This is a genomic window from Oceanicaulis sp., assembly GCF_965284345.1.
Lineage (GTDB): Bacteria > Pseudomonadota > Alphaproteobacteria > Caulobacterales > Maricaulaceae > Oceanicaulis > Oceanicaulis alexandrii_A.
In genome coordinates this window covers 441956-666066 of sequence record NZ_OZ260073.1, presented here as the reverse complement: position 1 = coordinate 666066, position 224111 = coordinate 441956, and the positions used below count along the sequence as shown (strand labels likewise).

Below are 224111 nucleotides of genomic sequence, written 5' to 3'. Positions count from 1 at the left end.
TCTGGGCGAGGAAGCCTATATCGAACCGGTGACCACCCAGGACTGGGGCGCGTTCATCACCGAGCGTTGGGATAACGGCCTGTGGGGCGTCGAGGGCGGCCTGCGCGCAGAAACGCGCGAGCTGAGCGGTCAGCGGGCGAACCGGTCCTTTGACACGTTTTCGGGGTCGGGCTCGATCTTCACGCGTCCCGCCGACGACTGGTTCCTGGCGGCGACCTTGTCGCGCACCGAGCGCGCGCCGACGGATGCGGAAGTCTTTTCTGATGGCCCGCACGCCGCAACCCGCGCCTATGAGCGCGGCGATCTTGACCTGGATACGGAAGTGGCTTGGTCCGGCGAAGTGACCGCGCGGTATGCGCAGGGCCGGGTTTCCGCTGAAACCAATCTGTTCTTCGCTGACTATGACGGCTTCATCGGCCTGTTCCCGACGGGCGAGGAAGAAGACGGGTTTGACGTCTTTGAGTATCGCCAGGCGGATGCGCAGCTGTATGGCTTTGAGGCGCAAGTGAACGCCGAGCTGGGCGAACTTCGCAGCTGGGCGATGTCGGGCGAGGCGAGCCTAGATTATGTCCGCGGTGAGCTGGATGACGGCGGAAACCTGCCGCGTATTCCGCCTCTCTCTTCAAACCTGGCTCTGATCGCCGAACGAGGCGTCTGGTCGGTGCGCGGCGAGGCGCATCTGGTCGCCGAGCAGGACGAGACCACCAGCTTCGAAACCGAGACGGATGGGTATGTGATGTACAACGCCGACCTTGAGGTCACCCCGTTCGCCGATCGCGACGTGCGTGTGATCCTGGGCGTGCGCAATCTCACCGATGAAGAGGGTCGGGTGCACACCTCATTCCTGAAAGACATGGTCCCGTTGCCGGGGCGGTCCTTCCGGATCGCTGTCCGCGCCGGCTTCTGATAGCGGGGATTCCCCTCCCTGCGGCAGGGCGCCGCGCGTCAGGCGGACGCGCGGCGCCTTGCCATATATCTTGCGCGCGAAAGCGGGCGCAGAAAGTCCCCATCCAAACTATGGGAAAGGGGACGAACCCATGAAAAAGCTACTTCTCGCAGCCGCTGGCGTTGTTGCATTGACTGGCGTGACCGCTCCGGCGGCCCTGGCTGAAAAAGGCGACTGGCAGTTCCGCGTGCGCGCCATCACGGTCCAACCTGATGAAGGCGCAAACATCCAGACCATTGGCGGCGATGTGGACATCGACACCTCGGTGGTGCCGGAATTCGACATCAGCTATTTCTTCACCGACAACATCGCCGCCGAGTTGATTTTGGGCGTGACGCCGCATGATGTGACGGCTGTCAACACATCGGTGGGCGATCTGGATCTGGGCGATGTCACCCTGCTGCCGCCGACCCTGACCGTGCAATATCACTTCAATCCTGAAGGTCAGGTCCGGCCGTATGTGGGCGCGGGCGTGAACTACACGATCTTCTTCAACGATGATCTGCCCTCAGGCACCATTCTGGACGGCATCGACTATGACCCGTCTTTCGGCCTCGCATTGCAAGCCGGCGTCGATTACGCCCTCAATGAACGCTGGTTCCTGAACTTCGATGTGAAGAAGGTCTGGATCAACACAGATGTGGAAGTTGATGCGACCACGGCGCTGAGCGCTGTCGTCAATGCGGACGTGGACATTGATCCGTGGATCATCGGCGTCGGCTTCGGCTGGCGTTACTAGGCCCGCTTGATCGGCCAGGTTTCGGACGGGCGTCCCGCATCAGCGGGGCGCCCGTCTTGCATTGGGACGAATGATTGTGGCGCGTGTGTCCCGTTATGTTGCCTCAGGGGCAGGTCTGCGCTAACGATCCATCAACGTTTCTAGAGGGGGAGCCCCATGGCTGACGCCGCCGCCAACAAGCCGACCTTGTCCGGGTCCTTGCCGCTTTATAAAAAACCTGAGCCGCTGAACCCGCAAGAGCATCAGGGCAAAGGTCTGCGCTATAGCGACCGCCCGTTCGATTTCCTGAAAGACTCGCATTTCGTGCCGGTCACCTTGGGCGAATTCGGCGCCGCCAGCGCCCGTTTCCCGATCATCTTCCTGGGTGAGACCAAGACCCCGGTCGCCGCCATGGGTATTCAGGCTGGCGCGAACCTGTTCGTGGATCCCGAGACCGGTGATTACGAGCGCTTTGCGTATCTGCCGGCGTTCGTACGCCGCTATCCGTTCGTGGCCGCCAATCACGGCCCGGAGAGCGATCGCTTCACCGTCTGCGTGGACACCGGTTCCCACCTGTTCTCGGACAATCCCGAACAGCCCTTCTTCAACGACAAGGGCGAGCCGACCGAATTCACCAATCGCGCCATCGATTTCGTGCGCCGGTTTGAATCCGATGTGGCTCTGACCGAAGCCTTCGTGAAGCGCCTGAACGAGCTGGACCTGTTTGACCAGCAGCAGGCCACCTTCCAGCCGCGCAACGCCAATGGCGAGCCGCAAGGCGAACCGCAGGTCGTCGCCAGCTATTGGGGCGTCTCCGGCGAGAAACTGCAGAAGCTTGATCCCAAGGTTCTGGCGGAGCTGCGCGACAACACCTATCTGGGCGCGATCTACGCGCACATGCTGTCCATGCCGCAGTGGGAAACGCTCATCGCACGCGCATCCTTCCGCAATAACGGCGTTGGCGCTCCGCCGCCGCCTGCAGCGCCTGAAGCCTAAGCGCTTCAACAGCTGAGACAATGAAACCGGCCGGGGCGACGCTCCGGCCGGTTTTTCTTTGCGCGCTCATGCCGGTTATCACAACCCCGTCAGAGCGGTTTCGCCCTGCAGGGGGAAGCGGCTATATCAGGGCTGACAGGATCAGACCGCTGATCTGTGACGCGACCCAAGGAGTCCCCCGACGTGTTCCGACTGCTCGCAGTATTTATGATCTTGATGACCGGCGCTCCGGCGCTGGCTCAGTTCGGCTCCGGCGACCCCATGGTGGACGCGCGGCTGGTGTCTGACCGGCGCGCGGTCGAACCTGGCGAGACGTTCCATCTCGCCCTGCACCAGACGATCACGCCGGGCTGGCACACCTATTGGCGCAATCCAGGCGATTCCGGTGAGCCGACCCATCTTGACCTGTCGCTGCCGGACGGCTGGCGCGTGGGCGACATGATCTGGCCGGCGCCGCACAGCTATGATCTAGGCCCTTTGACCAATTATGGCTATTCCGCCGAAGTCACGCTGCCGGTTGCGGTGACCGTGCCGAGCAACGCCGCGCCGGGACCGCTCACGATCACCGCATTCGCCACCTGGCTCGTCTGTGAAGATATCTGCATCCCTGAAGAGGCCGATGTCGCAATCACGCTTGAGGTGGGCGGGTCCGCCACAGATCCGGCGGGTGAGGCGCTGATCATCCAGGCTCTGGACCAGGCGCCGGTCCGCGATGACGGTGTGCGCGCCGGGCTGGACGGTGACAGCAACGGGTTGGTGCTGACCCTGAGCGGGCCGCGTTTTGCCGATGCAGCGCTCTCGGACCTGACATTTTACCCGTATGAATCCGGCGTGATCGACCACGCAGCCGATCAGAGCCTTGTTCATGAAGGCGAAGAGCTGCGTCTGGATCTGACCGCTGGATATCTGAGCCGAAACGGCGTGGATCAGGCGCGTTTCGGCGTGCTCGTCTACACGGCGCAGCGCGGTGATGTCTGGACAGAAGAAGCGGTCGAGATCACGGCGCGCAACGGGTTGCGGGTCAACGATCTGAGTGCTGCAGCGCCAGCGTCTGTGTCCCCAACCTCTGGCGCTGACGGACAGCGCGCGCCCGCTCCGCAATCTATCAGTTTCCTCCAGGCCGCCGGGCTCGCGCTCCTGGGCGGGTTGATCCTCAATCTGATGCCGTGTGTCTTCCCGGTGCTGTCGATGAAGGCGCTGACGCTGGTTGAGAAACGCGGCGCAGAGAAGAGCGAAGCACGGACGCTGGGTCTGGTCTTCGCAGCAGGCGTGATCGGGACCTTCCTGGCGCTGGGCGGATTGCTTTTGATCCTGCGCGTCGCGGGCTTGCCAGCGCTGTGGGGCATGCAATTGCAGGCGCCGCTGGTGGTGGCGGGGCTGGCCACCTTGTTGTTCTTGATCGGTCTGAACTTCATGGGCGCGTTCGAGATCGGCACATCGCTGCAATCGGTTGGGTCGGGCGTCAAGGATAGCGGACGCAAAGGCGCCTTTCTCACCGGCGTTCTCGCTGTGTTCGTCGCCGCACCGTGTCTGGCGCCCTTCATGACGGGCGCGCTGGCCTTCGCCTTGACCCAGCCTGCGCTGGCGTCTCTGACGATCTTCGCCTTTCTGGGCGTGGGCTTGGCGTTTCCCTTCGTGCTGGTCAGCTTCAGCCCAGGGCTTTTGGCGCTGCTGCCCAAGCCGGGACCTTGGATGACCCGGTTCCGGCAGATTCTGGCTTTTCCGATGTTCGCCACGGCGATCTGGCTGGTCTGGGTGCTGACCGCCCAGCTGGGCCCCAATGGCGCGCTATGGCTCATGCTGGCCTTGCTGGCGGCCAGCTTCACGGTCTGGGCGTTGGGACTGTCGGGCCTGGCGGGACGGGCGACGGCGCTTGTAGGCGTCGTGCTGACGCTAGGCGCCTTGTCGGTGACGGCGCGGATGGAGCCGGTCAGCCAGACAATCCAGGGGCAAAGCGAGTGGGCGGTCTGGAGCGAAAGCGCTGTGATGGAGGCGCAAGCGGCTGGCCGTCCGGTATTTGTGGATTTCACCGCCGCCTGGTGCGTGACCTGTCAGGTGAACAAGCTTGGCGCCTTGTCTGAGGGGGCGGTCAAAGCGACCTTCGCCGAGCATGATGTGGCGTTGTTTCGCGCTGATTTCACCAATCAGGATCCCGAGATCGCCGCCGCTCTGGCGCGTCATGGCTCGGCCGGCGTGCCGCTCTATCTGATGTATCCGGCCAATTCCGGCGCGCCTGAGGTGTTGCCGCCGCTCTTGACCGGAGGATTGGTGATCCAATCTGTGAACGAGGCCGTACAATAAGCCGCACACTAGGGGAGTTAATCTGATGGTAACCGTGTCTCGCCGTTCTCTGGGCCAGCTGATGAGCGTTTGCGCCGCCGCCGCCCTGACGATCACCGCTTTCACACTCGAAGCCCGCGCCGATGTCGTCACCGGCGAGGCCGCGCCCGCCTTCTCCGTACAGACCGCGACAGGCGAAGCGCTGTCACTGGAGAGCCTCTCTGGCCAGACGGTTGTTCTGGAGTGGACCAATCATGGCTGCCCCTATGTGCAGCGTCATTACGGCTCCGAGCATATCCAGGCCCTGCAGTCCGCCGCCGCTGAAGACGATGTGGTCTGGGTTCAGATCATCTCCTCCGCCCCTGGCGAACAAGGCTATGTCGAGGCTGAAGAAGCTCTGAGCCTGAATGAAGAGCGCGGCGCCGCGCCCGCGCATGTGGTGCTCGACCCGGAAGGCGATCTGGGACGGCTTTATGATGCGCGCACGACCCCGCACATGTATGTCATCGATGGCGATAGCGTGCTGCAATATGCCGGCGCGATCGACGACCAACCACGTCCGCGTGCGGATTCGCCTGAAGCTACCGATTACGTGACGATGGCGCTGACGGCGGTCGGGAACGGCGAAAGCCCGGACCCGGCCCAGACCCAGCCTTATGGCTGCAACGTCAAATACGCTTACTGATCGCTTGCTTCGACCGGACAGGAATAGGCGCTGAGGCCCGCCGCCTGTGCCTCGGGCGTGGCGGCGATCTCGGCGGCCTGTCCGGTCAGGCGCGCGATCTCTTGATAGGCGCGGGCATGATCGGCGCGTGTCGCAGTTTGTGACAACAGCTCGGCGCGATGCTGCGCATCTTCGCTCATGCCCCGGAAAATACAGCGTAGATCGGTCGGCCCGCCGCTGTCCTCGACAGCGCGTGACAGTTGATAGGCTCGCAAGCTGAACTCGCTCAACGCGGTCAGGACCGGATCCTGGACCGGTAGAGCGTCCACGGGAGCCGCCGGACTGCGCGCCATATCCTGGGCGCGGCGTTGCGCTTCAGCCTCAAGACTGTGCGACAGCGTCACCAGCGCCTGGGCGGCGTCCGGCGCAATCTGCGGCGCGCTGGCGGCCTGAACACTGATCAGAAGCGTGTGAGCGAACATGGACGACATCCGGTTTTTCGTGCTTAGAGCGCCTTGCAAACCCGGCGCCGCTTGATCCTTGTCGCTGGCAAGGCTAAGCCGCAGGCCCTTCGATACCTTTAATCTGAGCGAGCATCCTCATGGCCAAGACCAAGGCGTTCCGTCCCAAAGCCCGTCGTCCCCGCGGTTTTGAGGATCGCTCCGCCCATGTGTTGCGCGCCGAGCGCGCGCTCGTGAGCGCCGCCAGCGCGGTGTATGAGCAATGGGGGTTTGAACCGCTGGAGACCCCGGCCTTCGAATACGCCGATGCGCTTGGCAAATTCCTGCCCGATGAAGAACGACCCAATGAGGGCGTCTTCGCCATGCAGGATGATGACGAGCAATGGATGGCGCTGCGCTATGACCTGACCGCGCCGCTGGCGCGCTTCGCCGCCGAGAACTTCCAGGATCTCGCCAAGCCGTTCCGCCGCTATCAGTTCGGCGAAGTCTGGCGCAACGAAAAGCCGGGTCCGGGCCGCTTCCGCCAGTTCGTCCAGTGCGACGCCGACAGCGTCGGCGCGCCGGGGCCGGCGGCCGATGCGGAAATGATCGCCCTCGCCAGCGAAGTCATGGGCTCTGCGGGTCTGTCTGAGGGCGAGTACGTCATCCGCGTCAATGATCGCCGCCTGCTGGATGGGGTTCTCGAGCGTCTGGGCGACGCCGCGTCTGAAAAGCGCCTGCGCGTTCTGCGCGCCATCGACAAGATGGACCGTCTGGGTCTTGAAGGGGTCGAGCTGCTGCTGGGCGAAGGCCGCAAGGATGAGAGCGGCGACTTTACCGAAGGCGCAGGCCTCGATGCGGACCAGCGCCGCCATGTGCTGGGCTTCATTGAAGCCGGGCAGGTGGATGACGCGCTGACCGGCGCGGCGCGCAACGCGGAAGTGCTCAAGCGTCTCACTCAGGCTTTGGGCGATACGGACGCCGGAAAGCTGGCGGTCGCCGACCTTGAAACGATCACGTCCGTGCTCGACGCTCTGGGCAAGTCCGAGAACTGGACGCTCGATACTTCGGTCGTGCGGGGCTTGGGCTATTACACCGGCCCGGTGTTTGAAGCCGAGCTGCTGGCTGAGGCGCATTATGACGATGGCTCGCCGATCCGTTTCGGCTCTGTGGGCGGCGGCGGACGCTATGACGATCTGGTCAGCCGTTTCACCGGCCAAGCCGTCCCCGCGACGGGGTTTTCGTTTGGCGTCAGCCGCTTTGCGGCGGCCCTGTCTGCGCTCAAACGCCTGGACGCGGCCAAGGCTGATCCGCTGGTGATCATTGTGGCGGCGGAGAAAGACCGGATGGCGGACTATTTCGCCTTGGCGGCTGATCTTCGGGGCGCGGGCTTGCGGGCGGAAGCCTTCATTGGCGGCGGCAATATGGGCAAACAGCTCAAATACGCCGATCGCCGGGATGCAGATTTCGCAGTGATCATCGGCTCTGACGAACGGGAGGCAGGCGAGGCCCAGATCAAGGATCTCAAACTGGGCGCGCGCCTGGCCGCCGAGATCACCGATAACAAGGCCTGGCGAGAGGATCAGCCTGCTCAATTCACCGTGTCGCGCGATCAGATCGTGAGCGCCATAAAGGCGCGCCTGACGGGCGGCTAAATGTGTCGAAAATGCAGCAGAGCGAAACATCGCCTGACTCTAGGGGCTTGACGGTCCTATGACGGTTAGGCCAACGTTTAAACAGACAGGGCCTGACCGTCTTGTCTCTTAAGTGGTGTCTCTGGGGAGGAGACGTCTCTTAATCGACCAACCAGAATCTTTAAGCCCGGCGTCTTTCGACGCCGGGCTTTTTTTCTGTCGATGGATTGAAGCGATTACCGGCGCGGCGGCGACGGCGGCGCAGGGATGTCCGGCCCGCCTTCAAGTCCATGCGCCTGTTCAGAAGAACGCCAGGCGTCCAGCCAGGTCTCTTTCTCGGCCCCGACAAGCTCGCGACCGTTGACCCAGACTCGGGTTTCGCCGTCACGCTCGATGATGCGCACCTGGCGGTCTTCATAGGTGTGCTCATGACGTGATGAAGTGTGAGAGCGAGTCTCGCGCCATTCCGCGCGCTCGTCTCGCATCTCGCTCAAGCTTTCTTCAAGCTCTTCGCGGGCGTCACGTAGTTCTCGCCGATCCTCCGCTGTCAGGGGAACCCGGACGCCGTCCTCGGTCTTCCAGCCGCGCTCCAGCGTGCGGTCAATCGCGCGCAGCCCGGCTTCAAGGCCGTGCTCGGCGGCGGCGAGACCCGCCTGAGCGATGGAGTCGGCGTCAATGGAAATGGACAGAGCGTGGCGCTCGGCCTGATGCGCGCGTTCTTCAGCGCGACGGGCGGCGCGTTCCGCCCGGTGTTCGGCACGGCGGATCATACGCTCGGCGTCACGATCTGCGCGCTCTGCAGCCCGTTCGGCATGTCGTTCCGCGCGCATCGCCCGGCGTTCGGCGTCCTCGACGATCACTTCGATCCGCGCCTGCAGTTCGTCTTCGTCAAAATTGAGACGATCAAGCTGGATGTGAAAGTCGGAGCCTTCGGAGAAATGCTCGACGAGGGTCTCAGACAACGCCTCCATCTCCTCTGTGAAGGCTTCTATGTCATCTTCGTCCCAGCGGTCGACATCGATATCGAGATCAAGGCTGATTGAGGTGTCGTCGTCACCATCGAGCGCGGTTTCAATCACGCGCACAGCGTGGGCGCCGTCGCGAATGACAATGCGCTGCCCATTGACGACCAGCACATGAGCAGTGCGCTCATCGGCGTCTGCATAACGTGTTTGTGCGGCGCCCGCCGAGGCGCAGGCGACCAGCAGCGGTGCGGCGGCGACGGCGGCGACCGTGGCGATCCAGTGTTTCATCAAATGTCCTCCCTTTCCCGGAACTGTGGGTGAGCGCGCCTTACAGCGGCACGTCCGCAGGCTTAAGTTTTCGTCATTCTCGTATTCACAGTCCTTGCCTTCGTCTGGACAGATGGCCGACGGCGCTCTAGCAATCTGACCAAGGGATGAGGGACAGCCATGATGATTTCACGACGCGGGCTTATGGCCGGCATGGCGGCGCTTTGCACGGCGCCTGCATTCGCAACCACGGCGTCTCTGGATACGCTGGTCGGCAATTGCCTGATCCTGGGGTTTCTCGGCGATCATGCGCAGGCGGAGGGCGCGTCGCGGCTTGAAGACGACCTCGCCGCCGGCCGCGTCGGCGGCGCTCTGTTCCTGCGCCATAATGCACGCAGCCGCGACGGCGTGCTGGGGCTTTCAGACCGCTTCCAGTCTGCAGCGCCGAACGCCTGGCTCGCCATCGATCAGGAAGGCGGCTTTGTGCAGCGCCTGACCGACGAGATGGGCTTTACCGACATTCCCACCGCCGAGGCGCTGGCGGAGATGGGGCTCGACGCGGCCCGTCCGGTCTTCGCCCAGGCGGCGCGTGAGCTGGCGCAAAACGGGTTTTCCATGAACCTTGCCCCGGTCGCGGACCTGCGCCATGACGGCAATGAGGTGATTGACCGCTGGGCGCGCGCCTTTGGCGATGATCCGGACACGGTCGCAGCCTATTGCGGCGCCTTCATCGACGCTATGGAGGCGGAGGGCGTTGCGTGCGCCATCAAGCATTTCCCCGGTCATGGGCGCAGCCAGGGCGACAGCCATGACGGGTTCGTCGACATTTCAGACACGTGGGGCGAGGTGGAAGCCGCGCCGTTTGAGCGCCTCATTGAGCAAGACAAGGCCCATCTGATCATGGGCGGGCATCTGATCAATCGCCGTCTGGACCCCTCAGGACGCCCGGTGACGCTGTCAGCGCCCGTCCTTCAAGGACTTTTGCGCGAGCAGATGGGCTATCGCGGCGCTGTGATCACCGATGATCTCGATATGGGCGCGATCCGAAACCAGTATACGCGCGAACAGGCGATCGTGGACTCGCTGGCGGCGGGCAATGACCTGCTGCTGATTTCCAACTCGGCGGACGCCGATCCTGATCTGCCTCGGCGCGCCGTGGACTGGGTCGGACAGGCGATCGAGTACGGGCGGCTCAGCCTGGACCGTCTGATCGACGCCAACGCCCGGATCGCTGCTTTGAAGGCGCAAGTGGGGCTGGGCTAACTCCGCCCGCACTGCGTCGTCTGTTATCGGAAGCGATAGCTCATCCGCAGGCCCAGCTCGTCCAGACCCTGATTGCGGCCGCTGGCGAGAATCTGTCCGTGGGAATGGTGTTCATAAAACACGCCGAGCGACCATTGCTCATTGAGCGCGTAATCGGCGGCGAAGCCGGTGCGGAACAGCCAGTCAGAGCCCAGAAGGGCGCGGGTGTCCTTGATGCGCTGGGCCTCCACGGGGCCGTCGCGGTCGGGGTAAACTTCCAGCACGCCGTCATTATAGCTCAGCCCGAACGAGGCCTCGAGGCTCAGCCGATCGGTGACGCCATACTCCCAGGCGAGCCCCGCCGTGACCAGATTGGTGTAGCCCTGGGTGCTGATGTTTGCGGACAGGAAGGGGCGGGGCGACCAGATGCGCTCCAGAAAATCCGGGCTCGAGAACATCAGATCACCGACGATTTGCGGGCCGTCTTCGCTGTGGTCTGTCAGGTCATGCGCCGCAACGCCCAGGCGCACTTCCTCGAGACCGAAACCGGAACTCTGCGCGCTGGCGGCGCCGGTGAGAGACACAGCGGCGAGCGCGGCGGCGAAACGAAGCATGATGCATTCCTTTAACTCTGAGTGTTTTGGAATAGCGCCCAGCTGAAATCTTGACCAGTGCGTTGACGAAGCTGTGAGCCGATTGTCCGCGAGCTGTTGGTTTCGCGCCGCTCAGACATACGAAATAAACGCTTTGTTAAGCCAAAATTCTCTCCTAGGAGGAATTTGTGGCTCTGAATTCCCTCCTGAGGTAGTGTTCTTGCTGCGCAAGATTGCGCTCATATGGAGGAGGCTTTCATGAACAAGATGAGTGTTACTGCACTGGCGTCATCGGCGCTGTTGGGCCTGTCGCTCTTGACGACCGGCTCTGCGATGGCCGGCGACCCCGTGCAATGCCAGCAGCAAGCCGAAGAGGATTGCGCCCTGTTCGTGCCGCGCGGCAGCGCCAGCTGGGCCTATTGTGTGGAACAGCTCACGCAAATCTGCATTGAATATCAATCAGCGCCGAGCTTTGACGCGACCAAAGCGCTGCGCGAAGGCTGCGAATTGCCCTGATTCCGAAGTCTGGAGGGCGCATGCCACTGCGCCCTCCAGGCCTATTGCAACAGGCGGCGCACCAGTTGTCCGGCCAGGTCCGGGCGGTCTGCGCTCAAATGCACGATGATAATCATGCCGGTGTTGAGCTCGTACAACGCCAGGCTGGCGTATCCGGCGATCGAGCCGCCATGCATGACGACATCCAGTCCGCGCGGGTCTCGAATGCGCATCGGGCCCAGAGCCCGGCTGCGACCGTCGCCGCGATCAATCTCTTCGCTCAGCATCAACCGGCCCAGCTCTGACAGTTCGCCCTCAGGCGAGAACAGGGCGGAGAGCGTATTCGCCAGATCGCTGGCGCTGGTGAAGACGCCGCCATCAGGACCATGGTTTTCAATCAGGTCGTAGACGTCTCGCTCTGGCTCGCCGGGCGCGCCATAGCCATGAATGAGGTCGGCGCCACCCAGCGCCTGATTATAGCTCGTCGCTTCAAGGTTCAGCGGGGCGATGATGCGCGCCTGCATCAGGGCGTCAAAATCCTGCCCGGTCACGGCTTCGGCGATCAGGGCCAGATACTGGTAGTTCGAGTTTGAATACCCATACCCCTCGCCGGGCGGGAACTCGGCGGGACGGCCATGGATATAGCCCAGCGTCCGCTGCGGGGTGTTGCCCTGGACCGTGTTGACGGTCTGAAACCAGACATCGTCATAATAATCGGGAATGCCGCTGGTGTGGGTGAGCAGCTGTCGCACACTGGCGATCTGCGCGTTGGCGATCCCGTCCAGCCAATGGGGCGCCACGAGGTCAGCCAGTCGGTCGTCCAGGCTCAGGGCTCCCTCTGCGATCAGGCTGTGAATGATGGCGGCTGTGTGGATCTTACCGATGCTGGCGATCCTGAGTTGCGCGCCTTCGGGGATCGGGGCGCCCGTCTGGCGGTTCGCCACGCCGCGCGTGATGATCCTGCGACCTTCAGGGTCCTGAGCCAGAACCACAGCGCCGGCAATGTCACCCTCTTCAAGGATGGCGTCGATCTCGGTTTCGATCGTGAGGGTGTCGGGCAGGGCGCCGAGCGCCTCTACAGGAACGAGCAACAGAAAGAGAATGGCGATGGGGAGCAGGCGTGTCATGACGAACCTCTTTTATTTGAAACACGCTAGCAGAGCGTGCTTGCCCGATCTCGCCGATTTCAGCACTCTAAACGCCGAAATTCGGCGCGGAGGTCGCAAATGATCCTGGATGAGACAGATCGAGCAATCTTGCGGATCGTGCAGCGTGACAACCGGCTATCCAATCATGCCGTTGCACAGCAGGTGAACCTGTCTGAAACCGCTGTCAGGCGTCGGCTTGAGCGATTGCGGCGCGAGGGCGTCATCACGACGGATGCGGCGCTGCTGGACCGAGCCCGGCTCGGGCAGACGCTGATCGTGTCGGTGACCTTTCATGATGACGCACCGGACATATATGAACGTTTTCGCTCGGCCATGCTGGCGGATCCAAATGTCACGCAGATCTATTCAATAGCCGGCGAGGTGGACTTCCTGCTTCATGTCCATGCGCCTTCCTTGGCGTCTTATGAGCGCTGGGCCGAAGCCAGCTTGCTGCAGGACCCGATTGTGCGGCGCTATGAAACCTCGGTGGTGCTCAGCACCGTCAAATTCACCACCGAAGTGCCGGTCTGACAGGGCAGGGTACAGGCAACTCTCTAGATATATTGATAATTTAGCTTCATTGACGCGTCAGTATTTATTCGCCGATCTGTGTGGCGGTCGTCGAAACGGATGTAAATTTCTGAATGGCGACCAGAGATGATCTGACCAGCTTGGGGAATATTGGCTTATAATTCTCCCTATAAGGGTATTATGATGCCCTTGGATTGTGGATGTAGCGACACTGTCAAAGGGAGATCATCAATGAGACATACGTTTTTCACCGCCTTGGCTTCAGCAGCCGCCTTGTGTGTATCTTTGACTGCCCAGTCAGAAGCTCAAAGTGGCGCGAGTTCAGACTGTCTTATGCAAGCCCGCGCTTATTGCGCTTATCTGAGTTCAGATCGGCTCGCGTATTATGAGTGCGTGCTGGCGCAGTATGAAGCGTGTCTCGGCTCGGCGACACAAACTCATCAGCTAGACGCGCCTTTCCGGAAACGACACTGCGAGATTGCATAGGCGCGATGCAGTTTTGGAACAAAAAGGGCGGCTCAATCGAGCCGCCCTTTCCGTTCGTAGCCTTGGAATGGCTGGACTTAGAAGCCCATGCCGCCCATGCCGCCCATGTCGGGCGCGGCCGGAGCTGCGCCTTCTTTTTTGGGCTTTTCAGCGATCGCCGCTTCGGTGGTGATCAGCAGGGACGCCACAGAGGCTGCGTCTTGCAGCGCGATGCGGGACACTTTCACCGGATCGATGACGCCGGACTTCACCAGGTCTTCGTACACGCCGGTCTGGGCGTTGTAGCCGAAGTTGGCGTCATTGTTTTCCAGCACCTTGCCGACAACGATGGAGCCTTCGCTGCCCGCGTTTTCGACGATCTGACGGATCGGAGACTGCAGGGCGCGCGCCACGATGGCGATGCCCTGGTTCTGGTCTTCATTGTCGCCGGTCACGCCATCCAGCGCCTTGGAGGCTTTCAGCAGCGCAATGCCGCCGCCCGGAACGATGCCTTCTTCCACCGCAGCGCGGGTGGCGTTCAGCGCGTCGTCCACGCGGTCCTTGCGCTCTTTCACTTCGATTTCCGAAGCGCCGCCGACCTTGATCACTGCAACGCCGCCGGCCAGTTTCGCCAGACGCTCTTGCAGCTTCTCTTTGTCGTAATCAGACGAGCTGTCTTCAACCTGACGGCGGATCTGGTTCACGCGGCCTTCGATGGCCTCTTTCTCACCGGCGCCGTCCACGATGGTGGTGTCGTCTTTGGTGATGTTGACCTTCTTGGCGGTGCCCAGCATGTCGAGGGTGACGTTCTCGAGCTTGATGCCCAGATCTTCAGAGACGACCTGACCACCGGTGAGAACGGCGATGTCCTCGAGCATGGCTTTACGGCGATCGCCGAAGCCCGGCGCCTTGACGGCTGCGATTTTCAGGCCGCCGCGCAGCTTGTTGACCACCAGGGTCGCCAGCGCTTCGCCTTCAACGTCTTCTGCGATGATCAGCAGCGGACGGTTGGACTGAACCACAGCTTCCAGAACCGGCAGCATGGCCTGCAGAGAAGAGAGTTTCTTCTCGAACAGCAGGATGTACGGGTCTTCGAGATCCGCGATCATCTTCTCGGAGTCGGTGATGAAGTACGGCGACAGATAGCCGCGGTCGAACTGCATGCCTTCCACGACATCGAGTTCGGTCGCCAGAGACTTGGCTTCCTCGACGGTGATCACGCCCTCATTGCCGACTTTCTCCATGGCGTTGGCGATCATATCGCCAATTTCTTTTTCGCCGTTCGCGGAGATGGTGCCGACCTGAGCGACTTCAGAATTGCCCTTGATCGGGGTGGCGGAGGATTTGAGGTGCTCGATGACCAGCGTGACGGCTTTGTCGATGCCGCGCTTGAGGTCCATCGGGTTCATGCCGGCGGCGACCGATTTCATGCCTTCACGCACGATCGATTGCGCCAGAACGGTTGCGGTGGTGGTGCCGTCGCCCGCTTCGTCATTGGTGCGCGAAGCGACTTCGCGGACCATCTGGGCGCCCATGTTCTCGAACTTGTCTTCCAGTTCGATTTCCTTCGCCACGGACACGCCGTCCTTGGTGGTGCGCGGAGCGCCGAAGGATTTTTCGATCACCACATTGCGGCCTTTCGGGCCGAGGGTGACTTTCACGGCGTCGGCGAGGGTATCCACGCCTTTGAGCATTTTTTCGCGGGCGGAAGCGCCGAACTTAACGTCTTTGGCAGCCATTGTTCGTCCCTATCAATCTTGAGTGTGTGGTTCGAAAAAGCGTTGCGGCGGCGATTAGCCGACCACGCCCAGAATGTCGGACTCTTTCATGATCAGCAGATCCTGACCTTCCAGAGTGATCTCGGTGCCGGACCATTTGCCGAACAGCACGCGGTCGCCGACCTTGACGTCCATGGCGATCAGCGCGCCCTTGTCGTCACGGGCGCCGGGGCCCACAGCCACGACTTCAGCTTCTTGCGGCTTTTCCTTGGCGGTGTCGGGGATGATGATGCCGCCAGCGGTCTTGGATTCTTCCTCGACGCGTTTGACGACGACGCGGTCCTGCAGAGGACGAAATTTCATTGCCGGTACTCCGTTTTTGAGCGTCAGCTCACTGAAGATCTGGTTTAGCTCTCGCCGCCTCGAGGGCGTTAGCACTCTCAGAGGGCGGTTGCTAACAGAGGCGGAAGTAAGAGGCGCGCATGACCCCGTCAAGAGCGCCGAACGACATTTTTGACCGCGCATTTCAGCGCGATCTCCGGCCGGTTCAGCCTGCGTTCATGCACACGTCGCGCACATAGGCTAGGATGGGGCTATCTAGACGGGGAACTTCTAGGGTAGTTCTGCGTTTTCAGGGGACGTTTACGGGAGAGAGTATGATGTTTCGTTCAATGATCGCCGCCGTTATGGCGCTGGGCCTTGCGGCCGCCTGCACCACCACTGACCAGTACGGCAATGTTACGCAGAACCGCACCGGCACGGGCATTCTGGCTGGCGCTGCGGCCGGCGCGCTGCTGGGCACGCTGGCGGGCGGCGATGACCGCCGCAATGCGCTGATCGGCGCGGGCGTGGGGGCTCTCGCGGGCGGTGGTATCGGCAATTACATGGACCGCCAGGAACGCGCCTTCCGCGAGCGTCTGCGCGATTCCGGCGTGACCGTTCGCCGTGTGGGCAATGACCTGTATCTGGTGATGCCGGGTGATGTGACCTTCGCCACCAACTCCGCTCAGATCAGCGGCCGTTTCGGTCCTGTGCTCAATGATGTGGCTGACGTGCTGATGACCTATCCGGCCACGTATGTGGACGTGATCGGTCATGCCGACAGTGTCGGCGACGCCGGCTACAATCAGGCTCTGTCCGAGCGTCGCGCCAGCTCTGTGGCGTCGGAACTGATCGCGCGCGGCGTCATGCGTGACCGTCTGTATGTGGCGGGCATGGGCGAGAGCCAGCCGATCGCTTCCAACGACAGCGATGCAGGCCGCGCCGCGAACCGCCGCGTGGAAATCAAGATCGCCCCGCATACCTCGTAATTTCGAGGCGGGAGACCGCGATTAACGACAAGGCGCGTCCGCATGTGCGGGCGCGCCTTTGTTTTTTCCATTTGTCCACGGCTCACAGCGTTAACGTTCTGACAAGTCCGGTTAACGCACTTTATGATCGCCAAAATGAGTGTGATTCGTTGGACTTGGTCTGGTCTGGACCAAGCCGCGACATTCAGGAGCGAGAATGCCGCGCGCAAGCGACATATTGGTGATCCTAACCTATGCGATGGTCGCCATCGTCGCGGCTCTGGCGTTTGATCGCTTCGGGCTGATGTCGGCCGAGCTCGCCTGGATGATGGGCGCGCTGGTGTTCCTGATCGGCGGCCAGGTGCATGCTTCTGTCGCGCGCGCTGAAGAACGCAAGCTCTTTGAAGACGAGATCCATCTGCTCAAAGCCGCCAACATGTCCATGCTCGATGAGCTGAGCAGCGCTCAGGACCGGATTGAGGCGCTGGCGGAGACCGCGGTCGCCACAAAACCCAGGACAGCGGAAGCCAGCGCTCCGGCCACACAGGAATCCGCGCTGGAACTGAGCCAGCCGATCCAGGCTGCGGGTGATCCGCAAAACGCCGATGAGCGTCTGGTCGCTGAAATCCTGGCGCGACTGGAAGGCGGCGGCCGCGCCGCGCCCGTCGCCGCCCAGACGCCGGATGCGGTGGACCTGGTGCGCCGCGCGCTCGATGACAATCGCGTTGATCTGTATTTGCAGCCCGTGGTCGGCCTGCCGCAGCGCCGGACCTATTTCTACGAAGGCTATACGCGCATTCGCGACGAAAACGGTCAGGTTCTGGGGCCGGGCGAGTTCCTCGCCGCCGCAGAGGAAGCGGGCCTGATCACCGATGTGGACAATCTGTTGCTGCTGCGCTGCGTGCAGATCGTGCGCCGCCTGACCAAATCGGATCGCCGGGTGGGCGTGTTTTGCAATGTCTCCATTCGTTCGCTGGCCGATGAAGACTTCTTCCCGGCCTTCCTCGATTTCCTGCGTCGCAATTCCGATCTCGCTGGCGCGCTGATCTTTGAATTGCCGCGCGCCCAGTTTGAAAACCGCTCCGCCACCGCCGCGCGCAATATGGCGCGGCTGGCCGATTTCGGCTTCCGCTTCTCCATCGATCAGGTCAATGACCTCAATATTGACCTGGCCGAGCTGCAGCGCGCGGGCGTGCGCTTCATCAAGGTGGCCGGCGACCGCCTGATCGCCGCCGCCCATGGCGCAGAGCCCATTGCCGGCCGTGAGCCGGGCGCTTTGCGCCCTGAAGACGTGGCGGGTCTGTTTGCGCGCTATGGCGTCGATCTGGTGGCGGAAAAGATCGAAGTGGAGAGCACTGTGGTTGAAGTGCTCGATCTTGATGTCGCTTACGCTCAGGGGCATCTGTTCGGCGCGCCGCGCCCGGTGCGTGATGAAGTGCTCAATGAAGCGGATAACAAGCTGCGCCGCGCTGCGGGCTAGGGTGTGCTTTCATCGTTGACGCGCGCGCCTCAGCAGCCTAGCTCCGCGCCATGACCGATTTTCCGCGCCTCTCCGAACTCGCCGCCGATTACGACGCAATCCTGTGTGACGTCTGGGGCGTCATCCGCGATGGCTCAGACCTTTTGCCTGAAGCGCTAGACGCCTTGCGCCGCTATCGCGCTCAGGGCGGCACGGTGGTGCTGGTCTCCAACTCGCCGCGTCGCGCATCGTCGCTTGAGACTTTTCTCAAGCAGATGGGATCGGGTGAGGATGTGTGGGACAGCGCGGTCAGCTCGGGCGAGGCGACCCATGCCTTGCTGGAAAGCCGGGCGCCAGGTCCCGCCTTCAAGCTCGGCCCCGATTGGGATGACGCGCTGTATGAGGGGACGGAGCTGGAGTTCGCCAAGCTCGAAGACGCCGCCTTTATTTCCTGCACAGGCCTGTTTGACTGGGAAAATGAGACCCCGGACGACTACACGGGTCTTCTGACCGAAGCCAAGCTGCGCCGGCTCGACCTGATCTGCGCCAATCCCGATATCGTCGTGCAGTTCGGCGAGGGCTTGCGCTATTGCGCGGGCGCGCTGGCGCAAAAATACCAAGATATGGGCGGGACGGCGGTCATGGCGGGCAAGCCCCATCCGCCGATTTACGATCTGGCTTATCGCGAGATCGATCGCTTGCGCGGGGAGCGTCTGGACAAGGCGCGGGTGCTGGCTATCGGCGACGGACCGCACACCGATATTCAAGGCGCCCAGTCGGAAGGCGTGGATGCGCTCTTCATCGTCGACGGCATTCTCGGGCAGGCTTTTGAGACTGGGTTTGACGCTGACAAAGCGGCCGCCCTCCTTGCGGAGGACGGCCTCGTTGCACGCTATTGTGCGCCGAAGCTCGTCTGGTGATCAGCCTTCGATTTCCCAGCTTCCGTTCACGGTGATCGAGACGACCAACTCGCCGCCCGAGACCGGCGTGGCGCTGTCTTCCATCATCATGGCGCGCGAGAACATCACAGGCTGGGGCGCATAGCCGCCGCTCTCAGAGAAGTTCAACAGGCGCTCAATCGTGAACCCGCCCACTTCGGCATAGAGGTCGCGGGTTTCGTAAAGCTCGGCGACGGCGCGGCGACGCGCTTCGGTTTCTGCGGCGTCCGCTTCAGAGCTGGAAAACGTCACGCCATTGAGCGAGTTGGCGCCGGCCTCAAACAAGGCGTCAATCGCCGGGCCGACGCTGTCCATGCCGCGCACCAAAGCGGTGACCGTGTTGCGCGCGCTGTATCCGGTGATCTCACGCGTCCCGCCGTCGCGGCTGGACGGCTGGGAGTAGACCGGGCTGACATTGAGCTGGCTGGTCTGGATGTCGCGCGCTTGGACGCCGGCGTCCTCCAGCGCACTGAAGACGCGCGACATGCGCTGACTGTTCGCCCGCAGCGCCTCCGCCGCGGTGCGCGCCTCGGTGACGACGCCGGCGGAGACTTGCGCCTGGTCGGGCGTGATGCGGACTTCGCCGCTGGCTGACAGGTTCAGCTGCGCGGTCTGCTCTTGCGCGGGCGCTGTTTGCGCCACGGCGTTGGCGGGCAGGGCGGTGGTGGTCATAAGGGCGGCGGCGAGAAAAACGGTGCGGATCATAAGAGCTCTCCCAGTGTGTTGTGCGTCCAGTATACGGGCTTTGAGGCCTGTCTCATGTCGGAAACGCGACTCTTTGATGGCCGTTCCCTGAACGCCTGTTCAGCTGCATCTCGCCGCCAAGACGACTTTGCCAAAATCGCAGCCCGCGTTATCAAGTCAGGACGCTGTCTTGCTCAGCGGGCCTGTAGCTCAATTGGTTAGAGCCGGCGGCTCATAACCGCTTGGTTGGGGGTTCGAGTCCCTCCGGGCCCACCATTGTCTCGCTCTCACGGCAATTTGCTTCGCAAACGCCTCCGATGGGGCGGCCTGACCGGCCGACGCGCAATCGCGCTTGCGAACCCTGCGGGTTCGATGTGGGTCGCCTCCGGGCCCACCATTTTATCCGTCAATGTGAATCATGCGGCATGGGGCCCTGCCACGCTCAGCGAAGAAGGGCTCGGCCGAACGGGCACACCCAGAAGAGCGCCGTCTCCAGCGCTGCGCTTTCCAAAGGCGGAAATGACAATCTCACTTTAGACGGGCGGGGGCGCTATTGTGTGATTGCGCCGCGGCCATGCAGTGTCTTCTAACGCATCCGACGCCGGGCCGGGTGCTTGCGCCCGGCCCGGCGTGGGGAACACGGATGCTAGAAATCGGCGGCGAGGCGTACGCCGATTTGACGCGGGGCGCCCATCCGGACGCGTTCATTACCGCCTGACGCCACATAGATTTCATCAAACAGATTGCGCGCCATGAAGCTGATCGTGGCGCGGTCATCGAGCACGCGGCGGCCGACGGTGAAATTGACCAGCGTCCGCGCGTCGTTTTGCAGGAAGGTCGCCGAACCGGAATTTGAGTTGTTGACGAAGCTTTCGCCTTCATAAGTGACGCCGAGCACGCCGTACCATCCCGTATCGCCTTCATAGGCCAGGCGGGCGGAACCGGTCCATTCCGGAGCGAAGCTGAACGCATTGCTTTCAAAAGCGGCCAGCGTTTGCTCCAGATTCGTTGGAACGGTGAGGCTTTGAGCGGCGATAATCGTTTCAGCCAGCGCTGTATCAAAGTCCTCAAACTCGGTCTTCACATGGCCGACCGAGGCGTCCAGCGACCAGTTGCTGTCGATCTGGAACGACGCGTCGATCTCAAATCCCATCAGATTTGAGGACCCGACATTAAAGCCCACCTCGTCTTGCTGCAGGGTCGACAAGGACACCACAACCTGCTGGTCGGTCCAGTCGGTATAGAACGCGTTCGCATTCACCCGCAGTCGCCGGTCCATCCAGAACGAGCGCAGGGCCAGCTCGTAATTGGTGGTGTATTCAGGATCGAACTGCGACACGAACTGGCGCGGGATGTTGAGGTCCGACCCGCCGGCCCGATAGCCGCGCCGCACCGACGCGATGATCGTGCGGTCTTCATCGATGTCAAAGCTGACAAACCCGGACGGCAGCCAAGCGGAGAAGTCCTGGCTTGCGGAGGTGTTTGCTTCAAGGAGGGAGGCGTCAAAATTAGCGTTCACCGCGGCGATCGTGCCCTGAACAACAGGAATAAGCGCGGGAATGAAACCGGCCGGTACACTCGGCGTAGCCGGGTTTGGAAGGCCCAGCGGGTCGCCGGAAAGGATCAGGCCCTCGACCTGCTCCTCATGGTCATAGCGCAGCCCGAACCCGACGGTGAGCTTCTCTGTGACGTCGTATTCGCCGCGTGCATAGAACGCGTAGTTCTCAATGCTCAAAGGCTCGCTGGTCATCGCGAGGAAAGCGCCGAGATCGGTGTAGTTGGCCAGCACCGCGGCGGTCGTCAGATCCGTTGCGCCGGCGATGAAGGCGTCAAAGAAAGGATCGCCAGCCGGACCTGCGGGGATGCCTGCGACCGGATTGCCCGGGGCTGGAACGCCGCGCAGCGGCGTGAGCTCTGCAATCAGGGTCGCCTCGATGCCCGGGCGCGCCGCCCCTTCCACCACAGACAGGATTCCGGGCTGGATGCCGGGGGTAAAGTTGTATTCTTCCTCATCGCTCTCGACATAGTATGCGCCGGCAAGCCCGCGGAACCTGCCGCCAGTGTCATAGGATAGCGTGAATTCCTGCGTGAAGATCGTTTGCTCTTCCAGCTGGGCGCCTTCCGGCGCGAACACGATTTCTCCGCTCGGGATGGTGGGAATGTTGAACGGATTGTTGATCGTGAACGGATCCTGAGGGTAGAGGGCGGGATCGACATTCGTCCCGTCGGTATCCAGCCGCTCGTCGTTCTCCGCATCGGAATAGGTGGTCAACGAGGTCAATCTAAGCGCGTCACTGATGTCCCAGGTATTGCGCAGGGCGAATGACAGATTGGTGTTTTCGTTGAAGTCCGGCGCGTTGACATAGCTCAGGCGCAAGTCCTCATTTCCAGCCACAACCGTGTTCAGGTCTACATACCCGTTCGGTCCGACCAAGCGACGATCAGACAGCGCATCAGCGACCCGCGCCTGGCTGTAATTCACCGTGAACAGGGTTGAGAACCGGTCCGATGGTTCAAGCAGCAGCTTGAGACGGGCTTGCCATTGATCATTGTAGTCCGCCCCGTCCTCACCGGTCGTGGCGTTGTCGACGAACCCGTCGCTTTCCCGGCGCTCCACCGCGACCCGGAAAGCCAGCCTATCCTCCACGATCGGTCCGCCATACGCGGCCGAAAGGATATAGGTCATGTCCTCATCATCGGTGGTCAGGTATTGCGCGCGCGCCCGGCCTTCAAACTCATAGGTGGGATCAGCGGTGTTGATGATGATCGCGCCTGCCAGCGCGTTCCGGCCCTGCACCGTTGACTGAGCGCCGCGCAGCACCTCGACCTGAGCCACATCCCAGATCGTATCGGCGTTAAAGCGCGTGGTTTGATCGCCCAGCGTCACGCCGTCCACATAGACCTGCGCCAGGGGAGCGGACCCGGCGCCGAGCAGGTTGTCAAAAGGGATCCCCCGGATCGAAAACCCGCCCTCCGAATTGTTCCGGTTCACGTTCGCAATGTAGTCAAACGCGTCGCCTAGGCTGGCAATCCCGTCGAGCTCCAGCTGCTCGCCGGTGACCACGCCGACCGACGTCACAGTCTCTTGAAGGTCGCGTTCGACCTTCTCACCGCGGATAACGATGGACTCAACTTCGACCGGTTGCTGACCGCCAGCGTTCGTCTGAGCGATGGCTGGCGACACGCTCAGCCCGGCGATGAGCGCAGCGGCGCTGACAGTGAAACGATACATGATGACCCCCCAATGCATCAACGCAGACACCCGGCTACGGGTGACGGTTCGCAAGTCAGTTAGCGCCAGCTTAATCAAGAGGCTATTCATAGTTTTATGAAACTGAACCGCCGCAAGCACGGCCCCAAAGTAGGAATTGTCACAAAGCGCGGATAAGGTCAGCCCCATTGGCGAGTATGGGGGATGCGCTATGACGCCGCTGTTTTTATTGGCTTTTTTTCTTGCCGCCGCAGGCGGATTGGACGACTCTGAGTGCCAGGCGCAGATCAATCTGGAAGCCCTGTGCGCCGTTGACCCCATAGATCTCACCCTGGCCGACCTACAGGCGGTGGGCACTCATAACAGCTACAAGATCGCTATCCCCGCCCCTGAATTCGCCGTGATTGCGACTTCCGATCCGAACGCGGCCGCGGGCCTTGATTATTCCCATGCCCCGATCGCAGAACAGCTTGAGACCGGGATGCGGCAGCTTGAGCTCGACCTGTTTTTCGACCCGGAGGGCGGGCGTTTTGCAGACCCGCTTCTGCCGCGCACGACGTCAGGGGTCGAAGGCGCGCGCGAGTTCAATTCAAGCCCTCTACAGGCCCCGGGATTTAAGGTGTTTCATATCCAGGACATCGATGTCTGGACCCATTGCCCGCAATTCACCACCTGTCTTGAAGCGGTGGAGATGTGGTCGGACGCCAATCCGGATCATGTCCCGCTCTTGATCTTGTTAAACCTGAAGACCGGGTCGATCCCGGTGCCTGGCTCGACCGCGGCGCTTGATTTCACGTCAGAGGCTTTCGCCGCCCTGGATGCGGAAATCCGGTCCGTCCTGGCGCCGGACGACATGATTACGCCCGACGATGTCCGCGCAGGCCGCGCGACCTTGCGCGAGGCGGTTCTGGACGGTGGCTGGCCTTCACTGGACGAAGCGCGCGGCAAAGTCTTGTTTGCGCTGGACACCGGCGCCGAGAATGTCTCGACCTATCTGGACGGCGCGCCGACGCTTGAAGGCCGGGTCGCCTTTGTGAACTCCTTGTCTGAAGACGCCGATCACGCCGCTTATTTCACCATGAATGATCCGCTCGTGCAGGGAGATCGTATTCGCGAGGCCGTAACGGCGGGATTCCTGGTGCGCACGCGCGCAGACGCCAACACGATCGAGGCGCGCACCAACGATGTGGCGCGGCGTGAGGCCGCCTTCGCGTCCGGCGCTCAATACATCTCAACCGACTATCCTGAGCCGCGTCTGGAATGGAGTGACTACACGGTCGGTTTGCCAGGCGACGCGACGGCGCGCTGCAATCCGGTACGGCGCGGTGCGACGTGCGAACCCTTGCAAAACGAGGCTGCGCAGTGAAACGCGCCCTAGCTAGATGTCACGTTGGGATCGCTGTGGCCTGGTCGGCTCTCGGTCTCGCCGCAACGCCAGCTCTGGCACAGAGCTGCCCAGCCCTTGAACCTGTCGGCCAGCGGAGCGGGACTTGGCTCAGCGGCGACCTTCATCTGCATTCGCGTCATAGCCTGGACAGCACTCATAACGAGATCGCAAAGATCATCGCCTTCGCCGAAGGGGCCGGGTTCGGATTTCTGGCGATCACCGACCATGACAATCATGTGGACGGCGCGGTGGCCGACCATACCTGGGCCGACCCGGAGCACGGTTCGGACTCGCTGGTCCTGCTCTACGGAGCGGAGTTCACCACCCATCGCGGACATGCGAACACCTTCTCGGCCGAACCCTATGATCACCAAGCCTTATGGGACGCGCGCGATGCAGATGACGCCGAGCTCAATCCGTTGATAGAGACGCTCGGTATACATTTTTCAGCGAACCACCCGGAAAACAATGACCCGTTCAGCTTCTCCTATGACCAGGTCGACTCCATCGAGGTCTGGAATTCGGTGCAGATGACCTCTGGCGTGACGGTTTGGGATGACTTGCTCAAATCCGGCCGCCGCATTACCGGGCGCGGCGGCAGCGACTCCCATCACGGCGCCCCGGATCAGGGCGAAGAGTCAGGCTCGAACAGCTATGAGCGCTGGTTCAACTATGTCGGCACGCCCACCACTTGGGTCTACGCCGGAGACGCCGGCGCGCCGGATGTGATCGCCGCACTGGATTCAGGCCGAGTCTCCATCAGCGCTAACCCTTATGGGCCGCGCGTCGAGCTGTTGGCAGACCTTGATCGTGACGGTGTGATGGACGCGGCCATGGGCGATGCGGTCTGCGCGCATGGCGAACCGGTGCGCTTTGAGGCGCGATTGTCTGGCGGTCGGTCCGAGCACGGGCGGCGCTATCGCGTCACGGTCTTTCGCAACGGCGCGACCTGGCTTGAGACCCGTACGGACCCGGACACTGGCGCGGTCGTGTTTGAGGACACTCCCCCCGCCGGGGAGCGCACCTATTACCGTGTTGAGATCAACGGACGGAAAGACGCGTATCCTGGCGTCGCCCTGTCCCGTTTCATCGGCGGCGACCTGGTGGCCATGAGCAACCCGATCTATTTCAATTACGAGTGAACCCAAGTCTGGCGATCCAGCCTATCGAGACGGTCCCGGGGCCGTCCACACGCCGGGCCCGCGCCGCGTCTACGGCGCGCGCTGGCGCAGGAATGCGGTGTCGGCTCAGGCGATGGCGGCGCGGCCGCCGTCGACGTTCAGAATGGTTCCGGTGATCCAGCTTGACTCCTCTGACAGCAAGAAACGGGCGAGCGCTGCGGGGTCTTCAGGTTGGCCGAGGCGCTGCAGGGCGTGGCTTTTGGCGATGCCGTCGCGCATGGCGTCGCTTTTGAGCACGGAAGACGCCAGCGGCGTTTCCGTCAGGCTCATCGCGATGGCGTTGACGCGCACCTTGGGCGCGTATTCAGCGGCGAGCTGACGGGTGAGTGCGTCCACTGCGCCCTTGGCCGCAGCGATGGCGGTGTGGTTCTGAAACCCTTTTTGCGCCGCGACCGAAGAGAACAGGACCATGGATCCGTTTTCAGAGATGCGCGACCGGCTGGACCGCGCCGCATTGAGCGCACCGATCACATTGACGTCGTAGGCATGGCGCATGTCTTCGGCGGTGACCCGCCGCAATGGTTTGAGGTCGATGGTGCCGACGGCATAGGCCATGCCGGACAGTGCGTCCGGACCCTGCTCCAGCGCCTGCTCCACAGCGTCGCTGTCTGTGGCGTCGGCGACGGCGTAGCTGGCGCCGACCTCTTCAGCAAGGCTGGACAGCGTGTCTTCATTGCGGCCGATCAGATGAACCTGGTGACCGTTTGATGTGAGGCTTCGCGCCAGGGCGGATCCGACACCGCCCGCTCCGCCGAATACTGCGTAGCTACCCATGTGTGTCTCCTCGATTCGCGTCATTCAAACTCGTGTGGCGAGACGGGCGCACCCGTCTCTTCGCCCTAATCTGTTTCAAAGTGGACGCAGAAAAAGGGGACACGCGCCATGAGGCCCGGCTTGCGCTCAGAGAACTCGGTCAAGGGGGCGCGGTATGCGCTGCAGTCCGGGCGGTTGTGTCGATCTGGCGGCGGGTCTGCCCCATGCGCATCATGGCGGGGGCGCCGGTGGAAATCACGGTCGGCCACGAAGACTCCGCCAATGCGCACGGCTTTTTCGCCAAACCCAGTCAGACATGACACCTGGCAGCCGCTTCGTCGCATCAGTGTTGTGAAAAGAGGCTAGGGCGAGGCCCGGCGTGAAGGACATGGTTTAGGGGACTGGCCTTCCGCTTCTTGTGTCACCGCAGACAGGAAGGCGGAAAGAAATGAAATTTGGTCGATATATTGGATTGGGGCTGTTGGCCCTGTTGGCGGTCTATTTCGCTATCGCAAGCTATTTGGTGCTGACCCGGACGAAGGATCCCTTCGCCGAGCGCCCGATCAGTGAAACGGCGTGGCGCGCGCTGCAGGTGTATGGCGGCACATCATTCAGTCAGGACGTGGCCTACGCCAACCGGACGATCAGGGCGCGCGACGGCGTGGATTTGAGCCTGCGCGTCTATGGTCCTCCCAGCGAGACACGCATTGTGTTCCTGCACGGGATTAATTCAAACGCCAGTCAGCTCAATCGGGCAGCGGGTTTGTTGCAGGCGGCGACTGGCGCACAGGTGATAACTCCTGATGCGCGTGGCCACGGGGCGTCGGGCGGCGCGCCCTATCATGTTGAGCATATTGGCCAGTATGAAGAGGACGCAGCTGACATCCTGGCTGTGTTGGCGGCTGAGGCGCCCGATGGCCGGCTCGTGCTGGCGGGGCATTCCATGGGTGGGGGCGTGGCGCTGCGCTACGGCCTGATTGAAGAGGCGCCGCAGGTGGACGCCTATATGCTTTTCGCGCCCAATTTCGGGGATGGCCCAACCCGGCGCGCACCGCCTGAAGATGACGCGACTCGCCAGGATGAGGACGCGGGCGCTGGCTGGATTGTTTTTGACAGTCAGGCCTTTATCGGCTTGTTGATGTACAACATGCTCGGTGTGACCGCAGCCAATGACACGCCGGTGCTGTATTTCAACGACCCCTCAGGGGGCGCAGAGTACAGCTATGCCGCCATCATGTCCGCACAGCCCACCGTGCCGCGTCACGCGCCCAAGGCGCTCGCTGCAATCACGGCGCCCCTGCTGGTCTTGATCGGCTCGCAGGACGAGGTGTTTAACGCCAGCGCCTATCCCGATTTTGTGGCCGCGCATGCGATGGGCGACGCTCAGGTCGAGATCATTGACGGCTTGTCGCACAACCACCTGATCAATACCGGCGCCGTGATGGAGCGGGCGGCGGACTGGCTGGCCCCGCACTAAACCGGGAGCCGTCGCGAGCTCGTCCGTCAGGCGGGCTTGCGACCGTTCGCCAGAGCATAAAGGGCATCGCGTTTGGCGAGATGCGTGCTCAGCTCCATTCCGTCAATGGTGGGCGTTGCTTGCCCGGTCACTCCGTCGACCGCGCCAGCCTTGAGGGCGGCGGCGAGCCGGTGGTGTTCGCGCACATCGCTGACCGCATCGCGCCAGACCGGCGCCTGATCGGGCGCGAGTTGGGTCATGGCCGCGGCGAGGGCGTAGCTGGTCCAATGGCTGACGCCGGCGACGATCAGGGCGTCAGCGCCTGTGGCGCTGGCGATGGTCTGGCCCTGGTCGATATGGGTGAACAGCGCGGATTTGGGCAGGGCGCCCATGCCGATCTCATTACCGCCATCCCCCGCCGCCAGCCGGACATAGCCGGAGCGGGGATGAAAGGCGGCATCAAACGCTAGCGTATGCGCGCTGAGATCGCGGCCGCGCATGGAATAGCACTGTCCATCCATGGCTCGGCCCGGCCGCTCGATGGAAAAGACGGTCCTCACGCCGCGTGCGGTCAGTGCGTCCTGCAAACCGTCAGACTGGTCCAGCGCCAACAGGGTTGCGCTGGGCAGGCCCGCCTCACGCATCAGCTGATCAAGCACCGGCGCGCAAGGCGTGTCGGTCACCATCATCACATCACGGCCCAGCGCATGCAGCGCTTCGGCGATGGCCGTCACCGCCAGCGGGCCGTCGGTCTCAGCGGCGGGTTGGGCGGCATGGGCCACATAAAAGCCGGTGAACAGGGCGATCGCGCTGGTGTCTTCAGTGAGATGACGCGCCGCCCGTTCCAGCCCGCCTGCAGCATGCGGCGCGAGCAAGTCCGCCCCCCGCGCAGCGCCCGTGGCCAGCTCGGTTTCAAGCGCAGCGAACAGGGCGTTTGCCGCATGCGTCTCAAGCGTCGGGGCGGGAGCGGTCGGCATGGTTCGGGCTATCCTTTCAGCGTGCGCAAGGCCTCCCCGCCGCGCAGCACTACCACCATCAGCCCGGCGACCCAGGTGATGCAAGCGGCGATGAACAGGGCCGGGCTCCATTCGGTCGGTTGACCGTCCGTCCAGGCCGTCGGCGTTTCAATCCCCAAAGGCGTGAACAGGTGAAAGACAATGGCGCCGCTCATCACGCCCATCGCCAGCAACCCGCCCAGGCTTTGGCTCAGCGCGGCGTGTCCGGGTTTGCGCGTGGTCAGCATCACCACAAGGGGCACGCCCAGAACCAACAGGGCCGCCGTCAACTCCGCGAGACCGATGATCCAGGGGCCTGCGGGGTAAAACAGTCCGATCCCCGACCAGTCGCGCAGGGTTTCAAAGATATGTCGGGGCGTTTCATGCCCGGCGAATTTGAAGCGCAGCGAGTCGAGAAAGATCGCCGAGATCCAGATCCCGAGCCCATAGGCGGCCAGTTTTCGAAAATTAATCCCCAGCATGGTCGTCTCCTATTCGCTCAAAAGGGCGGGGAAATTGGCGTCCGCCCGCGCAATATGGCCGGGAATGTCCTGGGTCCAGCGCTCTTTGATCTCGCGATTATAGTTCAGATACAAAACCCCATCGACGATATTCCAATGGTTGGGATCGCCTTTGGCCGTATAGCCCTCTGACACCGCCCAGGCGCAATAGCCGCCATAGGCGGGGGCGTAGCGCTCAGGGTCAGCGATGAACAGATCGAGATTGGCCTGGCTGGCGAAGCGCCAGTCTGCGCCATTCCAGCTGGTCGTGAAAGCACGCTCGCCGCGCACGGCTTCGCCTTCAGTGTGATAGGTGACGGCGTCATAGCCGCCCACAGCGGTATTGCTGAACCGGCCCGTATAGATGGCGTCTTCCGCCCAGGCTGACGCAGACGGAAGGGCGGCGCCGGTGAAGGCCAGAAGGCCAGCCAGAAGGATTGCTTTACGCATGGTCTTGCTCCTCATTCATCGACATCAGTGTCGCTCGGGCAAGGCTTAGACGAAGTCCTCCCGTACCGCTCTACACAGGCGTGCACGAAGGCGTGAGCCGCGCGTGACCATTGTGTTTGCAGACATGGCGCTGGCGCCGGTCGCGTTGCGCGACTAGATGTGCGGCCAGTGACACGATGTGACAGCGCAGGAGCCGGGCATGGCTGAAGAAATGAGCACCGCCGTTGAAGGCGAGACCAAGGCGGAGGCCTATATCCGTCTGGGCAAGGAAATCGCCGCCATCGTTGCGGGCGAGACCAGTCACACGGCGCGGTACGCCACGGCGGCCTGCCTTCTGGCGCATAATTTCGGTCCGCGGTTTTTCTGGACCGGGTTTTACGTGGTTGACCCGCTCAAGCCTGACCAGCTGGTGGTGGGCCCGTATCAGGGTACGTTGGGCTGTTTGCGCATTCCGTTCGGTCGCGGCGTCTGCGGCGCAGCGGCGGCGACGGGCGAAACCCAGCTGGTGCCCGATGTGGAGGCTTTCCCCAACCACATCGCCTGCGACAGCCGGTCAAAGTCGGAAATCGTGGTGCCGGTCTATGACGCTGAGGGGCAGCTTGCGGCGGTTCTGGATGTGGACTCCGCAGAGCTCGACGCGTTTGACGCCGACGACCAGGCTGGTCTTGAAGCGATCTGCCAGACGCTTCTGACGGCCTAGAACAAGCCTAAGAATTTACGGCGGCGGGTTTCGCCGGGCTCCGCTTGCGCTGCAGGCGTGACCGAGGCCGCCTGCTGAGGGTCCGTAGCTTTCGGGCCAGCAGGCTGCGGCGCGTCGCCCAGACGCGGCGGGGCTGGGGCGCAGACCTCGGCGTCGCACAAAGCGGCGTCCATGCCCGTGGCGCTGCCGGCGCTATGGGCGTAGCTCATGGATCCGCCAGACGCTTCGCCCAGACCCAGCCGGGTCCGTACGGAAGCGCGGAAATCATCGGCGCGGTCGCTGAGCGTCTCGGCGCGCGCCTGGTGTTCCTCAAGCCGGGAGAGATCGGCCGGACGTGGCGCACGCACCGCCGACGCCACATCATCCAGTCGGGCGCGCGCCAAAGCTTCTCGGGCGCGTTCGATGTTCAAACGGGTGGGGTCTGCACTCATCATCGCCTCCTGAGGGATTTGCGAGGGTGAAGGAGTTTACGATTTCTTAGCATACCACTCAAACCCCCCGGTGCGCGAGATCATCGCGACATCGACTTCGCCGCCGACTCCGGTCTGGGTTTGATGCAGGTCGCTTTTGAGAATATTGAGCTCCACCAACGCCTTGGCGGTCTCCCCCATTTGCTTTTTGCCCGAGGCCGCCACCACGGCGATGAACGGGTCGATAAATTCTTCCTGCGAGATCGTGCGCGCCGTGTGGATGAATTCGGCCGACAGCGACAGCAATTCAGAATCGCGCAGCTCGCCCATCACGGCGTCTACAGCTTTGTCGTCGAGCCCGGCCTTGCGCAGCGCGACTTCGCTGGCGGCCTCATTGGTCACCATGTTCATCGACGCCATGACGTCAAACAAATAGGGGTGAACCCCGCGCAGGAAGGCGTGGGTCATCTCGGCCTGGGCGAAGGTGCGCAAGAACGCGTTCGGTCCGTTCTCGACACCCACCTGGGTAGTTTCGTCATGGGCGCGTTTCATCACGCCATCCACTAGGATCGAGGCGTAGTAATGGCTGTAGACCGGGAAGACGTCGCTTTCTCCAAAGCCTGCGAACACCAGCCCGGCATAGGGCTCGAGGAAGGCGGGTTTGGTGACGATCAGATAGGCGAAGTCAAACAGCTTGTTGCGGATGTCTTCCTGCATGCCGAACGGGCCGAGCGCATCCGAGATCAAGCTGTCGAGCATGGCGGCGTAGCGCTCGTAAAAGCGGTCTCGGTCCAGCTCGGCGAAGACGTCCAGATTGGCCCGCTCCGCCCCGCCGTCATCTTGCAGCAGGTGCGCGCGATACAGATCCAGCGCGCCTTCGAACGCGGCGGCGTCGTCGCCATAGTCTCCCGGCGCGTGATGGCGCAGGGTGCGGGCATGGTTGAGCACGGTCAGCATGGCCGCGCGCATCAGGCCTTCGAGCTCTTCAGCTTCTTCCTTTTCCGGGAAGAGCTGACGGTTGCGGTCAATGAAGGCGAAAAACGCATCGGCGCAGGCCTGGACGCTGTCAAAGTCATGATCGCCCTGGGCGCGCTTGAACGCGTGGGCGATATGCGACCAGGACCGGCCCAGCACATCGCCGCGGGAATACACCATCAGCGCCATGTTGGGGCCGAGCTGCAGGATTTTCTCCGCCTCCAAGGTTACGACCGAGCCGGGCCCGCCGCCATAGGTGACGGCGCTGTCAGCCGCCAGAACGACTGCCTGCCGGTTCATGATCATGACTTCTGACGTCATCGCCGCTTTTCCCCTCGCTTCAGCCCCCTCAGGCCGCGCACCCTGAGCGTCTTGTGGCGTCATGCATTTTTGTATGGCGTGCATGCGTTCAGGCGTTAACAGAACGTTAGCGCTCTGCGGTGTGGCTGTTAAGCTCGAAGCCAGAGATTTCTTCTGAACCCCCGGATATTGCGACATGAATGACACGACCGAGAGCCCGCTGCGTTGCTATTTCGCCTTTCGCAGCCCGTATTCGCGGCTGGGCCTGCACAAGCTGGCCCGGGCTGGATTTGACGGCGATCTGATCGTGTTCACCGGCCCGCCCGAGGATGCGCCCTTCAACGACCCGACGGCGAACAAATACAAGCTCGCCTATTACCAGCAGGACGTGTTTCGCATGACAGTGCGGATGGGCCTGCCGCTCGCTTTGCCCGATCCGTTTGATCCCGATTATCGCCTCGCCAATCTCAGCTTCATTGCGGCGCAGAAAGCGGGCAAGGGCCTCGCCTTCGCGCTCGCCGTGTCTGATGCGCGCTGGGGGCAGGGCAAGAATATTTCCGAAGCGGACGTGCTCGCTGAAGCGGCGCAGGCTGCGGACTGGGCCGGGTTTGACGCGGACGCGTTTCGCGCGGACGACAGCCTCGCGCAAATGATCAAGGACCAGCGCGCCAAGATCGCAGAAGACGGCGTGTTCGGCGTGCCCTTCCTGATCGACGGCCGCAACAAATACTGGGGCCAGGACCGGTTTGATCTCTGGCTTGAACATCGGGCGGGTTAAGGCAGAAGCCCACAACTTATCCGCCCCCTCCCAAAGCTGAGCCATACTCTGCCTGGTTCCTCCCATGACGGGCGGCCGGCGCGTTCAGGCTGGGAGGGGCGAGATGTCCCGAGGACAGAGCGTTTAACGCAGGCTCTGGCCGAAAAGGCGGGCGATCACCGGGTGGTCCAGGGCAGCGGCGTCTGATGAGGCGGCGACTGCACCGGCGGCGCGACAGCGCAGAAGTCTCCGTGCGGCGGTCCCGACAAAACATCTCAAGCGCGGGAGCCGGGTTTGGCTCTCAAGACGACCCAATATTCACTGTAACGGCCCGCTCCCGCGCGACCCGTCTTTTGGTTTTCACCCTGCGTTTGCACGTGGGGCTGATGGTGCATGGGCCTCCGGATCAAGTCCGAAGGCCGAGAGGTTTACGCGCTTTCTTCTCGGTCCTCGGACTTGATCCGGGGACCCATAACACCGCTTCACCTTCCCTCAATCTGTCTCAACCCCCGACAGCCGTCATCCCGGCCTTGAGCCGGGACCTACTGCAGGCGCCTCAGTGATCAGAAAAGAGCGGTTCCGGCCGATCCCGGATCGCTGCGCGTCCGGGATTACAGGAGTGAGAATTGATTAGAGACCGGCGCGAGGCTCGTTTGCCTATGGGCACTGGGCGATGAAGGTGGCGGAAAGACTCGCTTCTAACAGAGCTTCCGGGGCGGTGCTGCTTGGTTGAGATGACCTCTGGGCCGCATTGTCTTGGCTGACCAGGCTGAGGGTTGGGGTGTCCATCCTTCCATTGGGCTCCAGTGTAAGCAGTTCAATGGAACTTAATCGATCCAGACTGCATCCTGTGGATAACGCTACGAGCTCTGCCTGTTCCCGAGCATCAGCCGTCGCCATTTCCACCGCACGCCTCTCAGTTTCTGGCGTGGGGTCCATGTTCAAAGAAAACACTGTGAAAATATCCAGACCTGAAGCTGTGATGTATCCATCAGCTGCCAAGACTTCTGACGCTGAGCCTTCGAAAAGGCGAACGATATAAGTGCGTTCCTGAGTCATTTCAGGGTTGCTGATTGGGGGATACATGACCCAACCATTTTCATGCTCTGATCGAGTCACGCTTGTCTGCTCCATCAGCTCATACTCAAAAGCATCCCAGTCGAAATCTGAGCTAATCATCCCGTTTACAAACAACGTCCCGTTCTCAGCCTCTTGGGATACGGAAGCGTTCCCTCTGACTTTAATTTCCAGGGTTGATGCCGGAGCAGTTGATTGAGCGTGTGCGGGTGTAGCCAAGAGTGCGCAGCTTGCCAGAACCGTCAGCCCTATAGTCTTAATCATAACTCGCATCCCCTCCTGCGTGTGTGCGCACACTCTAGGGGCGGCGGGCGTCCACGCAAACAAAAACCCCGGAGGCTCGCTCCGGGGTTTTCATGTTCAGCTTGATCTCAGAGCTAGGCTTCCTCGTCTTCGCTCAGTTCGCGGTCGAAGAAGTCGAAGATGCTGGTCCACAGATGACGTTGCAAAGCGGGCGGCCGCACGCCGTGACGCTGGCCGGGATAGGTCATCATCTCAAACAACTCGCCGCGTTGCTGCAGCTCGGCATAGAGCCGGGTGGAATGGTCGAACGTCACATTGTCATCCGCCATGCCATGGATCATCAGGGTCGGGGTTTCGTACCCGTCCAGATGCGCGAAGGCGGAGCCTTGGAAATACCCGTCTTCATTGGCTTGCGGGGTGTCCATATAGCGCTCGGTGTAATGGGTGTCGTAAAGCGCCCAGTCGGTCACCGGCGCGCCGGACACCGCGGCGTCAAACCGGCCCGGCGCCTGCAGCGTGGTCATCAGCGTCATATAGCCGCCATAGGACCAGCCCCACAGGCCGATCCGGTCGCTATCCACGAAGTCAAGGCTTTCCAGATAGTCGAGCCCGGTCAGCTGGTCGCGCACTTCCACGCCGCCCATCCGGTCATGAAGCGCGGCTTCAAAGGCGTGGCCGCGATTCCAGCTGCCCCGGTTATCGAGCTTGAAGAGGATGTAGCCCTGATCGGCGAACAGCTGATCGCGCGGGCCGATCCAGCCCTTGGCCACGGTCTGAACATGCGGGCCGCCATAGACCTGCACGATGGCGGGACACGGATCAGCGGCGCTGCAATGCTCGGGCTTGAGCATGGACCAGTAAAGCTCGGTCTCTCCGTCATCCGCCAGCACCGTGCCGAACTCAGGGGTCAGATGGCTCTCAAGGAAGGGCGCATAGGGATGGTCTTCGCCGATGGCGTTTTCCTCGATCCAGGCCACGCGCTCGCCTGAAATGTCATAAAGCGCCGTCTGGGGCAGGGTGTCAGGATCGGAATAGCTGCCGATGAAGCCCGTGCCGCCTTGTCCCAGGCTGACGTTCCAGCGGCCTTCGCCTTGGGTGATTTGCACCGGCTCGCCGCCGTCAAACGGAACGGCGTACAGATGACGCTCCAGTGGGCTCGTCATCCAGCCTTCAAAGTAGACCGTCTCACCGTCCTCAGACAGGCCGGCGAAGTACTCGACCACCCATTCGCCCGAGGTCAGCGCGCGGGCCTCGCCCTCTGCGCTCACATGATAGATATGGCGAAAGCCGGTGCGTTCGGACGTCCACAGAAAGCCGCCATCCTCGAGCGCGGTGAAGTCATTGGTGAGATTGATCCAGGCGCCCGACTGTTCGGTGAGAACCGTCTCGGTCGCGCCCGTCATCGGGTCGGCGGCCAGAATATCCAGCACGGTCTGGGCGCGGTTCTGGCGCTGAGCGTACAGCGTGCCGCTGTCTGCGCTCCAGTTCACGCGCGCCAGATAGATGTCGGTCTCTGATCCCAGATCGACCTGGGTGCGCTGGCCGCTGGCCACGTCGATCACATGCAGCTCGATCAGCACATTGTCCGTGCCGGCGCGCGGATAGCGCTGATCGGTGACGGTGACGCCCTCGGCGGTGATGCCGAAGCGGGGAACGATCTCGACCGGGGTCTCGTCAATGCGGGCTGCGGCCACATAGCGGCCATCGGGGCTCCACCAGTATCCGGTATAGCGCTGCATCTCTTCCTGGGCGACGAACTCGGCGACGCCCCAGCTGATCGCGCCGGCGCCTTCAGTGGTCAGGGCGCGCTCCTCGCCGCTCTCAAGGTTATGCACCCAGAGATTCTGGTCGCGGATGAAGCTGACATATTGGCCGTCCGGGCTGACGCGGGCGTCGGTCTCAAACGCTTCGGTCTGCATCAGCCGCTCGGCTTCGCCGGTGTCCACATCCACATAGAAGACATCGCCGTCGAGCGGCACCAGGATCGCTTCGCCCGTCTCGTCCCAGTCATAGCTGACCACGCCGGAGGTGGAGATGCGCGCGCGCTCGCGATACTGGATCTCGGCTTCGGACAATTCGCGCTCATCGGGCGCCAGCACGCTCGAATCCACCAGCATATAGGCCTGGCCGTCGCTGAGATTCATCGCCCACAGGTCTGTGACCGTGCGGTCGTCATCCTTGGGGCGCAGGAAGGTCACCCGATCGCCATCGGGGGAAAAGCGCAAGCCGCGCGGCGTGGCGCCGGACAGGCTGACCGAGCCATAAACGTCCTCAATGCTCAACGCCGCCGGGTCGACCGGGGCTGAGGGCGGTGTTTGTGCGGTGTCTGTCGATGGCGCGCAGGCGGCCAGGGCCAGAAGGCCGGCGCAGGTGAACAAGGCGTGACGCATGAGAGCTCCCCTTCTCAAGTCTGTTTGGGCGCGACGCTAATGGGTGAGCGCTCTGGGGTAAACGCTGCGCACGCGTCGTAACTGATCATAAGCATTCTTTTGAGAGGCTTGCGGGCGTCGCGTTTTGAGACTTAACGGGAGTGGTTCATGCCGGGTCTGACCCTGATCGCACTGGCGGCCAGCCTGCTGGCGACCGCGCAAGGCCAGCGCTTCCCCGTCATCGATGTACCCAATGATCCGGCGGCGCGCTATGACGTCTTGATGCTGGTGCCCACGCGCGGCGGCAAGCTGGAGATCGTCACCCGCCGCGTCGGACGCCGGGGCGACACCTTCGTGCAACGCGAAATCGACTGCCGCACCGGCCTGGTGCGTTATCTCGGGCAGGGGCATACCGTGGACGAGATGAATGCGGATGATCGCAATTACATGCTCGATCCGATCGATCCCAACTCCATCTCCGGCCATATCGCCGAGTATGCCTGCGAGAATGTGGAGCGGCCGGATTAGGGGCTAGTCGTCCGAGGCTGGGGCTGGATCGACCAGTTCGAAGACGACCTCGATTTGACGAATTTCTCTGACGTCTTCAGGTGCAATGTCGAGCTGGCTGTCTGGGGTAAGTCGCTGACCAGTAACAACGATCGCTTGAGGCTCCGTGGGCATGGGTGGAGACCTGTAATAGTCATTTGAGGGCTGGATCGAAATGATCTCGCCCAGTTCAAGCCCTGACGCTTCAGCCATCATGGCCGCTGACTCACTGGCGTTCGTGAAGGCATGTTGAGCGGCGGCCCTTCCGAGGGCTTCAGCATCGGCAGAGACAAAGTGCCCAAGCACGACATTCAAGACACCCAACTCATTGGCCAGACTAGCCATGTTTCCCGCCAGACTCACGGGGGAAAGGGTGATCGTGATATCCTGCGATACGACATAGGCGAGGGCATCGCACGGCGCGCCTACAAAGATCGTTCGGTTCTGCCCTCTTGGGCAGTCTTGCTGAATATCAAGGTTCTGAGTTCGAAGGTCGAAGCTATCAAGGCCCTCAAGCTGCGGAAGCTGTTCCTCTAACGTCGTGAAGAGGGCTTGGGCTTGGTCCAGAGCCTCAGCCTGGGTTTCTGCGCGCGCACCGATATGGAGTTCGACCACTGCGTAGTGCGCAGGCTCCACCGCCCAACCCTCAGCGGTCACCGTCACCGTACGGGGCGTTTCAGGCTCGCAGGCGGCAAGGAGCGGGCTGGCCAGCATCAGGGCTGGAAGAATGAGCTGTTTCATATGATTTCCCCCTATTGGAGAAACCATACGTGATTTTCGTTTGATTGGAACGGGGCTTCAAGTGGCGGGAACGGGCTCCCGACACGCTGCATTGCGTCATCCCCCCCAAACCCGCTATAGCGTGGCGCTAGAACAAAGCCCCCAGCTAATGGAGCGCGCACGCCTATGGCCGCGTATCAATACGTCTATCACATGGACAATCTGGCGAAGACCTATCCCGGCGGGAAACAGGTCTTCTCCGGCATCTCGCTGCACTTCCTGCCGGACGCCAAGATCGGCGTCGTGGGCGTCAACGGCGCGGGTAAATCCTCGCTGTTGCGCATCATGGCCGGTCAGGACACCGACTTCACAGGCGAAGCCTGGGCGGAGAAGGGCGTGCGCGTGGGGTATCTGCCCCAGGAGCCCAAGCTTGATGAGACCAAGACCGTTTGGGAAAACGTCATTGAAGGGTCTGAGGACAAGCAAATCTATGACGCCTACAACGCCATCGCCATGCAGCTCGCCGAGGATTATTCCGACGAGCTGATGGAGAAGATGACCGAGCTGCAAGAGCAGGTCGATGCGCGCGACGCCTGGGACATTGATTCCAAGATCGAGATGGCCATGGGCGCGCTGCGCTGCCCGGCGCCGGATGCGGATGTGACGAATTTGTCGGGCGGTGAACGCCGCCGCGTGGCGATCTGTCAGCTGCTTTTGTCCAAGCCGCACGTTCTGCTGCTTGACGAACCGACCAACCACCTCGACGCGGAAAGCGTGGCCTGGCTCCAAAACCATCTGGAGAATTACGCCGGCGCCGTGCTGATCGTGACCCACGACCGTTACTTCCTGGACGCGATCACCACCTGGACGCTTGAGCTCGATCGCGGTCAGGGCGTGCCGTATCAGGGCGGGTATTCAGACTGGCTCGAGCAAAAGGCCAAGCGCCTGGCGCAAGAATCCCGCGAAGAGAGCGCCAAGCAGCGCGCCCTGATGCGCGAGCTGGACTGGATCCGCGCCGCGCCGAAAGCGCGTCAGGCGAAATCCAAGGCCCGTATCAAATCCTATGAAGAAAAGCGTGACGCAGCCGAGAAGGAAAAGATCTCGACCGCCGTCATCCGCATTCCGCCGGGCCCGCGCCTGGGCGGCAATGTGGTGGATTTCGACCATGTGTCGAAAGGCTTTGATGATCGCCTCTTGATCAATGATCTCGACTTCAAACTGCCGCCGGGCGGCGTTGTGGGCGTGATCGGTCCGAACGGCGCGGGTAAGACCACCCTGTTCAAAATGATCGTCGGCGAGGAAAAGCCCGATAATGGTTCGGTCACCCTCGGCGAGACCGTGAAGCTTGGGTATGTGAACCAGTCGCGCGACGCGCTCGATCCCAACAAAAACGTCTGGGAAGAGATCTCCGAAGGCAATGACATGATCATGCTGGGCGACCATGAAGTGGCGAGCCGGGCCTATGTGGGCGCGTTCAACTTCAAGGGCGGCGACCAGCAAAAGAAAGTGGGCGTGTTGTCAGGCGGTGAGCGCAATCGCGTCCACCTCGCCAAAATGCTCAAAGAAGGCGGCAATCTGCTGCTGCTTGACGAACCGACCAACGATCTCGACGTCGAGACGCTGTCGGCTCTGGAAGCGGCGCTGGAAGATTTCCCCGGCTGCGCCGTGGTCATCTCGCACGACCGTTTCTTCCTCGACCGCATCGCCACCCACATCCTCGCCTTTGAAGGCGATAGCCATGTGGAATGGTTTGAAGGCTCGTTCACTGACTATCTGGCCGACAAGAAGCGCCGCCTGGGCGATGACGCCCTGGTACCCAAGCGCGTCAAGTTCCAGAAGTTCGAACGCTAAGGGCTTTGAAATGACGCCAGCTGAACGCCGCCGCCTGACCGCTTATCTTGCGGGACGGCGGTGGGCGTCGCTGGGCGTGTTCTGCGCGGCGCTCACGGGCGCCGCGCTCATCGTTTTCAGTCTGGCGCAGCCTGAATGGCTGTTCCGCTCGCCTGTTCTGGTCCTGTTTCTGCCCGTGCTGATCGTCACCGTGCGGTGCTGGCGCGCGCCTTTGCAATGGCGGCAGGCGGTTCTCGACCTACACAGCCAAGGGGTCGCTTCACTCAGCGGGATTGCGCACGTGAACTGGCGGCGACGCCCCGGCCTGTTCTCGGGCTTGAGCGCGACTCTTGAGCTAGAGGGCCGGCGGTTCACGCTGGAGGATGATCTCGCGGGATCTGTGACGCCGGGCGTCTGGCTCACCGTCCGATATGCGCCGACGTCCGGCGCCTTGTTGTCGCTTGAGCGCGCGCCGCACAAAGAGGCCGGGCTTGATCCGCTCATCGCAGACCAGCTGACGGACCGCGAACGCGCGCTTCTGGGTTTGATGGCCGAAGGGTTGTCAGACAAGGCGATCGCCCGGCGGCTCAATCTCTCCCCCACCACCGTGCGGACCTATAACAGCACGCTCTACGCCAAGCTGGGCGTTCAGGGGCGCGGCGAAGCCGTGCATCTGGCCCGTGGCGGCGCGCTGACATCTGCAGACTGACAGATCGCTGACATCTGTCGATAGGCGCTGGACTGCCTGCGCGACAGCCTCCTCCCCATGCAAGGGAGGACGTCATGCATCAAGATACACCCCAGCCAGTCTGGAGATTTCGCGACGGCATCATTGTGCTTGCAACCGCCATGGCCGCTTATACGGCATTGAGCTGGGCGCATATGGCGCTGGTTAGCGAAACGGTCGGGATGGAGGCCTATCTCGGCTCCGGCGACAGTCTGCCTTTGAAAATTCTCGTCATCAGCCAGCTCAGCAAGGCGGTCGCGCTGCTGGGCGTGCTTTGGCTTTTGGGGCTGTTGCTCAAGGGGCTGGACTGGCGCGCGGTCGGGTTGAAACCAGTTGCCTCAGGCTGGCTGCTGGCGGGCGTGTTTGCAGGTGCGCTGTTCACAGCGACAGGCTTAGTGTTGGTCAAGACGCTGACGGGGCTCGTGCCCTCATGGAGCGCAATGACTCGCGCGCCGTTTGACGTCGGCCCGTCAGCCTCGCCCGGCATGGTTGCAGCGTTTGTAGGGATGACCCTGCTCGTCACGCCCTTCGCCGAGGAGGTCTTCTTTCGCGGCTTTGTCTACAAATGGATGAAGGGCCATCGCCCGGTTTGGCTGGCCGCACTCATCTCCTCAATCATCTTTGGCGCATCCCATATCGTGCCGCATCAGGCGGTCAACGCGGCGGTCATGGGGTTGGCGTTGATCTGGCTCTATGAAAAGTCAGGCTCGATCTGGCCCGCCATTATCGCTCATGCCGTCAACAATGCGCTGGGCGTCGGTCTCGGCGCCTTGGCCGCGCAAGGGCTGTTGCCGAGCGTCCTGACCGCGCCGGGCTAACCTCTGGCGAACCGCGCCAGCCGGTCCCGCACCGCGTCGAAATACGCCGCCACATGCACGCCGTCCACGAGCCCATGATGGGTCTGGACGGATAGCGGCAGGCTGAGCAGGCCTTCTGTTTCGCGCCGCCATTGACCGGCTGCGATATTGGGTGTGGCGGCCAGGGCGCCGCCGCCAGAGCGGGGGTGCTCGATGGAGGTAAAGCGTAGGAAGGGCAGACCGGTGCAGTAGAGCTGGCCGCACTCGGGCGCAGCTTCGACATTGGTGCGCATCTCGGTCGCGGTTTCCGCGTCGCGCTTGTCGGCATGATAGGCGGTGATGAAGGCGTTGAGGTCTTCTGTGAACGGCACATAGGAGAAGTTCACATGGCCTTTTGCGTTGCGCACCGTATAGCTGGGCAAAAGCGCATTGACCCGGAAGGGCTCACCCGTGTCGGTCAGCCGCCAGCGAAACGCGTCCACATCCAAGCTGGCGCCTGAAATGGCGTGGAACAAAACGGCGAAGGGCGGCAGGCCCTGGGCTTTCGCGATGCTGACGAAATCAGGCGCGGTCAGCTCGGCGGTGACGTTCAGGCGCGGATCGTCCAGGGCGTCAAACCAGCGAAGCTGGGGGCCGCGCTCAAAGGGCGCGTCGATCGGCGCGATGATGTCGGGGGTGTATGCAGGTGTCATGATGCGCCTTTCTGACCGGGCGCTGAGACCGGGCGGGCGCTTGAAACGCGAGCCGGAAACGAAACCGCCGGAGCGCGCTGCTGGTAGCGCGCCCCGGCGGGCGTTTCAACTCTTCGCGCTCAGGGGCGAGAGAAGACTGTGATCAGGCGTCGTCGCCCGCGCCGTGATTGCGCAGCATGGAGGTGGCGGCGCTGACATCCCCGCGATTATCGCCGATCACGGCGAGGATCTGCTCGCGCTGGGTCTGGGCCAGCCAGACGCCGAGCACTTCCACATCCACGGCTTTCAATTCACCGCCGGATTCAAGAATGCGCCAGTTGACGTCAAACTCTTCGCCATCAGGGCCGCCATAGACGCGCGAGCGGACGATGTAATCGCCAGGATTGCGGGTGACAGAGCCCGTGACGTCCAGCTGCTGGCCGGCATAAGCGCTCAGCTCGCTCTCATAGACGCTGATCGCATAGGTGCGGAACGCCGTGCGGAACGCCGTGAGCTCGTCTTCCGAGGCGGTGCGGCGATACCGGCCCAGCACGAAATTGGAGATGCGGTCCACATCGGCCAGCGCGTCGATCCGCTCACGAAATTCCGCCTGCACCGTCGGCAGATCGGTCTGGCCCGCGTTCAGCTCTGTCAGGGTTTCGATCACCTGATTGGCCTGGGTCTGAACAAAGGCTTCAGCATCGTCAGCTGTTGTGGACTGCGCCATCGCCAGAGGCGCCAGAGCCGTCAAGGCGAGGGCGGTGAGGATGTGCTTGATCATGGGGAGGTCTCCTGCCGCCATTTCGGCGTGCTTATTCAAATTCAGGCAGGTTTTCATAATTCGGGTCGGACCGCGTTCCGGTCTCGATAAAGGCGGAACGCGACTGACGCCAAGCCGAACGGGCCTGAACATATGGGTCAATTGCGGTGCGATTGAGGCTATCGATAGCGCTGTCGAGATCCGCGCGAGTCTGAACTCCGTTCAAACCTCGCAGGCCCCAGGCCCAAGCTTCGCCTGATTCCTCTTCACTCCAGTTCAATGGATGAGGATAACGATCGACAAAGCGTCCGGTTGCATCGCGAAAATTGGACGGGCCGATCAAGGGCAGCACCAGATAGGGTCCGTCACCCACGCCCCAGACGGCGAGGGTCTGGCCAAAGTCACGGCGATGCTGCGGCACGCCTTCACGGGTGGCCACGTCAAATACGCCCGCGACGCCGATCGTCGTGTTCATCACAAACCGGCCGACCGTATCGCCTGCGGCATGCACATCGCCTTGCAACAGGGCGTTGGCGAACACGACAGGCTGATTGAGATTGCTCATGAAATTACGCACGCCGGTCTGCACCGGGTCCGGGGTCACCGTGTCATAGACGCGGGCGGACGGCCCCACCACCGCATCATCAAGCGTCTGGTTGACGGCGAAGACAGCGCGGTTGGCCGGTTCGAACGGATCGCCGGTCTCCTGCGCCATCTCTCGTGAAGCGCAGGCGGTCAGGCTGAAAGCAGCCAGCAGGACTGCGGCTTGAGAGGTCAGAGCGGCGATACGCATGAAGTGTCCTTAAGATCGACGTGTCGGTGGGCACAATGTCGGGTTTGAGGCGGGGATATCAAGTCAGGGAAATCCATAACGTGCCGCTCAGCGGGCAGTTCCATCTTGCCTGCAGCGCAATAATCGCATAAAGATATCTTTATGTGGATGTGTCGCCGGTTTCCGGTGATGTAAAACCGTGACTGGACTGGTGATGACCGTGACTGGCCGTTCCTCTTCACAAGGGCCGAAGGTGTCCTTTGAATTCTTCCCGCCTAAAAGCGAGGAAGCCGAGGCGAAATTATGGTCGTCTATTGCGCGACTTTCGCCTCTTGCGCCGGACTTTGTGTCCGTCACCTATGGCGCGGGGGGCTCGACGCGGGACCGCACCCACCGCACCGTCCGCCGGATCGTGTCCGAAACCGAAATGGCGCCGGCCGCTCATCTGACTTGCGTGTCCGCGACCCGCGATCAGGTGGATGAGGTCATTCGCGATTACTGGAACGCCGGCGTGCGCCATATCGTGGCCCTGCGCGGGGATCCGCCCGAAGGGCTGGACCAGGCGTATACGCCTTTCCCCAACGGCTACAGCAATTCCGCTGACCTGACCGCCGGCATCAAGGCCATTGGCGATTTCGAAGTCTCGGTGGGCTGTTATCCTGAGAAGCACCCCGACAGCGCTGACTGGGATGCGGATCTGGACATGCTGAAGGCGAAGATCGATGCGGGCGCGACGCGCGCCATCACCCAGTTCTTCTTCGATGCGGACATCTTCTTTCGCTATCTCGAGCGCGTGCGCAAAGCCGGGATCGATATTCCGATTGTGCCCGGCGTGATGCTGCAGCCCAATTTCAAAGGCCTGGTGCGCATGGCCGAGATGTGCGGCGCGCATATTCCGGACCGGGTCCATGCGGTTTATGGCGGGCTGGAAGACGATGCCGGCACGCGTGAGCTGGTGACGGCGCATCTGGCGGCTGAAATGTGCGAAAAGCTGAGCCAGGGCGGGGCGGACGCATTTCACTTCTACACGCTGAACCGGGCTGAGCTGTCGCTGTCCACCTGTGCGCTGCTGGGCGTCAAGCCTGCCCATGAAATCAAAGCCGCCTGACGGAAACGAACGCCATGACCAAAGCTGAACGCCGCGCCGCGCTGGACGCGCTGGCGCTGAATCGCATTCTGATCCTGGACGGCGCCATGGGCACCCAGATCCAGACCCTGAAGCTGGATGAAGCCGGGTATCGCGGCGAGCGATTTGCGGACTGGTCCTGCCCGATCCAGGGCAATAACGACATCCTGAACCTGTCTACGCCCGACGCCGTGCGCGCGATCCACAAGCAGTATTTCGATGCGGGCGCCGACATGGTGGAGACCAACACCTTCTCCGCCACCTTGATCGCCCAGGCTGATTACAAGATGGAAGACCTCGCCGCCGAGATCGCGTCCGAGGGCGCGCGCCTGGCGCGGGAAGCGGCGGATGAAGCCGAAGCTGAAACCGGATCGCCCAAGGCGGTGCTGGGCGCCATCGGGCCGACCAACAAGACGTTGTCGCTCTCGCCGAATGTGGAAGATCCCGGCTTTCGCGAAGTAACGTTTGATCAGGTCCGCGACGCCTATGCCGAGCAGGTTCTGGCCATGGCGGACTATGTGGATTTCTTCCTGATCGAGACGATATTCGACACGTTGAACGCCAAGGCGGCGATCAAGGCCATTCTTGATCTGCGCAATGAAGGCAAGATCGATCCCGATATCCCGATCATCTTGTCGGGCACCATCACCGACGCGTCGGGCCGCACTTTGTCGGGGCAGACCACCGAAGCGTTTTACAATTCCGTCCGTCACGCCAATCCCTGGGCGGTGGGGTTAAACTGCGCGCTGGGCGGCAAGCAATTGCGGCCCTATGTGGCCGAGCTGGCGCGCATCGCGGATTGTCATGTGCTGGCCTATCCCAATGCGGGCCTGCCCAATGCGTTCGGCGAATATGACGAAACGCCCGACGAGACCGGCGCCTTCATCGCCGACTGGGCGCAATCAGGCCTGATCAATATTGCGGGCGGCTGCTGCGGCACGACGCCAAACCATATCGCCGCCATTGCGCGCGACGCCAAAACCGGTCAGCCACGAACCCTGAAGGACCGCCCCCAGGCCATGCGCCTGTCAGGTCTTGAACCGTTTGAGCTGGCTTGAGGAGCCCGTATGTCTGACGCCTCACCCTCTCGCGCCATTTTCGTCAATGTGGGCGAACGCACCAATGTCACCGGCTCGGCGAAGTTCCGAAAGCTGATCAAGGCGGGCGATTACGCGGCTGCGCTCGACGTGGCGCGCCAGCAGGTGGACGCGGGCGCCCAGATCATCGACGTGAACATGGATGAGGGGCTTCTTGATTCAAAAGAAGCCATGACGACCTTCCTCAATCTCATCGCGGCGGAACCCGACATCGCCCGCGTGCCGGTGATGATCGACAGCTCCAAATGGGAGGTGATCGAGGCGGGCCTGAAATGCGTGCAGGGCAAGGCGGTCGTCAATTCGATCTCATTGAAGGAAGGCGAGGCGGAGTTCCTCAAGCACGCCCGCGCTTGCAAGGCTTATGGCGCGGCCGTCGTCGTGATGGCGTTTGACGAGGACGGCCAGGCCGACACCGCCAAGCGCAAGATCGAGATTTGCGAGCGCGCCTATAAAACGCTGGTTGATCAGGTCGGATTCGATCCCAACGACATAATCTTTGATCCCAATATCTTCGCGGTGGCGACGGGGATTGAAGAGCATAACAATTACGCGGTGGACTTCATCGAGGCCACACGCTGGATCCGCCAGAACCTGCCCGGCTGTCACGTCTCGGGCGGATTGTCGAACGTGTCCTTCTCGTTCCGCGGCAATGAGCCGGTGCGCCGGGCCATGCACTCGGTCTTCCTCTATCACGCCATCAAGGCGGGCATGGATATGGGGATCGTCAACGCCGGTCAGCTCGATATTTATGACGCCATCGATGCTGAGCTGCGCGAGCTGGTGGAGGATGTGATCCTCAACCGCCGCGACGACGCCACCGAGCGCCTGCTGGAGGCGGCTGAGCGCTATAAGGGCACGGGCGAGGCGGCGCAGAAAGAAGACGAAGCCTGGCGCAGCACGCCGGTGGCCGAACGCCTGAAGCACGCTCTGGTCAAAGGCATTGACGCCTATGTGGTGGAAGACACCGAAGAAGCGCGTCAGGCCGCTGAACGCCCGCTGCATGTGATCGAAGGCCCGCTGATGGCGGGCATGAACGTGGTCGGCGACCTGTTCGGCGAGGGCAAGATGTTCCTGCCCCAGGTCGTCAAATCCGCCCGCGTGATGAAAAAGGCCGTAGCCTACCTCTTCCCCTATATGGAGGAAGAACGCGAACGCTCCGGCGCGGAAAAGGAAGCCGCCGGCAAGATCATCATGGCGACCGTGAAGGGCGATGTGCACGATATCGGCAAGAATATCGTCGGCGTGGTCCTGCAATGTAACGGCTATGACGTGGTCGATCTGGGCGTGATGGTTCCCGCTGAAAAGATCCTGGAGACTGCGCGCGCCGAGAAGGCCGACATTATCGGCCTGTCGGGCCTGATCACGCCGTCGCTTGATGAAATGGTGCATGTGGCCAGCGAGATGGAGCGGCAGGGCTTTGACCTGCCCTTGATGATCGGCGGCGCCACCACCTCACCGGCGCATACGGCGGTGAAGATCGAGCCGGCCTACACCAAGGCGCCGATTATTCACGCCACCGACGCATCCCGCGCGGTGGGGATCGTCTCGCGCCTTCTATCCAAGGACGAGCGCCAGCCGCTCTGGGATGAAGTCTCCGCCCGCTACGCCAAGATCCGCGAGACCCGCGCCCGCACCCAAGGCAGCCGCGAACGCGTCAGCCTGGATGCTGCCCGCGCCAACGGCTTTGACGCGGATGCAGGCGGCTATCAGCCCGTCGCGCCGCAAAAGGCGGGCCTGACCACGATCGACGATGTGCGTCTGGCGGATCTGGTCGACTATATCGACTGGACGCCGTTCTTTTTCTCCTGGGAGCTCAAGGGCAGCTACCCCGCCATCCTTGATGACCCGAACCGGGGCGAGGCGGCGCGCAACCTGTTCAAGGATGCGCAGGGCATGCTCAAGACCATGGTTGAAGAAGACTGGCTGAAACCGCGCGGCGTGGTGGGGCTGTGGCCCGCCCGGCGCGACGGTGATGACGTGATCGTCTTCACCGATGACAGCCGGTCTGAAGAGGCGGGACGGTTCTACGGTTTGCGCCAACAGTCCAAGAAAGAGGGCGACAAGCCCAATTTCGCCATCAATGACTTCATCTCGTCCACGCAAGATGACTGGATCGGCGGCTTCGCCGTGACGGCGGGCGAGGGCGAACAGGCGATGATTGACCGCTTCAAGGCGGACAATGACGATTATTCCGAGATCCTGTTCAAATCGCTGTCTGACCGGTTCGCGGAAGCCTTCGCCGAATATCTGCACCAGCGCGTGCGCCGCTCGATCTGGGGCTATGCGTCTGATGAGACGCTGTCCAATGAAGAGCTGATCCAGGAAGCCTATGCCGGCATCCGCCCGGCGCCGGGCTATCCCGCCCAGCCTGACCACACCGAAAAAGACCTGCTGTTCAAACTGCTCGAAGCGCCCGAGCGCACCGGCATCACGCTGACCGAAAGCTGGGCGATGAGCCCGGCCTCGTCGGTGTCAGGGCTTTATATCGCCCATCCCGACAGCGTCTATTTCGCCGTGGGCCGGGTCGCCAGGGACCAAGTCGAGGACTATGCGAACCGCAAGGGCTGGACCCTCGCGCGCGCTGAAAAGGAACTCGCCCCGGTTCTAGGCTATGAGCCTGACGCTGAGGCCGCAGCCTCAGCGGAAGCGGCGGAATAGGTCTTCAAGAGCAGATATCGTATCTGCGTCTCTGAGTTGTCATGCTTCTCCTCCATAGTGTGTAGAGGGGAGACTTATGAGCACGTTTGAGAGAGTTCTGGGCGTTCTGGCGAGTTTGATCGCCGTAGGTACATTCATCTGGGCAATCGCCACGACCTTTTTCGGCGCGGACTTTGCCGTCAGCTTTGAGCCGCAAGCGGCTAAACTGCCCACACCCGATTTATCTGAAGCGTTTGGCGGACTGAATTCAATCTTTTCAGGACTGTTGCAGGTCATCCAGGCCATATTCAGCTGGGCTTCTCAGAACATCGTTTTGAAAGTTTTTTTCTACATCGTTTTGATGCTGGTCTATGCGCTGACCTTCGCGTCGCTCTTTGTGGTGCCCTGGGTCAGGCGTCAGGAACCGCTCTTCGTCCCAACCTTTCTGAGCTATCTGTTCTTTCTTGGCGCCGTCTGGATCTTCGACAATCTCTTTGTGGGAGGTGATCTACGCGTCATTTCCGCCGCCGTGCTGTCGGGTGACTATGTGCAACTTGACAATGAGGGCGTGGAGTTTTCCATGTGCATGGTCGCCAGCCTTGTGCTGTATGCATTTGGCGTGAACGCTGCTGCGAACGTGGCGCGAGAAAGCGCTGAAGAAGGCATGGATTTCTTCGAGCGTACGTTTAAAGGCGGCGGCGCTCCAGCAGGCTCCTGGACGGCTCATGCCCTCTTGGCTTTCCTGATGGCGCTCGCCGCCCTCTTCACGTACTGACTACTCGGCCTTCCCGTCCGCCACATGCACGTCCGGGCCCAGCGGGACCACGGCGGTGGGATTGATCATGTCGTGGCTCTCATAATAATGGCGCTTGGCGTGCTCGAGATTGAACACGTCCGCCACGCCATGCTGGGTATGCAGGCGGCGGGCATAGGCGTTGATGTTGGGATAGTCGATCAGGCGCTTGAGATTGGTTTTGAAATGGCCGTGATAGACCGGGTCAAACCGCACCAGGGTCGTGTAGAGCCGCCAGTCGGCTTCGGTCACATCCCCGCCCATCAGATAGGCGCGGCCGTCTGACAACCGGTCCTCGACCCAGTCGAGCGCAGCAAACAGGGTGGTCACCGCCTCTTCATAGGCGCCTTGGGTGGTGGCGAAGCCCGATTTGTAAACGCCGTTATTGATCTCGTGATAGACGCGCTCGTTGACGGTTCCGATCTCTTCCCGCAGCGCTTGCGGGTAGTAATCGCCGGGCTTCGCGCCCACCTCGTCAAAGGCGGAATTGAACATGCGGATGATGTCCGCGCTTTCATTGGAGACGATGGTGTTGGTCTTTTTGTCCCACAGCACCGGCACGGTCACGCGGCCCGAATAGTCAGACTTGGCCGCAGTATAGACCTGGTGCATGAACTCGGCCTTGTGCAGTGGATCCTGGATCACGCCCGGTCCGTCCTGAAACGTCCAGCCGTTCTCACGCATCAGCCAGTGGACGACTGACACGTCGATCATGTCTTCCAGGCCCTTCAGGCGCCGGAAGATCAAGGTGCGGTGCGCCCAGGGGCAGGCGAGCGAGACATAGAGGTGATAGCGGCCCGGCTCGGCCTCGAACCCCGCTTCGCCCGTTGGCCCAGCTGAGCCGTCTGCGGTCACCCAGTTGCGAAACATCGCTTCTGAGCGTTTGAACCGCCCGCCGGTGGATTTGGTGTCATACCATTTGTCCTGCCAGACGCCGTCTACAAGCAATCCCATGGTGTGGTCTCTCCTTTGTTGCGCCCCTGCAAATGATTGGATCGTCGGGCCTAGAACCGGCCCTGCTGGTAATCGAGCATGGCCTGGCGCACTTCGCCTTCCGTGGTCATCACGAAGGGGCCGCCCCAGACAATGGGCTCGCCGATGGGCTTGCCGGCGGCCAACATCAGGCGCGCGCCTTTGGGACCAGCCTTGATGCGGATGGCGTCGCCGCGTCCGAACACGCCCAGCTGAGCCTCTTTGAGTTTCATGCCGCCCGCTTCCACGTCGCCCGTGTGAACGGCAAGGAAGGCGGTCTTCGCGTCCGGGATCGGTTCTTCAAAAACTGCGCCTGGCTCCATGCGAAGCTCGGCGTAAAGCGGATCAACCGTCACATCGGTGACAGGCCCTGTGACGCCGGTCGAGGTCTGGCCGGTGACGATCTTGGCGGTGACGCCCTCGCGGATGTCTGAGGGAACGTGCGCCTCGTCATATTCCTGATAGCCGGGATCCTTCATTTTCTCGGCCTTGGGCAGGTTCACCCAGAGCTGGAAGCCGCTCATCAAACCGTCTTCCTGCTCGGGCATTTCCGAGTGCACGATGCCGCGCGCGGCAGTCATCCATTGCACGCCGCCTGGCTCGATCACGCCTTCATGGCCTTTATTGTCCTGATGGCGCATCCGGCCTTCGACCATATAGGTGACGGTTTCAAAGCCGCGATGCGGATGGGGCGGGAAACCCGCGAGATAATCGCCGGGATTATCGGAATGGAATTTGTCGAGCATCAGGAACGGATCCAGCACGCGCAGATCGGGCGTGCCCAGCAGGCGGGTCAGCTTCACCCCGGCGCCGTCAGAGGTCGGCATGCCTTGGGTGATCTTCACGATCGGACGCAATTGCGGGCTCATGTCTGGCTCCTGTGTCGGCTTCAGGCTTGAACATGGGGAGGCGGGGCGCTGATGACGAGCGCGGTTTCAGACAGGCAGCGTTTCCGAAACGCGAATAATCAGAGCTTGCGTCACCTGAGGATGGACGAAACACTAAGGTCGCTGTAACGCATCAGCTTTCCATTCCTGCTGGAGGTTCTCACGGCATGACCGATGAGCCGTTTGTCCTGGGTTGGGAAGAGTGGGCTTCGTTTTCCGGGCTCGCGCTTCCTGCCATCAAAGCCAAAGTTGATACCGGGGCAAAGACGAGCGCCTTGCATGCGGTCGCGATCGAACCCTTTGGTCCTGATGACAAACCTCAGGTCCGCTTCGTCATGCACCCGATCCCCGATCAGCCTGACCTGGAAGTGGTGTGCGCCGCGCCGGCGGTGGATCGCCGTGAAGTCACGTCATCCAACGGCGAGACCGAGCTGCGCTGGGTGATCGAAGCCAATGTCACGATTGGCGAGCGCACCTGGCCCATCGAGGTCACGCTGACCAATCGCGAGAACATGGCCTATCGCATGCTGCTGGGCCGGACCGCGATCCTGGACGATATGGTGGTCAGCCCGACCCAGTCCTGCGCGCAAAAAGAGCTGAGCTATGATCTGTATCAGCATTTGCCGCGCAGCAAGCCGGTGCATCGCCCGCTGCGGATCGCGATTCTGACGCGTGAGCCGAAAAACTATTCCTCTCAGCGCCTGAAAGAGGCCGCCGAGGCGCAAGGCCATGTGGCGGAGATGATCAACACGGCGCGCTGCACCATGGCGATCAATGCATTGTCGCCGGCGATCTATTACGATGGCCGCCGCTTGCCGCGTTATGACGCGGTCATTCCGCGCATCGGCGCGTCGATGACCAATTACGGCATGGCGGTGCTGCGCCAGTTCGCCATGACCGGCGCCTATATTCTCAACACCCCTGAATCCATCGGCGCCAGCCGCGACAAGCTCTATGCGCACCAGGTGCTGGCGAGCGCCGGCATCGGCATGCCGACGACCGCTTTCGCGCACTCGCCGAAAGACACCAAGAACCTAATCGAGCACGTCGGCGGCGCGCCTCTGGTGGTGAAGCTCCTGGAGAGCACGCAAGGGCGCGGCGTCATCTTGGCGGAGACCGGCAAGGCCGCTGAATCGGTGATCGACGCTTTCCGGGGACTGGACGCCAACTTCATCGTTCAGGATTTCGTCAAGGAAGCCTCGGGCGTCGACATTCGCTGTTTCGTCATCGGCGGGAAGGTGGTTGCGGCGATGAAGCGCGAAGCCCAGCCGGGCGAGTTCCGCTCCAACCTGCACCGGGGCGGTCAGGCGAGTCGGGTGCGTATTTCAAAAGACGAACGCGCGGCGGCTGTGAAAGCGGCGCGTGCGCTGGGTCTGTCCGTGGCGGGTGTGGATCTGTTGCGCTCGGATGAAGGCCCGAAAGTGCTCGAAGTGAACTCGTCACCCGGCATTGAAGGCATCGAGAAGTCGAGCGGCAAGGACGTGGCCGAGATCATCATCGACCATATCGAATCCCATGTGCGCGCTTTGCGGCGTCCGCCGGTTCGCCGCCGCAAAGGCAAGAGTGCGCCAACGGCGTCCGCGGACTAGGCGATAGAAAAAGCCCTGGCGCCGGGGGGACGAGACGCCAGGGCTGACCGGGTTACTGACCCGGCATGATCACGCTGTCGATGACGTGTACGACGCCATTGGACGCGTCCACATCGGCGGCGATCACAGATGCGCCGTCGACCATGACAGAGCCGTCAGCGGCCACGACCACGTTCACGGTGTCGCCCTGCAAGGTGGTCAGGTCATACGTGCCTGGCGCCGTGCCTGCGGCCATGTATTCACCCTGGACCACATGATAGGTCAGGATCGAGGTCAGCTGATCGCGGTTTTCCGGCTGCAACAGCGCGTTGAGCGTGTCAGAGCCCACAGCGGCGAACGCGTCATTGGTCGGGGCGAAGACGGTGAAGGGGCCGTCGCCGGACAGCGCGTCGACCAGCTCGGCGGTCTGCAGCGCAGTCACCAGCGTGGAGAAGCTTTCGTCACCGGTGGCGATCGCCACGATGGAAGGCTGGCTGGCATGGTGATCTTTGGTCACTTTGGGGGCGGAAGCGGCGCCGGCGTCGATCGCCATGGCCGGGGCGGCGAGGGCGGCGCTCAGAGCGGCGGCGGTCAGAGCAGTCAAAGTACGCATGTCTGTCTCCCATAAGGGTGAGGGTCAAACCTGCTGGCGTTTGGCCGACAGGCATTCCAGTCTCGCTGGAACACACATGCTTACGCAGCGCTCGCGGCGCTGGATCAATCTTAACGAATTTTAATGTGATCGAGGCCGGACGACTGGCCAGCAATCCGCACAGGGCGTCGCGCTATGCGCTGTCTTCAGGCGGGAGCGGCGCGAAATACGCATCCAGTCCGCCCCCCAGATCGGCGAGCCATGTGACACCCTCATGGTTTCGAAGGCTGGGGTTTGATTTCAGGGTTTCCGCCGTAATCACTTTCAGCGGCCAGTCGGGGAATAGCGCAGCTTCACCATGCGCAATGTCCAGAATGGAAAATTCCTCGTTGCGCCGATCATCCCAGATGCATTCCAGGATGGAGCGAACCACTTTGGGCGGGCCTTCGAGCGCATGCAGGACGCGTCTGTCATTCATCAAGAAGGCGGAGGTCACGTCCACATCACGATTATGCGCCTCGCTGCTGCTGAGCAATGAGTCGATTTCCGCTACGCCGAGATCGGCGCGCAGCACGCTGCGGTATGCGACTCGGAACACCCAAGTCTCCTGATGGAATCCTTCAAACTTGTTAGGAACTTATGGGAGTTGGCGGGTGAAAAAAGCCGAATTCACCACAGTGAACGCATTTAGTGTAACCATAAGCAGTTTTATGCGTATACATCATGAAAAAAGAATGGGTTAGGCTCCAGCCCCGCCGCCGCCCGGCGTCAAGATTTCAAGGCCCTCGCCCGCTTCGACATCGAGCCTGAACAGCGCATCCAGGTTTTGCCGTGTTCCGTCCTTGCGCAACAAGGCTTGCGCGCCTGCCTCGGCGGGTGATCCGCCGTTCAGGCCGGCCGGGTGCTCGGTCCGTCGGCCGGACAAGAGCGCCGCCTGCATGGGCTCCAGAAACATGATGCGCCGCACCGATCCGTCGCCGCCTTTGAACGCGCCGTCCCCGCCCGATCCCTGACGGACCGAATGTTCCAGCAGGCGCACCGGATAACGCGCTTCCAGCACTTCCGGATCGGTCAGGCGCGAATTGGTCATATGGGTGTGCACCGCGCTGGCCCCGGAAAAACCCGAACCATCCGCGCGATAGCCCGCGCCCGCGCCGCCGCAGATCGTTTCGTAGTATTGTCGGGTTTCGTCGCCGAAGGTGAAGTTGTTCATGCTGCCCTGAGCGCAGGCCATGCGTCCGGTCGCCATGAACAGGGCGTCCACCACCAGCTGGCTGGTCTCCACATTGCCGGCGACAACAGCGGCGGGCGGGACGGGATTGAGCAAGCTGCCTTCAGGCACGATCAGGGTGATGGGTTTCAGGCAGCCCTCATTGAGCGGGATGGCGTCATCCACCAGGCACCGCAGCACATACAGCACGGCTGCTCGGGTGACCGCGCTCGGGGCGTTGAAATTGCTGGGGCGCTGTTCAGATGTGCCGGTGAAGTCGATGATCGCGGTGCGGTCAGACTGATCCACGCTGATCTTCACGCGAATGACTGCGCCGTCTTCAAGCCGCATCTCCGCTTCGCCGTCCGACAAGGCTTCGATCACGCGGCGCACCGCGCGTTCGGCATTGTCCTGCACATGGCCCATATAGGCGCGGACGACCGCTGTGCCGTCGAGATCATTGAGTTTGCGAAGTTCGGCCGCGCCCTTGGAGCAGGCGGCGAGCTGGGCTTTGAGGTCAGCGATATTCTGATCGGGATTGCGGGCGGGATAGGCGCCTGAGGCCAGAACCTCGCGCACAGCCCGTTCGTCGAACCGGCCTTCATTGAGGATCTTGACGCTGTCAAAGATCACGCCTTCCTCATGGATGGTCTTGGAGAAGGGCGGCATGGAGCCCGGTGCAATCCCGCCGATATCGGCATGATGCCCGCGAGAGGCCACATAGAACATGCGTTCGCCGGTCTCGTCGCAGACCGCCTGGATGACCGTCACATCCGGCAAATGGGTGCCGCCATTATAGGGCGCATTGACCGCCACGGCGTCGCCGGGGCCGAGATCAGGATGCGCCTCGACCGCCGCCAATACGCTGGCCGACATGGAGCCCAGATGCACCGGCATATGCGGGGCGTTGGCGACCAGCCCGCCCTCGGCGTCAAACACCGCGCAGGAAAAATCGAGGCGTTCCTTGATGTTGACCGAGTGCGCCGTGCGCTCGAGCACGACGCCCATCTGTTCGGCGATGGACATGAAGCGGCGATTGAACAGCTCCAGCCGGATCGGGTCGAGCGAGATGTCGCCCGCTTGCAACGGGGCTGCGGCCTCGTGGGTCAAAACCAGCATGCCGTCCGCCAGCCGGTCGGCGCGCCAGCCCGGATCGAGCACGATGGTCTGGTTGGCGTCCATGATCAGCGCCGGACCCGCCACACGCGCTTCAGCGCCTAGATCCTCAAGATCAAAGACCGGCACAGTCCGGCTCTCGCCCTGGCTGTGCATCCCGGCTTCGGCTCGCGGGGAGGGCGCAATGTCCTGAGGAGCCAGATCGGCTTCCGCGCGGGGCGCGCCCGCAGGGGCGCCTTCAGCATCAGCGGCGGCGGAATCAAGGATCAGCACGGCGTCATCCGGCGTAAAGCCGAAGAGCTGGCTGTGGGCGGCGTCAAAGGCTGAGCGCATGCTCGCTTCATCCGACCAGGCCACGGGCAGGGCGGTGTCAGAGCCCTGAACCCTTATGCGCACTTCCTTGGCGACTGTGATGTCTCGCGCACTTTGGTCTTTCAGCGATTGAAGCGCTTCGGCTTCCAGGGTGTCCAGCGTGCGCTTTGCGGTTTGAAGACCCTGATCGTCAAAGAGAATTTCAAGACCTGCTTGCCGGGTGTCGCGCAAGGGCGCCAAGCCGATGCCGTACGCCGAGAGAAGGCCCGCCTTGGGGTGGATCAGCGCTGTGCGCATGCCCAACGCTTCCGCGACCTTGCACGCATGCTGGCCGCCTGCGCCGCCAAAAGCGTTCAGCGCATAGCCGCGCGGATCCACGCCCTGCGCGGTCGAGATCTGTTTGATGGCGTCGGCCATGGCTTCGATGGCGACTGACAAAAACCCTTCGGCGGCCGCTTCAGGGCTGTCGAGCCCCATTGTGTCCGCCAGCTTGCCCAAGGCCTTGCGGGCGGCGTTCACATCCAGCGGCTGGTCATGGTTCGGGCCGAACACTTTCGGGAACCAGTCGGGCTGGATGCGGCCCAGCACCACATTGGCGTCCGTCACCGCCGCCGGGCCGCCACGGCCATAACAGGCCGGCCCCGGATCCGCGCCGGCGCTGCGCGGCCCGACCCGGGCGCGTTCGCCGTCAAAATCGAGCACCGAGCCGCCACCGGCCGCCACGGTGTGCACGCTGAGCATGGGCGCGCGCAATTGCCGACCGTCGAGATTCGCCATGTCGGTGCGCGCATAGCTCTCGCCATCATAGCGCGACACGTCGGTGGAGGTGCCGCCCATGTCAAAGCCGATCACCGTGTCATAGCCCGCGGACTTCGCGGTCAGGGCCATGCCCACCACCCCGCCTGCAGGGCCGGACAGGACGGCGTTGCGCGCCTTGAAATGCTTGGCGCTCGACAGGCCGCCGCCTGATTGCATGAAATAGAGCGGGGCGCCTTCCAGGCCTTTATCGACGCGGCCCACATAATCGCGCAGCACCGGCTCGAGATAGGCGTCGATCACCGCGGTCGAAGCGCGCGGAACCAGCTTGATCAAAGGGCTCGCCTCGCTGGATCGGGTGACATGCTCAAAGCCGACCTCCCGGGCCAGCTCGGCGACAGCCTGCTCGTGCGCATCGTTTGCGTGGGCGTTCATGAAGGCGATGGCGACGCTCTCAAAGCCGTCTGCACGCGCGTGCTCCAGCGCAGCCTTGGCGGCGCCGAGATCAAGCGCGGTGACTTCTTCACCCTGCGTTGAGAGCCGTCCCTCCACCTCCACCGTTCGCGCCGGCAGGGGCGCAGGCCGCTTGATGTCGAGCGCGAAAATATCGGGCCGGGTCTGGTCGCCGATGATCAGCAGGTCGCCGAAGCCGCGGGTGACCAGAAACAGGGTTTTCGCGCCGTCCAGCTCCAGAAGGGCGTTGGTGGCCACGGTCGTGCCCATCTTCACCGCCGCCAAAGCGCCTTTCGGCATGGCGTCGCCAGCAGACACGCCCAGCAAACGCCGGACGCCTTCGGTGGCGGCGTCTTCATAGGCGTCTGAGTTTGAGAGGAGTTTGAGCGCCTTGAGATCGCCTTCGGGGGAGCGCCCGATCACATCTGTGAACGTGCCGCCGCGGTCAATCCAGATTTCCCATTCAGCTTGGGCGGCGTCAGATCGGGTCACGCGGTGCTCCTTGGCGGCGAGTGTGTCAGCCTTTTGATATGAACAGCACAGCTTGCCCGGACAGAGCAAGAACGTGGCCGCACACGCGGCCCGCATCCCGGTGCGCGAAATCATGGCGTCAGCGCCCGCTTTTGGGTAATATTTCGCGGATGCAGCGTAGCTTTCAAACTCCATGCAGCCCGACCGGCGCTCCGATACAGGAGGCAGGGGCATGAGCTTTTGGCGCAAACTGGCCGACCTGATCACCGGGCAACGCGATCCGTTTGAGTGCCGGGGCGAGGATTGCCCGCCTGGCCGTGCGGTGGATGACGCGGAATTCGCCATGGCCTTGATCGGGCTGGGCGCGAAGATGGCGAAAGCTGATGGCGTGGTGACGCGCAATGAAGAGCGCGCCTTCCTGCAGGTGTTTCAGGCGCCGCCCGGATTTGAAGCCTCGCTACGCCGCGCTTTTGATCTCGCCAAGCAGACGACCCTGGGCTTTGACGGCTATGCGCGCCGGTTGGCGCGGCGGTTCAAGGACCATCCGGCGGTGCTGGAAGATGTTCTGGACGGCTTGTTTCACATCGCCAAGGCCGATGGACGCGTCACCCCGGACGAAGATGACTTCCTGTCGCGGGTGGCGGATCTGTTCGGCTTCACCGCGCGGGACTATGACCGCATCCGCGTGGCGCATCTGGGCGCGCCTGAAGACGACCCTTATGTGATACTGGGCATCGACCGGGACGCAGATGAGCAGGCGGTGAAGACCGCCTATCGCAAGGTCGCCTCGCAAAACCATCCCGACCGGCTGATCGCGCGCGGCGCGCCGGCCGAGATGCAACGCATCGCTGTGGAGAAGATGGCCGTGATCAATGCGGCTTACGCTGCGATCACCCGCAAGCGTGACGTGAAAGGGCTGGGCGCTCCAGCTGAATGACAATTCTTTCACGCTCGAGGCTCTAGCATTGACCTGAGGCGTTGAACCCCCAAACTATAGACAAGGCGGGGACGACTGACTCACCGTGGAGATATCGTGATGACGCACCAACAGACTTATGATGCCGGCGGCCTGATGAACGGGTTGCGCGCGCTGTTTGCAGGGCTAGCGGCTGTGGCGGTGATTGGTCTGGTTCTGGTGCTGGCGGCGTTTCTCACCATGGCGGCTTTTGTCGTCGCAGGGCTCGCCGCGGTTGGCGCTGCAGGCTATTGGGCGTATCGCAAAGTGGTCAAACGCTCTCGCAAACAGACGGACCGGACTGTGCTCGACGCGCATCGAGGCCCCCATGGCTGGACCGTCGATGGCGAAGACCAGCCGCGCGGCGTCTAGCTTAGGCTGAGGGCGCGCCGCCTGGGCTCGCCGACGCTAACAGTCAGAAATTGATCGTGAGCGACACACTGCTTGCGGGCGAGGGCGGCCTCGCTTAGAGCGGAGCTATGTCACTTCGCCACTTCGCTCTTCTCTTTGGTGTCTGCCTCGTCTGGGGACTGAATTTCGTCGTTGCGAAATGGTCCCTGTCGGGCACGCCGGTTCTGGTGGAGGGCTTTGAGGGCAGTCCGCCCTTCTTTTTCGCCTTCCTGCGCTTTTTCCTGCTCTATGCGGTTCTGGGTCCGTGGCTCAGGCCCGTGCCGCGTCATATGGGCGTGGTGATCGGGGCGGCGCTGACCATGGGCGCGATACAGTTCGCGCTGCTCTTCATCGGGCTGCGGTACGCGTCGCCATCCGCCATCGCCATCGTGGTGCAGCTGGCGGTGCCCTTCACGACGGTTCTGTCCATCATCTTTCTCAAAGAACGGGTGCGCTGGATTCGCGGCAGCGGCATGGCCATCGCCTTCGCCGGCGCGGCGCTGGTGGTGCTCAAGCCGGCCGAGTTTTCTTTCACCGCCGGTCTTCTGGCCGGGGTCGGCGCGGCGTTCGCCGCCGCTGCGGGCTCCATCCTGGTGAAGAAAGCGGACATGTCCGCCATGTCGCTTCAGGCCTGGATCGGACTGATCTCCTGGCCGCCGCTCCTGGCCATGACGCTCTTGTTCGAGCGCGACCAGATCGCCGCGTCGCTCGATGGCGGCTGGCTGTTTGTGGGCTCTCTGGCCTTCACCGTACTGCTGGTGAATATCTTCGGGCACGGTTCTTTCTACTATCTGCTGCGCCGGTACGACGCGTCTTTGATTGCGCCTCTGACCCTGATGGGGCCGCTGATCGGCGTGATCTTGGGCGTGGTTTTGCTGGGTGATCCGGTCACCTGGCAATTGATCGTCGGCGGTGTTCTGGCCTTGGCGGGCGTCGGCGTGGTCGCCGCGCGGCGCGCCAAGACTGTAGGCCCCACAACGCCTATGGGACGCCCGCGCTAGCAGGAGAGACGCATGGACGTGATCAAGCGCCCGTCGCCCAATTTCAATGACCGACGCCTGCCGCTGTCGATGCTGGTCTTGCACTATACCGGCATGGAGAGCGGCGAGGCCGCGATCGAGCGTCTGTGTGATCCAGAGTTCTCTGTGAGCGCGCATTATGTGGTTGAGGAGGATGGCCGCATCGTCCAACTTGTGAGCGAGGACAAGCGCGCGTGGCATGCGGGCAAGGGTGTCTGGCGCGGCTGCAACGAGATCAACTCCGCCTCCATCGGGATCGAGATCGTCAATGGCGGTCATGATTTTGGTCTGCCTGATTTTCCCGACGCCCAGATCGAGGCGGTGCTGACGCTGAGCCAGGGCATTCTGGCGCGTCATTCCATCAAGGCGTGCGATGTGATCGGGCATTCCGATCTGGCGCCGGACCGCAAGCAGGATCCGGGCGAGAAGTTTCCCTGGAAGCGCTTCGCCGAGGCGGGCGTCGGTCTCTGGCCGCAGGCGGTTCCATCCATCCTGCCGCCCTGCGCCCCTGATGATGAGGGAAAAGCCGTCGCAGCAGTGCGAGAGGCGCTTGGCGACATCGGCTATGGCGTCGCGCCGACGGGCGCCTATGACGAAGGGCTGAAAGCTGTCGTTCTGGCGGTCCAGCGACGCTTCCGACCGCAAGCGTTGACAGGCGTTGCGGATGAACAGACTTGCGCCCTGATCGAAGGGCTGCGGCGGAAGGTGACATCTGTCACCTCTAAAACGTGACGCCTGCAACCTGATCGTCGAGCGCGGACGGGGCAATCTGGGGACAGAAAAGCAAAGGAGCTTGTCCCATGTTGTTATCCCTCATCGCCGCTTTGGGCTCAGTCTCTGTGAGCGTCAGCACCCCGACCCCCGAAGGGGATATGTATGTCTCGATCTGCTCGGAGGATACGTTCCTGAGCGGTCGCTGCGAGCATGGCCAGCGCCGCGCCGCCAGCGCCGAGGATGTCTTCGTCTTTGAAGATATTCCCGCTGGCGACTGGGCGATCCAGGTCTGGCGCGACCCTGAGGGCGACGGCGAGATGCGCACCATGGCGTTCGGCATTCCCGCTGAACCTGTGACCATCTCCAATGATCCGCCGATGAATTTCGGCCCGCCCCGTTTCCGCGACGCCGCCGTGACGGTGACAGAGGGCGAGACAGAGATCGCGCTGTCGGTCCGCTAACTCGACGCCCTCGCAATGTCGAAGACTGGCCGTCGCGCTTGACCGCGGCGGCCTTTTTCGTGATGGGATGAGGGATCAGAGGGCCGGGCGGCCGCTGCTGTAAGAGGGGAACCCCTGCAGGAGAGGAAAGTCCGGGCTCCATGGAGGCAAGGCGCCGGGGAAATCCCGGCGGGCCGGTTTTCCGGTTCAGGGACAGCGCCGCAGAAATCAGACCGCCGCGCTTCGGCGCGGTAAGGGTGAAACGGTGGGGTAAGAGCCCACCGCCCCGACCGCAAGGAAGGGGGCACGGCAAGCCCCGCCTGGAGCAAGACCGAATAGGGACCCGCGTTTCGCTTCGGCGAGACAGACGCGCCTCCGCGTCGAGGTCCGGGTAGGTCGCTGGAGGCGTCGTGCAAGCGGCGTCCTAGAGGAATGGTCGCCCCCATTCGTCCTTAATGGGACGGCATGGGACAGAACCCGGCTTATAGGCCCTCTGATCTTGTCTTTCCGAGCGTTAGAGCCGTCAAAGGTTAACGCCTCGCCCAATCTGTTCTCAATCTGTTCTTGTTTTCGGGGTCCGTTTTTCACGGAATTCTTAGTTCTCATGCGGTAAAACGAGGTTCGCAACAGGTTAGGACCATTGTAACCCATGCTTTCCCATGTTATCCCATAGTTAACCCGCCATGATGGGGTGCGGGTGAGTATGGGGCTAAGCCGGTCATGTTCGTCTCCACGACGACCAACGGGATTGATGCGAAAGGGCGGGTGTCTGTACCCGCCGATTTCCGCGCGACCGTGTCCGGCCAGGGCTTTCCCGGCATCTATGTCTGGCGCTCGTTCAACGGCCCCTTCCTGGAAGGCGGCGGGCAGCGCCTGCTCGAAGATTATTCCGACGCCATCGAAGACATGGATCCTTATGATCCGGCCCGCACCGCTTTTGAGCGTGTGATCTTTGGCGGCGCCAAGGCGCTGTCTTTTGACTCCACCGGCCGTGTCTCCCTGCCCAAAGAGCTGATCGACCATGCCGGCCTCGCCAAGCAGGCCGTGTTCATCGGCATGGGCAAGCGCTTTGAGATCTGGGATCCGACCGCCCACGCCGATCAGGCCGAAGACGATCTGGCCTTTGCGCGCGACAACAAATCTGCGCTGCGCCGCCCGTCCCGCCGCCGGGGAGATGAGTCATGAACGACAATTCCCATGTCCCTGTGATGCTGGATGAAGTGCTGACGGCGCTGCAGCCGCGCGATGGCGGTCTGTATGTGGACGGCACTTTTGGCGCAGGCGGTTATACGCGCGGCATTCTGGGCGCGGCGGAGTGCCGGGTGTTGGGGATTGATCGCGATCCGAGCGCGCGTGAAACGGCGGATCTGATGACGACGGCCTACAAAGGCCGCTTCGCCTTCGGCTTCGGCCCGTTCTCGATGATGGAAGACATTATCGAGGCGGCGGGCAGTTCGGGCGTGGACGGCGTGGTGCTTGATCTGGGGGTCAGCTCCATGCAGATCGACCAGGCCGAGCGCGGCTTTTCCTTTCAGAAAGACGGGCCGCTGGACATGCGCATGTCCCAGTCCGGCCCGACGGCGGCGGACGCCGTGAACCATCTTGAAGCCAACGAACTGGCGGCGATCTTCAAGATTTATGGCGAGGAGCGTCATGCGCGCCGCGCCGCCCAGGCGATCATTCGCGCCCGTGAGATCGAGCCGATCACCCGCACGCTGGCGCTGGCGGACATCATCGGCAAGGCGGTCGGCGGCAAGCCGGGCCGCATCCATCCCGCCACGCGTTCGTTCCAGGGGTTGCGCATTTACGTCAATGACGAGCTGGGCGAGCTGGTGCGCGGGCTGCAAGCGGCTGAACAGGTGCTCAAACCCGCCGGGCGCCTGGTGGTGGTGACCTTCCACTCGCTGGAAGACCGCATTGTGAAGACCTTTTTGCGCGAGCGCGGCGGCCTGATGGGCGGCGGCTCGCGCCACCAGCCCGAAATCCAGCCTGAGCGCGAACCGAGCTTTTCGGTGATCAGCAAGAAAGCGCAGGCCGCGTCCGATGTGGAAGCGTTTGAAAACCCGCGCGCGCGTTCCGCCAAACTGCGCGCTGGAATCCGGACTGAAAACCCGGCCTGGCCCCGTGATGAAGAAGGCTTTGCGGGCGTGCCGCCCTATCGCCGTCTTGAGGAGTGTGTTCAATGATCCGCATCGTTGAAATCGTCGGCGTTCTCGTCGCCGCCATCCTGCTCGCCGCGCTGTATGTGGCCAAATCAGGGACCGCCAGCGATTCTGAAAAACTCGCCCAGCTTCAGGCCGAGCTGGCGCGTGAACGCGGGCGGGTCAGCGCGCTCGACGCGGAAATCTCCCATCAGGAAGAGCCTGAGAACCTGCGTCGTCTGGCGCGCGCCTATCTGGGCTTTGAGCCGGTGCGTCCCGAGCAGGAGCTGGCCTTTTCCGAGTTGCCGCGCCTGAGCGCCCAGGACGCGCCTGAAGGCTTGCGCGCGCCGCAACAGGGCGTGGCCACGGCGCGCGTGTCTTACGCCAATCCCGGACAGAACTGATGAAGTTCCTCCGGCGGCTTTCGCGGCGGGTGCGGGTCAAGGATGACCATCGCGCCACCCCGCCCGCGCCGGTGGAGTCGGCCCCGGCGCAGGCCATGCGCCGTGTGCGCATTGAAAACCGCAGCAATCTGGCGGGTCGCCGCCGCTCACGTCTGAGCGTCATCGGTCTGGTGCTGAGCGTCGGCTTCGTCATTTCCGCGGGCCGGGCGGTGGAGATCGCGGTGTTTAATGGCGAGGCCGATGCGCGGTTTGAAGCCGCTGCGGCCCAGATGGCGCCGGTGCGCCGCGCCTCGATCCTGGATCGCGATGGTGAAATCCTCGCCGCCACGCTCGACTTTCATTCGGTTTACGCCGATCCGCTTTATGTCTGGGACGCCGAAGAGGTCGCCCAGCAATTGGCCACGGTCCTGCCTGATCTGGATGTGGAGCGGCTGACCCGCAGGCTGTCCTCCAATTCGCGCTATGTCCCTATTGCAGACGGGCTGAGCCCGCGCGTGCGCCAGGCGATCCACCTTTTGGGGCTGCCGGGCGTGAATTTCCGCGTCGAGCCGGGGCGCATCTATCCCAAACAGCGCGTCGCCGCGCATCTGGTCGGCTATGTGGACGGTCAGATGGAAGGCGTGGCGGGCGCCGAGCGCGCCTTTGAGGCCGAGCTGGCCGAAGGCGGGCGTCCGGTCAGCCTATCCATTGACCTGACCGCGCAATACCGGGTCGAAAGCATTTTGCGCGAACGCATGGCGGCGCATCAGGCGGCGGGCGCGTCGGCGGTTCTGATGCGGGTGGGCACCGGCGAGATCATCGCCATGGCTTCCTTGCCTGATTACGATCCCAACCGGTTCGCCGAAGCGACTGCGCCGGGCTCTGATATCGATCCGCTGTTCAATCAGGCGGTGCAGGGCGTTTACGAGCTGGGGTCCGTGTTCAAGCCATTGTCCCTCGCCGCCGGTCTCGAAGCGGGCAGCGTGCATATGGACGATGTCTTTGACGCCACCACGCCTGTGCAGATCGGCGGTCACGCCATCCATGATTATCGCGGCGAGAACCGTCCGCTGACCGCGCGGGAAATGGTGCTCTATTCCTCCAATATCGCCTCTGCGCGCATGGCCGATCTGATCGGCGCGGACGATCTGACGGGTTTTTATTCCGATCTGCGCCTGTTTGAAGCGCCGCCCGTGGAGCTGCTGGAAGCGGCGGGACCGAGCCTGCCGCGCCGCTGGGGCCGCATCCAGACCATGACCGCGTCTTACGGGCACGGCTTTCAGGTCAGCCCGCTGGCGCTGGCGGCGGCGTATTCCGCGCTGGCCAATGGCGGCGTCTACACTCCGCCCACACTGCGCCCCGTCGCGCCGGGCGAGACGGTGGCGGGCGTGCCTGTGATGAGCTCCAGCGTCGCCGCCCAGGTGCTGGGCGTGATGCGCGAGTTTGTGGCGCGCTCCCAGACCGGGACGGCGGATGTGGAAGGATTGGCCGTGGCGGGCAAGACCGGTACGGCGGAACGGGTCGTCGGCGGTCAGTATGTGGAAGGCAGCACCTTCAACAGCTTTGTCGCCGTATTTCCCTTTGATGATCCGCAATATGTGCTGACGGTCTCAATGGACCGCCCCCAGCCGACGGCGGAAACCCACGGGTTTTCCACCGCGGGCTGGACGGCCATGCCGGCGGCGGGCGAAATCATCCGTGCGCTGGCCGGTGTTCTGGACATCGATCGTCATGACGCTGATCCTGAGGCGCAAGTCTCGGTGGTCGCTGAACTGTTCGCGCCCCGTCCGCGTATCGTGGCCCCGTCCGAGGAACCGGTCGCACTGGAAGACGCCCTGCTTGAGGACCCGCAATGATCCGTACACTTGCTGATTTGCTGCCCGAGAGCCTGAGCGCCCCGACGGGGGCGGACGGCCTTGAAATCAGGGGATTGGCGCTCGACAGCCGCAAGGTGAAGCCCGGTGACCTGTTCGCGGCGTTGCCCGGCGTGAAGGTCAACGGAACCCAATTCATTCCTATGGCGATCGAGAAGGGCGCAGTGTGCGTGCTCGCGCCTCAAGGGACGCAGGCCTCTGTCCCGGTCATCGAGGCGGAAGATCCGGCGGGCGCCCTGTCGGCGATTGCTGCACACTTCTATCCGCGTCAGCCTGCGACCATTGCGGCGGTGACTGGCACCAATGGCAAAAGCTCGACCGTTGAGTTCCTGCGCCAGATCTGGGCGGCGTCGGGTCTTGAAGCGGCGGCGCTGGGAACTCTTGGTGTGACCCGCGCCTCAGGCCGGACGGATGTGGGCTATACGACGCCCGACGCGATCGCGCTTCACGAAAGCCTGGACAAGCTGACCGAGGAAGGCGTCACCCATCTGGCGATGGAAGCGTCTTCGCACGGGCTGAAACAGCGCCGCATGGACGGCGCGCGCCTGGCGCTGGTGGGGTTCACCAACCTCACTCAGGACCATCTCGATTATCACCCCGACTTTGAGGACTATTTCACCTCCAAGATGCGGCTGTTCTCAACACTGGCGCCCATGGGCGCGCCGGCGGTGATCAATATGGATTCAGACTGGTCCGCACGTGTGGCGCAGGCGGCCCAATCCGCAGGGCTGAGCCCGGTCGAGATCGGCTGGCGCGGCCGGGACCTGACCGTGCATGAAATCACGCCGCACCCCGCCAGCCAGCATGTGCGCTTCAGCTGGAAAGGCGAGGAGCGCGAGGTTGACCTGCCGCTGATCGGCGAGTTTCAGGCCGCCAATGCGCTGGGCGCGGCGGCTCTGGCCATCGCCAGCGGCGTGCAGCCCGATCAGGCGTTTGACGCCATGGGCGCCTTGCAGGGCGTCGCCGGGCGTTTGCAAACGGTCGGGACCACCATGGACGGCGCGCCGGTGCTGCTCGATTACGCGCACACGCCCGACGGGCTGGATAAATTGCTGCGCGCGGCCCGGCCGCATACCCAGGGCCGGATCGTTTTAGTGTTTGGCGCGGGCGGAGACCGGGACGCCACCAAGCGCGCGCCCATGGGCGAGATCGCGGCGCGGCTGGCCGACATCGCCATCGTGACCGATGACAATCCGCGCACCGAAGACCCCGCCAGCATTCGCAAGGCGATCATGGCCGCCTGTCCCGATGCGCAGGAAATCCCTGATCGCGAAGCCGCGATTCGCGCCGGGATCGAGCAGCTGAAAAAGGGCGATGTCTTGCTGATCGCCGGCAAAGGCCATGAGACGGGCCAGATTTTGGCTGATCGCGTCATCCCGTTTGACGAGACCAAGATCGTATCCTCCATCCTGCAGCAGCGGGGAGGCACGGCATGAGCACGCCGCTCTGGACCGCCAAGCAAGCCGCGGAGGCGTCCGGCGGACGCCTGACCGAGGGCGGCTGGACAGCGACCGGCGTCTCCATTGATACGCGTACGCTGCAGCCCGGCGATCTGTTCGTCGCTCTGACGGATCGCCGAGACGGCCATGACTTTGCACAGACCGCGCTCGACAAGGGCGCGGCGGCGGTGCTCGTTTCGCGCCCTGAGGTCTGCTCAGGCCCGCGGCTGGTGGTCAGCGATGTGCTGGACGGTCTGGTCAAGCTGGGCGAGGGCGCGCGGCGCCGTTCGGACGCTGTGCGCGTGGGCGTAACAGGCTCGGTCGGCAAGACCAGCGTCAAGGAGGCGTTGGCCGCGGTCTTTCGCAAGGCGGGACCGGCGCACTGGTCTGAGAAGAGCTATAACAATCATTGGGGCGTGCCGCTGACCCTGTCGCGCATGCCCGAAGCGACCCGGCACGCCGTGTTTGAAATGGGCATGAACCATAAGGGCGAGATTTCGACCCTGACCCAGATGGTGCGTCCGCATGTAGCGATGATCACCAAGATCGCGCCCGCTCACCTTGAGAATCTGGGCTCCATGGAAGCCATCGCCGACGCCAAGGCCGAGATCTTTGAAGGGCTTGAAGCGGATGGCGTGGCGGTGATCCCGGCCGATGACGAGTTCGCGCCGCGCCTGATGCAGGCGGTGCAGGGCTCGGGCGCCGGATTCATGCTTGATTTCGGTCTTACTCCGGGCGCCGCGGTGCGCATTCTGTCCTATGACGAAGGACCGGATGGAGGCGTGGGCCGTATGGATGTGATGGGCAAGCCGATGGATTTCCGCCTGCGTTTGCCCGGAGCGCACCAGGCGGTGAACGCAGCGGGCGTGGTGGCGGCGGCCTTGGGCGCCGGCGTCGATCCGGATCTGGCGCTGGATGCGCTGTCTGAGCTCAAACCGACCGCCGGACGCGGCGTCGCCTTCTTTGCTCAGCTTTCAAAAGGCCGCGTCGTCGAAGTGGTGGATGAAAGCTATAACGCCAACCCCGCCTCCATGCGCGCGGCGTTCAGCGCGCTCAAGCTGCGCAAACCGCACGGCCAGGGCCGCAAGCTGGCCGTGATTGGCGAGATGCTGGAGCTGGGCCCGGACAGCCATGCCCTGCACGCCAGCCTGGCCGAACCGCTGGTCGAAGCGGGGGTGGATCAGGTCATCGGGGTGGGCGAGGGCGCCCGCGCCTTGATGGACGCCTTGCCGCCGGCGCTGCGCGCGCACTGGTGCGAGAGCGCCGACACTGTGGTTGAAAGCGTGACCGAACTGGCGCGGGATGGGGATGTGGTCCTTGTTAAGGGATCAAATGCATCTGGCGTTCATAAACTTGTGTCTTCCTTGCGCGACAAAGCCGCGTCCGCCACCGCCTCCGCCTAAAAGGCCCATTCGACCATGCTTTATCTTTTGCTGTCGCCATTCGCCGATCAGTTCCAGGCCCTTAACCTGATCAATTATCTGACCTTCCGCACCGGCGCCGCGATGATGACCGCCTTTGTGCTGGCGCTCGCCATCGGCAATCCCTTTATCGGCTGGTTGCGCACCAAGGGCAGCCAACCGATTCGCACCGACGGACCGGAAAGCCATATCGTCGCCAAGGCGGGCACCCCCACCATGGGCGGGTTCATCATTCTGGCGGGCATTCTGGCGGGCACGCTGATCTGGGCGGACATCTCCAACCCCTATCTGTGGGTGGTGATCTTCGTCACCGCAGGCTTTGGCGGGATCGGCTTTATCGACGACTGGCGCAAGGTCACCCAGAAATCCACCGAAGGCCTGTCGGGCAAGGGCAAGCTGATCCTGCAATTCATCATCGCCGCGATCGCGGTGGTGGCCATGGTCTATCTGCTCGACACCGCGCCGGACACGCCGGACAATTTCGCGACGTCAGTGGCCGTGCCCTTCTTCAAGGATCTGATGGTTCCGCTCAGCTACGCATTCTACCTGTTCGGCATGGTTGTGATCGTGGGCGCATCAAACGCCGTGAACCTGACCGACGGGTTGGATGGCCTCGCCATCGTGCCGGTGATGATCGCGGCGGCGAGCTTTGGCTTCATCGCCTATTTCGTCGGCTCGTCTGTGTATTCAGAATACCTGTTTCTGAACTTCACCCCCGGCACCGGCGAGTTGTCGGTGATCTGCGGGGCCATGATTGGCGCAGGCTTGGGCTTTTTGTGGTACAACGCGCCGCCAGCGATGGTGTTCATGGGCGATACCGGTTCGTTGTCGCTGGGCGGCGCCATCGGAACGATCGCAGTGGCGGTGAAGCACGAGATCGTTCTGGTGATCATTGGCGGCCTGTTCGTGCTGGAAGCGGTGTCGGTGATGGTCCAGGTGGCCAGCTTCAAGCTCACCGGAAAGCGCGTCTTCCGCATGGCGCCGATCCACCACCACTACGAGAAACTGGGCTGGGCCGAGCCGACCATCGTGATCCGGTTCTGGATCATCGCCTTCGTGCTCGCTCTGATTGGCCTCTCCACTTTGAAACTTCGCTAGGCCGCCGCATTCGCGGGCGCTGACGATTTAGGAAACGCGCATGAGCACCCGTCGCAAGGCCGGATTGTGGAGCGGACTGGACCGCCCGATCCTGGTCATCGTGATCTTCTTGATGGCGATCGGGATTGTTCTGGCCTTCGCCGCCAGCCCTGCTGCGGCCGAGCGCGCCGCCTGGATCGATGACCCGTTCTATTATCTCTACCGCCAGCTTTTTTTCGCGGGCGCGGGTCTCGCCATTCTGGCCTTCGCTTCTGCGCTGTCGGTGACAGGCGTCCGGCGCTTCGCCGGACTGGCGCTTGTGGGAGCCTTGATCGCCTTGGTTCTGGTTCTGATCATCGGAGCGGATGTAAAAGGCGCGACGCGCTGGATCCGTTTGGGGACGTTTTCGCTGCAGCCGTCGGAAGTGCTCAAACCCGCATTCGTGGTGATCGCCGCCTGGCTGTTCGCCGAGGAGGATCGCGGCGCGCCGGTGCCTGGGCGTCTGGTGGCGTTCGGCTTTTATGGCCTGTCGGTGATCTTGTTGATGCTGCAGCCTGATTTTGGCCAGACGGTGCTGATCTCGCTGGTGTTCGGCGCGCTTCTTTGGGCGGGCGGCCTGTCCTGGCTGCACACGACAATTCTGGGCGTTCTGGCGGTCATCGGCGGCGGCGGCGCGTATGTGGCGCTGCCCCATGTGCGTGACCGCATTCTGGACTTTATCGGCCCGGGCGGCGCCCAGACCCAGACCGAAACTGCGCTCGACGCCATGTCGCGTGGCGGCGTCTGGGGCGCCGGGCCGGGCGAAGGCCAGGTCAAGCATTTGCTGCCCGAAGCGCACACCGATTTCGTGTTCTCGGTGGCGGCGGAAGAATATGGCCTGATCGCCTCGCTGGCGATCATCGGGCTTTACGCCCTGCTGTTTGCGCGGGCCTGGATGCTCTCGCTGCGCCTGACCGATCCGTTCGCCCAGCTCGCCACCTCCGGGCTGGCGCTGCTCTTCGCGCTGCAGGCGCTTGTGAATATCGGGGTGAATCTCGATATCGCGCCGCCCACCGGCATGACCTTGCCCTTCATCTCCTATGGAGGCTCGTCCATGCTGGCTTTGTGTTTCTCCGCCGGCTTGCTACTGGCGCTGACCCGTCGTCGTCCGGGCGCCTATGCGCACCGGCCCCGCCAAGGAGCGTTATCCACGTGACCCCGAAACGAGTGCTCATCGCCGCCGGGGGAACGGGCGGCCATATGTTTCCGGCCCGCGCGGCCGCGGACGCCCTGATCGCGCGTGGCTGGTCGGTCAAACTGGTGACCGATGCGCGCGGCGCCAAGCATGCGCGCGACTTCCCCGGCGAGGGCGTGACCGAGATCGAGGCGTCCAGCCCGTTCTCCAAAAACCCGGTCAAGATGGCGCAATCGGTGATGAAGCTCACCACCGGGGTCTTCCAGGCGCGCAAAATTCTGGCGGAATACCAGCCTCATGTGGTCGCGGGCTTTGGCGGCTATCCGGCTTTTCCCGTGCTGACGGCGGCGTGGATGAACTCCGTCCCGCGCGTCATCCATGAACAGAACGCGGTGCTCGGCCGGGTGAACCGCCTGTTCGCCGGATCTGTGGTCAGCGTCGCCTCGGGCTTCACGCGTCTCGATAAAATGCCGGACGAAGCCGTGCATGCGGTCACCGGCAATCCGGTGCGCGCCCAGGTTTTGAGCGCTCGTGAAGTTGAGTACGAACCGCCGCAGCCGGGCGGCGAGATCCGTCTTCTGGTGCTCGGCGGCTCGCTCGGCGCGCGCATCCTGTCTGAAACCGTGCCGCGGGCGATCGCTGCCTTGCCTGAAGATTTGCGTTTGCGGCTGAAAGTGGTCCAGCAAACGCGCGAGGAAAGCCTCGACAGCGCGCGCGGTCTTTATGCCGATGCCGGCGTGCAGGCCGAGCTCAGCCCGTTCTTTCGCGATATGGGGCGTCTGTACGCCGAGACCCATCTGGTGATTTCGCGCTCGGGCGCATCGTCCGTGTCCGAGATCTCAGCCATCGGCCGTCCCGCCCTCTTCGTGCCGCTGGCCATCGCCATGGATGATCACCAGACCGCGAACGCGCAAGGGCTTGTGAAGGTCGGCGCCGCGGACATGATGACTGAGGCGGAGTTCACCGTTGATCATCTGCGAGCGCAGCTTGAAACGCTGCTGGCGGACGGCGAAGCTCTGGACGCGCGCGCGCGTCTGGCCCGAACCGAAGGCCGTCCCGACGCGCATGAGCGTCTTGCTGATCTGATTGTCCAAGCTGCGGAGCCGAAAACCTGATGCCGCCTATTGATCTCGCCGCCTCCGTGGGTCCCGTTCATTTCGTCGGCATAGGCGGCATCGGCATGAGCGGCATCGCCGAAGTCATGCTGACGCTGGGCTATCAGGTGACGGGCTCTGACATCAAAGACAGCGCCAATGTCCAGCGGCTGCGCGCCAAGGGCGCGACTGTTCATATCGGCCACGCCGCTGAGAACGTAGACGGCGCAGGCGCGCTGGTGGTGTCCAGCGCTGTGAAGCCTGACAATCCCGAACTGGTCGCCGCGCGCGCCAAACGCACGCCGGTGGTGCGCCGGGCGGAGATGCTGGCCGAGCTGATGCGTCTCAAGCATGCGGTCGCGGTCGCCGGCACCCATGGCAAGACCACCACGACCTCGCTCGTGGCGTGCCTGATGGATTCAGCGGGCTTTGACCCGACCGTGATCAATGGCGGCATCATTTCCGCCTATGGCTCGAACGCCAAGATCGGCGAGGGCGAGTGGATGGTGGTCGAGGCCGATGAAAGCGACGGCTCGTTCCTGAAGCTGCGCGGCTCGGTGGGGATCATCACCAATATCGATCCTGAACATATGGAGCATTACGGCTCGTTCGACGCGCTGCGCGCGGCCTTCGCCCAGTTTGTCGAGAACCTGCCGTTTTACGGCTTTGCGGTGCTGTGCATCGACCATCCTGAAGTGCAGGCGCTGGCGGCGAAAATCGAAGACCGGCGCGTCATCACCTATGGCTTCTCACCCCAGGCCGATGTGCGCCTGTCCAATCTCGTCATGGATGAGACCGGCGGGCATTTTGATCTGACCTTCCAGCCGCGCGGGACCGAGCCGGTGACCTGGGCGGGGATCAGCCTGCCGATGATGGGCGAGCATAATGTGCTGAACGCAGCCGGCGCGCTGGCTGTGGTCCAGGCGCTGGGCGGCGGCGAAGAAGAAGCGCGCACGGCGCTCGCGGGTTTCACCGGCGTCAAACGCCGCTTCACCCTGACCGGACAAGCCCATGGCGTGACGGTGGTTGACGATTACGGTCACCACCCCGTCGAGATCACCGCCGTGTTAAAAGCGGCGCGCCAGCAAGTGGGCGACGGTCGGGTGCACGCCGTCGTGCAGCCCCATCGCTATTCGCGCCTGCATGACCTGTTTGAAGATTTCTGCACCTGTTTCAACGATGCTGACAGCGTGCTGGTGACCCCGGTGTTCACTGCGGGCGAAGCCCCGATTGAAGGCGCCAGCCAGGAGGCGCTGGTCGCCGGACTGGCGCGCCACGGTCACCGCAACGCCAGCGCCACCACGCGTGAAAGCCTGCCGCGGGACCTTATGGCCTTTATCGAGCCGGGTGATCTGATCGTCTGTCTGGGCGCGGGCGACATCACCGCCTGGGCGGCGGAGCTGCCGCAGCGTCTGGAGGCGCAAGGTTGAGCTGGCCCTCTCTCCTGCATCGTCTGCCCGAGGTGCGCGGCAAGCTGATCGAGAACGCGTCGCTGGCCGACATCACCTGGCTGCGCGTGGGCGGTCCGGCGCAAGTTTTGTTCCTGCCCGCAGACGCCGCCGATCTGGCGCGCTTTCTGGCGGAGACCCCGCGCGATATCGACGTGCGGGTGCTGGGCGCGGGTTCCAACACGCTGGTGCGTGATGGCGGCCTTAAGGGCGTGACGGTCAAGCTGACGCCTGCGTTCGGCAAGGTCGAAGCGCTGGAGAACACCCGCATCCGTGCGGGCGCGGCGGCGCTTGATAAAATGGTCGCCAAGGCGGCGGCGAAAGCCGGGATCGCCGGGCTCGAATTCTATGTGGGCGTGCCGGGCGCCATTGGCGGCGCCTTGCGGATGAATGCGGGCTGCTACGGAACAGAAACCAAGGATGTGCTGGTCGAAGCGATTGCGTTGGACCGCACCGGCCGCCGCATCATCGCGCCCGTCTCAGAGCTGGGTTACGCCTATCGCCATTCCGATGCGCCCGAAGACTGGATCTTCATCGAGGCGGTGTTTGAAGGGCAGGCGGATGATCCCGAAGCTGTCACCGAACGCATGACCGCCATCACCGAGCGGCGCGAGACCACGCAGCCCATCCGCGAGAAAACCTCGGGCTCCACCTTCAAGAACCCCGATCCGGACACGTCCGGCGGTCGGTCCGCCTGGCAGTTGGTGGATGCTGTGGGCTGGCGCGGCAAACCCATTGGCGGCGCGCGCTTTTCCGAGCAGCATTGCAATTTCCTGATCAATGACGGCACAGCGACCGCCAGCGATCTCGAGACCCTGGGCGAAACTGTGCGCGCGGCGGTCAAGGATCAGTTCGGCGTCGAACTGACTTGGGAAGTGAAACGGATCGGAGAGCCGCAATGAGCAAGCATGTAGCGGTTCTTCTGGGCGGGCGCAGCCCGGAGCGCGATGTCTCGCTCGTCTCGGGCCAGAAGGTGATCGAGGCGCTGGAGAGCCAGGGCTATCAGGTTTCTGCGATCGATCCGCAGGAGGCTGACTGGATGGAGCAGCTCAAGGCGGCGAAGCCCGATGTGGTCTTTAACGCTCTGCATGGCGATTGGGGCGAGGATGGCCGGGTGCAGGGCGTGCTCGACTATCTGGGCTATCCCTACACCCATTCAGGCGTCGCAGCGTCGGCGCTGGCCATGGACAAGCAGCGCGCCAAGGCGGTGCTGCGCGAGGCGGGGATCCAATGCCCCGAAGGTCAGTTGATCAGCCGGTTTGACGCCGCGCGCGAGCATGTGATGGCGCCGCCCTATGTGGCCAAACCCAATGCGCAAGGCAGCTCGGTGGGGGTTGTGATCGTGCCAGAGGGCGCCAATCGTCCGCCCGCTATTCTGGGTTCAGAGGACTGGCCCTATGACGAAGAAGTGCTGATCGAGCGCTTCATTCCGGGGCGAGAACTGACGGTGGCGGTGATGGGCGATCGGGCGCTGACCGTCACCGAGATTGTGCCAAAAACCGCCTTTTATGATTATGACGCGAAGTATGCGGAAGGCGGCTCGGCTCACCAGCTGCCCGCAGATGTGCCGCAAGCTGTGTTTGACCAGTGCATGCGCGATGCGCTGACCTCCCATCAGGCGCTGGGATGCGAAGGTCTGACCCGGTCTGATTTCCGATATGATCCGGTGACAGGCGGGGTTTGGTTACTCGAAATTAACACCCAACCCGGCATGACTCCTACATCCCTTGCGCCCGAACAGGCGGCGCACTGCGGCGTCGGTTTCCCCGATCTCGTAGCGTGGATGGTGGAGAATGCGGCGTGTCCAAGCTGAAGGGCGCCGGCGCTCGAGACTCATCGAAAGCCCGGCGCAAGTCGAATCAGGCCCCCAAAGCGGCGGGCGGTCGAAAGCTGTCCAATTGGGCGGCCGCGCAATGGCGTGCGGCGCGCAATCGGGCGAGCTACGCCTTCAAGCTGATCTTCACCGTCTTCGGCGCCTTGCTGGCGGGGACGGCGGTTATTCTGCTGGCGTTCGGTCAGCTTGATGATGTGGGCGGCATGCTGGCGGGCCGGGCCGAGACCGAGCTGGAGCAGGCGGGCTATACCCTGGACTGGCTCGATGTGGCGGGCGCGGACCGCACCGGGGTCGAGGAGATCGCCATGGCGGTGGGCGCCGCGCCGGGGCTGGGGCTCAGCCGGGTGGATCTGAACGCCGCGCGGGACGCCATCCAGTCTTTATCCTGGGTGAAATCGGCTGAAGTCTTGCGGCTGTGGCCGGACCGGATCGCGGTCCTAATCGAGGAACGCCAGCCCTATGCGCTGTGGCAGATCAACCAGACCCATCATGTGATTGATGAAGAGGGTGCGATCATCAACGCCGCCAATCCTCTCGACTTTGCGTATTTGCCACGTGTCGTGGGCGAGGACGCCAATGTGGAGGCGCCCAGCGTTATCGGGCTTCTTGAGATGCACCCTGACATTCGCGACCGCGTCACCCACGCCATTCGGGTGGGCGAGCGGCGTTGGAGCCTGCGCCTTCAAAGCGGCGGCGACGTTTTACTGCCCGAAGATGATCCTGCGAGCGCCCTGGCGCTGTTGGCGGCGATGCATGAGGAGCGCGGCGTGCTCGACTATGAAGCGCAAATTTTTGATCTCAGAAATGCCGGTGAAATGGTGATGCGTCCCTGGCCCGACCGGGCGGCGGAACGTGCAGGGCGAGGGGCGTGACAATGGGGGCTATGGGGTTTTTCAAGCAGGGGGGCGCGTCGAGCGCCGCCACGCCGCCGCGTAAATCGGGCGTGTTCGCAGCGCTCGATATCGGCGCGTCCAAGACCGTCTGCTTCATCGCAAAGACCGAAGAGACGCTGGCGGGATTGCGCCCGCGCGTGATCGGGGTCGGCCACCAATCCACGCGCGGCGTGCGCGCCAGCCAGGTGGTGGATGTCAATCTGGCGGTTGAAAGCATCCGGGCCGCCGTTGAGAACGCAGAGCGCATGGCGGGCCACACGGTCAGCGAGGTCTATCTCGCCGCCTCTGCCGGCGCGCCGTCGAGCGCACGCATCTCAGTCGAGATGGATTTGGCCGCTCGCGAGGTTACCGACCGCGATCTGCGCCGTATCCTCGCGGAAGCCTTGCGCCGACATCACGAACAAAAACGCGTGCTGCTGCATGCGTTGCCCCTGTCCTGGCGGGTGGATGGCCACCGCGGGGTCAAGGATCCGCGCGGCATGTTCGGCGAAAGCCTGGGGGTGGATCTGCATCTGGTCAGCGCCGCTGCCGATCCTTTGCAGAACCTGATTTCCTGCGTCGAGCGCTGCCAGCTGACGGTCGCGGGCGTCGCGGCGACGCCCTATGTCTCCGGCATTGCGGCGCTCGCGCCGGATGAGCGGGATCTGGGCGCCATGCTGATTGATATGGGCGCGCACACCACCACGGTCGCCGTGTTTAATGAAGGCGCGCTGCAGCATGTGGACGGGGTGCCGGTGGGCGGCGCCCATGTGACCAACGACATTGCGCGCGGGCTGTCGACGCCCGTGAACGCCGCCGAGCGCATCAAGGCGCTGCACGGCTGCGCGCTGGACAGTCCCGATGACGACCAGATCATGATCGAGACGCCGCCCGTGGCCGGGTCCGGCGCAGTGACCATGAACCAGCAGCCCAAGGCGCTCTTGAACGCCATCATTCGCCCGCGTCTGGAAGAAGTCTTCGAAATGGTGCGTGACCGGCTCGACGCGGCGGGCGCCGCCAGCGCGGCGGGACGCTCTGTGGTTCTAACTGGCGGCGCCGCGCAATTGCCTGGCGCGACGCAACTGGCCGGCCGGGTTTTAGGTAAACAGGTGCGTCTGGGGCGGCCGGATACCTTGGCCGGGCTGGGCGACGCGGTCAGCGGTCCGGGCTTTTCAGCGGCGGCGGGATTGCTGCTGCGCTGCGTGCAAGGACCGTCAGAAGCCATCTCGGGACCGCCGCGTTTTGACCAAGGCCCTGTGCGCATTCGCGAACGCGCCGATGGCGATGGCGGCATGAAAGCGGTCTGGCGCTGGTTCGCGGAAAGTTTCTAGACTCCTGATCCAGACTCAAGGTTCTATTATTGTTCGCGAAAAAAGGTTTGCTCGACGAGGGGCGATTTAACGCTCGATTAAGCTAGAACGCGCAGTGTCACGGGGTGATTCGTTAACTCTACCGCCCCACGGAGACCTGCCATGCCCTTGAACCTTTCCGCGCCAGAAACCACCGAACTGAAACCTCGCATCCTTGTATGCGGTGTGGGCGGCGCCGGGGGCAACGCCGTAAACAACATGATCGACGCTCAACTTGAAGGCGTGGATTTTGTGGTCGCCAACACCGATGCACAGGCGCTGCAGCGCGCGCGGACCGATCGCCGCATTCAGATGGGCGCTGCGATCACCGAGGGTCTGGGCGCTGGGGCGCGCCCGGAAGTGGGTGAGCAGGCCGCCGAAGACTCTCTGGCCGAGATCCAGGAGCACCTGCAGGGCGCGCACATGGTGTTCATCACCGCCGGCATGGGCGGCGGCACCGGCACCGGGGCTGCGCCGGTCATCGCCCGCGCGGCGCGCGAGCAGGGCATCCTGACCGTCGGCGTGGTCACCAAGCCGTTCCATTTTGAAGGCACGCGCCGCATGCGTCTGGCGGAGTCCGGCATTGACCGGCTGCAAGAGCATGTGGACACGCTGATCATCATCCCCAACCAGAACCTGTTCCGGATCGCCACCGAAAAGACGACCTTCGCGGAAGCGTTCGGCATGGCCGACCAGGTGCTGCATTCGGGCGTTCGCGGCATCACCGACCTGATGGTCATGCCAGGCCTGATCAATCTCGACTTCGCAGATGTGCGCACCGTGATGAACGAGATGGGCAAGGCGATGATGGGCACGGGCGAAGCCAATGGCGAAAAACGCGCCGTGGAAGCCGCCAACAACGCCATCAACAACCCGCTGCTCGACGATGTGTCGATGAAAGGCGCCAAGGGCGTGCTCATCAACATCACCGGCGGCATGGATATGACGCTGTATGAAGTCGACGAAGCGGCCAACGAAATCCGCAACGAAGTCGATCCGGACGCGAACATCATTGTCGGCTCCACCTTCGATCCCGAGCTTGACGGCATCATCCGCGTCTCTGTGGTCGCCACCGGCATCGACGCTGAAATGAATGAAGCCACCGACCCGCGCCGCCGCCAGGGCGCCGAGCCGGTCTCTGCCATGTGGAAAGGGCGTGAGACCCGGGCGCAGCGTCAAACCGAACCGCTGGTGCGTCGCGCCTCTGATGCGGTGGCGGTGAACGAAACCCCTCAACAGGCGACGCCGGCCTCGCATACCGCTCATACGGGTCATGCCGGGCACGCCGCGCAAGGCTCCGTGACGATGCGCGGCTCTGACGCTGTGAACACGCCGGATTCCTTTACGGGCGGCGAGTCGGTGCATCCGGTCGCAAAGCCCGCCGTGGTCGAAACCCGCGAGCGTCTGGAGCGCGAAATCTCAGCCTCCGCCGACCCGCATCAGGCCCCGGCTCCGGTCCAGCCGCAAACGCAGCACGCGCCGGTGGAAGAGACCAAATCGCGCGAGCCGCGCCGCGGCCTGTCGCTGTTCGGGCGTCGCAAGTCCGCGCCCGCCGAGCACAAGGCGCCGAGCCAGCCCGAGCGTCCCAGCGTGGTGCGTCCGGTCGAGGCCGCGCCGCGTCAGACACAGCCCAGCGGCGACCTGTTTGGTGAGGAATTGGACGAGAATGAGCTGGAAATCCCGGCCTTCCTGCGTCGCCAAGCCAACTAGGCTATACAGCCAACACATTGAAAACGCGCCGTTCTGTTCACTCAGGGCGGCGCGTTTTCCGTTTCAGCGCCGGTTTCGTAACACGATGCAACAATCCTTTAATTGCGGGATGCAACCCGGCCCGTAGTGTGCAGGGCGAGGGGTATAGCCTGTTAAGCATCTTTGAGGCGGCAGGCTGTTGGATTGACGAAAAACTGGATTGGGCCTGCTTCATGATTGAACGCGCAACTTTGGCGGCGCCGGCGGTTTGCGCCGGGATCGGTTTGCACACCGGGGCCCGTGTCCGCATGGCCATGAAGCCCGCATCGCTGGGCTCGGGCATCGTCTTTGAACGCACCGATCTGGATGTCGAGGATTGCTTCATTCCGGCGCGCCGCGAGTATGTGCGCTCCACTGATCTGGGCACCACCTTGGTTAATGACGCCGGCGCGTCCGTCGCGACGGTCGAGCATTTGATGGCGGCTTTGGCGGGGCTGGGCGTGGACGATCTGATGATCGAACTCGACGGTCCCGAAGTGCCGGCCATGGATGGGTCATCCGCGCCTTTCGTCGATCTGATCGTGCAAGCCGGGCTGAAAACCCGCCCGGCCCCCCGCAAGGCCCTGCAAGTGCTCAAGCCTGTCGAGGTCGAGGACGGCTCGCGCCATGCCATCTTCCTGCCGGCCCTGCGTCCGGGCATTGATGTGGAGATCGACTTTGACGATCCCGCCATCGGTCGCCAGCACTTCGCCTTTGAAGTCAATCGCAGCAATTTTCAGGATCTGGTCGCCCCGGCGCGCACATTTGGCTTCCGCCGCGATTTCAGCGCGCTTCTGAAAGCGGGGCTGGCGCGCGGCGGCTCCATGGAGAACGCCGTCGTCGTGGATGAAGACGGCGTCGCCAACCCTGAAGGCCTGCGCTTCGCCGATGAGTTCGTGCGTCACAAGGCTCTGGACGCTTTGGGGGATCTGTATCTTCTGGGCGCGCCGATCATCGGCCTCTATAAAGCGCATCGTCCCGGCCACGGCCTGAACGCCAAGGCTTTGGCGGCGTTGCTGGCCGATGAAAGCGCCTGGCGTTGGACCTCGATGAGCGACAGCACCGTGCAGAGCGAACGTCTGGTTCACTCGTAATCGACGCGGAAAAGTTCGCTCTTATTCACTCCGGGCCTGACAGGGCGCTTTTGCCCGCGCCCGCGATGGGTTAAACCATTCTCAATACCTAAGAGTCCGCTGCGTCCTGAGGGTCAGGGCAGGCGGTCGCCGGCTTGAGGGCGTGTGTCCATGAAGACTGTTCTGCGTGTTGCTGTTATGGGCGCCGTCGCCTTGTCACTCACCGCTTGTGCGGGGCGTGATCGAGAAGAGTTGGCCTATGTGGAGCAGCCGGTCGAGACGCTCTACGCCGAAGCCTTCGAGAAGATGCAGCGCAGTCGTTATGACGAAGCCGCCGCATATTTCGATGAAGTGGAACGCCAGCACCCGTTCTCGGAATGGGCGCGCCGCTCCATGCTGATGGCGGCTTACGCCAATTACCGTCAGTCCCAATATGACGAGGCGATCTCCGACGCGCAGCGTTTCATCGCCCTGCATCCCGGCAACGCCAGTGCGCCCTACGCCTATTATCTGATCGCGCTGAGCTATTATGAACGCATCTATGATGTGGGCCGGGACCAGTCCACCACCCGGCAGGCGCTGCAGGCGCTTGAGCAAGTGGTGCGCCGCTATCCCGACACCCCTTACGCCCAGGACGCGCGTCTGAAGATCGACATGACGCGCGACCATTTGGCCGGCAAGGAAATGAGCGTCGGGCGCTGGTATCTGCGCAATGGCTATCATCTGGCGGCGATCAACCGCTTTCAGAATGTGATCCGCGAATACGAGACCACCAGCCACACCCCCGAAGCGCTGCACCGTCTGGTGGAAGCCTATGTCAGCCTGGGCGTGGATGAAGAGGCCCGGCAGATCGCCGCGGTTCTGGGCTATAACTTCTCCGGGTCTGATTGGTATGAAGACAGTTATGATCTTCTCACCTCGCGCGGGATCGCTGTGCCGGGCTCAGAAGATCTTGAACGTGATCCGTCCTTGCTGCGGCGCGCGTTGAACCGCGTCTTCGGCTAATTTCAAACGCACTGCGAACCTGAATGCTGGCTTCGCTCTCCATCCGTGACATCGTCCTGATCGACTCGCTCGATCTGATGTTTGACGCCGGTCTGTCCGCCCTCACGGGGGAGACGGGCGCGGGCAAATCCATTCTTTTGGGCGCATTGGGCCTGGCGTGCGGCGAGCGCGCCGAACGCGCCCAGGTGCGCGCGGGCGCCGACAAGGCGGTCGCCATCGCCATGTTCGAACCGCCTGTGAGCCATCCGGTCTACGCTTTGCTGGACGAGGCGGGCGTGGATGTGGAGCCGGGCGAGGCCGTGATCCTGCGCCGCACGCTGACGGCGGATGGCCGCTCACGCGCGCATGTGAATGACCAACCCGCCAGCGTCGGCTTGCTCGCGCGCCTGGGCGAGGTGCTGGTGGAGATTCATGGCCAGCATGATGGCCGGGGTTTGATGGATCCCAAAAGCCATCGCGGCTTGCTGGACGCCTATGCGGACGCGGGCGCCGACCTAGCGGCGGTGAAGACCGCCTGGACAAGTCTCAGTGACGCCCGGTCTCGCCTGGACGAACTGACGGACGCCCGTGACAAGGCCGCGAGCGAGGAAGCCTTTCTGCGCGGCAGCGTGGACGAGCTGGAGGCGCTTGACCCCCAGGCGGGGGAAGAGGCGAGCCTCGCCGCCGAGCGCAAATTCCTGCAGCAGGCCGAATCCGCGCTCACTGAACTCAATGACGCCATGGAAGCCGTGGCGGGCGGCGACGGCCTGTCCAACCGCCTGAACACCGCCCTGCGCGGGCTTGAGCGCGTGCGCGGCGCCCTGGGTGAGGCGGATGGCGCTGAAGGCGCCGCGGGTGAAGCGCAGGCGTCAGTCGAGCGCGCCGCCGGGGCGCTGGACCGCGCCCTGATCGAGTTTAACGAGGCCGAGGAAGCGCTATCAGACGCCGCCGCCCGCTTTGATGTGGAGCCGGGCCGCCTCAACGAGGTGGAGGAGCGCCTGTTCGCCCTGCGCGCCGCCGCGCGCAAGCATAACGTGGAGGTGGATGCGCTGGCCGAGCTACGCGATCGCCTCGCTGCTCGTCTCGACATGATCGAACACGCCGACGACCGGCTGAAAGAAGCCGAAGGCGCGCTGAACGCTGCGCAGGCCGATTATGCGCGCGCCGCCAAGGCGCTGACAGCCTTGCGCACCAAGGCGGGCGACGCGCTCGCCAAAGCCGTCGAGGCCGAACTTGCGCCGCTCAAAATGGACAAGGCGCGGTTCCGTGTGCGCGTCGAGACAGATGAAGACAAGCCCGGCGTAAACGGTTGGGACAAAATCGCCTTTGAAGTCGCCACCAATCCCGGCGCGCCGTTTGGGCCGCTCGACAAGATCGCCTCGGGCGGCGAGCTCTCGCGTTTCGCCCTGGCCTTGAAGGTGTGTCTGGTGGGCGAGGACGCCCGCACCATGGTGTTTGACGAGGTGGATCAGGGCGTGGGCGGGGCTGTGGCCGATGCGGTCGGCTCGCGCTTGAAACGCCTTGCGGAAACCGGGCAGGCGCTGGTGGTCACCCACAGCCCGCAAGTGGCCGCGCGCGCCAGCACGCACTATTCTATCGAGAAGGCGGAGCAGTCAGACGGCATGCGCACCAGCGTGCGGCGCCTGGCCGACGCCGACCGCCGCGAAGAGATCGCCCGCATGCTGTCGGGCGCAGAAATCACCGATGCGGCGCGCGCCGCCGCCGACCAGCTGATGGGCAAATGAACGCTGCGCTAAAGGATGTGGAGGCGCTGTCCTCCGAAGACGCCGCCACAGAACTCGAACGGCTCGCCCGCGAAATCGCCAAGCATGATGCGGCGTATTACGAGAAAGATGCGCCGAAAATTTCGGACGCGGCCTATGACGCCCTGCGCGCGCGGAACGCTGCGATCGAGGCGCGCTTTCCCGAGCTGAAACGCAAGGACAGCCCGTCTGACCGCGTCGGCGCCAAACCGTCCGAGCAGTTCGGCGAAGTGGTTCACGCCGTGCCTATGCTGTCTTTGGGCAATGCGTTTGAAGACCAGGATGTGCGCGATTTCGCAGACCGTATCCGCCGCTTCCTCAATCTTAAAGACGACACTCTGGTTCTGACCGCCGAGCCCAAGATTGACGGTCTGAGCGCCAATCTGCGTTATGAAAAGGGCGAGCTGGTGATCGGCGCCACCCGCGGCGACGGCCGGTCGGGCGAGAACGTCACCGCCAACCTCAAGACCCTTGCCGACATTCCCCACACGCTTGAGGGCGATGTGCCGGACGTGCTGGAAGTGCGCGGCGAGGTCTATATGAGCCACGCCGATTTCGCCTCACTCAACGCCATGCAGGAAGAGCGCGGCAAGCCCGCCTATAAGAACCCGCGCAACGCCGCCGCCGGCTCTCTGCGCCAGATCGACCCGAATGTGACCGCCGAGCGGCCTTTGCGCTTTTTCGCCTATGCCTGGGGCGAGCTGAGCGAACCGCTCGCCGACACCCAGTACGACGCGGTCAAACGGCTCGGCGCATTGGGCTTTGTCATCAATGACGACATGGCGCGCGTGGACAGCGTCGAGGCGGTGATCGCGCATTACCATGCGCTGGAAGAGAAACGCGCCGACTTGGGCTATGACATTGACGGCGTGGTCTACAAGGTGGACCGGCTTGACTGGCAGGAGCGGCTGGGCTTCGTCGCCCGCGCGCCGCGCTGGGCGATCGCGCACAAATTCTCGCCCGAGAAAGCCGTGACGCGTCTCAACGCCATCGAGATCCAGGTGGGGCGCACGGGGGCGCTGACCCCCGTCGCCAAGCTTGACCCTGTCACTGTGGGCGGCGTGGTGGTGTCCAACGCCACCTTGCACAATCAGGATGAAATCGAGCGCAAGGATGTGCGCGTGGGCGACACGGTGATCATCCAGCGCGCGGGCGATGTGATCCCGCAAGTGGTCGAGGTCGTGCTGGGCAAGCGCCCGGACGGCGCTGAGCCTTTCAAGTTTCCCACTCTGTGCCCTGTCTGCGGCAGCCATGCCGTGCGTGAAGAGGGCGAAGTGGTGCGCCGGTGCACGGGCGGGCTGATCTGCGACGCCCAGGCGGTGGAACGGCTCAAGCATTTCGTCTCTCGGAAAGCCTTCGACATTGAAGGGCTGGGCGCGAAACAGATCGAAGCTTTCTTTCATGAGGGCCTGGTCAAACAACCCGCCGATATTTTCACCCTGCGAACGCGCAATGACGCCGGCGAGATCAATCCGCCTATCCAGACCCGCGAAGGCTGGGGCGAGCGCTCGGCGGCGAACCTGTTTGGCTCCATTGATCAGCGCCGCAGCATCGGCCTTGGCCGCTTCCTCTTCGCGCTCGGCATCCGCCATGTGGGCGAGGAAACCTCTCGCCTGATCGCGCGCAGTTTCACAAGCTGGCAGGCCGTGCGCGAGACGGCGGAAGCCGCCAATGAACCCGGCGAAGCCTTCGCCGCCTTCATGGAGATTGACGGCATTGGCGAGACGGCGGTGAAAGTCCTCGCCGAGTTCTTCGCCGAAAGCCATAACCAAGACGCGCTGAACGCGCTGCTAGCGCATGTGAACGTCGAGGACGCCGAACAGATCGCCGCTGAAAGCCCGGTCGCCGGCAAGACGGTGGTGTTCACCGGTTCGCTCGAACGTTTCACCCGCGATGAAGCGAAGGCGCGTGCGCAGTCGCTGGGCGCCAAGGTGTCGGGCTCTGTCTCAGGCAAGACCGACATCCTCGTCGCCGGTCCCGGCGCGGGCTCCAAGCTGAAAAAAGCGCAGGAGCTGGGCGTTCAGACGATGACGGAAGATGAATGGTTGGCGTTGATTGAGGGGTGAGGGCCTGACCTCTTTCCCCGCGAAGGCGGGGACCCAGAGCCGGTATCGCAGCGCGTGATGATTTCCGGGTCCCGGATCAAGTCCGGGAAAGAGAGACAGTATCTGTCATCCCGGCCTTGAGCCGGGATCTACGGACAGCGTTTCTGTAATCAGAACAGAGCGGTTCCGGTAGATCCCGGATCGCCTTCGGCGTCCGGGATGACGGATGAGTGGGTAGAAATTACTCCCCCAACAGCCGCTCAACCTCACCCAGAATAACCTCCCAAGCGGGCGCGGTCGGGTCGATCAGTTCGAAATGCCCGGCGTCATCGAGCGTCACTTCGGTGACCGGATCGCCCGCCGTTTGCGCCTCAGCAGCATACGCCACGCCAAACTGTGGCGGCACGATGGGGTCGAGCGCGCCGGAGATGATCACCTGTTCCACATGCAGGGGCAGAAGCTGATCCGGTGATGTGTCGGCATAGGGCGCCGCGCCGGGATGACCGACGATCAGCGCGTCGACGGTGTCGGGCTCGCCGCAGCGGCCGGGGCCCTCGCTGCGATAAAGCTCTAGATCATTGATGCCCGCGAGGGTGATGACGCCGTTGGGGATGAAGGGATCTGGAGTGGCCAGAGAACTGTCTGAGAGCTGCCCGCGCGCGGCGGCCCACAGCGCCAGATGCCCGCCCGCGGAATGGCCCATCAGCACGGTGCGCTCAAGATCAATGGGATAGGTCTCAGCCAGCGCCCTGACATGATCAACCGCCATCGCCACGCTTTCAAACGTGCCGGGATAGCCGCCCGTCTCATGGCCGAGGCGCGGATAGGTGAGGTTCCACACCGCAATGCCGCGCGCTTTCAGATTGGCGTTCAACTGGTCTTGCAGAATGGTGCCCGGAATGGCCGCCTGCCAGCACCCGCCATGGATCATGATCACCAGCGGGACGGGGGCGTCGCCCGCGCTCTCTGGCAGCCAGAGCTCGCCATATTGCTCCTCGCCGACCCCGTATGGGATGCGGGCGTCTGCGGGCGCGCGCTCACGGTCCAGCAAATCGCGCCAGCTGATCGGACGCGCGTCGGCGTATGGGTCCTGTGCGCACGCGGACAGGAAAACAAGCAAGGTGGAGGCGAGCAGGGCGAGGCGCATTTGGGTATCCGGGTCTGTTATCACAGCGAGCCTGAACTCTCAGGCGTGCCGGGGACACAAAGGTGAGGATCTACGGTGATAGTGCAAGCTTTTAAGAGGTTGGCTGACGCGCTTTCCATTCTGCTAGCACATAAGCTTCCCGGGCTCGCGCAATAGGGATGAGGGCGCCGGTATTGAGTCGAAAGGCGGTGTCTCGGCTGCGCGTTTCGACAGAGTGGATTATCGCCCAGGCGACCCACCAGGAGCGATGAGTCTGTATGCCGTCATTCAGCGACAGCCTTTTGAGCGCGTCGCCCATACGCCCCCGGACCAGCACTGTCTGAGAGGCAGTTTTCACCTCCAAATAATGGTCGACAGACCTGATATGTTCTATCGCGCCTTGCGGCCAGTCTGACAGAGTTTGAGGAGAGGGAGCTGGCAGCAAACCGGCAATGACGGGGCGGAAGGCCAGTTCCAGCACTTCATCGACATGGTCGGTGGAATATTCCTGCACGACCCAAAACCGCTCATGAGCTGTTTTTGCGAGCACGACCAAGGCCGAAACAGGCAAGACGAAGGGCGCGAGAAAGAGCGCGAACGCCAACCAGGGGTCAAAATCATAGGGCAGGATAGGTGTGAGCTTCAGCGCCTGAAGTTGCACTGTCATCAATGTGAGAACTATCACTGCAGTCAAAGCGCCGATGACGAAAGCAGACGTTTTTTTGCTCAAGATGCGCCGGATCAGATCGAAACCCAGAGAGGTTTGAACAATCAGAAGCGTCGCGGTCAGGCTGTGAAAGCTCAGCCGGCGCCAAAAAGGAAAAGCGTCGCTGTCAAAAGCGCCGCTGACACTTAGGACCAGCGCCAATGTGAATATGCTGGCGCCATGCAGCACAAGTGTGCGTATCCGGTCTCGTAGCGACAGCCAGCTTGAAATGCGCGCCTGAAGCATCTGGGAGGTATCGGCCTTCACGACGCACGTCTCTGACAGTTCACGACCTGGACCGACATTTGGCGACATCTCTGTTTCTTCTGAGGGCTCATACGGTTACCGCAGCCTCTTACACTGCAAAACTGGAGCCTATGACCATGCTTGTCCAAACCCTTGTCGCATTGATATGTTTTGGTGTCAGTACGATCACAGCCTTTCCCTCCCATGCGCTTGCGCTTCCTCCTGGGTCGGGGGTGATGGAGGTTGAGACGCCGGGCGTCGACGGGCCGATCGTCGTGCACTACCATCGCGGATCCGGTCACAGCGCAGATGATCCTATTATCGTTGTTCTGCCTGGCGGCGGACGAAATGGGGATTCCTATCGGGATTCTTGGATCGATAGTGCTGAGCAGTATGACTTGCTTGTACTGGCTCCGTCCTTTGATGAGCGGCGTTTTCCTGGCCCGATCAACTACAATCTAGCGGGCATGATCGCCGATGACGCAAATCTGCGGACTTTGGAGACCGTCACTTTGAGAGAGGCGCCCGAGGAATGGCTGTTCGCTCGTATCGAGGCCATTTTCGATGCGGCCGTGGCGCGTTCAGACTCGGCGCAAACCCAGTATGATCTGTTTGGGCATTCGGCTGGCGGACAAATCGTGCATCGCATGACCTTGTTCGCTCCTGACACGCGCATCAGACGCGCACTAGCTGCGAATTCAGGTTGGTACACGATCCCCTCGTCTCAGACCGCCTTCCCGTACGGACTGGACGGGGCGCCTATGGATGAGCAGCAGCTCGAGACCGCCTTCGAACGCGACTTGGTGGTTTTTCTAGGCGAGCTGGATAACGCTTCTGAAACACGCGGACATTTGCGTCATACGCCAGAGACTGATTCACAGGGTCTGCACCGGCTGGCCCGGGGGCAATCCTTCATGCGACTTGCGGCTGAACAGGCGACCTCAAAGGACGCAGAGGGTTTTGCCTGGGAGTGCGCCATTGTGATTGGCGTGGGCCACGATTATAGGCGAATGGGCCAGGCCGCCGCAGAGTATCTGTATGGCGCATCTGAAAACGTAGGGATATGCGATACGCAATAGACCTTTGGAAAGAGCGGAAAGGGCTAAGGCGCCGCTTCAACAAAGCTCGCCACCACCTTCTTCAGGCCGGCCTTGTCGAAGGCCACGCTGAGCTTGGCGCCGTCGGCGGTTTTCACCGTGCCATAGCCGAATTTCTGGTGGAAGACGCGGTCGCCGGGTTTCCATTTGGAGGTTCCGCCCACCGAGCTGGTGTCGAGCAAGGTCGCCTGGCCTTCAATGACGCCCGGATCAGGGCGGCGGCCCGACGCTTTGCTGGCTTGGAAGCGTTTCCAGCCGGGGCTTTCATAGCTGGATTTGAAGGGATCGGCGCTTTCCGCCACACCTTCAAATCCTGGCCCGGCGTCGTAATAGCCGGTCTCCGATTGCGCTTCGCAATGCTCGTGCGGCATTTCATCGATGAAGCGCGACGGCAGCACCGATTGCCAGCGGCCGAAGATCATCCGGTTGGCGGTGAAGCTGATGATCGCGCGTTGGCGCGCGCGGGTGATGCCCACATAAGCGAGGCGGCGTTCTTCTTCCAAAGCCGCCGTGCCGCCCTCATCCATTGAGCGTTGAGAGGGGAAGACGGTTTCTTCCCAGCCCGGCAGGAAGACGAGCGGGAACTCAAGGCCCTTCGCGGCGTGCAGCGTCATGATGGAGACCTCGTCGCCATCCTCGGTACGATCCGCGTCAGAGACGAGCGCGATGTGTTCGAGGAAGGCTTCCAGACTGTCAAACTCGCCCATGGAGCGGACGAGTTCCTTGAGGTTGTCGAGCCGGCCAGCGGCCTGAGGGCTCTTGTCCTCGCGCCACATGGCCGTATAGCCGCTTTCATCGAGGATCACTTCGGCCAGCTCGTCATGGCGCATGGTCTGTGACTGCTCGGCCCAGCGATCGAGATCGCGCAGAAAAGCGATCAGCCCGGTGCGGCCCTTGCCCCTTATCTCGTCGGTCTGGGTCATCAGGCGCGCGGCGGCGGCCATGGACACTTCGGCGCCGCGGGCGGCCATGGCGATCTTCTGAACCGAGGTGTCGCCCACCCCGCGTTTCGGGGTGTTCACCACGCGCTCAAACGCCAGATCATCATCCAAGCTGCGCACCAGCCGCAAATAGGCGAGGGCGTCACGGATCTCGGCGCGCTCGAAAAAGCGCGGTCCGCCGATCACCTTGTAAGGCAGGCCCAGCATGATGAACCGGTCTTCAAACGCCCGCATCTGCCAGGAGGCCCGCACCAGCACGGCGATGTCTGAATGCTGTCCGCCCGAGCGCACATGGCCCTCGATCTCGTCAGCGACAAAGCGCGCTTCGGCCTCGCCGTCCCAAAGCCCGGACACCTGAACTTTCTGGCCGGGATCATCCTCGGTCCACAGCGTCTTTCCAAGCCGCGCCTTGTTGGCGGTGATCAGCCCGGCTGCGGCGCCCAGAATATGGCCCGTCGAGCGGTAATTGCGCTCGAGGCGAATGACTGTCGCGCCGGGAAAATCCTGCTCAAAGCGCAGGATGTTGTCCACTTCCGCGCCGCGCCAGCCATAGATCGACTGGTCGTCATCGCCCACGCAGCACACATTGCCCGAGCCGCGCGCCAGAAGGCGCAGCCACAGATACTGGGCGACGTTCGTATCCTGGTATTCGTCCACCAGAAGATAGCGGAACTTCTTGTGATACTCCGCCAGCACATCGTCCTGGGTCTGGAAGATAGTGATGTTGTGCAGCAGAAGATCGCCGAAATCACAGGCGTTCAGAACGCTCAAGCGGTCCTGATAGAGTTTGTAGAGTTTTTGCGCCTTGCCGTCGGCGAAGCTCCATTTGTCCTCTTCAGGAATGCGCTCGGGCGTCTGGGCGCGGTTCTTCCAGCCGTCGATCAGGCTGGCGAGATGGCGCGGCGTCCAGCGTTTCGTATCAATGCCCTCGGCTTCAAGGATCTGTTTGAGGAGCCGCAGCTGGTCATCGGTGTCGAGAATGGTGAAGCTTGATTTCAGGCCCACCAGCTCGGCATGGCGGCGCAGGATCTGCGCGGCGATGGAGTGAAAGGTCCCCAGCCAGGGCAGGCCCTCGACCTGTTCGCCGATGATCTTGCCCACCCGGTCTTTCATTTCGCGGGCAGCCTTGTTGGTGAAGGTCACCGACAGAATGTTCCAGGGCTGCGCCTTGCCGGTCGCCAGAATATGCGCCAGCCGCGTGGTCAGAACCCGCGTCTTGCCCGTCCCCGCGCCTGCTAGCACCAAGACGGCGCCGTCAATCGCTTCGACCGCGGCGCGCTGTTCAGGGTTCAGCCCGTCCAGATAGGCGGCGTCGGCGCGCGGCGCCCGCGGGGCCGCCTGCTGGGAAAGGGGAAGAGAGGACATGACGCAGGCTTTCGCAGTTCGATTCGCACAGGAGAACGAAACTAGCACATCCGCATGGGATGCGTAGGGGCGGCGATGTCATCGGTGTGACGCGCAGGCGCGCCTAGCGGTGCTCTTCCTCAGGCCGACAAGCGTGTGACTTCAGCTTCGATGTCGCGCCATCGCCCGGCGCGGAGTTCTGCAAGATCATAGGTCTGCTGAAGGTTCAGCCAGAATTGCGCCGAGGTTCCGAAGGCCGCGCCAAGGCGGACCGCAAGCTCGGTCGAGACTGACTGCTTGCCCGTGACGAACCGGGACAGGTTCGCGGCGCTGATATTCATTGCGGTTGCTGCGCGGCGGGTCGAGAGATCAAGCGGTTTGAGGAATTCCTCAGCCAGATACTCGCCCGGATGCACCTTCAGGCTTGTGGCCATGGTTTCGTCAGTCTGGCTCATGGGCTGTATCCTCAATGATAGTCCGTAACCGTCACGTCTTCGGGCCCCTTGGCGGTCCACACAAAGCAGACGCGCCATTGATCATTGACCCGGATCGAGTGTTGCCCGGCGCGGTTCCCTTTCAGGGCTTCAAGCCGGTTTCCGGGCGGCGCCTTCAGATCGTCCAGAGAGGTTGCTGCGTGGAGCGCGAGAAGTTTACGGGCTACAACGCGTTGTACATCCGTCCACCCGCACCCTTTTGAGGGCTTGCCGGTCAGAAAGAAGCCGTGGCTCACCTTGTCAGCAAAGCTCTGGATCATGATGTAACGTAATGCGTAACGCGCAACATATCAAGACGCGTCTAACGATGCTCTTCCTCATGCCTCGCCTGCAGCGCGCTGGCGTAGGCGGCGTGGGCGTCGGCCTTGGTGATGTAGCCGACAATGGGCTGGTCGCCATGTCGGGAGCGGACCTGGGCTCCGTCGAGTTTTTCCGCTGAGAAGAACCCCATCACGCGCCCCAGATAATCATCGTCATAGACGCACGATTCATCGAGCTCGCCGGCTGTGTCATGGCTGTCGAGCGGGGTCATGATGTCGCGCGCGCGGATCGTCTGCAGAATGACTCGGGCATCGCCCTGGGTCAGGTCAAAGCCGTGCCGCTCCACCTGTTTGTGAAAGAAGCTGCCCTTTGTGACAGAGGTGGTGATCACGCTCGCGAGCGACACGCAGACCAGGAGCGCGATCGAGGCTTCATAACTGGCGGTCAGTTCAAACACGATCAGCGTGGTCGACAGCGGCGCGCCCAGAACCGCCCCGCCGACCGCGCCCATGCCGATCACCGCAAAATAGGCTGAGCCCGCGCTGTCCGGGCCGATCAGGGGCGCCGCCAGCGCGCCATAGAGCGCGCCCAGCATGGCCCCGAGATAAAGCGAGGGCGCGAAAATGCCGCCGCCGAACCGGAACGCCATGGTGGCCATGGTGGCGATCAGCTTGAGCACGATCAAAGCAGCGAGCGTGGCGATGGCGTAGCCGCCCGCCAGCGCCACGGAGGTCGCCTCATAGCCCACGCCCAGCACTTCCGGCGCCAGAACGCCCATGCCGCCAATGATCAAGCCGCCAACAGGCGGCAGCACCCAGAGCGGGACCGACAGGGCCTGCGCGCGGGTCGCGACCAGGCGCGGCGCATTGAACGACAAAAGGATGCAGGCGATGGCCACACCCGCGGACGCCAGCCCCAAGGGAATGATGGCGATGAAATCGGCGAGACTTGCGGGCGGAATGTCGGGCACGGTGAAGGCCGGGCTGGCGCCGAAATGGATGCGCGACAGGATGGCGCCGATGACGCTGGAGGCGGCTACCGGACCGATGGAGCGCAGGGCGTAATGGCCCAGCACCACTTCGAACGCGAACAGCGCCCCGGCGACCGGCGCGTTAAAGCTGGCGGCCACCGCCGCCGCTGCGCCGCAGGCGAGCATGATGCGCGCGCCGCGAGCGGGCAGGTTTAAGGGGCGGCTGATGAAGCTGGCGAGCGAGGCGCCCAGATGGACCGACGGGCCTTCGCGCCCGGTCGAGCCGCCAGCGCCGACGGAGACGGCGTTGATCAAGGCCGACCACAGGCCAGGCAGGAGCGGCATTTTCCCGCCCTGCGCCGCGCGCGCTTCCATGACGTCAGCCACACCCTCAGCCCGGGTTTCGGGCAACCAGTTGGTTTTGAGACCCACATACAACAAGAGCGAGACGATGCAGCCGCCCGCCACAGGCGCCAGGATAATGTGATGGACCGGCAGGCCTGACGCCGTGCTGGCCAGGCGTTCGGAAAATTCGCCAAACGCGACGAATTGCACGGACTGGATCGCCAGCCTCAGCCCGATGGCGGCGTAGCCCGCGACCACGCCCACCACCAGCGCCAAGAGCCAGAGCGCTGGCGAGCGTCCATCGGCGAAGCTGTTCTTGAGATAGCGAAGAAGCTTGTCGAACGGCGATGGCGGGGGCGGGTTGATGGCGGTGCTCATGCCATCTTCAAACCCCGCGTGCGCTATGGCGTCAACTGCGGATCAACCCTGACCGGCGGTCAGGGCGCGATTGAGCGCCCAGACGCGGCAGGCGCTCGACAGCGGTTGGCCGGGCTCGCGTCTCTCGTCGATCGAGGTCACGAGCCCGGCCAGGGATCCGCCGGAAACGCTCAGTTCTTTGTCGATCACGGACCAGAATTCCGGCTCGAGAGCCAGAGAGGTCGCGTGTCCTTTCAAGGTGACTGAGCGTTTCTTGAGCATGGTGTCTAGGCCAGTTCTTTCAGCGCTTCAGCGTTGAAGTCTTCAAGTTCGTCAAAACGGCCGTCCTTGACCTTGCGGGCCCAGGCGTAATCAGAGAGCAGCGCCCGACCGACGCCGACCAGGTCGAACTCGCCCGCGTCCAGACGCTCAATCAGCTTGTCGAGGCCGGACTTTTCAGAGGCTTCCCCCATAAACGCGCCGATGAAGTCACTATTAAGGCCGACCGAGCCCACAGTGATGGCGGGTTTGCCGGTGAGCTGTTTCGTCCAACCCGCGAGATTGAGGTCAGAGCCTTCAAACTCGGGCAACCAGAAGCGGCGAGTGGAAGCGTGGAAGATGTCGACGCCGGCGTCTGAAAGCGGCGCCAGAAACGCTTCAAGCTCGGCCGGGGTCTGGGCCAGTTTCGCGTTATAATCTTGCTGCTTCCATTGCGAGTACCGCAGGATCACAGGCAGATCGGCAGGGATGCGGGCGCGGACAGCGCGGATGATCTCTTGCGCGAATTCGGTGCGCGAAATCATGTCGCCGCCATAATTGTCGTCGCGCTGGTTCATGCCGTCCCAGAAGAACTGGTCGATCAGATAGCCGTGGGCGCCATGCAGCTCGATGGCGTCAAAGCCGATCTTGGCGGCGTTCTCCGCGGCTTCGGCGAAGGCGCGAACCGTGTCGTCGATCTCGGCCTGGGTCATCGGCTCGCCAACTTTTTTGCCGCCGGGCATGATGCCGGACGGGCTGTCGGACGGCGCCTCAGGGTGCGGGCCGGTGCCGGGCTTGCGCGCCAGACCCACATGCCAGAGCTGAGGCGCGATCTTGCCGCCCTTGGCGTGAACCGCGTCCACCACCTTTTTCCAGCCCGCCAGGGCTTCGTCGGTGTGAAAGTTCGGAATGCTTGGATCAAAGCTGGCGCCGGGGCGGTCGACGGTTGTGCCTTCGGTGATGATCAGGCCCACATCATTGGCCGCGCGGCGCTCGTAATAGCCGACCACATCATCATTGGGCGCGCCGCCCGGACTTTTGGAGCGGGTCATCGGCGCCATGACGATGCGGTTCTTCAGTGAGAGCGAGCCAAGCTCGAAGGGTTGATACAGAGTGTGGGTGTCGAGCATGGGGGTCTCCGGACTGCGCGAAATCATCGCACCCAGTTGGATATATCGCGCGCGACAATCAAGACGTCATTATGAATAGGGTTATGCCTGTAGCGGCTCAGGCAGAGTATTCTTCAGCTATATCAGCGCAATACGCAGATAACCCTAGGGCGCAGCTTTCTGAGCTTGGCGCTGCAATCACAGCCGGGAACCTGTAGCTGCAACTGATAATGAGATTGATTATCGAAAAGCCTCCGCTATAACCCGTCACCAACGCAACGCATTCTCAATTTCAAATTGGACCTGCCCAGCATGCTGAACTCGAGTGCGCGGATGATGACCGCGCTGGCCACCCTCTTCACCCTCGGCGCGGCGCCCGTCTGGGCGACGGAGACGACCGAGCAGACTGCCGTGGACACCATCACGGTTACGGGGCGCTTCCTGTCCATCGACCGGCTGAACGCGGTGAAGACGCCGACGCCGGTGCTGGACGTGCCGCAAAGCCTGTCCATCGTCACCCGGGCTCAGCTTGAGGATCAGGCTTTCAGCTCCATCGCGGACATTCTGCGCTACACGCCGGGCCTGGCCGTCAGCCAGGGTGAGGGCCATCGCGACGCCATCATCATTCGCGGCAATCAGAGCACGGCGGACTTCTTCCTCGATGGTGTGCGCGACGATGTTCAGTACTACCGTCCGCTTTATAATCTGGAGCAGGTGGAAATCCTGCGCGGCGCCAATGCGCTTCTGTTTGGCCGCGGCGGCGGCGGCGGCGTGGTCAATCGCGTCACCAAGACGGCGCAGCTCGACGAGAATTTCGGCGGCCTGACCTCAAGTCTCGACACGTTCGGCGCCTATCAAGTGGCAGGCGATGTGAACTCGGTGCTGTCTGACACCGTGGCTTTCCGGATCAATGTGTTCGGCGAGCATCAGGACAACCATCGCGACGTGTTTGAAGGCGACCGGTTTGCGGTCAATCCGACCTTCACCGTGGATCTGGGTGATCAGACCCAGGCCGTGTTCAGCTATGAATATGTCAATGACGACCGCGTGGTGGATCGCGGCGTGCCGTCAGTGACGGTCGTGGGTGGCCCGGACGTGCCGCTGGAGGGGTATCGCGACACCTTCTTCGGGTCCGCCGATGGCAACTACACCACGCTGGAAGCCAGCATTTTCCGCACGCGCCTTGATCACACCTTCACAGATACTCTGCGCGGCAATGTGACGATCCAGTACGCCGATTACGACAAATACTATCAAAACATCTATGCGGCCGGCTTTGACGCCGCCGCCAGCCCGCAACGCCTGACGCTCGACGGGTATGCGGATGAGACCACGCGTCAGAACTTCATCGCCCAGGGCAATCTGGTGGGTGAGTTTGACACGGGTCCGTTCAGTCACACGGTCTTGCTGGGTGTCGAATATGGCGATCAGTCCACCAGTAACGCCCGCATCGACAATACGTTTGCGGCCAGCAATGACGACCAGATCACCATCGACTTCTCCACGCCGGTGATGGTCCCTGACTATGCGTTCGTGGATACGCTGCGCGATCGCGAATCTGACGTACAGTTCGCCTCGCTGTACCTGCAGGACCAGATTGATCTGACCGATCAGCTCAAGCTGGTGCTGGGCCTGCGTTTTGACCGCTTTGACGTGGATGTGCTGGACCGCGAAGCGGTGTCAGCGACCGATGACGGCCGTCGCGGCCGGGTGGACGAGGAAGTCTCCCCGCGTCTGGGCCTGATCTACAAGCCTTTGGAAAACGTCTCGGTTTACGCCAGCTATGCGGAATCCTTCTTGCCCAGCGCCGGCGACCAGTTCCTGACGCTGACCCGCACCACCGAAGACGTGCAGCCGCAGCGTTTCGAAAACACGGAAGTGGGTTTGAAATGGGATTTCACCCGCAATCTCAGCCTGACCACGGCGCTGTTCCGTGTTGAGCGCGGCCTGTTCACCTCCGTCGACCCGAACAATGTGTCCCAGGTCATCACCATTCCGGGCAGTGTGACGGACGGGTTTGAAGTCCAGCTCACCGGTCAGCTGACCGACGCCTGGACCGTGAACGCCGGCTATAGCTATCTCGACAGCACGATTGACGGCGGCGGGTTTGACGGCAATCGCACTTTGCAGACGCCTGAACACATGCTCTCGATCTGGAACGAGTATCAGGCCACCGACCAGCTCGCCCTGGCGCTGGGCGTGACCTATCAGGACAGCTATTTCGTGCGTGAGGACAATGCGGTGCTGGTGCCTGACTACACCCGTGTGGACGCGGCGGTGTTTTACGATCTGACCGATCAGACGCGCCTGCAGCTTAATGTCGAGAACCTGCTCGACGAGGACTATTTCCCCGACGCGCATTCCAACGACAATATCTCGACTGGCAAGCCGCTGAATGCACGGATCACGATCCGCCACCAGTTCTAGGCTCCAGAGCTGTCATTTTGAGACGCGAAAAGGCGGTGGAGCAGGGCTTCACCGCCTTTTCTCCATGGAGGCAAATTCGCCGCGACCGGAAGTCGCACTAGGTGATCATGGACGCCACCTAAAAGGAGACGCGATCATGACACACGCCCCCAACCAGACTGCGCGCCATGGCCTGCGTTTGCGCGACCGGCCGGAATTCTCGCGCAAGACCGCGCCCCTGACCATGTCTGCGGGCACGATGGCGAAAGAGGCCGTCGCTGAGATGGCGGCGCGCAACTTCGGCTCCGTCATCATCGTGGATAGCGATAACAAGGTTGAAGGCGTGGTGACCGAGCGCGATATCCTGCGCCGTCTGGTCAATGAAGGCCGCGATCCGGCAAAGACGGCGCTGTCTGACATCATGACCGCCAATCCGCGCACGGCACGCGCCGATGACGATATGCTCGAATGGCTGCGGATGATGAGCAATGAGCGCTTTCGCCGCCTGCCCGTGGTCGATGAGGACGGGCGTCTGATCCAGGTGCTCACCCAGGGCGATTTCGTCAGCTATACGTGGCCGGACCTGATCAGCCAGGCGACCTCGCTGGGCAAAGCCACGGTCATGCGCAACTTCCCCCTGGTGCTGATCGGCGCGGGCATATTGATTTACCCGCTGATCCTGGCGTTGGCGCTGGGCGCGTTCGGCTAGGCGAGGTTTCGCCTGAACCGGTTCCAGAAACGGCACGTCCCGAAATGAAAACGGCGGCTCACCGAGCCGCCGTTTTTTTAGGTCTCTGACCCCTCATCCGTGTCCCGCTTGTGCGCCTCCAGCGCCGCCTGACGCTTGGCTTCGCGGGCTTTCTCAAGCTCGCGCTGGGCCTTGGGCGTTCCGAACTGGATGCGATTGGTCTCAGCCTGTTTGGCCTTGTCCGCGCGCGCTTTCTGTTTACGGGCCTGACGCAGATTGATCGGCTGGGTCATGGGAGTCTCCAGGCTCCGCCGCCGAAGCGGCGGAGCAGGGTGAGCGGGCCTTATTTCGGGCCGATCATGTCTTCAGGGCGCACCACACGGTCAAACTCGTCTTCGGTGACGAAGCCCAGACGGATGGCTTCCTCGCGCAGGGTGGTGCCGTTTTCGTGGGCGGTTTTCGCGACCTTGGTGGCGTTGTCATAGCCGATACTGGGCGCGAGGGCCGTCACCAGCATGAGCGAGCGCTCCATGATGTCGGCGATGCGCTGCTCATTGGCTTCGATGCCGACGACGCAATTGTCGGTGAAGGAATGGCAGGCGTCCGCGATCAGCTGGGCGCTGGTCAGCACATTGTAAGACATCATCGGCTTGAAGACGTTGAGCTGGAACTGGCCCTGGCTGCCGGCGAAGCTGATCGCCGAGTTATGGCCCATCACCTGAGCGCAGACCATGGTCATGGCTTCGCACTGGGTGGGGTTCACCTTGCCCGGCATGATCGAAGAGCCCGGCTCGTTGGCCGGCAAAGCGATCTCGCCAATACCGCAACGCGGGCCAGAGCCCAGAAGGCGGATGTCATTGGCGATCTTGAACAGCGACACCGCCGCCGAATTGAGCGCGCCATGCGCTTCGACCATGGCGTCCTTCGTGGACAGCGCCTCGAACTTGTTGGGCGCCGAGATGAAGGGCAGCTCGGTCAGCTCGGCCACTTCTTCGGCGAACGTATGCGCAAAGCCCACTTTGGCGTTCAGGCCGGTGCCCACGGCCGTGCCGCCCTGGGCGAGTTCATAGAGCGCAGGCAGGGCGGCTTCGACGCGGCGGATGGCGTTGTCGAGCATATGGACATAGGCGGAGAATTCCTGGCCCAGGGTCAGCGGCGTCGCATCCATCAAATGCGTGCGGCCGATCTTGATGATGTCGCCAAAGGCTTCGGATTTGTCATTGAGAGCGTCGCGCAGCGTTTCGAGCGCCGGGACCAGGGTATGCACGAACACTTCCGCTGACGCGATATGCATGGCGGTGGGGAAGGTGTCGTTGGACGATTGCGAGCGGTTCACATGGTCATTGGGGTGGACCGGATCTTTCGAGCCCACTTCGCCGCCCAGGATCTGGATGGCGCGATTGGAGATGACCTCGTTGGCGTTCATGTTCGACTGGGTGCCCGACCCGGTCTGCCAGACCACCAGCGGGAAATGATCGTTGAGCTTGCCTTCGGCCACTTCCAGCGCCGCCGCCGCAATGGCGTCGCCCAGTTTCGGCTCGAGATTATCCAGCGCCATATTGGCCTTGGCGGCGCAATGCTTGACCACGCCCAGCGCGCGGACGAGGGGCAGGGGCTGGGTCTGGCCGCCGATCTTGAAGTTCATCAGCGATCGCGCGGTCTGCGCCCCCCACAGCTTGTCGGCAGGGACTTCGAGGGGGCCGAAGGAATCGGTTTCAACGCGCATCTCGGTCATCGGTCTTTCTCCAGTACGGCGTGGGCCATGTATGGGGCGTCTATAGGCCCGCACAGCAAGGACAGGCAAGCCGCAGCCTGGCGGAGCGCCGTCTAATCTGCATCTCCATGGCGGGGTTTGAGCGGCGCGGGCTGCGCCGGCTGGCGCAAATCAGCCCTCTTCAAGTCAGCCGGCCATCAGGTGTAGGATCAGTCTTGGCGATCTCGACACGGGACGCGGCCTGAGGATGAGGATGGATCTGACGAATCGTCATAGGCATCTTGGTTTACAGGGTTCGATATTCCGTTTCGCTTCCGTGCGGCGACGTATTGGAACCCGATAGATTGAGTGGGAGAGGGAAAGTGCAAGCATCCGCCACTGAAGGTGCGCTGAATGTGCGTGTGGACGCGCCGACCTCGCAATCGCGTCAGTTCAAGGATCTGATCGCCGCGTATTTCCGCACCGAGTTCAAGCGCGTGGGGCCCCGATACGGCGCGTTCGAAATCGAGATCGAGATTGAGCACGGCCCAGGCAGCCCCGTTCATGACGTGGACAGCGTGGCCCGGGCGGTGGTCGAGGCCTTGACCGGCATTGTTTTTCACGATGACAGCCAGGTCCAGCGTCTGCATGTGGAGAAGACGACGGGTGAGCGCGACCGCGTGAAAGTGCGCGCGCGCCCCATTGGCGATCTGATTGAAGCGGCTCACGCAGACGCCGCCTGAACAAAAAACGCCAGGGCCGAAGCCCTGGCGTTCATGACTGCGTATTCAGACAGCCTAGAATTTATAGCCCAGCGTGACCCAGTATTTGGTCTTGTCCGCAGGCGCGTAGCTGGCGTCCGGGCCGTCATAATCGGCCATTTGCACCGACAGCGACACATTGTTCGCAAAGCTGACATTCACAAAGGCGTCCAGTTCTTCACCCAGATCATTACTGGTGTTCTCAGAACTGAAATCCCGCCAGATGAGGCCCGCGCGCCAGCCTTCGATGGCTGAAGAGTCCACGCTGGCGCCATAGCTGACCTCAACGTTGAAATCTTCAAGGCCGTCCGCCGGTGCGGCGCGACCGCCGCCGTGGAAGACATCCGCCCAGCCGGCCGTGCCGTGATTGGAAGCCAGCGGGTTGGCGAAGGCGACATTTCCGTCGCCTGAGACCACGTCATATCCAAGCGCGAGGCGGGCGCCGCCATAGGCGAACGCGACGCCGCTATCCATCAGCGTATTGTCAAAGCTTGCGGTGGCGGACCCGGAATCGTTTTGCGCCGCGACCATCAGGTCATAGCTGACGCCGATTTCACCCAGATCGGTCGAGCCGGTCACGCGGGCGCCATAGGTGGTGTTGGACAGGTTTTCGCGGCCAGCCTCTGGGATGTCGATCAGATAGACGAAGCCGGAGACTTTGAAGGCGTCGCTCGCTTCATAGCTGGCGTGGAAGAGGTGAGCGTCGGTGTCCCAGTCAAAATCGGTGCCCGGCCCTTTGTTGAGTTGCCAGTGATAGACATAACTGGCTTCAAAAGCGCCAGTCTCATAGGTCAGCATCGCAGCGTCATGGGAGTTCTTGTCCTGACGCCAGCCGGGAGAGCCGATAATACGGTTGCCGTCAAAGCCGAGATACTGACGGCCGACGGTGAAGGTCAGCGCGTCGTTCGGCGCGAACGTCAGCTGGGCGCGGTTCAACTCAGTGAAGTCAGGGTCGTTGATCGTCGCGAACTGGGGCCGCGGATCAAAACTGGTGTTCCGGTCATCGCCCGAAAGCGTGATGTTGTTTTCAGCTTCCGCCAGGAAGGTGAAGCGCTCATCCGCGGGTTTGAAGCGCACGCCGACCCGGCTGCGCAGGGTCAGCGAGTCTGCATCCAACTTGCCGGTTTGCTCGACCGTTTCGTATCGGGCGCGAAAATCGCCGAAGACTTCAGCCGACTGTGCGAAGGCGGCCTGGGGAACCAGACCTACGCCTGCGCCCAGCAACAGGGAGAGTGTGTTAGATTTCATGTCCGGCCCCATCGGTCCAAAAATAAAAAATACTTGGCGGCCCAAGTTGGGGCGGCCTGTGTCTGGGGCCATTAAGAATATAAATACTTCAAGTTTGGTTAGTCAGGTGTTCAGAACAAATACACGTCACCTGCTGGACTGGGCGTTTCGTGACGGGCTGGTCTTTTACAAGGCAGGCCTACTCGGCGATCTGGGCAGGGCTGAGTTGAGGGCGCGCTTTTTTGAGCGCGCTGTAGATCAACCCCAAGACCGCGATCACGACCAGGAAGTTGATGACCCAGGACAGCCCACGCAGTCGATCCGCCATGGCGGACGAGCTCATGGGGGTGGTGGCGAGAGCTTCATTGATTTCAGTGATTTGTGCTCGCATTTCAATGTCGAGCCGGGTCATCGCCAAAGCCTGATCCTGAACGGCGGAGGCTGAGCGGTCTGTGTCCAGACGGGCGGCTTGCAGGGTCAGGCTGCGAATGGCGGGCAGGGCCTGCTCCAGCGCATCGAGCGGCGCTTCAAGATTTGAGCGCGGCGTCGCGAGAGCGTTCATGGCGTCCACGCCAGCTTCGTATTCTTCAAGATTGATCAGCACAGCCTGCATCCGCAACTGGGACGGCGCGCTGATCATCGCGTGTGCGTCGCGCATCAGAGAGCTGAGCTCTTTGTCGAGCGTCGAGGCGGCGTAGATGCGCTCGATTGTAAGCCGTGACTGGGTTTCAAACTGTCGAAGGGAGGCGCCGATCACGATGCTGACCACCGCATAAACCAGTAAGAGCAGCAGGGCGAGACTTGGCAGCGCCTTAGCTGCGGCAGGAGAGAGAGCAGACTTCAAGGCAGGCATGGCGAGACCTCCGCTGAGATGCGCGATTCGCGTAATGCGGGAGCGCGTATCCGATATTTCCCTAAAGTGATCCCGACTTGTTTAACGTATCCTTTAACGTGTGCCGTAATCCCCAAAGGGGGGCCGTGAACAAAAAAAGGGACGCATATGCGCCCCTTTTCCAACCCTATCCGGGGTGCGTTACGAAGCGCGCATGGTCTGCACGAAGCTTTCGAATTCTTCTTTCCAGGCCTCGTGACGGTCCGCCATTTCCTGAGCGGCGGACAGCACGGATTTGGAAATCTCGTCGGTCTGGTGTGTGAACTCCACCACTTGCGCCACGCTGGAGGCGGCGTCGCTGGAGCCAGAATCTGCGCGCTGTGCGGATTCCGCGATCTCGGTGGTCGCCACGCGTTGCTGATCGATAGCCGCCGCACAGCTGGTGGCCAGCTCGCCCAGCTGACGCACGGCCTGCAAGGTGCGGTCCGTGGACGCCGCCGTTTTCTCGGACGCGGATTGAATGGCGTTGATCTGGGCGGAGATTTGCTGGGTTGCGCTGCTGGTCTGTTCGGCCAGTTCCTTGACCTCGCTGGCCACGACGGCGAAGCCCTTGCCTGCCTCGCCGGCTCGGGCCGCTTCGATCGTGGCGTTCAGCGCCAGAAGATTGGTCTGGTCCGCGATGGTTTCGATCAGGGTGACGATCTCGCCAATGGCCTGGGCCGCTTCAGAGAGCTGGGTCACCACGGTCGAGCTTTGCTCGGTTTCCGAGCTGGCCTCATTTGACAGCTCGCTGGTGCGCGTGACCTGTTCGGAGACTTCGCGGATCGATGCGGCCAGTTCTTCTGAGGCCGCCGCCACCGCCTGGATGCCAGACGCCGCTGCGCCCGAGGCGGTTTGGGCGTCACGTGACAGGCCGGATGCTTCGCTGGACGAGCTCTGCATTTGAGACGCGGACGACGACAATTGCTGGGAGGCCGCCATCACCGAGCTCAGCAGTTCAGTGGAGCTGGTTTCAAAACGCAGCACCGCATCTTCGATATCCTTTTGACGCTCCAGGCGCTGAGAGGCTTCACTGGCCTGATTGGCGTGGATCTGGTCGGCGTTGCTCAATGCGTCTTGCAAGGTCGCAATCGCGCGACCGAGATCGCCGAACACATCCTTGCGGGACGTCTCGGAGATCGTCATGTCGCGTTCGCCGTCCGCCAGCTTGCCCACCAGAGACTGGATCGAGCTGACCGATCGGCGAATGCTCCCGCCGATGACCTGGGTCATGGCCATCAGACCCGCCGCAGTCAGGATGAGGGCGATCAGGCTGACCCATTGCGCGACGGACGCCATCTGATCGCGGCTGGCCCAGGCGGCTTCCAGCAGCGCCCGCTCGCCATCGCGAACGATTTCGATATTCGTGTCCATCCGGTCGTCATAGACAGCGAGTTCATCAATGAAGCGCTGCATCTCAACGTCTGTATAGGTGGCGATATTCGCTGTGGCGCTCTGAATCAGCGTGTTGAGACCTGGCACGTCAGCGCGGATGGCGGCGAGCGCAGAGCGGAATTCAGGCTCTGTTACGATGGCTTCCACATCGCTCAGCGCGATCTCGAAATCGGTGAGGTTGCCAAGCGCCGCCTCTTGCCGTTCCGGCGTCGGCGAGCTGGCCATCAGATAGGTGTCGCGCAGCAGCGAGGTCAGGTCTTTTTCAAGACCGCTGGCCGAGACAAGGGCGTTTGTTGCGTGATCGGCGCGTGCAGCAGCCTGCTGGCTGAGCGTGCCCATCAGGAAATTCGCGCCGACATATCCCAGCATCAAGACGATGGACGCTCCGGCGATCATCCGCAGGCGCATCGTCATGGAAAACTGATCAAGCTGTCCGAACATAAGAAGCCCCCAATATGGCTATTTTACGCGATCTTTTTGAAAGTATTGGCTGTCATAGCGTAAACTTTAACCACGCTTAGCAATCGCCGCGTTAAGATATGTTTGCGCATAAGGACGATATTACTTGCGACCATTCGCCATTTTACTGGCGTCCGTTTGTCGTCTCAGGCTCAGCATCGCCCAGACGCCCACCATCGGACCAAGCGCCAACGGCCAGAAGGCGAACCTCCATCCCGTCACATCGGCCCAGACAGGCAGGAGCTGAACCGTAATCAGCGTCAGGGCGAAGCCCAGAGCGGTTTGCAAGGTCAGGATGGAGCCCGCCTTGTCAGGCGGCGCCAACTCGGCTGCGGCGGCGGAAAATTGCGCGGAGTCCGCGATAACGGTGACGCCGTATATGACAAGCAAGCCGATCATCAGCGCGGCCGGGCCAGACCAGACCCAGGCGCTGAGCAGGGCGCACGCGCCGCTGAGGGCCATGGCGACGCTCGTCACCAGAGTGCGCCCGACGCGGTCCGCGATCCAGCCGGCTCCCAGCGCTCCCAAAGCGCCCACCCCGACTATGACAAAGGTCGTGACCGGGATCGAGATGGATGAAGAGAGAGCGTTCTGCTCGGCCCACACGGCGAGAAAAACGCCCACCCAGGCCCAGAACGCATAGAGCTCCCACATATGACCCAGATAGCCCAGATTGACGCGGGCCAGCGCCGGGTCGGTGAGGCTGAGCCGTATCGCGCGTGGATCAAACCGGGCGGCGCGTTTGAAGGCGGGGCCTGCACGGGCGCACAGGATCAAGACTGCGCTTGCAAGCGCCGCCAGCCCAGACAGGGCGAAAGGGGCGCGCCACCCCAGAGTATCGGTGATCACCGGCGCCAGGTGCGGGCTGGCTGAGCCCAGGGTCAGAGCCCCGACCAGCAACCCGATCAGCAGTCCGGTATCGCCTTTGGCCCAGCTTGCGGCGAGTTTCATGCCCACGGGATAGACGAAAGCCAGGGCCGCGCCTGCGCCCAGCCGCGTCAGGGGCATAAAGAACGAGCCAGGCTCCAGCAGGACGGCGGCTCCGCTCATCAAGGCCGCGACGCTCGCGCCCGCCGCGAAGACATGGCGGGCGTCATAGCGGTCCGCCACACCCAGAACGGCGCTGGTCAGAGCGCCGATAACAAACCCGAGCTGGACGGCGCTGGAGAGGGCGGCGCCGGCGAACGGGCTCAAGGCTCCGGTGTCCTGCAAGCCGGGAAGGGCGGCGGCGCCCGCGAACCAGACCGACAACGCCAGCACCTGAGACAGTGCGATCAGCGCCAGATGGCGCGGTTTGCCCGACAGGTCAGCCATGCTCGAAGGGGCGCAGCGCGGTTGTCGCCGACGCGGTTGCGCACAACACGCCGTCTGAATTCCAAAGCCAGCCTTCAGTGAAGGCGACGCTGGAGCCCAGCCTGACGACTTGACCACGGGCCCGAGCCCGATCCGTCATCAGGGGCCGCAAAAAGCTGGTTTTCATTTCCAGGGTCGGCACGGCGGTTTTCAGATCACCGGCGATGAAAGCGGACAGGCTCATGGCTTCGTCCAGAAAGCCTGTGACGATGCCGCCCTGAACGGAACCGTTTGGATTGCGAAACTCCGGCCGGGCTTCAAACCAGGCTTCCGCCCAGTGCGCAACCGGGTCCAGATCAATCAGTGAGAAGCCTAAATGCCGTGTGACGCCAGGCAAATGAGCAGGGTCTGAGAATAGCGCCGCCAGCTCGTCCCGACGCGATCGGGACGCACTCACTCTTTATTCCGAAACGCTTCGAGGCTGACCACGGTGCCTTCATGGACTTCATCCTCGCCAGACCCATCGCCCGGCGTATCGCCGGGAGCGGGCGTGGCGTAATCAAAATGAAGCCGGAAGCCGACGCTGGGGTCGTGAAAGCGGGTCACTGCGCGCCAGGGAACCTTGAGATATTTCGGAACGCCGCCGAATTTCAGCGTCACCTCGAACCCCACATCATCAATTTCCAGATCCCAGAACTGGTGCTCCAGGACGATGGTCATCTCTTCAGGATAGGCGCTGGCCAGGGATTCATCGATATCGCAGCCTGGATCGGTGGTGCGAAAGGTGATGTAAAAATGGTGCGCACCCGGAAGGCCGTCACCCGCCGCCCGTTCAAGAGACTTTCGAACCACGTCGCGCAAAGCATCCTGTGCGAGCCGTTCATATTGCATCAGGTCTTTCGTCACCTGCATCGCCCTTTCCCAGCCGCGGCAATCAGTCACGAAGCGTACTTGTTCCCAGCGGTGCGTCAATCGGTCGTGGCGGTCGGACACACCTGTACGGCGCCCGCCTCAATTCCGTCATGCACACAGCGAGGCGTCTGACTTCAGAGCGCTTACTCACCTGAATAAGATTTTCGCAACCAAACCCTAAGGTCTTTGGTATAATGTCTTCACATCATCGACGAGGTCAGGCCCGTGAACGGGGCTGGATGATGGGGAGACTTTAGATGCGAGCTGCTCTTAGGCGCTATTGGCCGTCGCCGGACGCGACTGAGCCTTTAAGCGTAGCCTCGGCGCGAGTGTTGACGGTCTTCTGTGTGCTTGGCGGGTTGAGCTGCTTGGCGGTCAACATCATCAACATGCATTTTCTTCCCGACTACGCCTTTGAAATAATTACTGGTACGGCTTTGTCCCTTCTTGTTCTGGCCGGACCTTACCTGATAAATGGGCGGCCGCATTACCAGCTTCGAATGCGGTTCGTCGGCATAACCTTCGTAGCGTTTCTGGGTTTGCTCTCGCTGCTGAATGGCGAGTTGGTCAATGTCAACAATCTGGGCCTGGTCCCGGCGGTGTTGACGTTTTGCCTGGTGCTGGGCGTGATGGACGGTCTGATGATCGCCCTGTTCAGCATTGGCGTTTACACGGCGACGTATTTCATCACCCGCTCGGGCGGAGACGCCAGTTTGTCACTGGATACGCTCTATGCGGGGCTGGTCCTGTCTCAGGTGTTTGTGTTTCTGTCGGCGGGCTTTTTCCGCGCCAGCATGATGACGGCCGTGGCTGCGGTGGAGGCGGAAAAACTCAAGGCGGAGCAGGCCAATCAGGCGAAATCCCATTTCCTCGCCAATATGAGTCATGAAATTCGGACGCCGCTGAATGGCGTTCTGGGCATGACAGCGGTTCTGGCCTTGTCCAGGCTCGATGATCGTCAGCGCAAGGCGGTCGAGGTGATCCGCACTTCAGGCGATCATTTGCTTTCGACGCTCAATGACATCCTCGACCTGGCCAAGATTGATGCAGGCCAGATGGACGTTGAAACCGTGGAATTCACCCTGGGCGAGGTCTCTGAGCAGATTGAATCGCTGTATGCGCCCCAGGCTGAAGAGGCCAGTCTGAGCTTTTCCCTTCGCTATGAAAATGGTGTGAGCGCACAGAGCTTGCGTATCGGGGACCCGACACGTCTCAGCCAGATTGTTCATAACCTTGTGTCGAACGCCATCAAGTTCACGCGCAAGGGCGGGGTGCGCCTGATTTTCTCTCAGGACGACGCGACCGACGAGTTGATCTTGCGTGTCCGTGATACAGGCTGCGGCATGACGCCTTCACAGCTTGACCGCGTCTTCATGCCATTCACCCAGGCGGATGCCTCAACATCGCGTGAATACGGCGGCACGGGTCTGGGCTTGTCGATCGTTAAGCGTTTGCTGGAAATCATGAAGGGCCGCATTGACGTCGAAAGCGAACCCGATATCGGCACGTTGTTCACCGTCCATCTGCCGTTTCGCTCGGCCAATACACAAGATAGTCACGCCGCGATCAGAAATGACCGTGTTTGCGACGGACTGATCCCCAAAGGATTGAAAGTGCTCGTGGTCGACGATTGCGAGACCAATCAGGCCGTTGCCGCGGGCTTGTTGCGCGCTTGCGATGTCGACGTGGTTCTGGCGGATAGCGGAGAGGCGGCTCTGATCCAATCCCAGACGCATGATTTTGATCTGGTGCTCCTGGATATCCGCATGCCGGGACGTGATGGCGTACAAGTGTTCGGCGATATGAAGGCGGCGCGCCAGCAAGACGACCGGACCATGCCCCCAGTGATCGCAATGACCGCCAACATCATGGCCCATCAGGTGGAGGGCTATATCGAAGCTGGTTTCTGCGACACCTTGGCCAAGCCTTTACGGCAGGATGTGTTGATGCAGGCGGTGTCTGACGCCCTGACCGAACAGAGCGCCGCCATGCGCGCTCGGTCCGCCTAGACATCTGACGCGATCCGATACGCCAGCCAGAGGCCGCCCCAGTGTCGGCCTTTCATGATCATCGGCGCGCTGAGATCCTTCATCATCACAGCCGTCCAGCCCCCTTATCCCTGCGATAGGTCTGAAAAAGCATGGGTTTTGTATTCTGACCGGCGTGCAATCCCACGCGGTCATGAAAGATCCGGCGATTGCGTCGCTGGGCGGCGTTCCAGTCAGGGCCGTGCTCTCAGGCGCGGAAGCGGCGGCGGGGTCAGGTCGTCAAGACATGCCGATTTCAGTGCAGTAGGAATCCAGGTGCACAGCATCGGCGTCGGAACAGGAATAAAATCTTCCTGCAAAGCGGTCAGTCGCGAAGCACTCCCGCTCCTTTCGTCGGAGGCGCAGGGCGCGGAACAGAGCAGAGCAGAGCAGGAAAAGTGGAGGCTTCTGTTGCCAGGCGCCTCCGAACCCCGCCTAACCTTGCTAGAGATTAGGACTTAAGTGCGAGATACCCGCGCTGCTATGCAGCGAGAGCGACCTCTTCAGCATAGTTGTCGTTGGCAACTACTATATATGGGCTGGTAACGAAGCCCATTCGGGCGAAAGCTACGTCTTTAGCCATCCGTCGATCCTATTCGGCCCCATGCTCGCCGCCCAACGTGCGGAGGAAGATTGGTGGAGCCGCCGGGATTCGCACCCGGGTCCGGTCTAGTTATTACACGCGCGTTTATCGCCATAGTCCGCCGAAGCGAACACTTTGAATATAGGCGACGCACGCGCCCCGTTAAAGGGGCGAGCGCATCGCCTGCAGGTTTGATCAGCCCATTTTCATGACGAAGGCATTGAGCTTATTGCCGTCAAGATCGCGGAAATAGGCGGCGTAAAAGCCTTCGCCGCGGGGACCCGGTTCGCCCTCGCATGTTCCGCCCATGTCAATCGCGGCGTCATAGATCGCCTTGACATGGTCTTCGTCACGGGCGGCCAACGCCACCATGACGCCATTGCCCACACTGGCCGGTTCGCCATTGAACGGCTTGGTCAGCCCGATCCCGGCGCCGCCGTCAGGCTTTCCCCAGGCGATGAAATTGCCTGGATCTTCCATCATGCGCGGCGTGTCGAGCAGCTCAGCGATACGATCATAAAACACCGCCGCCTTCTCAAGATCATTCGTTCCGACAGTCACATAACCAATCATAGTGCGTTCCCCATTTGTTCAAGATGGCAATTTGCGCCTTTTCTTCATTCCGGGCAAGTGAAATTCCGGGGTCCGGACGAAAAAGAGCCGCCGGTTTTACCGGCGGCTCCAGACAGGCTTGTATCGTTTTATTGGCTGATTGAGAGGGTGATGTCGCCGCTGGCGGCGTTATAGCCGTCCACCGCGATATGATAGGTCACACCGGGTGTGGGGAAGAAACGCACCCGGCTTTGCAGCGTGCGGCCGGCGTCGTCATTTGTCCCGACCGTGGTCAGGGCGTTGACCGACGAACCGGTATAGACCCCGAGCAATGTGTCGTAATTGGAGCCGAAAGTGGTGATGGTCACCCGGCTCGACGAGGTCGCCGTCCAGCTCCACCACACCGAGGCGCCGCCAGATTGGGCATGATTGGGTTCACCGGCTTCCTTGTCCGCTCCGGTATTGGACCCCGTGGCCGAGGCTGACGCGCCAGACAGGGTGATCCGGTCTGCGAAGTCGTTGTTGGCGGATCCGGTGGAGCCGCCGCCCGCAAGCTGGGCGTAGGCCGCCTCGATTTGGATGCGCGGATAGGTTTGCCCGTTCCGGGAGTCAAAGATGGACACGCCCGTGCTTTCCAGCGCCGTTTCGATATCGGTGACGCTGGCGCTGGGGAAGGCTTCGCGCAGCAAGGCGAAGGCGCCGGCCACGTGAGGGGTGGCCATGGATGTGCCCGATGACCCCGAGTACCAGTGACAGAACCCGTCAGGTCCCGGCGCTCTTGGCGTGCCGGCGGCGATGCAGTTCTGGCCCGGAGCGGGCTCTTCAGACTGCCAGGCGGCGGTGATGGCGCTGCCCGGCGCCATGAGGTCCACAAGGCTGGAGGCGTTTGAGTAGCTGGCCACGGCGTCAGTTTTTGTCGTGGCGCCGACCGTGATGGCGCTGGAGATGCACGCTGGCGTGCTGACCGAGTTTGTGAAGCCGTCATTGCCGCTGGCGATCACTGTTGCGATCCCGGCGCTGCGCAGATTGTTGATCACCGTGGTGCGCGCATCAGAGCTGTCGCAAGCGGAGAAATTCTGTCCGCCGCCCAGGCTCATATTGATCGAGGCGAGGTTCAGGCTCGCCCGGTTGAGGTACAGCCAGTCCAGCGCGGCGATCTGGTCGGACGTCCAGGACTGAATGCATGGCTGGGTCGCGCCCGGGCCGCATTGGCTGGCGGGGAAGCGGGCGAACACGTTCACGGCGATGATGTTCGCGCCACGCGCCACGCCCGAGATCGGACCCGAACCGAGGGTGGTGGTGCGGCCTGCGGCGGTTGAGCCCACATGGGTGCCGTGGAAACACCCATTGGTGCCGTTGGTGGGGTCAAGGACAGCTTCAACGCAGGAATCGCCTGCGCCGGCGCTGCTCAGGCTTGTCACTTGCGCGACGCCGCCGGGGCAGTTGCTGGTCGAGACGCCCGATACGATCTGGTTGAAACAGGCCGAGGCGGTGATGGCCGGTCCGGTCATCGGGTGTTCGTTTTCGACCCCGGAATCCAATATGGCCACTGAATACCCTGAACCCTCAACAGACTGGGCCCAGACGTCATCTGCGCCGACAAGCACTGTGCTGTCTTGCAAGAGCAAGGGGTCGGGCCGGTCTTCATAGACGGTCATGACACCGTCTGTGGCGCGCAAAAGACTGATCTCACGGGCATTCGCCATCATGGTGAAGCCCGGCGTCGCCAGATAGGCGCGCGTCAGAACAGGGCGGCTCGCCGTTTCGGATTCACCAGAGCCGCCGCGCTGGGCGATGGTCGCGTCCGCGGCGTCGGCGCGCTGGACGCCATTGCCCCCGAACGCGTCCAGCAACACGCGTTCGCGCAAGGCGCGGATAGCGGTCAGTTCTGGGGATTCCCCGGCGCGCGGCTCGGTGAACCCGCGGACGTCCCGGTCCTTGGCGGGACGCATCATGACGATGATCGGAATGCGAGCCCCGGTCACCAGGGCCTGTTCAGAGCTTGGTGAGACAGGGCCTGTCAGCCCGTGTCGCAGGCTTGAAACATCCACGTCTCCGAGCTGGGCGTTCAGGCGGGCTTCATTAGCGTCTTGAGGGAGAACATCCTGTGCGAAACTCATAGGTTGAAGTGAGACGAGGATGAATGCTGCTGATAAGGCGGACTTAAGCATAAAGGCCTCCAAGGGGTTAGGGCGCCGTTCAGATGCCGTCACATGTAAGAGGGGGGGTGACGAGGTGGCGGCGCAGACCCGAAGAGTGACGTATTGCGGTAATAAAAAACAACCCAAAATCGATAAATTCCCTCATAAATTGAAAAAGACTTGGAGATTCAATTAGAAAAAGCCTGCGATGAGCGCCGTGTGGAGCCGATCACACCGGTGGGGGCTGTATAGCGGGATGTCAGGTGCGAGGGCCGAGTCAGCCCTTGAAACCGCGGAGCCTGAGGGCGTTGCTCAGAACGCAGACGCTGGAGGCGGCCATGGCGGCGGCGGCGAAGATCGGCGACAGCGACCACCCGAAGACAGGGGTGAACACGCCTGCCGCCACCGGGATCAGCAGTGCATTATAGCCGAACGCCCAGACCAGGTTCTGTTTGATGTTGTTCAAGGTCGCCCGGCTGAGACCCAGAGCTGCAGCGACTATGGCGGGATCATCGCGCATCAGGACCACGTCCGCGCTTTCCACCGCGATGTCAGAGCCTGAACCCATGGCGACGCCCACATCGGCTTCGGCGAGGGCGGCGGCGTCATTGACGCCGTCACCGATAAAGGCGACCGGGCCATAGGCTTTGCGCAAGGACGCGACGGCTTGGTATTTTTCATCGGGCGGCGTTTCGGCTCGGATATCGTCAATCCCGAGCGCCCGTCCGACCGCATGCGCCGGCGCATCGCCATCGCCTGTGATCATCGCGATTTTCACGCCCTGGCGGCGCAAGGCGTCGAGCGCCGCGAAGGCGCCGGGCCGGATCGGGTCTGAGACGCCGAAGACAGCTTGAACTTGGGCGTCCCGCGCGAGGATGATCAATGTGACGCCGGACTCATCGAGTTCCTTGATGGCGGTCGCGAGCGGATCGAGATCCACGCCGAGCCGTTTCATATAGCGTTTGGAGCCCAGCGCGACGCTTTGATCGTCCAGATTGGCCGTCACGCCGAACCCGGTTTCCGCGCGCCAGTCTTTCAGCGCAGGCAGGGCGATCGTACGCTCTTCGGCGGCTTTGAGCACGGCGCGTGCGATCGGGTGCTCGCTGTTGTGTTCAAGCGCTGCGGCGAGGGCGAGGGCGCCCTCTTCGCTCACATCGCCTGTGGCCTGGATTGTCGTCAGCGTCGGGCGGCCCTCAGTCAGGGTGCCGGTCTTGTCAAAGGCGGCGACGCGAATGCCCGAAAGGCCTTGCAGCGCCTCGCCATGTCGAAACAAGACGCCCAGCTCGGCGCCGCGGCCGGCGCCGACCATGATCGAGGTGGGCGTCGCCAGCCCCATGGCGCACGGGCAGGCGATGATCAGCACGGCGACGGCTTTCACCAGCGCCTCGCTCACCCCTGCATCCGGGGCGAACATCAGCCAGGTGAAAAAGGTGATCAGAGCGATGGCGATCACGGCGGGCACGAAAACCCCCGTCACCCGGTCCACCAGGGACTGGATCGGCAGTTTGGCGCCCTGGGCGTGTTCGACCATGGCGATGATCTGGCTGAGTACTGTGTCTGCGCCTGTGCGCTCGGTACGGATCGTCAGCGCGCCATTTGTGTTCATCGAGCCGCCGACCACGGCGTCCCCTTCTGATTTGAGCACCGGTACCGGCTCGCCCGTCAGCATGGATTCATCCACATAGGATTGGCCGTCCGCCACCACGCCGTCCACGGGCAGGCGTTCGCCAGGGCGCACATGAACCTGATCGCCGGGGATGATCGCCTCCAGCGCCCGCTCGACGATCTCACCGTTCCGCTCCACCCGCGCGGTTTGCGGGCGCAGTCCGATCAGCTTGCGGATGGCGGCGCTGGTGCGGCCCTTGGCGCGCGCTTCCATATAGCGGCCCGCCAGGATCAGGGTGGTGATCATCGCGGCGGCTTCAAAATAGATGTGGCGCGCCTCAACCGGGAACAGCTCCGGCGCCAGCAAGACCAGCGTTGAATAAGCCCAGGCCGCGCCTGCGCCCAAGGCCACCAGCGCATTCATCTCCGGGGCGAGCCGGAACAGGGCCTTGCCGCCCAGCGTGAAGAAGCGCCGACCGGGGAAGGCGAGGACCAGGGTTGTCAGGACGAACTGGATCGACCCGCTCAGCGTCTGACCCAGCGTGTTCATGATGAAATGATGGAACCCCGGGATCATATGCCCGCCCATTTCCAGCACGAAGACCGGCAAGGTCAGAACGGCCGCCAGGATCAGCTGGCGTTTGAGATCGGCGCGCTCGCGCGCTTTGTCGGCTTCCTCACGGGCGGCGCGATCGGGCGCCGGGTCATAGCGTTCGGCCTCAAAACCGACGCCCTCGACTGCAGAGATCAGCGTGGCTTCATCAAGGTTTTCGCCCGTCACCTGAGCGCGGGAGGTGGCGAAGTTCACGCTCGCATGCTGCACGCCTTGGGTCTTGGAGAGCGCCGTCTCCACCTTTCGCACACAGCCCGCGCAGGTCAGGCCGGACAGTGACAGGGTGAGGGCGGAGGCGGGAGCGCTCTGGGTCATGGCGTTGAGATCGGCCCTGACCGGTTCATATGCAAGTGTCTGGAGATGCGAAACAGATGCGGTTTATCCGCGCAAGACCGGGCGGCGGATGCGCCGCTGGCCTTTCCCGAATCGGCAGCCGGGTTACACTCTGACTGGAATTGCATCTCAGGAGGCCGCCATGGCGCTTGCCGAAACTCCGACGCCGATGATCGGCTCTCCCATCGAGCGCGCCTATCTCGATCTGCTGCACGAGATCATGGAGACCGGCGAGGATCAGAGCGACCGCACCGGCACCGGCACGCGCGGCGTATTCGGGCGGCAGATCCGGTGTGATCTCAGCGACGGTTTTCCGCTGCTGACCACCAAGAAAGTCCATTTCAAATCCATCGCGGTGGAGCTTTTGTGGTTCATCAAGGGCATCACCAACGTCAAATGGCTGCAAGAGCGCGGCGTCAGCATCTGGGATGAATGGGCGGACGAGAACGGCGAACTCGGCCCCGTCTACGGCAAGCAATGGCGTCGCTGGGAAGGCCCGAACGGTGAAGAGATCGACCAGCTGGCGGCCCTGATCGACCAGATCAAGGCAAGCCCGGACAGCCGCCGTCATGTGATCAGCGCCTGGAACCCCGCCGACGTGCCCTCCATGGCGCTGCCGCCCTGCCATACGCTGTTCCAGTTCAAGGTCCTGGGCGGGCGGTTGCACCTGCAGCTCTATCAGCGCAGCGCGGACATGTTCCTCGGGGTGCCGTTCAATATCGCCAGCTATGCGCTGCTGCTGGCCATGGTGGCGCAGGCCACCGGCTATGAGCCGGGCGAATACGTGCACACATTCGGCGACGCGCACATCTATTCCAATCATTTCGACCAGGTGCGCGAACAGCTCTCGCGCACGCCGCGCGCCTTGCCGACGCTGACGCTCAACCCGGACGTGACCGATCTGTTCGCGTTCGAGTACGAAGACATCACGATCGAGGGCTATGATCCCCATGCGCGCATTTCTGCGCCGGTGGCGGTGTAAGTGATGACCCACGCCAAGCTCGCCATTGTCGTTGCGGTCGCCAGGAACGGCGTGATTGGCCGAGACGGCGATCTGCCCTGGCGTATTCCGTCCGACCTCAAGCGTTTCAAGCAAGTGACCTTGGGCAAGCCGGTGGTGATGGGGCGCAAAACCTGGGACAGCCTGCCGCGCAAGCCCTTGCCGGGGCGGGCGAATTTCGTGATCAGCCGGTCGATGACAGCGGCGGCGGGCGCGTATGTGTTCGCCGATGTCGAGGCCTGTCTGGATGAAGCGCGCGCCGCGGCTGTGGATGCGGGAACTGATGAGGTCTGCCTGATCGGCGGCGCGCAGCTTTACGCGGATCTTTTGCCGAAAGTCGACCGAGTATACCTGACCGAGGTCGACCTTGAGCCCGAAGGCGACGCGCACTTTCCGACCCTTGATGAAGCGGACTGGCGTGAAATCAGCGCTGACCGGGTCGAGGCGTCTGAACATGACGATGCGGGGTTCACCCTCAGGGTGCTCGATCGCAAGGCGGCGGTTTAGCGCAGCACTCTGATACCGGTTTTACTTGAACCGGAGCGTGTGACCCGCCACATATTGGCATACATAAGACCCTAGAAATCCACTTAACCAGCGGGGAGATACATGCCCTGGAACGACAATGCAGGCGGCGGCGGCCCATGGGGCTCCGGCGGCGGCGGTCAGAATAACAATAACAACAACCCCTGGGGCCGCGGCCCCAACGGGCCGGGCCGCGGCCCGTCCGGCGGGGGTCAAGAGCCTGACCTTGAGGAATTGGTGCGCCGGTTCCAGCAATGGCTCGGCGGCAAAGGGCCGCGCGGCGGTGGCCGTGGCGGCTCTGGCAAAGGCGGCTCAGGCGGCGGCCTGGTCGGCGTGGTGGCGGGTCTGATCGCCATCGGCGTCATCACCGCAGCCTCTGTCTATCAGGTGGGCCCGGGTGAAGCGGGCGTGGTGCAACGCTTTGGCGAATACGTGCGCACGACCGGCGCCGGTCTTCGCATCAAGCTGCCCTATCCGATCGAGACGGTTGAAACCGTCAACGTCACCGAGATCCGGTCCGTTACGATTGGCTCGACGCCGCAAGAAGCGCTGATGGTCACCCGCGATGAAAACATCGTGGACCTGTCCTTCACCGTTCAGTGGCAAGTCGATCCGACCCAGGTTCGCGACTTCGTCTTCAACGTCCGGGATCAGGCCTCCATGGTTCGCGCGGTGGCGGAAAGCGCCATGCGTGAAGTCGTGGGCACCTCCGACCTGCAGCCGATCATCGGCACGGGCCGGGGCGAGGTGGCTCAACGCGCGGAAGAGATCATCCAGGAAACCCTGAACCTCTATGAATCCGGCATTCAGCTCGTGGGTCTGCAATTGCAGGAATCCGCGCCGCCGGAAGAGGTGATCGCGGCCTTCCAGGACGTGATCAGCGCAGACCAGGATGCTGAGGCCAACGCGCTGCAAGCGACGGCTTACGCCAACCAGATTGTCCCGGAAGCGCGCGGCGACGCCGTCCGTCTTCTGGAGGAATCGCGCGGGTATCGCGATCAGGTGGTCGCCGAAGCTCAAGGTCAGGCCGATCGCTTCAACTCGATCTACGCTGAATACGTCCAGGCTCCGGACGTGACGCGTGAACGGATGTATATCGAGACGCTGGAACAGGTTCTGGGCCGGTCTGACCTGATCATTCTTGATCAGGACGGCGCCGCGAACGGGGCGGTTCCGTATCTGCCGCTCGACCAGTTGGGCCGCAACCGAGGCGACGTCAATCGCGCCGCCGGTTCTGGGCAGGGAGGTTAAGTCATGAGATTTCTCACAATCGCCCTCGTGGTCATTCTGGGCGGTCTTTTGATCGCTGCTGCGACCGCGACCTACACCGTCAGTGAAACACGCTCCGCACTGGTGCTGCGTTTCGGTGATCCGGTTCGCGTCATCAACGATATCGGCGATGACGAAGCCGGGTTGCACTTCAAACTGCCCTGGGAAGAGGTCTTGCTGTTTGACCGCCGCAATGTCGAGTTCGACATGCGTCCGCAACAGCTGCAGGCCGGCGACCAGGAACGTCTCGAAGTGGACGCCTTCCTGCGCTACCGGATCGTCAATCCGCTGCGTTACTATCAGACCTTGCGCAATGAGAACGGCGCCGAGGCCCGTCTGGGCTCGATCATGGAAGACGCGCTGCGCGCCGTGGTCGGCTCGATCCCGTCTCAGGACGTCATCTCCGGCCAGCGCGCCGAGTTGATGGACCGGGTGGAGCGTGCGGTGGACGCCGCTGTGACCCGCGCCGATCTGGGCCTTGAGGTGATCGATGTGCGCATCCTGCGCGCCGATCTTCCCAACGAGGTTGAGGAGCGGGTGTTCCTTCGCATGCGGTCCGAACGTCAGCAGGAAGCAGCTCGCATCCGCGCTGAAGGTGAAGAACGCGCGCGTGAAATCCGGGCGTCTGCGGATCGTGAAGCGACGGTGATTCTCGCGAATGCGCGCGCTGACGCCGACCGTATTCGCGGTGAAGGCGACGCCCAGCGGAACGCCATCTATGCGGCGGCTTATGGTCAGGACGCGGAATTCTTCCGCTTTTACCGGTCCATGATCGCCTATGAGACGGCGCTGCGTGAAGGCACCCCCATCGTGATGGGGCCGGACAGCGCTTTCTTTGACTATTTCGGATCCCAGGACGGCCGTTAACCGCCATTCTGAGCTCAGAAACAGGAACGGCCGGGCGCAAAACGCCCGGCCGTTTCACTTTTTAGCCCTCAAACACAGGTCAGCGCTTGGCGGGGCCGGGGCGGCGCCGTTAAGACTCTTGGCCTGATTGAAAGACCAAACAGACAACGGGGAATGCCGATGCGCGTGCTTGGCGCTGTGATCTTTGCTCTGGCCCTCATGGCGGCGTGCGCCGCACAGGCCGCAGCCCAGCCCAATGAGGGCTTCGCCGATCTCAATGACCGGCTGAGCCCCGCCGTGGTCAATATCGCCACCGCCCAGCGGGTCGGCGATGAAGACGGCTCGCCCCTGTTTGCGCCAGGCACCCCGCTGGAACGCTATAATGATCTGTCGGGCAATCGCCTGCGCATGCAGCGCTCGCTCGGCTCGGGCTTCATCATCAACGCGGACGGCGTGGTGATCACCAACCACCATGTCATCGACGGCGCGGATGAGGTGGAAGTCGTTTTGCAAAACGGCCGCATCCTCTCCGCAACGCTTGTCGGCAGCGACCCGGCGACCGACATCGCGGTACTGCGCGTGCAATCAGAAACACCTTTGCCCGTCGTGGCTTTTGGCGATAGCGAAGCGGCGCGCGTGGGCGAATGGGTGGTCGCCATCGGCAACCCGTTCGGCCTGGGCGGCTCTTTGACCGCCGGCGTGATCAGCGCGCGCGGTCGCGAGATCGGCGGTCGCTATGACGATTACCTGCAGACCGATGTGGCGATCAATCGGGGCAATTCCGGCGGTCCGCTGTTCAACATGGACGGCGATGTGATCGGTGTGAACACGGCGATCTTCTCGCCCACCGGCACATCGGTGGGCATTTCCTTTTCCGTGCCGAGCGCCATCGCTGAGCCGGTGATCAACCAGCTGATCGAATATGGCGAGACCCGCCGGGGCTGGATCGGCGTCAACGTTCTGGAAGTCACCCGTGACATGGCTGAAGCCATGGGGCTGAACACGCCGCGCGGCGCCGTTCTGACCCGCATCGATCCTGACGGCCCCGCCGCGAATAGCGGGCTTGAGACCGGTGATGTGATCCTGGCGTTCAATGGCCGCCCTGTGGCAGATGACCGGGTGCTGCCGCGCATCGTCGCAGAAACAGCGCCCGGCTCACGCGTGGATGTGGAAGTGTTTCGCCGTGGCGAATCCCTGACCCTGGCGCTGGAGGTTGAGCGCCTTGAGGAAGAAAGCCGGCCCACCCCGCCCGTGGGCGCAGAGCTTGATGAAGACGGCGATGGCCGAGGCGACGTCCTCAATGGCGATCTGTTCGGCATGACGCTTGAGCCCATCACGGATGCCCTGCGTCGCCGCTACCGCATCAATGCGGACGCCAGCGGGCTGGTGGTGACGGCGGTGGACCCTGATAGCGATGCGGCTGGCAAGGTCCGCCCCGGCGACGTGGTGGAAGAAATCGCCTGGACACCGGTTGAGAGTCTTGATCAGGCGCGTGACCTGATCGCCCGGGCCGGCGCCGATGGCGCGCCCATATTGTTCAGTCTGAACCGCCAGGGTCAGTACGTGCTTGAAACCTTGCGCAGCTAGAGCGCGTTGATGGCCGTCACGCCCGACATCCTGCTGCTGGCCGGCCCGACCGCGTCTGGAAAAAGCGCGCTCTCGCTGCACGCCGCACGGGCGCTGGATGGCGAAGTGATCAACGCGGATTCCATGCAGGTCTATGACGGGCTGAGTGTGATCACCGCGCGCCCCGAACCCCATGAGATGGCGGGGACGCCGCATCATCTGTTCGGTGTGATGGACCCTTCAGAGCGCTGCTCGGTCGGGGCGTGGGCGAAGCTGGCGATCGCTGCGGTCCGTGACATCACCGGGCGCGGCAAGCGCGTGGTCTTCGTCGGCGGGACGGGGCTGTATTTCAAAGCGTTGGTGGAGGGGCTGGCGCCGACGCCGGAGGTGCCCCAAGCGATCAGCGGCGAGGTTGCGGCGCTCTATGAGCGCGGCGGAGTGGAAGCTTTGCGCGCCGAGGCGGACGCTCTGGACCCGGTCGGTGCGGCCCGCATCGAGGCGGGCGACCGGCAACGCCTGATGCGGTTGATCGCGGTGGCGCGCGCCGCCGGGCGTCCGCTATCGGACATTCAGGCCGAGACACGCCCCCTGATTGATCCGAAGCGCTGTTTGGGCGTGGTGATCGCGCCGGATCGCGAGGCGCTCTACGCGCGGATCGAGGCGCGCTTTGACCAGATGGTGGCCCATGGCGCGTTGGAAGAAGCGCGCGCCATCGCCGAGCGCCGCCTGTCGCCGGACCTGCCCGCCATGAAGGCGGTGGGGCTGCCGCCGCTGATCGCCCATGTTCAGGGGCGGATGGAGCTTGATGAGGCCATTGATCTGGCCAAGCGCGACACCCGCCGCTACGCCAAGCGCCAGTTCACCTGGTTTTCCAACCAGCACCCCGACTGGACGCGCGTTCAATCCCTGGATCCAGTCACCGCGCGCGCGGAACTGGACGACATTCTTCTCAAACCCTTTTTCGGAGCCGCGTGATGGCTGAACCGTTATATCAGGCTGATCTCGATCTCAGCGCGCTTGAGAGCGAGACCCTCGCCCTTATCGGCTACGGCAATCATGGCCGGTCCCATGCGCTCAATCTGCGCGATATGGGCGCGCGCTCCATTCTGATCGCGTTGCGAGACGGGTCGCCCTCACGCGCCAAGGCAGAAGCGGACGGGTTTGAAGTGGTGTCCATGGCGGAGGCCGCACGGCGCGCGGACATGCTGTCGTTGCTGGCGGCGGATGAAGCGCATGGCGAGATCTGGCGCGAGCATATCGCGCCCCATTACCGGCCCGGCCTGACCTTGCTGCTCTGCCACGGTTTTTCCATTGAATACAAGGTGATAGAACCGCCTGCCGACATTGACGTCGTACTGGCTGCGGCCAAAGGGCCGGGCGGCGCGGTGCGATCAAGCTTTGAAAAGGGCGGCTCCCTGATCGGGTTCTGGGCGGTGCACCAGGATTATACCGGTCAGGCGGAGGCGCGGGCGAAAGCCTATCTGGGCGGGCTGGGATGCGGCCGGGCCGGGGTGTATTCCACGACCTTCGGCGAGGAGGCGCTGGCTGATATTCTGGGCGAACAGGCGGTGCTGGTGGGCGGTATGTGCGCCCTGGCGCGCGAAGGCTATGAACAGCTGGTCGCCGCCGGAATCAGTCCGGTCATGGCCTATATCGACACCGTCCACGAGCTCAAATACATCGCCGATCTGATCCAGAGCCGCGGCATCGCCGGCATGTATGAAGCCATTTCAGACACCGCCGAGTTCGGCGCGCATGAAGTGGAAGGCCCGATCCGCGACGCGGTGCGCCCGGTGTTTGAAGCCATCGTCAAGGATGTCACCGCGGGCGGTTTCGCCAAGCGCTGGGTGGCGGACTATGAACAGGACAGGGCCGGGCTGAAAGCCATGAGGGCCAAAGCCGCGGAGCATGAGCTGGAAGACACTGGGCGACTGATCCGCCGCGCGTCAGCCTTTGGAGACTGAAGGCCTTAACCGAATTGATTGCGCCAACCGATTGCCAGCGGTGTAAAAAAGCGTATGCGTACCGCCGCTCCGCGCTGGATGGCGATCGTTCAGCCGCGTTGACACTTTTCCGGATATGACCGCCATGAACCCGCTTGTTCGCTTTTTCACCCGCATGGACGCCCGCGCCGCCCGCGCGGTCTACATTTCGCTGGCGTTGTTCGCGTTGGTTCTGGCGATTTTCCTGACAGGCAAGTTCGTCCTGGACATCGAGCCGGGCCAGATCGGGACCTGGTTTGAGAGCGCGGCGGACCAATGGTACGCGCTGCCGGCGACGATTCTGATCTTCACGGTGTTGGCGTTTGTCGGCGCGCCGCAATTTGCGCTGATCGGGGCGGCGGTGTTCGCCTTCGGTCCGGTGCAGGGATTTTTATATTCGTGGGTGGCGACCCTCGTGTCTGCGACCGTGACGTTTTACGCCGGACGGATCGCTGGTGCGGACGCGGTGCGCCGCTATGGCGGGCAAACGGTCAATCGAATTTCGGAGTTTGTGGGGCGGAACGGGTTTTTCGCCTCCATGATCGTGCGAATCGTTCCGAGCGCCCCCTTCATCGTGGTCAATATGGCGGCCGGTGTTTCGCACATGAGTTATTTTGCCTTCATCGGCGGATTGGCCATCGGCGTGTTGCCCAAAACCGCGCTTGTGGTGTTCGCTGGCGGCGGATTGATGGCGCTGCTGTCGGGGGGCGGATGGCTCGCAATCCTTGCCCTGGTTGGGATTGCGGCCCTCTGGATCGTATTCATGCTGCTCGCGCGGCGCTGGCTGCGCGGGCCTGAAACAGAGTTAAAAAATCCCGTGGAAGACTCAGAGAACACTGAGGCTGAGGCGGGCGAGCGGCTTGCAATCAGTGACGCACCATCGCACAAGGAGTCATAACCCTTGCCCTAGCGCGGCGACTCGCCTGCTGCGCCTGACAGATAAAGAGGCAGAGAATGTTCTCCAGCGTGTTCGGTCTCCTTTCCGCGGATATCGCCATCGATTTGGGGACGGCGAACACATTGGTCTACGTCAAAGGCCGCGGCGTCGTTCTGAATGAGCCCTCTGTCGTCGCCTACAAGGTGGACAAGGGCCGCAAGCATGTTCAGGCCGTCGGCGCGGAAGCCAAGCTGATGCTGGGCAAGACCCCGGGCAATGTGGAAGCCATCCGACCCATGCGTGACGGCGTGATCGCCGATTTCGACGTGGCCGAAGAGATGATCAAGCACTTCATCCGCAAAGTGCATAATCGCCAGACCTTCGTCAGCCCGCAGGTGGTGATCTGCGTGCCGTCTGGCGCGACCGCCGTGGAGCGCCGCGCCATTCATGAGAGCGCCGTCGGCGCCGGCGCGCGCAAGGTCTATCTGATCGACGAGCCGATGGCTGCGGCTGTGGGCGCGGGCCTGCCGATCGACGAGCCGACCGGCTCCATGATCGTGGACATTGGCGGCGGCACCACCGAAGTGGCTGTGATGTCTCTGTCGGGCATCGTCTATTCGCGCTCGGTCCGTGTGGGCGGCGACAAGATGGACGAAGCCATCATCAACTATATTCGCCGCTCGGCGAACCTTCTGATCGGCGAAACCTCGGGTGAGCGGATCAAGAAGGAAATCGGTTCGGCCACCCCGCCGCAAAAAGGCGAAGGCCTGACGCTGGACATCAAGGGCCGAGATCTGATGAACGGCGTGCCGCGCGAGATCGTCGTGACTGAAGCCATGATCGCCGACGCGCTCTCAGAGCCGGTCGAGCAGATCGTGGAAGCGGTCAAGCAGGCGCTTGAGGCGACCCCGCCGGAACTGGCGGCGGACATTGTCGACAAGGGCATCGTGCTCACCGGCGGCGGCGCCTTGCTGCGTAATCTCGACACCGAGCTGCGCGATCGCACCGGCCTGCCGGTCAGCCTGGCGGACGAGCCGCTGTCTTGCGTGGTTCTAGGCTGCGGTAAAGCGGTCGAGAATCTGCGCCTGTGGCGTCCGATTCTGGCGGAAGCGGTTTAAGCGTGTAAGCGAGCCTGCGAGGGAGGCTATCCAGCGTGGCTCAACGGCGGAGTTCCAGACGGAGACAGGATGAGGGAGTGCGGTTTTCGCCTCTCTTGTTCATCATCTGCATTCTGGTCAGCTGTTTCCTGATTTACATCGACCGGCCTGAAAGCCGACCGCAAGCCCTGACGGGCATGCGGGCCGGCTTCAATGATTTGGCGACGCCTGTGCTTGATCTCAGCGTTCGCCCGTTCCGCGGGCTCGCCAATATCGGTCCGTGGTGGAAGCGCCAGTTCGAGCTCGCCGATGAAAACCGTAATCTGCGCATGCAGGCCGCCGAAATGCGGGCCTGGCGCGACGCCGCCCTGTCCTTGCAAGAACGCAATGCTCGCTATCGTGAAGCGCTGAACCTGCAGGCGGACGCCGCCGAGGCGCGGATCAGCGCCTGGACGGTGGCGGATCGCTCCAATGCCTTCGTCCGCTCGCGCCTGATCGACGCCGGCCATGAAGACGGGGTGCGCCCCGGTTATCCGGCGGTGAATGTGTACGGCCTTGTCGGACGGACGGTGGAAGTGGGGCGCAGTTCCACCCGGATCCTGCTTCTCACGGACATCAACTCGCGTGTGGCCGTGATGGCGGACCGGTCCAACGCCCGCGCTTTGCTTGTGGGCGACAACACTGAATACCCCCGCCTTGAATATCTGGGCGCAGAGCCGGACCTCCAGGAAGGCGACCGCATCGTCACCTCTGGCGATGACAATGTCATGCCGCGCGGCGTGCCGGTGGGGCAGGCTGTGCGTGATCGCGACGGCCGCTGGCGGGTGGCGTTGTTCAGCCGGACCGCACCCATTGATCTGATCTGGATCTGGCCGTTCGAGCCGGTTCAGGCGCCTGAAGCGGACCCGGTTATCGAGCTCTCCACGCCAGAGGAGGCGAACTGATGCGTCCATCGGTCGAACGCAATAACGCCACCACCGATCTGGTGCTGTTCATCGTCACCATGCTGGTTGCGTTGGTCTTGCACGCCTTGCCCAGCCGTCTGGGCGGCGGGCCGGATCTCGCTCCGGCCTTTCCCTTAATTGCGCTGTTTATCTGGTCGGTGCGCCAACCCTGGTTTATCGCTCCGCCTGTTCTACTTCTGGTCGGCGTGTTGCAGGATTTGCTGGCGGGGGCGCCCATGGGCGTCTGGGCGTTTGCGTTTCTGGTCGCCTTCAGCGTCATGCGTTTGCGCGAAGCGGATGGTGCGGGCGGTGAGATCGGCCCTCTGGCCTTGCGGTTCACCTTGACGGCGGTCGTGGCTTTCGGCGCGGCCTGGGGGGCGGGCTCCTTCGCCATTGGCGCCCCGGTGGCGCCTGGACCGTTGATTACTGAAGCGATCCTGACCATCCTTCTGTTTCCGATTTTCGCCTGGTTGTTCGCCCGGCGAAAGGAACGCAGCACCTTCTCCTAAGGCAGCCCAGGCTGAGAAAGAGCGCGAATGCGTCGCGACAAGCAGGAAGCCCAAGCCCAGTTCACCCGCCGGTCCCTTCTGTTGTCAGGGCTCGGGGCGGGGGCTTTCGCCGCCTTGAGCGCGCGCATGTACGGCTTGCAGGTGCTGGAGCAGGACGCTTATCGGCTATTATCTGAGCAAAACCAGTTCAATTTCCGTCTGCAACCGCCTGCGCGGGGGCGATTACTGGACCGGTTTGGTGAAGCGATTGCGGAAAATCGCGAAAGCTACCGGTTGATGATCGTGCGCGATCAGGCCGGCGATCCGCGCGCGGCGCTGGAGCGTTTGTCGCGCTACATGCCGATCAGCGAAACGCGCATCGAACGCATTTTGCGCGCCGTGTCGCGCACCTCTCGCTTCACCCCGGTCACCGTGGCCGAGGATCTCGACTGGGAGACGTTTGCGCGAATCAACCTGCACTTGCCAGACTTGCCCGGGATCACCCCGGATGTAGGCGAAGTGCGCACCTATCCGCGTCCGTATGACTTTGCCCATGTGACCGGCTATGTGCAGGCCGCGCCGCCCGAAGCGGCCAATGACGACCCGCTTTTGTTGCATCCGGGGTTCCGGATCGGTCGGACCGGCGCGGAGTTGCAGCATGAAGACCGTTTGCGCGGCTCGGCGGGGCAGCTCAAGGTCGAGGTGAACGCCACCGGCCGGGTGATGCGCGAAATCCCCGAACAATCCATTCCGTCCGTGCCCGGCCAGGACGTCACCCTGACGCTCGACGCCCGCGCGCAACGCACAGCGATGGAAGCGCTGGGCGATCAAAGCGCCGCCGCGGTGGGGATGGATGTCATCACCGGCGAGGTTCTGGTGATGGCCTCTACGCCCAGCTTTGACCCAAACGCCTTTGTCCTGGGCATCGGGACGGAGGCGTTCGCCTCCCTCAACAACAACCCTTACCGCCCCTTGTTCAACAAGGCGACGACCGGGCTCTATGCGCCGGCCTCCACCGTGAAGGTGATGTCTTCTCTGGCGGCGCTGGAGCATGGCGTCACCGACCCCGAGGAAACGATTTATTGCGGCGGCTCCACGCGGCTGGGCAATCGCGATTTCCACTGCTGGCGGCGCCAGGGCCATGGCCGCATGAATATGCATGAAGCGGTCAAGCAGTCCTGCGATATCTATTTCTACGAAATGGCCAACCGGCTTGGCATCGAGCGCTATCGCGAGATGATGCTGAGCTGCGGTCTGGGGCAGTATTTCGATATCGGCTTGCCCTTCCCGCGTCGCGCTGAGGGTCTGGTGCCCAGCCCGGCCTGGAAACGGTCGCGCCGCAATGAACCCTGGACTACGGGCGACACCTATAATGTGGGCATCGGGCAGGGCGCCTTGCTGGCCTCGCCCCTGCAATTGGCGGTGATGACTGCACGCATTGCGACAGGGCGTCAGGTGACGCCGACGCTGACGCGTGCGACCGGCGCCGCTCCAGACTTCGCCTCCATGGGCTGGAACGCGGAGCATCTCGCCCTTGTCCAACACTCCATGTCGGGCGTGGTCAATGAGCCGGGCGGATCCGCCTATTGGCCGCTGGGCACGCGCGGGCTGGATCTGGACGGGCTTGAAATGGCGGGCAAGACCGGCACGTCCCAAGTGTATTCGATCACCACGGAAGAACGCGCGGCGGGCGTGCGCGATCAGGACGATCTGCCCTGGCGGCTGCGCAATCACGGTCTGTTTGTCTCTTACGCGCCGGTCAGCGCGCCGCGCTATGTGGTCACCGTGGTGATCGAGCATGGCGGCGGCGGCACCCGCGCCGCCATACCCGCCCAAGCCATTTTGCGCGATTTGGTGCGCCGCGATCCCTCAAACGCCCGTCCGGACATGCTCGCTTCGGCGGCGCGTCCGACCACGGAAGGGTAGAGCATGGGCGTTTTCACCCAATCCGCGCCGCGCGGCTTCCGGGGCAAGTTGTTTGAGATCAACTGGGCCTTCGTCCTGTTGATCCTGCTCGTCGGCCTGATCGGGGTCGGCATGCTGTATTCGGTGGAAGGCGGCGCGTGGAACCCTTACGCCTCGCGTCATGCGGTGCGCCTGGGCGTGGGATTGATGATCATGGTGGTCATCGCTTTGTTCCCGCCGCGCTTCTGGATGGGGCTCGCCTATCCGGCCTATCTGGGCGCGCTTGTGCTGCTGGTCGGGGTGGAGCTGATGGGCGCCACGGCGATGGGCGCGCAGCGCTGGATCGATATCGGCCCGATCCGCATGCAGCCGTCTGAAATCATGAAGATCGCCCTGGTTCTGGCCCTGGCGCGGTATTATCACGACCTGCCCGAGGAAAAGGTCTCCTCGCTGGGCGGGCTGATCATACCGGCCTTGATGATCGCCCTGCCCATGGGCCTGATCGTCAAACAGCCAGATCTGGGCACCTCGCTCTTGCTGGCGGCCACAGGGGTGGCGATCGTGTTTCTGGCGGGTCTGAGCTGGAAGGTGATCGTCGGGTCTGGCGTTCTGGGCGGCGTCGCCGGCGGGTTCTTCTTCCAATACGGTTTGCAGGATTATCAACGTCGGCGGATCATGACCTTCATCAATCCTGAAGACGATCCCATGGGCGCGGGCTATCACATCTTGCAGTCCAAGATCGCGCTGGGGTCGGGCGGGATGACCGGCAAGGGCTATATGGAAGGCACCCAGGCGCACCTGAACTTCCTGCCGGAGAAACAGACCGATTTCATTTTCACGATGCTGGGTGAAGAGTTCGGCTTTATCGGCGGGCTGGTGGTGCTGGGGCTGTATGCGCTGATCCTCGCCAATTGCGTGATGATCGCCACGTCGTGTCGCTCGGTGTTTCTGCGCCTGGTGGTGATGGGAGTGGCGACGACCTTCTCGCTCTATGTCTTCATCAATGTGGGCATGGTCATGGGCATGCTGCCCGTGGTGGGCGTGCCGCTGCCGATGATCTCATATGGCGGCACGGTGATGATGACGGTTCTGATCGGCCTGGGCCTGATCCTGGGCGCTCACGTCCACCGCGACACCGAGCCGCCAAAGGGCGCAGGTTTGTTTGGTTAACACCGCATTGCCCAACTTGACCGCAAGGCGCGGATCGACCAACCTCCCGCGCCAAAGCGCCGCAGGGCGGATACGAATTTAAAGCGCGCGCCGCTCAGGCGCGGCTGAGGGGAGGAGACTGCACCTATGGCGATGGGCGGCGCGAGCGCGCACGGAACTTGGAGCAGCCGTTTCGGCTTTCTCATGGCGGCGATCGGCTCGTCGGTCGGACTGGGGAATTTCTGGCGGTTTCCATACACGGCAGGCGAAAACGGCGGCGCGGCCTTCGTGCTGATCTATCTGGTCTGCGTGGTGTTGATCGCCTTTCCGATCCTGATGGCGGAGCTGAGCGTGGGGCGTCATGCCCGCCGGTCAGCGGTGGGATCCACCCGCAAAATGGCGTTTGACGCCGGCGCGTCAGAGATGTGGTCGATCACCGGCTGGGTCGGCATGGCCGGCGGCGTGATGATCTTGTGCTTCTATTCCGTCGTTGCCGGCTGGGTCGCCGCCTATGTGTTCAAGATGCTGTCAGGCGGCATGATCGGCATGGAGCCGTCGGCGGTCTCTGACGCCTTCGGCCAGCTGGTGGGCGACACCCGGACGGTCATTTTGTGGCATACGGCCTTCATGATCGTGACGGTGGGCATTGTGTGCTTTGGCGTCATCAAAGGCATTGAGCGCACGGTCTCAATCTTGATGCCGCTCTTCTTCCTGATGCTGGTGGGCATGGTGATCTATGCCGGTCTGACCGCGGATATGGGCGCAGCGCTTCAGTATTTGTTCGCGCCGGATTTCTCCAAGATCACAGCCCAGACATTCTTGGAAGCCCTGGGGCAGGCCTTCTTCTCGATCGGGGTCGGTTCTGCGATCATGATCACCTATGGCTCCTACCTCTCGCGCAATGACAACCTGCCGCAATCGGCCGTCATCATTGCGGGCGCGGACACGATGGTGGCCATCATTGCAGGTCTGGCGATCTTCCCGTTCGTGTTCGCTTTCGGGCTGAGCCCCGATGCAGGCCCTGGCCTGTTCTTCCAGACCCTGCCCTCTGCGTTCGCGCAGATGCCGGGTGGCCAATGGGTGGGCGGCGCCTTCTTCTTCCTCGCCCTGATCGCGGCTTTGACCAGCTCGATTTCGCTCTTGCAGGTGATTGTGGCCTTTGGTGAAGAGCATACCGATTTCGGTCGCGTGGGCTCGGCGCTGTTCTTTGGCGCGATCATCTACATGTTCGGCATCGCAGCGGCCTTCTCCGGAGAGTTCTTTGACATTCTCGACAAGGTGTCGGGCACGATCCTGCTGCCGCTTGGCGGTTTCCTGATCGCGCTGTTTACAGGCTGGGTGGTCTCCAAGGCGCTCATGCAAAAAGAGCTGCCTGATGCAGGGTCGAAGTTCTTCGCCTATTGGCGTTTCAGCATTCGCTGGCTCGCGCCGGTCGCTGTGGGCCTGATCATCGTGACAGGTCTGGCCAGCACCTTCGGCTTCAACCTGCCCTTCCTGAACTAGGCGGCGGTTTCGCCAGACGACAAAGCCCCGGTCCTTATGGACCGGGGCTTTTTTGTGTGCGGTTCTCGGGCGAGCGGGTCAGGCGAAGCGCCGCGCGAACATGTCAGTGGCGCGCACCAACCCGTCCACCGTGCCCGGCTCGCCCGCGGCGTGACCGGCGTCGGCGACAAAGTTGAGCTGCACGCCGGGCCAGGATTTGGACAATTCCCAGGCGGTGCGCGGCGGCGTGACCATGTCATAGCGGCCCTGCACGATGACGCCGGGAATGTCCGCCAGATGGGCGGTGTCCTCGAGCAAGATCCCGTCGCGTTCCAGAAACCCGCCATGGTGAAAGTAATGCGCTTCGATCCGGGCCAGGGCATCCGACCGGTGCGGGTCCGGGTTCACAAGGTGGGGCGCGACGCTCATCGAAATCAGCGCGCTTTCCCAGCTGGACCAGGCCAGCGCGTCCTCGCGGCGTTCATCCAGGCTGGCGCCGGAGGTCAGGCGTTCGTAATAGGCGGCGATGACCCGCTCGCGCTCGGCCGGCGTCAGGCGGTCGGTCAGCCGCGCCCAGGCGTCGGGAAAAAGCCGGTTGGCGCCGTCACGGTAAAACCAGTCGAGCTCTTTTCGGGTGCAGGCGAAGACGCCGCGCAGCACAAGTCCCAGCACATGGTCTGGACAGGCGCGCGCATAGGCGAGCCCCAGCGTCGCCCCCCAGGAGCCGCCGAACACCAGCCATTTGTGAATGCCCAGATGTGACCGCAATTGTTCGATATCATTGACCAGATGGGCGGTCGTGTTGTGCTCCAGCAAGGAATAGGGGCGTGAGCGCCCGCAGCCACGCTGGTCAAACACGATGATGCGATACCGGCGTGGGTCGAAAAACCGCCGCATGGCGGGGGCGGCGCCGCCGCCCGGACCGCCATGCAAGGTGATCACGGGCACCCCGTCGGGGCGGCCGCAATCCTCGTAATACAGGCTATGGCCCTGTCCGACGTCCAGAAAGCCGGTATGCAGCGGCGTTGTGGGCGGATACAGGCCCAGCCGGCGGTGGGAGCGGAGTGTGTCCATTTTTCGCGCGGTAATCAGCCGATTAACCCTCAAGTTCTGTTTACCGTGACACTATGTCGTTTTATCACTGTGTGGAACCGGGTTCGGAGGGGAAACCGGTCTGCGTCAAAAAGGGTCGCTTCGGCATGCACTCGTTCGTCCGGGCTTTAGGCCTAGGTATCGTTCTTAGCGCCTGCATCCTGTCCTCAGGATGCGCCAGCCAGCCGATTGCGCTGGGCGCTGACACTCAGGCCGGCATGGCCGCCGAGACACAGCTGAGAACGCAATCGCAAACCGTGAACGCGCTGGTGGACGATGAGGGCTGGTCGCTGAGCGCCGCCCCCGCCGCTGCGGCGCGCGCCTTTTTCGGCCGTCTGATCAATGGCGCCAGCGATGAAGAAGCTGCGGCGGATCCGGTCAGCGTTTATGTGGACGCGCAAGGCGATGCGATGGTCCAAGCGCTCAATTCTGATCTGGGGCGCCTGATCGGCCTGACGCGCGCGATCGCCGACGCGGCAGAAGACATCGCCGGGGCTGAGCATACGCTGGGGCAGGCCAGCCTGACCCAGGATCTGGCCTCTGCGGAAAGTGCGCTCGGGGCTGTTCGCCGGGCGCAAGACTTCTTCATCGCCGTGTCAGACCGTCTGGATGACGATGGCGCGATAAGCGGGCATGAGCCCTCATTGCAGACGCTCGACGCCGAGAAAACCCGCCTCGCCAATGCGGCGGACGCCCTGGCGCAACGCCGCTGGGCGGCGCACTCCAATCTGGGTCTTGCAAGTTAATGAGCCAATCAATTCCGGGCGACGCGCTCGACCCGCAAACCGTCAAGGGCTTCCTCGCTGATGATGAAGGCCAGGCTTTGGCCCGGCATGCCCGTATCGCCGCCGAACAGGCGCCGGGCGCTTTTGTTGAAATCGGCAGCTGGTGCGGACGCTCCAGCGTCTATCTGGGCCGGGCCGCACGCGCGGCGGGCCGCCTTCTGTTCGCCGTCGATCATCATCGCGGCTCTGAAGAACATCAACCGGGCGAAGGCTATCACGATCCTGAGCTTTATGACGCTGAGCTGGGCCGTGTGGACACGCTGCCGGCCCTGCGCCGGACTTTGGCGCTGGCTGATCTCGAACGCGACGTCATCGCGATGGTCGGACCGTCGGCACTGATCGGCGCCAGCTGGTCAGGCCCGCTCAGCTTTGTGTTCATCGATGGCGGTCACGCCATGGACACAGCGCTGGCCGATTACCGGGCTTGGGCGGGGCATGTGGCGCGCGGCGGATTGCTCGCCATTCATGACGTCTTCCCCAATCCCGAAGACGGCGGTCGTCCGCCTTACGAAATCTGGAAACTCGCTGTGGCTTCGGGGCTGTTCGAACCGGTGGAGCGGGTCAATACGCTCGAGATTCTGCGCCGTCTTTAAGCCAGGCGTCGGCCCGGGCATGACGGATCAGCAGATCTGATCCGGCGCTGAGCCCATAGAGCGCGTCCGCCGCCAGGATCACCGCGCCGGCGGTCCAGCTGGGACGTTCCTTGGGCCAGACCTGACCCAGCTCATACTGCCAGCCCATCCAGTACCCGTCGCCGTCACGCGCCAGCGGCGCCAAAGCGCCCAGAAGGTTTTGCGCCCGGACCGTGTCGCCGATGCTCAGGCACGCCAGCGCCAGCTCTGCGGTTTCCGCGGCGGTGATCCACGGCTCTTCGGTGACGCAGCGGCAGCCCAGATCCTCGACCACGAACCGGTCCCACCCGGCATGAAGGTGCGCCTTGGCTTCCAGCCCCGTCACTACACCGCTGAGCACTGGATAATACCAGTCCATGGCGTAGCGAGAGCGGTCTTCGCCCAGCCGGTCAAACCGGTGCGGCTTGGTGGTGAAGGCGTGGGCGATCTGACGCCGGGCCTGGGCCCAGTCGCTGCGTTTGCGCCCCAGGGCGTCGGCGACGCGCAAGCCGCATTCGAGACTTTTAAACAGCGAGGCGTTGCCCGCTTTCAGCGAATCCACCGCCTCCAGCGCCTGCCCCTCATCGGGCTTGCGCCAGACCACGTCGCCATGGGGCGTCTGGTGGTCCATCACCCAGTCGAGCGCGCGGCTGATCATGTCGGCGTGGCGGGCGATCAGGCGTGGTTCATCCAGCGCCAGCGCGCTGCGTAAGACGGTCACGGCGGCATAGCCGGTGAAATTGGTGTCATGGGCGGTGACGGGATCGGCTGGCGGCGCGATCCGCTCGCCGTCTTGATCCATGGGCACGCCCGCGCCCAGCTCACCCAGCCATGAGCCATCGGCGTGCTGGCGATCGGCCAGGGCGTCAAGGGCCGCATGGGTAGCGGTTTCCCGGCCTGCGATGGCTAGCGCCATGGCGCTTTCGCCATGATTCCACGGATCCCAGACGCCGGTCTCAACCCACGGAATAGACCCGTCGCGCAATTGCAGATCCTCGATCCGGTCCGCGCAGGCGGCGATGTCCACGCCAATGGATTGCGGGCGATGGCTCATGCCGCGTCTTTCTGAAAATAGAGCGCGACGGACTTGCCCATCACAGGGTTCAAGGCGGCTTCCGTCCAGCGCGTCAAGCGCGGCTTTTCCATCAAATCCCATTCGAGAAGCTTGCGGAAAGCGTTGACCGAGCGGCTTTCGTCCTGGCGCTCCCATTTGGCGCAGCGCAGCCACCAATAGGGCGCGTGCAGGGCGTGCGCCCAATGGCGCTTATAGGGGCGGTACCCGCGACGGGCGACGCGGTCGCGAAGCTCATGATCGCGGAAGATGCGCACATGGCCGCCCGGCGTGTTCTGATAGCCTTCAGACAGCGCCCAGCAGATCTTTTCCGGCCAATAGCGCGGCACGGACAACGCAAAGCGCCCGCCGGGCTTCACAATACGAGTGATTTCATCAAGCGCCGCGTCCACATCGGGCAGATGTTCAAGCACTTCAGAACAGATCACCACGTCAAAGCTGTCATCGGCGAAGGGCAGGCGACCGGCGTCGCCCACGCTCCACACCGCGCTGCGGGGTGGGTTCTGGGGCGGCGGAGGCAGCTCGAAGAATCCGTCAATCGCGCCTTTCAGGTCTTCCAGGCTGAGATCCAGCATGGTCACGTCCAGCGCCTTGTCATGCCAGTAAAAGGCATGGCTGTGCCGGCCGCGTCCGCAGCCCAGGTCGAGGACACGCTGGCCGTCTTTGAGGTCCAGCGCATCAAGGTCCAGCGTCACCATCATTGGGCGGCAAGCTCCGTTATGTCAGGCAGGCGCCCGCGCTCGTCCAGCGCTTGGGCGTAAAGGTCCAGGCTGGCGCGTGCATGTTCATCCCAGCGAAAGGCGCTGTGCGCGCGAGCCGCGCACGCGGCGCTCATCTGCTGGCGCAAGGCCGGGTCTGACAGGACTCGCTCCAGCGCATCCGCCAGTCCGTCCGCATCCTCCACCTCGGTTACAAGACCGGCGTCGCCCGCGACTTCCGGCAAGGCGCCGCCGCGCGACACGATCACCGGCGCGCCGCAGGCCATGGCTTCCGCCGCGGGAAAGCCAAAGCCTTCAAAACGAGAGGCGGAAACAAACACCGTCGCCTTGCGATAAAGCGCCACGATTTCATCGAGGCTGAGGCCGGAAACGAAGTCCACGCTGTCAATCAGCCCGGTGTCTTTGAGCGCACGCTTGGTGGGGCCGTCGCGCAGGGATCCGATCACGGTCAGGCGCGGCGTGCGGCCGCGGCCTTTCAGCTTCGCCAGAGCGTCGATCAGCACGTCGAGCCCCTTGATGGGAACATCCGCGCTGGCGAGCGCCAGAACATGGTCCTCGTCACGGCTCACTGTCGGATCGGGCTTGAAGCTGTCCAGATCCAGCCCGTTGAACGCCACGCGCACCCGGTCGGGATCAACGCCGCAACGCTGGGCGTAAGACTGCCGCGCGGCGTCCGACACCGCCAGAAAGCGTGGCAGGGCGCGCGCGGCTTTGGCCTGATGATCCACAAAGGAATGCCAGCGCCGGGTCAGGGCGCGCCGCCACCAGTTCGCCGCCCCCGCCACGGCGAAATCGCGATCAATGGCGATGGGGTGGTGCAAGGTGGTGATCACCGGCAGATAGCTGTCGACGCCGGTCATCGGCAGGGCGAGCGTCTGATTGTCATGCACAACGTCAAACCGGTCGCCATGCTCGGCCACCCAGGCTTCCAGACGCAAGGCGTAGCTGACCATTTCGGCGAAGGCGCCGGTATTATGCGCCAGCCATTCGGTTCGGTTGGCGCGATCCAGCAGCGTTTCGAGCCGGAGCGTCAGGAACGCATTGTCGACGCTGAACAGATCGAGCGACGGCAGCGTGATCAGCTCGATATCCGGATCAAGATCAGGATAGGGCGGGCCTGAAATCACCGACACGGCGCAGCCCTGATCGGCGAGGGCGCGCGACAGGGCGCGGACATACACGCCCTGACCACCCACATGGGGCGCTGAGCGATAGCTGGAGACCAGCACGCGCAAGGGCGCGGAGCGGGTCTGGGTCGGATCAAGGACGGCGTCTTTCATGAAGGCGGGAAGCTATCGCCAGCCGCGCCGGAAACCAAGAGCAAACAGTGTTCACTACACGGTCAATCGCGCTTTCCTCACAGGACCAGCCGCGCTAAGCCCCCTGACATGTCCGCCGCGCTCATCCAGATTCCGCGCCCTGTGCGCTTTGCGCTCTTTTACGGGGCGTTCTATCTGGGGTTCGGCGCCTACCTGCCCTACATGCCCGTCTGGTATGAAGGACGGGGATTAAGCCCTGAAATGATCGGAGCCGCGGCCGCCGCCTCAATGGCGGGACGCGTGATCGCCGCGCCGCTGGGCGCGATGCTGGCTGACCGGGCGCCGAAAAAGCGCTGGGCGGTCCTCACCTATTCCCTGGTCTCGTTTTTCGCTTTCGCAGCCTTCATCCCCGCGACCAATCCCTGGGCGATCTTGGTGTTGGCGGGCCTCGCCGGAGGCGCCTTCACCGGCATCATGCCGATCATCGACGCCTTCGCGATCCAGGAATCAAGCCGCCGCCGGTTTGCGTTCGGCCCGCCACGCGCGTTCGGCTCGGCGACTTTCATTCTTGGCAATGTGGGCGCGGGCTGGCTGATCGGCTGGCTGGGCGGCGAGGCGGCCCTGGCCTGGACTTTGATCGGCGCCGCGCTGGCGGTGTTGACCGCGCTGATGCTGCCCGAAGGGCGCAACCGGCCCGAGCCTGTCGCCCCCGAGATCACGGCGCCGAAGACCGGCATGGTCGCGGCCATGCTGTCCAATGGCTTGCCGTTGGCCTTTGCGGCGTCAGCGCTGATCCAGGGCGCGCACGGGTTTTATTATGGATTTTCCGCCGTCGCCTGGCGCGCTGAGGGCGTGCCCGCCGGGGCGGTGGGATTGCTCTGGGCCACCGGGGTGGGGGCCGAGATCGTGTTTTTCGCCGTGTCCGCCCGGCTGCTTCAATCGGTCAGCCCTGCAAAAGTGCTGGCGCTGGGGGGTGCGGTGTCCGTGGTTCGCTGGTTGGCGCTCGCGGCCTCCCCGCCGCTTTGGCTCCTGTTTCCGCTCCAGCTGCTGCACGCTTTCAGCTTCAGCGCCACCTATCTGGGCTTTTTGCGATATGCGGCGGAAAACAGCCCGCAGCGCTTCGCCTCCATGGCGCAGGCGATCAATTCTGCGTTTTCAGGCGGTCTGATCCTGGCGCTGGCGGCCTATGCGTCGGGATTCGCGTATAGCGCGTATGGCGCAGGCGGCTTTGCAGTGATGGCGATTCCGTCGGGTCTGGGTTTGCTCTTTGCATTCTGGCTCGTGCAAACCGCGCGAACACAGCCATAATGGAGCCACACTCCCATTTCAGCCTCACAGCTCAGGGGAAGCGGGGACCATGACAGCAGCGATCGCAACAGAGCGCCAGCAGGCGGAGCTGACCACGCGCCATGAAGGCGCGCGTCTGGTGCTGGAGCCGCGCGGCGACTGGCTGATCGAGACGGTCGGGCGTTTCAACCGCCAACTCAAGCGCATAGAAGCCGAGACCGATCCTCAAGATCTGGTGATTGACCTGACCCATCTGGGCCGGATCGACACCGCTGGCGCTTATCTGCTGGGCCGGACCCTCAGCCGGTGCGGCGAACCGGATGCGGACTGGCATTTCATCGGCCGTCACGAGACGGCGCGCCGCCTGATGGGGGAGATGCGCGAACGCCTCGCCGATTGCCCCATGCCTGACGAGACGCCACGCGGCGTGGTCGCCACCTTCGCCCGGATTGGCGCAGGGGTGGAGGATGGCGTGAAGGAAACCGTTGAATCCTTCGCCTTTTTCGGCCGCACCATTACCACCGGGCTCAGCGTGCTGATCAATCCGACCAAGATGCGCTGGACGCCCACCATTCACTTGATGGAGACGGCGGGCGTGGACGCGCTGCCGATCATCTCCGTGCTCAGCTTTTTCATCGGCGCGGTCGTGGCCTTCATGGGCGCAAGCCTGCTTGAAACCTTCGGCGCCTCGGTGTTCACCGTGGATCTGGTCGGCATCGCGGTGTTGCGTGAGTTTGGCGTGCTGATTACGGCGATCTTGCTGGCGGGGCGATCAGATTCCGCCTTCACCGCCGCCATCGGCTCGATGAAGATGCAGCAAGAGATCGATGCGATGAAGGTGATGGGCCTCGACCCGTATGAGGTTCTGGTCCTGCCGCGCGTTCTGGCCTGCGTGCTGATGGCGCCGCTTCTGACCCTGTCGGCCATGGTGGCGGGGGTGGTGGGCGGCATGATGGTCAGCTGGTGGACGCTGGACATCTCACCCAATTTCTTCCTGACCCGCATGCACGACACTATCGACCTCAAGCATTTCCTGGTGGGCATGTCCAAGGCGCCGGTGTTTGGCCTGGTGATCGCCATTGTAGGCTGCCGTCACGGGCTTCAGGTGGGCGGTGATGTGGAGAGCCTGGGCGCGCGGGTGACCACGTCTGTGGTGCAGGCGATCTTTGCGGTCATCGTGATCGATGCGCTGTTCGCCATGATGTATCTGGAGCTCGACATATGAGCGGCGCCCCCCTCATCGAAGTACGCGGCCTGCGCAGCCAGTTCGGCTCTCATGTGGTTCATGACAACCTCGATCTCGAGATACGGCAGGGCGAGACTCTGGGCATTGTCGGCGGGTCAGGCTCGGGCAAGTCGGTTCTGATCAACACCATTTTGGGGCTGAAATCCCCAGATGGCGGCGAGATCCTGTTTCGCGGCGCGCCCATGTCAAAAATGTCGGGCCGCGACCGGCTGGAGCTGGAAAAGCGCTGGGGCGTATTGTTTCAGGCCGGCGCTCTGTTCTCCTCGCTGACGGTGCAGGAAAACGTCATGGCGCCCATGCGCGAGCATGTGCGCATGCCGGTCAGCTTGATGAAAGAACTCGCGGATCTCAAGATCGGCCTGGTGGGATTGTCGGGCGAGGCGGGCGGCAAGTTTCCCGCGGAATTGTCGGGCGGCATGAAAAAGCGCGCCGGGCTGGCGCGGGCCCTGTCACTGGATCCCGACATTCTGTTTCTGGACGAGCCCACGGCCGGGCTCGACCCGATCGGGGCCAGCGCCTTTGATGATTTGATCAAGGAATTGTCTGAGACCCTGAATCTGACCGTGGTGATGATCACCCATGATCTTGATAGCCTGCACGCCATCTGCGACCGGGTTGCGGTGATCGCCGACAAGACGATCATCGCCAATGCGCCGCTGGATGCGCTGACCCGCAATCCGCATCCCTGGATCCAGGAATATTTTGGCGGTCCACGCGGACGCGCCGTGTTAAGACAAGCCGCTGAGGACTAGAGGCACGCTATGGAAACCAAAGCGCATCACGCCATTGTGGGTTTCTTCGTCGTTTTCCTGACGGTGTCGGGGGTGATGTTGTCGCTCTGGCTGTCCGGGGCGGCGCTGGACCGCGAATTTCGTGAATACGACGTCGTCTTTGACGGCGCGGTGAGGGGCTTGCGCCCGGCATCGGAGGTTCGCTTTAACGGCATTCAGGTCGGCGAAGTGACCGAGCTGGGCCTAAATCCTGATAATCCCGGCCAGGTAATTGCGCGCATTCGGGTGAATGTGGAAACGCCGGTGAAGTCGGATTCCGAAGCCCAGCTGGAGCCGCAAGGTCTCACAGGGCTGTCTTATATCCAGATCTCGGCGGGGTCTCCCGATGCGGAGCGCCTTGAAGGCCGGCCCGGTGATCGCGCGCCGCGCATCTACGCCACTCAGGCCCAGATCGAGCAATTGGTGGAAGGGGGCGAGAGCCTTCTGGAATCCGCCCAGCTCAGCTTTGTGCGGATCGGTCGCCTGCTCAGCGATGAAAACCTCGAGAGCATGACCAACACGCTCAATCATATCGAGACGATCACAGGCGATCTGGCCGAGCGCGAACTGTTGATCAGCGAAGCGCGTGCGGCGCTGAACAGTGTGCAGCAGGCGGGCGCAGATGTGTCCGTCGCCGCCCAGGCCATGCAGCAATTCGCCCAGGTCACCGAACGCTATGTGGTCGATGACCTGACGCCGGCGACGCTAGACACCGCCGCCGCCGCGCAGGAAGTCGATCGCACCGCTGTCGAGACCTATGACGCGCTGGTCGCGATCCGACCGGGCGTCGAAGAGTTTTCCGAGGACGGGCTGACCCAGCTGACCGCAACCTTGCGCGATCTGCGATCCCTGGTCGCCGCGCTTGAACGAGTCGCGCTGGAGCTGGAATCTGATCCAGCCGGATTTATCGCCGAACCTGAAGGCGCTGAAGTGGAGGTGCCGCGATGAGCACTTTAGGAAAAATCGCGCTGGGCGCGCTTGGAGCGGTGAGTCTTCTGGTCACGCCAGGCTGCATCTCCTTGCTGCCGGAAAGCGAGCCGGTGTCGCTGTATCGCCTGACCGGTCTGACGGCGGACGAAGTGGCCCCCTCCGCCCAGGCGCAAACCATATTGATTGATCATGTCAGCGCGCCACGGGGATTGGCGGTCGACCGGGTGGCGCTGCTGCGCGATGGCGAGCTGGCCTATATGGCAGGCGCGGCCTGGCTGTCGCCGGCGCCCACGCTGTTGCACGATCGTATTCTGGATGTCTTCCTCAGTGAAACGCCGGAACTGATCCCCGCCCGCAGTGAAGACGGGGTGCTGGCGCGCTATCGCCTGCAGCTGGAGTTGCGCCGGTTTGAAGCCGAATACGATCAAGGCGACGACCGCGCACCGCTGATCCAGATGCGTATGGTCGCCCGCCTGATTGATCGTGAGGAGCGCGCTTTGGCGGCCTCACGCCGCTTTGATATCAGCGTCCGGGCCAGCGATAACCGTCAGGCGGCGCTGATAGAGGCGTTCAGCCAGGCCTCCAATCAAACCGCCCATGCCCTGGCGGACTGGACGACCGGCGTGGTGTGCGCGGATAGCGCCTGTTAGCGAGGGCGACCCAGCGTGTAACAAAGAGGGCCGGGCTTATCTGACAAGCCCCTTACCGGATGTGTTGATGATCCTGACCGGATCAGGGTGCAATCATCAACACGCTGTTCGTCCCCTACGAGACCAGATTGCCAGATGCTGCGCGGCGCACGAATGTCAGTTTACGATCCTTGTCGGTCGCGAGCACGCAGACGGCTCAACGTGACCGGTGTGATCCCCAAGAAGGATGCAATCAATGTATGGGCAAACATGGCCTCATAGCTTGGGAAGGTCTGGCGAAACCAGTTGAGCCGTTCAGCACCTCCAAGAGCCGCAAGGCACCACTCTCTCTCCGCTTTCTGGTTCAACGCGTCTCGTAGAACCGCATTCGCCCAATTTCGGATGGACTGAGATGAGATCATCAGATTTGAAAGCAAATCACTGTCGATCCTGGCAAGCGAGACATCGGTGGTTGCCGCAATGGAGACGAGCGACTCGCTATCCCGCGTTCGCGCGATGTTCGGCGTAACAACACAGGGACCGACATAGAATCCAACACAGACTTCTTTGCCCTCTGGGTCGCCGATACTGCTCGTCAGACACCCCTCCAAAAGAACGTACTCATCTGTTTCGGGTTGTCCTTGACGGGTAACTTGCTCCGCCTTGTTCAGACGCCTTGGTTTCCATTGAGCCGCAAAACCTTCCCTGCAAGCCACATCTGACAAGTCAGGTGATCGCGTCAGGAAGGTCCTCAGATCCATTTTGGCAAGCCTTATCAATTGATAATGCAGATGGCTTTGTCTGACGGCATGTGTGGCTCAGGTCAAGGAGGCAGCAAAATGACGAAAGAAAACAGTTCAAAGCACGTCGGAATGATCGCGATTGGCGCAGCAATGGTTGCGGCGTCAATTTACTTCGCAATGGTTAGCATCACCCTCGCCCACCTCGAGGTCGTTTCGGGGCAGGCGCCCTTCGACATGCGACCATTCGGTTACGGTCCCGTAGAGGCGGCATCGCTTCTTGACGCGTTGGGAATGGAGGGGCGCCAATACTATCTCAAACGCCAGATACCTCTGGACATACTCTACCCGGCGTTGCTCGCGCTGACCTTGAGCTGCACGGTTCTCTGGTTCGGGCAACGTTTGCCAAACAATAGACTTGTCCACCTTGCCGTTGCGCTCTCGGTCGGCAGTGCGTTGTTCGATTACATCGAAAACCTCGGGGTCGTGGCGATGATTTGGAGCTGGCCAGACGTATCGGGCCCCTTGGTCTACGCCACAAGCACAGCGACAATCGCCAAATCCGTCACTACAATGTTGGCTGTGAGTCTGGCGCTTCTCATTGGGTTCATCTGGACGCGCCTGCCTAAAGCGGATGTGCGCGTTTAGATGAATAATGACCGCTTTGTCTTACACAGCCGACATCCCTGACGACGAAACTGCCCCCGCAGATATCTGCGAGGGCATTCACCTGACGAGAACCTTGGCGCACTCGGGGGCATGCGTGGTTCATCGACACATCTGGTAAGAGGCCGGCCCCATCTGAGGCCGGCCTTTTTGTGTGTGCCGCCGAGCGCCTAGGTGTCGCGATTGCGGCGATTGCGTTTGGGATCGTCCTTGTTCGCCGACGGAGTCTCGTCTGAATCCATGTTGGCCAGAAGATCGCGCCAGCGCCAGCTGGCTTCCTTGCGGGCTTTCTCGACGCCGTCGCGGATGCTGTCGCGCACCGGATCCTCTTCATCGCCATTGAGCGCCGCCTCGTCTTCATCTTCGTCAGAGCGGCCAGGCCGGACGGCCTTCAGATCGGGCTTGCTCTCATCCTTGCGGCGGGCGCGTTCGGCCTTGCGTTCTTCAATCTTGGAGGCTTCCCAGTCTTCATCGCGCTCGGCGCTGTCACGCGTCTGCGCGGAGCGGGCGTCAGCCTCGCGTTTGGCGATTTCCGTGCGCTTGCGCGCCGGTTTGTCGGCTTTGTCGCCGTCCTCCTCCTTGCGCCGGGCGCTGAGCGGATCGGGCAATTCGTTGATGTTGAGGTCCAGCGGTTTGTGACCCCCGGCCACAGAGCCCATGCGCAGGATGAAATCGCTGAGCAATTCATAGTTCTGGCGGATGCGCGACTGGAACAGGGCGTCAATGTCGCGTGCCTGGTCGGAGGCGGTCTGCGCGGTTTCATTGAGCTGGGTCAGACCATCTTCCAGGGTGCGCTGCATGGCCTTGGCGGCGTTGCGCGCGGCGTCCGGTGCGTCATCAAGCTTGCTGCGAAGCCCTGACAGTTCATCCTCGATCCGGCGGCTTTCGCGGCGCGCGGCGTCGAGGGTTTCAGACATTTGCTTGCGCACCGCCTCGGCGGCCTCTTCGGCAGCCTTCTCGGCGCGAACGGTCAGGTCTTCAGCCTCGCGCAGGCGGGCCTGGAAGGCGTCGTCAGAGCGGCGGGCCACGTCAAACCCGCTTTCGCTAACCCGTTCAAGCGCGGCTTCGGCGTCGTCGGCCTGTTTCTTCAGGCTCTCGCCGGCTTCCTCGGCGGCTTCGCGCGCAGAACGGGCGGCGTCGCGCATCCGGTCGAGCGCACGCTCCTGAGCGCGGGCGGCTTCTTCGCTGCGTTCAGACAGGGAATTGGCCAGGTCCTTGGCCTGTCCCAACGCCTTATCTACGGCGTCAAGGAAGACTTCGCCGGAATTCTTGGCGGTGCTTTCAAGGATTTCAGCCCCGTCGCGCGCCTTGCGCGTCATGGTTTCGAGCTCAGCCTTGTGGAAGTCGAGCGCGGCGCCGATCTTTTCTTGTTCCTTGCGCAGGGTTTCGGTCACATCCTGCAGGCGGTCGCGGTGTTTGAGATAGGCGTCTTCCAGCCCGTCGGTGCGATTGCGCAGCATGTCGGAGAAGTCGCGCAGCTCGGTGGCGCGCGCGTCCAGCGACAGGGCGACCCGGTCGCCGGCTTCCTCGGCGGCCTGTCCGGCTGCGCTCAGGCGCTCGGCGCCAGAGCGGATCAGGCGCTCGCCCTCTGACGCCTTGGCGTCGGCCAGCTCGGCGGCGGCGGCGACCATTTTGGACTGGTCCTGAATGGCGGCCGCGATCATGGCCGCCTTGTCATCCAGGCCTTCAGACACGTCATTGAGGCGCAGGCGTTCGTCGCGCAGGGCGCGGGTCAGCTGTTCGGCGCGCTCCTTGGCGCGGCTGGAGCCGTCTTCGAGGCTTTCGGCATGGTGGGTGATCACCTCTTCCATGGCCGCAAGCCGCGCCAGGGCGCTCTCCATCGCCTTGTTGACGCGGTCCACCTGCATGGTGATCGCATCGGCCAGCCGCGAGGCGTCTTCCTCGGCATGCTCGGTCGGGGTGGCGAGACGCAGGACCGCCGCATCCAGATGACGCGCACGAGAGCCGGCGCGCGATACTTCACGTCCCAGAAGGCCCGCCAGCACGAACAGCAGAGCCGGGGCGGCCGCGAAGACGGACAGGCCGGCCATCTGCGCCGGGCTTAAAGCGGTGAGATCAGTATAACCGGCGAGATAGGCCGCAGCGCCGCCAAACCACAATAATCCAAACGCGGCGCCGCCAAACGCCAGCCATCCGCCGCCTTCGGTCTTGGGAGGGGGCGCGGTCATCTGGGGGGCGAGCGGGGTGGAGCGCACAGCCTCCAGCGCGCCGCCCGCCGGTTCGGCGATCACGCTTTCCTCAATCTTTTCAGCGTCTTTTGTATCCTTGGCAGCCATGACGTCTCGTCTGGTTTGGCGCTGATCCCGTTCGGATATCGCCGTGAAACGACTATCCTAACAGAATCACGCGGCACTGCAGGCCTGTTTGTTCAGACCCTGTGTGTAACGCCAGAGTGTGAGTCGATCAAAGCGCGGGAAGCGCACGCCGCAAAGATAGGGTTTCGCAATCGTTAACAATAACGATCTGCGGAACAGCGTGCGCATGCGCAGCGCCAGAGCCGCCCTGAGGCGGTGCGGTCACAAGGGAAGGAGCGCACGAGGATTGAGCGTTATGCGCGGGCATTGAAAATGAGGCTGAGGACAGCAGAGCGTCGCCTGAAAAGATTTCGATCTGTTGAGGGACCAGCTGCACGGCGCGCGCTTCATCGTCACGCTCATACCCCAATCCCAGAAAAGAGAGGGTGGCGGCGAGAATCATATGGGCGATATCGATCAGAAGCGACATAACGAGCCTTGGCGCAAGTTGAGCCATGTTTTTATGCGCCCGGCCCGAGATCGAGACAAGGTCATTCGCGCTGAAATTTCATGAACTCTTGGTAAGACTAGATGGTGCTGGACTGATAACAGTCTTGCGCCGCCTCTGAAATGCGGCGAGCTTATCAAATACTCAAGGCCTGTTAAGACTGGGGCCTGTCAGGACTGGGGGATTGTCATGAGCCTGCATACCGCGCCAGTGGCCGCGAAGGACCGCTTTGAAAGTCTTGATGTTCTTCGCGGCATCGCCGTGCTGGGCATTCTGATGATGAATGTGCAGGCTTTCACCATGGCGTCCAACGCCTATGCGTACCCGCCGGCGCACATGGATCTGACCGGGGCCAATCTGACGGTCTGGTATATCTCGCACGTCTTTTTCGAGATGAAGTTCATCACCATTTTCTCCGCCCTGTTCGGCGCCGGTATGCTTTTGATGGTGGGCGAAGAGGAAGGCGCCTCGCGCAAGCTGCATTTCTCGCGCATGACCTGGCTCTTGGTGATCGGCCTCATCCACATGTTCGGCCTGTGGTTTGGCGACATCCTGGTCACCTACGCCATCGCAGGTTTCATCATCGTGTTCTTCCGGCGCATGTCGCCAGGCAAGCTGATCGGCTGGGGCCTGTTCTGGATCACGCTGTCCGGGCTCCTGATGATCGCCATCTTCGCTAGTTTCACCCTCTTGCCGGCCGATATGGGGCCGGTGGATGTGGGCATGGCCTATAGCGAGGAGCAGCTGGCGGAGCTGGTGAACACCTATCAGAGCGGCTATTGGCCCAGCCGCATCCCCAACGCGATCAACGGGCTGGCCGGTATTTTGATGGTCGCGTTCTTCGGTGGTCGCATCGTTGGCGTGATGCTGCTCGGCATGGCGCTGTACAAGCTCGGTTTTGTGCTGGGCCGGTGGAGCGTGCGCAATTACGTCATCGCCGCTGCGGTCGGGCTGGGCGTCGGCTTGCCGATCGTGGCCTGGGGCGGCCAGATCGCCATCGAACACGACTTCTCTCTGGACACGATGTGGATTCATACCGCCACCAATTATGGCGGCAGCCTTCTGGTCAGTTTCGGCTATGCAGCTGTGGTCAATCTGGCGTGCAAGGCGCCCTGGCTGAAGCTGGTGCGCGCGCCGTTTGCGGCGGCCGGGCGCATGGCGTTCACCAATTATCTCACGCAGTCGATCGTCATGGTGTTCCTGACCGTGGGCGGGATCGGCCTTGGCCTGTTCGGCGAGCTGGAACGCGTGCAGCAGGCGCAGCTGGTGGTCACGGTCTGGATCGTCCAGCTGATCGTCTCCGTACTCTGGCTTCAGATGTTCCGCTTCGGTCCGTTTGAATGGCTGTGGCGCAGCCTTAGCTATGGCAAACTTCAGCCCATCATGAAGGTCAAGACCTGATGCGGGTTCAAGCCGGCGACGCGTTCGCCGTCTATGGCCTGCTTCGCGCCGGGGAGAGCGGATTCGCGCAATTCGGGCTTGAAAACGCCTTCGCCCCCCTCGGCCCCTGCACCCTGCGCGGCCAGCTTTATGATCTGGGCGCCTATCCGGGGCTGGTCGAGGGGGCGGGCTCTGTGGTTGGCGAACTCTTTGAAGTGCGCGATGCGTCCGTTATGCCAAAAGTGGATGCGTTTGAGGATTACTGGCCCGAAGATCCGGCGCGATCACGCTATGTGCGCAGACACGTCCGGCTCATCGAGCCGGACCGGGACGCCTGGGTCTATGTCTGGGTGCTCGGCCTTGAGACCGCCCGGCTGATCCCCAGCGGCGACTGGTTCAAACGCGAAACCGCCTAGACGGCGTCCGGCTGATTTTCAGGCGCGGCGCGTTCAAACTCAGGCAATGCGCGGGCGGCGTCGTCCGCTGCGACCAGCCGCGGATACGGCGTCAGATCAACGCCGAACCGGCGCGCATTGAACATTTGCGGCAGCAGGTAAATCTCCGCCAGGCTCGGACCGTCGCCAAAGATGAAACCGTTTTGGCCTTTCGCCTGTTCGGCCAGTTTTTCCAGCGCGTCAAATCCGAGGCTGATCCAGTAGCGCGCCCAGGCGGGGCCGGCCTCGGCGTCATCGCCGGACAACTCGCGGGCTTTTTTGAGGATGCGCAGGTTTTGCAGCGGATGAATATCACAGCCGATGGCCGCCCCGAAAGCGCGCACGCGGGCGCGATCGATGGGATCAGAGGGGAGGAGCGGGCGCTGCGGGAAAGCCTCTTCAATCCATTCCAGGATCGACACCGACTGGGTGAGCACCTGTCCGTCCACTTCCAGCGCCGGGACAAGGCCTTGGGGGTTCAGAGCTTTATACGCGTCTGAATGCTGCTCGCCCGTGGCCAGGTTCACCGACACATACTGATACTCAACGCCCTTCCAGTTCAGCGCCAGACGCGTGCGATAGCTGGTGCCGGAGCGAAAATAGCCGTGCAGGACGAGTTTCATTGAATTTTTCTCCGGTGTTTGAGGCGGGCCGCTGAGATAGGGGGTGAATTTAGTTGCAAATGATACTATCTTCCGCCACACGACGATGCGCGCCGGAGAGCGGCTGATCAAGCCCGCCGGCGCATCACGATTGATTTAAGGGAGCGCCCCCATGGCCGATCTGTTTGAGAACCCGTTGGGCACCGACGGCTTTGAGTTCGTCGAGTATACGAGCCCGGAACCGGAAAAAATCGAGGCGCTGTTTCAGAGCCTCGGCTTCACTGCGGTCGCCAAGCACAAGACCAAGAACATCATCCGCTACAAGCAAGGCGACATCAGCTTCCTGGTGAACAAGGAAGACACCGGTCAGGCGGCGGAGTTCCGCAAGGAACACGGCCCCAGCGCCAACGCCATGGCCTTCCGAGTGAAAGACGCCAAGGCGGCGTATGCTGACGCCATTGCGCGCGGCGCCGAACCGTTCGGCGACGGTGTCTGGACTGACGAGATCCCGGCCATCAAAGGCATTGGCGGCTCGGCGCTCTATCTGGTCGACACCTATGGCGACAAGACGATCTATGATGATCTGTTCGAGCCGATCGCGGGCGCCGAAGACACCGGCGGCGTGGGTCTTGAGGTGCTCGATCACCTGACCCACAACGTCATCAACGGCAATATGAACAAATGGGCGAGCTTTTACGAAAACGTCTTCAACTTCCGTGAAATCCGCTATTTCGACATCAAGGGCCAGCACACCGGCCTGTTGTCCCGCGCCATGACCGGCCCGTGCGGCAAGCTGAAAATCCCGCTGAACGAAAGCTCGGACGACCAGTCCCAGATCTCTGAATATCTGCGTGAATACAATGGCGAAGGCATTCAGCACATCGCCCTGACCACGCCGGACATCTACGCGACGGTTGAGCAGCTGCGCCAAAACGGTGTCGTCTTCCAGGGCACGCCGGAGACCTATTACGAGCTGGTCGACGAGCGCGTGCCGAACCATGGCGAAGATCTCGACCGTCTGAAGAAGAACAACATCCTGGTGGACGGCAATCCTGAAACCGGCGACGGCCTGCTGCTGCAGATCTTCACCACCACCAATATCGGCCCGATCTTCTTCGAGATCATCCAGCGCAAGGGCAATGAAGGCTTCGGCGAGGGCAATTTCAAAGCCCTGTTTGAATCCATCGAGCTCGACCAGATCCGCCGCGGCGTGATCAAGACCGAGCCGGCGGCCGAGTAATCTTGGCCGACGACGCCCGCACACCCAAAGACGCAGGCGAGGGCGCAAGCCTTCGCCTGCCGTCCTATGTGCCCTATCGCCTGTCTGTCACGTCCAACAAGGCGTCCAGCCTGATCGCCAAGGCCTATCAGGCCCGGTTCGGGCTGACAATCTGGGAATGGCGGGTGATTGCGGTGCTGGGCGAGGGCGCATCCCTGACCGCGCAAGCGGTGTGCGAGGCCACCGCCATGGACAAGGTCAGCGTTAGCCGGGCCATCCGCGCCCTGGACGAACGCGGCCTCGTGACCCGGATTCAAAACGCGCAAGACCGACGCGCCAGCGATGTGTCGCTGACGGCGGACGGCCGAGCGATCTACGCAGATGTGGCGCCGCTGGCGCTCGATTATGAGCAAAAGCTGCTCGCCGCATTTTCAGACGAAGAGCGCGACCAGCTCATGACCTTGCTGGACAAGCTGGAAGCGCAACTCGATGAGGTGGGGCAGGCGTTCGAGCGTTAGAGCCGTTTCGGTCGACTTTTGAACCGCGAAACCAGCCCCCGCTTTCGCTGAAAAGGCGTCTAGCCTTCCACCACCAGGCTGAGCCATTGGGCGATCAGCGCCGGGCTGTCAGAGCCTTCAATCTCTACAACGGCGTCCTGGGTCAGCTGAAGCTGGCCAGGCTTGCGTTCGATGACATTGGCCAGCGTGAACGCGCCGCGGATCTTGGATCCCACACGCACCGGCGTCAGAAAGCGCACTTTCTCAAAGCCGTAATTGATGCCGATCACGCCTGACTCGAAGGCCGGCAGGGCCTTCTCGGCGAAATGGCTGAGCATGGACAGCGTCAGAAAGCCGTGGGCGATCGGGCCTCCGAACGGGCTTTCGTTTTTGGCGCGCTCAGGGTCCACATGGATGAACTGGTGATCCAGGGTCACGTCCGCGAAGGTGTTGACCTGATCTTGAGTGACCTCAAACCAGTCCGACGAATGCGATTGGCCCAAACGGGCCTTGTATGTGTCTAGCAAGCTCATGAGCGGAGTTGAACGCTTTAGGCCTTAACGGTCAAGAGTCTGATCGCTCACGTCGCCGGCGAAGCGCCCATTTCGTCAAACCGAACAGAGAGATGGACAGCCAGCATATTTCGATGACGAAGCTCGCCAGATTAAACGTCACCATCAAAGAGACGAGCAAGAGTACGGCGCCGCACAGATTGAGCAGCAGATAGCCGAGCCCGTCGCTGCGCACTTTCTCGATCTGGAGAAGGAAGAAGGCGGACAGCACGCAGGCGACGCCTGTGAGCCCGATTACGTCTGACAGCATCATGGAGTCGTTGCGTCCTTGCATTGTTGGGTCTGATTGGCAGGAGGCCCAGCCCTACGTCTCCTTAAGCATACGAACAAGTCGCCCCGCTGCGTGAAGGTCTGTTAAGATGGGGGCTCTAAGGCTGGGATCTTCGATATACGGAGGTTTGGACGCCCATGAGCGCGCCCGTTTTGGATCGAGATCATCTGGAGCAATACACCGCTGGCGATGCGGCCCTGGAGACCGAGTTGTTCGGCTTGCTGTCCGATCAGATCGATTCCTGCGTCGGTCTGATGAAGGCCGCCCGATCTGACGACGACTGGCGCACGGCGGTTCACACCCTCAAGGGCGCGGCGCGCGGCGTCGGCGCGATGGAGCTGGGAGAAGCGTGCGAGAAGGCGGAAGCCTGCTTTCCGGATGCAGAAGCGCTGCAGGCGGTCGAGCGGGCGTCCGAGCGGGCGCGAGACGCCATGGCGGCCGTGCGCGGCTAGCGCGTCTTGTCCCAGACCTTGAATTCGTAAGCGATGGATTGCTCGACGAGCTCACGCCAGACCGGTTCGGCGATTTGCGCGGGCAGGCCTGCGGCTTCGGCGCTCTTGAGCACCTTGCCCACCACATCCTCGATGCGCGCTTCGTCGCGCACCACGTCCCGGCTGGGTTTGATTCGCGCGGCGGCTTGCATATAGCGCGTGCGCTCGGTGATCAGCGCGACCAGGGCGCGATCCATCCGGTCCACGCCGTCGCGCACGTCAGCCATGGTCTCGCACGCCTCTGGCGCCGTGCGGGCGTTGAGATCTTCAAGATCAAAATGGTCGGGCGTTTTAGACGTCATGGCGGCGTTATAGGCTGAAGTGTCACGGCTCCAAACCCCTGTCTCGCATTGCATCATGGCCGGGTGCAGCTAAAACTCGCAGAAAGTTTTCAGGAGAGCGCCATGCAGCCCGTCACCCTCTACGGCAATATCGAAAGCGGCAATTGTCTGAAGACGCTATGGGCGGCGAAATTCGCACAGGCGCCCCATGACTGGGTGGAAGTGGACATCTTCGGCGGCGAGACGCGCAGCGACTCGTTCCTGGCGCTCAACCCCGCGGGCCAGGTTCCGGTGTTGCGCATGGCGGACGGCCGTACGCTCGCCCAGTCCAATGCGATCTTGCTGTATCTTCTCGAAGGCACGGATTTGATCCCCGCCGATCCGTTTCAGCGCGCAGTGATGATGCAATGGCTGTTCTGGGAGCAATATTCCCATGAGCCCTATATCGCCATGCGTCGCAGCGCCTTGCGCTTCAAGGGCGCCAGCGAGGCTGATCTCGACCCCGATCTTTACGCCAAGGGGCGTCGCGCCCTGGGGGTGATGGAGATGAATCTTCTGTCGCAAAGCTTCATGGTGGGCGAGGACATGACCGCCGCCGACATCGCGCTGGTCGCCTATACCCGCGTCGCGGATGAGGGCGGATTTGATCTGTCGGAGTTTCCCGCGGTGAACGGCTGGGTGCGCCGTGTGGAAAGCGCGCTGGGCATCGAGCACGGCCAGGCCGCCGTGCATGGCGATCCGGAATAGACCTGCGCCGCACCGGGTTACAGGTGCGGCGCCTTCCTGTCTCGTCGTTTAGAGGCAAGGCTTAATCATCCACCTCCCGATCTAGGAACTCCACGATCTCACGGGCCATCAGCGGGCCATATTCATCCAATGCAAAATGGCCGGTGTCGAGTAGGTGAAACTCTACAGTCTCGAGGTCGTTCAGATACGGGTGAGCACCAGCCTCGGGAAAGATGTGATCGTTCTTGCCCCACAAGATGATCGCCGGCGGTTGATGTTCGCGGAAGAGCGACTGCCAGAGTGGGTATTCATCCACATTGGTGCGGTAGTCATAAAACAAGTCCAGCTGGATTTCCTTGGCGCCCGGACGATCCAGAAGGTGCTGATCATGGTGCCAGCTGTCCCAGGACACGGTTTCAAGGTCGCCGACGCCATGGGTGTATTGCCATTCGGTGGCGCCCACTTCGAGAATTGGGCGCAAGGCGTCGCGATGCTCAACTGACGGCTCATTCCACAACGCCTTGATTGGGTCCCAGAACTCTTCCAGCCCTTCTTCATAGGCGTTGCCGTTCTGGATGATGAAGCCGTCAACGCGCTCGGGATTGTCTGCAAAAACGCGGAAGCCCACAGGCGCGCCATAATCCATCAGATACAAGCTGGCGCTCTCTACGCCTTTACGGTCCATGAGTTCAGTGACCATCCCGGCGTATTGCTCAAAAGTGTACTCGAACTGTGCGCGGTCGGGCATGTCAGACGCGCCGAAGCCGGGATAGTCCGGAGCCAATACGTGATAACGGGTCGCCAGAACCGGGATCAGATTGCGGAACATATGCGACGATGTTGGAAAGCCGTGCAAGAGAAGCACGGTAGGACGGCTCGGGTCACCAGCCTCGCGATAGGCCATGCTCACGCCATCGATTTCAATCGATCGGTAGGAGACTTCAGCTATTTCCGGCAGCAGGGCCGAGGCGACACTAGAGGCGGTGGTGTTCACCGCACTGGCGGTGTTTGAGGTGAGAACCGGAACGGCGGCCGTGAAAAGGGCCAGAGCCGCAACGCCGGCTTTGAGGGCAGTACGTGGGGAGGTCATGTCGTTTCTCCATATTTGACCGAACGATTGGTAAAATATGGAAGGGCGATCACAGGTCAAGCTTTATTTTTCCGATTGTTCGGTTATATATAGATCTGAGCGCTATAAGGAAACCGAAATGGGCCGTAAAGCACTGATTGATAACGATAGTCTTTTTGAGAAAATTTCTGACGCTTTTCGCGCGGATGGCTATGAAGGGGCGTCTCTGGCGCGTTTGTCAGAAGCGACCGGGCTGAAAAAGGCGAGCCTTTATCATCGCTTTCCCGGTGGGAAGGAGCAGATGGCGTCCGAGATTCTCGATTGGGATGTGGGGCGGTTGGCCGAGGATGTGAGCGCAGACCTTGGCGCCGAAGGATCGGCCCAGGCACGGTTGAGCGCCATGTCTGAAACCTTGCGCGCTTTCTATCACGGTGGCGCGAGCGCATGTCTTCTGAACCGGCTGACCGGGTCTACAGACGCGCTGAACCAGTTTTCAGACCCGGTGGCCGGCGCCTTCCATGCCTTGCGGGATGCCATTTCGGGCGTATTGGAAGAAACCGGCCTGACGCCTGATGAGGCGCGTCATAGGGCGGAAGATGGGCTGATGCTAATTCAGGGCGCTCTTGTTTACGCTCAAGCGACTCATGAGCCGGACGTGTTTGGTCGAGTCATACGCACTTTGCCAGATCGCCTTCTCAGAGGACGAGTTGGCGTTTAACGCCGCTTGGTCAATTCCTTCATCGCCTTGTCGACGCCCGCCAGCGTGAGAGAGAACATGCGGTCTTCGCCGATGATCTCGCGCACCAGCTGCACCGAATAAGTATGCGGCCACCAACCCTCGGGCGTCGGGTTCAGCCACACCAGATGCGGGTAGGTTTCTTTCAGGCGCCGTAGCCAGACGCCGCCAGCTTCCTCGTTCCAGTGCTCGACCGAGCCGCCAGGATGGGTGATCTCGGATGGAGACATGGCCGCGTCGCCCACGATCACCACCTTGTAGTCGCTGGGGTATTTGTGCAGCACGTCCCACATGGACTGGGTTTCGGTGCGGCGGCGTAAATTCGACTTCCACACGCCTTCATAGATGCAGTTGTGAAAGTAGAAATACTCAAGATTCTTGAACACGCCGCGCGCGGCTGAGAACAGGCGTTCGGTCAGGTCGATATAGGGGTCCATGGACCCGCCCACGTCAAAGAACACCAGCACTTTCACCGCATTGCGACGCTCGGGCCGCATCTGGACGTCCAGATAGCCTTTATTGGCGGTGGCGCGGATCGTGCCGTCCAGATCAAGCTCTTCTTCCGCGCCGTCGCGGGCGAACTGGCGCAAGCGTCGCAGCGCGATCTTCAGGTTTCGGGTGCCCAGCTCGCGTTCTGAATCAAGATCCTTGAAACGGCGGTTTTCCCAGACCTTGCTGGCTTTCTTGTTTTTCGACTTGCCGCCGATCCGCACGCCGTTCGGGCTCCAGCCTGAATTGCCATACGGGCTCGTGCCGCCAGTGCCGATCCATTTATTGCCGCCCTCATGGCGCTTTTCCTGCTCTTTGAGCCGGTCCTGCAGCGTCTTCATGAGCTGGTCGAAATCCATCTCCTGAAGCGCGTCCATCTCCTCCTTGGTGAGATGACGCTGCATCTGGGCTTTCAGCCAGTCTTCGGGAATCTCGTCGGATTTAAACAGATCGCCCAGCGCTTCGATGCCTTCGAAATGATGGGCGAAGACCTTGTCGAACTTGTCGAAATTGCGCTCGTCCTTGACAAGCGCTGCGCGGCTGACGGCGTAAAAACTGTCCACCTCCTGCTCAATCGCGCCTTTTTTTAGGGCTTCAAGCAGGGTGAGATATTCCCGGGTGGAGACCGGGATTTTCGCCGCGCGCAGATCTGTGAAGAAGCGATGGAAAAGGGCCATGCGCTCGGCTCCTAGCCTTCTCTCCGGGTCATGAAGGCGAGGCGTTCAAACAGCTGAACATCCTGCTCGTTCTTCAAAAGGGCGCCATGCAGCGGCGGGATCAGCTTGCGGGTGTCGCGCTCGCGCAGCACCTTTGGATCAATATCCTCGGCCAAAAGGAGCTTCAGCCAGTCCAGCAATTCGGAGGTGGAGGGCTTTTTCTTCAGGCCCGGCGCGCTGCGCACTTCAAAGAACATCTCCAGCGCTTCAGCCAGCAGCTCGGACTTGATGCCGGGGAAGTGGACATTGACGATCTGCTCCATCGTTTCCTCGTCGGGGAAGGCGATGAAGTGGAAGAAGCAGCGGCGCAGAAAGGCGTCGGGCAGCTCTTTCTCGTTATTGGAGGAGATGATCACGATCGGGCGTTGTTCGGCTTTGATCGTCTCGCCGGTCTCGTAGACATAGAACTCCATCCGGTCGAGCTCTTGCAGGAGATCGTTGGGAAACTCGATATCGGCCTTGTCGATCTCGTCGATCAGCAGGACAGGGCGTACATCGGCGTCGAAGGCCTCCCACAGCTTGCCCTTGCGGATATAGTTTTTGACGTCGTTGACCTTGTCATTACCCAGCTGGGAATCGCGCAGACGCGCCACGGCGTCGTATTCATAAAGCCCCTGATGCGCCTTGGTGGTGGACTTGATGTGCCACTCGATCAGCGGCGCGCCCAGAGAGGACGCAACCTGGCGCGCCAGCTCGGTCTTGCCGGTGCCGGGCTCGCCCTTCACCAGAAGCGGACGTTCGAGAATGATGGCGGCGTTCACCGCGGCGGCCAGCTCTTCGGTGGCCACATAATCCTTGGTGCCTTCAAAACGCATGTCGGGTGTTTTCCCTGTTTTGTGTTCTGTGCTGTCCGGGCGCTCCCCACGACCGGTTGCAGTTCTGTTTACGCGCACTCTAACGCTGCGGATTACGCGCGTCATCCTTGCGCAGTGCAGCGAACATAAGCTCGGCGCGGTCCCAGTCATATGGGGTATCGATATCCTGAACGCGTTCAGGCGCGATCAGGATCGGAATGGAACGTGGCGAAAACACTGGGGCCTGCTCGCTCAACGCTTTGGGACGGCACCAGAAAAACTGTGCGGCGTCGTGGAAGGCTTCTTCCAGATCCTGGGACCGTGAACGGATGAATTCTGGATACATCGGCGCCAGGCCCGGCCCGGTTTCGCTCTGCACGGCTTTCAGCGCGCGCTGCACAGGAAACGCAAACGGCGTCACCGAGATGGCGTACTCCTGCTGTGGCGCCTCGACCAGGGCGTCATGGCCGCGCGTGATGTCGGCGGCGCTGAGGAAGGGCGCGGTGGCGTAAAGGGCGCAGACGAGCTCTGGCGCCTGACCGGTGATCTGCTCCATCTCTTGCATGGCGTGCGCGATCACGGGGATGACGCCGGTGAAATCATCCGCCAGCTCGTCCGGACGGCGAAACGGGACGCTGGCGCCGGCGTCTTCCGCGACTTGCGCGATGTCATCGTCATCGGTGCTGACGATCACATGATCAAACAGGCCCGTCTCCAGCGCCGCCGCGATGGGCCAGCTGATCATGGGGCGGCCATGGAAGGGGCGCACATTCTTGCGCGGAATGCGTTTGGAGCCGCCGCGCGCCGGGATGACCGCGATCTTCATGATCAGCGCTTCGTGTTGAGCGCGATGCCGTGAATCTCCGACACCGTGGAGGGCAGATGGAAGCTCTTGGACACCTTGGTGTGCTCGTCAAACACGGTGATGGCGGTGTCTATGGCGATGTTCTGGCTCACCCCCAGGGCGGCGGAATAATTGCGGTTCCGGCTCTGCCCGATGAAAAAGCGCGCGCCGTCATGGGCCAGCCCGCGCGCAAATCCGGGAAATTGCCCGACGCTCTGGGCGTTGTTCTTCAGCAATCGACCGCGCAGGGAATCGAGCACCACCAGCGAGCCGTCCACAAAGTCGATGGAGTGCGGCATCCACAAATCTGAAATCACCGGCCCGACCCAGCGCTTGTCCGCCAGATCATATTCCAGCACGACGCCGTCAAACACATCGCGCTTCCAGTTTCCGGTGGCGGAGAACATCGACAGATAGACGCTGTCGCCCAGCACCAGAATGTCGTTGCAATGATGCTGCGCCGAGCCGGTGCGCGCCTGTTTGGGGCTGATCGGTATGCGGTCGATCTCTTCGCCTTGTTCGGAATAGACCAGGATCGCATCGAGATAGGAGCAGGCGATGAAATATTGCCGCTTCTCCTCAGACCAGCTCACCCCGTGACAGCGCGCGCCCTGGGGCAGGGCGAAGTTTTCAAGGATCTGATACTCGCGGTCGAAAATGATCAAGCCGCGCTCGTCATCAATGGCGATGAAATGCTCGCCATGGGGGCGCAGGCCGTGAAAATTACCCTTGAAGACCTTGCGGAAGCTGTGGTTGGCGCCTGAAATCTGAAGCTCATAAAGCCCGCCGCCGGCTTCGGGGTCCTCTAGCGGCGGCAGCCCGCAGGTGAACAACACCGTCTCTTGAAGGCTCTCCATTTCCGCGATGATGCGCAGATCATTGAGCACCGGGCTGACGACGAAATCCTGACCGGGAATGAGGCCAAAGCTCACCAGCTGCTCGCCCACTTCCACAAACGAGGTGGTGCAGATCACCACAAAGGGACGCGGCGCAGCATCTTTCAGGCTGTCAGGCGCAGCGATGGTGAGGCCAGCCTGACGCTCGCCATGAAGATTGGGGTTATTGTCCACAATCGCGATTACGCCGGATATCCGGCGCAAGGTCTTGTCGGCGATATTGCCGGCGCCCGCCAGCACGATAGGGCGACCCCGGCCACGCATGTTCACATCGGCGAAAGTGGTGAACTCGGCTGTGGTCGTGCGGCTCATACCTGTGCGCCCTTGACCTGATACTGCTCACGGCGCGGATCGTTTTTATCAAGATAGACCGGACCATAGCTCGACGATCCGCCCCAGACATCATCCTTGGCCCATTGGTCGTTCTCGATGCGCCAGACGCGCGGATCGCGGAAGGTGTCGCAGATCTGATCGAACTCGGCCTCGGTCATGTCCACATAGCCCAGCCAGCGCTCAAGATCGCGGCGGGGTTTGACGTGGTCATGCTTTTTGACCATTTCGAGCCCGGTCTTGTAGTCCATCACCCCCAGCCGCACATCCTGGCTGGCGTGATCGGTGGCGCGGCCATAACCAAACTTGATGAATTTGAGATAGTCGTGAATGCCGTTCTCGTGCATGTCGTCGAGATTGGAAATCTTGCGATAGGTGCGCTCGAACGGGTATTCGGCTTTCTTCCAGCCATACTCTTTCTCGGCCACGGCGGCGCATTTATTGCCGTTCCATTTTTCGTAAAAGCCCAAGTAAACGCCGCGCACGCCGACCCGGTCGATTTCCTCGTCAGACGGGTAGACCGCGAAGTCGAGTTCCTTCTCGGTCAGGCCCATTTTCAGGTCCGGGCGGCCATGGCGCTCCAGCCCTTCATCGGTGAAATCATCCCAGTCGAGCCCGTGCAGGTCGTGTTCCTTGCGGGTCTTGGCGGTGAATTCAGGGAAGTCGGAATAGGAGAACATGCCCCCCAGATCGACCCAGCCATGATCGCCCCACAGCATCAGCGGAATGTCATGCAGGACCGCCTGTTTGATCGGATAGGTCTTGATGCCGGCATGGTTGTGCCAGTTCATGTCGCCATGCAGCTTGAACCCTAAAAGGTTCATCTTGATCAGCGTCTCAAGGCCGGGTCGATAGATGATGTGATCGGCGTCGAACGCCTCGCGCATCAACTGGAGATTATACTCGCCCTCAGGCAGGAAGTTGTTGCCGTGATAGGTGACCAGCAGCGGACGCAGGCCCAGCTTTTTGACCGCCAGATGGGTCTGGTAAAAGCTGTCCTTGCCGCCGCCCACCGGGATGACGCAGTCATAGCCTTTGGGGTTGCGGTAATCGGCCACCAGCTCTTCGAGCATCGTCCAGCGCTCGTCCCAGTCGATATCGACGGTCTGGCCCGCCACCCGGCAGCCCGAGCACACCCCGTTCTCGTCAAAGGTCAGCGGCGCGGCTGACGAGCTGGGGTAAAAACAGGTTTTGCAGAACTGGACACTCATGGCGCTTCCCTCAGGCTGGGGCGTCAGCGATGACGAATCACCGCCGGGCTTAAGGGTAACAAAACGCCTCAATCGTTAAGTTTAGCCCAAGCTGCGCACCATTGAGGGGAAAGGCTCTCCATTGCGGATATTGAGCGCCCACCAGCCGGTCTACCTGCCGGGGCTGATCCTGTTTCACAAGATCGCCCTTAGCGATGTGTTCGTGCTGCTGCCGGACGTGCAGTTCCAGCGCCATAGCTGGCAGCAGAGAAATCGCGTGCGCAACGGCAAGGAGGCGATCTTCCTGTCCGTTCCGGTGAGAAAATCCGGCGATCTTGGCCGCACGATCCGCCAGACCGAAATCGCAAACGAGCCCTGGCGGAAAAAGCATCTGACGACGCTGAAACAGGTCTATGGCAAGCGGCCGTACTTTGAGGCGTATTTTCCCGCAATCGAAGCGTTGATTGAAGCCGACTACGCCAATCTGTCAGATCTCAATTCGGCGCTCATCCGCCATTTCTGTGAGGTGCTGGAACTGGATGCCGAGATTATGGATAGCGCGGCGCTTTCCCATGAAGGCGAAAGCCAGGACCGGTTGATTTCGCTGTGTCAGGCGGCGGGCGCGGATAGCTATATCTCGAACGTCGGCGCGGCGTCATATGTGGACGAGGCGGGGTTCTCGGCCAAGGGCGTCACCCATTACTGGCAGGCGTTTACGCCGCCGGAATACGCACAGGGCAAGGCCTTCCTGCCCAACCTCTCCATCGTCGACGCGCTGTTCAATCTGGGACCGGACACGGCCAGGCTGGTGCGCGGCTGTGGAGAGATGAAGCGTGATTTAGAAGTGGCTCAGGCGGCTTTGAACATTTGATGACCTCTTTCCCCGCGCAGGCGGGGCCCCAGAGCCGGATATGCTGCGCCTGATGCCCCCTGGATCCCGGCCTCCGCCGGGAAAGAGGGAAGAAACTGCGTAGTGCATTAAGTTGGACAGGGGGCCCGGGTCTTCGCTATCGCTCATCCGGGAAGTCTGTGTCTACATCCGCACGTCAAACCCGGCGCGTTGCAAAGCGCGCTTGCCGCCGCGGTCAGCGAGTTCCTTGAAATGCCAGATATTGGCGGCCGCCACCGCGTCCGCCCCCGCCTTCAGTCCCTTGGCGTAATGCTCGTATACGCCGACGCCCGAACAGGCGATGACGGGGATGGTGACTGCGTCTGAGACCTGTTCGATCAGCGCCGTATCATAGCCCGTGCCGCGCCCGTCCCGATCAAGGCTCTGCAAGAGGATTTCACCTGCGCCGCGGTCTTCGGCTTCTTTCGCCCAGGACACCGGGTCGCGGCCTGTGGCGGTGCGCCCGCCCTGAATCATCACGTCATAGCCGTTATTTGTCTGGCGAACGTCGACGCTGACCACCATGGCTTGCGCGCCGAAGCGTTTGGCGACCTGAGTGATCAGCTCCGGCGTTTCAAACGCGGCGGTGTTGATGGCGACCTTGTCCGCGCCGCGCGAGAAAATCTCGCGCACCTGATCGAGCGACTGGATGCGCCCGCCCCAGGTCAGCGGCATGAAGCACTGGCTCGCCACTGCTTCCAGCACCTCCATGGAATCGGCATAGGCGCGATTGCCGGAATCGCGACGCCCCTGCACCAGCCCGCCTTCGCGGGTGATGTCGAGATAAATCAGTTCGTCCACCTTCCACTCGTTGAATCGCGACACCTCGTGCAGCGGATCGCCGATGATCTGGTGCTGGGTGAAGGTTTCAGAGCGGACCAACTGGCCGTTCATCAGCAAAAGGACCGGGATCAGGCGCGGCATCAGCATGATGAGGCGAACTCCAGCCAGTTGTTCAGCAAAGCGAGGCCGGCCTTGTGGCTTTTCTCGGGGTGAAACTGCGCCGCCCAGACCGAGCCGTGCTCCAGCGCGCAGACAAAGCGTTCGCCATGCTCAGACCATCCCGCCGCGTCCTCTGGTCGTTCGGGCTCGCAGACAAAGGAGTGGACGAAATAGAAGGCCTCGTTGTCCGGCAGGCCCTTGAATAGGGCGTCCGTTTTGGCGGCTTCTACATGGTTCCAGCCCACATGCGGCACGCGATAGGGCGGATCATTCGACGGCGGGGCGAGGCGGCGGACCTTACCGGGAATGATCCCGAGGCCTGCATGCTGGCCATGCTCGGTGCTTTCATCGAGCAGGAGCTGCATGCCGAGGCAAATCCCCAGAAGCGGGCGGTGCTGAGCGGCGATCTCGTCCTTGATCAGGCTCGCCAGTCCCAGTTCGTGCAAATGCGCCATGCCTTCGCCAAAGGCGCCGACGCCGGGCAGCACCACGCCTTTCGCCGCGCGCAGCACGCCGGGATCATGGCTCACCACCACATCGGCGCCCAGATGTTTGAGCGCGTTTCTGACCGAGGTCAGATTGCCCATGCCGTAATCAATGATCGCAATCGTCATGTGAGATCGCCGGTCAGCTTGAGAGCAACTGGCTGATGGCCTCGGCCGCCCGCGCCATGCCCAGCCCGTCAATCAGTTCAGGGCCTTTGTGACTGAGCGCCGCAGCTTTGGAGGGATCGCCCAGCAAGGCTGTGAGCTGTTCGGACAAGGCCGGAATGTCGTCGCCGTTTTCATAGCCCAGATTGATCAGCGCGCCGCGGTCCGCAAACCAGTCGATTTCCGGGATCAGGTTTTCGAGCTGCGGGAAGACAATCGAGGGGACGCCCGCGGCCAGCGCTTCATACACCACCATGCCGCCGGTCATGATGGCGGCGGGGGCGCGCGCCAGATGGCTGGCGATCTGGTGGACCGGCAGGCCCTGTTTGGCGATGCCGCCGTTCAGCACCGTCATGCGCTTGAGGTCTTCAAAGTCGGGAAAGCTTGATCCCACAATCATGATGAAGGGGCGGGGCTTGGTCAGGGCCGGTCCCCGCTCGGCCAGCTGCATCGCCCACTCCGCCGCGCGGTCGCCGCCGCCGCAAATGGCGATGACAGGGCCTTTGCGCGCGTCGCTATGGCGCGATTTGGCGAACACTGGCGCGATCAGGGCGTATTCGCCGCCGCAGAGCGCCTGTCCGCCGTCCCGCAGATGGGGATAACGGTGATAGTCCTCGATCACCGTGCCGTTGATCGCAAGGTCGGCGGGGGCGTCTGAGCCGAAATCATCCACCATCAGGCGCTTGAGCTGGGGCAGGGCGTCGAGCGCGCTCCACAGCACCGGGTCGTGAACCGGCTGGTCCACCAGAACCGCGTCAGCTTCGGTCTCGATCACCAAAGCTTTCAGGAACACATCCACCGGGCCTTTAAGCGGCACGATCTTGTCGTAGGGGAAGAACTCGGACAGCGCGTCGCCCTGACCCAGCACATGCACGCGTGGGCGCTCGGGCAAAAGGTCGATCAGGCGGCTGCATCGGGCGGCGTGGGCCAGGCCTGTCTCATGGACGGCGTCCACGCGGATGATCAGTGATGTCATGTCAGCGCCTCCAGAACCGGCTCCATCACGGCGCAAGCCGCGGTGATTCTGGCGCTATCATAACGCGCATCGAGCCAGAGATTGATGACCGACTGCGCCCAGAGATTCGCATCAGGGTGCGCATCCTGGTCCGTCAGTTCGGGAAAGGATTGTGTCAGGGCCGGGTAATTCGTTCCGGCGTCAAAGCCGTTTGCGCGCAGCGCCTCAACCAGAGGATCGCGCACAGTCGGCGCGGTTTTCACGATCAGACGCCAGGGTGCGGTCTGATCGAGTGCGACCGGGGTGAGGGCGGGCGCAAAACCACGAAGCGCCTGGGTCCAGAGCGCACGTCGCTCCTGACGCTCGGCCAGACGCGCGGGCAAGTGCGCCAGTACGGCTGTCAGCTTTTCCGCCGTGTTGGGATCAAAACCAAAGCGCAGCTGGGACAACTCACTCACCAGCGTATGTTCGATCTCGGCCGCGCGTCCCTGATTGCGTAAGGCGCGCCGCTGCAGCATCAGCCGCTCTTCATCCTGGTCAGCCTGCGCATCCAGCACCGGATAAGTGGCCGCCCGCTTCTTCAGTTCAGCCGCCAGCGCTGCATCCTGAGTGATCACCGCGCCGCCCGCGCCGGCGTCCAGCACCTTGCCGGCGCCAAAGCTGACAATGCGGGCCACATCTTCCAGAGGCGCCTGGGATGCGAAGCTCGAGGCGTTGGCGTCGTTCTCAATACTGGTCCAGCCAAGCGCACGTGCGGCCTGGCGGGCTTGGGTGAAATCGAGGCGAAAGCCGTAAAGATGGGTCAGCAGCACCGCGCCGGTCCGGCCCTGCCGGGACAGGGTTTCGATTTGAGCCGCCAGTGCAGCGTCTTCAGTGACGCCGGTCTCGGGGCTCACCGGCGCGAGCCGCACCTGCGCGCCGCTGGCCCAGGCGCTGGCGAACAGGCTGGGGCAGGCGTTTGACGGGATCAGGATGACCGAGCGGCCATGAAGGCCCAGCGTTTCAAACAGCGCCAGCAAGGCCGAGCGCGCTCGGCCGAACAGAACGGCGTGGTCGCCGCCAAAGGCGTTTGCAATCTGAAGCGCCGGGTCCGTCGTCATCCGCGGCCATCCACAATCATCGTCCAGTCCAGAGGCTCGCCGAAATTGAGATCGCGCGTTGCAGTGCGTCCCAGAACTTTCGACCAGTCGCGCGGATGCAGACCGCCGCCGGGGCGCACCGAGCGCACATTGGCTTCGGTCAGAACCTCTCCGGCTTTGATGTCAGCGGTCACATAGAGCGAGCGGCGCACGGTGCGCGAGCGCACTTCAGAGTCCGCCAGGCCGGTTCGAACATGGCCCAGCGCCGCATGGGCGTTGCGGGTTTCTCGCACCAGGCTCGCCAGCTCATCCGGCTCCAGCGAAAACTCCGCGTCCGGGCCGCCATCAGACCGGCGCATCGTGACGTGTTTCTCGATCATCCGCGCGCCCAGGGCCGTCGCGGCGACGGGCGCGGCGATGCCGGGGGTGTGGTCGCTGAGCCCGATGGGGATTTGCAGGCGCTGGATCAGCTCTGGGATGGTGCGAAGATCGGCCTGCTCGATGGGCGTGGGATAGCCAGAGGTGCAGTGCAGAATGCACAGCCGTTCGCATCCGGCCTGACGCGCGGTCAGCACCGCCTCGATGATTTCGTCCCAGCTCGCCATGCCCGTCGACATCACCAGCGGGCGCCGGGTGCGGGCGGCGTGCGCGATCAGCGGCAGGTCCACCAGTTCAAACGAGGCGATCTTGTAGGCGGGCGGTTCGAACTGTTCGAGAAAATCGACGGCTGTGAAGTCAAACGGCGAGGAGAACACCTCCATCCCGTGCTTGCGACCGCGTTCGAACAGCGCGGCATGCCAGTCCCAGGGCGTATGCGCTTCTTCGTATAGGTCATGCAGCTTGCGTCCGTCCCACAAACCGCCCTCCAGCACAAAGCCGGGGCCGTCATGGTTCAGCGTGATGGTGTCGGCGGTGTAGGTCTGCAGCTTCAGCGCATCCGCGCCCGCGTCCGCGCAGGCGTCAATGATCTCGAGCGCGCGCGACAGATCCCCGCTGTGATTGGCCGACAGCTCGGCGACGATCACGGGCGGACAGCTGAGATCTTCGATCTGGTCAAACACGGAAGAGGGGGCGGTCATGACAACGCTCCTGCCGGTTGTGTGGGCGTGTTTACTGTTATGATGAGTCTTGGTTCACTAAGAGTGAAACCCGGGGGAGAACCGCATTCGATGACCTCAAGCGCGCATAACGCCAAACAATGGGATGCGTTCTACGCCAGCTCCCAGACCCGCGTTCCCTATACGGACGCCGTGGTGTTCGCCCTGATAGCGCTGTCGAGAAACCCCGATGCGCGGGTGTTCGAGTTTGGCTGCGGCAACGGCCAGAATCTGGGCTTTCTGCGCAGCGTGTTTCCCAAAGCGCAGCTTTCAGGCTGCGATGTCTCCGCCGAGGCGCTGATCGCGGGGCGGCGGCTCTACCCCGACCTGGATCTGTTTGTCAGCGGCGATGCGCTGGGGCTGAAGCCAGCCTCGCTCGACGTAATTCTCGAGCGCGCCACGCTGCAACACATCCCCAAACCCCTGGCCGCCCGCTATGTGCAGGAGATGTTCGCGGCCATGAAGCCGGGCGGTCGCGCCTTTTTCGAAGTCGCCAGCACCGATCATGGCTATGCCGCGCGCGGCGATGGATCGGAAGATCCGGTGTTCGGGCATCGCGTCTTCTACACGCTGGATGAGCTTAAAGCCCTGTTCGCCGACTTCCAGCTCGATCAGGTCTATGATCGCCGACGAGCGCTGGTTGAAGGCGCGGACCTCAACAATGGCCGACCGGTTTATGACGAGGCGGCCTTCCAGCTCTATTTAACCAAACCGGCGTAGCGATCAGGCGTCCGCGCTTGCGGTTTCTTCGGCCAGCGCTTTGGCGACCTGCTTCATGATGTTGATCCAGTCCGCATAGCCTTTGCCGAAGAAAGAGCGCGTCGTGGTGAACCAGGGCGACCGCCCGGTCCCCATATGCGTCCAGATCCGGCCATGCGGGTGAATATACCAGATGTTTCCACCCGCCGCCGCGCCCAGCGAGGTGGTGGCGTTGGTCGGGCCGATCACCAGATCACAAGCCTTGGCGAGCGCGGTCACCTGATCGAGATCGTTCTTCAGATCGATGCCGTCCAGGGTATGCACGTCGACGCCGAATTTGGATTTGGCGTAGGCGATGTCGTCGGCGGCGTCGCCATATTGCAGGTTCACAAACGTGACGCCGGGCGTTTTCAGCACCGGCTTCCAGAGCTCAAACGCCGAGAAGTGTTTGGAGCGCTTGGAGTCCATTTTCAGCGACTTCCACAAAATGCCGACCTTGAGCCCCTCGGGCAGGGTCGCCAGCTGCTCGCGCCAATGGGCGATATCCGCCTCGGGCGGCGACAGGACCGGGTCTTGTGGAAAATCGGAGGCTTTGGTGCGGAAGGCGCAGGCGGGTTGGGCGAAGGGCGTCCAATAGTCAAAGCTCAAGCCCTCTTCAAACCCGGTAACGCCGCGAAAATCCTTGCCTTCGCGTTTCACGGTCCGGTGAGAGCCCACAATGGCGTCCGGATAGGTGCGCTGGACCATGTCCACCAGTCGTTTCTCAACCGATATGTAGAGCTGACCGTCCGGCCCGACCGCGTCGAGCAGGTCTTGGCCGAGCTGCAGGAACAGGATCTCGTCGCCCAGCCCCTGTTCGCCGATCCACAAAAGCTTCTTGCCGCGCAGGGCCTGGATGTCATCGCCATCCCAGCGCGGCGCGTCGATCAGGAAATGGGTGACACTGGAGTATTCAGGGTCAAGCCGGGTCTTGTACAGCGCCCAGCCTTCTTCCAGCTCGCCCATCGCCAACAGCGATTGCGACAGGCCGTGGGTCATGATGATGACGTCTTTCTGGGAGGCGGCCGTCTTCAGCGCTTCGCGGAAATGATGCACGGCCTTTTCCGGCTCGCCGAGCAATTCATAGGCGAAGGCCGTGTTGTGATGCGCGCGGGCGAAATCCGGCTGCAGCCGCAAGGCTTCCGAATAGAACGTCAGAGCCTGATCCGGTTCGCCTTTTTCCAGCAAGGTGGTGCCCAACGAGTTCCAGAAATCCTTTTCCTCGGGATTGGCGTAGATGGCGGCGCGCAGGATCTCGACGGAATCGTCAAACTTGCCTTGATCGCGCAGCACGCCGGACAGGTTGATGACCCCGGCAGGATGGTTCGGCGACATTTGCAGAAAAAGACGCAGGAATTTTTCTGCGCCGTCCATCATATCGAGCTTCCACGCCAGCATGGCGAGATTGAGATAGACTTCTGAGTTCTGCGGATTGAAGCGCCAGGCGCGCTCATAGAACTGCAACGCCTTGGCCAGGCGGCCCAGACGCTCAAGGCTGATCGCCAGGGCGTGATTGGCCAACGCGCTTTCGGGCGCCAGATCCACTGCATCCAGACACAGCTTTGCGGCCTTGGCGGCGGCTTCGCGGTCATCCTCGACGATTTTCATGGCGCGTTTGAGCAGGCCGATCGCCTTGGGCGGCAGGTTCTCGTCTTTGGATTTTTTGGAGGCGAGCGCGCGCTGGACGTCAGAAGAGGCGGAGCTGTCACGGCGAACCCGCACATCACGAACGGCTTTTTCTTCACCGGCCGCCAGTTCCGCATCAAGATCGAGCAATTGGCTCATCGCGCATCATCCCTTGCAGTTTACCAAGCCAAAAATGGATGCTTCGATTAAGGTTCTGCTAATACTGCGAACCTGCGTCACAGAAACGGTTTCTTCACTCTAGCCTGCTTGAGTGTGCGAGGTCGGACGCCGACAGGCCGCGCCGACAATGAAGGGTCAGACACGTCATGCCGCTAAAGCTTTCCTTGAAGCCGGGTGAAAAGTTCGTTCTGAACGGAGCCGTGGTTGAAAATGGTGATCGCCGGGCGACTCTTGTCTTGCAAAACAAGGCGAGCGTTCTGCGTGAGAAAGACATCATGCATGAGCATGAGGTGGATACGCCGGCGAAGCGGATCTATTTCCCGGTCATGATGATGTACCTCTCATCAACCTCTCAGGACGGACTATATGACGAGTTCGTTCTGAGGATGACTGAGTTCATGAATGCTGTGGGCTCGTCAGACGTGCTTTCAGAGTGCGTCGCAGTCAGCCGCGAAGTGATGGCTGGCGAATTCTACAAGGCGTTGCTGCGTTGCAGAAAGCTGATCCAGTATGAAGCCAAGCTCCTGGCTGGATCTGACGAGGCGTAAAGAGGCTAAGCGTTCATGTCGTATCAGGCCTACAAAACTGCATCTTCGCGTACGGAAGACCCGCGTCAGACGGAATACCGTCTGATCGGCGAGGTCACGCGCGGGTTGATGGAGGTCAAGGACGCGCCCAAGACCGAAATCCGCAAAAAAGCGGCGGCGCTGGATCGTAATCGCCGTGTCTGGTCCGCTTTTGCGGCGGATTGCGCCAGTGACCACAACAATCTGCCGGAATCCCTGCGCGCCGGCATTATTTCCTTGTCGATCTTCGTCTCCAAAGAGACGAGTTCGGCCATGCGGGGCGAAACCGATCTGGACACCCTGATCGACATCAATCGCACCATCATGCAGGGGCTGTCGCCCTCCTGATCCGGCGCGCGTTGGGCAATTCCGCCCCGCCCGGACAAATTTGCCCGGCAAGGCGCGTCATGGGCGTCTTGCGACTTGCGGCCTATTTCCAAGCATCTGAAAAAACTAGCTGAAAACATGCCGTCTGCGTGCGCGCGACGGCATGGGGTTTGCTCTGCCTTGAGCGGGACAAAATGTCCTTCGGCCGAGAATAGGCCGCTCACTTCCAGAATGGAGGAACCCCACAATGAACGTTTCTGTGAACACCAACTCTGGAGCCATGATCGCGCTTCAGAATCTGAACAAAACCAACATGGACCTGCAGACCACGCAGAACCGTATCAACACCGGCCTGGAAGTCTCCAGCGCTAAGGACAATGGCGGCATCTACGCCATCGCCCAGCGCATGCGCTCCCAGGTTTCCGGTTTTGGGGTTGTTGGTCAGATTTTGGACCGGGGCGAGGCGACGCTCGACGTTGCTCTTGCTGCGGGTGAAGCGATTTCGGATCTGCTGATTGAGATGAATGAGAAGGCTTTGGCGGCGTCAGACGCGTCACTGGATACAGCAAGCCGTAGCGCCTTGAATGAAGATTTCACGGCGCTGCGCGATCAGATTTCGACGATCGTGAGCAATGCTGAATTTAATGGCGTCAACCTGATTGACGGCTCAACCAACGCATTCGTGGCGTTGGCCAACCAGGACGGCTCAAACACGATTACTGTGAGCTCGGAAGACATGTCGCTTTCCGGTTCGATCGTGTCATTGGCCGCCACGGCGTCGTTTGCGACAGCGACACAGGCCAGCAATATCGCCTCTCAGATCGGCACTTCGCTGGATACCGTGAACTCTGCGCTCGCGCGGTTGGGCACGAAATCCAAAGCGTTGGAGATCCACTCCTCGTTTGTCACAAAACTTACTGACGCTCTGGAAGTCGGTATCGGCAACCTGGTCGATGCGGATCTGGCCAAGGAATCTGCCTCCTTGCAGTCTCTGCAGGTCAAACAGCAGCTGGGCACTCAGGCGCTTTCGATCGCCAACCAGCAGCCGCAATCGATCCTGTCCTATTTCGGCTAGGGCGACGGATACGGGCCGGGGCCGCACATGCGGCCCCGGCTTTTTCTTGCCTGCCCGAGGCGTCAACATCTGATTAACCAAATCATGAGGCGGACCGCTCCGCCTGCCCGGCAATAACTGCCGCGCCCGGCACAATCTGCCGAGCGCGTCCGGCAGAAAATGCCGCCCTCTGGCCGTAGGGTAAACGGTTTTCACTCAATCAGGTCACAGGAAAACAAGGGCTTGCGTCCTGTTTTGGCTGCAAAGGGTGAATCTGGCCCCAGCTTTGCTCCTAGAGGCGTGGACCAGAAGGTCTGGCGGGCAAAAGGCGCGTCACATCAAACGTAGAAACGTTACAGGAGCCAAGAAATGGCGACGATTAATACCAATCCCGGGGCGATGATCGCCCTGCAGAACCTCAACAAGACCAATATGGACCTGCAGCAGGTCCAGCAACGTATCAATACGGGTCTTGCCATCTCCTCCGCCAAGGACAATGGCGGTGTGTACGCTATCGCTCAATCCATGCGTGCTGACGTGGCCGGTTACAACGCCGTGTCGCAATCGCTGGATCTGGCGCAATCGACAGTCGATGTCGCGCTGGCGGCAGGCGAAGCCATTTCAGATCTGATGATCGAAATGAAAGAGAAAGCGCTCGCATCCACGGATGCGTCGCTGGATACGGCGTCTCGCAACGCCCTGAACGAAGATTTCACCGCACTTCGCGATCAGATCGGCACCATCGTGGCCAACGCCGAGTTCAACGGCACCAATCTGATCTCCAACGGTGCGGCGGACATTACGGCTCTGGCCAATTCCGACGGCTCCAATACCCTCACGATCGGTGCTGAAGATCTGAGTCTGACCGGCGGCACCTTGTCGATCGGCGCGGCGTCTTCAATTGACTCTGTCGCGAACGCATCAACGGCTGTGGCTGCAATCGAAGCGGGTCTGGACAATCTGAACTCTGCTTTGGCGCGCTTGGGCACCGGGTCCAAGTCGCTGGAAATCCACTCCACCTTTGTCACCAAGCTGTCTGACGCCCTGGAACGGGGCATCGGCAATCTGGTCGACGCGGATCTGGCGAAAGAATCCGCCCGTCTCCAGTCGCTGCAGGTCAAGCAGCAGCTGGGCACCCAGGCGCTTTCAATCGCGAACTCCGCGCCGAGCTCGATCCTGAGTTACTTCCGGTAATTCAGCCCCAGTTTCGGCAAGGGCTTCATAGAAAATGGAGCCGTCGCCGGAGCCTTGGCGCGCAAAAAGCGTGTCGTAACCGTAGAAACGGAAATTTGAAGGAGCCAAGAAATGGCGACGATCAATACCAACCCCGGGGCGATGATCGCCCTGCAGAACCTGAACCAGACCAACAAAGATCTGCAGCAGGTTCAACAGCGCATCAACACGGGCCTGGCGATCAGCTCGGCCAAGGACAATGGCGGCGTGTTCGCTATCGCCCAGTCGATGCGTGCCGACGTGGCGGGCTACAAGGCCGTCAATCAATCGCTGGACCTGGCGACGTCCACCACGGACGTGGCCCTGGCCGCCGGCGAGGCGATCTCTGATCTCCTGGTGGAGATGAAAGAGAAAGCCCTGGCTTCAGCCGATACGTCTCTGGACGCGGCGTCCCGCAATGCTTTGAACGAAGACTTCACGGCGCTGCGTGACCAGATCGGCACCATTGTGGCCAACGCTGAGTTCAACGGCACCAATCTCATTGAGAACGGCGCCACCGCGATCTCGGCTCTGGCGAATGCTGATGGCTCCAACACCATCACCATCGCCGCAGAAGATCTGAGCCTGACCGGCACCACGATCACCATCACGGCCGGCACCCAGATCAACACGACGACTCTGGCCAATGCGGCTGTGTCCGCCATCGAGACCTCGCTGGACAATCTGAACTCCTCCCTGGCGCGCCTGGGTACGGGTTCGAAGTCTCTCGAGATCCACGGCACCTTCGTCAACAAGCTGTCTGATGCGCTTGAAAAAGGCATCGGCAACCTGGTCGACGCGGATCTGGCGAAAGAGTCTGCTCGCTTGCAGTCCCTGCAGGTCAAGCAGCAGCTGGGTACTCAGGCGCTCTCGATCGCCAACTCGGCTCCGAGCTCGATCCTGGGTTACTTCCGGTAATCCCTAAAGTCTCGATGGGGGCCCCATAGAAAATGGGGGCCCCTTCGAAGAGTGATGCGCAAAAAGCGTGTCGTAACCGTAGAAACGGAAATTTGAAGGAGCCAAGAAATGGCGACGATCAATACCAACCCCGGGGCGATGATCGCCCTGCAGAACCTGAACCAGACCAACAAAGATCTGCAGCAGGTTCAACAGCGCATCAACACGGGCCTGGCGATCAGCTCGGCCAAGGACAATGGCGGCGTGTTCGCTATCGCCCAGTCGATGCGTGCCGACGTGGCGGGTTACTCCGCTGTGGGCCAGTCTCTCGACCTGGCGCAATCGACCGTGGACGTGGCTCTGGCCGCGGGTGAAGCCATCTCCGACCTGCTGGTGGAAATGAAGGAAAAAACGCTCGCGGGCGCGGACTCCTCTCTGGACACTGCATCGCGGAGCGCTCTGAACGAAGACTTCAAAGCGCTGCGTGATCAGATCGGCACCATCGTCGATAACGCCGAATTCAACGGCACCAACCTGATCAACGGCACCCAGACCGGCGGCATCTCGGCTCTGGCCAATGCTGACGGCTCCAATACGCTGGATATCGGTCAGGAAGTGATGTCGCTGGGCGGCACCAATGTCACCGTGGCGGCGACGGCGTCGTTTGACACGGCGGCGGCGGCGTCTGGCCTTGTGGCCACCATCGAAACTTCGCTGGACAATCTCAACACGGCTCTGGCCAAGTTGGGCACCGGTTCGAAGTCTCTGGAAGTTCACAAAAGCTTTGTGGGCAAACTGTCTGACGCTCTTGAAAAAGGCATCGGCAATCTGGTCGACGCGGATCTGGCGAAAGAATCCGCCCGTCTTCAGTCGCTGCAGGTCAAGCAGCAGCTGGGTACGCAGGCGCTTTCAATCGCGAACTCCGCGCCGAGCTCGATCCTGGGTTACTTCCGGTAATCCATAGCGGAATTGGCCGGGGCGTTACGTGGGGTTCCTCCCCGGCCAGTTTCTCAGATGACTATGCCTGACAGAGCAAGGGAGAAAGTAGGAGGCGCCGACGCCGCCAAAGCGTCGACGAAAAGGATATGAACATCGGCAACATCATACCGGTTACAAACGCCCAGGGCGTCACCCCGGAGCCAGATCAATCCGAGAAAGCCGTCGCCGGCATGGCCAAGCGTGGTCAGATCGGCGGTGAGGAAACCGATAAATCCGTCGCTGAAAAAGGCGCGGCTGTTGTGCAAAAGTCCGCTGACCTTGAGCGCATCGAGGCCATGCGTGAGCGCGTCAACGCCAGCTTGCGGACCCGGCTTCAGATTGATCGCGAAGAAGAGAGCGGTCAGTTCATCTACCGTCTGTTCGATCCGGAAACCGGTGAAGTCATGCGTCAATGGCCGCCGGAAAAGTACATGGATCTGGTCGCGTTTCTGAAAGACCAGCAAGGCGGCGTCGTTGACGAGCGTGTTTGACCTCTCGGCAGATTTGACCGCTTGCAGCGGCAAGAATTAACCACGTCCAGAGTCCTGCGGGGTCTGGCGGGCTTCGCCGTTTTTGTACAAATATCTGTTTTAAATCATTTTTCAGCGATCTGGCCTGATTGGCCCGCTGATTGCTCCTGATACTGCTGAGCGGCCGTCGAATGCGGCGCAGTTATGCAATCGGGAGAAGACCAATGGCGCTCAGCGTCCATACCAACACCTCAGCGATGATCGCGCTGCAAAACCTCAACAAGACCAATGAGGACATTCAGGGCGTCCAGAGCCGGATCAATACCGGCCTGCGTGTGACCGGGGCGAAGGATAACTCCTCCGTCTATGCGGTGGCGCAAGGCATGCGCTCCGATATTGGCGCGCTGGGCTCCGTCAAATCCTCGCTCGACCGCGCCGTCTCCATCGGCGATGTGGCGATTGCGGCGGGCGAGTCCATCTCTGACCTGCTGATCCAGATGCGCGAGAAAGCCACCGCCGCACTGGACCCTTCCATCGATACGTTCTCGCGCCAGGCCTATGACAGCGACTACAAAGAGTTGCTCGATCAGGTGAAAGTCATCCTGACCAATGCTGAATTTGACGGCGCGAACCTGTTGAACGGATCGCTGACAAACGGCATCGCGTTCCTGGCGGATGCGGACGCGACGCGCTCCGTCACCCTGGAAGGTCAGGACCTGTCGATTTCCGGCGCAATCATCACCCTGACGAACAATTCCAGCCTTGGCACCGTGACCCTGGCCGGCAATGTGGTCAGCGCCATCCAGGCCAGCCTCGACAACGTCAACCAGGCGCTTGCCAATCTGGGGTCTGACCTCAAGAAGATGGAAGCGCACCGGACGTTTGTCGGCAAACTCGAGGACAGTCTGACCGAAGGCGTGGGCAATCTGGTGGACGCGGATCTGGCCAAGGAATCCGCGCGATTGCAGGCCTTGCAGGTGAAACAGCAACTGGGGGTTCAGGCGCTCTCGATCGCCAACTCCGAGCCTCAGATCATTCTCAATCTCTTTAACGGCTAACCCCGTTCCCTAATCACCACCACGGCGAACCGTCCGACTTCTCCCGATGTCGGGCGGTTTGTTGTTTTCAGCGGGGCGCGGACTCAGCACAGTGTGTTGCGAACTCAGGGAGCGAATGCATGAGCGACGGGTTTTTGCCATATGGCCGTCAATGGATCGACGATGACGACATCGCCGCAGTCACCGCTTGCCTGACCTCTGATTATCTGACGACAGGCCCTCGGGTCACAGCCTTTGAAGCCGCCTTTGCTCAAGCCGTCTCTGCGCCCCATGCGCTCAGTTGTCATTCCGCGACGGCGGGGCTGCATCTCGCCTATGACGCGTTGGGCCTGGGGCCGGGCGATTGCGCCATTGTTCCGGCGCTGACCTTTGTCGCCACCGCCAACGCCGCCCGGTATTGCGGTGCAGATGTGGTGATTGCGGATGTGGACCCTGACACAGGTTTGATGACGCCGGACACTCTGGCCGAGGCGCTGGAGCGATCTCAGAGCCGGGCGAGACTGATTGCGCCTGTCCATCTGGCTGGCGTCGCTTGCGACATGCCCGCGCTCAGCGCCCTGGCGCGCGATCATGGCCTGTCGGTGGTGGAGGACGCCTCTCATGCTGTGGGCAGTCTGGATGAGACAGGGACGCCCGTAGGCGCGTGCCCTCATTCAGATGCGGCGGTCTTCTCGTTTCATCCGGTCAAGACGCTTGCGTGCGGGGAAGGGGGCATGGTCACCACGCGGGATCCTGAGACAGCGGACCGGGTCGCCCATGCGCGCTCTCATGGCGTTGTGCGTGAGCCGGGCCGGTTTGAGCGCAGCGAGGGGGCAACCGAGCCCTGGTGGTATGAAATGCAGGCGCTGGGCTGGAATTACCGCATGCCTGACATCAATGCGGCGCTGGGATTGTCTCAGCTCAACAAGCTCTCGCGCTTCGCCGAGCGGCGCCGTTTGCTGACGCAGCTCTATGATGACGCCTTGTCCGGGCTGGCGCCGCTGGTGCAGCCGCCCGCAGGGCGGGCGAGCGTCGATCCATGCCGTCACCTGTACAATGTGCGAATTAATTTTGACGCGGCGGGCCAGAGCCGCGCGGATGTCATGGACGCCCTGCGCGCACGCGGCGTCGGGACTCAGGTTCATTACATCCCCGTCCACCACCAGCCTTATTACAAAGCGCTCTATGGCGAACAGACCTTGCCGGGCGCCGAGCGCCATTATGCGCGCACATTGTCGCTTCCGCTGTATCCGGCCATGTCTGATGAAGACCCGATGCGCGTGGTTTCAGCTTTGAAAGCGACGCTGGGGCTATAAAGCGGGGTCGTGACCGTTGACCGGCGCTAGGCGGGGCGCTTTTCCATCAACGCCCAGGTCGGGTTGTCGAGATTGCTGGTGCGTTTCCAGCTGAACCCGTCCGCCACCACTTCCAGATCCTTGAAGCGATCCAGGAAAAAGCCGGCGAAATCGCGCTTCCACAAATGGTCGGTCATGCCGCGATAGACGAGCTCGACCGGGTCGGGATTGAAATACTCCGACACCAGGATGAAGCGTTTGGAGACGCGATACATCTCATCGGCCACCTGGCCGAGATTGTCGGGGTGAACGTGGATCAGAACGCCATTGGTGAAGACGAGGTCCATGCTGGAATCGTCAAAAGGCAGATCTTCGCCGCGACCGGCGCGGATATGGGTTTGCGGCAGCACGCCGTCCTTGATCAAGGTGTCGCGCGCGCTGTCATTGGGCTCGACCGCGAACAATTCAGCATCGCTCAAACGCTGCAGGGCGCGCTGGTTGAGGCCGAGATTGCAGCCGACTTCGCAAATGGTCTGGGGTTCGCGCGTCCCGAACGCGTCCAGCCAGCGTGACCACAGTCGGGTGCGGGCGCGGATGCGAAACTCTTCAGGGCTGCAGCGTTGGGTGTATTCGTCGCCGAACTCGCCCGACCAGGTGTTCACGGGATCATGGGTCATGGATCAGGCTTTCAGCGCAAGCTTTTCGTTGAGAATATTCTGCAAGGTGCGCGCATCCAGGCGCTCGGGATTGGAATCTGACTGATATTCAAACCCTTCAGGCACTGGCACGGCGCCGTCGGCGAACCATTCCGCGCGCAGGCGCTCAGAGCTGTGCGGCAGGATCACATAGCGATCCTCGAGCTCCACCGTGGAGCGGGAATCGTCCTCTGGCACCATCACCTCGTGCAGTTTTTCACCCGGGCGGATGCCGACCATCTTGTGCGGCAGGTTGGGCGCGATCGAGCGCGCCAGATCCACCGTGCTCATGGACGGGATTTTGGGGACGAAGACTTCGCCGCCCTTGGCCATTTCAAGGGCTGAAAGCACGAAATTCACGCCCTGATCGAGGGTGATCCAGAACCGGGTCATGCGCGGGTCCGTGATGGGCAGGTGGTCCGCGCCTTCCGCGACGAGTTTCTTGAAGAACGGCACGACCGAACCGCGTGAGCCGACCACATTGCCGTAACGCACGACCGAGAAAGTCGGCCCGTCTTCGCCGCCCATGTGCTGGGCGGCGGTGAAGATCTTGTCGGACGCCAGCTTGGACGCGCCGTAAAGATTGATCGGGCTGGCGGCCTTGTCCGTGGAGAGGGCGCACACATGCTGAACCCCACGCTTGATGGCGGCGCGCACAACGTTTTCCGCGCCGAACACATTGGTGCGCATGCATTCAAACGGATTGTACTCCGCGATCGGCACATGTTTGAGCGCGGCGGCGTGGACGACCACATCGACCCCGCGCATGGCCATGTCCAGCCGGCCTTCATCGCGCACATCGCCGATGAAATAGCGCATGAAGCGGTGCTCTTCAGGGCTGAAGCGCTGAGCCATCTCATACTGTTTGAGTTCGTCGCGTGAGAACACGATCAGCTTTTTGGGCTTGTATTCGTTGATCACGGTCTGGACGAAATGATGCCCGAAGGACCCCGTGCCGCCGGTGATCAAGATGGTCTTGCCGTTCAGATCAATGCGCGGGCTACGAAAGTCGCGCCCCAGAAACAGACGGTTGACGTCTTCGTCCGTGGAATTGGAGGTCTTCGGGGGCTGGCTCATTGAGATGACTTTCCATGGGTCATGGACACATTCTTGACGCCACGATCCGCGGTGTCGGTTAACGGCCCGTTAGGCGCGGTAAATCCATAATCGGATTCGATGAGAGCAACAGCTTTCCAGTCTTGGGGGACATGATGGGCGCGACTGTGATCATTCAGGCCGGCAGCGGACCCAGCGCCCTTGCGGATCGTGAACTTGTCTATCTCGGCGATCGCACCGCCCTGGCGTGCGGGCTCGAACGCGCCCGCCGCATTCCCGGCGTCGACCTGGTGGTCTGCGCCGTCCCCGATGATCGTGAGCATGACCTGATCGCCGAAGAGGCGTGTGATGGCGCCGTCATGGTGGTGCGCGGTCCCGCCGCGGATCCGTTGGGCCTTGTGGCGCAGGCGGCGCGCGAGGCCGGCGCGTCCGTTGTCGTAAGGCTCACCAGCCAGTGTCCGGTGATTGACCCTGTCATTGCGGGCGGCGTGCTGGCGCTGTTGACGGATGCGCGCGCTGATTACGCCTCCAACACCATGCCGGCGCGCTTCCCGCACGGGCTGGATTGCGAAGCGTTTTCCGCCCTGTTGCTCGACGAAGCGGATCGCAAGGCGGACACGCTGGCCGAGCGGCGCTCGGTGACGGGCTGGATGCGGCGCAATCCTGACCTCACCCGCGCCAATCTGACGGGCCCCGGCGGCGGGCTGGAGCATTTGCGCTGGATGCTGGAGACGCCCGAGGACGCGGCGTTCTTGCAAGCGGTCTTTGAAGAGCTGGGCGAGAAGGCCCTGACGGCGACCGCGGCCGAGATGGCGGCTTTGTGCCTGCGCCGCCCGGATCTGAGCGAGTTGAATGCGGATCGGGTGGACTATGCGCGTCTGGTTTCGCCCGAACGCGCCAGCGTCGAAACGCGGCCCATGCGGTTTCCCTTTGCCGCCTAAAAGCTTGGCGGTTCGTTCACCTTATATCCTAACGGTTTGTTTGCAGGTCGGGCGCTAGTCTGCGATTCGATGCAAAAGGTGTATCGAGCTTTACAGGTTCGGGCCGAAGACCATGGTCATTTCGTCCAATCTTCTCAGCGCCTGGTATGGCGCGCAGAATGCAACGGCGTTGTCTCGGACGACGGCGTTCTCCCAGTCTGCGGCCAATGCCCAAAGCTCCGACCGATCCTCCTCCAGCGATGTCTTGCCGCCCTGGGATGCGCGCGGCGAGATCGAAGCGCTCGACGTGCTCAAACGCAGCGCCCTGGCCGACGGCGTTTTCTTTGACAAGAAGCTCGGCGATTTCGCCAGCCTGGACGTGGGCGAGGACGAGAAACAGCTCTTCGCCATGTATCAAGGCTTGCGCCGCTTGCAGGCGCTGGGGTCGGAAGCGGCTGAAAAAGACACGGCGGACAGCCGCCGCGATTTCCTGGATCGCCGCTTTCAGGAAGGCCTGAACCAGCTCAACAGCTTCTTCGGCGAGCTCTCCCTTGAAGGCGTGACTGTGCTGAAGGGCGAGGAACTCTCCAAGGCGGAAAGCAATCTGGCGATTTCGCGCGGAATATCCGAATATGTGACGCCCATTGTTCATTCCGGCGCCTTTGACGCCGAAGTGGACGGGTTTCTGGGCGATGTCTCCTTCACCATCAGCGTGAAAAAGTCTGGCGCGACCACGCCCGTGGCCATTGACCTGGCCAATATGGGCGCGACCCCGCGCACGCTCGACAATGTCGCCGATTTCATCAACACCGAGCTTGAAAACGCTGGCATGCTCAGCCGGATCGAGCGGGTTAAGATCGGCGAGGAAGACGAGAACGGGATCATTCCCGGAGATAATTTCGGCTTCAAGATCAAGGGTATTCTCACCGAAACCCTGAGCTTTGCGCCTGCAACCGGCAATCCTGCGGTCTATATGGCCGGCGTCTCCGGCGATACTGAAGGTGCGGGCGGCCAGCTGACCAAATATGTCGATATCGCCAATGGCGGCGAGGCGGCCTTCATGCGCCGCATCGACGCTGATGGCAGTGTGACGACATCTGACGTCGCCGTGCCAGGCGGTGAAGAGGGTGAAACCGAAACCCGCACCAAGACGGCCTCCAACCCGCTGCGCATTCTAGATTCCGTCCAGGGCGCGGATGGTGGGCTGTATGTGGTCGGCCATGCGGCGAATGGCGTGGCCGGACAGTCAATCAAGGGCGAGCAGGATCTGATCCTGATGCGCTATGACACCACTGGAAAACAGGTCTGGGCGCGCACATTGGGGTCAGGCGGCACAGCGGAAGGCGCTTCGATCGCGCTGGACGCCAACGGCAATGTCGTGGTGGCGGGCTCTGTCGAGGGCGCATTGGGCGACACGACCGAGCTGGGCGGCACGGATTCCCTGGTCTCCAAATTCTCCGCCGACGGCGTCGAGCAATGGACCAAGCGCTTTGGCAGCAACAAGGATGATGAAGCGACCGCCGTCAGCGTCGGCGCGGACGGCACGATCTATGTAGCGGGCCAGACCAGCGCGCCGGTCGGCGGCGTGGTCAATGCAGGCAAGACAGACGGGTATCTGCGCGCGCTCGATGAGAACGGCGCGATCCTGTATACGCGCGCCGCGGGCGCCAGCGCCGAGAATGACACCGCCAAATCCATCGCCCAAGCGGCCGATGGCGGCCTGATCGTCGCCAGTGAAGTAAACGGCAGCGCTGTGCTCACCAAATACGCTGCGGGCGATGACGGAACCGGCGCGCCGGTCTGGACGCTTGATCTGGGCGATATGGACGATGGCCGTATCGGCGAGATCACGGTGGCTGATGACGGCGCGATCTATCTGGCGGGCGCCGCGGGCGCGGGTTTCTCTCCCTCAGCGCCGATTGAGGCGAACGCTGGCGGTCGTGACGCCGTGCTGGTCAAAATCTCTGACGGTCCGACCGCCAGCGTCGACTTCACCACCTTCCTGGGCTCAGCCGAGGGCAATTCCGCGACCTCCGTAACGGTCAGCAATGGGGTGGCCTATATCGCTGGCAAAACCTCTGGCGCGCTGCCGGGGCAGACCCAGAACGGCGCCCGTAACGCCTTCGTCGCGGGGCTGGATACGACCAGCGGCGCGGTCACCTTCACCCAGCAATTGTCTGGCCGGGCGGGGCTTGCGGAAGCCAATGCAGTGGTGGTCGATCCCACCGGCGATAATGCGCTCGACAAACTCGGCTTTCCCACCGGTGAAGTGCGCTATGCGGACAGCCGCGTGATCACCGCACGCTCGAGCGTGCGCGAAGGCGACCATTTCTTCATCTCCGTGGATGGCGGCCGGAAAAAGAAGATCACCATCGATGATGACGAGACCATGCGGTCTCTGACCTTCAAGCTGAACGCTGTGCTGGTGCTGGACGGCACGTCGGACGTACGCCGGTCGGCCAATGGCGACATGCTGCGCATCAAGCCCAAGGAAGGCGTGAAGATCGAGCTGTTCGCCGGCGATGACGGGCGTGACGCCCTGAGCGGTTTGGGACTGCCCGAGGGCTCGATCATCGGCAAGGCGTCGCTTCTGGACAAGGACAGCACCTCAGACGCGCCTGAGATTTTTGCGCTGGAATTGCCGACCTCCCTGTCGATTTCAGACAAGGACGGCGCCGCGAAAGCACTTGAGGCCTTGTCCAAGGCTCAGTCCGTGATCCAGCGCGCCTATCGTGATCTGACGACCGATCCCGCGCTGAAGGCGCTTCTGGACGGCCCGCAGGCGGGCAAGCGCGGCGGCACGGTGCCTGCTTACCTGACGGCGCAGGTTTCAAACTATCAAGCGGGACTGGAGCGCCTTCAGAGCGGCAGCGGCAGTACAACGCTTGGTCTGTTCTAAGAGCGTCTGACCGGCACAGACAAAAAACCCCGGAGCGCTGCTCCGGGGTTTTTTGTGAACCGCAACTGGATCAGACCGTCTGGTTATAGGCGAGGGCGGAGACGCCGCCTGCTTTGACGCCGGGCCCGTAGCCGACCTGGGTCTGCTGCTGGCGCGCAGCCTCATCAGCGATGGCTTTGACCAGGCCTTCCGTCAGCACTTTCAGGGCTTCGACCGCGGCGCCGTTGCGCGCGAGGGCGTCTTCGAACGCCCGGGTGGAGGTCTTCAGCTGGGCCTTGAGTTCAGGATCGACGCCAGACAGGCGCGAGCGGTCCTTGCTGGCGAGTTTGGTTTCGGTGCGATAGAGCGTCGCCAGCTTGGTTTTCTCGGCCTGAAACTCCACAGCCTTATGGGGCATGTGCGAGTCAAACAGCTCGGTTTCCTGATCGAGCAGTTCGGTCAATCGGCCCGTCAGCTGGATCAGCGCCTGGGCGCGTTCGGTCGGGTTTGCAGCCGCCAGTTCAGTCATCACGCACCTCCTTGTTCTTGCATGGCCAGCATTTCGCGCATCACGGAATCGGCCAGGCCGATGCCGCCCGCTTTGGCCATCACCTTGGCGTATTCTTCATTGAGCATGGATTTGAACGCGTTCTCGCCCGGACCGCCGCCAAAGCTGGATTCCGTGGTCTCGCCCAGCATCTGCTCCATCATCTGAGACAGAAAGACCGCTTCAAAGTCTTCAGCCGTCTTGCGGATCTGGTCAGGCGTCTGGCCGGCGGTCGAGCGTGATGTGGACGCAGGGCCACGCGCTGCGAGCAGCGCGTTCTGCATCTGGGCGTCAAGCATTCCGTCCATTACAGCACCTCGATTTCAGCTTGCAGCGCGCCGGCGGCCTTGATGCTTTGAAGGATGGTGATCATGTCGCGCGGGCTGACGCCCAGCGCGTTGAGGCCATCCACAAGCTCACGCAGGCTGACCGTGCCGTTCAGCACGCCCATTTCGCGGAGTTCTTCGTCCACGTTCACAGTGGTGCGAGGCACTTCGACCGTTTCCCCGCCATCCGCGAAGGGCAGGGCCTGGCTGACTTGCGGGCTCTCGGTGACGGTGATGGTCAGTCCGCCCTGGGCGATGGCGACGGTGGAGACTCGCACATCTTCGCCCATCACAATGGTGCCGGTGGATTCGTCGATCACCACGCGGGCGCGCATATCGGTCTCGACGCGCAATTGCTCGACCTCGGCGATCAGCGCGACCATATCGCCGTCAAAATAAAGCGGGCGGGTCAGCGCGACCGTGGAGGGGTTTTGCGCCGCTGCGGCGTCAGCGCCCAAAAAGGCGTTGATGGTCTGGGCCATGCGGCGCGCGGTGGTGAAATCGGGATTGCGCAGCGCCAGGCGGATTTGCGCCTGGCCAGCCAGATCCCAGTCCAGTTCGCGCTCGATGACGCCGCCATTGGCGATTCGGCCATTGGTGGGCACGCCGCGGGTGATCGAGGCCCCGTCGCCTTCGGCGGCGAACCCGCCCACAGCCAGCGAGCCTTGCGCCACCGCGTAGACATCGCCATTGGCGGCCATCAGCGGAGTGGCGATCAGTACGCCGCCCTGAAGGCTGTCTGAATCGCCAAGCGCTGACACTGTGACGTCGACGCGGGAGCCTTGCATGGAGAAGGGCGGCAGTTCTGCGGTGACGATCACCGCGGCCACATTGCCTGTGCGCAGATCGGCTTCACGTACATTGATGTTGAAGCGCTCCAGCATGGAGTTGAGCGCCTGCCGGGTGAACACCGCATTGCGCAAGGTGTCGCCGGTGCCGTCCAGGCCCACGACCAGGCCATAGCCCACCAGCTGGTTGTCGCGAACGCCTTCCACATCCGCGATGTCCTTGATTCGCGGATTGGCCGCAGCCAGCGGCGCTGCAAGGCAGAAAAGCGTGAGGCAAGCGATTAACAGGCGGGTCATGCTGGCGGAATTCTCCGACGGGTCAGGTTTCTACACCTGTCCCATTGCGAGAACCATGCCAGTTTTGAACGTGTCAACCTATTGAAATATATACAGAGCGGCTGGGAAAACCTTGCCGAGGCCGCGGTATTGCATGGGGTGGGGGCAAATCCTGCCGAGTGAGCGCTTTAAGCACTCATTAAGTTTGATTAAGCACTGTTGTCTCATGCTTTGAGAGGATTCGAAGGGCATTATGAAGGTCAATTCATCCCGACCCGTACAGGGGGCGTCCGGCGCCAAGCGTAAAGGTGAAGCCTCAAAAGCTTCAGGTTTTTCGCCTGAGGGCGCGCCGTCAACAAGCGGATCTGTCTCAGCCTCTGCGCTGAGCGGCGCCTCGGCCATCGGATCGGTTGACGCCTTGCTGGCGCTTCAGGGGGCTGGCGATGCGGTCACGGCCAAGCGCCAGGCGACCGAACGGGCTTTTTCACTTCTCGATATTCTTGACGATCTGAAACTGGCGCTTCTGGACGGCGTGCTGCCGCGAGACACGCTGGTCAAGCTCATGGAGACGCTGCAATCGCGTCGCGACGCGACCCATGATCCACGTCTGGAAGCGGCGCTCGACGAAGTGGAAATCCGCGCCGCCGTAGAATTGGCGAAGCTAAGCGCCTGATCGCATTGCCAGAGGGGGCGATGCGACCGTCACATCTTCATCATCGTCCTGTCGAATTTGCTCTGTAACCGTATGAGCAGATTGACTTGACCTCGACGGTCGATATTCTCCGCCGCGCTCAGGCCGGCGGGGGCTGCATACGGAGACGGTCTCATGAGTGTTATGGATTCAAGCATTGAGCTGCCGGCGGGCTACCGTCCCAGCGAGTCCGAACCCTTCATGAATGAACGCCAGAAAGAATATTTCCGGCGGAAGTTGTTGGCTTGGAAGGATGAAATCCTTCGCGAGAGCCGTTCGACGCTTTCAAACCTTCAAGAAGATATTGGCGCCTTGCCCGACCTTGCGGACCGGGCGTCGACAGAAACCGATCGTGCGCTCGAGCTGCGGGCGAGAGATCGCCAACGCAAGCTCATCTCCAAGATCGAAGCGGCGATACGCCGGATCGAGGAAGACGAGTACGGCTATTGCGAGGAGACGGGCGAGCCGATTTCGCTGGCGCGTCTGGATGCGCGCCCGGTCGCCACGCTCAGCCTTGAGGCCCAGGAGCGTCATGAACGCTCCGAGCGGGTCCACCGCGATAATTAGAGACGCAAGCGTCAGGTCTGCTAGGCCTGACGCGACCAGCTTTCATCGCAGGTGAGAAAGTCGAGCGCTTCTTCCGCAGTGAAGAAGGCTTGCGCGTTTATCCCTGCAGCATTGAGCATTTTTGTTGTTCGTGCCGAAATCACAAGCGTTCGCGGATTATAAACGTAAGCCAGCTTGGCCCGTCGAGGGAAATGCGCGATGGCGTACTCCACGCGCTGGTTGAACTCGGTCAGCGTGTAAATGATCAAGGATTGGCTGTGATCAAACAGAACGCCAGTCCACTGAGGCTGATCAGTCAACCGCCGACAGATCGCGATCAAGCCAGGTTCAGTTTCGGCGTTCGTCTCTAAACCGGTAATATTATACCGTAGAACGCCGATTTCTGGTAATTCGATGCGTTCGAGGGAGTAAGTTCTCATTCTGAGAGACGCCTGTGGACAGCTAAAGCCCCTGGAGAGCATACCCCGGTCAGTGCTTCGGTTTCCTTACCCAGCTGATTGGGTCGGTCAGTTATTCGCCATCCTCGTTCGCGGCGAACAACAGGGCCTGATCAAAATCTTCGAACGCCCGCGTGACAAAACCCGCAGATTTCATCAGGCGCGTGATGTAGGCCGCGTGCATGAGATTGCTCTGCTCATAGACATAGGCGACCCGAAGCTGCTTGGGCAGGCTCTTGTCGAGCGCTTCGGCGACTTTGGTGAACTGGCCCACCGTGTGATCAAACCGGCAGCCCTGATAATTCATGATCAAACCCGTATAGCCGTTTTCATGCACACGTTCACCCAGCTTCGGCGCATTGGCGAGGCTTTGCGCGGCTGTATTGACGCCGCTCATATGGATTTCCAGAACGCGGCCATTTGCGTGTTCGGTCCGCGTGATCGTCATGCTCATAAGCTTGCCCTAGAACGGCCAGAGGAGATTGTAGAGCTCCTGACCCACAGGCGGGCGCTGCATTTCAGAGATGTGGCCGCGTCCGCCATAGGAGATCCGCGCCTCAGCGATCTGTTCATGATCGATGGTGTTGTCCGCCGCGATGTCCTGGGGCCGGACGATGCCGGAGATCAGCAGCTCGCGCACTTCATTGTTGATGCGCACTTCCTGGCGGCCATGGATGACCAGATTGCCGTTCCACAACACGTCCACCACAATCGCGGCGGCGGTCATCGAAATGCTCTCGGACCGATTGATATTGCCGGCGCCCTGGGTGGAGGAGGCCGATCCGAAGCTGGCGAGGCTCGCAGGGTCGACCGCATCATTGAAGAACTGGTTGAGCGCGGCTTCGCCGCCAAAGAAGTTGGTCAGGTTTGAGTCTTCAGACGTGGTGCGCGAGCGCGTGGTCTGATTGGAGACGGTCGCGCTGTCGGCGATGTCGATGCTGACGGTCAGGATATCGCCCACATGCGCGGCGCGCGGATCGCCGAAAAACGTCGTGGAGTTGGTCGAACGCCACAGGGAGTTGGGGTTTGAAGACTGGGCGCGCGCCTCGGCGATGGCGCGGGCGCGGGCCAGGCGCGCCGCTTCCGCCTGACCCGCTGTGGGACCATTGGCGCCGGCCTGACCGGTCAGTGCTGCGGCGTTGCTGATATCATTCATGGGCGGCGCTTGCCCCACATAGGACAGCCGGTCCGTGGTCGCGCAAGCGGTCAGCGACAGGGCGCCCAGAAGAACGGCGCTGCACATCAAAAAGCGTTTAGACATCATGGCTCAGGACTCGCTTGGGCGTGCGGCGCTGCGGCCGCCAAGGACACTGGCGCGGCCGGGGGCTTCGACCCAGGCTTCGACCGTGCGGTTTGATTGCAGGTTCAGAAAACGGATGAACTGGCCTTCGCCGCCATTCTCCAAAGCGCGGGCCTGGGCGCTGAGCATCAGCGGGCCGACCTGATAGACCAGAGACACCAGCTCGCCGCGCTCGACCACGATGGGCGGCTCCACGTCAAAGCTGCGCAAGGGACGCTCCGGGCTCAGGGCGCGCTTGGCCGACATGCCCACAAGATCAGCTTCCGCCAGCAAGATTTCGCCGCGCACCTGGCTTTCGGGAAGGCGGACCCAGTCCACATCTGCGGCGGTGATGGTCTCGCCGCGCGCAATGGTGCGGTTGAGCACCGGCACATTGGTCACCCGTTGCGCTCGGCCCGACACGGTGAGGGGTTCGCCGCCCGGATACGCCGCGATCTGGGCGCGGAACAGGTTGGAGCTGGCGTCATGGTCAAAGCTGATCAGCTCCGGCCCGCCCAAGGCGTCAGCGGGCGCGAACAGGTCCTGACGCATATTTGAGAGATTGACCGCATAGGCGTGGCCCGTCTCCACATAGAGCGCTTCCTGGACGAGATCTGAAATATCGGACGCGCTGACCGTGCGCGCTTCGCGCTCGACGGTGACGCGCAGAACGCCGCCGGCGTTCGCCCAGTGAAAGCCCTCGCGCGCCGCCGCATTGCGCACATAGTCAGGGTCCAGCGAAATCGCTCGGCCCGGCGCCGGGGCGCGAGCGAGCTGGGTGTCGCCAGCCTCGCCGGTGATGTCGAACAGATCGGACAGGGTGATGACGGCGTCGGCGCTGACCAGGCGCTCCTTGAGCACCACGGACGTGCTGACCTCCTGCGCCGCCGCTGCGCCCGTCGAGAGCGCCAGAATAAGAGTGAGGGTGCGAAGCATGGCTTAGCCTTTCCTCAGCGCAGATTGGAGGAGGTTGCGAGCATCTCGTCCGCAGCCGTAATGACCCGGGCGTTCATCTCATAGGCGCGCTGGGCCTGGATGAGAGAGGTGATTTCGGTGACGGCGTCCACATTGGACACTTCCACAAAGCCCTGGCGCACCTGCCCGAAACCGGGATCGGTGGGAGCGCCGAGATTGGGCGCGCCCGACGCGGCGCTTTCCAGCAGCAAATTGTCGCCGATCTGCTCAAGGCCGGCTTCGTTGGGGAAGGTCGCAAGTTCAAGCTGACCCACCACTTGCGGGGCGGGCTGGCCGTTCAGAAGGATCTGCACCTGGCCTTGGGTGTTGATCACCACCTGGCGCGCTTCGGCGGGGACCACGATGCCCGGCATGACCGAATAGCCGTCCGCCGTGACGATCTCGCCGTTGGGGCTCAGAGAGAAATTGCCGGCCCGGGTGTAGGCGTCATTGCCGTCCGGCAGCTGAACGCGGAAATACCCGGATCCGGAGATCGCGACGTCATAGCTGTTGCCGGTTTCGCTCAAACCACCTTGTTCGGCGATGCGGTAAACCGAGCCGGCGTTGACGCCGAGGCCGACCTGAACGCCCGTCGGCACGATGGTGCCCGCGTCCGAGGAATTGGCGCCCGGCTGGGAGACGGTCTGGTACAAAAGGTCTTCGAACTCGGCGCGCTGACGTTTGAACGCGATCGTGTTCATGTTGGCGAGGTTGTGAGAGATCACCTCGACGGCCAGTGACTGGGCTTCCATCCCGGTGGCGGCGGTGGACAATGCGCGCATGGCTGCGGCCTCCTTCAGAATAGAACGTTACGGGCGACCAAGGCGGTCAATGGCCTTGCGGCTGAGTTCGTCGGTGTCTTTGATCATGCGGGTGACCGACGCATAGGCGCGGCTCACTTCCATCATGGTGGTGATTTCGAGCATGGGCCGCACATTCGAGCTTTCCAGAAAGCCCTGTTTGATCTGCGGCAGCTCTTCGATCACGCGTTCGGCGTCTTCGGGCGCGGTGTAGCGATTGTCGCCGGTTTTGGTCAGAACGCCCTGATCGGCGAACTGGGCGACGCCCACTTGCGCGATGACCTGGCCGTTTTGGGTGATTTCACCGGTCTCGCCGATGACGATCTGTCCGGCGTTGGGGTCGAGCACAATCGGCGCGCCGCCGGCGTCCAGCACTTGCGCGCCGTCGCTGGCGACCATTTCACCCAGAGGGTTCAGGGTGAAGGCGCCGTCGCGCGTGAAGCGCTCGACGCCATCTAGCTCCACCATGAAGAAGCCGTCGCCTTGTAAAGCGAGATCCAACGGGCGGCCCGTATTGGTGAGCGAGCCTTGAGAAAAGTCGCGGCCCATCGCCCATTCGTCGACGAACTGGGCGCGGTTGGGGCCGTCTTGATGGCGGGCGCGAAACGCGGTGTCAGGTTCGAGCATCATGCGCTCGGCCTTGAAACCTTGCGTGGAGGCGTTGGCGATATTGTTGGCGACCACATCCATCTGCCGACGCAAGGTCAGCTGGCGGGTCAGTCCGATCAGCATGGTGTTGTCCATCGCCAGGCGTCCTTCTGAAGGCGGTTGCTGCGACTTCTGGCAGCGTCCCCAGACTCATGGCAAACACCGTGCCATGGTTAACGTGTTGAAAAATATACATGCGATTGAAGGGGCGGCGCTTTTGGGCGGCCAGCCTTGCCTGTCGAGCCGTCACAGAGGGGAAAAATCTGCCCAGCGAAGCCGTTTCCAAACGGATCGTTAACCGCAGCACTGATTAATCGTTGGCTGTACTGGACTAATCCGTAAGGCGAGGGAATCAGCTTCATGGCTGAAGACACCGAAGACGAAACGCGCGAAGAGGGCGCCGAAGGTGAAGAAGGCGAAGAGGAAGCCAAGAAAGGCGGCCTCAAGAAGATGATCCTTTTCATCGGTTTGCCCGTGATCCTCGTCATTCTGGCCGGGGTGGCGGGCGCTCTGTTTTTCCTGGGCGGTGGTGACGAAGAGGTCGCCGCCGAGGGGGAATATGGCGAAGAGCACGGTGAAGCCTCCGCTGATGGTCATGGCGAGGGCTATGCCACGGAGGCGACCGAGGAACATCTGGCCGAGCTCTTCCGGTTTGAAGAGCCGCTGATCGTGGATATGTCCGGCCCGGACAACCGATCGGTGCTTTTGGAAGTGCAGATCGCGCTCGCCTATTCCGACCACGACGTGGCCGAGCTTCTGGCGCGCGAAGACGTTCAAATCCTGCTGCGCGACGAATATGTGGATTTTTTCCGCGCTTTGCGGGTCGAAGACATTGACGGCTCGACCGGATCACACCGCATTCGGATGGAGTTGATCCGCCGCACCAATCTGGTGCTGGCCCCCAAGACTGTGGATGGCGTTCTGCTGCCCAGTTTCGTGATGCAGCAATAGCGGAGACCTGCGTTGGACGACGATATCGATCAGGATGCAATGGCGGCTGAATGGGAGGCCGCTGCTGCGGGCGAACAGCCTGACTTTGACTCCTTGGGCGATGACGGCGACGACCTGGCGTCCGAATGGGAGGCCATGGTCGACGGGGATGGTGAAACCTTCCTGCCGGCCCAGCAGTCTTCCGGCCCCGAACGCATCCTCAATCAAGAAGAAATCGACTCCCTTCTGGGCTTTTCGGTTTCTGATGACGACGCCAATGAGCGCTCGGGCATCCGGGCAATCATCAATTCGGCGCTGGTGTCCTATGAACGCCTGCCGATGCTGGAGATCGTCTTTGACCGCCTGGTGCGGCTGATGACGACGAGCCTGCGCAATTTCACCTCTGACAACGTGGAAGTGAGCCTGGACAATATCTCGTCCATCCGCTTCGGCGATTATCTCAACTCGATCCCGCTGCCGGCGATCCTGGCGGTGTTCCGCGCCAAGCAGCTCGATAACTACGGCCTGCTGACAGTGGACTCCAATCTGATCTATTCGATCGTGGACGTTCTGCTGGGCGGACGGCGCGGCACCTCGGCCATGCGGGTCGAAGGGCAGCCCTACACCACCATCGAACGCACGCTGGTTCAGCGGATGATCGAAGTGGTGCTGGCGGATGCGCGCCAGGCCTTCGCGCCGCTGACGGAAGTGGATTTCGATCTCGACCGGGTCGAGACCAATCCGCGCTTCGCCGCCATCGCCCGGCCTGCGAACGCGGCGATCCTCGTCAAGCTGCGCATCGACATGGAAGACCGCGGCGGCCGTATCGAGCTCTTGCTGCCTTACGCCACGCTCGAACCCATTCGTAAAATGCTGCTGCAGCAGTTCATGGGCGAGAAGTTCGGCCGCGACAATATCTGGGAAAGCCACCTGGCCACCGAATTGTGGTCCACCAAGATGGAGGTGAGCGCGGTTCTGGATGAGATGCAGAAGCCCTTGGGCGAAGTGATGAATCTCAAGGTCGGCGACACCTTGATGCTGGATGCGGGCCCGGATGGCCTGATCGAGCTACGCTGCGATGACATCCCGTTGACGCACGGTCATATGGGCCGAATCGGGCACAACATAGGGGTTCGCCTGGATCGCCCGCTGAGTGCCATGGCGAAGAAAAAAATGATGGGGTTCACATGACGCTCGCCGGTTTCGCTTTCGAAGCACTTGTCTGCATCCTTCTGGCGATGGCGGTCGTCATGTGCTGGCGTGTGGATCGCCGTTTGCGCGCTCTGCGCAACGGGCAGGATGGCCTGGTGGGGACTATCTCCGCGCTGAACGATGCGGTGGAGCGTGCACGCGCCACCCTGGGCGCGCTGGACCGTGCGAGCCGCGATGGCGGGGAAAGTCTGCGAAAAGAAACCGAGCGGGCGCAAAAGCTGGCTGATGAGCTGCGCTTTTTGTCCGGGGAAGCGGATATGAGCGCCCAGCGTCTGACCCAGCGTCCTCGACGTGAGGCGCCGCGCGCTGACGATGAAGACCCTGAAACCGCACGCTCACGTCGCCGTCTGAATGCGTTGAAGGCGCTGCGCTGATCATGACGCCTGTCCGTCCTCTCATGCTGCTGGCGGTCGTCCTGGCCGGGCTCCTGGGTTTGAAATCCCTGTCGCTGGTCGATGAAGCTGCGACGCTGATTTCCGAGCGTGCCGACGCAGCGGCGGCCCCGCCGGCGGATGACGGGCATGGCGGGGACGAGCCTGAGGAAGTTGTGGACGAGGGACCCGCGCCGCCCGCTGCACCGCCCCCTTCCGCCGCGCCCGCGCCACGCGCGGCGCCGACGACGGCGCAGCTGGGTCTGGAGCGTCGCCTGGCGGAACGCCGGCGGACGCTGGATCAGCGCGAAGCCGAGCTCGATACGCGCGAGCAATTGCTGAGCGTGGCGGAGCTGCGCGTGGATGATCGGGTGACCGAGCTTGAGGCCCTGCGCGATGAAGTACGCGGCTTGCTGGGCATGCTTGATGATCGCCGCCAAGAGCAGGTGGACGCCATCGTCGCCGTGTATTCCCAGCTCGAGCCCGATGCGGCGGCCCGCATCCTGACGTCCATGCGTGAAACCGATGAGACGACGCTGCTTCTGGTCGCAGAACAGCTGCAGACCACCAATGCGCGCAAATTCGCCAGCGTCATGGCGGAGATGGAGCCCAGCTTCGCCGCCGAGCTGACCTTCATGCTGCGCATGCGCGCTGAACCGCCCGAAACAACCGCGGAAGCGGAGGCCCGCCTTGAAGCGGCGGCAGGATAAGCGGCTCGCCCTGTTTGCGAGCGCGGCGCTGGGCGCCGTGCTGTCGGCGTCGGCCCTGGCCCAGTCGCCGGCGCAAATCGACGTGTCGAGGCAGGGGCAGACGACCCGCGTTCAGATCAGCCTGCCCGAAATGGACGGTGAGGGGCTGAGCGCTGACGCGGAAGTCGCCGCCGGCGCGGTTCTGGTGGCGCGATTGTCCGAGCCGATCGAGGCGGACGTGTCCGCCATCACCGCCGCGGCGCCCGATTACATCGCCATGGCGCGTCTGGACCCGGATGGGCGGACCTTGCGGCTGGCGCTGAACCGGACCCTGGAAAGCCGGGTGTCGGTGTCTCACAACATTATCGCCATTGATATCGCGCCACCCGGCGCCGCGCCGCTCGAGGACGTGGTCAGCCCCTATGAGCTGGCCCAGATTGAACGCGCCCGTCAGGCGCGCGCCCAGGCGGCTGCGGACGCCGCCGCAGCAGCCGCGCCGCCGCCTGCATTGCCCGTGGACATGCGCATTGGCGAAGCGGCTGAGTATTCGCGGATCGTGTTTCAATGGCCCGAGGCGGTGACTTATTCGCTGGAGCAGGCGGATGGCCGCGCCGTGCTGACCTTTTCACGGGCGGCCGAGCTGAACCTGGCGCCGCTGACCGCTGCGCCGCCGCGCTTTATTGACGCCGTGACAGAGCGACAGGCGGATAGTCTGTCGCTGTCCTTCCTTCTGGCGTCGGGCGCGGAAGCGCGGGTCTGGTCTGATGAGCCGGGGCGGGTGGTGTTTGACGTCTCCCTGGGCGCCGCTGGCGGCGCTGAAGCGGTTCTGGCGGCTTTGTCAGACTATGCCGATCAGCTTCAAGCTCAGTCGCCGCCCGCGTCTGAAAGCGTGGAGCCGGCTGCCGACGACGATGCAGCTCTTGATACGCCTGATTTCGAGACCCCGAACCTGACGCGCCCTGATGTCGCGGCACGCCCCGACCCTGTGCCCGAAGGAGGGATCGTGCAGGTCGAAGCGCGCCGCAACGGCACGGATGTGGTGCTTAATTTTCCCTGGGCTTCGCTGCCGGGCGCGGCCGTGTTTCGGCGCGGTCAGGCGATCTGGGTGGTGTTTGACGCCAGCGCGGAGCTGGATGTGGGTGAGATGGCCACGCTGGCCGGCCGCCATATCCGAAATCATGAAGTCTTGCGCGGGGCGGACTATACAGCCTTGCGGATCGAAGCGCCGAATTCCACCCAGACGGATGTGCGGCCTGTTGGAACGAGCTGGGTTCTGACCTTTAGCGAAACCGTGGACCAGCCGCCCGCGCCGATCCGCGTGACGCGCGAGACCGGGGTGAACCGCCCCGCGCGCCTGCGGTTTAATTTCAATGGCGCGCGCAGCGTTCGCAGTGTGACGGATCCGGTTGTTGGCGATTCCATTATGGTGCTGACCAGCGATGGCGAGAAATACGGGGTGATTTCACCCCGCCAGTATGTGGAAGCGGTGATGCTGCCCTCCACTCAAGGCGTGGCGCTGCAGCCTCTGGCCGATGACCTCATCTTCACCGTGCGCGCGGGGGGCGCGGATCTCAGCCGTCCAGGCGGTCTGGCCCTGACGCGGGCGGCCACTCCTGGTCTGTCTGGCTCGCTTGATCGTCCCGTCACGCCCGGTTTTCTGGATCTGGCGGCGTATCGGGGCGAAGGCGATTATCGCGACTCGATGGTGATCTTGCAGCGTCGGGCGTCAGAGCTGGACCCAGCCGCGATTCTCAATCTGGCGCGCTTCAAATTGGGATGGCAGCTGGCGGCGGAAGCGCTGGGCCTGGTCGAGCTGGCGGTGGAGGAAAACCCCTCGCTGGACGCCAGTCCGGAAATCGCCGCCTTGCGCGGTGTCGCCAGCTATATGATAGGGCGCTATGACGATGCGGATCGCTATTTGTCCCACCCGGTGCTTCTGAACGATCCCGCCGCCCAATCCTGGCGCGGCGCCGTGTCCGCCCAACTGGGCGACTGGCCGCAGGCGCGACGCCGGTTCGAGCAGGGGCGCGAAGCGATCTATTTCTTTGATCCGGTCTGGCGCGCGCGCCTGTCGGCCCTGCACGCCATGTCGGTGCTGAAAACCAATGATCTGGGCGCGGTGGAGCCCTTGCTCAACGTGGTCGAGGCGGAGGATTACGACCTGGAAGCGCGCACGGAAGCGGCGATGGTTCAGGCGGGTCTGGCCGCGGCGTCAGGCGATGTGGAGCAGGCCATTGCGCTCTATGATGCGCTGAGCCGCTCTGACTGGCGGCCCGCGCAAGCCCGCGCGCTTCTGGAAAAGGTCCGGCTGGAGTTCACCAATGATCTCGTCGCGCCGGATGCAGCGGTCGAAACCCTGGAGAGCCTGCGCTTTCGCTGGCGCGGCGATGATGTGGAAGTTGAAGCCTCCACCATGTTGGGCGAGGTCTATGCGGATGCAGGCCGGTTCCCTGAAGCGCTGAACACCATGTCCAGCGCTCTGTCACGCTTTTCCAACACGCCCGAGGCGCGCCGGTTGAGCGTGCGGCTGGAGACTCTGTTCCGCGACATTTTCCTGAACGGTCTGGGTGACCGGATGGACCCGATGGAGGCGCTGGCGCTCTGGTACGAGCATCAGGACCTGACGCCGCCGGGACCGGATGGCTTGCGCATGGCGCGCCGCATCGCCGCCCGGCTGGTGGACGTGGATCTCTTGGAGCCGGCCTCCGAGCTTCTGGCCCACCAGGTCTTTGAGCGTCGGGTGACCATGACCTCGCTGGCGCGGGCTCAAGTCGCCGCCGATCTGGCGCGGGTCTATCTGATCGACAATCGTGCATCCGACGCTTTGCGGGCGCTCGATAGCACCCGCATTGCGGGGCTGCCCACAGAGCTGGTGGACGAGCGGCGCGTTCTTCAGGCGCGCGCTCTGGCGGCGCTTGGCCGCACCGAACATGCGCTGGAGCTGGTCGCCTATGATCAGGGCCCCGAAGCGGACCGCCTGCGCGCGGATATCGCCTGGGAAGGGCGCAACTGGTCTGAAGCCGGACGCCTGATGGAAGCGCTTCTGGGCGACCGCTGGCGCTCGGACCGGGCTTTGTCGTCGGCTGAAGCCCATGATGTCTTGCGCGCCCTGATCGCCTATGCGCTGGTTTCCGATGAAGCGGGCATGGACCGGGTCGTCGCGCGCTATGGCCGGGCGATGGGAGAGACCGAACACGCCGCCGCCTTCAGCACGGTCGCCAACCGCTCTGTGGCGCCCGGCGACAGCCGGCTGAGCTCACTGGTCGGTCAGATCGCGAACGTCCAGCGCACAGATGCGCTGATGGCAGGGTTCGGTCGCTATGATGAAACTGCGGGCCCTGAAAGCTGATCAGCCGCCGGGCGGCATGCGTTCAAAGCTCTGCACCAGAGACCCGATCACCAAAGTCCAGCCATCCACCAGCACGAAGAAGATCAGCTTGAACGGCAGTGAGATGATCACCGGCGGCAGCATCATCATGCCCATCGACATCAGGATGCTGGCCACCACCAGGTCGATGATCAGGAAGGGGATGAACAGCAAGAAGCCGATCTCGAAGGCGCGCCTCAGTTCTGAAATCATGAAAGCGGGCGCCACCACATAGACCGGCGTGGCTTCAGGGGTTTCAGGCTCTTCGCCCGAAATGTTCAAAAACAGCCCCAGATCCTCTTCTCGGGTATGGGCCAGCATGAAGGCTTTGACTGGCTGGGTTGCGGCGGTGAAGGCTTCCTGATTGCTGATCTGACCATTGAGCAGCGGCTCCACACCGTCCTGATAGGCCTGGGTGAAGACCGGCGACATGATGAAGGCGGTCAGAAACAGCGACAGCGAGATCAGCACGGCGTTGGGCGGGCTTTGCTGCAGGCCGATCGCGGTCCGCAGCAAGGATAACACCACCACGATCCGGATGAAGCTGGTGGTCATGATCAGGATCGACGGCGCCAGGCTGAGCACCGTCAACAGCGCGATCATCTGCAAGACGCGCTCGGTCAACGCGGTGTCATTGCCGCCCAGCGAAATCGACAGGCCCGGCCCGGCGGCGGCATGGGCGTCCGGCGCGCCGATCAGCCCCAGCCCCAGGGCGAACGCGATCAGGGCGCCCAGATACATCCAGCGCGCGGCCTTCATTGGCTCTGCCCCAGCCGTGTGATGGAGGCGCCGGGGTTTTCCGCTTCAGCGTCGAGCGCGTCCGGGGCGAGAGGTTCGAACACAGGCTCGTCTTTGGCGGGCGCGCGGTCGAGCACTTGCTCGCGGTCCGCGCCCAGCAGCAGCACATGTTCGGCGTCGTCCACGCGCACGATCACCACCTTGCGGCGCGGATCGAGCATCAAGGTCTCGGTGATGGACAGGCGGCGTTTGCGCGCCGGTGTCGACCAGCGGTCCAGCATCGGCATCGGTCCCATCCAGCCCGCGCGTCTGGCGACCACCGCGAATCCGCCTAAAAGCCCGAGCACCAAGATCAGGGCGGCGAAATACCGTATGATATCAAGCTGGTCCAAAGTCGCTTCGTCCCATCATCAACAGCTGGAAAGGCGCCAGCGCGCCTCCTCATCAACAGCCCTAACGGGAGTCGGCCAGGGAGTTAAGCTCTCCTTAACCGGCTCGGCTCAGGGTGATGAATGCAAAGTTAACTCTGGCGGAGGCGCCCATGCGCCCTGACGACATACCGCTCTTGTCCATGCTGCGTGACACGATGGGCTATCACGGCGCCCGTCAGCGCGTCATTGCGGAAAACGTGGCCAACGCCAACACGCCTGGATACACGCCCAGTGATGTTCCGCGCAGCGAGTTTGAGCGCGTGCTCGCCGGGCAAGCCCAGGCTTCCGGCGGCATGCGCACCACGCACGCCATGCATTATGGCGGTGATGGCGGGGCGTCCGGTTCGCGGCAATTCCGCACCGAGCGCGCGCCGGACAGTGAAACCACCTCGAACGGCAATTCGGTCGTGATCGAGGAACAGATGGTCGACGCCAACGATAACCGGATGCGGTTCGAGACGGCGTTGAGCCTGTACCAGAAGAGCCTGAACATGATCCGCATGGCGAGCCGCTCGCCGGGTCAGTGATCCTAAGCAACGCCAGAAAGGCAGACGGCTATGGTCGATCGCGTCTCTGAAACCCTGCAGATTTCCGCAGCCGGCCTGCGCGCGCAATCCTCGCGCATGCGGGTCATTGCGGAAAACGTGGCGAACGCTCAATCGACGGCGCGGACAGCGGACGAAGATCCGTACCAGCGTCAGATCCCGGTGTTCCAGTCCGAGTTTGACCGTCAGGTGGGCACGGAGCTGGTGCGTATGAACGACGTTACGCTCGATGAGTCAGATTTCCGCATGGTCTACGAGCCCGGCCACCCGGCGGCGGATGGCGAGGGCTATGTGAAATATCCCAATGTGTCCTCGCTGGTCGAACTGATGGACATGCGCGATGCGCAGCGGTCCTACGAGGCGAATCTGACCATGGTGGAAGGCACGCGCCGCATGCTTGAGCGCACGCTCGACCTGTTGCGCCGTTAAACGCACCGCACCGCCGGCTCTAGAAAGGGGCTGACTTATGGATCTCGCTGCTATCCGCGCCTATACCGCCGCCGCCCAGCAGGCTGCCGGCGTGACGCCGTCCACGAACAACGCCGCCGAGCTCGCCAAGACCGAGGGCGGTGATTTCGGCGACATGGTGATGAACGCCGTGCAATCGGTTCAGGAGACGCTGAGCCAGTCAGAACAGCTCAGCGCCCAGGCCGCCACCGGTCAGGCCGAGCTGGTGGATGTGGTCACCGCTGTGGCCGCCGCTGAAGTCCAGCTGGAAAGCGTCGTCGCCGTGCGCGATCAGGTCATCCGCGCCTATCAGGAAATCCTGCGCATGCCGATCTAGGGCGCCTCGCCAGGCTGAAACAAAACACCCCCGAAGCGCGGCTCCGGGGGTGTTTTTTGTGCGCTGACTTTGGCCTGGAGCGTGGCGGTTACGCCTTGAAGGCCGGCATGAAAAACCCCGCAAGGCTGCAGGCCTTGCGGGGTTTCTGCTGTGAAGCAGGCGGGGTGAGGGGGTTAGCCTGCTTTCACAGTATCGATCCAGGCGTTGACCCGGTCTTCCAGCATGGGAAGCGGCAGCGGACCAGCGGTCAGGACCGCGTCATGGAAGCCGCCCCAGCTGAAGTCGTCACCGAGTTCTTCCTGAGCCTGGGACAGAAGGTCCTGGATGAAGATCATACCGGTCTTGTAAGACACGGCCTGGCCGGGCCAGACGATGTAGCGTTCGACTTCCGGGGTGATGTCGCCCTCGGTCATCGGGGTCGCTTCCAGCATGTACTCAATCGCTTGCTCGCGGTCCCACTGATAGTGGTGAAGGCCGGTGTCCACCACCAGGCGTGCAGCGCGGAAGACTTCATACGACAGGCGGCCAAAGTCTGAATACGGGTCTTCGTAAAAGCCCATCTCCTTGCCGAGCCATTCGGTGTAAAGCGCCCAGCCTTCGCCATAGGCGGAATTCCACGCAAAGCGCTGGAACATCGGCACGTCATCCAGTTCCTGGGTCAGCGCGATCTGGAAGTGGTGACCGGGCGCGCCTTCGTGCAGCGACAGGCTTTCCAGCAGATAGGTGGGATTGTCCTGCATCTGGGACAGGTTGACGTAGTAATAGCCCGGGCGCGAGCCATCGAGCGCGGGCTGGTTGTAGAAGGCGCCGGTGGCCGTCGCTTCACGCCAGGGCTCGACCGCGCGCACTTCCAGCGGCGCTTCGGGCAGGGTGTCGAAATATTGCGGCGCGACCTCCATGACGTCTTCAATCACGGCTGTGGCGCGGTCGAGATATTCCTGGCGGCCTTCGGGCGTATTGGGCAGCTGGAACTGCTCGGCGGTGCGCATATAGGCGAAGAAGTCCTGCACGCTGCCTTCAAATTCGACCTGCGCCATGATTTCGCGCATCTCGCCATGGATACGCTCCACTTCCGCCAGACCGCGTTCATGGATTTCTTCGGCGGTCATCTCCGGAATGGTGGTGAATTGCGCCAGAGAAGCGGCGTAAGCAGCTTCGCCATTGGGCAGTTTCCAGACGCCGGCACGATCATCAGAGATCGCTTCCATGCGATCCAGCGCCGCCATATAGCGCTCCATCGCCGGCACATAGACGTTCAGCAGCGCGTCTTCAGCGCGCATCACCAGATCCGCCTTGGCGTCATCGTCAATGTCGAGCGCGTCCACCTTGGCCTTGAAATCGGCGAAGAGCGCGCTGTCTTCCGCGCCTTCTTCAAACGGCGCGCCGGTCAGTTGAGATTGCGCCGACGCGGTCAGGCGCGGATAGGCGAACAAGGGCAGGGTGACCCCGTTTGCGGCGCGTTCCTCGGCGCGTGCGGTCAGGGTGTCGATGACCTCGCCGATCCCTTCCAGGCGCGAGGCGTACGCCGCAGCGTGTTCCTGCGTCGCAACCCGGTGGTTGTTGATCAGGAACGTGGTCAGGTCAGAGACGGAATCGCCCATGGGCGAGAACACATAGCGGCTGTCGCGCACGGCGAACTGACGCGCGTCGTTTTCGGCGATGCTGATCGCGAAATCATAAGAGACCTTGCCGGCGTCGGTCAGCAGATCGCGGTCAAACTCGGCCTGCATGTCCTGAACCCGGCGCTGGCCGCGTTCGAAATTCTCGATCTGGCGGGCGTCCGAGCGATCATCCCAACGGCCATAGGCGTCGATGTCGGAAATCATCCCCAGATAGGTCTGAATTTCCGGCGAACGCGATACTTCCTCCAGGAAGGCTTCCTGGAAGGACGCGTACAGGCGCTCGGTTTCTGTTTGTTCAGCCTGCTGCGCGACCGTCGCGGCGCTGGCCAAATTGGCGCTGACATGTGCGCCGTCATGCGCAAAGGCGCCGCCAGCGGTCAGAAGCGCGATAGACGCCGCGCTGCAAAGAAGTGTCTTGATCATATACGTGTCTCCCCGAAGGCGGATACATGTCCGCCCTATATCGCGACATGCTGCACCCGGACGGCGATTGCGCCAATGCGCGCCAACATGACAAATCGTTAAACAAAGCGCGACGCATAAAACTTTACCTCTGAACCTTTGCGCGGCGGCATAGAATCCGTGCATGCAGGCAGTGTGGCGCTCTGGGCGCATCAGAAGGAAGCCATCATGACCGCGGGCGAAGTCCTCGACATTGGCGCTGAAGCGATCTGGGTGATGCTGGGCATGGCGGCGCCGGTCATGCTGATCGGCTTGGCCGTGGGCGTTCTGATCGCCCTGTTTCAGGCCCTGACCCAGGTGCAGGAAATGACCTTGGTCTTTGTGCCGAAAATCATCGTGATCTTTCTGGCGCTTCTGATCTTCCTGCCGATGATGGGCGCGCTTTTGAACGGTTTCATGCAAACGATCGCCGACCGAATCATCGCAGGCTGACGGCCATGCTGGCCGGTTTTGATCTTTCGCTCACAATTTTCGCCGGCGCCATGGTGTTTGCGCGCATGGGCGGGATATTGATGCTGATGCCGGGCATCGGCGAAACGTCGATTCCGGTGCGCCTGCGTCTGGCGTTCGCGCTGGCTTTTTCATTAGTGGTCGGCCCATCCATTGCGCCGATGCTGCCGGCGCCGCCCGAGACGCTTGCGGGTGTCGGCGTGCTGGTGGCGCTTGAAACCCTGATTGGCGTGATGATCGGGGCGGCCTCGCGCATTCTGCTGACGGCAGGGGCGATCGCCGGCCAGATCATCGGCTACCAGACCGGCCTCGCCATGGCGCAATCCTTTGACCCGGCCCAGGGCCAGGCCGGCGTGCTGCCCGCCCAGTTTTTGAACCTGATCTTTATCGTCATCGTTCTGATCACGCCCTTGCATCAGCAGATGTTGCTGGCGGCGGCGGGCTCTTACGAGCTGATGCCGGCCGGAGAGGCGCCGATGTGGGGCGATGCGGCCTTCTGGGCGCTGGGCCTGTTCATCGACGCCTTCATCATCGGGGTTCAGATCGCCAGCCCGCTGATCGTGTTCGGTCTGGTTTTCTATCTGGGCCTGGGCGTGCTGTCGCGCCTGATGCCGCAGGCGCAGATCTTCTTCATCGCCATGCCGCTCAACATCCTGATCGGCTTTTCCATTCTGGCCATGTCGCTCGGCGCCATGGTGATGGTGTGGGCGGAGCGCTATGAGCGCTTCACCGCGACGCTGAACTGAGGCGGGCGGTATGGCGGAAGGCGAAGACAAGTCAGAAAAGACAGAAGAGCCGACAGACCGAAAACTCCGGCAGGCGCGCGAGGAAGGCGATGTTCCCAAATCCCAGGAGGTGTCGGGCTGGTTCACCCTGACCGCGGGGCTGGCCATGCTGGCTTTTTTGGCGCCGGGCATGTCACGCAGCCTGGCGGAGATGTTGCAGGTGTTTCTCGCGCAGCCCCATGAGCTGGCGGTGGACCCCACCGGCGCGGTGACTTTGGCGGCGGCGACCGCCTTGCGTCTGGTGGTGGTGACAGGCCTGGCCTTCGCCATGCTTCTGGTTGCGGCGATTTTCGGCAATCTGGTCCAGACCGGCGTGATGTTCACGCCCAAGAAGATCGCGCCCAAGCTCGACAAGCTCGACCCGATCAAGGGTCTGACCCGCATGTTCGGACCCGAAGGCTGGATGAACTTTTTCAAGGGCGTCGCCAAGATGACGGTGGTCGGGCTCGCCATCGCCCTGGCGCTCTGGCCGCGGCGCAACGAGCTGGCGGTGATGCCGGGCGTGGCGCCCATCGGCATCTTGCAAGAGGTCTATACCGCCGCCATCCAGCTGATGATCGCCGCCCTGATCGCCTACACCGCCATCGCCGTGCTCGATTTCCTGTTTCAGCGCAAACAGTACATCGATCGCAACAAGATGAGCCGCAAGGAGATCCGCGATGAGATGAAGGACACCGAAGGCGATCCGATGGTGCGGGCGAAACTGCGCCAGATCCGTCAGGAGCGCGCCCAGCGGCGCATGATGTCGCGGGTGCCGGACGCCGCTGTGGTGATCACCAACCCGACCCACTACGCCGTGGCGCTGGAATATGAGCAAGGCCGCACGCCCGCGCCCATCTGTGTGGCCAAGGGCGCCGACGATGTCGCCCTGCGCATTCGCGAACTGGCCAAGGAACACAACATCCCCATCGTCGAGGATCCGCCTTTGGCGCGGGGATTGTTCGCCAGCGTGGAGCTGGAGGAAGTGATCCCGCCCGAGCATTTCACAGCGGTGGCCAAGGTGATCGGCTATGTGCTGACGCTGGCGGGCAAGGCGCCGAAGTTCTGATCTGGGCGCCGAAAACACGATTTCGTACCGTCTCGCTGAAATATGGTTAACTTTAACCTGTGAGACTGCGTGTTCGAATCATGGATCCGCCGGTGCGTCATTTGGCGTGTCGGCCTGCACCAACCGGAGCCTGTCATGCCAGACCTCCCGCTTTCCGCCCGACGCGCCGACACTGTGGCTGCGCCCGTTGCTGATCCGGCGTCTGCACCGGCTGCAAAGCCGGCGGCGGGCGAGGGGTCGCTGACCCGGCCCCTGACCCGGCTGATCTTCTGGGTGGCGAGCCTGGGCGCGCTGGCCGCTGCGGCTGTGGCGATTTTTGCGGGTGCAGGCGCGGGCTGGAACGGCGTTATCTTGTTGTCGGGCATCGCCTCGGTCGCGCTGCTCTTGATGTATGCGCTGGCGGCTGGGGAAACCGCGGGGCGCTCCTTGCTTGAAGGCGGCGAGCGCAAGCGCGCGGGCGGCGCGGCGGCCACCGCCATGGGGCTCTGGCCTGACCCTGTGCTTATCACGGATGCGCAGGGCCGGGTGGCTTGGGCGAATCCGGCCTATGTCAAACTTGCGGACACGCTGATCGGGGCGAAGAGCGCTGGGACGCCCGCAGCTCCCGAGCGCCTGTTCAGCGGCGCCGGCGCGGGGGCGGTCTATCGTCTCAACCGGGCTGCGAGCGCGGGTGAGACGGCCCACGAAATTGTCGGCCGCATCCCTTTGGGCGGCGGCGAAAGCGTGGTCTACAGCGCCGATATCTCGGCCCTGGAAGATGGCGCGACCTTGTGGCGTTTCTCCGAGCTGCGCGATGACGGCTCGCTGGACGCAGACATGGCGCCGGACTGGACCGATCATGCGCCGGTCGGCCTGTTCGCCGCTGACGCCGAGGGCCGGGTGCTGGCCGCCAACGCCACCTTGCGTAGCTGGGTCGGGGTCGGCGAAGACACTGCGCTGAAATTACAAGACATCACCACAGGCGACACCGCCGACGCCTTCGCCCAGTCGCGGGGCGCGGACGGGGTGATCCGGCTCGACGCACGTCTCAAACGGATGGATGGCGAGGAAAGCCCGGTGGTGATCTGCGTCAGCTGGAGCGATGAGCGCCCGTCCAAGGCGCGCGCCGTGGTCTATGAGCTGTCCGCCACTGGCGCGCCTCCGGGCGTGGCGGCGGCTGAGCCGGGAGACGCGTCTTTGGTCGCCAGCTCCCTGGCAGGCGGCTCGTTTGATGAAATGTTCGCCACCGCCCCGTTTGGCGTGGCGCGTCTGGACGACGCCGATCCGGCGGTCGCCGTGATCGAAGACGCCAACCCCGCCTTGCTCAAACTGTCGGGCGGCGGCGCGGTGCCGGGCGCGAAGTTTGAAGACCTGTTTGATTTCGGCGATGACGGCCGCATCGACAATGTGCTGGCGTCGGCGCTGGCCGGGCGCGGCGAGCCCAGCGAAGTGCGCCTGAAGGCGGGCGAGGACGGCGAGCGCGCGGTGCAGGTTTTCCTGTCGCCGTCACGCGATGGCAAGCGCGTCGCCTATGTGGTGGACGTGTCGTCGTGGAAAGCGCTGGAGCAACAGGTCGCCCAGGCCGGCAAGATGCAGGCGGTCGGCCAGCTCGCCAGCGGCGTGGCCCATGATTTCAACAATATGCTCACCGCGATCCGGCTGAATGTGGGCGAGCTCCTGAACCGGCACCCGGTGGGCGATCCGTCCTATCAGGATTTGCAGCAGATCAACTCCACCGTCACCCGCCAGGCCGGGCTGGTGCGCAAGCTTCTGGCGTTCTCACGCAAGCAGACTTTCCGCAACACCGTCTTTGACGTCTCTGACGTCTTGTCGGATTGCTCGATCATGCTGGGTCAGATCCTGGAAGAGACGGTTCGGCTCGACATCAAGCATGGCCGCGATCTGCCGCTGGTGCGCGCAGACCGCAACCAGATCGACAATATTCTGGTGAACCTCGCCACCAACGCCCGCGACGCGATGAAATCGCAAGGCGGCGGGGTTCTGACCATCGTCACCGAGGCGGTCACAGCCGAAGACGTCGCGCGCGCAGGCGCGCCCAATCCCAAGGATGGCGACTGGGCCGCGATCCATGTGTCCGACACGGGCACGGGCATGGACGAGGCGACGCTGAAGAAGATCTTCGAGCCGTTTTTCACCACCAAGGAGGCCGGACAGGGCACCGGGCTGGGCCTGGCGACGGTTTATGGCGTGGTCAAGCAATCGGGCGGTTTCCTGTTTGTGGATTCTGAAGTGGGCAAGGGCACGACCTTCCACATCTATCTGCCCGGCCATGTGCCGAGCGAGGAAGAGGAAACCGAGCTCGCCCGCGAGGAAGCGGCCAAGACCGCCGAGCCTGAACCCTCTGATCTCGCCGGGCGCGGACGCATCCTGTTTGTGGAGGATGAAGACGCGGTGCGCGCCATCGCCGCCAAGACGCTGGTGCGCCGCGGCTATGACGTGGTTGAAGCGTGCGACGGCGAAGAGGCGCTCGAGATTCTGGAGAATGAGCCGGAGAGCTTTGATCTTCTGATTTCAGACGTGGTCATGCCCGGGCTCGACGGCCCTGGCTTGCTCAAGGAGGCGCGGCATCTTCTGGGCAGCGCGCGAATCGTCTTCATTTCCGGCTACGCCAAGGAAGAATTCTCCGACACCCTGTCTGATGATCTCGAGATTTCCTTCCTGCCCAAACCCTTCGACATCCAGCAGCTGGCTGAACGGGTGAAGCAGGAGCTGGCGGCGCGCCAACGCGCCTAGTCTTCAGGCTAAGCGGCTGATTGCGCTCAGCTGTCGCGAGGGCGGCGCACGCGCTAAATGTTCCGCTTGTGTTCCGGGAACAAAATAAGTACGGTCACCTTCATTGCTCGACTCGGTCGGGCGTGAAATAAGGAGGGCCGACCTGATGGCACAGTCAAATCTGCGCGTGGTGAAAGACGGCGACATGGATAAACAAAAAGCGCTTGAAGCGGCCCTGACTCAAATTGATCGCGCCTTCGGCAAAGGCTCGGTGATGAAGCTGGGCTCCAAGCCGGACCAAGACATTCAGGCGATTTCCACCGGCTCTCTGGGCCTGGATATCGCATTGGGCGTGGGCGGCCTGCCCAAGGGCCGGATCGTGGAGATCTACGGCCCGGAAAGCTCGGGTAAAACCACGCTGGCGCTGCACACGGTCGCCGAAGCGCAGAAAGCGGGCGGCGTTGCGGCGTTCGTGGACGCCGAGCACGCGCTGGATCCGGTCTATGCGCGCAAGCTGGGCGTGGATGTGGGCGAGCTTCTGGTCTCCCAGCCTGACACCGGCGAACAGGCGCTTGAAATCGCCGATACGCTGGTGCGCTCGGGCGCCATCGACGTTCTGGTGATCGACTCCGTGGCGGCTTTGACCCCGCGAGCCGAGCTTGAAGGCGATATGGGCGACTCGCTGCCCGGCCTGCAGGCCCGTCTGATGAGCCAGGCGCTGCGCAAGCTCACCGGCTCCATCTCCAAATCAAAATGCCTGGTGATTTTCATCAACCAGATCCGCATGAAGATCGGCGTGATGTTCGGCAGCCCTGAAACCACGACCGGCGGCAATGCGCTGAAATTCTACTCCACCGTGCGCCTGGACATCCGCCGCATCGGCGCGCTGAAAAACCGCGACGAAGTGATCGGCAACCAGACCCGCGTCAAAGTGGTCAAGAACAAGGTGGCGCCGCCCTTCCGCGAGGTGGAGTTCGACATCTTGTATGGCGAAGGCATTTCCAAGACCGGCGAACTGCTCGATCTGGGCGTGAAGGGCAATATCATCGAAAAATCGGGCTCGTGGTATTCGCACGACTCCGAACGCATCGGGCAGGGGCGCGAGAATGCGCGCCAATTCCTGCTCGACCATCCCGAAATGGCCGACAAGATCGAAGCTCAGGTGCGCAAGAATGCAGGCCTGATCGCGGACGAGCTGCTGGTGGGCCCGGGCGAGGGTGATGATCTGGACGATGAGGCGACGGGCTAGTCTCAGACGGGCCTGACCGCATCCTTCACCGCCAAAACGGTGATGAATCTACAACGGGCGCTTGGCTTTGCCGGGCGCCCGTTCGTATATGGGGGTGAACAGACACCCAAAGGTCGCCGCCAGAGCGGGCGACCCCCCTCTCAACGCCGCGCGCCAGCGCCCGGAGTGCATATATGACAGCCTTGCGCGATATTCGCCGCCAGTTTCTCGATTTCTTTGGCAAAGAAGGCCATGAGATCGTTCAGTCCGCGCCGCTCGTGCCGCAGGACGACCCGACCTTGCTGTTTGTGAACGCCGGGATGGTGCCGTTCAAGAACGTCTTCACCGGTGCGGAACGCCGCGACTATTCGCGCGCCACAAGCTCGCAGAAATGCGTGCGCGCCGGCGGCAAGCACAATGACCTTGATAATGTGGGCTATACGGCGCGCCACCATACGTTCTTTGAAATGCTGGGAAACTTTTCCTTCGGCGACTATTTCAAGGAACAGGCGATCGAGTTCGCCTGGACTATGGTGACCCGCGAATTCGCCCTGCCCAAGGACAAGCTCCTGGTCACGGTCTATTCAGAAGATGAAGAAGCGGCGGCGCTCTGGCGCAAGATTGCGGGCCTGCCTGACGAGAAGATCATCCGCATCTCCACCTCGGACAATTTCTGGTCCATGGGCGACACCGGTCCCTGTGGTCCGTGTTCGGAAATCTTCTTTGATCACGGCCCGGACATCTGGGGCGGCCCTCCAGGCACGCCGGAGGAGGATGGCGATCGCTTTATCGAGATCTGGAACCTGGTGTTCATGCAGTATGAACAGCAGCCAGGCGGTGAGCGCATCAACCTGCCCAAGCCCTCCATCGATACCGGCATGGGGCTTGAGCGTATCGCAGCGGTGTTGCAGGGCGTTCACAACAATTACGATGTGGACTTGTTCAAAACCCTGATCAGCGCCTCTGAAGAGGCGCTCAAGGTGAAGGCCGAGGGCGATGCGCTGGCGAGCCATCGGGTCATCGCCGACCATTTGCGCTCCACCTCCTTCCTGATCGCGGACGGCGTGACGCCGTCCAATGAAGGACGGGGCTATGTGCTGCGCCGGATCATGCGCCGCGCCATGCGCCATGCGCACCTTCTGGGCGCCAATGAGCCGGTTCTGTTCGGTCTGGCGAAAACCCTGTCAGACGAGATGGGCGAGGCCTTCCCCGAGCTGCCGCGCGCCTTGCCGGCGATCGAGGAGACTTTGCGCGGCGAGGAAGAACGCTTCCAGCGCACGCTGGGCCGCGGCCTGACGCTTCTGGAAGAGGCGACCGCCGACCTTAAAGAAGGCGACGCTTTGCCGGGCGAAACCGCGTTCAAGCTTTATGACACGTACGGCTTCCCGCTGGACCTGACCGAAGACGCGCTGCGCACGCGCGGGCTGAGCGTGGACCAGGCCGGGTTTGACGCCGCCATGGAGCGCCAGCGCTCTGACGCCCGCGCCAGCTGGAGCGGGTCGGGCCAGGCCGCGCCCGAAGCGCTGTGGTTCGCGGTTCGCGACCGCCTCGGCGCGACTGAGTTCACCGGCTATCAAAGCCATGACGGCCAATCCGAGCTCACCGCGATCGTGGCGGACGGGGCGGAGCAGTCTGACCTTAAAGAAGGCGCAGGCGCCGAGCTGATCTTCAAATCCACGCCCTTCTATGCCGAAGGCGGCGGTCAGATCGGCGATGCGGGCGTCATCAATTTCGACACTGGCGCCGTGTTCACTGTCACCGATGTGCAAAAACGCGCGGGCGAGATCTACGCCCATATCGGCGTTCTGGAGCGCGGGGCGATCAAGCTCGGCGACTCAGCAGCCCAGAAGGTGGACGCCGAGCGCCGCACCAAGGTGCGCGCCAATCACTCCGCCACCCACCTGTTGCACGCCGCGTTGCGCGATGTGCTGGGGCCGCACGTGACCCAGAAGGGCTCTTATGTGGGGCCGGACCGGCTGCGGTTTGACTTCTCCCACGCCAAGGCGCTGTCCGAAGACGAAACCCAGGCCATCGAAGCGCAGGTCAACGCCGTGATCCGTCAGAACGCCGACGCGAAGATCGCCGAGATGACGCCGGACAAGGCGATTGAGGCAGGGGCGCTGGCCTTGTTCGGCGAGAAGTATGGCGAAACCGTTCGCGTGCTGGCCATGGGCGAGTCTCTCAAAGACGACGACAAAGCTTATTCGGTCGAGCTGTGCGGCGGCATCCATGTGGACCGCACCGGCGATATCGCCCTGTTCAAGATCGTGGGCGAAAGCTCGGTCAGCTCCGGCGTGCGCCGTCTGGAAGCCCTGACCGGCGAAGCCGCCCGCCAATGGCTGGAGACCGAAGCCAACAAGGCCAAGACCGCGGCCTTGTCGCTGAAAGTGCCCACCCATGAGCTGGTGGACCGGGTCGCCGCCTTGCAGGCTGAACGCAAGACGCTGGAGCGTCAGCTGGCGGAAGCCAAGAAGCAGCTCGCCATGGGCGGGGGCGGCGCTGCAGCGCCGGCCGGGCCTGAAGAAGTGGGCGGCGTGAAGCTGATCGCCCGCGTGGTCGAGGGCGTCGGCGGCAAGGATTTGCGCGGTCTCGTGGATGAAGCGCGCAAGCAGATGGGCTCGGGCGTCGCGGCGTTTGTGGGCGTCAATGAGGGCAAGGCGGCGCTCGCCGTGGGCCTGACCGATGATCTGGTGGGCGCGATGAGCGCGGTGGATCTGGTGCGCGCCGCCGTGGGCGCCGTGGGCGGCAAGGGCGGCGGCGGCCGTCCCGATTTCGCCCAAGCCGGCGGCCCTGACGGGTCGAAAGCCGAGGACGCGATCGCCGCGATCCGCACCGCGCTGGCGGGCTGATGGTCAAGCGAGCCAAACCCGGCGCCGATGTGCAGATGACCGGCGACAAGGCGGCGGCGAAACAAATCGCCGCCGCCCGCGCCGCGTTCAACGCGGCCTTGTCGAAACGTGATTATGACGGCATCGAGCAGGCGCTGTGCGAAGACTGCACGCTCGTGCCCGGTGATGACGCCGAACTGATGGCGGGGCGGGACGCCCAGCTAGACGCCTGGCGGTCCATCATCGGCCAGGCGCCCGATGTCAGCTATGTGCGTACGCCCATGCGCATTGATGTGGGCGAGGATGGCCTGCTGGCGGCGGAGACTGGACGCTGGAAAGGCCAATGGTCCGCTCATGGGGTGGAGGTGCGCTATTCAGGCCGCTACTTCGCAAAATGGCGTCTGGACGGGAATGACTGGCGCATCGCGTCAGAAGTGTTCGTGACCTTGAAGCGCGGATAAAAATCAGCCCGGCCGTCACACCGTGCCTTCCTCATTCGTCAGGTCTTCCAGCAAAGGGAGACTGACATGTTTGCAAGACTGACTGTATACGCCTGCGCCCTGATCCTGATCGCGACGGGGGCCGCCATGCTGTTAAACGGTCCGCTCTGGTATGAGCGCACCCCCGGCGTGACGATGACCGGGCCGTATAACCCTCATTTCGTTTTGGATATCGGCTTCGCCTTTCTGACTTCCGGCGCCGTGCTCGGCATCGGGGCCTGGATGGGAGCGCGGCCTTTAATGATCGCAGGCATGAGCTGGCCCGCGCTTCATGCAGGGCTGCATATGGTGGGACTTGTCACCATGGGGCCTGCCAGCGCGGCGGCTTTGTGGACCGAAGTGTTCGGCGTGATCGCGCCTGTGTTCGCCGCAGGGATCGCCTTGGCTTACGTCCCTGTGCTCAGTCCCGGATTTGGCGGGCGAAACCTGCAACACCGGCTGACGGAGCACTTTGAACGCCACTGGTCTTATGACGCCAGCTATCTGCACGAGATCATTGAAATGGCGCCTGATACAATGGTGCGCTTCCAGACATTTCAGGGGCTTGCGGCTTATCAGGGAGCCGCGCCGCCTCTTCTGATCGCGGGAGCGACTTTGGGCGCGATGCTGGAAGAGGATTGCGGCCCTTGCGCCCAGCTGACGGTGGACATGCTGCTGGCGCGCGGCGTCAGCCCTTCTGTGGTGCGCGCTCTTATCGAGGGAAGTTGGGATCAGGTGGACGAAGCTGCAGCGCTCGGCTTTCGCTTCGCCCAGGCCTTGATGAGACGGGATGAAACGGTGCAATCCTTGCGCGACACGATCCAGCGCCAGTATGGACAGAGCGCGGCCCTAGCGGTCGCCTATGCCGTCATGGTGGCGCGCAGTTATCCTCTGCTCAAGCGGGCGCTGGGACACGATCAGGCCTGTTTGCAGCTTCAGGTGTACGGACACGCTCAGATGGTGCGGCAGTCATGACCCAGGCCTCGCTCACCACCCAGTTCGAAGCTGAGCGCCCCGCGCTGATGGCGCTGGCCTATCGCATGCTGGGCGAACGGGCGCTCGCGGAAGATGTGGTGCAGGACGCCTGGCTGCGCTGGCGGGAAGTCCGGATTGAAGCGCTCGATGCGCCCGCCGCCTGGCTGCGCACGGTGACGACCCGGCTCGCCATCGACGCCTTGCGGCGGGCGCGCTCGCGCCGTGAGGCCTATATCGGCCCCTGGTTGCCAGAACCCTTGCTGGAAGACCCGGCCAGCGACTTCACCGCAAGACTGGAGACGGTCCAGCAGGCCGAGCTTGCGCTGGTTTGGGTGATGGAATGTCTGACCCCGGATGAACGCGCCGCCTTTATCCTTCGGGAGACGTTTGATGAGCCCTATGAGGCGATCGCGTCCGTGCTGGACAAAAGCGAGGCGGCCTGTCGCAAGCTGGTCAGCCGGGCCAGGGCGAAAACCGGGGCGGCGCCCATGCAGCTCGGCGCCTCCCGTGAGGTGGTGATGGGGTTGCTCGAGCGCTTGATGCAGGCGAGCGCTGCAGGAGACCTCCAAGCCATCCGCGACGTGCTGGCCGAGGATGTGGTGACAATCTCTGACGGCGGGGGCAAGGCGCGCGCCGCGTTGCGGCCGCTCTATGGCGCGGATGAAAGCGCGCAGGTCTTGCACGCCGTGGTCACACGAAAACAGGGGGGCGCCGCTCCGGTCCTGGTGTGTGTGAACGGCGCGCCGGGCATCGCCATACTGGACGGCGGCAGTTTTGATCACGTCACCACGCTGGCGCCGTCGCGCAGCGATCCGTCGCGGATCGGTTGGCTGTACACCATGCGGAACCCGGACAAGCTATGGAGAGCGGATCGGGATTTAGGCGGTTTCGCCGCACCGTTTTGTGCGCCACGTTCATAAACCGTCTGGACTTTCCCGTTTAAGGTTAACCTGAGATCCATTCAGGCGAGCGGGGATGAGTGATGGAACACGGGCATGGTTATGAAATCTGGTTGAAGGATGCGGTGGTTTTTCTGATCGCCGCCGGCGTCGTGGTGCCGCTCTTTCGCCTGTTCAAGCTCAGTTCCGTGCTCGGCTTTCTGATCGCCGGACTGGCGCTGGGCCCGTTCGCCCTTGGCGGTCTCGCCGAGCGTTTTGCGGTGCTTGAATGGGTGACGATTTCAGAACCCGAAGCCGCCAAACCCTTCGCCGAGCTGGGCGTCTTGTTCCTGTTATTCTTGCTGGGGCTGGAATTGTCCTTCCAGCGCCTCTGGCAATTGCGACGCGCCGTGTTTGGCGCAGGCGGGCTGCAGGCGTTCGGCAGCGCGGCTGTGCTGGGCGTCGCCAGCTTCGTGATCGGCCAGACCGCTCCGACCGCCCTTGTGATCGGGTTGGCGCTGGCGCTCTCCTCCACCGCCATCGTGATGCAGATCATGGCTGAAGAGCGCCGCACCGCCGCGCCCGTGGGCCGCGCCTCGCTGTCGGTCTTGTTGATGCAGGACATTCTGGTCGCGCCCATCTTGATTCTCGTGGGCTTTCTCACGCGTGATTCCGGCGCTGATATTGGCGCCGCTCTATTGAGCGCTCTGTTTCAGGGCGTGCTGGCGCTGGCGTGGATCTTGTTGCTGGGCCGTCTGGTGTTGCGCCCGGTGTTTCGTCTTGTGGCGAAAGCGGGTGGGCGCGATCTGCTGATGGCGCTGACGCTGGCGGTGGTGGTGGGCGCGTCCATGCTCACGGCGGGCGCAGGTCTGTCCCTGGCGCTAGGCGCGTTTCTGGCCGGGTTGATGCTGGGGGAGACTGAATTCAAGCATCAGGCCGAGATCGACCTTGAGCCGTTCAAGGGCCTGCTTCTGGGCGTGTTCTTCATGACGGTGGGCATGGGCCTTGATCTGGGCGCCGTGTGGGCGAATGTCGGGCTGGTGCTGGCGGGCCTCGTGGGCATGCTGATCGTAAAAGGTCTGCTGGTCTATCTGGCGTGCCGCCTGTTCGCCGGGGATCATCGCCTGTCGCTGGAGGCGGCCTTTTTGCTGGCGCCTGCGGGCGAGTTCGCCTTTGTCATTCTCGCCACCGCCAATGCCGGCGATGTCATCCCGCCAGAAACCGCCACCATGGTCGCGGCCATCGCCGGGCTCTCCATGCTCCTGACGCCCGCCCTGGCCGCGATTGGCCGCAAGCTGGCGACCAAGACGGAGGAAGGCGGCGGACAAGCAGAGCTGCCTTCGGACCTGGTTGAGCTCGAAGGCCATGTGATCATCGCCGGGTTCGGCCGTGTGGGGCGCACCATGGCGCGGGTGCTGGAGACCGAGAACGTCTCCATGATCGCGCTGGATATGAACGCAGAAAAAGTCGCCAAAGGCCGCGAAGAAGGCTGGCCGGTGTTTTATGGCGATGCGGGCCGGGCGGAATTTCTGGAGCGGGCGGGCGCCGCGCGCGCGGACATGTTCGTGGTCACCGTGGATGACGCCGGCAAGGCGTCTGACATGGTCCGGGCGGCGCGCAATCTTCGCCCTGACGCCCTGATCATCGCGCGCGGACGCGATCGCCGCCATGCGGTGGAACTGGCCGCCGCGGGCGCAAGTCACGTGACGCTGGAGACCGCGGAAGCCGCGTTGCAGCTGGCCGGCCGGGCGCTGGAAGATCTGGGATTGTCCGCCGACATCGTCCGCGACCGTCTGGCGGCGGAACGCGAGGATGTCTACGCGTCTGATGCTGTCTAGCGCCGGTCGAGAGCGGTGTTGAAATGGTCGAGGGCGAGGCGTGACGCCTGCGCGTGGATGGTGCTGCGATCGACTCCTGCCTCTTCCCGGCACAGGGCGGGGAGAGTGTGCAGGCCCGCAGGGCCGCAGACCCCCAGAAAGGTGTAGTGACCCACACCGCCTTCAATCAAGGTCAGCCGGGCATCGGGGCTTCTGGCCGCAATGAAAGCAGCGTTCGTCGATGCGGGGGCGACCGTATCGGCATCGCCTGTGATGAGCGCAATGGGCGCATCTAGATTGGCCAGGTCATGCTCTTGAAAGGCTGCGCCGAGCGCTGGCGCAATCAAGAAGACGGCCTGGATACGGGGATCGCCCTGAAAGTCTGTCAGACGTTCCCGGGAGGCACGCACATACGGGTCATCCTGCAAGCGATCTCCCGCGCCTGATTGATCGGGGTTCTCAAGCTGCGGGCCACACGTCGCGTCTCGCTGCTCTGAGGCGCAAAACTCATCATAAGCGTTGAAATCGGGGCGTCCCCCGGCCGCAACCAGCGCGCTGAACCCGCCGATTGAGAAGCCGCCGACACCGATCCGCTCACGGTCAAGGGCCGGGCCGAATACCGGATCGTCAAGCATGAAATCGATGAGAAGCGACAGATCCAGTGCGCGTTCCCAAGGGGTGGCGAAAGCCTGTTCCAACAGCGCCGGTTCAACAGCCGTATTCCCGTGATGATTCAGCGCAGCAACGACATATCCTTCTGCTGCCAGGGCTTGCGCAAGCCACATCAACTGCATGGCCGAGCCGCCATTGCCGTGTGACAGGACAATCAGGGGGTAGGCGCCGGGGGACAGATGGGCGCCGGGAACAGCCTGACCGAAGATGAAAATCTCAGATCCTTCATCGCCTTGAGCGATGGTGCGGGGCTCGACAGAGTCCCGCGTCGGATACCAGATGCGCGCATCCAGCGGACGGCCCGTTTCAGCGTTGAAAAGATTGGGGCGCGTGTCATCTATCCAGACCCGCGTTTGCAGGCCCACGAGTGATTGCGCGCCTGCGCTCATCGGGGCCAGACACAGCGCGGCGAGCCCCGCAAGCAACCAACGAACCATCCAACCCTCCCAGACATTGCAGTATTGGGATAACAGAGCAGGGCGATGCTGGCTCATTAAAGCTTGGAAAGTGAAGAGGCTTTCATCGAAACAAAAAAGGCCGGGCAAAACGCCCGGCCTTTGTCGTTCAACGTGTCAGCTTTGGGGCTTACACGGTGTCTTTCATCACTTCGGCGAAGCGCTCGGCCACGGTGTCCAAGAAGCCTTCGGTAGAGAGCCAGCCTTGCTGGTCGCCGACCAGAAGCGCCAAATCCTTGGTCATGTAACCGGCTTCCACGGTGCCGATGATGGTGGCTTCCAGGTCTTCTGCGAACTGCACGACCTGTTCGTTGCCGTCCATCTTGCCGCGATATTTCAGGCCGCGGGTCCAGGCGAAGATCGAAGCGATGGAGTTGGTCGAGGTCTTCTCGCCACGCTGGTGCTGGCGATAGTGACGGGTCACCGTGCCGTGGGCGGCTTCCGCTTCGACGGTTTTGCCATCCGGGGTCATCAGCACGGACGTCATCAGGCCCAGCGACCCAAAGCCCTGCGCCACGGTGTCGGACTGCACGTCGCCGTCATAGTTCTTGCACGCCCAGACGAAACCGCCGGACCATTTCATGGCCGCAGCGACCATGTCGTCGATCAGACGGTGCTCATAAGTGATGCCCTTGGCGTCGAAATCCGCCTTGAACTCAGACTCAAAGACCGCCTGGAAGATGTCTTTGAAGCGACCGTCATAGGCTTTCATGATGGTGTTCTTGGTGGACAGATACACCGGCCAGCCGCGATCGAGGCCATAGCGCAGCGAGGCGCGGGCGAAATCCTTGATGGATTCATCAAGGTTATACATGCCCATGGCGACGCCGGAGCTCGGGAAATCGAACACTTCATGGGTGATCGGCTCGCCGCCGTCAGCCGGCGTATAGGTCAGGGTCAGCTTGCCCGGGCCCGGCACCAGCATGTCGGTGGCCTTGTACTGGTCGCCAAAGGCGTGACGGCCGATGACGATCGGCTTGGTCCAGCCCGGCACCAGCCGCGGCACGTTCTTGATCACGATCGGCTCACGGAACACCACGCCGCCCAGAATGTTGCGGATGGTGCCGTTGGGCGAGCGCCACATTTTCTTCAGGCCGAACTCTTCCACGCGCGCTTCATCAGGCGTGATAGTGGCGCATTTCACGCCGACGCCGTAATGCTTGATGGCTTCGGCGGATTCAACCGTGATCTGGTCATCGGTCTCGTCGCGTTTCTCGATCGAGAGGTCGTAATATTTCAGGTCAATGTCCAGATAGGGCAGGATCAGCTTTTCCTTGATCAGCGCCCAGATGATGCGGGTCATCTCGTCGCCGTCGAGTTCGACGACCGGATTGTCGACTTTGATCTTGGCCATGAAGCGTATCTTCCGTGTTCTGTGGGCAGAGGTGTCGCACAAGCAAAATGCGACATGCCGCGTCGAGGGGTGGACGAATGTGTGGCGGGTGTCTAGCACCGCACCGCTGTAAGAGAAAGAGGGTGCCCGTGACTCAGTCAGACCCGACCTTGGTCGAAGCTCAGAACCCTGTCTTCATCCTGGTCGAACCACAAATGGGTGAAAACATCGGCGCGGCCTGTCGGGTAATGGGCAATTTCGCGTTGCCGGAGTTGCGAATCGTCAACCCGCGCGATGGCTGGCCCAACCCCAAGGCCGAGACCATGGCCACCGATTCCCCGGTTCTGAAACAGGCGCAGGTCTTCGCGACTCTGGAAGAAGCGACAGCGGACTGCCAGACGCTCTATGCGACCACGGCGCAGCCGCGCAACATGGTCAAACCTGTGCATACCGCGCGCGGAGCTATGTCAGAGATCCGCGGGCATATTGAAGGTGGCCAACGGGTGGGCGTGTTGTTCGGGGCGGAGAAGTCCGGTCTGCCCAACACGGCGATCACGATCTCGAACGCCATCATCACCTTGCCGGTCGATCGCAAGTTCTCATCGCTGAACCTCTCCATGGCGGTGGGCGTGCTGGCGCATGAATGGCGTGCGGGCGACCCCGCGCCGGGTGACTTCAAACCACTTGAAGACCGCGCCAGCGTGCAAGAGCTGCAGGGTCTCTACACGCATCTCGAGGAGGAGCTGGATCGCGCCGGCTTTTTCTATCCCCCTGAAAAGACCCCGCTGATGATGCAGAACCTGATCAATATTTTTGCGCGCGGAGGGTTAACGCAGCAGGAGGTCCGGACCTTCCGCGGCGTGATCAAGACGCTCGCCATTGGTCGGGGCAAGGCCAGGATCGACCGAGAATAGTCAAACAACCCATAAGGTTGTTGTTATGTTTGCTCATATCCTCTGGGGGGAACGCCTCTAGGGGGAATGCGCGCAGGTGATTTACAATCCTGAGCCGAAAAGGCGCCATTCTGTCAGCTGGTGATGTACTGACAGGGAGAGCGCCGTGCTCAAAAATCTATCGCTAAAAACCCAGCTCTTTGGCGGGTTTGGCATGATCGGCTTGATTGTGCTGGCGCTGGTCGGCGTCGGTTTGTACTCGGCCATCACCAGTCGGGGCAATTTCACTGAATACAGGACGACTGCCCGAACCTCACTGGCGCTGGCTGAGACCCAGGATGGGGTGGCGAGCTTGCGCAATGCGGCGTTTTCCTTCCGTGTCACGCCAAGTGTTGGAAACCAGGGACGTGTTCAAGTCGCCCAGAGCGAGCTTGAGGCGGCTATCACCTCTTCCATTGATCTGATTACCGATCCGGGTATGGCCCAGGACAAGCAGCAGATACGTCAATTAGCGTCAGAGTATGCAGATGCGTTCGACCGCTATTCCCAAACAAGTTTGGCGCTGATGATTGAAGCGGAGCGACTGCGGGCCGCCGGTCGAGACCTGCGCACCGAGATCAGCGATGCGATGGGCATTTCCGAGATGGTCGGCGCCCAGCAAGTTCTTCTGAATCTTGCTGATGCGCGTCAGTCCCTGATGCTGGGCCGCTACTATGGCCGGAGCGCCATTGAGAAGGCCAATGGCGACGACGCAGAGCGAAGCCGCGCGGAATTCACTGAAATGGTCGAACTCATGCGCAGCGTGGCCTCTTCCGCGCCGGATGCCCTGCAGCAACTGGCGACGGACCTGTCTCTGGCCAGCGAGGAGCTGCTCGCAGATTATGATGCGGCGATGACCCGCAGCCTCGAAATCGATTCCATTGCCGTGGAGGAGCTTGATCGCATTGGGCCCGCAATGGCGGAAGTGGTGGACCGGTTGGTTGCAAGCAATGTCGCGTTGCAAGATCGGATTGGTCCGCAAATTGATGCTGCCTTTGAAGGCCAGCGCAACTTCACCATCGTGCTGGGGCTGGCCGGAGCGCTCATTGCTATTGCAGCCGCCGCCATTCTCATGAGCGTGATCCTGAGGAACTTGGGCGCAGTGGTGAACGGCATAGCCCGAGTGCGACAGGGGGAATATGAGTTCGAGGTGGCCGGTGTTGAGCGCAAGGATGAGCTGGGCGATCTGTTCCGAGCGGTGGAGGATCTGCGCACGGGCGAGATCAACCGCATCCGTATGGAAAGCGAAGCTCTGGTCGCCAGCAAAGAGCGTGAAGCGCGTAATCAGGCCACCCATGAGGCCATCGACGTCTTCCGTCACAAGGTCGAAAGCATTCTCAAAATCCTGGGTGAGCGCACCCATGAGATGCGCCACACGGCGGGACGTCTGAATTCACAAGCCACCTTCGCCAACGAACAAGCGAAAACCGCGGACGGTGCGGCGGGGGAAACCGCCAACAGCGTGGAGACTGTGGCGGCCGCGGCGGAAGAGCTGTCGAGCTCGATCCAGGAAATCGCCCGTCTGACTGAAAGCGCCTCGCACAAGGTCAGCGATGCAGGTGAGCGCTCGCAAAGCTCGGTGGACCAGATCGAGGCGCTGGCGGACCGGGTCTCGAGCATCAACGACGTGATCGACCTCATCAACGATATCGCCGAGCAGACCAATCTGCTGGCGCTCAACGCCACGATTGAAGCGGCGCGCGCCGGGGATGCCGGCAAGGGCTTTGCGGTCGTGGCCAGCGAGGTGAAAGATCTGGCTGAACAGACCAGCAAGGCCACTGACACCGTGGCGAGCCTCGTCAAGGACATTCAGAGCTCCATGACGGGCTCGGTGGACTCCATTCGCGGCATCGCCAAGATGAGCGAAGAAATCAATGAAGCCACCGCCTCCATCGCCAGCGCCATTGAAGAGCAGGGCGCCGCGACACGGGAGATCTCGCAAAGCACCACGCGGGCGGCGGAAAGTACGACGACCCTGGCCAAAGGGGTTCGCGATGTGGGTGAAGCCGTGGCTGAAACCGAAAGCGCGGCCGGCATGCTGGAGACTACATCGGACGCCTTCACCAGCCAGTCTGATACGCTGCGCGAGGCCGTCGAGATGTTCTTTGAGGCGATCAAGGAAGGCCCGCTGGATCGGCGTGAAGGTGAGAATCCGGACTATAGCGGACCGGAACGTCGCAAGCGCAGGCAAGGTGAGGCCGAACTTCCCAGCGCAGCCTGATTTTGGGGCAGGACAGACGCCAGGCCGCTCTCCTTTCTGGGAGGGCGGCCTGAGTGTTTCCGCGCGGCGCGCCGCTGCGAACGGTATCCAGACGGATTGATATCCTTTAGTGAATAGAGGTTTGAAGGATCCGCCTGAAGATTCATGGCCCAGACTGAATTTCATCTCCCGCAAGCGCTTCGTGATCTTGTCCGTCGATCCGGCCGCTGGTCGCCGCCGGATTGGATTTTCCTGCCTGCATCGGCTCTGGCGATGGCGGGGCTGATCGTTTTGGGGCTCGGCACACGCCCAGGCGCCGTGGACGCCGTCATCAGCGACACGGAGTTCGTGATGCAGGGCGAGGCGCTGGCCCAGCTCATCCCCGGCCCTGGAACGCGCTTTGAATTGACCATCGGTCCGTCCGGCGAGCCTCTGGCGCGGTTAAGCGCCACAGCGTCCTTTGAAGCGGCGGGCTTGTTGTCGGCGGGCGTCGGCGCAGCTTTGCCCTCCGAATGGGAAGAGAACGCCATCGGCCGCATTGTTCGGCTGGAGGTCGAGGCTCAGGCCCCTCCGGACTCGCGCATCGATCAGATCCGGGTCGGCTATTTCACGGTCGGCTATGGCGATTCAGAACGCACCCTGAAACCGGTGGACGAGTTCTGGAGTACGGTGGGCATCTGCTATCAGGTTGCGCCGACGGCCCAGGCCAACGGCGTGGAATGGCTAGGCATCTGGCCGGGCGATGCAGGCAATGGCGAGGCCGTTCTGGTCCGCTCCATCCGCTTGACCCTTGAGCCGCCAGAGGACGCCATGGCGCAGTGCGAAGCGCGCCTGTCTTCCGCGTAGGCGCTGGGGCGGACATGCAGGCCTGGCGCACCCTTCTTTTCATGATTAATCTGGTTCTGGGACTCGCCCGACGCCGCCTCTTGCTGGGCGTCTTCATGGCGGGGCTGGGCCTTGTACTGTTTCAGCCTGCCTTTGAAGGCCGGGGCGAGGTGGAGCAACTCGCAGCCCTGATCCAGTTCTCGCAAACCGGCGCGATCCGGGTCGCAGAGGGAACGCCGCTCCCGTCTGACATCGCCTCCTATGACGGGCCTTGGCCGGCGTCCTGGCAGAGCGAGGCGCGTCCGGGGTATGCGCGCTGGGCGGCGCTGCGGGTTGCGCCGGATGACGCGGCTCAGGGGCAGCTGTCAGACCCGCTCATTTCACCGGTCGCCGCCGGGCCCAAGCCATTGACGCAAGTCGTGCTGGCGCCGGTTCGCTTGATGGTGTCGGACTGGAGCTGGCAGGCGCAGGTCCAGCTTTACCGATTGATCTTGTGGTCGGTTGCGATGCTGGGTTTCGCTGTCGCGGTCGAAGCCGCCGTTCGGCACGGTCTGGTCAATGAACATGGCGCGGTGATCATGGCGGCCTGGCCTTTCATGTTTCCCCAGTTTTTCGCGCAGATGACGTCTGTGGGCGGCGATGCGTTGGGGCTGAGCTGCGCGGCTTTGTCCTGCGCGGCCTTCATCGCCTTGTCGCGACGCAATGATCTGTCCGCCAGCCTGGCTCTGGGACTGGCATTGGGGCTGGGCGTCTGGGCGAACACGCTGCTGGTGACCTTGTGGATCGGGCTGGCCGGTTATCTGGCATGGCGCAGCTGGCGGCTGCACAAAGCGGCTGCGCTTGACGCGGAATGGCTGGTGCTGCGCGTGTTCGCGCTCAGCCTGGCGCTTCTCATCGGGACGGGATGGCTTGTCTATGCGCTTGTCAGTGCTGACGCCAGCGAGATGACAGCTGTGCTGGGCCCCGGCTTCGCGGAGCGTCTATGGTCCACGCTCGCGACGTTTTCAGCGCATGGCGGCGCTTCCGCCATTCTGCCAGGCCCCGGCTGGCGCTTGCTATCATTAGGACTGCTGGGTGTAGTTCTGGCGCGGTGGGAGCTGAACTGGCGCGTTCTGCCGCCCTTGGCCCAGGCGCCGGCCTTCATCCTCCCTGTCTTCACGCTCAGCGCCTTGTTTCTGGGCCTTCAGGGGTATGCGTCGGGGCTTGGCGACCTTCACATGCTGGCGGCCTATCTGGGGCTCGTGACGGCGCTTTGCAGTCGAAGTTCAGCGCTGGCGATGGCGTTGGTGATGCTGGGCATGGCGGGGGCGTTGGCGCAGGGCCTGTTTCAGGCCTCGGTGTTTTCCGGATGTACGGTCTATGACCCGCAGCTGGGGCGGTATGGCTATGAAGGCGCGCGCTGCGTGCTGGATCTGGACATGCTGGGCGCAATCAGCGCGCCGCGCCTCGCCTTGCAGGCTTTAATGATCGGCGGTTTGAGCGCCGCCAGCGCGGTGTTCACCCTCTGGCGACAGTCCGCTCGACAGCGCGAATATTGACTCAGCCTGCCGCTTTGCTCATAACCCGCGCTTCCCTCGCTCGCCGGCTTGCCGGACGAGCTTTGTTTTCATGGCAACGGACGACGCGTGGACCGCCGTTTCAATTGCTCTGGCTGAGGGATCAGAGCCGGGCCGCGTCGAGAAGGAAAGACTATGTCAAAGCGTCATTCGCAGAAATACAAAATTGACCGCCGCATGGGCGAAAACATCTGGGGCCGCGCCAAATCCCCGGTGAACAAACGCTCCTACGGCCCGGGTCAACATGGCCAGCGCCGCGCCGGCAAGCTGTCTGATTTCGGTCTGCAGCTGCGCGCCAAGCAAAAGCTCAAAGGCTATTACGGCAACATCACCGAGAAGCAGTTCAAGCGCATCTACACCGAAGCGCAGCGCCTGCGCGGCAACACCGCCGAAAACCTGATCGGTCTGCTGGAAAGCCGTCTGGATGCGATCGTGTATCGCGCCAAGTTCGTGCCGACCGTTTTCGCCGCGCGCCAGTTCGTCAACCACGGCCATGTCCGTGTGAACGGCAAGCGCGTCAACATCGCGTCTTACATGGTCAAGCCGGGCGATGTGGTTGAAGTGCGCGAAAAGTCCCGCTCCATGGCGCTGGTGCTCGAAGCGCTGGGCAGCCCGGAACGTGACGTGCCGGATTACCTCGATCTCGACGCCAAGGGCATGAAAGCCACTTACAGCCGCAAGCCGGAATTCAACGAAGTTCCGTACCCGGTGAAGATGGAACCGAACCTGGTCGTCGAATTCTACTCCTCGTAAATTTTCGAGGACGACGAGACAGAAAAGCCCGCTGCATCGCAGCGGGCTTTTTCTTTGGCCGGATGGCATGAAAAAACCCGTCTCCGGTTGGAGACGGGTTTTGTTCGTCAGATCAGGCGGGAGCGGGTCACGCCTCCACCAGACCCTTGTCTTTCATCAGCTGTTGCAGCTCGCCCGCTTCAAACATCTCCTTGATGATGTCGCAGCCGCCGACAAATTCGCCCTTCACATAGAGTTGGGGGATGGTCGGCCAGTCTGAATAGGCTTTGACGCCTTCGCGCACGGCATGGTCTTCCAGCACGTTCACCGCGGCGTATTCCACGCCCACATGGTCCAGAACGCGGGCCACCACCGAGGAGAACCCGCATTGCGGGAAGGTGGGGGTGCCCTTCATGAACAGGACCACGTCGTTTTCGGTGACGGCTTTCTTGATCGCTTCCTGGGTGTCGGCGTCGGACATGGAGAGGATTCCTTATGGTTCGTCTTGGCCCCAAGATGGGGGGCGGAGCGAAGAGTTTCAATTGCTGACAGGCGCGCTAGCCCGGGGCACGGGTTTCCAGCGCCAGAGCATGCAGCTCGCCGCCCATCCGGCCTTTCAGCGCAGCATAGACCATCTGGTGTTGCCGGACGCGCGGCAGACCGGCGAACGCCGGCGAAATCACCACCGCCTTGTAATGGTCGCCATCGCCGGCGAGATCGGTGATCTCGACTTCGGCGCCGGGAACGCCTTCCTTGATGAGACTGACAATGTCTTCCGCATTCATAGGCATGGCGTCTCTCCTGCGCAGTGCTAGTCTGAGCCATACCATCACACCGGGTGCGCCCGGAACCCTGACTTTCACAGGGATATTACGGAGACCTGCCCATGTTGCTGTCCGCATTGCTGTTGACCACGGCTCTGGCCGTTCCCGCCGCCTCTGATTGTGCGGGGCTGGAGCCGGCCCCTTGGGCGGATTTGTGCGTCATCAGCTCAGACGAGATGAAAGGGCGGATGGTCGAGAGCGAAGGCAATGCCCGCGCGCGCGCCTATATCCTCGACCGCCTGACCGAGATCGGCGTTCAGCCAGTCGGCGACAGCTTCGAGCAGCCCTTCAGCTTTGAGCGCGCCATTGATTTTCGTGATGAGAATTCTCCGCGAGAAACCATCAACGCCGTGAACGTCATCGGCGTTATTGCTGGCCGCGACCGGAGCCGCGCCATCGCGGTGACCGCGCATTACGACCATGTGGGGCGAACCGATGAGGGCGAGATTTTCAACGGCGCCGACGATAATGCGTCCGGCGTCGCGGCGCTTCTGGCGGTGGCGGAGCATTTCATCGCCAACCCGCCCGAGCATGACATCCTGATCATGGCGTTCGACGCCGAGGAGGGCGGCTTGCGCGGGGCCCGCGAAGTGGTCGCCAATCCGGTCGAGGGCGCGGCGCCGGTCGTCTTCAACCTCAATTTCGACATGCTGGGCTATAGCCCCGACAATGATATCTGGGCGGCGGGCCCCTACCATACGCCCGCGCTTCACCCGATCGTAGAGGCGGTGGCTCAGGACGCGTCGATCACGCTGGCGGCCGGGTACGACGCGCCCGATGGCGATCCGCGCAATGACTGGACGCTGTTGTCAGACCAGGGCGCCTTCCATGCCGCGGGCATTCCCTTCCTCTATCTCGGAGTGGAGGATCATGAGCACTATCACCAGACCACAGACGAGTTTGAAACCATCAATCCCGACTTCTTCCTGAGCGCGGTGAGCGTGGCGGTCGAGCTGGCCGAGCGCATTGATGCGGATCTGGACGCGGTGACAGACCGCTAAATCGAGGGGGAGGGCCAGTGAAGTTTGCTGAGTACAACGCGCTGGCTCATAACTTCGCGGCGTCCTTCGCCAGCGGAGTAGGGCTGCTGGTTGGTGTCTGCAATGAGGTCTACGACGAAGCTCGGGACCAGCCAGACAGTTTCATCGATATCGATTTCCTGACGGGCGTCTGCTCACCGTGCGGATCGGCGCAGCTGCTGAAGTCCGTGCAGCTGTATTGTGAGGCTTTGCCTGACTTCTGCGCCAAGCATGGCGCTCAAGTCAGCGATTTGTCCGGCTTCAAGGTCAGGTTCCACTCAGTGTCTGAACCCGTCTGTGGTTTCACGGTGCACCTGGCGTTGAGGGATGGCAGGGCGGCGATCACGGACTATGAAGGCTGGCAGGGGAAGAGGGCGAGAGAGCTCAACGCCGCCGGTCAAAAGGCCAGGCGTGCTCCTGAAAGAGACACGATGCCCCGGTCGGACGCCGCAAGTGATTGATGCGACGCAACAATCGTTCTCTGTCATGAAATAATAACAAAAATAAACAGTGTTTACTTTTCAAATTGCGGTGAGGTTCCTATCTATTATCCACAATCGCGGACGTATAGGCATGTCCGGGTTTCATCAGGGAGATGGATATGTCCACGGCACTTCGTACTGTTTTCGCAGGCGCAGCACTCGCGATCGCCGCTTTTGGTTCCGCTCAGGCTCAGGACTGCCCGTCTGAGCCGATGTTCGTCGGCGTGTCCGGCCCGAACTCTGACGTGCGCCAGTCTGCGCGCCGCATTGATCGGGGTGATTGGCGCAATGCGGCGCATTTTGCGTCTGAAGCGCTGGAGTCCGGCACGTCGAGCCGCAACAAGAACGCCGCCGCCGTCAATCTGTGCGCCGCGCTCGCCAATGAAGGCGATGCCGGCACGGCTGAGGCCTGCGCAGACGCTATCGAGCGCAATCCTGAAGGCTGGGAAGCCCATACCAACCGTGGCGGCGCTTTCTGGCTGGCGGGCGATCATGCCGCCGCCGCCGCTGATTTCGCCCGCGCCGCTGCGCTGGCCGCCGGTGAAGATGCGGTCACGCACAATTCTGCGCTGGCTCAGTGCCACAGCTAAGTCGCTGACAGGGTCAAATGAAAAAGGCCGGAGCAAATGCTCCGGCCTTTTTTGTGGGCTCTATCGTTTGTCTTACTCAGCGACGCGCGCCTCGGGTTCGCCCTCCATCAGGGCCGGCATGAAGCCTTCATGGGCCTGTTTGAGGCGGATCAGATCCACCGCATGGCCGCCATTGATCGAGATGAAGCGGCCGCCGGCCAGCCCCACGACCTCGACCGGCACGTCCGCGGTCTTGGCGTTCGCGCGGATGGCTTCGGCGTCTGCGGCGTCAGCGGCGATCAGATAGCGGCCCTGATCCTCGCCGAACATCCAGGCGAACACGGGCAAGCCGCCCGTATAAGCCAGCTTGACGCCGACGCCCGCCGCCATCGCCATATCAGCGGCGGCGCACGCCAGCCCGCCATCTGACAGGTCATGCACCGCCTGGGCGTGACCTTTGCGGATAGTCTCGCGGACAAAATCGCCATTGCGCTTTTCAACCGCCAGGTCCACGCGCGGCGACGCGCCTTTTTCCTGGTTCTCGATCTCGCGCAGATAGAGCGAGGCGCCCAGCTCGCCGCGGGTTTCACCCACCAGCAGCAGCACCTGACCCTCTTTCAGGCCGCCATAGCCCATGCGCTGGTTGATATCGGGGATCAGGCCCACGGCGCCCACCGCCGGGGTGGGCGGAATGGCGACGCCGTCGGTCTCGTTATAGAGCGAGACATTGCCGGACACGACGGGGAAGTCGAGCGCCTTGCACGCTTCCGCCATGCCTTCCACGCAGCCCACGAACTGGCCCATGATCTCGGGGCGCTCAGGGTTGCCGAAGTTCAGGCAATCGGTGATGGCGATGGGATCGGCGCCCACGGCGGTGAGGTTGCGCCAGGCTTCGGCCACGGCCTGCTTGCCGCCTTCAAACGGGTCAGCAAAGCAATAGCGCGGCGTGCAGTCGGTGGTGATCGCCAGCGCTTTTTGCGTGCCGTGCACGCGCACGATGGCGGCGTCGGACGGATCTTCCGAGCTGGCGGCGGTGTCGGCCATGACGTGGCGGTCATACTGACGCCAGATCCAGCGCTTGGACGCCATGTCCGGGCTGCCCATCAGGCTCGCCAGCACTTCGCCCAGATGTTCAGGCTGGTGCAGTTCGCGCGGATCGATGGAGCCGCGGGCTTCGGCCGGGAACCAGGGGCGGTCGTATTTCGGCGCGTTCTCGCCAATGGGATCGAGCGGCAGGTCGCAGACGACCTCACCCTTGTGACGCAGCACAAGTCGGCCATGGGGCGCGGTCTTGCCGATGGTCGCCACATCCAGATCCCATTTGCGGAAGATACGCTCGGCCACATGCTCACGGCCGGGCTTGATGATGATCAGCATCCGTTCCTGGGATTCTGACAGCATCATCTCATAGGCGGTCATGTTCTCTTCGCGCTGGGGCACATGATCAAGATCAAGCTCGATCCCGAGGCCGCCCGAAGAGGCCATCTCCACCGATGAAGACGTCAGGCCCGCCGCGCCCATATCCTGGATCGAGCTGATGGCGTCTTCGCTCATCAGCTCAAGGCAGGCCTCGATCAGCTTTTTCTCGGTGAACGGATCGCCGACCTGAACGGTCGGGCGGTTCTCTTCAGAGCCTTCGCCAAATTCCGCCGACGCCATGGTGGCGCCGTGAATGCCGTCGCGGCCGGTTTTCGCGCCCACATAGAGCACAGGGAACTCAGGCTCACGCGCGGCGGCGGTGAAGATCTTGTCGGTATCAGCCAGGCCCACAGCCATGGCGTTCACCAGGATATTGCCGTTATAGCCCTTGTCGAAATTGGTCTCGCCGCCCACCGTCGGCACGCCGACGCAATTGCCGTAGCCGCCAATGCCGGCGGTGACGCCCGCGACCAGTTGCCGGGTTTTGGGATGTTTGGGATCGCCAAAGCGCAGCGCGTTCATCAGAGCCACCGGGCGCGCGCCCATGGTGAAGACGTCGCGCAGAATGCCGCCCACGCCCGTGGCCGCACCCTGATAGGGCTCGATATAGCTGGGGTGGTTGTGGCTCTCCATCTTGAAGATGGCGGCCTGGCCGTCGCCAATATTGATGACGCCGGCGTTCTCGCCCGGGCCATAGATCACCTTGTCGCCCGAAGTAGGGAATTTGGACAGGTGCAAGCGCGAGGATTTGTATGAGCAGTGCTCAGACCACATCACCGAGAAAATGCCCAGCTCCACAAGGTTCGGCGCGCGGCCGAGCTCTTTGAGGATGATCTCGTACTCGTCAGCGGTGACGTGATCGCGAGCGATCTCTTCAGTAACGCCCTCGGCGTAACGCGGGTTCACAGCTTCGCTCATGACAGTTTCCCCAGCACGCTTTCAAACAGGGCCAGTCCATCGGTTCCGCCATGATCGGCGTCCACCGCGCGTTCAGGGTGGGGCATCATGCCCAGCACATTGCCCGCCGCATTGGTGACGCCGGCGATGTCGCGGGCGGAGCCGTTAGGATTGTTGGCGTAGCGGAAGATCACCTGGCCTTCGCCTTCGATCCGGTCAAGCGTCGCCTCATCGGCGAAATAATTGCCGTCATGGTGGGCGACCGGGATGACGATCTCCTTGCGGTCGGCATAGCCGCGGGTGAAGCGGGTGTTCGCCGTCTCCACTAGCAGCGGCGCTTTCTCGCAGACAAAATGCAGCGAGGCGTTGCGCATCAGCGTGCCGTCCAGAAGCCCGGCCTCGGTCAGAATCTGAAAGCCGTTGCACACGCCCAGCATGGGAACGCCCGCTTCAGCTTTCTTTTTCAGGTCATTGACGATCGGCGAGCGCGCGGCCACTGCGCCCGAGCGCAGATAATCGCCATAGGAAAACCCGCCTGGGACCATGACGAAGTCGAGCCCCTCAGGCAGTTCGGTCTCTTCATGCCAGACCATGGCCGGCGCGTGGCCGGTGACGGCTTCGATCGCCGTGGCCGCGTCGCGGTCACAGTTCGAGCCGGGGAAGACGATGACGGCGG

At 62.5% G+C, this 224111-nt stretch carries 211 protein-coding genes, 1 tRNA gene, 2 other RNA genes and 1 pseudogene (2 of these 215 running past the window's edge); 127 read left to right on the top strand and 88 right to left on the bottom strand.

Translation table 11 applies throughout. The features are described from left to right. From ACQ66J_RS03360 to ACQ66J_RS03340, 5 genes are all read left to right on the top strand, one after another. Positions 1 to 907 carry the final stretch of a TonB-dependent receptor gene (locus ACQ66J_RS03360; RefSeq protein ID WP_430430483.1) on the top strand. It extends 1235 nt beyond the left edge of the window, so the window shows 907 of its 2142 coding nt (coding positions 1236-2142); its start codon lies off the left edge, out of view; its stop codon occupies positions 905 to 907. Positions 908 to 1037: 130 nt separating this feature from the next. Then, positions 1038 to 1685, top strand: a complete 648-nt coding sequence (locus tag ACQ66J_RS03355; RefSeq protein ID WP_375548487.1) for an OmpW/AlkL family protein — start codon at positions 1038 to 1040, stop codon at positions 1683 to 1685. 156 nt (positions 1686 to 1841) lie between these two features. Beyond that, complete coding sequence (locus ACQ66J_RS03350) at positions 1842 to 2660, top strand: SapC family protein (protein ID WP_375548488.1); 819 nt, start codon at positions 1842 to 1844, stop codon at positions 2658 to 2660. Positions 2661 to 2843: 183 nt separating this feature from the next. Then, entirely contained in the window at positions 2844 to 4961 is a 2118-nt protein-coding gene (locus ACQ66J_RS03345) for a protein-disulfide reductase DsbD family protein (RefSeq protein WP_430430482.1), read from the top strand. Positions 4962 to 4986: 25 nt separating this feature from the next. Then, positions 4987 to 5625 carry a redoxin domain-containing protein gene (locus ACQ66J_RS03340; protein WP_430430481.1) on the top strand — a complete coding sequence of 213 codons (639 nt, stop codon included), beginning with the start codon at positions 4987 to 4989 and terminating at the stop codon, positions 5623 to 5625. Here the strand turns inward: ACQ66J_RS03340 and ACQ66J_RS03335 are convergent. Then, positions 5619 to 6086, bottom strand: coding sequence for a hypothetical protein (locus tag ACQ66J_RS03335; protein WP_430430480.1), 468 nt, complete (start codon positions 6084 to 6086; stop codon positions 5619 to 5621). The genes ACQ66J_RS03340 and ACQ66J_RS03335 overlap by 7 nt on opposite strands. A gap of 119 nt (positions 6087 to 6205) precedes the next feature. On the opposite strand from ACQ66J_RS03335, the gene hisS reads away from it, so the two are divergent. Beyond that, positions 6206 to 7699, top strand: coding sequence for a histidine--tRNA ligase (gene hisS / locus ACQ66J_RS03330; RefSeq protein WP_430430479.1), 1494 nt, complete (start codon positions 6206 to 6208; stop codon positions 7697 to 7699). Positions 7700 to 7914: 215 nt separating this feature from the next. Here hisS and ACQ66J_RS03325 read toward each other — a convergent pair whose 3' ends face one another. Continuing rightward, positions 7915 to 8931, bottom strand: coding sequence for a hypothetical protein (locus ACQ66J_RS03325; RefSeq protein WP_430430478.1), 1017 nt, complete (start codon positions 8929 to 8931; stop codon positions 7915 to 7917). Positions 8932 to 9090: 159 nt separating this feature from the next. Between ACQ66J_RS03325 and ACQ66J_RS03320 the strand changes: the two genes are divergently transcribed. After that, entirely contained in the window at positions 9091 to 10173 is a 1083-nt protein-coding gene (locus ACQ66J_RS03320) for a glycoside hydrolase family 3 N-terminal domain-containing protein (protein WP_430430477.1), read from the top strand. A gap of 23 nt (positions 10174 to 10196) precedes the next feature. Here ACQ66J_RS03320 and ACQ66J_RS03315 read toward each other — a convergent pair whose 3' ends face one another. After that, on the bottom strand, positions 10197 to 10766 hold the full coding sequence (locus ACQ66J_RS03315) for an acyloxyacyl hydrolase (RefSeq protein WP_430430476.1): 570 nt from the start codon (positions 10764 to 10766) through the stop codon (positions 10197 to 10199). A 237-nt stretch (positions 10767 to 11003) separates the two neighbouring features. Here ACQ66J_RS03315 and ACQ66J_RS03310 point away from each other — a divergent pair, with 237 nt between their 5' ends. Continuing rightward, a complete protein-coding gene (locus ACQ66J_RS03310; RefSeq protein ID WP_375548496.1) occupies positions 11004 to 11261 on the top strand; it encodes a hypothetical protein in 258 nt (85 codons plus the stop codon). A 41-nt stretch (positions 11262 to 11302) separates the two neighbouring features. On the opposite strand, the gene ACQ66J_RS03305 is transcribed toward ACQ66J_RS03310, so the two are convergent. Then, positions 11303 to 12367, bottom strand: coding sequence for a serine hydrolase domain-containing protein (locus ACQ66J_RS03305; RefSeq protein WP_430430475.1), 1065 nt, complete (start codon positions 12365 to 12367; stop codon positions 11303 to 11305). Positions 12368 to 12466: 99 nt separating this feature from the next. On the opposite strand from ACQ66J_RS03305, the gene ACQ66J_RS03300 reads away from it, so the two are divergent. After that, complete coding sequence (locus ACQ66J_RS03300; RefSeq protein WP_375548498.1) at positions 12467 to 12919, top strand: Lrp/AsnC family transcriptional regulator; 453 nt, start codon at positions 12467 to 12469, stop codon at positions 12917 to 12919. A gap of 563 nt (positions 12920 to 13482) precedes the next feature. On the opposite strand, the gene groL is transcribed toward ACQ66J_RS03300, so the two are convergent. Continuing rightward, entirely contained in the window at positions 13483 to 15123 is a 1641-nt protein-coding gene (groL, locus tag ACQ66J_RS03295; RefSeq protein WP_375548499.1) for a chaperonin GroEL, read from the bottom strand. Between the two features lie 54 nt (positions 15124 to 15177). Beyond that, positions 15178 to 15465, bottom strand: a complete 288-nt coding sequence (gene groES / locus ACQ66J_RS03290) for a co-chaperone GroES (RefSeq protein WP_022700132.1) — start codon at positions 15463 to 15465, stop codon at positions 15178 to 15180. A gap of 293 nt (positions 15466 to 15758) precedes the next feature. Here groES and ACQ66J_RS03285 point away from each other — a divergent pair, with 293 nt between their 5' ends. The 3 genes from ACQ66J_RS03285 to ACQ66J_RS03275 all read left to right on the top strand — a co-directional run bounded on the left by ACQ66J_RS03285 (position 15759) and on the right by ACQ66J_RS03275 (position 18770). Continuing rightward, positions 15759 to 16412 (top strand): OmpA family protein, encoded by a 654-nt coding sequence (locus ACQ66J_RS03285; protein WP_430430474.1) that lies wholly within the window; start codon positions 15759 to 15761, stop codon positions 16410 to 16412. Between the two features lie 196 nt (positions 16413 to 16608). Next, positions 16609 to 17871, top strand: a complete 1263-nt coding sequence (locus ACQ66J_RS03280) for an EAL domain-containing protein (protein ID WP_430430473.1) — start codon at positions 16609 to 16611, stop codon at positions 17869 to 17871. Positions 17872 to 17921: 50 nt separating this feature from the next. Next, positions 17922 to 18770 (top strand): TIGR01459 family HAD-type hydrolase, encoded by an 849-nt coding sequence (locus ACQ66J_RS03275; RefSeq protein WP_430430472.1) that lies wholly within the window; start codon positions 17922 to 17924, stop codon positions 18768 to 18770. Here the strand turns inward: ACQ66J_RS03275 and ACQ66J_RS03270 are convergent, their stop codons facing one another. After that, complete coding sequence (locus ACQ66J_RS03270; RefSeq protein ID WP_430430471.1) at positions 18771 to 19493, bottom strand: SIMPL domain-containing protein; 723 nt, start codon at positions 19491 to 19493, stop codon at positions 18771 to 18773. It lies immediately after the preceding gene. Between the two features lie 178 nt (positions 19494 to 19671). Between ACQ66J_RS03270 and ACQ66J_RS03265 the strand changes: the two genes are divergently transcribed. Beyond that, a tRNA-Ile gene (locus ACQ66J_RS03265) sits at positions 19672 to 19748 on the top strand. A 370-nt stretch (positions 19749 to 20118) separates the two neighbouring features. Here ACQ66J_RS03265 and ACQ66J_RS03260 read toward each other — a convergent pair. Next, positions 20119 to 22704 (bottom strand): TonB-dependent receptor, encoded by a 2586-nt coding sequence (locus ACQ66J_RS03260; protein WP_430430470.1) that lies wholly within the window; start codon positions 22702 to 22704, stop codon positions 20119 to 20121. A 190-nt stretch (positions 22705 to 22894) separates the two neighbouring features. On the opposite strand from ACQ66J_RS03260, the gene ACQ66J_RS03255 reads away from it, so the two are divergent. Continuing rightward, positions 22895 to 24049 (top strand): phosphatidylinositol-specific phospholipase C1-like protein, encoded by a 1155-nt coding sequence (locus tag ACQ66J_RS03255; RefSeq protein WP_430430469.1) that lies wholly within the window; start codon positions 22895 to 22897, stop codon positions 24047 to 24049. A 35-nt stretch (positions 24050 to 24084) separates the two neighbouring features. Next, on the top strand, positions 24085 to 25212 hold the full coding sequence (locus ACQ66J_RS03250) for a CehA/McbA family metallohydrolase (RefSeq protein ID WP_430430468.1): 1128 nt from the start codon (positions 24085 to 24087) through the stop codon (positions 25210 to 25212). 105 nt (positions 25213 to 25317) lie between these two features. Here the strand turns inward: ACQ66J_RS03250 and ACQ66J_RS03245 are convergent, their stop codons facing one another. Further along, positions 25318 to 26025 carry an SDR family NAD(P)-dependent oxidoreductase gene (locus tag ACQ66J_RS03245; RefSeq protein WP_430430467.1) on the bottom strand — a complete coding sequence of 236 codons (708 nt, stop codon included), beginning with the start codon at positions 26023 to 26025 and terminating at the stop codon, positions 25318 to 25320. A 427-nt stretch (positions 26026 to 26452) separates the two neighbouring features. On the opposite strand from ACQ66J_RS03245, the gene ACQ66J_RS03240 reads away from it, so the two are divergent. Next, a complete protein-coding gene (locus ACQ66J_RS03240) occupies positions 26453 to 27481 on the top strand; it encodes an alpha/beta hydrolase (RefSeq protein ID WP_430430466.1) in 1029 nt (342 codons plus the stop codon). 26 nt (positions 27482 to 27507) lie between these two features. Here ACQ66J_RS03240 and ACQ66J_RS03235 read toward each other — a convergent pair whose 3' ends face one another. Genes ACQ66J_RS03235 through ACQ66J_RS03225 form a run of 3 tightly spaced genes read right to left on the bottom strand, consistent with a single transcriptional unit; the run spans position 27508 to position 29405 of the window. Next, positions 27508 to 28437, bottom strand: a complete 930-nt coding sequence (locus ACQ66J_RS03235) for a glutamate cyclase domain-containing protein (RefSeq protein WP_430430465.1) — start codon at positions 28435 to 28437, stop codon at positions 27508 to 27510. A gap of 8 nt (positions 28438 to 28445) precedes the next feature. Further along, positions 28446 to 28937, bottom strand: coding sequence for a hypothetical protein (locus ACQ66J_RS03230; protein ID WP_430430464.1), 492 nt, complete (start codon positions 28935 to 28937; stop codon positions 28446 to 28448). 9 nt (positions 28938 to 28946) lie between these two features. Continuing rightward, positions 28947 to 29405 carry a YHS domain-containing (seleno)protein gene (locus ACQ66J_RS03225; RefSeq protein ID WP_430430463.1) on the bottom strand — a complete coding sequence of 153 codons (459 nt, stop codon included), beginning with the start codon at positions 29403 to 29405 and terminating at the stop codon, positions 28947 to 28949. 199 nt (positions 29406 to 29604) lie between these two features. Between ACQ66J_RS03225 and ACQ66J_RS03220 the strand changes: the two genes are divergently transcribed. Further along, positions 29605 to 30105: a GAF domain-containing protein gene (locus ACQ66J_RS03220; RefSeq protein ID WP_430430462.1), complete on the top strand. Its 501-nt coding sequence runs from the start codon at positions 29605 to 29607 to the stop codon at positions 30103 to 30105. On the opposite strand, the gene ACQ66J_RS03215 is transcribed toward ACQ66J_RS03220, so the two are convergent. Together ACQ66J_RS03215 and ACQ66J_RS03210 are read right to left on the bottom strand one after the other, a co-directional pair. Continuing rightward, positions 30102 to 30536 (bottom strand): hypothetical protein, encoded by a 435-nt coding sequence (locus ACQ66J_RS03215; protein ID WP_430430461.1) that lies wholly within the window; start codon positions 30534 to 30536, stop codon positions 30102 to 30104. The genes ACQ66J_RS03220 and ACQ66J_RS03215 overlap by 4 nt on opposite strands. A gap of 36 nt (positions 30537 to 30572) precedes the next feature. Next, complete coding sequence (locus ACQ66J_RS03210) at positions 30573 to 31811, bottom strand: bacterial transcriptional activator domain-containing protein (RefSeq protein WP_430430460.1); 1239 nt, start codon at positions 31809 to 31811, stop codon at positions 30573 to 30575. 175 nt (positions 31812 to 31986) lie between these two features. Between ACQ66J_RS03210 and ACQ66J_RS03205 the strand changes: the two genes are divergently transcribed. After that, positions 31987 to 32568, top strand: coding sequence for a DsbA family protein (locus ACQ66J_RS03205; protein ID WP_430430459.1), 582 nt, complete (start codon positions 31987 to 31989; stop codon positions 32566 to 32568). Positions 32569 to 33204: 636 nt separating this feature from the next. On the opposite strand, the gene ACQ66J_RS03200 is transcribed toward ACQ66J_RS03205, so the two are convergent. Both ACQ66J_RS03200 and ACQ66J_RS03195 read right to left on the bottom strand, forming a co-directional pair. Continuing rightward, positions 33205 to 33888, bottom strand: a complete 684-nt coding sequence (locus tag ACQ66J_RS03200; protein WP_430430458.1) for an SIMPL domain-containing protein — start codon at positions 33886 to 33888, stop codon at positions 33205 to 33207. Positions 33889 to 34001: 113 nt separating this feature from the next. Continuing rightward, complete coding sequence (locus ACQ66J_RS03195) at positions 34002 to 36257, bottom strand: S9 family peptidase (protein ID WP_430430457.1); 2256 nt, start codon at positions 36255 to 36257, stop codon at positions 34002 to 34004. A gap of 147 nt (positions 36258 to 36404) precedes the next feature. Here ACQ66J_RS03195 and ACQ66J_RS03190 point away from each other — a divergent pair, with 147 nt between their 5' ends. Further along, positions 36405 to 36764 (top strand): hypothetical protein, encoded by a 360-nt coding sequence (locus ACQ66J_RS03190; RefSeq protein ID WP_430430456.1) that lies wholly within the window; start codon positions 36405 to 36407, stop codon positions 36762 to 36764. Between the two features lie 3 nt (positions 36765 to 36767). Here the strand turns inward: ACQ66J_RS03190 and ACQ66J_RS03185 are convergent, their stop codons facing one another. Next, positions 36768 to 37523 (bottom strand): SIMPL domain-containing protein, encoded by a 756-nt coding sequence (locus ACQ66J_RS03185; RefSeq protein WP_430430455.1) that lies wholly within the window; start codon positions 37521 to 37523, stop codon positions 36768 to 36770. Between the two features lie 165 nt (positions 37524 to 37688). On the opposite strand from ACQ66J_RS03185, the gene ettA reads away from it, so the two are divergent. The 3 genes from ettA to ACQ66J_RS03170 all read left to right on the top strand — a co-directional run bounded on the left by ettA (position 37689) and on the right by ACQ66J_RS03170 (position 40877). Beyond that, positions 37689 to 39353 carry an energy-dependent translational throttle protein EttA gene (ettA, locus tag ACQ66J_RS03180; protein ID WP_430430454.1) on the top strand — a complete coding sequence of 555 codons (1665 nt, stop codon included), beginning with the start codon at positions 37689 to 37691 and terminating at the stop codon, positions 39351 to 39353. Between the two features lie 10 nt (positions 39354 to 39363). Then, positions 39364 to 40041: a response regulator transcription factor gene (locus ACQ66J_RS03175; RefSeq protein WP_430430453.1), complete on the top strand. Its 678-nt coding sequence runs from the start codon at positions 39364 to 39366 to the stop codon at positions 40039 to 40041. Between the two features lie 74 nt (positions 40042 to 40115). Then, positions 40116 to 40877, top strand: coding sequence for a CPBP family intramembrane glutamic endopeptidase (locus ACQ66J_RS03170; protein WP_430430452.1), 762 nt, complete (start codon positions 40116 to 40118; stop codon positions 40875 to 40877). Here ACQ66J_RS03170 and ACQ66J_RS03165 read toward each other — a convergent pair. The 3 genes from ACQ66J_RS03165 to ACQ66J_RS03155 all read right to left on the bottom strand — a co-directional run bounded on the left by ACQ66J_RS03165 (position 40874) and on the right by ACQ66J_RS03155 (position 43080). Then, on the bottom strand, positions 40874 to 41548 hold the full coding sequence (locus tag ACQ66J_RS03165) for a CatA-like O-acetyltransferase (RefSeq protein ID WP_430430451.1): 675 nt from the start codon (positions 41546 to 41548) through the stop codon (positions 40874 to 40876). The two genes, ACQ66J_RS03170 and ACQ66J_RS03165, sit on opposite strands and share 4 nt — an antisense overlap. A gap of 142 nt (positions 41549 to 41690) precedes the next feature. Then, complete coding sequence (locus tag ACQ66J_RS03160; RefSeq protein WP_430430450.1) at positions 41691 to 42308, bottom strand: MlaC/ttg2D family ABC transporter substrate-binding protein; 618 nt, start codon at positions 42306 to 42308, stop codon at positions 41691 to 41693. Between the two features lie 31 nt (positions 42309 to 42339). Then, the gene (locus ACQ66J_RS03155; RefSeq protein WP_430430449.1) at positions 42340 to 43080 is read right to left on the bottom strand and encodes an MlaA family lipoprotein; all 741 of its coding nucleotides are present in this window, start codon (positions 43078 to 43080) and stop codon (positions 42340 to 42342) included. A 193-nt stretch (positions 43081 to 43273) separates the two neighbouring features. On the opposite strand from ACQ66J_RS03155, the gene metF reads away from it, so the two are divergent. From metF to ACQ66J_RS03135, 4 genes are all read left to right on the top strand, one after another. Next, positions 43274 to 44167, top strand: a complete 894-nt coding sequence (metF, locus tag ACQ66J_RS03150; protein ID WP_375548525.1) for a methylenetetrahydrofolate reductase [NAD(P)H] — start codon at positions 43274 to 43276, stop codon at positions 44165 to 44167. 14 nt (positions 44168 to 44181) lie between these two features. Next, complete coding sequence (locus tag ACQ66J_RS03145) at positions 44182 to 45243, top strand: homocysteine S-methyltransferase family protein (protein ID WP_430430448.1); 1062 nt, start codon at positions 44182 to 44184, stop codon at positions 45241 to 45243. 9 nt (positions 45244 to 45252) lie between these two features. Further along, the gene (gene metH / locus ACQ66J_RS03140; protein ID WP_430430447.1) at positions 45253 to 47940 is read left to right on the top strand and encodes a methionine synthase; all 2688 of its coding nucleotides are present in this window, start codon (positions 45253 to 45255) and stop codon (positions 47938 to 47940) included. A gap of 115 nt (positions 47941 to 48055) precedes the next feature. Then, complete coding sequence (locus ACQ66J_RS03135) at positions 48056 to 48694, top strand: hypothetical protein (protein ID WP_430430446.1); 639 nt, start codon at positions 48056 to 48058, stop codon at positions 48692 to 48694. Here ACQ66J_RS03135 and ACQ66J_RS03130 read toward each other — a convergent pair whose 3' ends face one another. Together ACQ66J_RS03130 and ACQ66J_RS03125 are read right to left on the bottom strand one after the other, a co-directional pair. After that, positions 48695 to 49666 (bottom strand): glutathione S-transferase family protein, encoded by a 972-nt coding sequence (locus tag ACQ66J_RS03130; protein ID WP_430430445.1) that lies wholly within the window; start codon positions 49664 to 49666, stop codon positions 48695 to 48697. A gap of 50 nt (positions 49667 to 49716) precedes the next feature. After that, complete coding sequence (locus ACQ66J_RS03125; protein ID WP_430430444.1) at positions 49717 to 50553, bottom strand: pirin family protein; 837 nt, start codon at positions 50551 to 50553, stop codon at positions 49717 to 49719. 185 nt (positions 50554 to 50738) lie between these two features. Between ACQ66J_RS03125 and rimK the strand changes: the two genes are divergently transcribed. Beyond that, entirely contained in the window at positions 50739 to 52160 is a 1422-nt protein-coding gene (gene rimK / locus ACQ66J_RS03120; protein ID WP_375548531.1) for a 30S ribosomal protein S6--L-glutamate ligase, read from the top strand. A gap of 52 nt (positions 52161 to 52212) precedes the next feature. Here the strand turns inward: rimK and ACQ66J_RS03115 are convergent, their stop codons facing one another. The 3 genes from ACQ66J_RS03115 to ACQ66J_RS03105 all read right to left on the bottom strand — a co-directional run bounded on the left by ACQ66J_RS03115 (position 52213) and on the right by ACQ66J_RS03105 (position 57070). Further along, positions 52213 to 52752, bottom strand: a complete 540-nt coding sequence (locus tag ACQ66J_RS03115) for a fasciclin domain-containing protein (protein WP_375548532.1) — start codon at positions 52750 to 52752, stop codon at positions 52213 to 52215. A 172-nt stretch (positions 52753 to 52924) separates the two neighbouring features. Then, a complete protein-coding gene (locus ACQ66J_RS03110) occupies positions 52925 to 53329 on the bottom strand; it encodes a BLUF domain-containing protein (RefSeq protein ID WP_375548533.1) in 405 nt (134 codons plus the stop codon). Positions 53330 to 53470: 141 nt separating this feature from the next. Then, complete coding sequence (locus ACQ66J_RS03105) at positions 53471 to 57070, bottom strand: hydantoinase B/oxoprolinase family protein (RefSeq protein ID WP_430430443.1); 3600 nt, start codon at positions 57068 to 57070, stop codon at positions 53471 to 53473. A 211-nt stretch (positions 57071 to 57281) separates the two neighbouring features. On the opposite strand from ACQ66J_RS03105, the gene ACQ66J_RS03100 reads away from it, so the two are divergent. The 25 genes from ACQ66J_RS03100 (at position 57282) to ligA (ending at position 84287) form a co-directional block, all read left to right on the top strand. Then, entirely contained in the window at positions 57282 to 57986 is a 705-nt protein-coding gene (locus ACQ66J_RS03100) for a TerB family tellurite resistance protein (protein ID WP_430430442.1), read from the top strand. Between the two features lie 99 nt (positions 57987 to 58085). After that, the gene (locus ACQ66J_RS03095; RefSeq protein WP_375548536.1) at positions 58086 to 58376 is read left to right on the top strand and encodes a hypothetical protein; all 291 of its coding nucleotides are present in this window, start codon (positions 58086 to 58088) and stop codon (positions 58374 to 58376) included. A gap of 107 nt (positions 58377 to 58483) precedes the next feature. Beyond that, positions 58484 to 59395, top strand: a complete 912-nt coding sequence (locus ACQ66J_RS03090) for a DMT family transporter (protein WP_375548537.1) — start codon at positions 58484 to 58486, stop codon at positions 59393 to 59395. 12 nt (positions 59396 to 59407) lie between these two features. Then, positions 59408 to 60145 (top strand): N-acetylmuramoyl-L-alanine amidase, encoded by a 738-nt coding sequence (locus ACQ66J_RS03085; RefSeq protein ID WP_430430441.1) that lies wholly within the window; start codon positions 59408 to 59410, stop codon positions 60143 to 60145. 68 nt (positions 60146 to 60213) lie between these two features. Next, complete coding sequence (locus ACQ66J_RS03080) at positions 60214 to 60588, top strand: DUF2141 domain-containing protein (protein WP_375548539.1); 375 nt, start codon at positions 60214 to 60216, stop codon at positions 60586 to 60588. A 75-nt stretch (positions 60589 to 60663) separates the two neighbouring features. Then, positions 60664 to 61068: RNase P RNA component class A (gene rnpB / locus ACQ66J_RS03075), an RNA gene on the top strand. 219 nt (positions 61069 to 61287) lie between these two features. After that, on the top strand, positions 61288 to 61752 hold the full coding sequence (locus ACQ66J_RS03070) for a division/cell wall cluster transcriptional repressor MraZ (protein WP_028284499.1): 465 nt from the start codon (positions 61288 to 61290) through the stop codon (positions 61750 to 61752). Further along, entirely contained in the window at positions 61749 to 62753 is a 1005-nt protein-coding gene (gene rsmH, locus ACQ66J_RS03065; protein ID WP_430430440.1) for a 16S rRNA (cytosine(1402)-N(4))-methyltransferase RsmH, read from the top strand. Before ACQ66J_RS03070 ends, rsmH begins: the two co-directional genes overlap by 4 nt. After that, complete coding sequence (gene ftsL / locus ACQ66J_RS03060; RefSeq protein ID WP_375548542.1) at positions 62750 to 63112, top strand: cell division protein FtsL; 363 nt, start codon at positions 62750 to 62752, stop codon at positions 63110 to 63112. Before rsmH ends, ftsL begins: the two co-directional genes overlap by 4 nt. Beyond that, positions 63112 to 64947, top strand: coding sequence for a peptidoglycan D,D-transpeptidase FtsI family protein (locus tag ACQ66J_RS03055; protein ID WP_430430439.1), 1836 nt, complete (start codon positions 63112 to 63114; stop codon positions 64945 to 64947). Before ftsL ends, ACQ66J_RS03055 begins: the two co-directional genes overlap by 1 nt. Next, on the top strand, positions 64944 to 66401 hold the full coding sequence (locus tag ACQ66J_RS03050; protein ID WP_430430438.1) for a UDP-N-acetylmuramoyl-L-alanyl-D-glutamate--2,6-diaminopimelate ligase: 1458 nt from the start codon (positions 64944 to 64946) through the stop codon (positions 66399 to 66401). The genes ACQ66J_RS03055 and ACQ66J_RS03050 overlap by 4 nt, the downstream gene beginning before the upstream one ends. Then, positions 66398 to 67807, top strand: coding sequence for a UDP-N-acetylmuramoyl-tripeptide--D-alanyl-D-alanine ligase (locus ACQ66J_RS03045; RefSeq protein ID WP_430430437.1), 1410 nt, complete (start codon positions 66398 to 66400; stop codon positions 67805 to 67807). The genes ACQ66J_RS03050 and ACQ66J_RS03045 overlap by 4 nt, the downstream gene beginning before the upstream one ends. Before the next feature lie 15 nt (positions 67808 to 67822). After that, on the top strand, positions 67823 to 68923 hold the full coding sequence (gene mraY, locus ACQ66J_RS03040) for a phospho-N-acetylmuramoyl-pentapeptide-transferase (protein ID WP_430430436.1): 1101 nt from the start codon (positions 67823 to 67825) through the stop codon (positions 68921 to 68923). 40 nt (positions 68924 to 68963) lie between these two features. After that, the gene (locus ACQ66J_RS03035; RefSeq protein ID WP_375548547.1) at positions 68964 to 70097 is read left to right on the top strand and encodes an FtsW/RodA/SpoVE family cell cycle protein; all 1134 of its coding nucleotides are present in this window, start codon (positions 68964 to 68966) and stop codon (positions 70095 to 70097) included. Further along, positions 70094 to 71191 carry an undecaprenyldiphospho-muramoylpentapeptide beta-N-acetylglucosaminyltransferase gene (gene murG, locus ACQ66J_RS03030; RefSeq protein WP_430430435.1) on the top strand — a complete coding sequence of 366 codons (1098 nt, stop codon included), beginning with the start codon at positions 70094 to 70096 and terminating at the stop codon, positions 71189 to 71191. The genes ACQ66J_RS03035 and murG overlap by 4 nt, the downstream gene beginning before the upstream one ends. Further along, positions 71191 to 72600 (top strand): UDP-N-acetylmuramate--L-alanine ligase, encoded by a 1410-nt coding sequence (gene murC, locus ACQ66J_RS03025; RefSeq protein ID WP_430430434.1) that lies wholly within the window; start codon positions 71191 to 71193, stop codon positions 72598 to 72600. Before murG ends, murC begins: the two co-directional genes overlap by 1 nt. Continuing rightward, positions 72597 to 73520, top strand: coding sequence for a UDP-N-acetylmuramate dehydrogenase (murB, locus tag ACQ66J_RS03020; RefSeq protein ID WP_430430433.1), 924 nt, complete (start codon positions 72597 to 72599; stop codon positions 73518 to 73520). Before murC ends, murB begins: the two co-directional genes overlap by 4 nt. Further along, positions 73517 to 74431 (top strand): D-alanine--D-alanine ligase, encoded by a 915-nt coding sequence (locus ACQ66J_RS03015; RefSeq protein ID WP_430430432.1) that lies wholly within the window; start codon positions 73517 to 73519, stop codon positions 74429 to 74431. Before murB ends, ACQ66J_RS03015 begins: the two co-directional genes overlap by 4 nt. After that, the gene (locus ACQ66J_RS03010; protein ID WP_430430431.1) at positions 74419 to 75324 is read left to right on the top strand and encodes a cell division protein FtsQ/DivIB; all 906 of its coding nucleotides are present in this window, start codon (positions 74419 to 74421) and stop codon (positions 75322 to 75324) included. Before ACQ66J_RS03015 ends, ACQ66J_RS03010 begins: the two co-directional genes overlap by 13 nt. Positions 75325 to 75335: 11 nt before the next feature. Beyond that, entirely contained in the window at positions 75336 to 76655 is a 1320-nt protein-coding gene (ftsA, locus tag ACQ66J_RS03005) for a cell division protein FtsA (protein ID WP_375548554.1), read from the top strand. 141 nt (positions 76656 to 76796) lie between these two features. Beyond that, positions 76797 to 78383 carry a cell division protein FtsZ gene (gene ftsZ, locus ACQ66J_RS03000; protein ID WP_430430430.1) on the top strand — a complete coding sequence of 529 codons (1587 nt, stop codon included), beginning with the start codon at positions 76797 to 76799 and terminating at the stop codon, positions 78381 to 78383. Between the two features lie 212 nt (positions 78384 to 78595). Beyond that, the gene (lpxC, locus tag ACQ66J_RS02995) at positions 78596 to 79495 is read left to right on the top strand and encodes a UDP-3-O-acyl-N-acetylglucosamine deacetylase (RefSeq protein WP_375548556.1); all 900 of its coding nucleotides are present in this window, start codon (positions 78596 to 78598) and stop codon (positions 79493 to 79495) included. A 150-nt stretch (positions 79496 to 79645) separates the two neighbouring features. Next, on the top strand, positions 79646 to 80479 hold the full coding sequence (locus ACQ66J_RS02990) for an outer membrane protein assembly factor BamD (protein WP_375548557.1): 834 nt from the start codon (positions 79646 to 79648) through the stop codon (positions 80477 to 80479). Positions 80480 to 80502: 23 nt separating this feature from the next. Beyond that, positions 80503 to 82203, top strand: coding sequence for a DNA repair protein RecN (gene recN, locus ACQ66J_RS02985; RefSeq protein WP_430430429.1), 1701 nt, complete (start codon positions 80503 to 80505; stop codon positions 82201 to 82203). Continuing rightward, positions 82200 to 84287 carry an NAD-dependent DNA ligase LigA gene (gene ligA, locus ACQ66J_RS02980; protein ID WP_430430428.1) on the top strand — a complete coding sequence of 696 codons (2088 nt, stop codon included), beginning with the start codon at positions 82200 to 82202 and terminating at the stop codon, positions 84285 to 84287. Before recN ends, ligA begins: the two co-directional genes overlap by 4 nt. Positions 84288 to 84507: 220 nt before the next feature. Here ligA and ACQ66J_RS02975 read toward each other — a convergent pair whose 3' ends face one another. Both ACQ66J_RS02975 and ACQ66J_RS02970 read right to left on the bottom strand, forming a co-directional pair. Continuing rightward, a complete protein-coding gene (locus ACQ66J_RS02975; RefSeq protein ID WP_430430427.1) occupies positions 84508 to 85413 on the bottom strand; it encodes an alpha/beta hydrolase in 906 nt (301 codons plus the stop codon). 91 nt (positions 85414 to 85504) lie between these two features. Further along, complete coding sequence (locus ACQ66J_RS02970; RefSeq protein ID WP_430430426.1) at positions 85505 to 86365, bottom strand: LytTR family DNA-binding domain-containing protein; 861 nt, start codon at positions 86363 to 86365, stop codon at positions 85505 to 85507. A 116-nt stretch (positions 86366 to 86481) separates the two neighbouring features. On the opposite strand from ACQ66J_RS02970, the gene ACQ66J_RS02965 reads away from it, so the two are divergent. Beyond that, on the top strand, positions 86482 to 87423 hold the full coding sequence (locus ACQ66J_RS02965; RefSeq protein ID WP_430430425.1) for a hypothetical protein: 942 nt from the start codon (positions 86482 to 86484) through the stop codon (positions 87421 to 87423). A gap of 23 nt (positions 87424 to 87446) precedes the next feature. Here the strand turns inward: ACQ66J_RS02965 and ACQ66J_RS02960 are convergent, their stop codons facing one another. From ACQ66J_RS02960 to ACQ66J_RS02935, 6 genes are all read right to left on the bottom strand, one after another. Beyond that, entirely contained in the window at positions 87447 to 89747 is a 2301-nt protein-coding gene (locus ACQ66J_RS02960; RefSeq protein ID WP_430430424.1) for an ATP-dependent helicase, read from the bottom strand. 119 nt (positions 89748 to 89866) lie between these two features. After that, the gene (locus ACQ66J_RS02955) at positions 89867 to 90181 is read right to left on the bottom strand and encodes a HigA family addiction module antitoxin (protein WP_430430423.1); all 315 of its coding nucleotides are present in this window, start codon (positions 90179 to 90181) and stop codon (positions 89867 to 89869) included. An 11-nt stretch (positions 90182 to 90192) separates the two neighbouring features. Continuing rightward, complete coding sequence (locus tag ACQ66J_RS02950) at positions 90193 to 90480, bottom strand: type II toxin-antitoxin system RelE/ParE family toxin (protein WP_430430422.1); 288 nt, start codon at positions 90478 to 90480, stop codon at positions 90193 to 90195. Between the two features lie 41 nt (positions 90481 to 90521). Continuing rightward, positions 90522 to 92174 (bottom strand): chloride channel protein, encoded by a 1653-nt coding sequence (locus tag ACQ66J_RS02945; RefSeq protein ID WP_430430421.1) that lies wholly within the window; start codon positions 92172 to 92174, stop codon positions 90522 to 90524. Positions 92175 to 92216: 42 nt separating this feature from the next. Continuing rightward, positions 92217 to 92435, bottom strand: a complete 219-nt coding sequence (locus tag ACQ66J_RS02940) for a ribbon-helix-helix domain-containing protein (RefSeq protein WP_430430420.1) — start codon at positions 92433 to 92435, stop codon at positions 92217 to 92219. A 5-nt stretch (positions 92436 to 92440) separates the two neighbouring features. Further along, a complete protein-coding gene (locus ACQ66J_RS02935; RefSeq protein ID WP_430430419.1) occupies positions 92441 to 93541 on the bottom strand; it encodes an NADH:flavin oxidoreductase in 1101 nt (366 codons plus the stop codon). A 291-nt stretch (positions 93542 to 93832) separates the two neighbouring features. Here ACQ66J_RS02935 and ACQ66J_RS02930 point away from each other — a divergent pair, with 291 nt between their 5' ends. Next, on the top strand, positions 93833 to 95947 hold the full coding sequence (locus tag ACQ66J_RS02930) for a TonB-dependent receptor (RefSeq protein WP_430430418.1): 2115 nt from the start codon (positions 93833 to 93835) through the stop codon (positions 95945 to 95947). 136 nt (positions 95948 to 96083) lie between these two features. Then, entirely contained in the window at positions 96084 to 96635 is a 552-nt protein-coding gene (locus ACQ66J_RS02925) for a CBS domain-containing protein (protein WP_430430417.1), read from the top strand. Positions 96636 to 96712: 77 nt separating this feature from the next. On the opposite strand, the gene ACQ66J_RS02920 is transcribed toward ACQ66J_RS02925, so the two are convergent. Together ACQ66J_RS02920 and fumC are read right to left on the bottom strand one after the other, a co-directional pair. After that, positions 96713 to 96907, bottom strand: a complete 195-nt coding sequence (locus tag ACQ66J_RS02920) for a DUF4169 family protein (protein WP_430430416.1) — start codon at positions 96905 to 96907, stop codon at positions 96713 to 96715. A 50-nt stretch (positions 96908 to 96957) separates the two neighbouring features. Then, a complete protein-coding gene (gene fumC, locus ACQ66J_RS02915; protein ID WP_430430415.1) occupies positions 96958 to 98349 on the bottom strand; it encodes a class II fumarate hydratase in 1392 nt (463 codons plus the stop codon). Between the two features lie 341 nt (positions 98350 to 98690). Here fumC and ACQ66J_RS02910 point away from each other — a divergent pair, with 341 nt between their 5' ends. Further along, entirely contained in the window at positions 98691 to 99050 is a 360-nt protein-coding gene (locus tag ACQ66J_RS02910) for a RusA family crossover junction endodeoxyribonuclease (protein WP_430430414.1), read from the top strand. A gap of 54 nt (positions 99051 to 99104) precedes the next feature. Here ACQ66J_RS02910 and ACQ66J_RS02905 read toward each other — a convergent pair whose 3' ends face one another. The 6 genes from ACQ66J_RS02905 to ACQ66J_RS02880 all read right to left on the bottom strand — a co-directional run bounded on the left by ACQ66J_RS02905 (position 99105) and on the right by ACQ66J_RS02880 (position 105225). Next, positions 99105 to 100316: an alginate export family protein gene (locus tag ACQ66J_RS02905; protein ID WP_430430413.1), complete on the bottom strand. Its 1212-nt coding sequence runs from the start codon at positions 100314 to 100316 to the stop codon at positions 99105 to 99107. Positions 100317 to 100494: 178 nt separating this feature from the next. Beyond that, the gene (locus ACQ66J_RS02900) at positions 100495 to 101148 is read right to left on the bottom strand and encodes a hypothetical protein (protein ID WP_430430412.1); all 654 of its coding nucleotides are present in this window, start codon (positions 101146 to 101148) and stop codon (positions 100495 to 100497) included. Between the two features lie 180 nt (positions 101149 to 101328). Beyond that, positions 101329 to 103002 (bottom strand): methyl-accepting chemotaxis protein, encoded by a 1674-nt coding sequence (locus tag ACQ66J_RS02895; RefSeq protein WP_430430411.1) that lies wholly within the window; start codon positions 103000 to 103002, stop codon positions 101329 to 101331. Between the two features lie 120 nt (positions 103003 to 103122). Further along, positions 103123 to 104334 (bottom strand): MFS transporter, encoded by a 1212-nt coding sequence (locus tag ACQ66J_RS02890; RefSeq protein ID WP_430430410.1) that lies wholly within the window; start codon positions 104332 to 104334, stop codon positions 103123 to 103125. Next, complete coding sequence (locus ACQ66J_RS02885; RefSeq protein WP_375548576.1) at positions 104327 to 104770, bottom strand: PaaI family thioesterase; 444 nt, start codon at positions 104768 to 104770, stop codon at positions 104327 to 104329. Before ACQ66J_RS02885 ends, ACQ66J_RS02890 begins: the two co-directional genes overlap by 8 nt. Next, positions 104767 to 105225, bottom strand: coding sequence for an SspB family protein (locus ACQ66J_RS02880; RefSeq protein WP_160093462.1), 459 nt, complete (start codon positions 105223 to 105225; stop codon positions 104767 to 104769). The genes ACQ66J_RS02885 and ACQ66J_RS02880 overlap by 4 nt, the downstream gene beginning before the upstream one ends. Positions 105226 to 105482: 257 nt before the next feature. On the opposite strand from ACQ66J_RS02880, the gene ACQ66J_RS02875 reads away from it, so the two are divergent. Continuing rightward, a complete protein-coding gene (locus tag ACQ66J_RS02875; protein ID WP_430430409.1) occupies positions 105483 to 107234 on the top strand; it encodes an ATP-binding protein in 1752 nt (583 codons plus the stop codon). On the opposite strand, the pseudogene ACQ66J_RS02870 reads toward ACQ66J_RS02875, so the two are convergent. From ACQ66J_RS02870 to ACQ66J_RS02850, 5 genes and pseudogenes are all read right to left on the bottom strand, one after another. Then, positions 107231 to 107445 (bottom strand): annotated as a pseudogene (locus ACQ66J_RS02870) (methyl-accepting chemotaxis protein); the annotation flags it as partial. The gene ACQ66J_RS02875 and the pseudogene ACQ66J_RS02870 overlap by 4 nt on opposite strands. Positions 107446 to 107649: 204 nt before the next feature. Beyond that, positions 107650 to 108006: a transfer-messenger RNA gene (gene ssrA, locus ACQ66J_RS02865) on the bottom strand. Between the two features lie 24 nt (positions 108007 to 108030). Next, positions 108031 to 108408 carry a VOC family protein gene (locus ACQ66J_RS02860; RefSeq protein WP_375548578.1) on the bottom strand — a complete coding sequence of 126 codons (378 nt, stop codon included), beginning with the start codon at positions 108406 to 108408 and terminating at the stop codon, positions 108031 to 108033. A gap of 128 nt (positions 108409 to 108536) precedes the next feature. Next, entirely contained in the window at positions 108537 to 110558 is a 2022-nt protein-coding gene (locus tag ACQ66J_RS02855; protein WP_430430408.1) for a S8 family peptidase, read from the bottom strand. Between the two features lie 247 nt (positions 110559 to 110805). Continuing rightward, positions 110806 to 113061, bottom strand: a complete 2256-nt coding sequence (locus ACQ66J_RS02850; RefSeq protein ID WP_430430407.1) for a heavy metal translocating P-type ATPase — start codon at positions 113059 to 113061, stop codon at positions 110806 to 110808. Positions 113062 to 113248: 187 nt separating this feature from the next. Here ACQ66J_RS02850 and ACQ66J_RS02845 point away from each other — a divergent pair, with 187 nt between their 5' ends. The 14 genes from ACQ66J_RS02845 to ACQ66J_RS02780 all read left to right on the top strand — a co-directional run bounded on the left by ACQ66J_RS02845 (position 113249) and on the right by ACQ66J_RS02780 (position 128230). Further along, complete coding sequence (locus ACQ66J_RS02845) at positions 113249 to 114061, top strand: thymidylate synthase (RefSeq protein WP_430432222.1); 813 nt, start codon at positions 113249 to 113251, stop codon at positions 114059 to 114061. Positions 114062 to 114064: 3 nt separating this feature from the next. Next, a complete protein-coding gene (locus ACQ66J_RS02840) occupies positions 114065 to 114586 on the top strand; it encodes a dihydrofolate reductase (RefSeq protein WP_375548581.1) in 522 nt (173 codons plus the stop codon). 102 nt (positions 114587 to 114688) lie between these two features. After that, positions 114689 to 115855 carry an FtsH protease activity modulator HflK gene (gene hflK, locus ACQ66J_RS02835; protein WP_430430406.1) on the top strand — a complete coding sequence of 389 codons (1167 nt, stop codon included), beginning with the start codon at positions 114689 to 114691 and terminating at the stop codon, positions 115853 to 115855. 3 nt (positions 115856 to 115858) lie between these two features. Further along, a complete protein-coding gene (hflC, locus tag ACQ66J_RS02830) occupies positions 115859 to 116740 on the top strand; it encodes a protease modulator HflC (protein ID WP_375548583.1) in 882 nt (293 codons plus the stop codon). Positions 116741 to 116899: 159 nt separating this feature from the next. Next, positions 116900 to 118306 (top strand): Do family serine endopeptidase, encoded by a 1407-nt coding sequence (locus ACQ66J_RS02825; protein WP_430430405.1) that lies wholly within the window; start codon positions 116900 to 116902, stop codon positions 118304 to 118306. Positions 118307 to 118315: 9 nt separating this feature from the next. Next, positions 118316 to 119260: a tRNA (adenosine(37)-N6)-dimethylallyltransferase MiaA gene (gene miaA, locus ACQ66J_RS02820; protein ID WP_430430404.1), complete on the top strand. Its 945-nt coding sequence runs from the start codon at positions 118316 to 118318 to the stop codon at positions 119258 to 119260. Beyond that, positions 119260 to 120249: a ketol-acid reductoisomerase gene (ilvC, locus tag ACQ66J_RS02815; protein WP_430430403.1), complete on the top strand. Its 990-nt coding sequence runs from the start codon at positions 119260 to 119262 to the stop codon at positions 120247 to 120249. The genes miaA and ilvC overlap by 1 nt, the downstream gene beginning before the upstream one ends. Before the next feature lie 124 nt (positions 120250 to 120373). Next, positions 120374 to 121165 carry a TVP38/TMEM64 family protein gene (locus tag ACQ66J_RS02810; RefSeq protein ID WP_375548586.1) on the top strand — a complete coding sequence of 264 codons (792 nt, stop codon included), beginning with the start codon at positions 120374 to 120376 and terminating at the stop codon, positions 121163 to 121165. Between the two features lie 56 nt (positions 121166 to 121221). Beyond that, positions 121222 to 122262 (top strand): rod shape-determining protein, encoded by a 1041-nt coding sequence (locus tag ACQ66J_RS02805; RefSeq protein ID WP_009801441.1) that lies wholly within the window; start codon positions 121222 to 121224, stop codon positions 122260 to 122262. Between the two features lie 77 nt (positions 122263 to 122339). Beyond that, positions 122340 to 123185: a rod shape-determining protein MreC gene (gene mreC, locus ACQ66J_RS02800; RefSeq protein ID WP_375548587.1), complete on the top strand. Its 846-nt coding sequence runs from the start codon at positions 122340 to 122342 to the stop codon at positions 123183 to 123185. Then, positions 123185 to 123694: a hypothetical protein gene (locus ACQ66J_RS02795; protein WP_430430402.1), complete on the top strand. Its 510-nt coding sequence runs from the start codon at positions 123185 to 123187 to the stop codon at positions 123692 to 123694. The genes mreC and ACQ66J_RS02795 overlap by 1 nt, the downstream gene beginning before the upstream one ends. A 27-nt stretch (positions 123695 to 123721) precedes the next feature. Next, positions 123722 to 125599 carry a penicillin-binding protein 2 gene (gene mrdA, locus ACQ66J_RS02790; RefSeq protein WP_375548589.1) on the top strand — a complete coding sequence of 626 codons (1878 nt, stop codon included), beginning with the start codon at positions 123722 to 123724 and terminating at the stop codon, positions 125597 to 125599. A 3-nt stretch (positions 125600 to 125602) separates the two neighbouring features. Continuing rightward, a complete protein-coding gene (gene rodA / locus ACQ66J_RS02785; RefSeq protein ID WP_430430401.1) occupies positions 125603 to 126748 on the top strand; it encodes a rod shape-determining protein RodA in 1146 nt (381 codons plus the stop codon). A gap of 126 nt (positions 126749 to 126874) precedes the next feature. Then, positions 126875 to 128230, top strand: a complete 1356-nt coding sequence (locus tag ACQ66J_RS02780) for a sodium-dependent transporter (protein WP_375548591.1) — start codon at positions 126875 to 126877, stop codon at positions 128228 to 128230. A gap of 78 nt (positions 128231 to 128308) precedes the next feature. On the opposite strand, the gene pip is transcribed toward ACQ66J_RS02780, so the two are convergent. Next, complete coding sequence (pip, locus tag ACQ66J_RS02775; protein ID WP_430430400.1) at positions 128309 to 129283, bottom strand: prolyl aminopeptidase; 975 nt, start codon at positions 129281 to 129283, stop codon at positions 128309 to 128311. A 125-nt stretch (positions 129284 to 129408) separates the two neighbouring features. Here pip and ACQ66J_RS02770 point away from each other — a divergent pair, with 125 nt between their 5' ends. Continuing rightward, positions 129409 to 130047: a hypothetical protein gene (locus tag ACQ66J_RS02770; protein ID WP_430430399.1), complete on the top strand. Its 639-nt coding sequence runs from the start codon at positions 129409 to 129411 to the stop codon at positions 130045 to 130047. Continuing rightward, the gene (locus tag ACQ66J_RS02765) at positions 130047 to 130679 is read left to right on the top strand and encodes a class I SAM-dependent methyltransferase (protein WP_430430398.1); all 633 of its coding nucleotides are present in this window, start codon (positions 130047 to 130049) and stop codon (positions 130677 to 130679) included. The genes ACQ66J_RS02770 and ACQ66J_RS02765 overlap by 1 nt, the downstream gene beginning before the upstream one ends. Here ACQ66J_RS02765 and ACQ66J_RS02760 read toward each other — a convergent pair. From ACQ66J_RS02760 to ACQ66J_RS02750, 3 genes are read right to left on the bottom strand one after another with little or no spacing between them, the layout of a single operon-like run. Beyond that, positions 130648 to 131751 (bottom strand): hypothetical protein, encoded by a 1104-nt coding sequence (locus tag ACQ66J_RS02760; RefSeq protein WP_430430397.1) that lies wholly within the window; start codon positions 131749 to 131751, stop codon positions 130648 to 130650. The two genes, ACQ66J_RS02765 and ACQ66J_RS02760, sit on opposite strands and share 32 nt — an antisense overlap. After that, positions 131748 to 132470 carry a class I SAM-dependent methyltransferase gene (locus ACQ66J_RS02755; RefSeq protein WP_430430396.1) on the bottom strand — a complete coding sequence of 241 codons (723 nt, stop codon included), beginning with the start codon at positions 132468 to 132470 and terminating at the stop codon, positions 131748 to 131750. Before ACQ66J_RS02755 ends, ACQ66J_RS02760 begins: the two co-directional genes overlap by 4 nt. After that, positions 132467 to 133768, bottom strand: coding sequence for a glycosyltransferase family 4 protein (locus tag ACQ66J_RS02750; RefSeq protein ID WP_430430395.1), 1302 nt, complete (start codon positions 133766 to 133768; stop codon positions 132467 to 132469). Before ACQ66J_RS02750 ends, ACQ66J_RS02755 begins: the two co-directional genes overlap by 4 nt. 108 nt (positions 133769 to 133876) lie before the next feature. On the opposite strand from ACQ66J_RS02750, the gene ACQ66J_RS02745 reads away from it, so the two are divergent. Genes ACQ66J_RS02745 through ACQ66J_RS02725 form a run of 5 tightly spaced genes read left to right on the top strand, consistent with a single transcriptional unit; the run spans position 133877 to position 138630 of the window. Then, a complete protein-coding gene (locus ACQ66J_RS02745) occupies positions 133877 to 135055 on the top strand; it encodes an MFS transporter (protein WP_430430394.1) in 1179 nt (392 codons plus the stop codon). Between the two features lie 49 nt (positions 135056 to 135104). Continuing rightward, positions 135105 to 136259 (top strand): ABC transporter permease, encoded by a 1155-nt coding sequence (locus ACQ66J_RS02740; protein ID WP_430430393.1) that lies wholly within the window; start codon positions 135105 to 135107, stop codon positions 136257 to 136259. Next, complete coding sequence (locus tag ACQ66J_RS02735) at positions 136256 to 137032, top strand: ABC transporter ATP-binding protein (RefSeq protein WP_430430392.1); 777 nt, start codon at positions 136256 to 136258, stop codon at positions 137030 to 137032. The genes ACQ66J_RS02740 and ACQ66J_RS02735 overlap by 4 nt, the downstream gene beginning before the upstream one ends. A gap of 9 nt (positions 137033 to 137041) precedes the next feature. Beyond that, a complete protein-coding gene (locus tag ACQ66J_RS02730; protein ID WP_375548601.1) occupies positions 137042 to 137998 on the top strand; it encodes an MlaD family protein in 957 nt (318 codons plus the stop codon). Continuing rightward, the gene (locus ACQ66J_RS02725; RefSeq protein ID WP_430430391.1) at positions 137995 to 138630 is read left to right on the top strand and encodes an ABC-type transport auxiliary lipoprotein family protein; all 636 of its coding nucleotides are present in this window, start codon (positions 137995 to 137997) and stop codon (positions 138628 to 138630) included. Before ACQ66J_RS02730 ends, ACQ66J_RS02725 begins: the two co-directional genes overlap by 4 nt. Before the next feature lie 161 nt (positions 138631 to 138791). Here ACQ66J_RS02725 and ACQ66J_RS02720 read toward each other — a convergent pair whose 3' ends face one another. Continuing rightward, the gene (locus tag ACQ66J_RS02720; protein WP_430430390.1) at positions 138792 to 139370 is read right to left on the bottom strand and encodes a Crp/Fnr family transcriptional regulator; all 579 of its coding nucleotides are present in this window, start codon (positions 139368 to 139370) and stop codon (positions 138792 to 138794) included. A gap of 78 nt (positions 139371 to 139448) precedes the next feature. Here ACQ66J_RS02720 and ACQ66J_RS02715 point away from each other — a divergent pair, with 78 nt between their 5' ends. Then, a complete protein-coding gene (locus tag ACQ66J_RS02715) occupies positions 139449 to 139997 on the top strand; it encodes a hypothetical protein (protein WP_430430389.1) in 549 nt (182 codons plus the stop codon). 188 nt (positions 139998 to 140185) lie between these two features. Here ACQ66J_RS02715 and ACQ66J_RS02710 read toward each other — a convergent pair whose 3' ends face one another. Then, positions 140186 to 142312 (bottom strand): hypothetical protein, encoded by a 2127-nt coding sequence (locus ACQ66J_RS02710; protein ID WP_430430388.1) that lies wholly within the window; start codon positions 142310 to 142312, stop codon positions 140186 to 140188. Positions 142313 to 142967: 655 nt separating this feature from the next. Here ACQ66J_RS02710 and ACQ66J_RS02705 point away from each other — a divergent pair. Then, complete coding sequence (locus ACQ66J_RS02705) at positions 142968 to 144179, top strand: DUF418 domain-containing protein (RefSeq protein WP_430430387.1); 1212 nt, start codon at positions 142968 to 142970, stop codon at positions 144177 to 144179. Next, positions 144179 to 144574 (top strand): gamma-glutamylcyclotransferase family protein, encoded by a 396-nt coding sequence (locus tag ACQ66J_RS02700; RefSeq protein ID WP_375548607.1) that lies wholly within the window; start codon positions 144179 to 144181, stop codon positions 144572 to 144574. Before ACQ66J_RS02705 ends, ACQ66J_RS02700 begins: the two co-directional genes overlap by 1 nt. Here the strand turns inward: ACQ66J_RS02700 and maiA are convergent. Continuing rightward, a complete protein-coding gene (gene maiA, locus ACQ66J_RS02695; protein ID WP_430430386.1) occupies positions 144571 to 145215 on the bottom strand; it encodes a maleylacetoacetate isomerase in 645 nt (214 codons plus the stop codon). The two genes, ACQ66J_RS02700 and maiA, sit on opposite strands and share 4 nt — an antisense overlap. 151 nt (positions 145216 to 145366) lie before the next feature. On the opposite strand from maiA, the gene hppD reads away from it, so the two are divergent. After that, positions 145367 to 146434, top strand: a complete 1068-nt coding sequence (gene hppD / locus ACQ66J_RS02690) for a 4-hydroxyphenylpyruvate dioxygenase (protein ID WP_430430385.1) — start codon at positions 145367 to 145369, stop codon at positions 146432 to 146434. A gap of 2 nt (positions 146435 to 146436) precedes the next feature. Then, positions 146437 to 146931 (top strand): MarR family winged helix-turn-helix transcriptional regulator, encoded by a 495-nt coding sequence (locus tag ACQ66J_RS02685; protein ID WP_430430384.1) that lies wholly within the window; start codon positions 146437 to 146439, stop codon positions 146929 to 146931. A 59-nt stretch (positions 146932 to 146990) separates the two neighbouring features. Here ACQ66J_RS02685 and ACQ66J_RS02680 read toward each other — a convergent pair whose 3' ends face one another. Together ACQ66J_RS02680 and ACQ66J_RS02675 are read right to left on the bottom strand one after the other, a co-directional pair. After that, on the bottom strand, positions 146991 to 147443 hold the full coding sequence (locus ACQ66J_RS02680) for a MaoC family dehydratase (RefSeq protein ID WP_430430383.1): 453 nt from the start codon (positions 147441 to 147443) through the stop codon (positions 146991 to 146993). Positions 147444 to 147474: 31 nt separating this feature from the next. Then, positions 147475 to 147756, bottom strand: a complete 282-nt coding sequence (locus ACQ66J_RS02675; protein ID WP_430430382.1) for a CBU_0592 family membrane protein — start codon at positions 147754 to 147756, stop codon at positions 147475 to 147477. Positions 147757 to 147890: 134 nt separating this feature from the next. Here ACQ66J_RS02675 and ACQ66J_RS02670 point away from each other — a divergent pair, with 134 nt between their 5' ends. Continuing rightward, positions 147891 to 148205, top strand: coding sequence for an Hpt domain-containing protein (locus ACQ66J_RS02670; RefSeq protein WP_430430381.1), 315 nt, complete (start codon positions 147891 to 147893; stop codon positions 148203 to 148205). On the opposite strand, the gene ACQ66J_RS02665 is transcribed toward ACQ66J_RS02670, so the two are convergent. Further along, positions 148202 to 148546: a chorismate mutase gene (locus tag ACQ66J_RS02665; RefSeq protein ID WP_375548614.1), complete on the bottom strand. Its 345-nt coding sequence runs from the start codon at positions 148544 to 148546 to the stop codon at positions 148202 to 148204. The two genes, ACQ66J_RS02670 and ACQ66J_RS02665, sit on opposite strands and share 4 nt — an antisense overlap. A gap of 102 nt (positions 148547 to 148648) precedes the next feature. Between ACQ66J_RS02665 and ACQ66J_RS02660 the strand changes: the two genes are divergently transcribed. Next, a complete protein-coding gene (locus ACQ66J_RS02660; RefSeq protein ID WP_430430380.1) occupies positions 148649 to 149272 on the top strand; it encodes a glutathione S-transferase family protein in 624 nt (207 codons plus the stop codon). Positions 149273 to 149333: 61 nt separating this feature from the next. On the opposite strand, the gene ACQ66J_RS02655 is transcribed toward ACQ66J_RS02660, so the two are convergent. After that, positions 149334 to 150341: an alpha/beta fold hydrolase gene (locus ACQ66J_RS02655; protein ID WP_430430379.1), complete on the bottom strand. Its 1008-nt coding sequence runs from the start codon at positions 150339 to 150341 to the stop codon at positions 149334 to 149336. Positions 150342 to 150459: 118 nt separating this feature from the next. Between ACQ66J_RS02655 and ACQ66J_RS02650 the strand changes: the two genes are divergently transcribed. Further along, positions 150460 to 151038, top strand: a complete 579-nt coding sequence (locus ACQ66J_RS02650; protein WP_430430378.1) for a TetR/AcrR family transcriptional regulator — start codon at positions 150460 to 150462, stop codon at positions 151036 to 151038. On the opposite strand, the gene ACQ66J_RS02645 is transcribed toward ACQ66J_RS02650, so the two are convergent. From ACQ66J_RS02645 to ACQ66J_RS02625, 5 genes are all read right to left on the bottom strand, one after another. Continuing rightward, a complete protein-coding gene (locus tag ACQ66J_RS02645) occupies positions 151035 to 152222 on the bottom strand; it encodes a vWA domain-containing protein (RefSeq protein ID WP_430430377.1) in 1188 nt (395 codons plus the stop codon). The genes ACQ66J_RS02650 and ACQ66J_RS02645 overlap by 4 nt on opposite strands. 11 nt (positions 152223 to 152233) lie before the next feature. Next, positions 152234 to 153076 carry an AAA family ATPase gene (locus tag ACQ66J_RS02640; RefSeq protein ID WP_375548619.1) on the bottom strand — a complete coding sequence of 281 codons (843 nt, stop codon included), beginning with the start codon at positions 153074 to 153076 and terminating at the stop codon, positions 152234 to 152236. A 79-nt stretch (positions 153077 to 153155) separates the two neighbouring features. After that, on the bottom strand, positions 153156 to 153881 hold the full coding sequence (gene pseF, locus ACQ66J_RS02635; RefSeq protein ID WP_430430376.1) for a pseudaminic acid cytidylyltransferase: 726 nt from the start codon (positions 153879 to 153881) through the stop codon (positions 153156 to 153158). A gap of 2 nt (positions 153882 to 153883) precedes the next feature. Next, positions 153884 to 155107 carry a DUF4915 domain-containing protein gene (locus ACQ66J_RS02630; RefSeq protein WP_430430375.1) on the bottom strand — a complete coding sequence of 408 codons (1224 nt, stop codon included), beginning with the start codon at positions 155105 to 155107 and terminating at the stop codon, positions 153884 to 153886. Beyond that, complete coding sequence (locus ACQ66J_RS02625; RefSeq protein WP_430430374.1) at positions 155104 to 156336, bottom strand: N-acetyl sugar amidotransferase; 1233 nt, start codon at positions 156334 to 156336, stop codon at positions 155104 to 155106. Before ACQ66J_RS02625 ends, ACQ66J_RS02630 begins: the two co-directional genes overlap by 4 nt. 121 nt (positions 156337 to 156457) lie before the next feature. Here ACQ66J_RS02625 and ACQ66J_RS02620 point away from each other — a divergent pair, with 121 nt between their 5' ends. Further along, positions 156458 to 157186 carry a WbqC family protein gene (locus ACQ66J_RS02620; protein WP_430430373.1) on the top strand — a complete coding sequence of 243 codons (729 nt, stop codon included), beginning with the start codon at positions 156458 to 156460 and terminating at the stop codon, positions 157184 to 157186. A gap of 162 nt (positions 157187 to 157348) precedes the next feature. On the opposite strand, the gene hisF is transcribed toward ACQ66J_RS02620, so the two are convergent. The 5 genes from hisF to pseI are packed head-to-tail and all read right to left on the bottom strand — an operon-like array spanning position 157349 to position 161909. After that, positions 157349 to 158134, bottom strand: coding sequence for an imidazole glycerol phosphate synthase subunit HisF (gene hisF, locus ACQ66J_RS02615; RefSeq protein WP_430430372.1), 786 nt, complete (start codon positions 158132 to 158134; stop codon positions 157349 to 157351). Then, positions 158128 to 158760 (bottom strand): imidazole glycerol phosphate synthase subunit HisH, encoded by a 633-nt coding sequence (hisH, locus tag ACQ66J_RS02610; RefSeq protein WP_430430371.1) that lies wholly within the window; start codon positions 158758 to 158760, stop codon positions 158128 to 158130. The genes hisF and hisH overlap by 7 nt, the downstream gene beginning before the upstream one ends. A 13-nt stretch (positions 158761 to 158773) precedes the next feature. Further along, a complete protein-coding gene (locus tag ACQ66J_RS02605; RefSeq protein ID WP_430430370.1) occupies positions 158774 to 159772 on the bottom strand; it encodes a hypothetical protein in 999 nt (332 codons plus the stop codon). Continuing rightward, positions 159769 to 160851 (bottom strand): DegT/DnrJ/EryC1/StrS family aminotransferase, encoded by a 1083-nt coding sequence (locus ACQ66J_RS02600; protein WP_430430369.1) that lies wholly within the window; start codon positions 160849 to 160851, stop codon positions 159769 to 159771. The genes ACQ66J_RS02605 and ACQ66J_RS02600 overlap by 4 nt, the downstream gene beginning before the upstream one ends. Further along, positions 160848 to 161909 carry a pseudaminic acid synthase gene (gene pseI / locus ACQ66J_RS02595; RefSeq protein WP_430430368.1) on the bottom strand — a complete coding sequence of 354 codons (1062 nt, stop codon included), beginning with the start codon at positions 161907 to 161909 and terminating at the stop codon, positions 160848 to 160850. The genes ACQ66J_RS02600 and pseI overlap by 4 nt, the downstream gene beginning before the upstream one ends. Positions 161910 to 161999: 90 nt before the next feature. On the opposite strand from pseI, the gene ACQ66J_RS02590 reads away from it, so the two are divergent. Continuing rightward, entirely contained in the window at positions 162000 to 162647 is a 648-nt protein-coding gene (locus ACQ66J_RS02590; RefSeq protein ID WP_430430367.1) for a class I SAM-dependent methyltransferase, read from the top strand. A 3-nt stretch (positions 162648 to 162650) separates the two neighbouring features. Here ACQ66J_RS02590 and ACQ66J_RS02585 read toward each other — a convergent pair whose 3' ends face one another. Continuing rightward, positions 162651 to 164450 carry a tetratricopeptide repeat protein gene (locus ACQ66J_RS02585; RefSeq protein ID WP_375548630.1) on the bottom strand — a complete coding sequence of 600 codons (1800 nt, stop codon included), beginning with the start codon at positions 164448 to 164450 and terminating at the stop codon, positions 162651 to 162653. A gap of 167 nt (positions 164451 to 164617) precedes the next feature. Here ACQ66J_RS02585 and flbT point away from each other — a divergent pair, with 167 nt between their 5' ends. From flbT to pseC, 9 genes are all read left to right on the top strand, one after another. Further along, the gene (gene flbT / locus ACQ66J_RS02580; RefSeq protein WP_133725231.1) at positions 164618 to 165019 is read left to right on the top strand and encodes a flagellar biosynthesis repressor FlbT; all 402 of its coding nucleotides are present in this window, start codon (positions 164618 to 164620) and stop codon (positions 165017 to 165019) included. Between the two features lie 15 nt (positions 165020 to 165034). After that, the gene (flaF, locus tag ACQ66J_RS02575) at positions 165035 to 165385 is read left to right on the top strand and encodes a flagellar biosynthesis regulator FlaF (protein ID WP_107712781.1); all 351 of its coding nucleotides are present in this window, start codon (positions 165035 to 165037) and stop codon (positions 165383 to 165385) included. A gap of 226 nt (positions 165386 to 165611) precedes the next feature. After that, positions 165612 to 166439, top strand: a complete 828-nt coding sequence (locus ACQ66J_RS02570) for a flagellin (protein WP_375548631.1) — start codon at positions 165612 to 165614, stop codon at positions 166437 to 166439. A 348-nt stretch (positions 166440 to 166787) separates the two neighbouring features. Continuing rightward, positions 166788 to 167612, top strand: a complete 825-nt coding sequence (locus ACQ66J_RS02565; protein ID WP_375548632.1) for a flagellin — start codon at positions 166788 to 166790, stop codon at positions 167610 to 167612. Between the two features lie 111 nt (positions 167613 to 167723). Further along, a complete protein-coding gene (locus tag ACQ66J_RS02560; RefSeq protein WP_430430366.1) occupies positions 167724 to 168548 on the top strand; it encodes a flagellin in 825 nt (274 codons plus the stop codon). A 108-nt stretch (positions 168549 to 168656) separates the two neighbouring features. Beyond that, positions 168657 to 169484, top strand: coding sequence for a flagellin (locus ACQ66J_RS02555; protein WP_430430365.1), 828 nt, complete (start codon positions 168657 to 168659; stop codon positions 169482 to 169484). A gap of 128 nt (positions 169485 to 169612) precedes the next feature. After that, on the top strand, positions 169613 to 169996 hold the full coding sequence (locus tag ACQ66J_RS02550; protein ID WP_375548635.1) for a flagellar protein FlaG: 384 nt from the start codon (positions 169613 to 169615) through the stop codon (positions 169994 to 169996). A gap of 203 nt (positions 169997 to 170199) precedes the next feature. Next, a complete protein-coding gene (locus tag ACQ66J_RS02545; RefSeq protein WP_430430364.1) occupies positions 170200 to 171033 on the top strand; it encodes a flagellin in 834 nt (277 codons plus the stop codon). Positions 171034 to 171152: 119 nt separating this feature from the next. Continuing rightward, complete coding sequence (gene pseC / locus ACQ66J_RS02540; protein ID WP_430430363.1) at positions 171153 to 172328, top strand: UDP-4-amino-4,6-dideoxy-N-acetyl-beta-L-altrosamine transaminase; 1176 nt, start codon at positions 171153 to 171155, stop codon at positions 172326 to 172328. Positions 172329 to 172354: 26 nt separating this feature from the next. On the opposite strand, the gene ACQ66J_RS02535 is transcribed toward pseC, so the two are convergent. Next, the gene (locus ACQ66J_RS02535; RefSeq protein ID WP_430430362.1) at positions 172355 to 172984 is read right to left on the bottom strand and encodes a pseudaminic acid biosynthesis-associated methylase; all 630 of its coding nucleotides are present in this window, start codon (positions 172982 to 172984) and stop codon (positions 172355 to 172357) included. 3 nt (positions 172985 to 172987) lie between these two features. After that, a complete protein-coding gene (gene pseB, locus ACQ66J_RS02530; RefSeq protein WP_430430361.1) occupies positions 172988 to 174079 on the bottom strand; it encodes a UDP-N-acetylglucosamine 4,6-dehydratase (inverting) in 1092 nt (363 codons plus the stop codon). Between the two features lie 134 nt (positions 174080 to 174213). Here pseB and ACQ66J_RS02525 point away from each other — a divergent pair, with 134 nt between their 5' ends. Continuing rightward, a complete protein-coding gene (locus ACQ66J_RS02525; RefSeq protein ID WP_430430360.1) occupies positions 174214 to 174999 on the top strand; it encodes a glycosyltransferase family protein in 786 nt (261 codons plus the stop codon). Positions 175000 to 175111: 112 nt separating this feature from the next. Next, positions 175112 to 177877 (top strand): hypothetical protein, encoded by a 2766-nt coding sequence (locus ACQ66J_RS02520; protein WP_430430359.1) that lies wholly within the window; start codon positions 175112 to 175114, stop codon positions 177875 to 177877. A 70-nt stretch (positions 177878 to 177947) separates the two neighbouring features. Here ACQ66J_RS02520 and ACQ66J_RS02515 read toward each other — a convergent pair whose 3' ends face one another. From ACQ66J_RS02515 to ACQ66J_RS02505, 3 genes are read right to left on the bottom strand one after another with little or no spacing between them, the layout of a single operon-like run. Then, positions 177948 to 178385, bottom strand: coding sequence for a flagellar basal-body protein FlbY (locus ACQ66J_RS02515; protein WP_430430358.1), 438 nt, complete (start codon positions 178383 to 178385; stop codon positions 177948 to 177950). Next, positions 178385 to 178711, bottom strand: coding sequence for a rod-binding protein (locus ACQ66J_RS02510; protein WP_375548643.1), 327 nt, complete (start codon positions 178709 to 178711; stop codon positions 178385 to 178387). Before ACQ66J_RS02510 ends, ACQ66J_RS02515 begins: the two co-directional genes overlap by 1 nt. Continuing rightward, on the bottom strand, positions 178711 to 179814 hold the full coding sequence (locus ACQ66J_RS02505; protein ID WP_375548644.1) for a flagellar basal body P-ring protein FlgI: 1104 nt from the start codon (positions 179812 to 179814) through the stop codon (positions 178711 to 178713). The genes ACQ66J_RS02510 and ACQ66J_RS02505 overlap by 1 nt, the downstream gene beginning before the upstream one ends. Before the next feature lie 232 nt (positions 179815 to 180046). Between ACQ66J_RS02505 and ACQ66J_RS02500 the strand changes: the two genes are divergently transcribed. Then, on the top strand, positions 180047 to 180466 hold the full coding sequence (locus ACQ66J_RS02500) for a flagellar assembly protein FliX (protein WP_430430357.1): 420 nt from the start codon (positions 180047 to 180049) through the stop codon (positions 180464 to 180466). Between the two features lie 162 nt (positions 180467 to 180628). Beyond that, positions 180629 to 181051, top strand: a complete 423-nt coding sequence (gene dksA / locus ACQ66J_RS02495) for an RNA polymerase-binding protein DksA (protein WP_430432221.1) — start codon at positions 180629 to 180631, stop codon at positions 181049 to 181051. Positions 181052 to 181071: 20 nt separating this feature from the next. Here the strand turns inward: dksA and ACQ66J_RS02490 are convergent, their stop codons facing one another. The 6 genes from ACQ66J_RS02490 to flgF all read right to left on the bottom strand — a co-directional run bounded on the left by ACQ66J_RS02490 (position 181072) and on the right by flgF (position 185265). Next, complete coding sequence (locus tag ACQ66J_RS02490) at positions 181072 to 181470, bottom strand: hypothetical protein (protein WP_430430356.1); 399 nt, start codon at positions 181468 to 181470, stop codon at positions 181072 to 181074. A gap of 91 nt (positions 181471 to 181561) precedes the next feature. Next, positions 181562 to 181942, bottom strand: a complete 381-nt coding sequence (locus tag ACQ66J_RS02485) for a hypothetical protein (protein WP_430430355.1) — start codon at positions 181940 to 181942, stop codon at positions 181562 to 181564. 9 nt (positions 181943 to 181951) lie between these two features. Beyond that, on the bottom strand, positions 181952 to 182752 hold the full coding sequence (flgH, locus tag ACQ66J_RS02480) for a flagellar basal body L-ring protein FlgH (protein WP_375548648.1): 801 nt from the start codon (positions 182750 to 182752) through the stop codon (positions 181952 to 181954). Between the two features lie 3 nt (positions 182753 to 182755). Continuing rightward, on the bottom strand, positions 182756 to 183703 hold the full coding sequence (gene flgA / locus ACQ66J_RS02475) for a flagellar basal body P-ring formation chaperone FlgA (RefSeq protein ID WP_375548649.1): 948 nt from the start codon (positions 183701 to 183703) through the stop codon (positions 182756 to 182758). Between the two features lie 14 nt (positions 183704 to 183717). Next, positions 183718 to 184503, bottom strand: a complete 786-nt coding sequence (gene flgG, locus ACQ66J_RS02470) for a flagellar basal-body rod protein FlgG (protein WP_375548650.1) — start codon at positions 184501 to 184503, stop codon at positions 183718 to 183720. Between the two features lie 27 nt (positions 184504 to 184530). After that, positions 184531 to 185265: a flagellar basal-body rod protein FlgF gene (gene flgF, locus ACQ66J_RS02465; protein WP_375548651.1), complete on the bottom strand. Its 735-nt coding sequence runs from the start codon at positions 185263 to 185265 to the stop codon at positions 184531 to 184533. Positions 185266 to 185529: 264 nt separating this feature from the next. On the opposite strand from flgF, the gene ACQ66J_RS02460 reads away from it, so the two are divergent. From ACQ66J_RS02460 to ACQ66J_RS02440, 5 genes are read left to right on the top strand one after another with little or no spacing between them, the layout of a single operon-like run. Further along, a complete protein-coding gene (locus ACQ66J_RS02460) occupies positions 185530 to 186120 on the top strand; it encodes a flagellar basal body-associated FliL family protein (RefSeq protein ID WP_430430354.1) in 591 nt (196 codons plus the stop codon). A gap of 39 nt (positions 186121 to 186159) precedes the next feature. Then, positions 186160 to 187290 (top strand): flagellar motor switch protein FliM, encoded by a 1131-nt coding sequence (gene fliM, locus ACQ66J_RS02455; protein ID WP_430432220.1) that lies wholly within the window; start codon positions 186160 to 186162, stop codon positions 187288 to 187290. Beyond that, positions 187287 to 187685 carry a DUF6468 domain-containing protein gene (locus ACQ66J_RS02450; protein WP_107712806.1) on the top strand — a complete coding sequence of 133 codons (399 nt, stop codon included), beginning with the start codon at positions 187287 to 187289 and terminating at the stop codon, positions 187683 to 187685. The genes fliM and ACQ66J_RS02450 overlap by 4 nt, the downstream gene beginning before the upstream one ends. Before the next feature lie 2 nt (positions 187686 to 187687). Then, entirely contained in the window at positions 187688 to 188392 is a 705-nt protein-coding gene (locus ACQ66J_RS02445) for a MotE family protein (RefSeq protein ID WP_375548654.1), read from the top strand. Then, positions 188373 to 191720, top strand: a complete 3348-nt coding sequence (locus ACQ66J_RS02440) for a tetratricopeptide repeat protein (RefSeq protein WP_430430353.1) — start codon at positions 188373 to 188375, stop codon at positions 191718 to 191720. The genes ACQ66J_RS02445 and ACQ66J_RS02440 overlap by 20 nt, the downstream gene beginning before the upstream one ends. On the opposite strand, the gene fliP is transcribed toward ACQ66J_RS02440, so the two are convergent. Next, positions 191721 to 192497 (bottom strand): flagellar type III secretion system pore protein FliP, encoded by a 777-nt coding sequence (gene fliP, locus ACQ66J_RS02435; RefSeq protein ID WP_375548656.1) that lies wholly within the window; start codon positions 192495 to 192497, stop codon positions 191721 to 191723. Continuing rightward, positions 192494 to 192868: a flagellar biosynthetic protein FliO gene (locus tag ACQ66J_RS02430; RefSeq protein WP_430430352.1), complete on the bottom strand. Its 375-nt coding sequence runs from the start codon at positions 192866 to 192868 to the stop codon at positions 192494 to 192496. The genes fliP and ACQ66J_RS02430 overlap by 4 nt, the downstream gene beginning before the upstream one ends. A 149-nt stretch (positions 192869 to 193017) precedes the next feature. Here ACQ66J_RS02430 and flgB point away from each other — a divergent pair, with 149 nt between their 5' ends. The 3 genes from flgB to fliE are packed head-to-tail and all read left to right on the top strand — an operon-like array spanning position 193018 to position 194236. After that, on the top strand, positions 193018 to 193434 hold the full coding sequence (flgB, locus tag ACQ66J_RS02425; protein WP_375548658.1) for a flagellar basal body rod protein FlgB: 417 nt from the start codon (positions 193018 to 193020) through the stop codon (positions 193432 to 193434). Positions 193435 to 193464: 30 nt separating this feature from the next. Further along, positions 193465 to 193881, top strand: a complete 417-nt coding sequence (flgC, locus tag ACQ66J_RS02420; protein ID WP_022699962.1) for a flagellar basal body rod protein FlgC — start codon at positions 193465 to 193467, stop codon at positions 193879 to 193881. Positions 193882 to 193918: 37 nt separating this feature from the next. After that, a complete protein-coding gene (gene fliE, locus ACQ66J_RS02415) occupies positions 193919 to 194236 on the top strand; it encodes a flagellar hook-basal body complex protein FliE (RefSeq protein WP_375548660.1) in 318 nt (105 codons plus the stop codon). A gap of 173 nt (positions 194237 to 194409) precedes the next feature. Here the strand turns inward: fliE and ACQ66J_RS02410 are convergent, their stop codons facing one another. Continuing rightward, positions 194410 to 196281, bottom strand: a complete 1872-nt coding sequence (locus ACQ66J_RS02410) for a DUF885 domain-containing protein (RefSeq protein ID WP_430430351.1) — start codon at positions 196279 to 196281, stop codon at positions 194410 to 194412. A gap of 207 nt (positions 196282 to 196488) precedes the next feature. On the opposite strand from ACQ66J_RS02410, the gene fliQ reads away from it, so the two are divergent. From fliQ to ACQ66J_RS02360, 10 genes are all read left to right on the top strand, one after another. Further along, on the top strand, positions 196489 to 196752 hold the full coding sequence (gene fliQ, locus ACQ66J_RS02405) for a flagellar biosynthesis protein FliQ (protein ID WP_022699958.1): 264 nt from the start codon (positions 196489 to 196491) through the stop codon (positions 196750 to 196752). Between the two features lie 5 nt (positions 196753 to 196757). Then, complete coding sequence (gene fliR, locus ACQ66J_RS02400; RefSeq protein WP_430430350.1) at positions 196758 to 197516, top strand: flagellar biosynthetic protein FliR; 759 nt, start codon at positions 196758 to 196760, stop codon at positions 197514 to 197516. 10 nt (positions 197517 to 197526) lie between these two features. Further along, positions 197527 to 198603 carry a flagellar biosynthesis protein FlhB gene (gene flhB / locus ACQ66J_RS02395; RefSeq protein ID WP_430430349.1) on the top strand — a complete coding sequence of 359 codons (1077 nt, stop codon included), beginning with the start codon at positions 197527 to 197529 and terminating at the stop codon, positions 198601 to 198603. A gap of 135 nt (positions 198604 to 198738) precedes the next feature. Further along, positions 198739 to 201336, top strand: coding sequence for an ATP-binding protein (locus ACQ66J_RS02390; protein WP_430430348.1), 2598 nt, complete (start codon positions 198739 to 198741; stop codon positions 201334 to 201336). 145 nt (positions 201337 to 201481) lie between these two features. Continuing rightward, positions 201482 to 202564: a recombinase RecA gene (recA, locus tag ACQ66J_RS02385; protein WP_430430347.1), complete on the top strand. Its 1083-nt coding sequence runs from the start codon at positions 201482 to 201484 to the stop codon at positions 202562 to 202564. 173 nt (positions 202565 to 202737) lie between these two features. Continuing rightward, positions 202738 to 205392 carry an alanine--tRNA ligase gene (alaS, locus tag ACQ66J_RS02380; RefSeq protein WP_430430346.1) on the top strand — a complete coding sequence of 885 codons (2655 nt, stop codon included), beginning with the start codon at positions 202738 to 202740 and terminating at the stop codon, positions 205390 to 205392. After that, positions 205392 to 205832, top strand: coding sequence for a YybH family protein (locus ACQ66J_RS02375; protein WP_430430345.1), 441 nt, complete (start codon positions 205392 to 205394; stop codon positions 205830 to 205832). Before alaS ends, ACQ66J_RS02375 begins: the two co-directional genes overlap by 1 nt. A 66-nt stretch (positions 205833 to 205898) precedes the next feature. Beyond that, complete coding sequence (locus ACQ66J_RS02370; RefSeq protein ID WP_430430344.1) at positions 205899 to 206825, top strand: hypothetical protein; 927 nt, start codon at positions 205899 to 205901, stop codon at positions 206823 to 206825. Next, positions 206822 to 207745, top strand: a complete 924-nt coding sequence (sigJ, locus tag ACQ66J_RS02365) for an RNA polymerase sigma factor SigJ (RefSeq protein ID WP_430430343.1) — start codon at positions 206822 to 206824, stop codon at positions 207743 to 207745. Before ACQ66J_RS02370 ends, sigJ begins: the two co-directional genes overlap by 4 nt. Before the next feature lie 62 nt (positions 207746 to 207807). Beyond that, positions 207808 to 209541: a cation:proton antiporter gene (locus ACQ66J_RS02360; protein WP_375548670.1), complete on the top strand. Its 1734-nt coding sequence runs from the start codon at positions 207808 to 207810 to the stop codon at positions 209539 to 209541. Here ACQ66J_RS02360 and ACQ66J_RS02355 read toward each other — a convergent pair. Together ACQ66J_RS02355 and ACQ66J_RS02350 are read right to left on the bottom strand one after the other, a co-directional pair. Continuing rightward, the gene (locus tag ACQ66J_RS02355; protein WP_430430342.1) at positions 209538 to 210629 is read right to left on the bottom strand and encodes an alpha/beta hydrolase family protein; all 1092 of its coding nucleotides are present in this window, start codon (positions 210627 to 210629) and stop codon (positions 209538 to 209540) included. The genes ACQ66J_RS02360 and ACQ66J_RS02355 overlap by 4 nt on opposite strands. 148 nt (positions 210630 to 210777) lie before the next feature. Continuing rightward, a complete protein-coding gene (locus ACQ66J_RS02350; protein ID WP_430430341.1) occupies positions 210778 to 212001 on the bottom strand; it encodes an NADP-dependent isocitrate dehydrogenase in 1224 nt (407 codons plus the stop codon). Between the two features lie 128 nt (positions 212002 to 212129). On the opposite strand from ACQ66J_RS02350, the gene ACQ66J_RS02345 reads away from it, so the two are divergent. The 5 genes from ACQ66J_RS02345 (at position 212130) to rpsD (ending at position 218246) form a co-directional block, all read left to right on the top strand. Then, positions 212130 to 212894 (top strand): RNA methyltransferase, encoded by a 765-nt coding sequence (locus tag ACQ66J_RS02345; protein WP_430430340.1) that lies wholly within the window; start codon positions 212130 to 212132, stop codon positions 212892 to 212894. 145 nt (positions 212895 to 213039) lie between these two features. Next, complete coding sequence (locus ACQ66J_RS02340; RefSeq protein ID WP_430430339.1) at positions 213040 to 215133, top strand: methyl-accepting chemotaxis protein; 2094 nt, start codon at positions 213040 to 213042, stop codon at positions 215131 to 215133. A gap of 144 nt (positions 215134 to 215277) precedes the next feature. Then, positions 215278 to 215958, top strand: a complete 681-nt coding sequence (locus ACQ66J_RS02335; RefSeq protein WP_430430338.1) for a hypothetical protein — start codon at positions 215278 to 215280, stop codon at positions 215956 to 215958. Between the two features lie 14 nt (positions 215959 to 215972). Continuing rightward, positions 215973 to 217475 carry a hypothetical protein gene (locus ACQ66J_RS02330; RefSeq protein WP_430430337.1) on the top strand — a complete coding sequence of 501 codons (1503 nt, stop codon included), beginning with the start codon at positions 215973 to 215975 and terminating at the stop codon, positions 217473 to 217475. A 153-nt stretch (positions 217476 to 217628) separates the two neighbouring features. Continuing rightward, entirely contained in the window at positions 217629 to 218246 is a 618-nt protein-coding gene (gene rpsD / locus ACQ66J_RS02325; RefSeq protein WP_375548679.1) for a 30S ribosomal protein S4, read from the top strand. Positions 218247 to 218373: 127 nt separating this feature from the next. Here rpsD and grxD read toward each other — a convergent pair whose 3' ends face one another. Then, positions 218374 to 218706, bottom strand: coding sequence for a Grx4 family monothiol glutaredoxin (grxD, locus tag ACQ66J_RS02320; RefSeq protein ID WP_430430336.1), 333 nt, complete (start codon positions 218704 to 218706; stop codon positions 218374 to 218376). Between the two features lie 76 nt (positions 218707 to 218782). After that, on the bottom strand, positions 218783 to 219016 hold the full coding sequence (locus tag ACQ66J_RS02315; protein ID WP_430430335.1) for a BolA family protein: 234 nt from the start codon (positions 219014 to 219016) through the stop codon (positions 218783 to 218785). A gap of 95 nt (positions 219017 to 219111) precedes the next feature. Between ACQ66J_RS02315 and ACQ66J_RS02310 the strand changes: the two genes are divergently transcribed. From ACQ66J_RS02310 to ACQ66J_RS02300, 3 genes are all read left to right on the top strand, one after another. Further along, a complete protein-coding gene (locus ACQ66J_RS02310) occupies positions 219112 to 220050 on the top strand; it encodes a M20/M25/M40 family metallo-hydrolase (RefSeq protein ID WP_430430334.1) in 939 nt (312 codons plus the stop codon). 17 nt (positions 220051 to 220067) lie between these two features. Then, positions 220068 to 220529, top strand: a complete 462-nt coding sequence (locus ACQ66J_RS02305; protein WP_375548684.1) for a hypothetical protein — start codon at positions 220068 to 220070, stop codon at positions 220527 to 220529. 140 nt (positions 220530 to 220669) lie between these two features. Next, positions 220670 to 221140, top strand: coding sequence for a hypothetical protein (locus tag ACQ66J_RS02300; RefSeq protein ID WP_430430333.1), 471 nt, complete (start codon positions 220670 to 220672; stop codon positions 221138 to 221140). A gap of 72 nt (positions 221141 to 221212) precedes the next feature. Here the strand turns inward: ACQ66J_RS02300 and purL are convergent, their stop codons facing one another. Together purL and purQ are read right to left on the bottom strand one after the other, a co-directional pair. Further along, the gene (purL, locus tag ACQ66J_RS02295) at positions 221213 to 223456 is read right to left on the bottom strand and encodes a phosphoribosylformylglycinamidine synthase subunit PurL (RefSeq protein ID WP_430430332.1); all 2244 of its coding nucleotides are present in this window, start codon (positions 223454 to 223456) and stop codon (positions 221213 to 221215) included. Beyond that, on the bottom strand, positions 223453 to 224111 hold the 3' portion of the coding sequence (gene purQ, locus ACQ66J_RS02290; RefSeq protein WP_430430331.1) for a phosphoribosylformylglycinamidine synthase subunit PurQ. The gene runs 7 nt beyond the window's last position; the window shows 659 of its 666 coding nt (coding positions 8-666); the start codon falls outside the window, past its right edge; the stop codon is at positions 223453 to 223455. The genes purL and purQ overlap by 4 nt, the downstream gene beginning before the upstream one ends.

Excerpts from the sequence above, each read along its gene's own strand:
- ACQ66J_RS02850 (WP_430430407.1), bottom strand. The coding sequence starts at position 113,061 with ATGACCCAGAGCGCTCCCGCCTCCGCCCTCACCCTGTCACTGTCCGGC.
- pseC (WP_430430363.1), top strand. The coding sequence starts at position 171,153 with ATGAGCGACGGGTTTTTGCCATATGGCCGTCAATGGATCGACGATGAC.
- ACQ66J_RS03205 (WP_430430459.1), top strand. The coding sequence starts at position 31,987 with ATGAATGACACGACCGAGAGCCCGCTGCGTTGCTATTTCGCCTTTCGC.
- ACQ66J_RS02310 (WP_430430334.1), top strand. The coding sequence starts at position 219,112 with ATGTTGCTGTCCGCATTGCTGTTGACCACGGCTCTGGCCGTTCCCGCC.
- ACQ66J_RS02720 (WP_430430390.1), bottom strand. The coding sequence starts at position 139,370 with ATGGATCTGAGGACCTTCCTGACGCGATCACCTGACTTGTCAGATGTG.
- ACQ66J_RS02485 (WP_430430355.1), bottom strand. The coding sequence starts at position 181,942 with ATGAGCATGACGATCACGCGGACCGAACACGCAAATGGCCGCGTTCTG.
- ACQ66J_RS02760 (WP_430430397.1), bottom strand. The coding sequence starts at position 131,751 with ATGAGCCATCGCCCGCAATCCATTGGCGTGGACATCGCCGCCTGCGCG.
- ACQ66J_RS02510 (WP_375548643.1), bottom strand. The coding sequence starts at position 178,711 with ATGGACGGAATGCTTGACGCCCAGATGCAGAACGCGCTGCTCGCAGCG.
- fliQ (WP_022699958.1), top strand. The coding sequence starts at position 196,489 with ATGACCGCGGGCGAAGTCCTCGACATTGGCGCTGAAGCGATCTGGGTG.
- ACQ66J_RS03315 (WP_430430476.1), bottom strand. The coding sequence starts at position 10,766 with ATGCTTCGTTTCGCCGCCGCGCTCGCCGCTGTGTCTCTCACCGGCGCC.
- ACQ66J_RS02975 (WP_430430427.1), bottom strand. The coding sequence starts at position 85,413 with ATGCGCCTCGCCCTGCTCGCCTCCACCTTGCTTGTTTTCCTGTCCGCG.
- fliM (WP_430432220.1), top strand. The coding sequence starts at position 186,160 with ATGGCGGCTGAATGGGAGGCCGCTGCTGCGGGCGAACAGCCTGACTTT.
- ACQ66J_RS03225 (WP_430430463.1), bottom strand. The coding sequence starts at position 29,405 with ATGCGTAAAGCAATCCTTCTGGCTGGCCTTCTGGCCTTCACCGGCGCC.
- ACQ66J_RS03200 (WP_430430458.1), bottom strand. The coding sequence starts at position 33,888 with ATGATTAAGACTATAGGGCTGACGGTTCTGGCAAGCTGCGCACTCTTG.
- purL (WP_430430332.1), bottom strand. The coding sequence starts at position 223,456 with ATGAGCGAAGCTGTGAACCCGCGTTACGCCGAGGGCGTTACTGAAGAG.
- flgA (WP_375548649.1), bottom strand. The coding sequence starts at position 183,703 with ATGCTTCGCACCCTCACTCTTATTCTGGCGCTCTCGACGGGCGCAGCG.
- recN (WP_430430429.1), top strand. The coding sequence starts at position 80,503 with ATGCTGGCTTCGCTCTCCATCCGTGACATCGTCCTGATCGACTCGCTC.
- ACQ66J_RS03145 (WP_430430448.1), top strand. The coding sequence starts at position 44,182 with ATGACCAAAGCTGAACGCCGCGCCGCGCTGGACGCGCTGGCGCTGAAT.
- ACQ66J_RS03175 (WP_430430453.1), top strand. The coding sequence starts at position 39,364 with ATGACGCCAGCTGAACGCCGCCGCCTGACCGCTTATCTTGCGGGACGG.
- ACQ66J_RS02665 (WP_375548614.1), bottom strand. The coding sequence starts at position 148,546 with ATGACGTCTAAAACGCCCGACCATTTTGATCTTGAAGATCTCAACGCC.
- ACQ66J_RS02755 (WP_430430396.1), bottom strand. The coding sequence starts at position 132,470 with ATGATGGTGACGCTGGACCTTGATGCGCTGGACCTCAAAGACGGCCAG.
- ACQ66J_RS02360 (WP_375548670.1), top strand. The coding sequence starts at position 207,808 with ATGGAACACGGGCATGGTTATGAAATCTGGTTGAAGGATGCGGTGGTT.
- groL (WP_375548499.1), bottom strand. The coding sequence starts at position 15,123 with ATGGCTGCCAAAGACGTTAAGTTCGGCGCTTCCGCCCGCGAAAAAATG.
- ACQ66J_RS03335 (WP_430430480.1), bottom strand. The coding sequence starts at position 6,086 with ATGTTCGCTCACACGCTTCTGATCAGTGTTCAGGCCGCCAGCGCGCCG.
- ACQ66J_RS03235 (WP_430430465.1), bottom strand. The coding sequence starts at position 28,437 with ATGCCGACCGCTCCCGCCCCGACGCTTGAGACGCATGCGGCAAACGCC.
- ACQ66J_RS03190 (WP_430430456.1), top strand. The coding sequence starts at position 36,405 with ATGCCGGGTCTGACCCTGATCGCACTGGCGGCCAGCCTGCTGGCGACC.
- ACQ66J_RS02900 (WP_430430412.1), bottom strand. The coding sequence starts at position 101,148 with ATGCCTGCCTTGAAGTCTGCTCTCTCTCCTGCCGCAGCTAAGGCGCTG.
- ACQ66J_RS02730 (WP_375548601.1), top strand. The coding sequence starts at position 137,042 with ATGGAAACCAAAGCGCATCACGCCATTGTGGGTTTCTTCGTCGTTTTC.
- ACQ66J_RS03230 (WP_430430464.1), bottom strand. The coding sequence starts at position 28,937 with ATGCTGGGGATTAATTTTCGAAAACTGGCCGCCTATGGGCTCGGGATC.
- ACQ66J_RS03275 (WP_430430472.1), top strand. The coding sequence starts at position 17,922 with ATGACCGATTTTCCGCGCCTCTCCGAACTCGCCGCCGATTACGACGCA.
- ACQ66J_RS02840 (WP_375548581.1), top strand. The coding sequence starts at position 114,065 with ATGACCCACGCCAAGCTCGCCATTGTCGTTGCGGTCGCCAGGAACGGC.
- ACQ66J_RS02560 (WP_430430366.1), top strand. The coding sequence starts at position 167,724 with ATGGCGACGATCAATACCAACCCCGGGGCGATGATCGCCCTGCAGAAC.
- ACQ66J_RS02450 (WP_107712806.1), top strand. The coding sequence starts at position 187,287 with ATGACGCTCGCCGGTTTCGCTTTCGAAGCACTTGTCTGCATCCTTCTG.
- ACQ66J_RS02370 (WP_430430344.1), top strand. The coding sequence starts at position 205,899 with ATGTTTGCAAGACTGACTGTATACGCCTGCGCCCTGATCCTGATCGCG.
- ACQ66J_RS02715 (WP_430430389.1), top strand. The coding sequence starts at position 139,449 with ATGACGAAAGAAAACAGTTCAAAGCACGTCGGAATGATCGCGATTGGC.
- ACQ66J_RS02600 (WP_430430369.1), bottom strand. The coding sequence starts at position 160,851 with ATGACGACGGACCCGGCGCTTCAGATTGCAAACGCCTTTGGCGGCGAC.
- ACQ66J_RS02590 (WP_430430367.1), top strand. The coding sequence starts at position 162,000 with ATGACCTCAAGCGCGCATAACGCCAAACAATGGGATGCGTTCTACGCC.
- ACQ66J_RS03100 (WP_430430442.1), top strand. The coding sequence starts at position 57,282 with ATGAGCTTTTGGCGCAAACTGGCCGACCTGATCACCGGGCAACGCGAT.
- groES (WP_022700132.1), bottom strand. The coding sequence starts at position 15,465 with ATGAAATTTCGTCCTCTGCAGGACCGCGTCGTCGTCAAACGCGTCGAG.
- ACQ66J_RS02625 (WP_430430374.1), bottom strand. The coding sequence starts at position 156,336 with ATGAGTGTCCAGTTCTGCAAAACCTGTTTTTACCCCAGCTCGTCAGCC.
- ACQ66J_RS02410 (WP_430430351.1), bottom strand. The coding sequence starts at position 196,281 with ATGATCAAGACACTTCTTTGCAGCGCGGCGTCTATCGCGCTTCTGACC.
- ACQ66J_RS03125 (WP_430430444.1), bottom strand. The coding sequence starts at position 50,553 with ATGAGCCCGCAATTGCGTCCGATCGTGAAGATCACCCAAGGCATGCCG.
- ACQ66J_RS03340 (WP_430430481.1), top strand. The coding sequence starts at position 4,987 with ATGGTAACCGTGTCTCGCCGTTCTCTGGGCCAGCTGATGAGCGTTTGC.
- ACQ66J_RS02965 (WP_430430425.1), top strand. The coding sequence starts at position 86,482 with ATGCTTGTCCAAACCCTTGTCGCATTGATATGTTTTGGTGTCAGTACG.
- alaS (WP_430430346.1), top strand. The coding sequence starts at position 202,738 with ATGACAGCCTTGCGCGATATTCGCCGCCAGTTTCTCGATTTCTTTGGC.
- ACQ66J_RS02565 (WP_375548632.1), top strand. The coding sequence starts at position 166,788 with ATGGCGACGATTAATACCAATCCCGGGGCGATGATCGCCCTGCAGAAC.
- ACQ66J_RS02355 (WP_430430342.1), bottom strand. The coding sequence starts at position 210,629 with ATGGTTCGTTGGTTGCTTGCGGGGCTCGCCGCGCTGTGTCTGGCCCCG.
- ACQ66J_RS03165 (WP_430430451.1), bottom strand. The coding sequence starts at position 41,548 with ATGACACCTGCATACACCCCCGACATCATCGCGCCGATCGACGCGCCC.
- hisF (WP_430430372.1), bottom strand. The coding sequence starts at position 158,134 with ATGCTGATGCCGCGCCTGATCCCGGTCCTTTTGCTGATGAACGGCCAG.
- ACQ66J_RS02655 (WP_430430379.1), bottom strand. The coding sequence starts at position 150,341 with ATGACCTCCCCACGTACTGCCCTCAAAGCCGGCGTTGCGGCTCTGGCC.
- rpsD (WP_375548679.1), top strand. The coding sequence starts at position 217,629 with ATGTCAAAGCGTCATTCGCAGAAATACAAAATTGACCGCCGCATGGGC.
- ACQ66J_RS03195 (WP_430430457.1), bottom strand. The coding sequence starts at position 36,257 with ATGCGTCACGCCTTGTTCACCTGCGCCGGCCTTCTGGCCCTGGCCGCC.
- ACQ66J_RS03160 (WP_430430450.1), bottom strand. The coding sequence starts at position 42,308 with ATGATCAAGCACATCCTCACCGCCCTCGCCTTGACGGCTCTGGCGCCT.
- ACQ66J_RS02630 (WP_430430375.1), bottom strand. The coding sequence starts at position 155,107 with ATGAGCCGCACGACCACAGCCGAGTTCACCACTTTCGCCGATGTGAAC.
- sigJ (WP_430430343.1), top strand. The coding sequence starts at position 206,822 with ATGACCCAGGCCTCGCTCACCACCCAGTTCGAAGCTGAGCGCCCCGCG.
- ACQ66J_RS02890 (WP_430430410.1), bottom strand. The coding sequence starts at position 104,334 with ATGGCTGACCTGTCGGGCAAACCGCGCCATCTGGCGCTGATCGCACTG.
- rimK (WP_375548531.1), top strand. The coding sequence starts at position 50,739 with ATGACCGATGAGCCGTTTGTCCTGGGTTGGGAAGAGTGGGCTTCGTTT.
- ACQ66J_RS02605 (WP_430430370.1), bottom strand. The coding sequence starts at position 159,772 with ATGACATCACTGATCATCCGCGTGGACGCCGTCCATGAGACAGGCCTG.
- ACQ66J_RS02525 (WP_430430360.1), top strand. The coding sequence starts at position 174,214 with ATGGGCGCGACTGTGATCATTCAGGCCGGCAGCGGACCCAGCGCCCTT.
- flbT (WP_133725231.1), top strand. The coding sequence starts at position 164,618 with ATGCCGCTAAAGCTTTCCTTGAAGCCGGGTGAAAAGTTCGTTCTGAAC.
- rsmH (WP_430430440.1), top strand. The coding sequence starts at position 61,749 with ATGAACGACAATTCCCATGTCCCTGTGATGCTGGATGAAGTGCTGACG.
- ACQ66J_RS02555 (WP_430430365.1), top strand. The coding sequence starts at position 168,657 with ATGGCGACGATCAATACCAACCCCGGGGCGATGATCGCCCTGCAGAAC.
- ACQ66J_RS02940 (WP_430430420.1), bottom strand. The coding sequence starts at position 92,435 with ATGCTCAAGAAACGCTCAGTCACCTTGAAAGGACACGCGACCTCTCTG.
- fliR (WP_430430350.1), top strand. The coding sequence starts at position 196,758 with ATGCTGGCCGGTTTTGATCTTTCGCTCACAATTTTCGCCGGCGCCATG.
- ACQ66J_RS02795 (WP_430430402.1), top strand. The coding sequence starts at position 123,185 with ATGCGTCCATCGGTCGAACGCAATAACGCCACCACCGATCTGGTGCTG.
- grxD (WP_430430336.1), bottom strand. The coding sequence starts at position 218,706 with ATGTCCGACGCCGACACCCAGGAAGCGATCAAGAAAGCCGTCACCGAA.
- miaA (WP_430430404.1), top strand. The coding sequence starts at position 118,316 with ATGGCCGTCACGCCCGACATCCTGCTGCTGGCCGGCCCGACCGCGTCT.
- ACQ66J_RS03285 (WP_430430474.1), top strand. The coding sequence starts at position 15,759 with ATGATGTTTCGTTCAATGATCGCCGCCGTTATGGCGCTGGGCCTTGCG.
- ACQ66J_RS02860 (WP_375548578.1), bottom strand. The coding sequence starts at position 108,408 with ATGATTGGTTATGTGACTGTCGGAACGAATGATCTTGAGAAGGCGGCG.
- ACQ66J_RS03185 (WP_430430455.1), bottom strand. The coding sequence starts at position 37,523 with ATGAAACAGCTCATTCTTCCAGCCCTGATGCTGGCCAGCCCGCTCCTT.
- ACQ66J_RS03015 (WP_430430432.1), top strand. The coding sequence starts at position 73,517 with ATGAGCAAGCATGTAGCGGTTCTTCTGGGCGGGCGCAGCCCGGAGCGC.
- ACQ66J_RS02675 (WP_430430382.1), bottom strand. The coding sequence starts at position 147,756 with ATGCAAGGACGCAACGACTCCATGATGCTGTCAGACGTAATCGGGCTC.
- ACQ66J_RS03325 (WP_430430478.1), bottom strand. The coding sequence starts at position 8,931 with ATGAAACACTGGATCGCCACGGTCGCCGCCGTCGCCGCCGCACCGCTG.
- flgH (WP_375548648.1), bottom strand. The coding sequence starts at position 182,752 with ATGATGTCTAAACGCTTTTTGATGTGCAGCGCCGTTCTTCTGGGCGCC.
- ACQ66J_RS02710 (WP_430430388.1), bottom strand. The coding sequence starts at position 142,312 with ATGGCTGCCAAGGATACAAAAGACGCTGAAAAGATTGAGGAAAGCGTG.
- ACQ66J_RS03210 (WP_430430460.1), bottom strand. The coding sequence starts at position 31,811 with ATGACGTCAGAAGTCATGATCATGAACCGGCAGGCAGTCGTTCTGGCG.
- ACQ66J_RS03035 (WP_375548547.1), top strand. The coding sequence starts at position 68,964 with ATGAGCACCCGTCGCAAGGCCGGATTGTGGAGCGGACTGGACCGCCCG.
- ACQ66J_RS02960 (WP_430430424.1), bottom strand. The coding sequence starts at position 89,747 with ATGTCCTCTCTTCCCCTTTCCCAGCAGGCGGCCCCGCGGGCGCCGCGC.
- ACQ66J_RS02535 (WP_430430362.1), bottom strand. The coding sequence starts at position 172,984 with ATGACCCATGATCCCGTGAACACCTGGTCGGGCGAGTTCGGCGACGAA.
- ACQ66J_RS02515 (WP_430430358.1), bottom strand. The coding sequence starts at position 178,385 with ATGACTGAACTGGCGGCTGCAAACCCGACCGAACGCGCCCAGGCGCTG.
- fliP (WP_375548656.1), bottom strand. The coding sequence starts at position 192,497 with ATGAAGGCCGCGCGCTGGATGTATCTGGGCGCCCTGATCGCGTTCGCC.
- ACQ66J_RS02585 (WP_375548630.1), bottom strand. The coding sequence starts at position 164,450 with ATGAGCCAATTGCTCGATCTTGATGCGGAACTGGCGGCCGGTGAAGAA.
- ACQ66J_RS03320 (WP_430430477.1), top strand. The coding sequence starts at position 9,091 with ATGATGATTTCACGACGCGGGCTTATGGCCGGCATGGCGGCGCTTTGC.
- lpxC (WP_375548556.1), top strand. The coding sequence starts at position 78,596 with ATGATTGAACGCGCAACTTTGGCGGCGCCGGCGGTTTGCGCCGGGATC.
- ACQ66J_RS03245 (WP_430430467.1), bottom strand. The coding sequence starts at position 26,025 with ATGGGTAGCTACGCAGTATTCGGCGGAGCGGGCGGTGTCGGATCCGCC.
- ACQ66J_RS02880 (WP_160093462.1), bottom strand. The coding sequence starts at position 105,225 with ATGCAGGTGACGAAAGACCTGATGCAATATGAACGGCTCGCACAGGAT.
- ACQ66J_RS02680 (WP_430430383.1), bottom strand. The coding sequence starts at position 147,443 with ATGAGCTTGCTAGACACATACAAGGCCCGTTTGGGCCAATCGCATTCG.
- ACQ66J_RS02905 (WP_430430413.1), bottom strand. The coding sequence starts at position 100,316 with ATGAAATCTAACACACTCTCCCTGTTGCTGGGCGCAGGCGTAGGTCTG.
- ACQ66J_RS02740 (WP_430430393.1), top strand. The coding sequence starts at position 135,105 with ATGACAGCAGCGATCGCAACAGAGCGCCAGCAGGCGGAGCTGACCACG.
- recA (WP_430430347.1), top strand. The coding sequence starts at position 201,482 with ATGGCACAGTCAAATCTGCGCGTGGTGAAAGACGGCGACATGGATAAA.
- ACQ66J_RS03310 (WP_375548496.1), top strand. The coding sequence starts at position 11,004 with ATGAACAAGATGAGTGTTACTGCACTGGCGTCATCGGCGCTGTTGGGC.
- rodA (WP_430430401.1), top strand. The coding sequence starts at position 125,603 with ATGGGCGTTTTCACCCAATCCGCGCCGCGCGGCTTCCGGGGCAAGTTG.
- ACQ66J_RS02350 (WP_430430341.1), bottom strand. The coding sequence starts at position 212,001 with ATGGCCAAGATCAAAGTCGACAATCCGGTCGTCGAACTCGACGGCGAC.
- ACQ66J_RS02390 (WP_430430348.1), top strand. The coding sequence starts at position 198,739 with ATGCCAGACCTCCCGCTTTCCGCCCGACGCGCCGACACTGTGGCTGCG.
- ACQ66J_RS02460 (WP_430430354.1), top strand. The coding sequence starts at position 185,530 with ATGGCTGAAGACACCGAAGACGAAACGCGCGAAGAGGGCGCCGAAGGT.
- flhB (WP_430430349.1), top strand. The coding sequence starts at position 197,527 with ATGGCGGAAGGCGAAGACAAGTCAGAAAAGACAGAAGAGCCGACAGAC.
- ACQ66J_RS03115 (WP_375548532.1), bottom strand. The coding sequence starts at position 52,752 with ATGCGTACTTTGACTGCTCTGACCGCCGCCGCTCTGAGCGCCGCCCTC.
- ACQ66J_RS03215 (WP_430430461.1), bottom strand. The coding sequence starts at position 30,536 with ATGAGTGCAGACCCCACCCGTTTGAACATCGAACGCGCCCGAGAAGCT.
- ilvC (WP_430430403.1), top strand. The coding sequence starts at position 119,260 with ATGGCTGAACCGTTATATCAGGCTGATCTCGATCTCAGCGCGCTTGAG.
- metF (WP_375548525.1), top strand. The coding sequence starts at position 43,274 with ATGACCGTGACTGGCCGTTCCTCTTCACAAGGGCCGAAGGTGTCCTTT.
- ACQ66J_RS02315 (WP_430430335.1), bottom strand. The coding sequence starts at position 219,016 with ATGCCTATGAATGCGGAAGACATTGTCAGTCTCATCAAGGAAGGCGTT.
- ftsL (WP_375548542.1), top strand. The coding sequence starts at position 62,750 with ATGATCCGCATCGTTGAAATCGTCGGCGTTCTCGTCGCCGCCATCCTG.
- ACQ66J_RS03300 (WP_375548498.1), top strand. The coding sequence starts at position 12,467 with ATGATCCTGGATGAGACAGATCGAGCAATCTTGCGGATCGTGCAGCGT.
- ACQ66J_RS02505 (WP_375548644.1), bottom strand. The coding sequence starts at position 179,814 with ATGACCCGCCTGTTAATCGCTTGCCTCACGCTTTTCTGCCTTGCAGCG.
- ACQ66J_RS02745 (WP_430430394.1), top strand. The coding sequence starts at position 133,877 with ATGTCCGCCGCGCTCATCCAGATTCCGCGCCCTGTGCGCTTTGCGCTC.
- ACQ66J_RS02670 (WP_430430381.1), top strand. The coding sequence starts at position 147,891 with ATGAGCGCGCCCGTTTTGGATCGAGATCATCTGGAGCAATACACCGCT.
- ACQ66J_RS02520 (WP_430430359.1), top strand. The coding sequence starts at position 175,112 with ATGGTCATTTCGTCCAATCTTCTCAGCGCCTGGTATGGCGCGCAGAAT.
- ACQ66J_RS02550 (WP_375548635.1), top strand. The coding sequence starts at position 169,613 with ATGAACATCGGCAACATCATACCGGTTACAAACGCCCAGGGCGTCACC.
- murC (WP_430430434.1), top strand. The coding sequence starts at position 71,191 with ATGCCGCCTATTGATCTCGCCGCCTCCGTGGGTCCCGTTCATTTCGTC.
- ACQ66J_RS03080 (WP_375548539.1), top strand. The coding sequence starts at position 60,214 with ATGTTGTTATCCCTCATCGCCGCTTTGGGCTCAGTCTCTGTGAGCGTC.
- ACQ66J_RS02650 (WP_430430378.1), top strand. The coding sequence starts at position 150,460 with ATGGGCCGTAAAGCACTGATTGATAACGATAGTCTTTTTGAGAAAATT.
- ACQ66J_RS03050 (WP_430430438.1), top strand. The coding sequence starts at position 64,944 with ATGATCCGTACACTTGCTGATTTGCTGCCCGAGAGCCTGAGCGCCCCG.
- ACQ66J_RS02875 (WP_430430409.1), top strand. The coding sequence starts at position 105,483 with ATGCGAGCTGCTCTTAGGCGCTATTGGCCGTCGCCGGACGCGACTGAG.
- ACQ66J_RS03260 (WP_430430470.1), bottom strand. The coding sequence starts at position 22,704 with ATGTATCGTTTCACTGTCAGCGCCGCTGCGCTCATCGCCGGGCTGAGC.
- ACQ66J_RS02645 (WP_430430377.1), bottom strand. The coding sequence starts at position 152,222 with ATGGCCCTTTTCCATCGCTTCTTCACAGATCTGCGCGCGGCGAAAATC.
- ACQ66J_RS02445 (WP_375548654.1), top strand. The coding sequence starts at position 187,688 with ATGACGCCTGTCCGTCCTCTCATGCTGCTGGCGGTCGTCCTGGCCGGG.
- ACQ66J_RS02725 (WP_430430391.1), top strand. The coding sequence starts at position 137,995 with ATGAGCACTTTAGGAAAAATCGCGCTGGGCGCGCTTGGAGCGGTGAGT.
- hppD (WP_430430385.1), top strand. The coding sequence starts at position 145,367 with ATGGCCGATCTGTTTGAGAACCCGTTGGGCACCGACGGCTTTGAGTTC.
- ACQ66J_RS02930 (WP_430430418.1), top strand. The coding sequence starts at position 93,833 with ATGCTGAACTCGAGTGCGCGGATGATGACCGCGCTGGCCACCCTCTTC.
- fliE (WP_375548660.1), top strand. The coding sequence starts at position 193,919 with ATGGATCTCGCTGCTATCCGCGCCTATACCGCCGCCGCCCAGCAGGCT.
- ACQ66J_RS03070 (WP_028284499.1), top strand. The coding sequence starts at position 61,288 with ATGTTCGTCTCCACGACGACCAACGGGATTGATGCGAAAGGGCGGGTG.
- ACQ66J_RS02570 (WP_375548631.1), top strand. The coding sequence starts at position 165,612 with ATGAACGTTTCTGTGAACACCAACTCTGGAGCCATGATCGCGCTTCAG.
- ACQ66J_RS02770 (WP_430430399.1), top strand. The coding sequence starts at position 129,409 with ATGCACTCGTTCGTCCGGGCTTTAGGCCTAGGTATCGTTCTTAGCGCC.
- hisH (WP_430430371.1), bottom strand. The coding sequence starts at position 158,760 with ATGACGATTGCGATCATTGATTACGGCATGGGCAATCTGACCTCGGTC.
- ACQ66J_RS02845 (WP_430432222.1), top strand. The coding sequence starts at position 113,249 with ATGATCGGCTCTCCCATCGAGCGCGCCTATCTCGATCTGCTGCACGAG.
- ettA (WP_430430454.1), top strand. The coding sequence starts at position 37,689 with ATGGCCGCGTATCAATACGTCTATCACATGGACAATCTGGCGAAGACC.
- fumC (WP_430430415.1), bottom strand. The coding sequence starts at position 98,349 with ATGACCGAGATGCGCGTTGAAACCGATTCCTTCGGCCCCCTCGAAGTC.
- ACQ66J_RS03170 (WP_430430452.1), top strand. The coding sequence starts at position 40,116 with ATGCATCAAGATACACCCCAGCCAGTCTGGAGATTTCGCGACGGCATC.
- ACQ66J_RS02700 (WP_375548607.1), top strand. The coding sequence starts at position 144,179 with ATGCGGGTTCAAGCCGGCGACGCGTTCGCCGTCTATGGCCTGCTTCGC.
- ACQ66J_RS02935 (WP_430430419.1), bottom strand. The coding sequence starts at position 93,541 with ATGCTCGACACCCACACTCTGTATCAACCCTTCGAGCTTGGCTCGCTC.
- ligA (WP_430430428.1), top strand. The coding sequence starts at position 82,200 with ATGAACGCTGCGCTAAAGGATGTGGAGGCGCTGTCCTCCGAAGACGCC.
- dksA (WP_430432221.1), top strand. The coding sequence starts at position 180,629 with ATGGATTCAAGCATTGAGCTGCCGGCGGGCTACCGTCCCAGCGAGTCC.
- ACQ66J_RS02545 (WP_430430364.1), top strand. The coding sequence starts at position 170,200 with ATGGCGCTCAGCGTCCATACCAACACCTCAGCGATGATCGCGCTGCAA.
- flgC (WP_022699962.1), top strand. The coding sequence starts at position 193,465 with ATGGTCGATCGCGTCTCTGAAACCCTGCAGATTTCCGCAGCCGGCCTG.
- ACQ66J_RS02640 (WP_375548619.1), bottom strand. The coding sequence starts at position 153,076 with ATGCGTTTTGAAGGCACCAAGGATTATGTGGCCACCGAAGAGCTGGCC.
- ACQ66J_RS03155 (WP_430430449.1), bottom strand. The coding sequence starts at position 43,080 with ATGCGTATCGCCGCTCTGACCTCTCAAGCCGCAGTCCTGCTGGCTGCT.
- metH (WP_430430447.1), top strand. The coding sequence starts at position 45,253 with ATGTCTGACGCCTCACCCTCTCGCGCCATTTTCGTCAATGTGGGCGAA.
- ACQ66J_RS02660 (WP_430430380.1), top strand. The coding sequence starts at position 148,649 with ATGCAGCCCGTCACCCTCTACGGCAATATCGAAAGCGGCAATTGTCTG.
- flgF (WP_375548651.1), bottom strand. The coding sequence starts at position 185,265 with ATGGACAACACCATGCTGATCGGACTGACCCGCCAGCTGACCTTGCGT.
- ACQ66J_RS03255 (WP_430430469.1), top strand. The coding sequence starts at position 22,895 with ATGACGCCGCTGTTTTTATTGGCTTTTTTTCTTGCCGCCGCAGGCGGA.
- ACQ66J_RS03090 (WP_375548537.1), top strand. The coding sequence starts at position 58,484 with ATGTCACTTCGCCACTTCGCTCTTCTCTTTGGTGTCTGCCTCGTCTGG.
- maiA (WP_430430386.1), bottom strand. The coding sequence starts at position 145,215 with ATGAAACTCGTCCTGCACGGCTATTTTCGCTCCGGCACCAGCTATCGC.
- flgG (WP_375548650.1), bottom strand. The coding sequence starts at position 184,503 with ATGCGCGCATTGTCCACCGCCGCCACCGGGATGGAAGCCCAGTCACTG.
- ACQ66J_RS02335 (WP_430430338.1), top strand. The coding sequence starts at position 215,278 with ATGGCCCAGACTGAATTTCATCTCCCGCAAGCGCTTCGTGATCTTGTC.
- ACQ66J_RS03240 (WP_430430466.1), top strand. The coding sequence starts at position 26,453 with ATGAAATTTGGTCGATATATTGGATTGGGGCTGTTGGCCCTGTTGGCG.
- ACQ66J_RS02750 (WP_430430395.1), bottom strand. The coding sequence starts at position 133,768 with ATGAAAGACGCCGTCCTTGATCCGACCCAGACCCGCTCCGCGCCCTTG.
- ACQ66J_RS02375 (WP_430430345.1), top strand. The coding sequence starts at position 205,392 with ATGGTCAAGCGAGCCAAACCCGGCGCCGATGTGCAGATGACCGGCGAC.
- ACQ66J_RS02945 (WP_430430421.1), bottom strand. The coding sequence starts at position 92,174 with ATGAGCACCGCCATCAACCCGCCCCCGCCATCGCCGTTCGACAAGCTT.
- hisS (WP_430430479.1), top strand. The coding sequence starts at position 6,206 with ATGGCCAAGACCAAGGCGTTCCGTCCCAAAGCCCGTCGTCCCCGCGGT.
- ACQ66J_RS02300 (WP_430430333.1), top strand. The coding sequence starts at position 220,670 with ATGTCCACGGCACTTCGTACTGTTTTCGCAGGCGCAGCACTCGCGATC.
- ACQ66J_RS02990 (WP_375548557.1), top strand. The coding sequence starts at position 79,646 with ATGAAGACTGTTCTGCGTGTTGCTGTTATGGGCGCCGTCGCCTTGTCA.
- mraY (WP_430430436.1), top strand. The coding sequence starts at position 67,823 with ATGCTTTATCTTTTGCTGTCGCCATTCGCCGATCAGTTCCAGGCCCTT.
- ACQ66J_RS02490 (WP_430430356.1), bottom strand. The coding sequence starts at position 181,470 with ATGAGAACTTACTCCCTCGAACGCATCGAATTACCAGAAATCGGCGTT.
- ACQ66J_RS02855 (WP_430430408.1), bottom strand. The coding sequence starts at position 110,558 with ATGCTTAAGTCCGCCTTATCAGCAGCATTCATCCTCGTCTCACTTCAA.
- flgB (WP_375548658.1), top strand. The coding sequence starts at position 193,018 with ATGCGCCCTGACGACATACCGCTCTTGTCCATGCTGCGTGACACGATG.
- ACQ66J_RS02805 (WP_009801441.1), top strand. The coding sequence starts at position 121,222 with ATGTTCTCCAGCGTGTTCGGTCTCCTTTCCGCGGATATCGCCATCGAT.
- ACQ66J_RS02810 (WP_375548586.1), top strand. The coding sequence starts at position 120,374 with ATGAACCCGCTTGTTCGCTTTTTCACCCGCATGGACGCCCGCGCCGCC.
- ACQ66J_RS03085 (WP_430430441.1), top strand. The coding sequence starts at position 59,408 with ATGGACGTGATCAAGCGCCCGTCGCCCAATTTCAATGACCGACGCCTG.
- pip (WP_430430400.1), bottom strand. The coding sequence starts at position 129,283 with ATGGACACACTCCGCTCCCACCGCCGGCTGGGCCTGTATCCGCCCACA.
- ACQ66J_RS02735 (WP_430430392.1), top strand. The coding sequence starts at position 136,256 with ATGAGCGGCGCCCCCCTCATCGAAGTACGCGGCCTGCGCAGCCAGTTC.
- ACQ66J_RS02950 (WP_430430422.1), bottom strand. The coding sequence starts at position 90,480 with ATGATCCAGAGCTTTGCTGACAAGGTGAGCCACGGCTTCTTTCTGACC.
- ACQ66J_RS02330 (WP_430430337.1), top strand. The coding sequence starts at position 215,973 with ATGCAGGCCTGGCGCACCCTTCTTTTCATGATTAATCTGGTTCTGGGA.
- ACQ66J_RS03095 (WP_375548536.1), top strand. The coding sequence starts at position 58,086 with ATGACGCACCAACAGACTTATGATGCCGGCGGCCTGATGAACGGGTTG.
- ACQ66J_RS03355 (WP_375548487.1), top strand. The coding sequence starts at position 1,038 with ATGAAAAAGCTACTTCTCGCAGCCGCTGGCGTTGTTGCATTGACTGGC.
- ftsA (WP_375548554.1), top strand. The coding sequence starts at position 75,336 with ATGGGGTTTTTCAAGCAGGGGGGCGCGTCGAGCGCCGCCACGCCGCCG.
- pseI (WP_430430368.1), bottom strand. The coding sequence starts at position 161,909 with ATGACCGCCCCCTCTTCCGTGTTTGACCAGATCGAAGATCTCAGCTGT.
- ACQ66J_RS02780 (WP_375548591.1), top strand. The coding sequence starts at position 126,875 with ATGGCGATGGGCGGCGCGAGCGCGCACGGAACTTGGAGCAGCCGTTTC.
- ACQ66J_RS02895 (WP_430430411.1), bottom strand. The coding sequence starts at position 103,002 with ATGTTCGGACAGCTTGATCAGTTTTCCATGACGATGCGCCTGCGGATG.
- ACQ66J_RS03220 (WP_430430462.1), top strand. The coding sequence starts at position 29,605 with ATGGCTGAAGAAATGAGCACCGCCGTTGAAGGCGAGACCAAGGCGGAG.
- ACQ66J_RS03350 (WP_375548488.1), top strand. The coding sequence starts at position 1,842 with ATGGCTGACGCCGCCGCCAACAAGCCGACCTTGTCCGGGTCCTTGCCG.
- ACQ66J_RS03055 (WP_430430439.1), top strand. The coding sequence starts at position 63,112 with ATGAAGTTCCTCCGGCGGCTTTCGCGGCGGGTGCGGGTCAAGGATGAC.
- pseB (WP_430430361.1), bottom strand. The coding sequence starts at position 174,079 with ATGAGCCAGCCCCCGAAGACCTCCAATTCCACGGACGAAGACGTCAAC.
- ACQ66J_RS02765 (WP_430430398.1), top strand. The coding sequence starts at position 130,047 with ATGAGCCAATCAATTCCGGGCGACGCGCTCGACCCGCAAACCGTCAAG.
- ACQ66J_RS03270 (WP_430430471.1), bottom strand. The coding sequence starts at position 19,493 with ATGATCCGCACCGTTTTTCTCGCCGCCGCCCTTATGACCACCACCGCC.
- ACQ66J_RS02500 (WP_430430357.1), top strand. The coding sequence starts at position 180,047 with ATGAAGGTCAATTCATCCCGACCCGTACAGGGGGCGTCCGGCGCCAAG.
- flaF (WP_107712781.1), top strand. The coding sequence starts at position 165,035 with ATGTCGTATCAGGCCTACAAAACTGCATCTTCGCGTACGGAAGACCCG.
- mrdA (WP_375548589.1), top strand. The coding sequence starts at position 123,722 with ATGCGTCGCGACAAGCAGGAAGCCCAAGCCCAGTTCACCCGCCGGTCC.
- ACQ66J_RS02920 (WP_430430416.1), bottom strand. The coding sequence starts at position 96,907 with ATGACCCAGCCGATCAATCTGCGTCAGGCCCGTAAACAGAAAGCGCGC.
- ACQ66J_RS03280 (WP_430430473.1), top strand. The coding sequence starts at position 16,609 with ATGCCGCGCGCAAGCGACATATTGGTGATCCTAACCTATGCGATGGTC.
- pseF (WP_430430376.1), bottom strand. The coding sequence starts at position 153,881 with ATGAAGATCGCGGTCATCCCGGCGCGCGGCGGCTCCAAACGCATTCCG.
- hflC (WP_375548583.1), top strand. The coding sequence starts at position 115,859 with ATGAGATTTCTCACAATCGCCCTCGTGGTCATTCTGGGCGGTCTTTTG.
- ftsZ (WP_430430430.1), top strand. The coding sequence starts at position 76,797 with ATGCCCTTGAACCTTTCCGCGCCAGAAACCACCGAACTGAAACCTCGC.
- ACQ66J_RS02925 (WP_430430417.1), top strand. The coding sequence starts at position 96,084 with ATGACACACGCCCCCAACCAGACTGCGCGCCATGGCCTGCGTTTGCGC.
- hflK (WP_430430406.1), top strand. The coding sequence starts at position 114,689 with ATGCCCTGGAACGACAATGCAGGCGGCGGCGGCCCATGGGGCTCCGGC.
- ACQ66J_RS03045 (WP_430430437.1), top strand. The coding sequence starts at position 66,398 with ATGAGCACGCCGCTCTGGACCGCCAAGCAAGCCGCGGAGGCGTCCGGC.
- ACQ66J_RS02825 (WP_430430405.1), top strand. The coding sequence starts at position 116,900 with ATGCGCGTGCTTGGCGCTGTGATCTTTGCTCTGGCCCTCATGGCGGCG.
- ACQ66J_RS03130 (WP_430430445.1), bottom strand. The coding sequence starts at position 49,666 with ATGGGATTGCTTGTAGACGGCGTCTGGCAGGACAAATGGTATGACACC.
- ACQ66J_RS02705 (WP_430430387.1), top strand. The coding sequence starts at position 142,968 with ATGAGCCTGCATACCGCGCCAGTGGCCGCGAAGGACCGCTTTGAAAGT.
- ACQ66J_RS03305 (WP_430430475.1), bottom strand. The coding sequence starts at position 12,367 with ATGACACGCCTGCTCCCCATCGCCATTCTCTTTCTGTTGCTCGTTCCT.
- ACQ66J_RS02955 (WP_430430423.1), bottom strand. The coding sequence starts at position 90,181 with ATGAGCCAGACTGACGAAACCATGGCCACAAGCCTGAAGGTGCATCCG.